We start from the raw sequence: 230686 nt of genomic DNA on the forward strand, positions 1-230686 counted from the left end.
ACTGGTTTCAATTGTGTCCTGTTTTATTTTAGATGATGAAATGCAGTTTAGAAAACTCGCAACTTTACCCGAATGGCAGGGTCAGGGAATCGCATCCGAACTTTTAAAACATATTTTTGAATTGGCCAGCAAAAAGAATTTAAAGAGAATTTGGTGCAATGCCAGATCCGGTAAAAAATCGTTTTATGAAAAACTCGGGATGAAAGATACTTTTCAAACGTTTAGCAAAGCAGGTCAGGAATTTACAATTATGGAAATTTGTTTTTGATTTTTGAAATGTGAAAAAAATCCTAATTGAGCCTGATTTATAGAAAACTTCAATTAATTATCTTAATTTAACCACAGACAAATTAATAATCAGGTTGCTATGAAGAATTCAAAAATTAAGGCTTTTATACCACTTTTATATCTTGTTTGGTCAGACGATCTTTTAACACAAAAAGAGTTTTCGACTTTACAGGAATTTATTACCTCTCTAACGATTATTTCGCCGGAAGAGCAGCAGTTTCTTCTTTCGAAAGTGGATATTTCGAATCCGCCTTCGCGAAATGAACTCACACAATGGAAATCGGATATAGAGAAAAGTATTAAAGATAAATCTTCTATAAAGTCTATTTTTGATATCGCAACAGCACTTTCTGAAAAAGATTTGGATATTTCAGTACTGGAACAAAATTTTACAAAACTTGAAAATGACCTTGGGGTTTTGGGTGAAGAATTGATTCAGAACTTCAAAACCCAGGGAGACTCTTTGACCGCGACTACTAAAACAACCGATAATTTTGAAATACAAAAGTTAACTCAAATTTTAGATGGAGATCAGGCCAGTATTATCAAAAAAGTAAAAGAAGTTATTTCAAGACCGGAATTTGCTTATGAAACTTCTACTGATATTAATGTTTATCGTCAGACAGTTTACAATTGGTGTAAAATTTTAGCCGATGAAAATCTCGGCAATATGGCATATCCAAAAAGACATGGCGGAGGCGAAAACATAGCGGATTATTTTGCCATCATGGAAACGCTGAGTTATCATGATTTAAGTCTGGTGATTAAATTTGGCGTACAATTTGGACTTTGGGGAATGAGCGTTCAGTCGTTAGGAACCGAAAAACATTATGCAAAATATCTTAAAGATATTGGCGAATTAAAACTTCCTGGCTGTTTTGCGATGACTGAAACCCATCATGGTTCAAATGTTAAAGGCCTTGAAACAACAGCGACGTATAACCATGCTGATTTAACTTTTACGGTTCATACTCCTCATGAAAAAGCCCAAAAAGAATATATTGGAAACGCTGCCGTTCACGGACAAATGGCGACCGTTTTTGCCAAACTGATTATTGACGGACACGATTATGGTGTAAATGCTTTTGTAGTGCCGCTGCGTGACACAAATGGAAATGTTTTAAACGGAATTACAATAGGCGATTGCGGTCATAAAATGGGACTGAATGGTGTGGATAACGGAACCATTCGTTTTGATAATGTCGTGATTCCGAAAGAAAATATGCTGGATCGTTTTGCTTCTGTGAATGAAAAAGGAGAATTCGAAAGTCCGATTCCGAGTGATAACAGACGTTTCTTTACCATGTTAGGCACTTTGGTTGGCGGACGAATCGGAATTCCGAGATCGGCTTTGGCAGCAGCGAAATCAGGACTTACGATTGCCATTCGCTACAGCGATCAAAGACGACAATTCGGACCAGAAGGAGGTTCTGAAGTCCCGATTTTAAATTACAGGATGCATCAGCGAAGATTGATTCCGCATTTAGCGAAAACCTATGCTGTACATTTTGGATTACAATATCTGACGAATCGTTTTTTAAACAAAACTGAAGCCGAAATGCAGGAAATCGAAGCATTGGCAGCCGGAATGAAATCATACTCTACATGGAGTACAAGAGATATTTTACAGGAATGCCGTGAAGCCTGCGGAGGAAAAGGATATTTGTCTGAAAACAGAATTGACGCTTTGAAAAACGATACGGAAATCTATACCACTTTTGAAGGAGATAACACTGTTTTGATGCAGTTGGTTGCCAAAAATCGTTTAGCAGAATTCAGAAAAGCATTTGGAGAGATGGGATCTTTCGGCATCATTAATTATGTTTTTGAAAATGCCAAAACCGCTTTGGCTGAGAAAAACCCAATTGCAACCAGAAGAACTGATGATGAACATCTGCTGGATTCAGAATTTCATCTGCAGGCTTTCATCCACAGGGAAAAAACAATTTTGGCATCTGCAGCAAGACGTATTAAAAAATTAGTAGATGGCGGTTTAGAAGCTTATGATGCATTTAATGTAGTACAACACCAGATGATTGAAGTAGCTGAAGCTTATCTGGAGCGATTAGTATTGGAGCAATTTCAAATAGCAGTCTCTAAAATAGAAGATGAAAAAACAAAGGCAATTCTTATAAAATTAAATCAATTGTATGCGCTTTCGCAGATTGAAAAAAACAAGGCATGGTATTTAGAAGATGGATATATGGAAGCTGTGAAAACCAAAGCAGTTCGTAAAATGGTCAATCAGCTTTGCTGGGACATCAGACCCGATGCGGTTTCTTTGGTAAATGCATTTGATATTCCACAAAGCTGCCTGGCAGCGCCAATTGCTGTATAATTATAAATCTTATTTTTTATCGTTTGAAAAAGTATTGTCTTTTTTTTATAACTCTTCTGGTTTGCTTTTCCGGTTACGCATCAAATAGTACAGATGCTATTCTGGATAAGCTAAACGATGCTGTAAAAAATAAACAGCATTATGTCCGTCTAAAAGAAGAACGGATTTTAAATTTCAAGAAAATAAAATCACAGGGCCTTTCTAAAGAACAAGAGTATAATTATAATCAGGCATTATATAAAGAGTATCAGAAATTCAATTCAGATTCGGCTATTTTTTATGTAAAGAGAAATCTTAAAATAGCTGATGAACTTCATAAGAAAGAGTTGTTGAATCTGGCGGAACTGCAACTGGCAAACCTGTATTCATCAACAGGAAAATACCGGGAATCAGAAGCGATTTTAAAAAATATCAATAAAAAAGAATTAGAAAAATCATTACTGCCTAATTATTATATTACGTATCGGGAATTTTATGAGCATTATAGCGCAAACAGTCGAAGTAGTGAGTTTTTTGAGCAGATAGGTAAATATCGTGATTCGCTGCTGGGCGTTTTAAATCCTAATTCTTTAGATTATAAGATTACTAAAATTCAGAAAAAAATTTACCACAGGGAATTTGATGCTGCCCAAAAAGAGTTACTAAACTTATTGAAAGGAATGAAGGACGATAATCCTCAATATGCCATGATTACATACCTTTTGGGGAATATTTCACAAAATACCCGTAAAATAGAATTAGTAAAAAAATATTATGCCCTTTCTGCGGTTTCAGATATTAAACAGGCCATAAAAGATAATGCTTCAATACAGGAACTGGCTATCGTTTTTTATAACTTAGGAGATGTTGATATGGCATACAAACTCACGCAATCTGCTATTGAAGATGCGCTTTATTGTAATGTGCAGTTTCGCACACTTTTGATGTCGCAATTGTATTCTATTATCAATACCGCTTATTTAGAACGTGAATCCGAGCGAAAAACAGAACTTCAGGCTTACCTTTTGTTTATTAGTTTGTTGTCCTTATTTTTAATTGTTGCCGTGATATATGTTTATAAGCAAATGAAAAAGGTTTCCAGAATTCGTGGAGAACTTTATGAAACTAGTCAAAAACTAGCAGAGTTAAACAAAGACATCACGGAGGCCAATAATCAGCTTCAGGAACGTAATGCCCAATTGTCAGAGTCAAATCATATCAAGGAAGAATATATTGCAAATTTTTTCAACCTTTGCTCTGCTTATATCAATAAGCTGGAGAATTACCGTCTTATTTTGAATAAAAAGGCAACGGCTAAACAATTTGATGAGATATCCAGAATGTTGAAATCGACTACTTTAGTTGATAAAGAACTGGAAGAATTATACAAGAATTTTGATATCATCTTTTTAAATTTATATCCAACTTTTGTAAAAGACTTCAACGCCTTGCTTATTAACGAAGAGCAGATTGTATTGAAGCAGGGAGAAGTACTCAATACAGAGCTTCGAATTTTTGCCTTGATTAGACTCGGAATAACCGATAGTGTAAAAATTGCGGCTTTCCTTCGTTACTCTTTAAGTACCATTTATAATTATCGTACCAGAGCCAGAAATAAGGCTATAGTTTCCCGAAATGATTTTGAGGAAATGGTTGTGAAAATTGGCCTGATTTCTCAAAAAGGCTAATTGTTTGTTTTCAGAATCACTACTTTTTTTGCTGCTTAATTTTGTTTAAAGTATTGTTTTATAGGTTTTTGTGTTTTAAAAATACTACTTTTTTTTATTTAGGATTTTTACGAACACGATATCGTTTTAGCTTTACCATATTATTTAGAAGGCATTTTAAATGCTAATCTAAGTAGTCTGACTAATGACTAATAAATAAAAAGGTATGTTTAAGAACGTTAAAGTAATAGCTGTTTTACTATTGCTGAATTCATTTGGAAGTAATGCACAAAATAAAAATCCAATTTATCTGGATGATAAAAAACAAATTGATGAAAGAGTAGAAGATGCGCTTTCGCGAATGACAACTGATGAAAAAATTGCCATGATTCATGCGCAGTCTAAATTTAGTTCGCCGGGAGTTCCGCGTTTAGGAATTCCTGAAAACTGGATGACTGACGGACCTCATGGAATTCGTACTGAAGTAAAATGGGATGAGTGGGACCAGGCAGGCTGGACGAATGATTCCTGCATTGCATTTCCGGCTCTTACGGCTTTATCTGCCACATGGAATAAAGAATTGGCTTCATTATACGGTAAATCAATTGGAGAAGAAGCACGTTATCGCAACAAAAATGTACTGTTAGGTCCGGGAGTAAATATCTACAGAACGCCATTAAACGGACGTAACTTCGAATATATGGGCGAAGATCCTTTCCTGACTTCAAAAATGGTGGTTCCTTATATTAAAGGAGTTCAGTCAAATGGAGTGGCAGCCTGTGTAAAACATTTTGCCCTGAACAATCAGGAAACCAATCGTAATTCAGTAAACGTAATTGTGGATGACCGTGCTTTGTACGAAATTTATTTGCCGGCTTTTAAAGCAGCCGTTCAGGAAGGTGATGCGTGGGCAATTATGGGTTCTTACAATAAATATAAAGGTCAGCAATGCTGCCATAATGAGTTTTTACTGAATGATATTCTGCGTGGAGAATGGGGTTTCAAAGGTGTCGTTGTTTCTGATTGGGGAGGAGTAAATGATACAAAACAAGCGATTCATAATGGTCTGGATATGGAATTTGGTTCCTGGACAAACGGACTTTCATGGGGAACCAGTAATGCATACGACAACTATTATTTAGCAAAACCTTATTCGGAAATGATTAAAAAAGGTGAAGTGGGAACTAAGGAATTAGACGAAAAAGTACGTCGTATTCTGCGTTTGTCTTTCCTTACCAATATGAATAAAAACAGACCTTTCGGATCTTTTGGAACTGAAGAACATGCTAAAGCAGGTTTGAAAATTGCCGAAGAAGGAATAGTATTGCTTCAAAACAACAATACTATTTTACCAATCAATCTTTCTAAAACGAAGAAAATCGCTGTCATTGGTGAAAACGCTATTAAAATGATGACAGTTGGTGGAGGAAGCTCATCCTTAAAAGCCAGATATGAAATCACTCCGCTTGAAGGTTTGAAGAAAAGAATTGGCAATCAGGCCGAGATTGTTTACGCCAGAGGTTATGTTGGAGATCCGACAAGCAATTATAACGGAGTTGTGGCAAAAGTTAGTTTAGAAGACAAACGTTCAGCAGCCGAGTTAAAAGCTGAAGCTTTAAAAGTAGCTAAAGATGCCGATATTGTACTTTTTATTGGAGGATTAAACAAAAGTGACAACCAGGATGCTGAGGGAGCTGATCGTAAGGAATTACAACTTCCATACAATCAGGATAAATTAATAAGTGAGTTAGTTAAAGTAAATAAAAATATGGTTTTTGTAAATATTTCCGGAAATGCAGTGGCAATGCCTTGGGTAAAAGAAGTTCCTGGAATTGTACAGGGATGGTTCTTAGGTACAGAAGCCGGAAATGCGCTGGCAAATGTTTTGGTTGGCGATGTGAATCCGTCCGGAAAATTAACCTTTACTTTTCCTGTAAAATTATCTGATAACGGAGCACATGCTTTGGGAGAATTTCCGGGAGGCGATGAGGTTACTTATAAAGAAAGCATTTTTGTTGGGTATCGTTGGGCAGACAAACAAAAAGCAAAACCATTATTCTCTTTTGGACACGGTTTAAGCTACACGACTTTTGCATACGGAAAAGTAACTGCCGATAAAAAACAATTGTCAGCAGGAGATCAGATTACATTTTCTGTTAAAGTAAAAAATACAGGAAACAGAGAAGGTTCAGAAATTGTTCAGCTTTACATCAGTGATTTAAAATCTTCTTTGGTTCGTCCAGTAAAAGAATTAAAAGGTTTTGAGAAAATTTCGCTTAAAGCAGGAGAAGAAAAAACAGTAACTTTTACAATAGATAAAACAGCCTTAAGCTTTTTCGATGATAAAAAACACGACTGGGTTGCAGAGCCGGGTGCTTTTGAAGCTATTGTTGGTGCCTCTTCAACGGATATAAAATCTAAAGTGAGTTTTTTACTTCAATAAGTTTTATTAATTTTCTAAATTGGTTGGTTGTAAAAGCTGTAATTGTAAAAAGTTGCAGCTTTGCTTTTAAAAAATAGTAAAATGTTTAACTTTTATAAAAAAATAATAATGAAACGAATAGTTTTAGTTGCAACAGTGTTGTTTTTAATACAAAACCTTTCGGCGCAAAGCCTGAACAAAATGCAATGGTTTAATGAACCTGAAAAGTGGGAAATTAAAAACAATTCCTTAATCATGAACGTAACCGCTGGGAGTGATTATTGGCGTATTTCGCATTATGGATTCACCGTTGATGATGCACCTTTTTATTATGCAACTTATGGCGGTGAATTTGAAGCCAAAGTAAAATTGACCGGAAATTATATTGCCCGTTTTGATCAAATGGGTCTGATGATTCGTGTAGATGAAAAAAACTATATTAAAACCGGAGTGGAGTTTGTTGACGGAAAATTCAATATAAGTACCGTTGTGACACACAATAAGAGTGACTGGAGTGTAACTACTTTAGACAAATCCCCGCCTTTTGTATGGATAAAAGTAGTGAGAAGATTAGATGCAGTTGAAATATTCTTTTCTTATGATGATAAAAACTATATACTGACACGTAATGCACCTTTGCAGGATAATACACCTGTTATGGTAGGTCTGATGGCAGCTTCACCTGACGGAAAAGGTTTTGAAGCCAAATTTGAAAGCTTCAAAGTTACGCATTTACCGGATCAGCGCAGGTTAGAATGGCTAAAGAATCATCAAGATTAATTATTAATAATTAACCATCAACCATTAACAACTAATTACTAACCATTTTATGACCGAAATTAAAACAAAAAAGCATTATGAAATTTTAGACGGCTTACGTTGAGTTGCTGCAATTATAGTTGTTGCTTTTCATATTTTTGAAGCTTTTGCAGGAGGAAACCGTTTTAAGCAGATTATCAATCACGGTTATCTGGCAGTCGATTTCTTTTTTCTTTTATCAGGATTTGTTGTTGCCTATGCGTATGATGACCGCTGGGCAAAAATGACACAATGGGAGTTTTATAAACGTCGTTTGATTCGCCTGCAGTACATGGTTATTATGGGAATGATCATTGGAGCTATTTTCTATTATTTTCAGGCTTCTGATATTTTGTTTCCAATGATTGCCGGAATGGAAGTTTGGAAAGTGATTTTAACCATGATTATTGGCTTTACCTTACTCCCAATTCCACCATCAATGGAGATTAGGAGATGGGGTGAAATGCATCCGCTTGACGGACCTTCATGGTCACTTTTTTTCGAATATATAGCGAATATTCTTTACGCTTTAATCTTTCGAAAATTCTCTAATAAAGTTTTGGGAATCTTTGTGTTGCTGTTTGCAGGGATGCTGATTAATTATACTGTTTTTGATCCAAAAGGAGATGTTATTGGAGGCTGGTCCCTGAATCGGGAACAAATGAATATTGGGTTTACACGTTTATTGTATCCTTTCTTTGCCGGAATTTTACTTTCCGGATTAGGAAAATTAATTCATATAAAAGGTGCTTTCTGGCTATGCAGTATATTGATAGCAATTGTTCTTATGATACCACGAATTGGAGACGAAAACAGTCTTTGGATGAATGGTTTGTACGAATCTTTTTGTATTATTCTAATTTTTCCTTTAATCGTAGTAATTGGTGCCGGAGGCGAAATAAAAAATCCGTTTTCTCTTAAAATATGTAAAGGTTTAGGTGATATTTCATACCCGCTTTACATTACCCATTACCCGCTGATTTATTGGTATACAGCCTGGGTTGTAGATAATAAAGTTTCACTTGCTGATGGTTATCTATTGGGAATTGGAGTTTTAGTTGCCAGTATTGTAATTACTTATTTATGTTTGAAACTGTATGATGAACCTGTGCGTAATTGGTTGCAGAATAAATTTCAGAAACGTAAAGAGATAAAGTAACAAAGAAGCAAAGTAACAAAGTAACAAAGGTTCATAGCAATAACAATGTGAAGTATTAAACTTTGCCACTTTGAACCTTTGTTGCTATGAACCTCCTAAAAAATTATTCTAAAACTAATTCAGCTAAAGCTTCTTTGCTAAAACCTTTTAATTGTTCGGTTTTACCTGCTTTGATTTTTGCAACCCAATTTGGATCTGATAAAAGAGGTCTTCCAACAGCAACCAAATCAAAATCGCCTCTGTCGAAACGTCTGTTTAATTCTTCCAAAGAAGTTGGCTCAGAACTTTCTCCGGCAAATGCACCAAAGAAATCGCTGGAAAGTCCAACAGAGCCAACAGTAATGGTTGGAGCTCCGGTTACTTTTTTAGCCCATCCGGCAAAGTTAAGATCAGAATCTTCAAATTCAGGCTCCCAGAAGCGGCGTTGAGAACAATGTAAAATGTCAACTCCCGCATCCACAAGCGGAGTAAGCCACGCTTCTAATTCGTGTGGGTTTTTAGCCAGTTTATAATTGTAATCAGAAGGCTTAAATTGGGAGAAACGCATAATCACAGCGAAATCGTTGCCAACTTGTTTTCTAATTTCTTTTACGACCTCAATAGCAAAACGATTACGTTCTGGTAAAGTTTTTCCGCCGTAAATATCTTCACGTAGATTGGTTTCTGCTCTAAAAAACTGGTCGATTAAATAACCGTGAGCACCGTGAATTTCGATAGTATCAAAACCTAAATTTTTAGCATCCGCAGCTGCTTTTCCGAAAGCTAAAATGGTATTTTCAATATCTTTCTCTGACATAGCAATACCGTTTCTGAAATCAGGACGATTGAATCCTGAAGGTCCTTCAAAAGGAACAGGGGGGACCCATCCGGAATGATGATTGTCCATGATTCCCATGTGCCATATTTGAGGTCCCATCTGACCTCCGGCTGTATGAACTTTATCTATGACGTTTTTCCATCCTTTCAATGCTTCACTGCCATAAAAGTGAGGTACGTTTGCATCATTTGAAGATGATGGTCTGTCAATAACTGTTCCTTCAGATAGTATTAGTCCAACTTCGCCTTCAGCCCTTTTTTGGTAGTAGGAAGCGACTTGTTCGGTTGGAGTTCCGTTTGGAGAAAAAGAGCGCGTCATAGGCGCCATTACGATTCTATTCTTAAGATTTAACGTTTTTAAGTTAAATGGAGAAAACAGGGTGTTTGTACTCATGGTAATTTACAAATTATTTTGAATTAATTTACTGAGTGCTTCAAAGGCACTTTCGTTGCGTTTGTAGTATGTCCATTGTCCAACACGGGTAGATTCTATAAATCCTGCACGTTGTAAAATTGACAAGTATTCAGAAACTGTTGATTGTGTAAGGCCTGCCTTTGCCTGTATCTGCCCAACGCAAACTCCATGTTCAAATCCTGCAGTAATTTGATCCGGAAAGTTGACTTCAGGTTCTTTAAGCCATTCCAGCATTTGTAATCTGGACTTATTAGACAATGCCTTAAAAATTTCAATTTGTTCCATGATGTAAATATATCGACTTTTCCCGATGTCTGAATTAATTAAAAATAATTTTAGATAAATTTTATGATAACAGTGTGTTTTTAAAAAATATAGTGATTGATTTTAAGCCATTCTTTACAATCATTAATCCAAAACTGACTGGTGTCTTTTGTTCCTAAGCCAAAACCGTGACCGCCTTTTTCGTAAATATGTAATTCGGCTGAAACGTTGTTCTTTTTTAAAGTTAAATAATAATTGATACTGTTTTCAGGTAAAACAGCACTATCATCTGATGCATGCACTAAAAAAGTTGGAGGTGTCTGAGATGTAATTTTTTTATCGTTAGAGAAATTATCAATAAGAATCTGCGAAGGTTCCTTGCCTAACAAATTTGTCTGTGAACCTTTGTGGCTTATATTGTTATCCATCGAGATCACCGGGTAAATCAATATTGAAAAGTCTGGTCTGGCACTACTATTAAATTTTGATTCATATACTTTGTCATTAAAATGTGTTGCCAGGGTTGAGGCTAAATGGCCGCCTGCTGAAAAACCTATCGTACCAATTTTATCCGGATCAATATTCCACTTTGCTGCATTAGACCGGACAAAACGAATAGCCTCCTGAGCATCCTGTAAAGGTCCGATAGATTTGTTTTTCATAATTAAATCACTGGGTAGCCTATATTTTACAACAAAAGCAGTAATTCCTAAAGAGTTTAGCCATTCAGCCACATTCGTTCCTTCCTTCTCCATGGATAAATGTGCATATCCTCCACCTGGAAAAATAAGGACAGCAGTTTGATTAGGCTTTGTTTCTTTTGGAAGAAAAACACTTAATGTTGGGACAATAACCTGACTTGTGCGTTGAATTTTGCCCTCCTTTATTACTTCTTTTTCCTTATAATCTGGAGTATTTATTTCATCAGGTATTTTGTTCCAAATTGATAAAATTTCATTTTGAGAATGTAAATTAATAGTGATTCCAAATAATAAAAAGAATAAATAAAAACTCTTTTTTAAATTAATTTTTATAAATGTTTTCAATTTTTAAAAGGTATTAGATTTTTTAATACTTAAGTCCTCGATGAGTATTATGTGATTATTTGAGATATAATTCAAAGTATAGATTGTTTGTTGATAAATCAATAAAATAATTTACCAATAACAGATTTTATATGCTATTATATCAATGTTTTAAATGAGATTTTAGACAACTTTGATTTAACAAAAGTATTATTTATTATGTAATATTATATCTGTTTTTTTGATGTATCTGTTTAATTTATCACCTGAAATAATTTTTTAAGTAATTTATTTGGAATATAAGTATTTAAACTTATATTTGTGCAATCGATTACATTTTTAGGTTTATATTAGAATTAATTATACTTTTGGAATTTTATAATTAATCAACGAAATCGATTTACATAAAATTGAAAAACATCAGTTTTTAAATTAATTTAAAGGTTTTATAACCAAAACAAACATAGTTGCTATGAGTCAAACCAACAAATCTATTGGAAATTATCGCTGGAGTATATGTGCATTGCTGTTTTTTGCAACAACCATTAATTATTTAGACAGACAAGTTCTTTCGTTAACGTGGAGCGAATTTATTGCTCCGGAATTTCATTGGACTAATAATGATTATGGTAATATTACAGCCTTGTTTTCAATTTTTTATGCTGTATCGCTTTTATTTGCAGGTAGATTCGTGGACTGGATGGATACTAAAAAAGGGTTTCTTTGGGCTATTGGAGTTTGGTCTTTAGGAGCTTGTTTGCATGCTTTTTGCGGCATAGCAACTTCAGGAATCATAACAGGAAACTGGTTTGTAGGTTTTGAAGGGGCAAAAGATGCTATTCACGCTATAAACGATACTGCATTGGTAATTAATGTGAGTGTAACCTTATTTATTTTTGCCCGTTTTGTTTTGGCTGTTGGAGAAGCAGGTAATTTTCCCGCTGCCATTAAAACAACAGCAGAATATTTTCCTAAAAAGGACAGGGCATTTTCGACAAGTATATTTAATGCAGGAGCAACAGTAGGAGCTTTAGCTGCGCCAATAACTATTCCTTTCATCGCAAAGGCTTTTGGATGGGAAATGGCTTTTATTATTATTGGAGCTTTAGGTTTTGTGTGGATGGGATTTTGGGTTTTTATGTATGACAAGCCTGAGAAACATCCTAAAGTTAATGCGGCTGAATTAGCTTATATTCAACAAGATGATATTGCTGACAGCAAAATTGAAGGATATGTGCCTGAAACTAAAACCAAAGTTTCTCTTGCAGATTGTTTTAAATATAAGCAGACATGGGCTTTTGCTTTTGGAAAATTTATGACTGATGGTGTGTGGTGGTTTTTCTTATTCTGGACTCCGGCTTATTTGAGTTCTGTTTATGGAATGGATTCTACAGAAGCAGCTTTTCCACTATTTATTCTGTACACGATTACTTTATTGTCAATTATAGGTGGATGGCTTCCAACTTATTTTGTTGAAAACAAAGGAATGAATCCATACGAAGGAAGAATGAGAGCGATGTTGATCTTTGCTTTCTTTCCATTATTAGCTTTGATTGCACAGCCATTAGGTTATATCAGTTACTGGGTGCCGGTAATTATTATAGGAATAGCTGGTGCCGCTCACCAATCATGGTCTGCTAATATTTTTACAACAGTAGGAGATATGTTTCCAAAAAAAGCAATTGCAACCATAACAGGAATTGGAGGGTTAGCAGGGGGAATTGGTTCAACTATAATTAATAAAGGATCAGGAGTTTTGTTTGATTTTACACAACGAAACTGGAGTTCGGTAAACGGACAGTCTTTCTTAGAAAAATTCCCTCAATTTTTAAATCCGGAAACAGAAAAGGCGTTTTTAAAAGAAAAAGGAGTTGCTAATTTAGGAGATTTCTTAAAATCATTATCAGAATCAGGAGATACTGTAGTAAACGGAATAAACTCAGGATATATGATTATTTTTTCAATCTGTGCTGTTTGTTATTTAACAGGATGGATCGTAATGAAAGTATTAGTTCCAAAATATAGACCAATTACGGATCTTTAAAACATTTTATGCTAACTATTTACCAACCAAACCAAACCAGATTATGAACCAAACCAACGCAGCGATAGGAAAGTATCGCTGGACCATTTGTAGCTTAGTTTTCTTTGCTACTACCGTAAATTATTTAGATCGAAATGTAATCAGTTATTTAAGGCCTTTTCTTTCAGAAGCCTTTCATTGGACTCCGGAACAAGAGGTTATTGATTATTCAAATATAGAAATAGCTTTTAAAATCGCATATGCATTAGGTATGCTGGTTGCAGGAGGAATTATTGATAAATTAGGTACTAAATTAGGTTATGCAATAGCAACGGGTTTATGGAGTTTGGCAGCTGTTGGACATGCATTTGCAACAGGTACAGGAGGGTTTTTGATTGCACGTGTGTTTTTAGGAGTTACAGAAGCAGGGAATTTTCCTGCGGCAATAAAAGCAACAGCAGAATGGTTTCCGCAAAAAGAACGTGCTTTAGCAACAGGAATATTTAATTCAGGGAGTAATATTGGAGCAATAATTGTTCCTTTATCGGTGCCATTTATAGCTGAAAATTATGGATGGCAATGGGCTTTCATTGCAACAGGGATTATTGGTTTTGTATGGTTGGCCTTATGGTTTATTTTTTATGAAGTGCCTCAAAAGCAAAAACGTTTATCGCAGGCAGAGCTTGAGTATATTAATGCTGATAAAGCTGATGTCATTGAGGCAGAAGATACTGAGAAGGTTTCATGGTTGAAACTATTGACTTTTCGTCAAACATGGGCTTTTGCAATCGGAAAACTATTAACAGATCCTGTTTGGTGGTTTTATTTGTTCTGGTTGCCTGATTTTTTAATGAAACAATACAAACTTTCGGCTACAGAAATTATTTGGCCATGTGCCTTAGTTTATGTTATTGGGAGTGTTGGAAGTATTTTTGGAGGTTGGCTTCCGTTAAAATTAATTGAGAAAAATTGGCCAGCTTATAAAGCTAGAAAAACGAGTATGCTACTTTATGCGTTTGCTGTTTTACCAGTATTGTTTTCTCAGTACTTAGGTACAATAAATATGTGGTGGGCAATTTTAGTGATTGGTTTTGTGGTTTCAGCTCATCAGGCATGGAGCGCTAACATTTTTACAACAGTATCTGATATGTTTCCTAAAAAAGCAACTGCATCGGTTACTGGAATAGGTGGGATGTTCGGAGCATTTGGCGGAATTTTATTAACCGCAGTAGTTCAAAAAAATATGTTTGTTTATTATACCAAAATCGGTAAAATAGAAACAGGATATTTTATTATGTTCTGTATTTGTGGAGCAGCTTATTTACTGGCCTGGCTGATCATGCATATTTTAGTTCCAAGAATGAAAAAGGTAGAAGTGTGATAAATACACAAATAATTTTTCGTTTCTATTATGATATTTAAATTTAAAAATATAATTTTGTGCAATCGATTACATTAATTTAAAATTATGACAAAATATAGTTCAAGATACGCATCAAGCCCGGAAGCTGTAAAAAAATATGATACTCAGGAATTGAGAAATGAGTTTCTGATTGATGATTTGATGCAGGAAGATGAAGTGGTGTTGGTTTATTCTCATTATGATAGATATATCACCGGTTCTGCAGTTCCAGTTAAAGGAGATTTAGTTTTAGAAACTATTGATCCACTTAAAGCTCCTTATTTTTTGGAACGAAGAGAGTTGGGAATCATCAATGTTGGAGGTAGCGGTTCTGTTGTTGTTGAAGGAACATCTTATGAGTTAGGTTTTAAAGATGCTTTGTATATTGGAAGTGGAAACAAAGAAGTAATCTTCAAAAGTGATGATAGCAGCAATCCAGCAAAATTCTATTTGAATTCTGCTCCGGCTCACACAACTTACCCAACTAAAAAAGTAAGTTTAGCTGAAGCTAATAAATTGCAATTGGGAACAATGGAAACAGCTAATCACCGTACCGTTAATCAAATGATTATTGGAAGCGTGGTTACAACTTGCCAATTGCAAATGGGAATGACAGAATTGAAACCGGGAAGTGTTTGGAATACAATGCCGGCACATGTTCACGATCGTCGTATGGAAGTTTATTTCTATCTTGATATTCCGGAAAATCAGGCAGTATGTCACTTTATGGGACAGCCTCAGGAAACAAGACATATTTGGATGAACAATCATCAGGCAGTTATTTCTCCGCCTTGGTCTATTCACTCTGGTTCCGGAACAAGTAATTATACTTTTATCTGGGGAATGGCCGGTGAGAATTTGGATTATGGAGATATGGATGTTTGTAAAATTACAGATTTAAGATAAGATGATGATAGATTTATTTGATATAAAAGGAAAAGTTGCCTTAATCACAGGAAGTACACACGGACTGGGAATGGCAATGGCAAAAGGATTAGGTCAGGCGGGAGCAACTATTGTTGTAAATGGAAATTCTTCTCAGCAAAAAATTGATGATGCTGTGGCAGCACTTAAAAGCGAAGGAATCAATGCTGTTGGTTACAAATTTAATGTTACTGAAGAGAAAGAAGTTAGCGCTGCTGTAGCGAAAATTGAGAGCGAAGTCGGATCAATTGATATTCTGATTAACAATGCCGGAATCATTAAAAGAATTCCTTTATTGGAAATGGAAGTTGCTGATTTTAGAGAAGTAATCGATATTGATTTAGTAAGTCCGTTTATTGTTTCTAAGCATGTTGCAAAAGGAATGATCGAAAGAAGACAAGGTAAGATTATTAACATTTGCTCAATGATGAGTGAGTTGGGAAGAAATACAGTTTCTGCTTACGCTGCTGCAAAAGGAGGTCTGAAAATGTTAACCAAAAATATGGCAACGGAATGGGCCAAATATAATGTTCAAATTAACGGAATAGGACCAGGTTATTTTGCTACTGAACAAACCAAACCAATCAGAGTTGATGGACATCCGTTTAATGATTTTATCATTAGCAGAACACCGGCTGCAAAGTGGGGAGATCCTGGTGATTTAGCAGGAGCAGCTATATTTTTATCATCTAAAGCCAGTGATTTTGTGAACGGTCACATTTTATATGTTGATGGCGGAATCCTTGCAACAATTGGAAAACCATCAAACGAAGAATAATTTTCTATTATATTAAAAGCATGAGCTCGAATAAAACATTCATAAACGATAATTTTTTACTTGAAAATAAATACGCTGAAGAATTATATCATAATTATTCAAAAAATCAGCCTATTATTGATTATCACAATCACTTAAATCCACAGTTTATTACTGAAGATAAAATTTTCGATAATATTACAAATGTGTGGATAAACGGAGATCACTACAAATGGCGTGCAATGCGTACGTTAGGGATTAATGAGCAGTTTATTACAGGTAATGGTTCTGATAAAGATAAATTCCTAAACTGGGCTAAAACAGTTCCTTATACTATGCGTAATCCTTTGTATCACTGGACGCATTTAGAATTAGCACGTTATTTTGATATTTACGATTTGCTGAATGAAAAATCTGCTGAAAGAATATATGAGGAAGCTTCTGCAAAAGTAAATTCAACAGAATACAGCACACGCAATTTGCTTAAAAAAGTAAATGCTGAATTGGTTTGTACTACTGAAGATCCTATTGATACTTTAGAGTTTCACCAAAAATTAAACAGTAATCCATTTGAAACTAAAATGAGCACGGCTTTCAGGCCTGATAAAGCTATTTTGATTTTAAATGATGGTTACAATGCTTATCTGGACACATTGGGGGATGTGTCTGGAGTAGCAATCAATACTTATTCTGATTTACTTTCAGCATTAAGAAAAAGAATTGATTTCTTTAATGCAAACGGATGTAAATTAAGTGATCACGGTTTAGATCAGATTTATTTCGAAAACTTTAGTGAAGTAGAAATAAATGCAATTTTCAAAAAGAAAAGAGAAAACCAAACGATAACTCCTGAAGAAGCATTGAAATTCCAAAGTGCAGTTTTATTGTTTTTATCTGAAACATATCATGAATTAGGTTGGGTACAGCAATTTCACTTAGGAGCTTTACGTAATAATAATGCCCGTATGCACAGGATTTTAGGACCGGATACAGGTTGGGATTCCATTGGAGATTATCCACAAGCTCAAAAATTATCTGCTTTCTTAAATGCATTAGACAGTAAAGATAAATTAACAAAAACGATTATTTATAACTTAAATCCTGCTGATAACGAAGTGATGGCTACCATGATTGGTAACTTTAACGACGGAAGTGTGAGAGGAAAAGTACAGTTTGGATCAGGATGGTGGTTTTTGGATCAGAAAGACGGAATGACTAAACAATTAAACGCCCTATCAAACATGGGATTAATTAGTTGTTTTGTTGGAATGCTGACAGATTCAAGAAGTTTCTTATCTTTCCCAAGACACGAATATTTCCGTAGAATTCTTTGTAATCTTTTAGGAGATGAAATTCAAAGAGGAGAGCTTCCTGCTGATATGGAATGGATTGGAAAAATGGTTTCTGATATTTCGTATAACAATGCAAAAGAATATTTCAAATTTTAATTAATTTATAATGAGTAAAGTAGTTGCATTCGGCGAAATAATGTTGCGTTTTTCTACAGAAAGACATTTGCGTTTTTCTCAGGCTAAAGCATTTACAGCGTCTTACGGCGGAGGTGAATTTAATGTTTGCGTTTCTTTGGCGAATTACGGTATTATTGCTGAGTTTGTTACGAGATTGCCTGAGAACGAAATTGGTTACTGTGCAGTACAGGAAATGCGTAAAATGAATGTGGAGTCTAAAAGTATTGTTTACGGCGGAGAACGCTTAGGAACTTATTATTTAGAAACAGGAGCAGGAACCAGAGGAAGCAATGTTGTATATGATCGCGCACATAGCTCGATGGCAACTATTCAAAAAGGAGATATTGACTGGAAGAAAGTATTGGAGGGAGCGACATGGTTTCACTTTAGCGGAATTTCAGCAGCAATTTCTCAGAGTGCAGCAGAAGCCTGTCTGGAAGCAGTTCAGATTGCACATGAATTAGGATTAACTATTTCATGTGATTTGAATTACAGATCAAAATTATGGCAATATGGCAAAACACCAAGTGAGGTTATGCCTGAGTTATTAAAATACAGTCACGTTATTTTAGGAGACATTGATACAGCTTATTTTATGTTAGGAATTCCTAAAGTAAATCCGAATTATCAGGATGAAAAATCTTTACCGGCTTTATATTCTAAGTTATATGAGCTTTGTCCGAACTTAAAAACTGTAGCAACGACATTACGTTATTCCGTTAGTGCTTCACATCAAAGAATTGGTGGCGTTTTATTCGATGGAAAAACCATTTTTAATGCCGCTGTACAGGAAGTTACTCCTGTGATAGACAGAGTTGGTAGTGGTGACGCCTTTATGGGGGGATTAATCTACGGATTGGTTGAGTATAAAGAAGACAAACAAAAGGCACTGGATTTTGCAGTAGCGGCTTGTTGCTTAAAACACACCATTGCCGGAGATTATAATTTGGTGACATTAAAAGAAGTTGAAAACATGGCAGGAGGGAACTCGGCCGGATTAGTATCAAGATAAATAAAGTATGGCAAAGTATTCAAGAATTGAAGTAGCTCAGACGATGAAAGACAACGGTATGGTTCCTTTGTTTTTTCATTCGGATATTGAAATCAGTAAAAAAGTATTAAAAGCCTGTTACGATGGCGGATCCAGATTAATGGAATTTACAAGCAGAGGTGATTTTGCTTTTGAAGTTTTTGGAGCATTAAATAAATATGCATTGGCTGAATTGCCTGGAATGATGCTAGGTGTTGGTTCTGTTACTGATGCTGCTGCAGCTTCGTTATACATGCAGCTTGGTGCTAATTTTATTGTAACTCCTGTGTTTAGAGAAGATATTGCCATAGCTTGTAATCGTAGAAAAGTGTTATGGTCTCCTGGTTGTGGAACTCTTTCAGAAATTGCAAGAGCAGAAGAATTAGGCTGTGAAGTGGTAAAATTGTTTCCTGCTGATATTTACGGACCAGAGTTTATTAAAGCAATAAAAGGACCTTGCCCTTGGACGACTATTATGCCAACAGGAGGCGTTTATCCAACTGTAGAAAGTTTATCTTCATGGTTAAATGCGGGTGCTACCTGCGTTGGTCTTGGTTCACAATTGATTTCAAAAGATTTGCTGGATAAGCAGGATTTTGAAGGGTTAAAAAATAAAGTAAATGATGTATTGAACATCATAAAAGATATTAGAAATAATAAATAAGGATAATTATTTTATTCCTTATTGTAAAGCAGTTTTTTTTAGAGTTTTAAAGGTTGTAATTGAACATTACGCTTGAAAAATAAAGCTTGTCACTCCTCACAGCAAACTTTATTTTAATCTTTACAAGTGTAATGTTTCTTTTACAATAACAAAACAGGTAAGGGATTAATGATGTTATTTATAACACTTTTAGAAAAGATTTAAAATGAAAAAATTAAATAGAGTAAATACAGGATTAGAAAAATTAAATCCAATTAAAGTAGTTCAGTTTGGTGAAGGTAATTTCCTTAGAGCATTTGTTGATTACGCTTTTCATAAACTAAACAAAGAGGTTGATTTCAATGCTGGTATTGCAATTGTTCAGCCGTTGAAAGATGGTATGGTAAACATGATTAACGATCAGGATGGTCTTTATACTCTGTTTATGAACGGTATCAAAAAAGGCGAAAAAATACAAGACATTCAGCTAATTGACAATATTGTAAAAGCTATAAATCCATATACTGAATTTGCAGATTATTTAGCTTTAGCTAAAGAAGAAGAACTTCAGTTTATTGTTTCAAATACTACTGAAGCCGGAATTGAATTCCTTGATACAGATACTCCGGATATGCAGCCGCCGGCAGCCTTTCCTGCAAAATTGACTGTTTTGCTTTATGAAAGATTCAAACATTTCAATGGAGATGCCTCTAAAGGAGTGACAATCATTCCTTGTGAATTGATTGATTATAACTCGGAGACTTTAAAGAAATATATTTTGCAATATGTCGATTTATGGAAATTAGAGGATGCATTCAAAACATGGTTGACAGAAGCGTGTACGTACCACAGTACTTTAGTTGACAGAATTGTTCCGGGATACCCAAGAGCAGAAATTGAAGACTACAACAGTAAATTAGATTATCAGGATAATTTAATTGTTGCTGCTGAACCATTCTTTTTATGGGCTATTGAAGGTGGTGAAGATTTAAAACAAAAGTTACCTTTCCATAAAACGGATTTGAATGTTAAAATTGTTGATGATATTCGTCCTTTCAAAATGATCAAAGTTCGTATTTTGAATGGTGCACATACAGCAATGGTTCCTACGTCGCTTTTGTATGGTAACAAGTTAGTAATGGAGACTGTTAATGGAGATTTTACAGGGAAATTCGTAAACAGTGTTATCAGTGAAATCAGTGAAACCCTTGCTATGGACAAAAATGAAATCGCTGCTTATTCTGAAGAGGTAATGGATCGGTTTAAAAATCCATTTATCAAACATGCATTGGCTGATATTGCTTTAAATTCGATCTCAAAATTCAAAGTAAGAGTTTTACCTAGTTTATTAGGATATTATAATGCAAACAAAAAACTGCCTGTTAGTTTGACTTTTTCATTAGCTTCCTTAATTCAGTTTTACAAAGGAACATGGAATAATGAAGCATTACCGGTAAAAGATACTCCGGAATTAGTTGAAGCATTTAGAAGTGCTTGGGAATTGGGGTCTTTAGATTTAGTTGTTGCTAAAGTTTTAGCTAATATCGAATTTTGGGGTGAAGATTTAACAAAAATTAACGGTCTGTCTGAAGCATTAGTAGTAGTTTTAACTGAAATTGAAGCTAACGGAATTGAAAAAGGTTATGCTAATTTCAGCGCTAAAAACTAATTAAAACCTTTTTAAAATTATTATCATGCAAAAGAAATTAATAAAAGTAAATCCAATAGATAACGTAATTGTTGCTTTAACCGATTTGGTACAAAACGAACAAATTGCATTTGAAGGAACTACCGTTTCACCAACAACTGATGTTAAAGCAAAACATAAAATCGCAGAGAAAGATTTTGCAATTGGTGATGAAATTATAATGTATGGCGTTTTGGTAGGAAAAGCTGTAGAACCTGTAAAAAAAGGAGAAGTAATTACCACCGAAAATGTAAAACATCAAAGTGAAAAAGTTTTTCGTAAAACTGGAAGTTTAGGTTGGACTCCTCCAAATATAGATCGTTGGAAAGATAAGACTTTCAATGGATACCACCGTACTGATGGGCAAGTTGGGACCAAAAATGTTTGGTTATTTATTCCATTAGTTTTTTGTGAAAATAAAAATATCGAAAAACTGAAAGATATTTTCGAAAACGAATTACTACCAAAAAAAGAAGTTTCTTATAAAAATTTATTGCGTTCTTTAATTGAAGAAAAAAGCGTAGAAGAAGTTGCTGATAGAAATTCAAATGAAAATATTTTAGATAATATCGAAGTAAAATTCATTAATCATCAAGGGGGCTGTGGTGGAATTCGACAAGATTCGGAATTGTTGGCAAAACTGCTTGCAGGATATGTAAACAATCCAAATGTTGCCGGTGCAACTGTTTTAAGTTTGGGTTGCCAAAATTTGCAAGTAGATATTTTTAAAAACGCATTGAAAGAAATAAGTCCGAATTGTGATAAAGAAATTTTGATCTATGAGCAACAACAAATTGGTACTACCGATAAAATGTTTCAAATGGTGATTAAAGATTCTTATGAAGCTATTAAAAGAGCCAACAAAATTGAACGTAAACCTGCTCCTGTTTCAAAAATAAGTATTGGTTTGGAATGTGGTGGATCCGATGGATTTTCAGGAATTTCTGCTAATCCGGCATTGGGAGTTGTTTCCGATATTTTCGCAGCTTTAGGAGGGAAAACCATTTTAGCAGAGTTTCCAGAATTATGTGGCGTTGAGCAAGAATTGATGAACCGATGTGTGGACGAAGAAAAAGCAGACAAGTTTTTATCTTTGATGAAAGCTTTTGAAAAATCAGTTGTAGATGCAGGTTCAGGGTTTGATATGAACCCATCTCCAGGAAATATTAAAGACGGATTAATTACCGATGCAATGAAATCTGCTGGTGCTTCTAAAAAAGGTGGAACAGCACCTATTGTAGACGTTTTAGATTACGGTGAATATATTTCAAAACCAGGTTTAAATCTTTTAAATACACCAGGAAATGACGCCGAATGTACCACAGGATTAGTTGGAGCTGGAGCAACAGTTGTTTTATTTACCACAGGTTTAGGAAATCCGATGGGAAATCCGGTTGCACCCGTTGTGAAAATTGCTTCAAACACGGCATTAACTAACAGAATGTCGGATATTATCGATTTCAATGCTGGAACTGTGATTACTGGTGAAAAAAACATTACCGAAGTTGGAGCAGAAATCGTAGATTATATTATAGAATTGGCAAGCGGAAACGTAGAAACAAAAGCAGATCAGCTGAAACAAGATGTATTTATTCCTTGGAAAAGAGGGGTTTCTCTTTAAATAAAGTTCTAAAAGCTATCCATATAAGTTATGTAAGTTCATTTAAGTAAATATTTTATTTGCTTACTTTTCTCAAATGACTTATATGGTTTAAAAAAGGATATGTTTATCCGTATCTAAACTACTAAAAGGTAGTTCTTGTTGAAGATTTACGAATGTGTAATTCAGGAGCAAGAACTACCTTTTTTTCGATTTTAATGGCGTCGGTTTTGTCTACCTGTTCTAAGAAAACACGTGCTGTCATTCTTCCCATCTCGAGTGGAGACTGATCTACTGAAGTTATGGAGAGTTCCATAAATTTAGTAAAAGGCTCATTACTGAATCCTGCCACGCAAAAGTCATTAGGGATACTTATATTTCTTTCTTTTAATTCCTGAATAGCTCCTAATGCAGCAAAATCACTTGAAGAAAATATAGCGTCTGGAGGTGTTTCAAGTTGTAATAAAATATCTATTGCCTCTTTTCCTGATTCTACACTACTTTTAATAGGGATGACATATTCTTCTTTAAAAGGTATTCCGCTATCTAGTAAAGCTTGTTTATATCCTAAAAATCTATTTTTGAATATGTCAAGAGATTGATCTCTGGAAAAATGAGCAATGTGTTTACATCCTTCATGAATTAGATGTTTTGTTGTAAGATATCCACCTTTGAAGTCATTAATTGTCACAGAGCTAACTCCATCAATGTTTCTGCTTCTATCAAAGAAAATTAAGGGGACATTTTTTTGTAATACGTTCAAAAATGCATCATAGTTTTGATCACTAACATCTGTAACAGACATTAAAATACCATCTACCTGTGCATCTATTAAAGCATATAGATTTTCATTTTCCCTTTTTGGATCATCATGAGTTTGTGAAATAATTACATGATAGCCATGAGGATAAAGTTCTTCTTCAATTCCTCTAATTACAGTTCCGAAAAAATTATTATCAACACGAGGAACTATAATCCCTATATTATTGCTTCTTCCGCTTCTTAAGGCCAAAGCTAATTTATTTTGCTTATAGTTCATTAAATCAGCTGTTTCCTGAACTAGTTCGCGTGTACTTTTTTTGATCTTAGGGCTATTATTTAATGCTCTTGAGACCGTAGCAGCAGTAATATTAAGTCTTTTGGCAATATCGTAAATAGTGGTTTTCTCGCTCATTAAAAAATTTATCTGATTATTTTTTCACAAAAATACCTTTTTTTTGAATAATTCAATATAAATTGTTATCGATTACTAAAACAACATTTGTAAGATTAATCATCTAATAGTAATAGAATGTTTGGTTTCTAATTTTGTGATAAAGGAAACTATTTTTATAAAAAAAATAATGTGAAAAGTATATTACTAAATAAATTAGTAGAAAATAAAAACAAATAGGTTTTAAGAAGATAATTGGCTGTTTGTTATGTGTTTATGTTTTATATCTCTAATGTTGGTTAAGATTAAAACTATAATTAATTAGTGGTAAAATTAAAAGTTTATTCTTGTTGAAGATTTACGAATATGCAATTCAGGAGCCAAAACTACTTTTTTTTCAATTTTAATGGTTTCTGTTTTGTCAACTTGTTCCAGAAAAACTCTTGCAGACATTCTTCCCATTTCCAGTGGTGACTGATCTACTGAAGTTATAGAAAGTTCCATAAACTTGGTAAAAGGTTCATTACTAAAACCTGCTACACAAAACTCGTTCGGGATATTTATGTTTCTTTCTTTTAATTCCTGTATAACTCCCAGTGCAGCAAAATCACTTGATGAGAATACAGCATCCGGTGGAGTTTCAAGTTCTAATAAAATATCTATTGCTTCTTTTCCAGCTTCAAGACTACTTTTAGACTGAATAACATATTTTTCGTTAAATGTGATTCCGTTGTCCAATAAAGCTTGTTTGTATCCCAAAAATCTATTTTTAAAAATTTCCAATGATTGATCACCAGATAAATGTGCAATATGTTTACATCCTTGATTAATTAATTGTTTTGTAGCAATGTATCCCCCTTTAAAGTCATTAATGGTTACTGAACTTACACCATCTATGTGTTTGCTTCTGTCAAAGAATATCAACGGGACATTTTTTTCTAACACATTATGAAAAGCATTATCATTTTCATTAGTAACATCGGTAACTGACATTATAATGCCGTCAACTTGTGCATCTATTAATGTGTAAAGGTTTTCGTTTTCTCTTTTAGGATTTTCATGAGTTTGACAAATAATAACCTGGTAGCCGTGTGGATAAAGTTCTTCTTCAATTCCTCTAATGACAGATGCGAAAAAATTACTGTCAATACGAGGAACAATAACCCCTATGTTATTACTTTTTCCACTTTTTAAAGCCAGAGCCAATTTGTTTTGTTTGTAATTCATTGAAGCGGCAGTTTCAAGTACCAATTCTCTTGTACTGTCTTTTATTTTCGGATTATTATTTAAGGCTCTCGAAACCGTTGCTGCAGTGATGTTTAGCTTTTTGGCAATATCATATATGGTTATTTTCTCACTCATTCAAAAAAAATATTTTGATTATTTTAACACAAAAATACATTTTTTTTGGATATCCCAATATAAAATGTTATCGATTACCTAAATTCTTTTTTTGATTTAAAACAATGGAGCAATAATAAAAAATTATGTGTTTTTTTACAATAAGTGTAAATTAATTTTATAATTAAAATTGAATACATAAATTATATAGAAATAAATTTGTTGTATTCAATCTATTTTTCTATTTTCGTGTAATCGATTACATAATCGATGTAATCTTATTTTTATAATGGAAATATTTCACAAATGAATGTTTTTGAAAGCTTAAAGTGTAATTCAATTTTTCTTGTTATAGCTTCTCTTTTTCTGTCATGCGGTGGCAAGGTTACCGATGCTTCAAATTCCCCGTGGGAAAGAATGGATTTGATTGTTAAAAGTATTCCTCAGACTAAATTTTTAGAGAATAGTTATAATGTTATAGATTATGGCGCAATTGCTGATGGAGTAACAATTAATACCGTAGCTTTTGAAAAAGCGATAAAAGCATGTGCTGAAAATGGCGGCGGAAAAGTAATTGTTCCGACTGGTAAATTCTTGACAGGAGCAATACATTTGGAGAGCAATGTAAATTTACACTTAGAAGATGATGCTGAAATTCTGTTTAGTACAAATCCAAAAGATTATCCAATAGTTCATACTTCTTGGGAAGGAACAGAGTTGATGAATTATTCCCCTCTTATTTATGCTAAAAATAAAACCAATGTAGCTATAACAGGTAAAGGCACTTTGAATGGTCAGGCCAATTCTGCTAATTGGTGGGTTTGGTCAGGAGGTAAAAGTTATGGATGGGAAAAAGGAATTCCATCTCAGAATGATCCTGCCAATCGTGAAGTTTTAGTTGATATGGCTGAAAAGGGTGTTCAGGTAGAAGAAAGAATTTTTGGAGAAGGACGTTATTTGCGACCTAATTTCATTGAGTTTTTTGAATGTAATACTGTTTTAATAAAAGACGTTAAGGTTATCAATGCTCCTTTTTGGATTTTACATCCAATGAAATCAAATAACATAATTATCGACGGTGTTACAGTAAATAGTCATGGTCCAAATAATGATGGATGTGATCCTGAATACTCACAAAATGTAATTATTAAAAATTGTATTTTTAATACAGGAGATGATTGTATAGCTATAAAATCTGGTAGAGATGCTGACGGAAGAAGAGTTGCGTTGCCAAGCAAAAATATAATAGTACAAAACTGTAAAATGATTGATGGTCATGGAGGTGTTGTAATTGGCAGTGAAATATCTGCAGGTGTTAATAATGTTTTTGTAGAGAATTGTATTATGGATAGTCCAAATCTTGACAGAGCAATACGTATTAAAACAAATTCTAAACGAGGAGGAGTAATTGAAGATGTTTACGTGAGAAATTTGGATGTAGGTACTGTTAAAGAATGTGTTTTGAAATTGAACATGTTTTATAATGTATATGGTTCCCAGACAGGAAATTTTATTCCGGTTATAAGAAATGTAATTTTGGAGAACGTGAAAGTAAAAAAGGCTGGCAAATATGGTGTTTGGGCAGAAGGATATAAAGAGTCGCCGGTAGAAAATATTGTACTTAAAAATGTTAATATTGAAAAAGCAGATTCAATTTATTTATTGAAAAATGTCAAGAATTTTAATTTTATAAATACTTACATCAATGGAAAAAAGGTTGAATCCATCAAAAACTAAGTTAAGAACTCTATGTAATTAGTTTAAATGGCGAATTTTTATTAAATTTTAGTTTTCTTAAGGATTGGTTTATATTATTTGTTGAATTAGTTTAAAAATGAGTTTGATAAAGTATCGAACTTTTTTCTTAACTAAGTTTTGTTAGTTATGAAGAACATTTTGTCAGTAGGATTGTTGTTTTTTTTATCAAATGCTATTTTTGGGCAAAGTACTTATCCTGTGGATAGTTCTTATACTATAGTAGCTACTTATACTAAATTGATAAAAAAATATCCTTTCATAAAAATAACCGAAGAAGTAAAAAAAGATAATGTTAATCAAATTAATGACGTTGTTTATAATGATAATAAAAACAGACCATTACATTTGGATGCATATTTTAGTACAATTAAAAAAAGAAATCCTGCTGTAATAATGATTCATGGAGGTGGTTGGAGATCCGGTAATAAGAATCAGATGAAGGTTTTGGCGCAGGAAATTGCTTCAAAAGGCTATTCTTGTTTTGCAATAGAATACAGATTGTCATTAGAAGCTAAATATCCAGAAGGAATTCTTGATGTTAAAAATGCAATTAGGTTTATAAAAAATAATGCTAAAAAATTTAAAGTAAATCCAAATAAGATTGCTGTTTTGGGATGTTCTTCAGGAGGGCAAATGGCAGCTTTGATTGGAACAACAAATGATAATCCAGATTTTGACGATGTTCAGAATAAAAGCAAATATTCATCAAAAGTAAATGCAATTATTGATATAGATGGAGTTTTAGCTTTTAAACATCCTGAATCTTCAGAGGGTGAAATGGCAGCTTTTTGGCTTAAAGGGACTTCTGCTGAAGTTCCGGAAAATTGGAAAAATGCTTCTGCCTTAACACACACAGATAAAAATACACCGCCAATATTATTCATAAATAGCAGTATTGATAGATTTCATGCAGGAAGGAACGATATGATTGCAATTTTGAATCGAAACCATATTTATAATGAGGTGCATACAATTAAGGATTCTCCTCATTCATTTTGGTTTTTTAATCCTTGGTTTGAAGAAACAGTTCTTTATACGACTCAGTTTTTGGATAAAATTTTAAAATAAGACATTGTAATAAAAAGAACTAAAATTAAATTTTAATGAACATGATAATTTCTCCGAAAACTAATTTCTGCAAAAGTGCAATTATTTTATTACTTCTTTGCTGTAGTAAAACAATTGCTCAGGATAATGTTCAGAGTCAGATAAAAATTTCTGATAATTTAAAATGGTCAGAAAGAATGGCATTGTCAATAATCAGTAGATATCCTGAAGCATGGAAAATTGATGGTCATGAAGCTCCAAAATGGGATTATAAAATTGGTATGATTTTGACGGCTTATCAGAAATTATATACTAAGACAAACAATCCAAAATATTATGACTACGTAAAAGGATATGCGGATGTGTTTATTGATGAAACTGGTGCAATCAAAAAGTTTGATCCTGAAAATCATAGTCTTGATAATATAAATGCAGGGAAAATACTTTTTGATTTATACTATAAAACAAAAGAAGGAAAATACTTGATAGCATTAAAAACATTAAGAAATAATTTGGATGACTACCCAAGAACACCATCTGGAGGGTTTTGGCATAAAAAAATCTATCCTAATCAAATGTGGTTAGACGGTTTGTATATGGCAGAGCCTTTTTATGCAAGATATAAGACCGAATTTGAGAAAGGTGAAAAATTAAACGATGTAGCCCATCAATTTGAACTTCTTCACAAACATACATTTGATAAAAAAACAGATTTGTATTTTCACGCTTGGGACGAAAGTAAACAAATGCCTTGGGCTAATAAAGAAACAGGAACGGCTCCTCATATTTGGTTAAGAGCACTTGGTTGGTATGGGATGGCGTTAGTTGATGCATTAGATTATTTTCCCAAGGATCATCCAAAACGTAGTGAATTGATAGGTTATTTAAATGAATTAGCAATTGCAGTAAGCAAATATCAGGATAAATCCGGTTTATGGTATCAAATTCCAAATCTGCAAAAGCAAAAAGGGAATTATTTAGAATCGTCAGGTTCTTCAATGCTCGTGTATGTGCTTGCTAAAGGAGTACACAAAGATTATTTGCCTTTTAAATTTGAAAAAATTGCCAATAAAGGCTTTAATGGATTAATAAAGAATGTTATTAAAGTAGATAAAAATGGTGAAGTCCACATTACCCAAGTATGTGGAAGTGCAGGATTAGGAGGGAATCCTTACAGAGACGGTTCATTCGAATATTATTTGAGCGAAAGAATTGTTACCGATAATTCTCATGGATTAGGAGCTTTTCTGCTGGCAGCAATAGAATTAGATAAATAGAATTTCAATACAGTCAAAAATAAATTACTATGTTAAGAAACACATTAAATACCTTAAAAGTAGCCATGCTTTTTGTTTTATTCACTTTATTTAGTTGTAAAACGGCTTCTCCTGAACCTGTAAAAACTACTGAATCGCAGGATTATACTGTTATTTCAAAAAACTTAAAGTGGTCTGATAAAATGGCTTTAACTTTAATGAAACGCCATCCTGAATCCTGGCAGATAGATGATTCTAAAGCTCCAAAATGGGACTATGTTCATGGTCTTGTTTTATATTCATTTGAAGAATTGTATAAAAAGAATCCGGATTCAAGATATGCAGCTTATGTACAGGGATATCTAGATGCTTTGATTGAAAATGACGGAACAATTAAGACATATGAAATGCAGAAGTATAATATAGATATGATTGTAGCTGGCCGTTTGCTTTTTAATACGTATAATAAAACTAAAGAAGAAAAATATTTAAAAGCAATGCAGTTATTGCGCAAGCAATTAGCTGATCAGCCAAGGACGCAGTCTGGAGGATTTTGGCATAAAAAAATATATCCTAATCAAATGTGGTTAGATGGTTTGTATATGGGAGAACCTTTCTATGCTCAATATACAGCAACTTTTGAAAATGGAAAAAGTCTGGATGATATTGCGCATCAATTTGAACAAATTCAATTGCATGCTACAGATCCAAAAACAGGATTGTTATTTCACGGCTGGGATGAAAGCAAGCAAATGGCATGGGCTGATAAAGAAACAGGAAACTCTCCAAATTATTGGTCAAGAGCTCTTGGCTGGTATGTAATGGCTTTAGTTGATGCATTGGATTATTTTCCAAAAGACCATCCAAAACAAAAAGAATTAGTTGGCTATTTGAATAATGTTGCAGAAAGTTTAGCAAAGTATCAGGATAAATCTGGTTTGTGGTATCAGGTAACGGATAAAATGGGTAAGGAAGGAAATTATTTGGAAGCTTCAGGTTCGTCAATGTTTGCGTATGCGTTTGCAAAAGGGGCTAATAAAGGTTATTTGCCATCAAAATTTAAAAAACTGGCAAACCTGGCTTTTGATGGTTTGACTACCCAATTAATAAAAGTTGATGCTGACGGAACAATTACCTTAACCCAGGCCTGCCAGGTAGCTGGACTTGGAGGAACTCCATATAGAGATGGTTCCTATGAATATTATGTAAATGAAAAAAAGAAAGATAATGACCCAAAAGCTACAGGGCCTTTTATATTAGCGGCATTAGAGTTAAACAGATAAGTATAATTTTTTTTAAATGAAATTTATAAAAATAAAGTTTCTTTTTTTGTGTTTCACAGGAATCCAGATCTTAACAGGACAGGAAAAAAATCAAAATAATTTTTCGAAAGTCTGGGTTGCCGATCAAGGTAACGGAACGTATAAAAATCCTGTTTTATATGCGGATTATTCAGATCCGGATGTTATTAGGGTTGGGGATGATTATTACATGACAGCTTCATCATTCAATTGTATTCCGGGACTGCCTATCCTTCATTCAAAAGATTTGGTAAACTGGAAATTAATTGGTTACGCACTTTCAAAACAAAAGCCTTTAGAGGTTTATAATAAAGTTCAGCATGGAAATGGTGTCTGGGCTCCATGTATTCGTTTTCATAATAATGAATTTTATATCTATTATCCTGATCCCGATTTTGGGATTTATGCTGTGAAAGCTAAAAAAGCAGAAGGCCCTTGGTCTGAACCGTTTATGTTAAAAGAAGGCAAAGGCCTGATTGATCCAACACCGTTATGGGATGAGGATGGTAAAGCATATTTAGGCTATGCTTTTGCTGGAAGCCGTGCAGGAATAAAAAGTGTTTTGGCAGTTTGTTCAATGAGTTCGGATGGTTTGTCTGCCCATAATGATGATGTCATGATTATTGACGGGCATACTACAGATGAAGTAACTATTGAGGGGCCTAAGTTTTACAAAAGAAATGGCTATTATTACATATTCGCTCCGGCAGGAGGAGTAGCTACTGGCTGGCAAACGGTTATGAGATCCAAAAATGTGTATGGGCCTTATGAAAAAAGGAAAGTTATGGATCAGGGAAAATCAGCTGTAAACGGTCCTCATCAGGGTGCCTGGGTTCAGACACAAACAGGGGAGGATTGGTTTATTCATTTTCAGGATCAGTTTGCATACGGAAGAGTAGTTCATTTACAGCCTATGAAGTGGCAAAATGACTGGCCGGTGATCGGAAATGACGAAGATAAAGATGGTACTGGAGAGCCTGTTATGGCTTATAAAAAACCAAATGTAGGTAAAAAAATATTTCCTATTGAAACGCCAGCGGAAAGTGATGAATTTAATAAACCAAAACTTGGGCTGCAATGGCAGTGGCATGCAAATCCACAGATTACCTGGGGACTTCCTACAGCAATGGGATATTATAATTTAAATTGTATTCCTGTTCCTAAAGATTATAATAATCTGTTTGATGTTCCTAATTTACTTTTACAAAAATTTCCTTCGGATGAGTTTACTGCAACAACAAAAATTACGTTTAATTCCAGATTTGATGGGGAATATGCAGGATTGGTAATTATGGGGCTGGATTATAGTTTTTTATGTCTGAAACAAGAAGAAGGTAAACTGTTTCTTTCTCAAAGAACAGCTTTGAAAGCGGATAAAAAAGGAATTGAACTTGAAAGTAAAAAAATTGCAATAAAAGATAAAACAATTTACCTGCAAGTAAAAGTAAAAGCAGGCGGAATATGTAATTTTTTATATAGCATAGATGGACAAAAATTTAACTCTGTTGGCGATAATTTTACTGCGCGAGAAGGCAAATGGATTGGTGCTAAAATAGGATTTTTGGCACTTAGAGAAGGTGTTATAAATGATGCTGGCAGTGTTGCAATAGATTGGTTTAGGATAACCAATTAAAGCAGAAAAAATAAATAACTAAATAAATAACCAAAATTAATTAACTAAATGAATCAACTTAAAAAAACAGTATTATTACTTTTAATAAGTACGAACTGTTATGTTAACGCACAGGAAAAAGCTAAAAAGTGGCCGGATTTAATTATAAAAAGTTACTCAGCCTGGTTTGGTTCTGAAGAAGGTAAAAAAGTAGGCGAAAATGTTCTGCTTTATCAAAGAGATATTGGCGGATGGCCAAAAAATATCCAAATGTTGAAAGAATTGACTGAGGAAGAAAAAGCTAAACTATTAGAACTAAAACCATCAGGAAAAGACTGTACAATAGATAACAGAGCAACAACCCAGGAAATACTTTTTGTATCTAAAATGTACGCTCAGACAAAAGATGAAAGATATAAAGATTCATTTTTAAGAGCTGTAAATTATTTACTTTCAGCACAATATCCTAATGGAGGATGGCCTCAGTATTTTCCATTAAAAAAAGGATATTATACGCATATTACTTATAATGACAATTCAATGGTTGATGTTTTGAATGTATTAAAAGAAATAGCAAATCAAACTGAATATTACAGTATTAAACCATCGCAGGAGATTGTTGATAAAGCTAAAATAGCTGTTGAGAAAGGAATTGATTGCATCTTAAAAACCCAATACAAACAAAATGGTGTTTTAACTGTTTGGTGTGCACAACATGATGAAGTTACTTTTGCTCCAGCTGATGCAAGAGCTTATGAACTTGCTTCATTAAGCGGAAAAGAATCTGCAAAAATTGTATTATTTTTAATGTCTGTTGATAATCCTTCACCTGAAATTAAAACTGCTATTGTAAGTGCATATAACTGGTTTGAAAAAACAAAAATTACCAATCTTAGAGAAGAGCGAATATACGATGCAGATGGTAAAGTTATAGGTAAAAAAATGTATCCAACTGATGAGGTTGCGCCAATTTGGCCAAGATTTGCAGAACTTGATACAAATGAGGCTTTTTTCTGTGACCGTGACGGAATTAAAAAGAAATATATAACTGATATTGGTGAAGAAAGAAGAAATGGTTACTCGTGGTATTCTAATGAACCTAAAGAAGTTTTGAAAAAATACAAAAAGTGGTCAAAAAAAAATAATTTAGAAAAAACTGAATCAGAGTAATTCTATAATAGTAATTGATTGAGCATTTCCTTTGTGTTAAACAGTGAATTAGGATTTTGCCTGCAAAAATAAAAATTATGAATATTAGACTTTTTTTTCTGGTATTGTTTTCAACTGTTTCATTTGCTCAGGACAATAAATTTCCAACGGCAAAAGTAGATTCAATTGTAAGTGCAATTCAACTACCCAAAATTCCTTCGTATCAAGTTAATGTAGCGAAATTAGGAGCCAAAGGAGACTCTGTTTCTGATAGTAAGCCCTTTTTTGATAAAGCAATGGCATTGTGTAAGAAGAATAAGGGAGGAACTATTACAGTTCCAAAAGGAGTTTATCTTTTAAAAGGACCAATTCATTTTGTAAGCAATGTCAATTTAAAAATTGAGAAAGGCGCGAAAATTAAATTTAGTGATAAGCCTGAGGATTATTTACCAATGGTTTTAACCAGCTGGGAAGGGACAATACTTTATAATTACAGCCCGTTAATTTATGCATATGATTGTACCAATATTGCATTAACCGGTGAGGGAATTATTGATGGAGAAGGTGGTAAAACATGGAAAACCTTTAAATCTCAAGAAGGAAAAGGTAAAGAGCTGAGCCGGGAAATGAATCATAACAATGTTCCTGTCAATGAAAGGAAATTTGGGACAGGTTATTTTTTGCGTCCACAAATGATTCAGTTTTTTAACTGTAAGAATATTTTAGTCGAAAATATCCGTATTGAAAATTCTCCTTTTTGGTGTCTGCATTTATTAAAATCACAAAGTATAACCGTTAGAGGATTAAGTTATAAGTCATTGAATTACAATAATGATGGTGTAGATCCTGAATATGCAAAAGACGTTTTGATCGAAAATGTAACTTTCAATAACGGTGATGATAATGTAGCAATAAAAGCAGGAAGAGATCATGAAGGAAGAGCTAATGCAGCTACCCCAAGTGAAAATATTATCATTAGAAACTGTAATTTTAAAGGGCTTCACGGAGTAGTTATAGGCAGCGAAATGTCCGCTGGAGTACAAAACGTTTTTGTTGAGAATTGCAAAACCACTGGTTATTTAAAAAGAGGTATTTATTTAAAAACCAATGCTGACAGAGGTGGTTTTATAAAAAATGTTTTTGTTCGAAATATCCAATTAGATGAAGTAGAAGATTGTCTTTATATCACAGCCAATTATCACGGAGAGGGAAAAGGGTTTCAGTCTGAAATATCAAATGTTTCCTTTTCTGATATTTCATGTAATAAAGCTTCTGCTTCAGGGATTGTTATTCAGGGATTTGCTGATAAAAAGATCAAAAATATCTCTTTAAATAATATCGAAATTAAGTGGGCTAAAAATGCGATATCAAGTACAAATGCTGAGAATGTAATTCTGAATGAAGTTTTTATCGGAGAAAAAGCTACATTTCCTTCAGCAGCAAAATAGTTTAATAAAAAATAAAAAATGAAACATTATATCTTAATTCTTTGGTTGATGTCAGCCACTTGTTTTGCACAAAAAACAACTGTTTATACCATTGGAGATTCAACAATGGCGAATAAAAAAGATCCGGAAAAAAACCCTGAACACGGTTGGGCTCAGGTATTACAACCTTTTTTTAAAGATAATATTATTATCGACAATAGGGCTTTAAATGGAAGAAGTACCAGAAGTTTTATAGCTGAAAAACAGTGGGATGCGGTATACCAAAAACTAAATAAAGGTGATTATGTTTTTATTGAGTTTGGGCATAATGATGGGAAAAACATGGATTCATTACGTTATACAAACCCGCATACGGCTTACAGACATAATCTAATCCGTTTTGTAAAAGAAAGCCGTGCAAAAGGAGCAATTCCAATTTTACTGAGTTCAATTGCAAGAAGAAATTTTAATGAAAAAGGAGTGTTAATTGGAACTCACGGGGATTATCCTTTAGAAACCAGGTTGGTTGCGCAGGAATTTAATGTTCCTTTTATTGATTTGGAATATTTTACCGAATTATTAGAACAATCTTATGGACCTGAAAAATCAAAAGAGTTGCATTTACATTTCAAAGCAGGAGAAAATCCATATTATAAAGATGCTAAAGACGATGATACGCATCTTTCTTTAAAAGGAGCAACAGAAATTGCACAAATAGTTGTTGAGCAAATAAAACTTTTAGAAGATTCTTCTGTTGAAACACTTAAGAAGGGAATTAAATAGCCTGAATAATCTTTATTAAATAAAATCGTATCCGAATAGGCTGTTTTACAGTTACGGATACGATTTTATATTTATAGCAAATGGAATAATTAAATGAATGTTATTTTTTTTGTAATGGACTAACAATTTGAACATTCTGAAAAACAATGGCCCCTTTTACGACACCTGCAATAGTGCTCCTTAAGGCATCAATGATTTGCATTTTTAATTCGCTTTTAGGATAAATTAAACTCACCTCACGTGCAGGTTTTGGTTCTTTGAAATTACGAAGTTTTAATTTATCGGAGTCCTTTAAATCCAGTGTGTGTAAGTACGGAAGTAATGTTGTGCCCAAACCTTCATCTGCTAATTTTATCAGTGTTTCAAAACTTCCGCTTTGAATCTGGAAATTGTTTTGATCAATATCAGTTCCATTTTTGCATAAATTTAAAATACCGTCCCTAAAACAGTGTCCATCTTGTAAAAGTAAGATTTCATTGATGTTTAAGTCAGAAACTTCTATTTCGTCTTTTTGAAAACTGGAATGGTGTTCAGGAATATAGGCTACAAAAGGTTCAAAATATAATACAATTTCTTTGATTTTTTCGTCTTCAAGCGGGGTTGCAGCAATAGCCGCATCCAAATGACCGTTTTTTAATTTTGTAATAATTTCATCGGTATTAAGCTCTTCAATCAAAAGCTTTACTTTTGGATATTTTTTTATAAAATTATTTAAAAACATAGGTAAAAGTGTAGGCATGATTGTTGGAATAATTCCTAAACGAAACTCACCGCCAATAAAACCTTTTTGCTGTTCGACAATATCCTGAATACGATTTGCCTCATTTACAATATTTTTTGCCTGATTTACAATTTTCTGACCAATATCTGTAAGCTGAATTGGTTTTTTGCTTCTGTCGAAAATTAAAATATTCAATTCTTCTTCAATTTTTTGAATCTGCATACTTAAAGTAGGCTGAGTCACGAAACATTTTTCTGCCGCTAATGTGAAATTTTTATGCTCGGCTACTGCTAAAACATATTGTAGTTGAGTTATAGTCATTTTAATAGTATTTTGTGATGCAAAAATAAGAAAATATAATTTTTCATTATAATTATTACAAGGAAGTTATTTTAGATTTGTAAAAATAATTGAAGAGTTGTATATCTATTCACAATTAAAAATAGATAGGATAGCCGAACGAGTTTTAACGATTTAAGGAGCTCCATTCATACTTTAGAAGATTAAATTTATCGTCAGGAAACACTTCAAATGACGAAAAAGCAGTTCAATTAATAAAATACATTCTTATCAGATTTGCTTAAAACTGAAAGAGAAATTTTGAATAAGTCAGGAAAAATTAGCGATGAAGGTACAAATTATATGATGAATGTCTGGCTGGAAGAAGAGTTTTAATATGTTGTTTATGAATTGTTTAAAAATATGAATAGTCAAATGTATATATTCAGCTTTTTTACAAATGTTAAATTTCTATAAAATTTTTAGCTTCATACTTTGATTTTATCTGTTAAAAGTTATTTTTGCTTGAATGAAACTAATCGCTCGCATATTATTATTCATATTCATTGCTTTTTTAGCAACGCCAACAGTTGTGACGTTGATGAAGAAGAGTAATGATACATCTATGTTTTTTAGTTTTTCTGAAGAAGAGCACTCACACAAAGAACTTAAGGCAGCCGTTTATCCGGTAATATTGCAACATGAAGTTGCAATACCTCTTTATATACAGAAAAAAACAATAGTGTCTGAAAATATTGTCAAACTAGACAATATTTCTCCTAGTATATTTGCACCACCTCCAAACTTAGTGTAATACTTCCGATTATTTTAAACTAACTGTATTTGTAGTAAATATAGTAGATCTTTAATGTATCAATTTTTAGTATTGTATTATGTCAAAAAAAATTAATCTTTTTGCTAACCTTAAATCTGATTTTGCTTCAGGTTTGGTGGTTTTCTTGGTCGCTCTTCCATTGTGTTTAGGTATTGCAATGGCTTCCGGTGCACCTTTGTTTTCTGGAATCATTGCAGGTGTTATTGGAGGTATTGTGGTAGGTTATTTAAGCCAGTCACATATTAGTGTTTCCGGACCAGCAGCTGGTTTAACAGCTATTGTTTTAACCGCCATCACTGATTTTGGTGCTTTCGATGTTTTTTTACTATCAGTTTTTATTGCAGGATTAATTCAATTAGCATTAGGGTTTTTAAAAGCCGGAAGTATATCGAATTATTTTCCAACCAATGTAATTGAAGGAATGCTTGCCGGTATCGGTATTATTATTATTCTAAAACAAATACCGCACGCATTTGGTTACGATTCAGATTTTGAAGGAGATCAGGCTTTCATTCAAAATGATGGAAGCAATTCATTTTCTTTTCTATTTGATGTTGTTAATCACATTCAATTAGGTGCTGTAGTAATTTCATTAATTTCGCTTGTAGTTTTAATTTCCTGGGATAAAGTCCCATTTTTAAAGAGATTAAAATTAGTACCAGGCGCCTTGGTAGCTGTTATTCTGGGGGTTTTATTAAATGAATTCTTTATATCGTCAGGAAGCTCGCTTGCAATTGCAAAAGAACATTTAGTTTCGTTACCGGTTCCAAAATCTTTTGATGATTTTAAGTCCATTATTATCACGCCAAATTTTAGCGCAGTTACAAATCCTCAAGTTTGGGTCGTAGCCATTACAATTGCCATTGTAGCTTCTATCGAAACGTTGTTGTGTATTGAAGCTTCTGACAGAATGGATGTTCAAAAGCGCTATACAGATACAAATGTAGAATTAAGAGCTCAGGGTGTTGGTAATATGTTAAGTTCCCTTTTAGGAGGATTGCCAATGACATCTGTAGTTGTGAGATCATCTGCAAATAATAATGCTGGAGCAAAATCAAAAATGTCTTCAATTATTCACGGTGTACTTTTATTAATTAGTGTTTTGTCTATTCCGGCAATATTAAATAAAATTCCATTGGCAACATTAGCTACAGTTTTGATTTTGGTAGGATATAAATTAGCAAAACCTGCTACATTTTTACATTTCTGGCATAAAGGAAAATATCAGTTTATTCCCTTTATTGCAACCTTGGTATTTGTTGTTGCGACAGATTTACTAAAAGGTGTGGCGTTGGGAATTATCATCAGTATCATTTTTGTATTGAGAGGTAACTTAAAAAGAGCTTATATCTTCAAGAAAGAAGAATACGAAGATGGAGACATTATTCACATCGACTTGGCTCAGGAAGTATCATTTTTGAATAAAGCTGCTATAAAACAAACATTAAGTGAAATTCCTGAAAACTCTAAAGTTATCATCAATGCACATGATACAGAATATATTGCCCATGATGTATTGGATTTAATCAGAGAATTTAAAGAAACTCGTGCTATTGATGAAAATATCAAGGTAAAACTGAAAGGTTTTAAAGAAGCTTACGAATTAGAAAATACTCCGGATAATAATAATCATGTTTCTATTGAACATTATTATGATGTAGCAAAGAGAGTATTAGTAAAAAAAGAAGAAGCAAAAGAAAAATTTTAAAACAAAATAAATAATTAATGTATTTCTAAAAGAGTGTGGAATCTTAAATTTAGGTAACTTTACATGAGTTCTTTTGTAATCGTTATCACAGAGAAATACCATTCAAAAAAAATAAAAAACAATGATAGAGTTTTATAAACAAATACTTGAAAACAATAAAAAATGGGTTGAAAATTCATTAGCAAAAGATCCTAATTATTTCGCAGATTTAGCAAAAGGACAAACCCCACCATTGTTATGGATAGGTTGTTCTGACAGTCGTGTTCCTGCTAATGAAATTATTGGAGCAAAGCCAGGTGAGGTTTTTGTACACCGAAATATTGCCAATATGGTCGTACACTCAGATATGAATATGTTAAGTGTTCTGGATTATGCGGTAAATGTTTTAAAAGTAAAGCATGTAATTGTGTGTGGACATTATGGCTGTGGAGGTGTAAAAGCAGCAATGGGCAACCAATCTGTTGGAATTATCGATAACTGGATTCGTCATATTAAAGATGAGTATCGTTTGCACGATAAATATTTAAATTCAATCGAAGATGAAACAGAACGTTTCAATACTTTTGTTGAAATTAATGCCAAAGAACAAGTTTACAATTTAGCAAAAACATCAATCGTGCAGGGAGCTTGGCAAAACGGCCAGGATTTAATGCTTCACGGATGGGTTTACGGATTAAATTCAGGTTTTGTAACAGATTTAAATGTAAATATCAGTTCGAATTCTGAACTTGATGAAGTTTATCAACTGAATAATCTATAAAATAAAAAATCGCCTCAAAAGGGCGATTTTTTTTATTCATTCTCGTCCAGGTTTTCATTAAAAGCAGAAGGTAACATCGTTGGAATAAACTTTATTAAAATCGGCAATAACAAACTTCCGCCGGGAAGTAAAAAAATGGTAAGTGACGGAATCGTTTTACAGATATCCAAAAGCTGTTTTTTTACTTTTTTCTTTTCTTTGGCATCCAGATCTCTTGTTGTAGAGTACGCCAAAAGAACCATTAATTCTTTACTTTGAACAATTTCCTTAACCAGTCTGTTTTTATTTCGGATAATTAGTTTTACAACTGTGTGTGTCATCTGGTCGTAAAAGTGTTTTACCGGATTAGAATAATTAAAATATGGAATTTTCTTTTTGTGCGTTGTGATGAATAAATTGGTTGTAGCAATACTTTGAGTTACGAAATCATCAGAAACTTTCATCATTGATCCTAACGAATATAAAAAGTAAGCTTCTTCATTTTCAACCACGCCGTCGCTCCATAAAGCCATTCCGGCCATATCGATTAAATAATAATGCTCTAATTTATTATCGAAATAACTTAGGGTTAAAGTTTCTAAAGTATCAACAGTAACTTTTGAAAATTTTGAGTACCGTATAGAAGCTTCAAAAAGTTTAATTAATAAGTCGTCGTGTTGAGATTTTACTGTTTTAGTTTTTAATGCTAATCCTACAATTCCAAGTACAGCTTCTTCAATTCGCTTGAGATATTTCTCCGGAATTACGCCATGTTCTAAATATTGTCTAAAAGCCAGTACATCTATAAATAATAAAGCATTGGTTACAAGATGTGAGAAGTTTTTACTAATGATACTGTCATTGGTTTGAACTCTTTGATCAATTATATTTTCTAATGATAATGATGGAGTGTCTTTTGGTAGCAAAATTTTAAACAAACTAAACCCTTCGGGATTCATTTCTTTATAAAATTTTAGAACTTCAGAAATAAAGTTATTCGGCTCTGAATTTCTTTTTTCAAGACAAAAAACATGATATAATGTATTTAATAAAGCAATTTTAGAAATCTCGGTTTTAAACCAGCCTTTTATAGGAATTGGGATTTGAGAATCAATAGAGATAATATGCCCATAGATAAAGCCTGTTTCTCTAACCTTATAGTAAAACGAGTCAGTAGTCTCAAAAGGAATAGCTTCTGAGAATTTTTGTTCACTAAAAAATTTGTCTATCCAGCCGGGTGCCGATGGGTTAATCATTAACTTGATTTTGAGGATACAAAGCTATATCTTTTTCTTGTGTTTAAGATTAGTTTTATATGAAATAACCACTAGATTTTGTAAAAAAATAGTGGTTATTAAATTTTTTATTATTTAATTATCCCCGCACAGGCAACGCGACCACCTGCATTACCTGTAGGCTGTGTAGTAAAATCATCAGCTCCCTGATGAACAATTAATCCCTTTCCTAAAATATTTTTAGTTTCATCATCACCACCAATAGACCATTCATCAGTAGTCATGGTTATAGTTCCGTTTCCATTAGCATCTGCTGTAAAATTACCAATGTCGCCTTTATGATATTCGCCAACTCCCCATTTTCCATGTTTTTTGAAAGTTGGATTCCAGTGTCCACCGGCAGAACTTCCGTCAGCAGCAGTGCAATCTGATTTTTCGTGAATGTGAATGGCATGAACACCCGGCTGTAAACCCGCTATTTTTGCTGTAAAAGTTACTTTGCCATTTTTTTCTGTAAATGTTGCGGTTCCTGTGACTTTACTATTGCTTTTTGGCTCTAAAGTTACAGTCAGCGTTTTAGCATCATTTGATTTTGTACTGGTCTTACAACCAATTATTAAGGCAGTAATTATTGCGAACGAAACAATTATTTTTTTCATATGTGTGGCATTTAAATTAATGATAAGTAAATTTAGCATAAAACATAAGATATTCTTTAAGTATTTACGTTAAAAAAATCCAAAACTATTCGATGTTATTTAATTAACTTTAAACATAAAGCTTAAAAAGATTGCTTAAATTAGTATTTGTTTTTAACGAAAAAAATAGGCTTCAACTGTTTTTTAATTGTTGATTTTTAAAATTTTAATATTATGATAAAGAATGTTTTTATCCTTTTTTTTGTTGGTTTTCTGTTAATTTCCTGTAATGTTTTTAAGTGTAAAAAAAAGGATGTCGTTTATAAACTGGAAGGGAATTGGGAACTTATTTATATCACTGGACCAAGAATTGCTTTTGAGGGTTTATATCCGGATAAAAAACCTACAATAAATTTCAATACTAAAGAAAATTTGGTTTCGGGTAATAACAGCTGTAATTCTTATACAGGCCAACTTAATGCATCTGAAAACAAAATTAATTTTCAGGAGCCTATGGTTATAACCAAAATGATGTGTATAGATGGGCAGGGCGAACAGGTTTTTATGAGTACTTTGTCTAAAGTAACTTCCTATACTATTACGGATGATGGAAGAACTTTAAATTTTATTTCTGGTAATATTGAAACGATACGATTCACAAAAAGATAAAACCTCCTTTCTTAAACTAAAATATAATTTATGAAAACTAAAGTATTTGTTTTATTAGTCATATGCTCTTTTTTAATTTTTCCCGTATTGGCACAGGAAAAATCTAAAAAAGCACTTAAAGCAGAAAAAGAATTACAGAAACAAAAAGAAATTAAAGGTCTTATTGATTCTAAAAATTTTGTTTTTGAGGCACAAAAAGTCATACCTCAAGGAGGTGGACTTTTAAATTTAGATTATAATACTTATTTTTTAAAATTCAGCGAAACCAGGACAACTTGCGATTTGCCATTTTTTGGACGTGCATTTAGCGTACCTTATGGAGGAGGTGATGGCGGTGTAAAATTTGAAGGCATTCCTGAGGGTATACAAATTGAAAAAAAGAAAAAATCCTATAATATAAAAGCAACTGTAAAAGGTAAGGATGATGTTTACAATCTTTTTATGATTGTTTTTTTTGATGGGGGTGCATCTCTTTCAGTTAATAGTAATAACAGGGCATCAATTTCTTATGATGGAGAAATTGAGTTCCCAAAGCCGGACGAAGTTAAAAAATAGTGGCGTAGTTCATTATCCTAAATTCTCTAATGTATACAAAATAAAAAATCCGCATTTGTTTCGGGACAAATGCGGATTTAACAAATTAAAAGCTAAAAAACTATTTTTAAATTAGAAGCAATATGAATTTTCTGCCACTAATTTTTCTGCAATTTTTTCTCTCAATGCCACAACGTTTGGCAGGTTGGTATATTTTGTAAAACGTTTTAATCCCATTAACATCATGCGTTGCTCATCGCCTTCAGAGAATGAAGCGATTCCTTCTTTTCCTCTTGAGTTTACAATATCTACAGCTTTGTATAAGTATAATTTTGCCATAGCGATTTGCTCTTGTACTTTATCTTCTCCTTGAGATTTTGCTAATTTCTCCGTTCTCAAAATTGTACTTTCGGCCATATAAATTTCGATTAAGATATCAGAAGCAGCCATTAATAACTGTTGGTGAGAATCTAAATCCGGACCATATTTTTGAACAGCGCTACCGGCAACCATCAGAAAAACTTTTTTCAGGTTAGCCACGATTCCTTTTTCTTCTGCAAATAATTCAGAGAAATCCGGAGTATCAAAAGAAGGGATTCCCATTAATTCTTCCTGAACTTTCATTGCAGGTCCAAGTAAATCAACGTGACCTTTCATTGCTTTTTTGATCAGCATACCTACCGAAAGCATTCTGTTTATTTCGTTCGTACCTTCATAAATACGAGCAATACGGGCATCTCTCCACGCACTTTCCATTGGAGTATCTTCAGAGAATCCCATTCCACCGAAAATCTGAATTCCTTCATCAGCACAATTCTGAACATCTTCAGAAACTGCTACTTTCAGGATAGAACACTCAATAGCATATTCTTCAACACCTTTTAATTCAGCTTCTTGGTGAGAAGTTCCTTCTGCTTCACGAGCAGCGATTCTGTCTTCGATGTCTTTTGCAGCACGGTAAGAAGCACTTTCTCCGGCGTAAGCACTAGTTGCCATTTCAGCCAATTTAGAACGGATAGCTCCAAAGCTTGCAATAGCAGTATTAAACTGAATTCTTTCATTAGCATATTTTACAGCTCCGGAAGTAACTCTTCTTTGTGCATCTAAACAAGCAGCAGCCAATTTAATACGACCAACGTTCAATGCATTCATCGCGATTTTGAAACCGTTTCCTCTTTCAGAAAGCATGTTTTCAACCGGAACTTTCGTTTCGTTAAAGAAAACCTGACGCGTAGAAGAAGCACGGATTCCTAATTTATGCTCTTCTTCATTCATAGAAATTCCGTTTGACGGATCGTTTTCTACGATGAAACCAGTAATATTTTTATCATCTCCAATGCGGGCAAAAACGATGAAAACGCTGCAGAAACCTGCATTCGAAATCCACATTTTTTGTCCTGTAATTTTGTAATGCGTTCCATCTTCAGATAAAACTGCTTTTGTTTTTCCTGAGTTAGCATCAGATCCTGCGCCTGGTTCAGTCAAGCAATAAGCTCCAAACCATTCTCCTGAAGCTAATTTTGGAACGTATTTTTTCTTTTGTTCTTCAGTACCATAAAGGGTAATTGGCATAGTTCCAATTCCAGTATGTGCACCAAAAGCAGTTGAGAAAGATCCTGTAGCACCAGAAATATAATCGCAAACTAACATTGTAGATACGAATCCCATTCCTAATCCACCGTATTCTTCAGGAACTGCAACTCCAAGAAGTCCTAGTTCACCTGCTTTACGCATGCTTTCTTCAGTAAATGCGTAATCTTTTTTCTCAAAACGATTTTTGTTAGGCCAGATTTCTTTGTCTACAAACTCTTTAACAGAGTCACGCATCATTAACTGCTCTTCCGAAAAATCTTCTGGTGTAAAGACATCTTCGCACTTTGTTTCTTTAACTAAAAACTGACCACCACGGGTTACGTTTTTTTCGATTGTATCTGCCATTGCTTTTGTTTTTTGTATGTTTTTTTATTTTATAACCTTATATAATTTAGTATTTCCGGCTTTTTTGTCATTCCGACGAAGGAGGAATCTCCGTAAGTAGCTCCACAACGATTGATAAACTATGCGGATAATTATCGCGGAGATTCCTCCTTCGTCGGAATGACAAATAGGAGCGAATACTTTGTTTACAAAACCTCGTAAATCCCTGCGCTTCCCTGTCCGGTTCCCACACACATACTCACGATTCCGTATTTACTGCCTCTGCGTTTCATTTCATCGAATAACTGAACAGAAAGTTTAGCCCCTGTACATCCCAGCGGGTGTCCTAATGCGATTGCGCCACCGTTTACATTTACGATATCAGGATTTAAACCTAGTTCGCGAATTACAGCCAAAGACTGTGAAGCAAATGCTTCGTTTAATTCAACCAATTCAATATCTTTCAATTCTAAACCTGCTTGTTTCAAAGCTTTCGGAATTGCTTTTACCGGACCAATACCCATGATTCTTGGTTCAACGCCAGATGAAGCAAAATTTACTAATCTGGCAATTGGCTCAAGGTTTAATTCTTTAACCATGTCCTCACTCATGATTAAAACAAAAGCAGCACCGTCACTCATTTGTGATGAGTTACCTGCTGTAACGCTTCCATCGGCAGCAAAAACAGGTTTTAAACCCGCCAAAGCAGCAACAGAAGTTCCGGCTCTTGGACCTTCGTCTTGTTTTACAATGTAAGACTTAGTTTCTTTTTTTCCATTTTCATTGATGAAAGTCTGATCAACAGTAATCGGAACGATTTGTTTGTCGAATTTTCCTTCCGCTTGCGCTTTCAAGGCTTTCATATGAGAGTTATAAGCAAACTCATCCTGATCTTCTCTTGAAATTTTATATTGATTGGCAACTGCTTCTGCAGTTAAACCCATTCCCCAATAGTAATCTTCGTGACCTGCAGCGGCAACTTTATAATCCGGAGTTGGTTTGTAACCTCCCATCGGAATAAAACTCATACTTTCTGCACCACCTGCAATGATACAATCTGCCATTCCTGACTGGATTTTAGCAGTCGCCATTCCGATAGTTTCTAATCCGGATGCGCAGTAACGGTTTACAGTAACTCCGGGAACATCTTCTACTTTTAATCCCATCAAAGAGATCAAACGGCCAACGTTCAAACCTTGTTCTGCTTCCGGCATGGCGTTTCCTACCATAACGTCGTCGATACGTTTTTTGTCAAAATCTGGCAGTTCATCCATCATAAACTGAATGGTTTCTGCGGCTAATTCATCAGGTCTTTTAAATCTAAAAACACCTTTTGGAGCTTTTCCAACTGCTGTTCTATATGCTTTAACGATATATGCTGTTTTCATTTGTTTTGTTTTTTTAAGATTTATTAGAGGAAAGAGGTAAGAGGCAAGAGAAAAGACAAAACTTTGTTTTGAAGTCTTGCTTCTTTCATCTTATTATCTAATTACGAAGCGGTTTTCCTTTAGTTAACATATATTGAATACGCTCCAGAGTTTTTCTTTCTGTACATAAACTCAGGAAAGCTTCACGTTCGATATCTAGTAAATACTGTTCAGATACTAAAGTAGCTTCCGATAAATCACCTCCGGCCATAACGTAAGCCAGTTTGTTTGCGATTTTCTTGTCGTGTTCAGAGATGTATTTTCCAGCTTCCATTTGATCGGTTCCCACTAAGAACATCCCTAATGCTTGTTTTCCTAATACTTTCACATCAGTTCTTCTGATAGGTTGTGTATAGCCTGCTTCTGCCATTAACAAAGCATGTTTTTTAGCTTCAGCGATCTGACGATCTTTATTTACCACGATAATATCTTTACCATGTTGCAAAAGTCCTGTATCAAAAGCTTCGTAGCCTGAAGTAGATACTTTTGCCATTGCGATGGTTAAGAAATACTCCTGAAGAACATTCAGTTCCACATCATTTTTACGGAAAAGATCTGAAGCTCTTAAAGCCATTTCTTTAGAACCACCACCACCAGGAAGTACACCAACACCAAATTCAACTAATCCCATGTAGGTTTCTGCAGCAGCTACTACTTTATCAGCGTGTAAACTCATTTCGCATCCACCTCCAAAAGTCATTCCGTGAGGAGCAACTACAACTGGAATAGAAGAATAACGAACGCGCATCATGGTGTCCTGGAACAATTTGATTGCCATGTTTAATTCGTCATATTCCTGCTCAACTGCCATCATGAAAATCATCCCAATATTAGCTCCAACAGAGAAGTTCGCTGCCTGGTTACCAATAACTAAACCTTGATATTCTTTTTCAGATAAGTCGATTGCTTTATTGATCGCCTGAAGTACATCGCCGCCAATGGTATTCATTTTAGATTGGAATTCTAAGTTCAAAATTCCGTCTCCTAAATCCTGAATAATTGCACCACTATTGCTCCAAACTTTTTTACTTTCGCGAATGTTGTTCAGAATAATAAAGGAATCTTGTCCAGGAACTTTAACTTGAGATTTTGTTGGGATATTATAGAAATAAGAAGCACCTTCTTTTACAGTATAGAAACTGTCACTTCCGGAAGCTAACATTTCAGTAACCCACGCAGCTGGCTCTAAACCTTCTGCTTTCATGATTTCGATTCCGTTGGCAACGCCAATAGCGTCCCAAATTTCGAATGGACCATTTTCCCATCCAAAACCGGCTTTCATCGCATCATCAATTTTGTATAATTCGTCTGAGATTTCAGGAATTCTGTTGGATACATAAGCAAACATTCCAGAGAAACTCTTGCGGTAGAATTCACCCGCTTTGTCTTTTCCTTTCACTAAAACTTTAAAACGATTGATTGGTTTATCAATAGTTTTTGTTAGTTCAAGCGTTGCAAAATTTGCTTTTTTAGCAGCGCGGTATTCTAATGTATCTAAGTCTAAAGAAAGAATATCTTTATCTACTTTTTTATAAAAACCCTGACCTGTTTTGCTTCCTAACCATTTATTTTCCATCATTTTGTTGACGAAATCAGGAAGTTTAAACAATTCGTGTTGCTCGTCGTTCGGGCAGTTTTCATAAATACCGTTGGCAACGTGTACCAAAGTATCCAAACCAACCACGTCAACAGTACGGAAAGTAGCTGATTTTGGACGCCCGATTACAGGACCAGTCAATTTATCCACTTCTTCGATTGTTAATCCCATTTCTTTTACTAAGTGGAACAAACTCTGGATTCCGTAAATGCCAATTCTGTTTCCAATAAACGCCGGAGTATCTTTAGCAACAACAGATGTTTTTCCTAAAAATTTAGAACCGTATTCGTTTAAGAAATCCAATACTTCAGTTGCCGTTTTTGGACCAGGAATAATTTCAAATAATTTTAAGTAACGCGCAGGGTTAAAAAAGTGAGTTCCGCAGAAGTGTTGCTGAAAATCTTCGCTTCTTCCTTCACTCATAAAGTGAATTGGAATACCGGAAGTGTTTGAAGTAACTAAAGTTCCCGGTTTACGGAATTTCTCGATTTGTTCAAAAACTAATTTCTTAATGTCTAAACGCTCTACAACAACCTCGATAATCCAGTCAACATTGGCAATTTTTGCCATATCATCAGTTGTATTTCCAGTCGTGATTCGGTTTGCGAATTTCTGACTGTAAATAGGAGAGGGTTTTGATTTTAATGAATTCGCCAAATGCTCGTTTACCACACGGTTGCGAACGGCTTTACTTTCAAGCGTTAATCCTTTTTTAGTTTCAGCTTCTGTCAATTCGCGGGGTACGATGTCAAGCAGTAAAACTTCAACACCAATGTTGGCAAAATGACAAGCTATTCCTGAACCCATAATTCCGGATCCGATTACAGCGACTTTTTTAATTGTGCGTTTCATATTTGATATTTTGTTTTTTTATTTTGAATTTCCTCAATAATTAAGGTTATTCTTTTTCTGTATTTTCTGTTTGTTTCGCCAGTTCGCTGGCGCTCGTGTGATTAAATATGTTTTTGTCCTGAATCAATTCGTTGATGATTTCCGAAACTTCTATAAAATGCTTAAGCTTCTCATCTGAAACATGCTTTCGAACCGTTTCATTAAATTTCAGAACTGTATTTTTAGATAACTCTCTTTTTTCTTTTCCAAATTCGGTCAGGTAAATCAAAACTCCTCTTCCGTCACTTGGATTTTTCTTTCGAACAATCAAACCCTTGTCTTCCATAGATTTTAATGTTCTGGTCAGGCTGGTAGCTTCCATGCCCATTCTTGGTCCCAAAGCTGTTGATGGAGTTCCTTCTTCTTTATCTATACTTAAAAGTGCAAAACCCGTTGCCATTGTAGCGTCATATTTAGCAGCTTCCTCATTATACATTCGGGAAACGGCCTGCCAGGTGGCTCTTAAAATATAATCTATTGTTTTATCTTTCATAAATAACGATATCGATTTCAAATATAATCAAAAAATACTATGCATGCATATTATTTTTTCATAAATTTTAGGTTAATTAGAAAATGTCTTTGAATTAGTGTGTTTTTTGGATTCTTTTTAATTGAAATATACTATTCTTTTTTTATGTTTTAAAGAATTTACCGCTTCAAAAAATAGCATTATGATAAAAAGTTACAAAGCAATATTATTGTGTAGATAAAATCCTGCTTCAGGGCATTGAATCTTGTTCATCATATTTCGTCAATGCTTTTTGAAGTATTTCCTTCATTCGTTTTCTGAAACCTTCCGGGCGCAAAATTTCGATTCCGCAGCCGAATCCTAATAGTAAACGCTCCATTTCGTAATTCGGAATAATAAACAAATGAATAATAATACTCTTGTCCTCATTTTCCTGAATCAGTCTTTGTGTAGGATGCAAAGGCTTTGTCAGGACATAAGGAGCATTTTCAGCATCAATCCAAAGCTCAATGCGTCTGGGCTGCAAACCTGAATTTACTGTAACGCCAATCACATTTTTATAATACGATTCGGCATCAAAATCTTCTTCCAAATACGGAAGGTTAAAATCATAATCAATCGAAATGATTCTGTCCAGAGCCAAGTTGGTAATAGGCTGTGATTTTTTCTTCTTCCCAATTAAAAACCAGCGATTATTAAATTCCTTCAAAATAAAAGGATGAAAATGAAATCTGGTTTCGTCTCGCGATTTAAAAGATTTATAGGTAATAATCAGAACCATTTTCTTGATAATCGCCTGATATATTTCATCTAAATAATGAAGGCCTTTGAGTTTTTCATTTTTATCCAGATAAATAACCGGTTTGGTGTGTGATTTTTCGGCATAGATTTTATCCTCCAGTCGCTGTAAAATATCCGATACGTCATTAAACAAAGAGAAATCTTTAAATTGTTTCAGCATCGAAACCGTTTCTGTCAAGACATTCATATCCGTTTCTGTCAGCGGAATATCGGTTATCGTAAAATCTTCATCTTCATATTTATAATATTTTTTATCGTAAACTACAATTGGCGCATTATAACCCAATTTTTCACTTCGCATCAGCTGAATATCCATCTGAATGGTTCTTTTACTGATTGGAATTTGCCGGCCTTCATATTCTTCCAAAGCCTGGGAGCAGCACTCGATTAAATCCTTCAAGGTCCATTGCCTGTATTTATTCTGCAGACATTTGTCAATTGTTTTATACCGAATTAAGGCGTTTTTGTTTTGTGACATGGTTGTGTGTTTTTGCTCGCAAAGTCGCAAAGTCGCAAAGTTTTTTTAGCCACAGATTAAAACGATTAAAATGATTTTGCTCATTTTGTGTCATTTCGACGAAGGAGAAATCTTCGCAAGTAACTCCGCAACGAGAGTCCAATCTTCATGGAGCTTCTCGTGGAGATTTCTCCTTCGTCGAAATGACAAATAATACGTTGTTGCTTTAATAAAAACTTTGCGACTTCCGACTTTGCGAGATTATTTTTTACCTTCTAAAATGCTTATCTCTTTTTCAATATTAGTTCTGGCTTTCTCTTCATATAAACTTCTAAAGTGTTCCGTTTGAAAAATAAATTCATTCTCCAGAAAATGTTTCAAAGCTTTTGCCCGTCCCGGTTTATAAAGAAAATCAGGATAAATCCGGTATTCTTTTCGAATTTGTTCAAAATAGATTTTATAATCCTCCCAGTCTTTAGCCAGAATTTTCAAATCAAAATCAATTAACCAGTTTATATCTTCAATTGCGTTTTGCTGATGCTGTTGTGTTGCGCAGATGGCATCAAAAACTAATTGTTTATTTAGATTGACATTTTCAGGTAAAATCGACAAAGCATACTCAGCACTTTTGAGTTCGTTATCTTTTTTGGAAGCCGAATACACAAAATCGTGATAAAAAATAGAAAATAATATTTCGTTTGGGTTTTCAAGTTTATCCCGATACGTTTCAAAACCCTCTATCATTTCTTTTAAATGCGTGAGATTATGATAATGCCTTGATTTCTTGGAATATGCTTTTTCTAAATCCAGCCAGTTTAACTGAATTTCATTCACTGAAAAACCAATATTCGAGAGTAATTCAGAATAAATTTCTTTTAAATTCATCTTGTTTTTTACTCAAATTTAAAATTCTTTTTTTACTGCGCAAAATAATTGCGTAGTGGTTTTAAAATCTTTGTTCAGGAAATAAAACAAATAGTATTTCTAAAAAATAAAACAAAAATTTCATTACGCAGAATAATTGCGTACTAGTTTAGAAATCTTTGTTCAGAAATAAAAACAAACGTTCATACAAATAAAATATAGAATAAAACAGGTCAAGTTTGAGTTACTTCGAAAACACTTTCCAATGTACACACTTACACCATTACCTTTTTATTCAATTCTCATGAAGCAGTAGCTCAGCGGTAGAGCAGGTAGTTTTGAAATTATCCTTAAAGGGTCAATCCAAACTTACTTCGTACACTTCTAATGTCCGTGTCGTGGGTTCGAATCCCATCTGCTTCACATTAATGGTCAATTAAAACTTACTTCTGGAAATTGGTTTTTCCGGTTCGAGTCCGGCAAGTTTTAAAATCATCATTAATAAAAGACGAGGGTCAAGATTAACTTACTTCTTTGGGGAAACCCACCAGATAAAATAGTTCATCAATTACACTCGAATTTAAGGTCAAGTGCTTCTTACTTCAAACACTCTTTTAGGTAGAACTCAGAAGCACTATTATCTAAATTTTAAAAATTAAAAAAAATGAAAACAAGAGAATTATTAAAAATCAGTTTGCGTCAGAACGCTATTTTCATTCCATCAGAAATGATTACGAATGATGTTAAAAATTTATCAGGAACAACATCCGTTTTGTTAGCCAATGTTTCAAAACTTGGATTTACATTTTCTGAAACTTTGCTTCGCGCTTTAAACAACGTAAGCCCGAATTATAAAATCGAGGTTTTAGAAGTTTTGAGAGAAGTCTTAGGAACAGATAAAAACTGGACGCCATTGGTAAAAGAATGGAACGTTCCAACAGGCGAATCTGTTGTAGATCATATCATCACGTTTTTCGGAAATGTTTTTAAAACTAAAAACGGAACAACTTTACAATGTGGACATATTATCCCTGATAATACTTTTCCGTTAGCAAGATATAACGGTTGCCCGTTCTGCGGAACTCCATTTGAATTTGGAAAACTGGAAAATATCGGTCAAGGAAGCAAATTGAAAATGCTTGAATTATGGTCAGAAAGAGATTTAAATAATTTCTATATATCCTTATTGCAATCTAAAACCGCTTTAGACGCTACTCAGGTAGATAGTTTAAAAATGGTAATGCAATATTTTCCTTTGCCAAAAACTGAAATAGCAATGAAGGAAACTTTAATGCTGGTTATCGATCTTTTGATTGAAAATGGCACTGAAGATATGGCTTCACAGTTTTTGAAAACGCCAACAGATATCTTACGTTATTTATGGTATAAAAATACCGGAATGCTGCAGATTATCGAACCAAAAACGATTATCAAAAGAGCCACTAAAAACGGTCAGCATTTTCATAATTCATTAGATACAAGTGCACAGGCCAGAATTGCATCTAAAAAAGATTTGAAACTAAAATATTCCCGAAAAGAATGTTTGATGGTAGCAAATTGGTTAAATAATATGAATTTGGATGTAGAAGCAATGTGCGAGATCATGCATCCAAAAAGAGGAATGTGGGTTCGTTTTATCCGAGCGTTGCGTTTGGCAGAATACAGCAAAAGAAAAGGATTTGAGAAATTGAATTTTTTAATGGATGTATTCTACAACCAGATGTACGATGTTTGGCAAAGCAAAGTGAATTCGTCAAGATTGAAATTTGATGCCGATAAGACATTTGCCTTATTGAAACAGCGTCCGGGTTTATTTGCACGTTCGTTATTCTCTAATATGCTTTGGTTTGGAGCCGATGAAACTATTGCCCATTTCGAAGAAATCATCGATAAAGTTCCGGCAAGACTGGTGTTTACATTAAACATGTATGCGCAGAATTACTTTGATGTAAACATGCAGAGAAGTGTGAAACCTTTGGGCGGAACAAACAAAAGAATTGCGTCAAATCAGTTGTTGAAGTTATATGATGATGCTCAGTTGGATACAATGAAAACTCAAATTGAAGACCTGACTATTTTGGCAATGAAAAAACGATTTGCGTCGGTTTCAAACCCAAACAAAACGATCTATATTGATCCGCAATTGTACAATATGCCAGTTTCGGTTGGTGATAGAAGCGAAACCATTCAGGATCTGCCGGTTGCTTTAATGGGAACACGTTTTCCAATCGAAGGAAATGAAGTGCGATTGTTTATGCAATGGGGTAAAGATTTGCCAGCGCAGCATTTAGATATGGATTTAAGCTGTCATATCGCGTACGAAGACCGTTCAGATATTTGTTCTTTCAGCAGATTGACAACAACGGGCTGTCAGCATAGTGGTGATATCAGAAGTATTCCGAATAAAATTGGAACGGCTGAATATATCAACATTAATATCGACCAATTGGCGAAAGCCAAGGCAAAATTTGTAACTTTTACTTGCAATGCGTACAGCAACGGAAGTATAACTCCAAATTTGGTTGTAGGTTGGATGAATAGTAAATATCCGATGAAAATTTCAGAACGAACTGGTGTTGCCTACGATCCGTCGTGTGTTGATCATCAGGTTCGTGTGACACAGAATGTTGCCAAGGGTTTGGTTTTTGGAGTGTTGGATGTAGCCAAAAGAGAAATCGTTTGGTTAGAGATGACTTTCGGAGGTCAGGTTGTTGGAGGTTTGGATTTTAAAGGAGTTCAGGCTTTATTGGCAAAATTGACCAGCAAATTGAATATTGGTAATTTATTACAGCTTAAAGCGGAAGCTCAAGGCTTAACAATTACCAAAAATGAAATGGCTGATGAGGTGTACACAGCGCAATGGACTATGAATCCGGCGGTTGTGACGCAATTATTGATTGACTAAGTCAAAGTAATAAAGTGAAAAGGTTTGTAGAGGCGCACTGCTGTGCGTCTCCGCAAAGTTTTTCTTCAGATTATAAGGATTAAATGCATTTTCTTGTTTTATGTCATTTCGACGTAAGGAGAAATCTCCGAAAGTAGCTCCGCAATCAAAAGCAATACTTTGTCGATTTTGCAATGGAGATTTCTCGTTACGTCGAAATGACAAAAAGCACGTTTACAGTTTTTATAAAACTTTACGAGAAATAAATTATCTAAGCAAAATAACTGCGTAGTAATATTTTAATCTTTGAAAAAAAATGATAGATATGAAAAATTCAGAATTTGAAATCCATCCTTTTAATGAAGCTTTTTATATTCAAGCTTTATTAACCAAAACACGTTCAATTTTTAATGATGTTGAATTATTAAATGAAATTTTTGAAAGTAAATATTATGATTGTCAAAACGATGATTTGATTTTAGATTTATGTCAAAATATTATTCTTAATGCAGCTGGAATTTCTCGTTTTTTTTGGCCTCCAAAGAATACTGGTTATTACAAAATTAGAGCGGAAAAATTACGCGAAGTTTATCATATTAGTAATTCAAGTATTTTAAAAAATAGACATATGCGAAATCTTATCGAACATTTTGATGAGAAATTAGATGATTTTTTAAAAGAATTTATTAGAGGGATAGTAATGCCAAAATATGTGGGACCAATAACTTACGTTGATGATCAAAGAACATTTTTTAGAGCATATTTTCTTGATAAACATATTTTTAAGATGTTTAATGTGGAATATCCAATGGAACCAATTATAGAAGAGCTTAATAGAATTCATGAAATTTTATTACGACAACAAGAAAATGGTGATCGATTTCAATTGGAATAAATATCTAAAGAAAAATGTGTTTAAAAAAAAATAAAATGAAACCACCAATCTATCAAATATTCGGTTCTGAAAATTCTCTAGATCTCGATTTGGTTTTCTTCATTGAAGAAATGCCGGAAACGATTTTAGAAAAACTTTCACTCTCCAAAAAACTCAGTGAACCGATAAAATTATTTTACCCTGAAAAGAAAATCAATGCCAATCTTGCCGTTCAAAAAAATGGTCATTTAATCGAGGTTTACAAAGGCACAACAGACGAATTGAACAATGCATTATTCTACACGTATCCAAATCATAGTCAGAAATTCGATAATCAAATAACAAAACTTTTGATTAGAGATATCGATTTGAAATTTTTGAGAAGCACCCGAATGATTTTGTCTTTTTTAAGTAAAACAGCATATCGGTCGTTAATCAAAAACGCTTTGAAAGGCGATTTGGAAGAAAAGATTCAGGCATTAGAAAAAATAGATTTAAACCATATTGATTCTTTCGGAAAAGATAAAAACAACCTGGATAGTATGAAATCAATTGCATTTCAGTTAGGGCAGGCGATTTCGCTTCATCAAGGAAAAGAACTTTATACAAAAAACGAGATTGCACTTCAGTTTCCTGATTTGCGAAAATATCTTTTTAGAGAAGAAAATACCGATTTTGAAAACTTGCAGCAATGGGTTTTCAATTTTATCATTATACTCAAAATCAGAAGCTTTGAAATGAAAAATAAGACAGAGTATAAATATGAAGATGAAAACAAAATTGACTACGCAAAATAACTGCGCACTCAATTTTGAATATTTGTTCAAAGATTAGAACTAATGAATACAACGCTTTTAAAAGAAATGATTTCGCAAAATTATATCAGGGTAAACAAACATCCTGAGCATGATTTGTATATTTATAATTATACTCAAAATGCCCAATTTGAGAGAGTCTGGAATGAAATTACTTTAGCCTGTCGGGGCTTGATTTTAGATGGAAATGATAATGTAATTGCACGACCTTTTCCTAAGTTTTTTAATTTGGGTGAAATGGAAAATCAAATGCTTCCCAATACAACTTTTGAAGTGTTTGATAAAATGGACGGTTCGCTTGGCATATTGTACTGGATAAACGATGTGCCATTTATGGCTAGCCGGGGTTCGTTCGCCAGCGATCAGTCGGATAAAGCAAATGAAATGCTTCATGGAAAATATAAAGATTCATGGTCATTACTGGATAAAACCAAAACGTATTTGTTTGAAATTATCTATCCGGAAAACCGAATCGTTTTAGATTACGGAACATCAGAAGAACTGGTTTTACTGGCTGTTATCGATACGCAGTCCGGAGCAGAATTTCCTCTTGAGGATATTGGTTTTCCAATAGTTCAGAAATTTGACGGAATAAAAGAAGTCAGAATTTTATCAGTATTAAACCAGGAAAACAAAGAAGGCTTTGTAATTAAATACGCAGATAATTTTCGGGTAAAAATTAAATTCGAAGAATACCTTCGTTTACACCGAATTGTTACTCAGGTTTCTAATTTGAATATCTGGGAATATTTAAAAAACAATCAGTCATTCGAAGAAATTTTAGAGCGTGTTCCTGATGAATTTTTTAACTGGGTAAAGTTGACTAAAACAAATCTGGAAAATGAGTATAAAGCAATCGAAGCGCAATGTAAAGCTGATTTTAAAACATTAGAATCCCGTAAGGAAACCGCTTTGTATTTTCAAACGTGTAAATATCCAGGTGTTTTGTTTTGGATGCTGGACGGAAAAGAGTATTCAGAAACAATCTGGAAAATGATTCGGCCAAAATTTGAAAAACCGTTTAATAGAGAAGAAGAATAAAATTTAATTTAAACTGCGCAAAATAATTGCGCAGTGACAAAGCTATATTTGTCAAACAAAAATAAAGGTCATGATTATAAAACTTAAATCGGAAAATAAATACTTTTTAGACATTCTTTACAAGAACCCGAACACCGATCAGGGACTTTATCTGAAAGAATTGAAAAACGGGATTTTAATTGGAAATGTAATTGCCGAAAACGAATATCACTGTGTCTTTTTAGACGGCAAGAACAGTTATCTGCCGGAAGAAGGAAATCAAATCGATTTTCAAAGTTACTGCAGTCCGTTGCTGGCATTAAACATCATGACGGAGTTTTTTAATCATTTATACAAAGAAAACAAAGTTTTAAGTGAAACTTTGATTTCCTGGTTAGAGAAAAGTTACGATGAAGTAGATACCGGAAAATGTGCAATCGAAGTTCCTACATTCTTTATAGATTCAAACTGGTATAAAAACGAAAAATATCTTTTGTCGAAATATATTGATGGTATATCGCTTCAACACAAAATTGGAAATAATTTCGAATTAAGGATTGAAGGAGCAACGGTAAGGGAAGCAATTCAGAAATTCTCGTTGGTAGCATTATTTACACATTTCACAAACAGGTACGCAGTATACACTTTTATTGATGATTTTTTCATTCAGAAGCATATTACGATGTTTATCAATCTTGCCGGAATTCCGTATTTCGTATTTTATCTTTTTATAAAAAGAATCATGCGTTCGCCGGTGCAGTTTGAGAAGTTTAAACCGCAGTTAGAAGCTTATTTTGATAATGAAGTTCAGTTTGTTTTTACAGATACGCATCAGTCGAGAAAAGAATTCATTTGCAGTAAAATTGATTTTGATGAAACTGTTCTGGATTTCGGCTGTGGAGAATTACAATATTTCAAATTATTAAATAAAAGAGGATTTACGCAGGAATATTACGCTTACGATGAGGTCGATTTTAAACACGTTGCAGATAAAATTCAGGCTATTGAAAGAGCAGATCATTTGGTTTGGATTGAAAAATTAGATGAGCTTAAAGATTTTCAAGGCCAGATTATTTTAAGCGAAGTGATTGAACACAATTCGTTAGAAGAAGCAAAATCATTGTTGATCTGGATTCGGGATAATACCAATTTTACGCGATTATTTGTAACAACACCGGATAAAGATTTCAACGTAAATTATGAATTGACAGAAGAGTTCAGACACGATGATCATGATTTCGAATTATCGAATGAAGAATTTGTAAAGTTAATTGAGGTGATTTTTCCAAATCCTAAAACATTTTATGGTGTAGGAGATTGTGTAAAAGGAGTTTACCCGACAAGTGCGGTAATCATTCAAAAAAAGTAAAGAGATGTTAGATTTTAAAGTAAGAAATAGAATAGAGTGGTTCTGCTCAAATAAGATCAATGATTTTTCGCCAACCATTTCCCCAGCGCCAAAAAGCAAAGACAAAAACGAAATCGAAAGCATCGAAGAAGCGGTAAATTATTATTTGAAAAATGGTGTGACTGATTTCGTAGTTCAGAAAAAATATATGGGTTCCTACTGCACGATTTATCTAAAAAGAAATCTCGATGAAACCTATTTTGTTTCACGAAATGGTTTCAAATTAGATCACATCAATGTAGAACAGGCGATAAACAGTCTGAAAGCGTTACATGCCAAAATGCTGCTTGCTTTTCCTGATTTCGAAACACTTTTGATTGCTTCAGAATTGTTGCCGTGGAAAGTTTTAGGAGCGGGATTAATCGAAAAAGAATTCACAGGTTATTATGATGCTTTACAAACGCACAATTTGTATTTGAAAACTTCAGGATTGCTTGAAAAACTGACTGCTGTAAAAAATGAGGAATCCTTTACAGCTTATGTTTCGGATAAAAAGCAATTGACCAGAAAAGAATTTGGCAGTAAATACAAAACGCATATTGTTCGTCAGTATGAAGCTTTGGAGGCAGTAAAAATTCCGGATTTAGATAAGCAGCAGGAATCTTTAACTGTATTCAAAAATCAGATCGATACGTTTGGCACTGAAGGCGAAATACATTTTAAGCCTTTCACGATTTTAAAAGAAGTCAAAATTTCGGATGAAGAAGTATTGCCAAACAGTAATTTAACGTATGAACTGGTAAATGATGATGCGTTTCTGCATTTAGAAATTACGGCTTCTAATAAAGAAGAAAAGCTAAAAGAGATTTACGCTTTTTTTGAAAAACTGACTGAAGCCAATGAAGAAGGAATCATGATAAAACCGACTCAGAATTACATTAAAAACCTGCCGCCATGTTTTAAAGTCAGAAACAACAATTATCTCACGATGATTTACGGAGTGAATTTTCATCAGGATTTTGAGCATTATATCGATAAGAGAAACGTAAAAAAGAAACTGGAACAATCGATAAACGGCTGGGAAATCAATCAGAAGATGCTTCAGATTCCGTACAAAGATTTAGGCTACGAAAATTATTTAATGCGTTTACTCCTTTTGAAAAGAATCAATAATGAAGAAATAGAAAAAACATTAGACCCAAGATTGTAAGTAAGTCAAAAGTTTAAAGTCATAAAGTTGCAAGTCGAAAGACATTGTCAATATTAACTTTGTACTGTTTTTTACCAGACTTTATGACTTTAGGCTTTGGACTTTATGACAAAAAAAAAATAAAATGAAAAAGATACCTACATTAACGATATTAGTCGGCTGTCCGGCATCAGGAAAAAGTACGTTTGCCGAATGGAAAGTGAGAACTGAAGCCAAAACCATGCGAATCAGTCGTGATGAAATCAGGTTTTCGCAATTTCAGGAAGTAATGGACCAATCGGTAGAAAGCATGATTACGAAGATTATCAATGTGCAGATTAAAACGTTGCTTTCAAATGGATGGAATGTACTTTTGGATACCTGCAATGTAAATCTGGAATACATTAAACAACCTATTGCTGATTTCTCAGAAATGGCCAATATCGAATTTAAAGTTTTTGATTTACCACTCGAAGAACTTTTTAGCCGAAATGATAAAAGAGACCGAAAGGTGCCAAAAAAGGTAATCGAAAACATGTATCACCAATTGCAGAAAACCAAACAAAAATTTGATTTTAAATCCATCAGAAAAGTCGAAAAGAATCTGGAATACTGCGATCAAAACCTAAACCTGCCAAAAGCAATTATCTGTGATCTAGACGGAACACTGGCTTTGATGAATGGGCGGAATCCTTTTGATGCAAGCAAATGTGACGAAGATGAAATCAATAATCCGGTGGCCAATGTGTTGAGAAACTACAAGAAACTTGGATACGAAATATTGCTGGTTTCCGGAAGAGAAGACCGATACAAAGAACCAACATTGCGTTTCCTTCAAAAACACGAAATCGAATACGATGAACTAATCATGCGTAAAACCAAAGACAGCCGAAAAGATTCGATCATTAAAACCGAAATCTATAACGAATTTATAAAAGATAAATACTTCGTAGAATTTGTTTTAGACGATAGAAACCAAGTAGTAGATACCTGGCGAAATGATTTGAAACTGCCGTGTTTTCAGGTGTATTACGGGGATTTTTAGTATTCAATGTAGAGGCGCACTGCAGTGCGTCTAACACAACATATCCTTATTTTATGTCATTTCGACGAAGGAGAAATCTCCACAAGTAACTCCGCAACGAAAGTTCAAACTTTGTCGAGCTTCTTACGGATATTTCTCCTCCGTCGAAATGACAAACGTTACGAAAAAAAAATTTGCGACTCCGTGACTTTGCGAGATTTTTTTTACTACAAAGGCATAAAATATTTCACGCAGATTCGGCAGATTTTAGCAGATTTGTTTAGATTTTTTTTAATATAATTTGAGAGCGTCTGCTTAAATCTTTTTTAAATCTGCGTGAAACAAAAACTCAGCGCCTTAATGACAAAAAAAACAAAATAATAATTAACGGTAAAAGAGAGGAAAAAAAAACTTAGCATCTCAGCCTCTCAGAACCTTAGCAACTTTAAAAAAAATATGAAAACATACATAGACATAGGAATCAACCTAACCAACAAACAATTCCAAAACGACATAGACGATGTCGTACAAGACGCAGTCGACGCCGACGTATCTCAGATGATACTAACAGGCACAAGCGTACGAAACAGTGAAGAATCTGCTAAAATTGCAAAACAGTATCCAGGCGTGTTGTATGCGACGGCAGGAATTCACCCGCATGACGCGAAGAGTTTTGATGCACAGAGCATTTCGAAACTAAAGAATGTATTACAGCAGAAACACGTCGTTTCCGTTGGCGAATGCGGACTCGATTTTGATCGTGATTTTTCGCCCCGAAACAAACAGGAAGAATGTTACAGGGCTCAATTAGAATTGGCGATTGAAGTTCAGAAACCTTTGTTTTTGCACGAAAGAGCTGCTTTTACCCGATTTATGGAAATCACAAAAGATTATCTGCCGAAACTGCCAAAGGGCGTGGTGCATTGTTTTACGGGAAGTCTGTCCGAAGCCAAAACCTATCTCGATAACGGATTTTATCTCGGGTTTACAGGAGCGATTTCAGATGCCAAACGTTTCAGCCATTTAAAAGAAGTCATTCAGTACGTACCGCTTGACCGAATGATGATCGAAACCGATGCGCCGTTTATGCTGCCAAAAAATGTGCCGAACAGCCTTTTGAAAAAATACCACGAACGCCGTTGTGAACCTGCTTTTCTGCCTTTTGTTGCCGGAACATTGGCACAATTTAAAGGAGTTCCTTTGGATAAGGTGGCGGAGGAAACGACTAGAAATGCTAAAGTCTTTTTTGGGATTTAAGATTTTTCTAATAGCTTTTGAAATAGAATACAGCTGTCCCAACGGCAGGATGAATCGCAATAGCGTTTTATTATTTGTAGTAAATGAGTTTAGGAGATGTAATATTTGTTTAATTTGCCTAAAAAATATTGAATGAAATTTATAACCAACAGAACCATAATTCTAAAATCATTTATTGCGGCAATAGCCGTATTAGGAATTAAAAACTTTATCTTTAAACACCTTTCGCTTTACGGACAGGACTTTCACGATTTGATAGAACTGGCTGATATTTCGATTATTTTTACCGGTGCTTTTTTTGTTTTCGGATTACTGTTGGCAGCAACGATGACCGATTTTAAAGAAAGTGAAAAAATCCCCGGCGAAATAGCTTCTAATCTCGAAGCAATCAAAGATTGGATTTATCTGGCTTTCAAAGCGCCCAGAACAGGAACTTCTGATTTGTGCCGGGAAGAATTAAACCCCGCTTTTTTGCGTCAGGAAATGATTGCGATTACCGATGGCATTGTGGAATGGATCAATTCCAACGGAAAAGATTCTAATATTATCTTTCCGTTGATTCGGAAATCAAATGAGATTGCCTATTATTTTGCCGAAAGAGGTGTCGATAAAGAAGCTATAAAAGGCATACAGGAAAACACCAATGCGATGCGGAAACAGCTTACGCGTGCCTATTCGATTTCGAGAAACAACTTCATTAAGCCGGCTTATACCTTGCTCCACAGTATTTTGTTTATTGTAATGTCGCTTTTACTGATTACCAAATTCAAAAGCCCCTCAGCCGATTATCTGGTAACTTCTGCCATCACGTATCTGTTTTGCTATTTGTACTTATTGATTAGCGGCCTCGACGATCCTTTTGATATTTTCAATGGCGATACCAATGTCGATTTAAAACCCATTGACCGATTCAGGCAGCGTTTGGTTTCGGATTTTTTGGTTTAAGTTTGATTTTATGTAACTCTGCGGTGTGAGTGTCAAAGTATAAAACTTAAAACATCCTGCAGAATAAAAACTTTGCGACTCTGCGTCTTCGCGAGATTAATTCAAATAGAGGGAAGAAAAACCTAAGAACCTCAGCAACTTAGAACCTCAGTACCTTTTAAAAAAATCACGTGTTACTACTTGGTTTAAAACATTCCCGATTAATTACATTTGAAACCAGCCATGAAAGAAAAAATACTCCAAAAATTAAAAGAAATTGAACTGCAAAAAGACGTAGAAATACTCTTTGCCGTAGAATCCGGAAGCCGTGCCTGGGGATTTGCTTCTCCGGACAGTGACTATGATATTCGTTTTATCTACAAACACAAACCCGAGTATTATTTGTCGCTTTGGGAACAACCCGACGTAATTGAATTCATGACCGAAGACGATCTTGACGGTTCCGGCTGGGATTTACGGAAAGCCATAAAATTATTGGCAAAATCTAACGCACCTTTGATCGAGTGGTTGTTTTCGCCAATTGTGTATTATGCAAATGATGATTTTGCAAAACAAATGCAGGACATAGCCGTAAAATGTTTTTCGCCAATAGCGGTTTTGCACCATTATTTAGGAACGACAAAAAAATTCATGGAAGTCTGCGAAATGGAAGAGGTAAAACTAAAAAGTTATTTCTACGCCTTACGCACCGCTTTAGCCGGAAAATGGATTATAGAAAACAATACCTTTCCGCCCGTAGATTTTGCTGATGTATTGCCAATTGCACCACAAAAGATACAAGACAAGATATTAGAATTACAACAAATAAAAGCCAACAAAGATGAAAAGTATCTGCATCCAAAAGAAACTTTAATAACGGATTTTTTATTGGAAACGATACAGTTTAATCAGGAGAATGCGAGTAAATTGGGAAGTGGGAAGAAGATGAATGAGGAGTTGGATTTGTTTTTTAGGGGCTTAATTGCAAAATAGAAGATTATGAAAAAAATTGGACGAAACGACTTTTGTTTATGTGGAAGTGGTATAAAATATAAAAAGTGTTGTCTTAATAAAATAGAAAACAGTACATACAAAAGTTTTGAAAAAAATCCTCAATCTTTTTTTAGCCAGTATAATAAGATGGAGCTTTTAGCTACTATTGCATTACTAAAATCTTTACCAGAAAATCACGGTAAAAATATTAGACTTGAAGAAATTCAAAAAGAGGCATTACGATCGAAAAGCATTCAAAACAATATTATTGATTATAAAAAGCTAAATGAATATTTATCTAAAAACTATTCGTTTAATTATCAGGAAGATCCTCCGGAAAATTTATTTACAGAAAATATAATGACACCTTTAGGAAATATGATTGTTTTTTCAGGTGTCACAGAGGGACAAGTATATATTTTACAATCATTAATTAATGTACTTTCAAATAAAAATTCTTTGCCAGATTTTTTTATCAAAGAAGCATTAAGTTCTGCATTCTTTTTGCTTATAGTTTCGGATTTAATATGCTCTTCTTTAAGCTATGAAAGAAATTTACCGCATAAAGATACTGATTCAAATAATATTTATTTTCCTAATGATGACTTCTTTTATGAGAATACCGAAAAACTAATTTTCAGTAAAGAAAGATTTGAAAAATTAAGTAATAAAATTCATTTTGATTTTAGTTTACTAGATAACTTTTTAATTGATTTAGCAAAGGATGATTTTGAAACAAATGATCCAAATGAAAACCCTCTAATTTTTAAGCCAATTCTCAAGGTAGATAATAATTATATAATTGTTTCGCCGACAAATATTGTTTTTGCCATAGTTTTTAATATTTATAGTTTAGGAGTGAAACATAATTGTTTAGATGCTTTAATAAAACAATTATCAAAAGAATGTTGGAGGCAATGCAATTTTATATTAGATAATTTTGGATATAAAAGAATTGATTTTAAAACGATTAAAACCGATTTACCTATATATGAAGGGTTATACACTTTCGATACTGATAAATTAGCTTATATAACTTATCAATTTGATAATGGTAAAAATTATAATTTAGTTTATCCTTTAACTCCTCATATCGATGATTCGATGCAAAAGGAAATAATGAAACATCAAAAGAAATCATATAATAATCTAATTAGTGATAGTGATTTTAAAAAATATGAGATATTTAATCTGAATATTACTTTAGGAATTGGAAGACCAACGATGTTTAGATTTGAAATTTTAAATAAAAAGGTTTTTAATTTAAGACTGAGAATGGATGAATTAATAATTCTTCATAAAAGCAGTAAACTAAATAACTTGACTTTATATAATTATGCAAAAGCTGAAGCCGAGATCAGGGTAATTACTCCTTTTTTTTTAGATAATATCTCAATGTTCATTAAAAATGAAGAAAGTTTCTATATAGATGATAATTATAGGCCTGATGGTCTTTTTGTTAGTATTGGCAACGCACTTGAATTTAAAACGGAATCTATTAAAAAGAATGATGCACATGTGGGAATCTATCACCAAAAAGATGATTTTATTTTCCTTCCCGTGGAAAGGGAATTTTTTCCAGCTAATCTGCCAATTTACAGGACTAAGAATGTTGATCAATTTTCAAATAAAATCTTATCAAGAGCATTCGAAAGAGAAATTTGGATTGAACCAATAAATAATATTGATGAGGAAGATAAAAATCATTTTACCATAGAGATATGTATTACAATAGCATTTTGGTTTAATGAAATAGCATTAAACTTAAGCCCACATTTAAAGCTCAATAAAATAAAACCCTTAGTATTTAAAATTGATTTTGATTATATAGAGAATATTTTACCTGAATTTGATAATTTAGATAGTTCAGTTGATCCATTTGAACAAATCATTTATTCAATAAATGAAAATGAGATTACCATCAAACTAAATACATATTTTTATAAAGTAATATATAGGAGTGATAATTTAGGAGAGCATTTGTTGATTAAGCGAATTTTATACATTTTATCCCAAATACAAGATTCAGAAAAAAAACAAGTTTTAAGTTTAAGCTTAAACGAGGTCGATGTTTTTATTAAAAGTAATATTCCAATCAATCAAAAGAAAAAATTATTATTCCAAATTTCAGATATTGATGTTCGAAATAATCCTAAAAATCTAATTAGATATAATAGAAAACTTTCACTCTATCATGTAAATAAGCAATTAGATAATCTCCCTAAAGCATTAGGGTATACGAAATTTGATAAAGAAATCTCGTTAAAAGGAATTGATAAAGAAGAGTTACTTAAAAAAGTAATTGATCATTTTTATAATTTAATAAAAGAGAGTATTGTCAAGTTTGATTTTGAAGATGTTATTGTAATATTACTTAGTTTTTATGAACGGATTATTTTTAATAGAGAACATGGTAAGTTTCAATTAACTCCAAAAATTGAATGTTTTAAAAATCATTGTGATATCAAAAAAAATATTTCTGATGAATTTAAAAAGAACACTCAAATTTCTTTGAGTCTTAGATGTTTAATAGAATATGTTGTTAATAATCCACCAAATGGGAATGAATATTTTGATAGTAATAAATTTGACGAAACTATTGCTTTAATGAATAATATAATTAATTGGGGATTTTTATATGATGAACATATTTTTAATATAGCTGATATTAATATTTCAATTTTAAAATCAGGAAGAATTGGTAATAGTAAAGAATTTAGAAGTAAAAGTATTGAGCCATTTTATAATGAAAAATTTAAAGAAGATATTTCTGATTATTCTAATGTGTTTATTAATGAACATTTTAAATTATCGAAGACTGATGAAACAGATGGTAATATTGAAAAAGGTGAATTTGAATTAGCTTTTGAAGATGAATTTGAAATTGATTATAATAATTTTAACGATATTATTTTTGAAAGTGTTATAATTGCATTTGAGGAGAATACTTCAGTTGTATCAAAAAATAAAAATGATTTTATTTCTATTTTAAGTAAAAAACTCAATTTAGAATTTAGTGAGGTTGAAAAGATTATTAATACTCTTTCAATAAATGTTAGTGTTACTAATCAAATTAATTATTTTCATTCAGAGAATGATGAAAATTATCCATGGAGATTTAATAGAAAAAAATCATTATTGCAAAAACCTTTTATAATTAGGAAAACTGAAAAACAAGAAAAAATTTATTATGGGTCAAGAGAATTATATGATTCATTTGAAAATTTGTATAGTATAATATTGTCAGGTAGGTTTAATTCTAAAAAAGCAAAAATGAATTCATTTTTGTCAAAAATAAATTTAAAGAAAGGAGAAGAATTTAATAATGATTTATTCGGATTAATCAAATCAAATCTGAATTGCTTAATTATAGAAAAGGAAGTTACTATTGGGCCAAAGAAGTCAGATGTTTTGAGAAATAATTTAGATTTGGGAGATTTTGATATATTGTTAGTTCAAGTTGATTTAAAGAAAATAGTTTGTATTGAAAGTAAGAATACAAATTTTGCTAGAACACCATATGAAATGAATCGAGAAATAAATAATTTTATAAAAAAAAGCGATAAAGGTTGGATTCAAAAAGTAGAAAAGAGAGAGGAGTGGTTGAATGAGGATAAAAATTCTTTAAAGATACTTAACAGTAATATTGATTATTCTAATTTTTCTATAGAATATGTTTTCATAACTAAAGAGGCAATTCCTTTAAGTTATATAAAGGATATAAGTTATAGGTTTTTAACGATATACGATATCAGAAATAATCCCCTAATCCTATTTGAAAAGGATTCAAAATATTTATAAAATGACCATCCAAACCCTAAAATCCCAAACCCTAATCCTTTTCGAAGTCATTTCGGGAAGTAAATCGTTTGGGTTACATACACCAACATCTGATACCGATATCAAAGGTGTTTATTATCTGCCAAAAGAAAAATTCTTTGGGTTAGATTATATTCCGCAGATCAGTAATGAAACCAATGATGAGGTGTATTACGAAATTGGTCGTTTTGTAGAATTACTCATCAAAAACAATCCTAATATTTTGGAGATTCTGGCTTCGCCGGAAGACTGTATTTTGTACAAACATCCCTTAATGGAGCATTTGAAGCTTGAAGATTTTTTATCGAAACTCTGCAAAGATTCTTTTGCCGGTTATGCCGTAACGCAAATCAAAAAGGCGAGAGGTTTAAACAAGAAAATCGTAAATCCGTTACCAAAGGAAAAGAAAAGTCTTTTGGATTTTTGTTATGTTTTAGAAGATTATAAAACCGTTTCGGTATTAGAATTTCTGACGGAAAATGATTTAAAGCAGGAACAAATTGGTTTGGTCGATCTTCCCAATTCAAAAGGAATGTTTGCTTTGTTTTATGATAAAAATAAAACTTTAGGCTACAAAGGCATTACTCAGAAAGAAAACTCAAATGAAGTTTCGGTTTCATCGATTCCAAAAGGTGAAAAACTAATCGGTTATTTGTCGTGTAATCAGGACGGCTATTCTAAATATTGCAAAGAATACACAGAATACTGGAACTGGATCGAAAAACGCAACGAAGACCGCTACAACACCAACCAGCAGCACGGAAAAAATTACGACAGCAAAAATATGATGCACACCATCAGGCTTTTGCAAACGGCAGAGCAGATTCTTTCAACAGGGAAATTAAATATCAGGGTTTCCAATCGTGAAGAACTTTTAGATATTAAAGCCGGAAACAGAGAATACGATGATTTACTGGAAATGGCGGATAATCTAATTGCTTCAATCGAAAATCATTATCAAACCTCAACTTTACCTGAAAAACCGGATGAAGAAAAAGCTATTCAGACTTTGATCAAAATTAGGGAAGAGTTGTATCTGTAAAATAATTCTATATTTAACATCCAAATCCATGTAACATGAACTGCAAATTAACTTTTAAAGAAAGAGCCGAGATAGCCATGAAACAGTTAGAAAAGCAGAAACCTGTAACTTTAGAACAAGCAAGGGCACAGGCAAAAAGGCTTAGCGAAATGAGTAAATCAAAAGAAAAGAAGAAAAGAATTTAAAAGAATTTTCTAAATCAAACAAGAATTATATTCCTAAACAACATAACAAATCGCTCCGGTTTCAGGGCGATTTTTTTGTTAGTGCAAAATTCAGTTTTAGTAAATCCTCATTTTATTTCAGGGCCAAAACCGGAAAAATATCAGATATTTTAAGATTTATACTGCAAAAACAGGTGTTTGTACGCAGTCTTTTCATTTTTTATAGCTCTAAATTTGAATTGTAATATCAAAGCTGGTATTGAACAATAATTTGGGTTTAGAAATGAAAAACTGCAATAAAATCATATGGGTCTGTTCTTTTTTATTCTTTAGTGCCTTGTTGTTTTCTCAAAACGAAAGATTAATTATTGGAAGAACAACAGGAAAACTGGAACTGGATAATACTGTTATCCGAACTTTTGGTTTTGCTGATTCGCTTTCGGGACAGATTACTTTTCCGGGATCTTATATCGATATAAAAGAAGGTAATAGTATCCTTATCGATTTTTGGAATATCTCGCAGGGAAATCCGGTTTCATTATACTGCAAAGAAATTGACTTTGTACAACATGATAAGGAAAACGAGATCATGAAAGAAAAAGAAGCGATTCATCATATGGAACACGGATTTTATTCGTTTCAGGCAAAAAAATCAGGAACCTATTTGTATTACAGTCCCGAAAATTATCCTTTCAATCTTCAGGCCGGAATGTTTGGCGTGATTGTTATTCGGCCTAAAGAAAATGAGTATTCGTCTGTCAAACCTTCGAAAGAAGTAATGTGGTGCAGTAACGAATTAGATACACAATGGCACACTGATACCATTATGGGAACCGAATATGATTCTTCAAACAAGGCTATCATTCTTCCTAAATACAAACCGAATTATTTCTTAATCAATGGCGAAACTTTAGATAAAAATAAAGGCTTACAGTCCTTGGTGCACAAAAAAGATACGCTTTTGCTTCGGTTAGTAAATGCAGGTTTATATGAGCACGAAATCGTGTTTCCGTCCCGGACAAAACTTCATTTACTGTACGGGAAAGACTTTAATATCAAAACAGTATCAAAAGGATATCAGCTAAAGCTGCACCCGGGCGAATGTTTCGAACTGCTGGCTTATTTAGGCGATACAGCAGAAACAGAAAAAATCAAATATCGTTTTATAAATCCCGCTTCAAAGAAGACAAATTACAAAGCGGCAATTCCTGTCTTTTATTAATAATTTAAACCCATTTATCATGAAAATAAGACTAATTTGCTTTATTCTTCTTCTTCTTTCATTTTCCTTCGCTTTTGCACAAACCAAACCTACTTTTTCTGTTGTAGGAAGTTCAGTAAACAAAGAAAGCGTGCAAAAAAGCAAACGACTGGATATTTCTAAAATCAAAGTCGAAAATATTTCGGATGGACCAATTTACCTCGTTTGGGAAACGATATACAATTCATTTCCAAAAGAATGGGACTGCTCGATGTGCCAGCACGGAGCCTGCCAGATCGGAATTCCGAAAGGTTCTGCTTTTAGAAAGCTCAATGCCGATCAGCAGGGATTTATTGCCATTCATGTAATTCCTGCCAACAAAACAGGAAGCGGTACGGTAAAATTTAGAATCTATGATAAAGCCAATCCCGAATATGCCAAAGTTTTAACCTTTGAAGTAGAAGCACTTTAACCTAAATAAACAAATCAACAGTAACCTTAAAAAATCAGCAAAATGAAAAAGAAAATTACAGTACTCCTTATTATTCTGATAACGGGCCTAAGCCATGGTCAGAATAAAAATAAAATACAATACGTTCGGCACAATGCCAATACGCCCGAAGGAAAAGCAGATCTTGAGGCCATGAATGTGGCTTTTAAAAAAATGCGCGAATTGGGCTGTGAGAAAGGACTTTCCTGGTATTATCAGGGCGCAATACATAATATTCCGAATGAAATTGAGGGAAAAAATAAACTTTGTCCGGAGTATCAGACTTTCAAAGACAAATTATGGGCGTGGAGTGATTGTACGCATAAAAGAGAATCACCAAGTTCAGATCTGAATTTTCTTTTATGGCACAGAATGTACATTTGGCATTTAGAACAAATTGTACGCGATTTATCGGGAAAGAAAGATTTTGCTCTGCCGTATTGGAATTACGGAAGCACGGAAACGGTTGACAATATTATGCCGGAAAAAATAAGGGATAAATCGGGGGCACTTTATATACAATCCCGATACAGTATTCTTAATAACGGAAAACCAATTCTTGCAGATCAGGTAGAATCCATTCAGTTAGCTCTTAATGAGTTAAAAACAAACCCGTCGTTTTCAGGATCGGCAGGATTTAGTAAAAGTTTAGAAAAAGCGCCTCATGGTTATATGCATGATCTTATTGGAGCAGAGTATGCTGATCCGGCAGAAACTTTTTACAACGAAATTTATCAGAAGGATAATTTTTCTGGATTGATGGCAAATGTTCCTTCGGCAGGATTTGATCCGGTTTTCTGGCTGCACCACAGTATGATTGACCGAATTTGGGAATCCTGGGATGTCTCGGGTTACGGTCAGCGCCCGACACGTGAAGACCTCAAAGCCAATCCGTGGCCTTATGAATTTATAACTCCAAGCGGCGGTCACGTAAGTTATACAATGGATGAAGTGTATGATATCGTTTTTAATTTAGATTATAAATATGATAATTTGCTTTATGGGTCTAAAGTTCCGGTTTTGGCAGCTAATACGGCAAAACCGAAAAAAGTAATTGCTTTTCAGGACTCAAATGAAAAAATTATATGGGAGCAAAAAATAGGAAAAACACTTAACAGCACTGCTTTTGCTCACAAAGTGACGAGTCAGCCTGCAAAGAATACAAACAAAGTTTTTAGAGCCGAACCGAATGCTAAAATAGTGCTAAATCTGGATGTTGTGGTTTACAAAGAGCCAAAAGATTATTATACCGTTTATCTTCGTTATCCCGGAAAAAAAGATCAATATGTCGGGGTAATGACTTTCTTTGGCGTAGCACACGATCACGGAATGGAAGAGAATCACGGTATAAGCGAAAATGGGGTAAAACTTAATTTTGCCTATTATATTTCAGATGATTTATCAAATTCAGCCAGTGATTTCGAAATCATCATAAAAAAGACCGGAACAGGAGATGCAAAAGTAACACTCGAAAAAATAAGTCTAGCCAGGATTAACTAACCGAAAAATAGTTACCAATAAAAACCCAAACCCTGCCAATACCAATTGGCAGGGTATTTTTTTGAAATCAAAAACTACTTTTATAGTCAGGTTGTAAACATTATTTTTAACATTAAAATAAGGTTATCTCAGTATAATCCTATTTTTTAATTTAGTATTTTACATCTTTCAAAATAAAAGCCGGTATTAATGAATATAAGCATCTCTGTTAAACAATTAGGAAAAAAACATCCGCTCCTGCAGGAAAAAAGTATAGCGCTGGCTATAGAAAATTCTGTAATTACCACGCAACAACTCATAGAATCGATTGTAGATCATCAGGTACAATTATTCAATGCATCTTCATTTGAGTTTGAAGACGAAGACAAAATCCATTTTCCAAAAGAAAATTACCTTCCCATCTTAACCGATACGGGAAAAGCAGGTTTCGGGGCAATTTACAACCACAACAAAGTCAATCTGGCAAAAGCACAGGAAACAGCTATTCAGGCTTTCGAAGACGGTTTATATGCTGTTTTCTATGGTGACGATCAACTGGAAACGCTAACGAAACAAATTGATTTGTCTCAAAATAAAGCGATTACGTTTATCAGGCTGACCTTTTTGGCGGGAAGCTACTGGTAGTCAATATCAATGGCAATATCAATTTCAAAAATCAATGTCAATTTCAAAAAAACAATTTAAATGTCAATTTCAAAAATAAATTAAGTCAGTTATTATAGTAAGTGACATTTAGTTCAATAAAATACGTAACAACGATAACTCAAAGCCCACAGCCTAAACTCATAACTTATAATCCATAACTTCAAAATCATGACGATAGAAGATCTTTTAAAAAGTAAAGTAATTGAAAATCCAATTAAGAGATTTAAAAAAGAACTGGAAGAAATTGTAAACAGTAATCTGGTTTCTAAATTATTATTAAAAACAAAACTGAAAAAAGAAGTGGCGGAGTTTGGTCTCGAACTCCTGAAACTTAAGGACAATTATTACAGTAATTATATTTCTTTAGGATCAAAAGAAGCCGAAAAGTTTGCTGCTTTGATACAAGAGAATTTGTGGGAAGACAAAAATTACTACGATTTGCTGCTTTATTTTTTCGGAGAAGAAAACGCGGCTTATGTAAAAGAAGCCTGGAACAGACTGCCTCAAAAAATGTATCAGGATGGGTATACAAGACGTTCTTTTAGGGCGCCAAACCATAAAAATTATTTGTTGGTTAATCAGGTCAATTTTCTACGCTCTTTATTAAACGGATCGAGTAAATACAATTATCAGGACAGCACTACTTTTTACTATGATTTGAGTATCGAAGACGAAATTCGTTATGATACCGAAATTTCAAATTCGGTTAATAAGTTCATGGTTTGGTCGGCAGCGCTGGATGCTGGTAAAGAAGGTTTTTTTCAATTATTCGAAGACATAATTTTCAATAAAGAGCCACACGGAAAAGTGTCCAGAAATATCATCAAAGCCCTTTTAAACAGCGAAAAGCAGGAAAACTGGGAATTGGTAGAAAAATTATTGCTTGCTGCGCAGCGTCAGGAAGGCTTGCGACAGACAGTTTTAGAAGCCTTAGACGAAACGAGTATCGGAGCTTTGCAATACATGATTAAAGTGCTGATAGATAATAAACTGACCCGTTTTTCATCGGTTGTAAGAGCAATTGATACGTGGACAGGTCTGGGCTGGGAATCTGAAAAAGAAACTACGGTTCGAAATATTATCGAATTGGCTCATGGATATTTTACCAATCCGGAAACGATTCCGAATGGCATAAAGAGTAAAAATAATAAAGAAGTCTATATGGCGCTTTGGGTTCAGGGCGTTTTTGATGTAGAGAAAACAGTTCCGTATCTGAATGAATTACTACAAAACGGTACGGTTGAAAAGAAATCGCTGGCACTAAAATTTGCCGGGGAAACGAACGACCCCTATATCGAAATGCCGCTGTATTTTAAAGCATTAGAAGATGATAATCTACAGGTTTTGGCATTTGCAGTTCCAAGAATGAATGCTTTGCTGGAAGCGAACACAAAATCGAAGTTTTATATCGAAAATACGGATTATCCGAATTTCTTTGATAAAGTGTATCATCTCGCGCAAACTATTACCGAAAAAGAAAAAACGTTTGAAGGGAAAGTTTTTTCGTGGCTGAATATCAAGTTCGAAAGAGATACGCTTTTCTCCTCAGCTATTAATTTGGTGGGCGATAACAACGAAAGATTAGAAACGGTTTTAAATCATTTTGAAGGCTTTTCGATTCACTTAAGGGAAAAACTGACCCGAAATTTATTAGGCAGTTTTTACAGTTATTCTTTCAACAGCCATCAAAACAATAACGATAAAAAAGAACCAACCGATTTTCAGAGGAGTTTTGCGCTGCGAATTCTAAAGGACAGAGGGGAATCTCTTGTGGCTTCGGCGGTTAATGTTTTGAATAATCTGAGTTTAACCGAAGAGGAATTAGCCGGTTTTCAGGAATTATTTAAACGTAAAAATTCGAATTTAAAGAAGAATTTAACGGCAATTCTGATAAAGCAGGAAGACCAAAAAGTGATCAATTTTGTTCATCAGACTTTAGAAAAAGGCGATTTAGAACAGCGTATGTCGGTTTTGGATTTGATGCTCCAGCTTCAGAAAAATAACAAACTGACAGATAAAGTAAATGACTGGGTAAAAGAATATCAGCAAAGACCGAAAATTACCGAGAAAGAAACCAAATTTATTGAGCAGTTAGAGCCTTCTAAAAAGAAAGATCTTTTAAGTGCAGAAAACGGTTATGGATTTTTTACGCCAAATGAATTTTCTCCTTACGAACTGCCAAAACCAAAAGCAGATTCTTTGTATGCTAAATCAGTAAAAGCAGAACAATACGGTTTCTCCAAATCGATGTCGCATATTAAAACTGAGATCGAGAAGCTTTATAAATTGTATGAAGCGAACAGAAACTACGAATACGAAATTGAGAACTACGACAACAGCAAATCGACTGTTTTGCTTGGCAATACGTTTAGAACATTAAAAAATCTAAAAGACGAAAAAGACTCAGAATTAGCAGCAACCAATTATCCGTTGTATGAGGTTTGGGCAGAATGGTTTGAAAAATCAGGTTTAGCCGAAAGAGATTTGTTTTTAATGACACTGGTAAGCAATTGTGACCGAAAAATCTGTAGGGATTTTCTGGAAAAGCATGTTTTTTATTATAAAGAATTATTGCCGCACCAAAACAAAAGAGGCTACGATTGGGATAATGCTATTTTGCAGATTTTAAATGCTTTACAATTAAAATATTCCTTTGAAGAAAAAGCCGATTTCCTAATCGACGCCTGCAGCAATTTGTATGCTGATCTTCCGAAATCGGTAATCGAGTTTGAATACAAACCTGCTAAAGACGAGTATTATTACAATAATAACAACGGGAATGGCTGGCAGAATCAGGGCCTTTTTGATATCTACCTGAACAAAATCGGATTGCTTGATTTAACAAAAGAACAAAATGCAAAAGTCTGGAATCTGTACAGGTGGAGACAACTAAACGGTTTAGAAAAAAACAGATCTTTTGCCAAACCGCCAATTCATTTGTATTGTGTTGCATTTGAGCAAAAATTAATTACTGAAGGCGAATTGTATGAAGGTATTTTAGAAAGTGAAAGAATTTCTGTTTTAACTAGTGAAAGTAAACATTATAGACATTTTGGTAGTGAGGATTTAATTAAAAGATTCCCTTTTCTGGTTCCGATGATGGACAAAATAAGGGAAACATTTTTGGATGTTGAGGTCAAAAGAGGCGATTCGAATACTTCGGTAACACATTTGGTACAGAGTTTCCAGAAGATTTTTGGCGCCAGCCGTTTGGTCGAACTAATTACGGCTCTCGGAAAAGCAAGTTTGTACAAAGGTTATATCTATTCGTGGGGGTATACCGATTTAACGAAACAGAAATTATTCAGTTTCTTATTGAAAAGATGTTATCCGTTAGAAACCGATACACAGGAAAGTTTTGATGCATTAATTAAAAAAGCCAAAATCTCAGAAGAAAGATTGATTCAGACGGCTATTTATGCACCGCAATGGCAAAAGTTTATCAGCAGTTATTTAGACTGGAAGGGTCTGGATGAAGGAATCTGGTGGTTTCATGCGCACACCAAAACGGCTACTTACAGTGCTACTAATTCAGAACTGGAAAGTGAAGCGGCAAGATTTTCGACTTTAGATTTGCAGGATTTTAAAGATGGCGCTGTAGATAAAGACTGGTTTACATCGGCTTACAAAAAATTAGGAAAAGCAAAATGGGAACTTTTATACGAATCTGCCAAATACGTAACAGACGGAAACGGTCACAGACGTGCGAGATTGTATGCCGACACGATTACGGGAGATTTAAAAATTAGAGAAGTTACCGCCAAAGTAAAAGACAAACGCGATCAGGATTATTTAAGGGTGTACGGATTAGTTCCTTTGAGTAAGGCAAGTCCGGAAAAAGATATTTTGGCACGTTACGAATATTTACAACAGTTCAAAAAAGAAAGCAAAGAATTTGGTTCGATGAAACAGGCGAGTGAAGCTTTGGCCATTCGTGTGGCGCTAGAAAACCTGGCGAGAAATGCCGGTTATCCGGATCCAGTTCGTCTGACCTGGGCAATGGAAACGAAGCAAGTTCAGAATATCTTATCAAAAGAAACCGAAGTGGTTTTAGATGATGTTACGATTAGTTTGGTCATTAACAAAGAAGGAAAAGCAGATTTAGTTACGTATAAGGCAGGGAAAGAATTGAAATCGATTCCGCCGAAATACAAAAAAGACAAAGGCATTCTGGAATTGACAAATTACAGAAAAACCATGCGCGAGCAATGGACGCGTTCAAGAAAAGGTCTGGAAGAAAGCATGATTCGCGGAGACGAGTTTTTATTCGCAGAAATGCAGAATCTTTTTGAACATCCAATTATTTCGAAACATTTAGAAAAATTAGTTTTTATCTCAAACGACGATCAGATTGGTTTTTATGTCGATGGAAGTTTGGTAACGGGTTTAGGAGAAATGATTTCATTAAATGAAAAGCAGACTTTTAGAATTGCACACTGTTTTGATTTACACAAAAATAATGTTTGGGTTGATTATCAGAAATATTGTTTTGATACTAAATTACAACAGCCGTTTAAACAGGTTTTCAGAGAATTGTATGTTCCAACGCCAGATGAATTGAAAGAAAAATCAATTTCGAGACGTTACGCCGGACATCAGGTTCAGCCGAATCAAACTTTAGCTTTATTGAAAACAAGGGGCTGGAAAGTAGATTATGAAGAAGGATTGCAGAAAGTTTTCCATAAAGAAGGTTATCAGGTAAAAATGTATGCGATGGCAGATTGGTTTTCGCCAGCAGATGTTGAAAGTCCAACTTTAGAAACGATTGAATTTCATTCTTTAAAAGATTATAAAAACATTGCCTTTAAAGATATCAATCCGAGGATTTTCTCAGAAGTAATGCGTGATATTGATTTGGTTGTAAGTGTCGCCCATGTTGGCGGTGTAGATCCGGAAGCAAGTCATTCTTCTATCGAAATGAGAGGCGTTTTATTGAGAGAAACACTTCGACTGTTTAAAGTGAAAAATGTTGAAATCAAAGAAAATCATGCTATTATAAAGGGGCAACTGGCGGATTACAGCGTACATTTAGGCAGTGCGGTGGTGCATCAGCTTCCAGGTAAATATTTATCGGTTCTGCCGATTCATTCGCAGCACAGAGGACGTTTGTTCCTTCCATTTGCAGATGATGATCCGAAATCGGCTGAAGTAATGTCTAAAGTTTTATTATTTGCCAAAGATAATGAAATTCAGGACCCAACTATTTTAAGTCAGATTGATAAAACCTATGCTTAAAATTATTGGCTTGAAAATTTGAATTTAAAAATTTCATAAAAATTTGTTAATTTAAGATATAAAGGACTACATTTGCGTCGAATTAAAATAAAAGAAATACATATGAAACTTTCAATAGAACAAAATTTTGACCATTTAGCAGGATATCTTCCGGCTAAAAAATCAGGATGTAATATGTATTTTTATGAAATTGAAATGTAAAATTTAGAGTTAAAACTCAACATAAAATATAAAAGCGTCCTCAAAGCAGGGCGCTTTTTTTGTTTAAGACTGAAAAAAGCACATCAAAAAATGAGTAAAAAGACTTTAATCAAAAATAATTTAAAAAAATTGTACAAAAAATGTTTAATGATTAATCAAAATAGTGAAATATAATCTTGAAAAGTAATCTGATGAGAGACAGTCATTTGATACAAAAAGAAATCTGCACCAGTATGCGGACAGGATTTTTATTTTCAAAATTGAATCGTAAATTACTGATAGTCAATAAAATAATTTGAAAAATAATTTGGATAATTGATTTTTTCGACTTTATCTTTGCCGAAGAAAATCAGAACAAAGATTTTCAGATAAAAATGATTTCAAAATATAATACAACATATAAAATGATTTTTGATTTAAAAATATACAGCTTAGAACAACTACACCCGGGACGCGATCTTGGATATAACAGAATAGAGGTGCATGAACATGGACAATAGGATACGTATATCTTATAAATCTTGTAAGCACCTTTAACCGGGTGCTTTTTTTATGCCCAAAAAATAATGGTTTTGTATAGCAATTGGTAGATAGTCAGCGAGTTTGCTGGAGGTTGAAGGTTCGAGCCCTTCCAAAACCACTTGTTCTCTAGAAGGAACTGGCTCATTGGGGTTACTGGCTAACCTTCCCGACTGTCTCTCGGGAGAAACGGGTTCGACTCCCGTATGGGCCGCGAGTTTTGAAGGTGCTGAGGTTCTTAGGGACTAAGGTACTGAGGAAGGTGCAGAGGTACAAAGATGCAGAGGCGCAAAGATTTAAAAACTTAGCCCCTCAGAACCTTAGCATCTTAGAGCCTTTAAAAAAAACTGGGAAGATAACGGTGGTTGTTTGCCCGCCTTGGACGCGGGAGGTCGCAGGTTCGAATCCTGCTTCCCAGACAAAATGGAAATACGCTAAAGCTGGAGAGTTAGGGCGGTCTGAAATGAAATTTTTCATTCAGCGAAACCAAAAAAACAATAAAAATGATGAGCTAAACACCGTTGTCTTTGACTGAGTAGGTTCGAATCTTACTATTTCCACCAATTTCAGTTTTGAAATACTGAGGATTAATAAAAGCAGGAATGGCGAAATGGTAGACGCGGCAGACTTAGGATCTGTATTTTGAGAGTTCGAGTCTCTCTTCCTGTACAAAAAGAAACGTTTAATTAGAAAAGAAACAATGAAAAAGATAACCACATTATTTGCTAAAAACCCTGCTGATTTAGGAAGGGTAATTAATAAAATCAATATCGAAAATAAATGGGTTTTTGATGGAAAAGCCATTGCAACCAGAAAATTCGACGGTACGTCAGCAGCCATTATAGGCGGAGAATTGTTCAAAAGATTCGATGCCAAAAAAGGACGAACAATTCCGGAAGGAGCAATTCCGTGTCAGGAAGCCGATCCAATTTCAGGACATCACCCACACTGGCTGAAATGCGACAGATCAAAATCTGAGGATAAACATTTTTTCGAAGCTTTCGATCAATTAGAAAACAAAGTTGACGGAACATACGAATTATGCGGCCCGAAAGTACAAGGAAATCCTGAAAAGTTTGAGAAACATACTTTGGTAAAACACGGTGCAGAAATAGTAGATTTTGTAAGTCTCAATTTCGATGATTTAGAAAATTTCTTGTCGGAAAATGATATTGAAGGAATTGTTTTCCACCACATTTCAGATGAAAGAATGTGCAAATTGAGAAAAACAGATTTTGGAATTAAACGCCTGAAACTGGAAGCCGTTTAGAAGCAAAAACAAGTAACATTTAAAATTAAAAACGATGAAACAAAAATACAACCGAATTGCCCTTGTGGGTATTGAACAGGAAGAATACGATAGTATAAAAGCCCAATATTCAGGACATATTATCTGGCACCAGTCCATACCAAAAATTGTGGTTAAAGATACCGTTTTGTATATGGAAAAATCGAACGGAATTGGGATGTTGCCTGTAGATAAAGTAGTCTATTACGGAATTTACGATAATGATTTCGATTTTATTGCGGGTCTTGCCATCTGGAAAGGTGCTTGTTATCCTAAGGCTTCTGCTATGCTGGATTGCCGCTTTAAAATTCCTTGTTTGGTCAAAGCTTTGTCACATTCACGATTTAGTGCTCCCAGAGGATTTGTAAGTGCAGGAGCTTCTGTTAATGTTACCGGCGATACCATTGCCAAATGGGGAAACTGGCATTGCGGTGAAAACAAACATCGCTTTACGGGAGAATGGGAAAGCGAATTTACGGCAACTATTGAACCTTATTATGAAGGAGATGCGGTTCGTATCATGATGATTGGCGATGTTTACTGGCAGATCAAATTAGAAGGTAATACCTGGTTGAAGTCTATTCATCCTGATGAAGCTGATTTTATGACTGTTGATCCTGATTTATTGGCGGATACTTTGCATATTAAAAATGTTCTTCAAATGGATATGATTGGAAATGATTATATCGTTGCAAAAGACGGTTCTAAATATTTATTAGAAGTAAACCACATTCCAAACATAACTCGATTTGAAGAAGTTAGAAATGCTTATTTATCGACAGTTATAGCTTGGATTAACTAAAAGTTTTTGCACTGCGCAAAATTACTGCGCAGTGTAATTTGAATATTTGTTCAGGAAATAAAACAAGTTCTTTTATAAAATGAAATACATCAAAGCTTCGGCCTTGATTAAAAATATCAAACAAGCCCAGTTGCGTGTTTCTGTATAGCACCATTGTAGTGAACTTTCCGCGAAAGCGAATTATGTTTTTCTATGCAGCTTGGTTTGGAGGTTTTCGTATGGTTTTCCAAAAAACTATTCGACACAAGGGATCTAAGGGTTGTGGGTTCGAATCCCACTCGTAGTAATGCGGTAGTTCAAACAGGATAGAACATTAGAGTGTTTATGTAGGTTCGAGTCCTGCACCGAATACGTTTCGGTTAGACAAATTGGTATGTCAACAGACTGAAAATCTGTAAACAGTAGAGACCATCACTCTTAAAAAGATGACCAGAAAAAAAGCTGATTTGTCTTTGTCAGTGAAACTAAGGTTTTAGAATCTAAAATTTCACACTCATGATAAAGCCAGTGCGAAAAGTACTGTTTTTTGAAATACTTGTTTTCTTCTCGATTTGATTGTGAAGATGATTTGGGGATCGTCGCTACAAAATACGATTGAAAACAATTCAAGTAAACAAATTACAAACTCTTCATCCGTTTTTTCGGAGGAGAAAGGCAAAGAGGTTTTTTTATTAAAAAGTTAGATGTTAGAAGTAAAAAGTTAAAAGTTAAAAGTAAAAATATAAATGAAGTTTTCAACTGTTTCAAAACCTGAAACCTGAAACTTGAAACTTGAAACAAAAATATTATGATTAAAAGAATTAAAATCGAAGGTTACCAAGTAGGTTTGGTTTTCGAAAACAGAAAATTAGTAAAAGTAGTAGAAGAGGGTTTACACTGGATTTTTGGAGACAAAAATGTGTTGATCTATGATATGAATGCCGTTTTTCAGGCTCCGTTTGAATTGAGTGTTTTGTTGCAGAATGAAGTTCTGGCCTCAATGCTAGAAGTTGTTGAGATAGTTGATAACGAGATTGTTTTGCAATTCGTAAACGGAAACTTTAAAGGTGTTTTAACTCCTGGAAGACACGCTTTCTGGAAAGGAATTGTAAAAAATGAGTTTACAAAAGCAGATCTTTCTAAAATTGAAATCACTGAAAATGTTCCAGTAAACTTATTAGAAAGTAATCAGTTAAGATATTTTACAAGAAAATTTATCGTAGCAAGTAACGACAAAGCTTTGTTGTTTGTAAACGGGAATTTTGTAAAAGAATTAAAATCCGGAACGCATTATTTTTGGAATAACGCCATTACAATCGAAGTTAAAACGGTTGATATGAGACAACAGCAAGTTGAAATATCAGGTCAGGAATTGCTGACTAAAGATAAAGCAGGATTGAGAATCAACTTTTTTGTGAGATATCAGGTTGTTGATATTATGAAGGCTTTGATTGAAAACAAAGATTTTGAGAAACAATTGTATGTTGTGATGCAACTGGCTTTGAGAGCTTTTGTTGGAAGTCTGACTCTCGACGAATTATTGAGTAAAAAAGATACTATTGCCGAAGAGATTTTAAAAGAAGCAGCTTCTAAAATTGAAAACTTAGGTTTGAAAATTTCTGATGCAGGAATTAGAGATGTTATCCTGCCAGGTGATATGAAAGAAATCATGAATCAGGTTTTGGTTGCTGAAAAGAAAGCGCAGGCAAATAGTATCATGAGAAGAGAAGAAACAGCTGCAACAAGAAGTTTACTTAATACAGCAAAACTGATGGAAGAAAACGAAATGTTGTGGAAGTTGAAAGAGATGGAATACGTTGAAAAAATCGCGGATAAAATTGGAGAAATTACAATTTCCGGAAGCGGCAACGTAATCGGTCAATTGAAGGAAATCTTCGTGAAATAAAGAAAAACCATCAACGGGAATGCTGATGGTTTTAGTTTGAAAATTTAAATTAGAAATGAATCAAAAAATATTTTTTACGTCTGACCATCACTTTGGTCATACGAATATAATTAGGTTTAGTGAACGCCCGTTTGCTTCGGTGGAAGAAATGGATGCAGAACTCATTAAACGATGGAATGAAAAGGTAAGTCCGCGAGATATTGTCTATCATTTAGGTGATATTTCGCTCGCAAGACCTGAACGGACAAAAGAAATTTTGGATCAATTGAATGGATCTATTTTTCTTGTAAAGGGAAATCATGATAAATCGGCATTAAGCTATGCGAAACGATTTGAATGGATTAAAGATTACTATGAATTAAGTGTCGCAGATGAAGAGGCACCAAACGGAAAGCAAAAGATTATTCTTTTTCATTACGCAATGAAAGTTTGGAGAAGTTCTTTTAGAGGAACATGGCATTTATACGGTCACTCACACGGTCATTTGTTTGATGATGAAACATCGAGGTCTTTTGATGTTGGCGTTGACTGCCACAATTATAAACCGCTTTCTTATGATGAAGTAAAAGCTATCATTTTAAAGAAAGAATGGAAAGCTCCTTTTGGAGACAGAGAATTGTAAATTTTTTAAAAATTAGAAAAAATGAAAACTACAGATAAAATTATTATTATCGATTTAGAAGCCACATGTTGGCAAAGCACGGTCCCGCAGGGGCAGGAAAATGAAATTATTGAAATTGGATTAGCCGTTTTGGATTCAGAAACAGGTGAGATAACTAAAAATCAAGGTATCCTGATTAAACCTCAGCGCTCATGTGTAAGTCCGTTTTGTACAGAACTGACCACTATTACTCAGGATCTGCTGGATAAAAACGGAGTGAGTTTCGAGGAAGCAATCGAGAAATTGACAGATGAATATCAGCCGGATTTATATACTTGGGCAAGTTACGGTCAATACGATCTGAATATGCTTAAAAAACAATGTAAATTATTTGGAGTTCCCTACCCAATGGGTGATGAGCATATTAATGTCAAAGTACATTTTGCAGAAAAGTTTGGTTTGGTAAAACCTACCGGAATGAACGGAGCTTTGCACTTGTTGGAAATCCCGTTGGAAGGAACGCATCACCGCGGAATTGATGATGCAAAAAATATTGCCAAAATCTTAAATTGGTGTTTAAAGAATTAGATTTTTTTTGTTGACCGCTATCAATTGATAGTTTTAGAAGGGGACTGCAAATATTTACATTTGCGGTTCCTCTTTAATATAAATAAAGCTGATTTTAATACTTTTCAGTATACAAATAATATTTTAAGAAAGTTCTGGTTTAATGATATATTTGTGAACGGGAGTTTTAATTAAAGATAGCTATTGATACTTTTCGAAATAATTAACCTGGGAAAAATAATTACAATATAAGAGAGATGGATAAAACCAAGACCTCATTTTTAGATACCATTTATCATCTCAGAACCATTGAGCAGGTTATTCTGTATGATAAATTAATTACTATTTCTAAAGAAGAAGAAACTGATACCGTTTCATTTCTGGAAGCAGAATATGAGAGAGAAATTTTAGAATATCCTGGCATTGCTCCGAAGTTTAATACTGCAGCTGGTTTATGGGCATCCAAAACGGTATATTTTGCAGTGCAATTATTGTTGCACAGAGCCCATAAAATTAGCGATTTGGCATTGCTTTTACCGGATTACAATGGCAAAATGGATGCATCGGCAATACTTTCTGCAGATCTCTGCCTGCGTTTTTTACCTCAGATTATTGCAGAAATGAAAAGAATAGATCCTGAAGATTTAGTGATTCCTATTTTAGAAAAGCATTTAATACAGTTTCATTATTCAGCTATCGGATTTGAGATCGATACAGAAAAGATGAACTACGATATTGTTTCGGTAGATGACTGTTTGCGACAGCTTTATATTGACCGTATAGTACATAGAAAAGCAGTGAAATTTGCTCAATCTGATTTCATCAAAAAGCAATTAGAAATAGGATTTGGAGATTATAAAAAAATATTTTGGGCACAACTTTAAGCAGATAATTGAATTAAGTAAAAAAATAGAAAGAAAAGAATGAATGCTACCGATAAATTAAATACTGTTTTAAAGCATATAAAGGAGACTTTTGTTGGAAAAAATGAAATTATTGATCTGCTTGGAATTGGTTTACTGGCCAGAGAAAATGCCTTTTTGTTAGGACCTCCGGGAACGGCAAAAAGTGCGATCATCAGATCATTGTCTAAAGGAATTGAAGGAGATAAAAACTTCGAATATCTATTAACCCGATTTACAGAACCAAATGAAATTTTTGGACCTTTTGATATTCGTAAACTTAAAGAAGGTGAATTGATAACAAACACAGAGGGAATGATGCCAGAAGCTTCAATGGTTTTCCTTGATGAAATTTTTAATGCGAATTCGGCAATTTTGAACAGTTTACTAATGGCACTTAACGAAAAGATATTTCGTCGCGGTAAAGAAACTAAAAAACTTCCGGCACTTATGTTTGTAGGCGCAAGTAATGTTTTGCCAGAAGATGAATCTCTAAATGCATTATTAGACCGTTTTTTAATTCGAATAAAATGTGACTATGTAGAACCAGATTTATTGCAGCAAGTATTATTGGCAGGATGGAAATTAGAAAGTGGGGATTCAAAAGAAAGACCAACAATTTCGGCCGATGAGGTTCGTGAACTGCAGCAGCTTTGCCGTAAAGTAGATTTGACTGCGATACGAAATGAATATGTTGACATAATTCACAGCCTTAGAAATACGGGTATTAAAGTATCAGACAGACGTGCCGTAAAACTTCAGAATCTTATCGCTGCCAGCGCATTAATGTGTGGCAGAAATGAAGCAATTGTGTCCGATTTTTGGGTTCTAAAATATATCTGGGACAATGAAGAACAAATTGAAATATTAGAAGGAATAATTAATAAAATTATAGAGAAAGATAATTCTGAATCAGCTCACCCACAGGCTTTATACAATAAAACACCAGATGCCGAAAGCGTGATAAAAGAAGTGAATTATCTGACCGAAAAATGGCAGGATGAGAATCTTTCGTTTGAAGAACAAAACGTTATTAAAGATAAACTACGATACATTCAGACCCGTTGCGACTGGATTAAAGATTCAGAACAGAAAAAGTATATTCAGGATCATATAGAATCTTTGTGGCAGAAAATTCTACAAACTATTTAATAATATGTATTTTTTAGAAATTAAAAAAGAACACAAAGATTTTTTGGGAGCAATCAGGCATTGGGACAATCTTAAAGTAGCTTTTGAAACGAATACAATCTGGATAAAAGATTTTTCGGCTGAACAGATAATCTCAACTGAGCTTCTTCAGATTCCATATACAAAACTCTATAAGCTAAAGGACAATTTACTGTTTGAAAAAGGAAAACTTTTACCAGTAAAGAAACTTTCTTCAGGATTATTATGGGCACCCATTTTGAGAGCTTTACCAGTTTCTCTTCCAATGTTTAATCATAATTTTTTTGGGATTGATCAAAAAATAAAAATGGTTTTAAAGCCTTCAGGAAATGCAAAAGAAGCCTATGCTTTATTGGCAGATTACGAGGAAGTGAAGTCATACATTTTAACGGCACCAAAATATAGGCTGGAACTATTGCGCTGGGTTGTTATCGATAAAAAAGTATTGATTATTGGAACACCTTTGTTGCCTTTAAAGGGCATTACCTATTGGTTTGAGAATGACTTTTTAATTCCTTCTGGATATGATTTTGAATGGAATGTATTAGCAAAAACGCTGCAGGAAAAAATAAATCCTTCGGCAGAAGATCTGGTGCTTTGGAACACCGATAATACGTATTCAAAAATACCAATTAAAAATATAAAACCGCTTTCAATAAGCTCTTTTCGTTTAACTTTTTCATAAAAAAAATGGAATTTCAAAAATACTTTCAATCATACGAGGACTATTTCTGGGAATGGGACAATCAGATATTTTCTGCAGATAGTGTATTTGAATCTATAGCTATTCCGAATGGGCAAACAATTGGCTACGAAAAATTTGTCTTCGAAATTTTAGAATACCTTTCAGAAGACAGTATTCCGCCATTTGGGACTTTACTATTGGCACTTATAGCCACGAATCCGGAAAGTGAAAATGCCATTGAAATGATTCATAATTTGGTAAAAAGTAAGAATATAGTAACTGCTTTTCCACAATCTCAGTCTTTTAGAATTGGAGCAGGTATTGATTTTTTGAAATTACTTTCTCATTTGCCGAATGAATATAAAGCTGGCGAAAAAAGAATGAATTTGTTTCAGACTATTTTTCACGAGTGTCATAACAGAATTTCAGCAGAAAAAGCAAAAAAAATTCTTGAAGAATATAAAAACCATAGACATCATTTAGTACGAGCATCTGTTAAAGAGGAATTTAATGAGGCAAATTTCAGAAAAGATTTCAGAACACTTGCATTACTAAAAGTTAAGTTTCCAACAGTTCAATCCGTTATAAATGCAATGGAGAGTGTTCCGCATCAGGATTTAAATGAGAAATTGAATGAGGAAGTTTTGGAAGAAAAAAATCTATCTGATAAAATGACTGATTTTGTCGATCAGCTTATTCAGGAAGATAAAACATTTTATGTAGGAAGTCTTATTAAACGACTTTGGTCCGGATTAAATATTCCGCTTCATCACAATCATCCAAGTGAACAGCCTTTGGGAGGGATTTCAGATTTAACCAATAAAGGTGACTTTGATAAACTCGTAATTTCTGAGTTTGCTTATGATGACGATGTTTTTATGTCCAGAATTGCTAATAATGAAGCGTTGTATATTCAGCGTGAAGTACCACCGGAAGCAGATAAATTTAAGCGTATTTTATTAATCGATAATACATTAAAAAACTGGGGGAATCCTAAAATTTTGGCTTTTGCTTCGGCTATTGCCATTGCCAGACATCCTAAAACAGATATTGAATGTCAGGTTTATGTGGTTGGAGAAGATTTCAAAGAAATTGCTGTTACAAACGTCAATGAAGTTATAAATTCCTTAAGCGAGCTTAGCGGTAAACTGGATTGCTCAGCTGGATTAGATTCGTTTTTTCTGGAGAATAAAATCAATAGCAAGAACCAGGAAGTTTTTATTTTTTCTTCAGAAGAAAGCCTAAAACTAATTCCGATGCAAAGAGCCATGAATACTTATTTTGATGATATTAAATACGTTTTTGCAATTGGCATGGAAAATATTAATGTCTATAAAAATCAGAATAAAGGAAGGAAAATACTCCAACAAATTGTATTGCCTTTAGATGAATTATGGATAAGAAATCATAATGAACAAAAAGAGAAAGCAAAAAAAATAGCAGATGAAAGTATATCTCTCCTTTATCCTGTTGAGCGGTCTTATCAAAATATATTCTCTTACGAAAATGAGTTTTATATGTACATAAACGGCAGTTTGTTTGTGTTTTCAAATGATAGATTTGATAAGGGATTCGTGAAAATAGCATCAAACCTTCCGTTTAAAAATGGCAATTTTGCCTTGAAAACCAATAGTAAAGGAGAGAAAATACTTTGGTATCATTATTATGATCTGATACACTATGCCAGTACCATAAATCTTAGTACTAAAGAATTAAAAAACTATAAAGATTTTAACCAAAAGATCAATGAAACAGCACTTAAAGTGTTTGAATACAATAATGATTTTTATTTTGGTGGTGGTGTCATCGATCTTTTGCCGGATTTTTACCAGATTGCTAACGACTTTAGTCTAACAGTAATGAGAAACGAAAAAGTAAGGCAGGCTTTTAATAATAATCTCGAAGAAAAATCTTCGTTCATTAGAAATTATAAATGCAGTAAAGCTAAATATAGCGTAGTTAAAAGATTAGGAAGTGTTGTAATTGAAAAGAATGACTTAAAAATTAATGACTATCATATTTTAAATCTGGAATTTCAAAAAGCCAACTCTTACTTTAGACGTAATGATGACGCTATAATATTAGAAGAAAGGGTTAACCTTATTTTAAAGAATAAGGGGATATCACCTTTGGCTGTTGTAAAAATAATAAAAGAGAATGCTCATAAAACTTTAAAACAAGCTAAAGAAATTATCGATGAACAACTTAGTATTATTTTGAAAGGTGTGACAAGAAACGCTGCAGAGAAATTGAAAAAAGAAATTGAAAAAGAAGGAGCAGTTTGTTATATAGAAACACAATATTTTCAGTCTAAAGATGGTAGTACAATTACAAATAGAGATGGAATTTTGGTGTTTGAAAGTAGTGATACAAGAATTGAAGAGTTTTATATTCCATTTGTAATTAACATGCGTACAATTATGGCAACGGCAGAGGAATATGCCGGAAATGATTACTTTATTCAGGAGCATACTAAAGAAAGTATGGCTGAGGAAGTCTTCATAGAAAAATATCTTAAACCATTTATTTTACACATTGTGCATCATGGAGCTTAAACTAAAGATAAATTCGAAAAACACATTTCCAAAAGGAGGCATTTTTATTAAAAGTACCTCAGCGGAAGTGTGGCTTCATGAAATTCAAAATATTGGGTTAACACTTGATTCTATTAAAGTTTTTCCTATTCCAGGTGTACGTGCAAATGAATTATTTGGCTGTTTGATAGTTTTTAATCAGAACAAAAGTAAAATTGCAGACATCGGCAAAAACAATTTTTACCAATTGGTAGAAAATAAATTGTTTATTCCTGAAAATACATTGGTTACACCTGAATTAACAGAAGAAGAATGGCATAAATTATTTTCGGAAGAATATTATTTCTTACATCCGGAAATTGGTTTGATTGAATTGAAAGAAGAAGTTAACTGGTTAGATTTACTTCATTTACCGAATCTAAAACAAATCGAAATAACGGAACCTTCAAAAACTGTTTTGATTCCGCAATTTATTACTTCGATGCGAATTGAGGTGGATCAGGAAAAGATTTTAGAAGGCATTGAAAATCCGGTTTCAGAAGAAGAAATGATTGAAAAATTGCCTTTTAACATGCAGAAATTGTTGAATGGCAACAACCGGGAAATGGATAAATTTCTGGCTTATTTAGAGAAAAATCCTGAAATGGCAATGAAGTTAGCAATTCCATTGGATACACTTGGAACCGGAAGAGGTGGTAATGGAGGTAGTTTTTCTTTTAATACCGGAATTGGAGGTCTATATAATTTTTCATGGATACACCGATTTCTTGCCAATCTTTCTTCGGGAGATAGCTCTACTGGTTTTTTTAGATATGGTTTTGTTTTACTGTTTGTGGTTTTGGCCAGAAGTTGTAAAGGTTCTGAATTGAAATTAAGTTTACCATCTATCCTGGTTTTTATTGGAATCGTAATTTTTGTGATTTTTATGATTTCGTTGTGGGCAGGATCGCAATCAGGTTCTTCAGGTTCTTCAGGCGGAGGTGCATTTTTAATTGATTCGAACAGGTTTAGTACCTTGCAAAGCAGATATGAGAAACTGGCAGAAGATTATATTGCCCGAGGACAATATGAAAAAGCTTCTCATATTTATTTAAAACTTTTAAAAAACAATCATAAAGCCGCATCGGTTTTAGAAGATGGAAAATTATATCGTGAAGCCGGAGCGATCTATTTAAAGTATCTTCAAAATAAAAACAAAGCCGCAGAATGTTATGAAAAAGGGCATGCATATAGTGAAGCAATTGTATTGTATAAAGAACTCAACGAAAATGAAAAAGTAGGGGATTTGTATTTGATTTTAAGAAACAAATCAGAAGCCAATACGTATTTTAATATAGTAATTGAAGAGTATAAAACTAATTTTCAATATGTAAAAGCGTCTTTAGTTTATAAAAATAAAATTGGAGACATAACAGAAGCTCAGGAATTACTTTTGCAAGGCTGGAAAACGAATAAGGATGCCGGAAAATGCCTCAATAATTATTTTGCAAACTGCAAGTCTGCAGAAGAGTTATCTCTTGCAATTACTGCTATTTATAAGGAGGAAGTATCAGAAGCAAATGCTGCGGTATTTCTTCATTTACTGAAACATGAATTTACCAAACATGAAGAACTTGAAAAATCAATCAGAAATATTGCTTATGAAATTGCTGCTGATCGAATTGGTAGAAATCCGGACGTTGCTTCAGAATTAGTACACTTTAATAAAAATAATAAGTTACTGCTAAAAGATGCGATGAAGTATAAACTTAAAATGAAAAAGTAAATTCACGTAATAATACAAAATGTATAATCAAACGGTAACATCGTAAATAAACCTTTAAAATAAGTAAAATGAAATATGCTTTAATAATCGGCGCCAGTGGAAACGGAAAATCTACAACAATAAATGAAGTTTGTAAAAGACTTAAGCCAAGTAAAGTCTGGGAGCTTAACTCTGAAGAAATATTTGTAGAAGTTGAAATGACTGTTGGAATATTTAATGGGACGTATTTAATTGAAGTTAATAACACAATTATTTTGGTTGCAGCTGGATCACCAACAGAGCAAGATATTACAATAACTGTCTTAGTTGAAATTGCAATAAACTTAGGATTTGATATAAAGATTCTTATTGTTGCAATGAGAACTTTTGAGAAAAAAGAGGATTTTGATACACCAAATGAACTTAATAAATTAGGGGTTAAAATATTCCAAGAAAAAATATCAAAAATTCCGGGAGATTTTAAGAAAAGCACTGAATGGAATGATAGGGTTGATAATATTGTGTCAAAAGTAAAAGAAAATCTATTGAGATAATGTGTTTAAAATGAAAGACATGGAGATGATCTAATTTAGTTATTTTAAAAGTTCTGTTGAAATACAGAGCTTTTTTTGTTTTCAGATTAAAATATTGGTAAGTAAAAAGTATTTAAATTTTGTATTTCAACTACTTTTGGCATTGTTAAGAATTGCATCTTTTTTTAACAATCAATTAGAAGGACGGTAAAGTGCTAGTAATAAGAAATCTAGAATTAATAAGAAATGGCTGAATTTTATTTTCTCCGATAAGTGCTTATTTCTTGTTGTTTAATTTTGCAATGTAAGAAATATATGTATCTTTAAAACCAAAACAAATCTTACATTTTATATGATTATTGGTGAAATATTAGACACATTAGGCGAGATTAAACATAAAACTTACGAAATACAAAAAAGTGATACTCCACAATCTGTAGCTGACTTACTTGAAATTTCACTTGATGAACTTAGACATTATCATAATTTTAGTTGTATTGAGGATGCCGATGTAATAAATGCTTATTTCCCAAGTCATTTAAAATATCTCCTTCTAAAGCCTATAAAACTTAAAGCGAATGGAGAACCTGAAGATGAACCTTTAGAAAAAGTACGTTTTAGCACCAAGACCTATCAACTTCCTTTTAAACCTTCAGGTACAAATCGCTATTTAGGAGTTTATATTATTGAAAATGGTCAAAAAAAACACTCCATAAAAGAAGAAGTAAGTGTAAAATGGTTAGCTACTGATATAAATAACTATTCTTTTTTTGAAATAGACAGGATTTCTAAGGTCTATATTGACGAAAAGGAGGCAGACTGTATAGCTGATGAAATAGCAGAAAAAACAAGTCGTGTTTTTTATCCTCTTCAAGTTGTTGTTAATCAAAAAGGTAAATGGATAGATATTCACAATTATGACACTATTCAAGAGCGTTGGTATGAAACAAAACCTAAAATTTTAGAGGAATATAAAGGAGAAGAAATTGAGGAATGTTTAAGTCGTTTCGAAAAAAAAATAGAAGATAAAAGTGCATTTTTAGAATCATTTAATTTCAACTGGTTCTTAAGAGCTTTTTTTAATGGAATTAATATTGAATATAAAGATCAATTAGTTGTTGAAAAAAATATCTACTTCCCCATTAGTAATACTTTTGGTGATACTCAATTTCTCGTTCAACAAGAAATTTCACCAACACTAGACAAACATAATCTAATAAATATAACGCAAAAAGGAATTCTCAGTGATCCCAGAACAAAACAAGATTTTGAAAATGATACTGATTTTCCTTATGATACATTATTAGAAGAAAATCCTGAAAAAGCAGAAGGGCTCTACAATTCATGTTATTTTTTAAATCCTCGTACATACCTTGCAGACAGTTTATTCTTAGAATGTAGTATCAAACTGGATATTCCACTAAAAACAACAATTACTATTTCCAATCTCGAAGATAACGAGAATTTAAGACCCCAATCTAGAGTTTCTCTTTATGCTGGTGAGGCAAAGAGAACAGAGGGTTTTTTAAACTCAGTTGCAGATATTTTTAGAATGAAATAACATATTTTATTATGAGCGAAAAACATATTGTAGTACAGGGTGCTACGTGTAAGTGTAAATTTAGTGTTGAACCCAAATTGGATAAGCTTAAGGTAAAAACCCAAACAAAGCATTACGCCAATGATAAAGATGGAACAGATAAACTGATAGCTACTGATAAAGATATTGGGCAGACTTTAGAGAAAAATACTTTTGGTAAATGCAAAATGCAACCCAACGGAAGTGGTGACTATCTTCCATGTCAAGCAACAATTACAAAATGGAGTGGTTTTTATGAAAAAACAATTTTATCTAACCAAGGGAAATTATTGCTTCAGGATAGTAAAGCTACTTGTCCAATAGGTGGGGCTGATTGTATCGAAATCGATAAACATGGACAAGTTACTGAACCAGCAGAGCAGAATTTTAAAAATTCAAATCCTGATGTACAAAATCAAATAAATCCATTATTAGATTTAAAAGGAATGAATAAACCAAAATTGAAGCACTCAGAAATAGAAACTATTTAATTTTAGTTATCAAAAAAAAAGTCATGGAAAAAGGTATTAAGCGAATAAAGTGGACAGGTGAAGGACAAGTTGTGTCAAACTATTCCATTCCTAATGTTAAGGTTACTATCAAAGCTGATCAATTTGTATATTTTCAAGTTAGTGAATGGGCAGATGATACTACGAAAGCAGAAAAAGAAAAGAACATCTTTTGGAATTTTCAAAGTTATAAGCCACGAAAAAGTATACTCGAAACTATTAGATTAGGTAATCAAAAATACGGTATAAAACTACCTAAGAAACTTTGTGGTCCATATTCTTATTATTTAGAAGCCAGCATTCCAAATTTAAAATATTCAAAAAAAGCAGGACTAGCTTTGGGTGGATGGTGTGAATCAAAAATTATAAAAAGTAAGTGGTGTAATGTTATTGATGGTCCAGATATTAGTAATTCAAATGTTTTTTCATATGGAGAAACTATTCATTTAAATGTGGATACTGAAGGACTTAACGGACATAAAAATTTAATTATAGATATTTATCGTAATAACGGAAAAGAAGGTGAGCTTATAAAAGTATATACTAGTGTAGATGTAAATGACGGAGAAATAAATCTGGCGATCTCAGATACTTTTACATGGTTTGGTAAAATAAAGGAAATTAAAGATGTTGAACAATTTTATATAAAAGTCAAAAACCCCATAACTAAAAGATATATTCCAAATAGTAATGATGAAATTATACATGGTCGTTTTTTAAAAATAAAAAAGAAAATTGAACCTAGTATTCCAAAACCACCAACAAATGTTACTGCTTTCAAAATTGGTGAGCCAGAAAAATACATGAAAAATGGCGGTCATTGCAATTTTAAAAAAATCATTCTGTATGAAGATAACGAACCTGTAACGATTTTTGATGAAGGAAAATTCAACCAACAGGTTTCCGGTAAAGATCGTTTTATTACAGTAAAGCAAATCCACTATGATTTCGATAAATTCAATATTCGACAGGATGCAAAAAATACAATTGATGACATAACAAAATTTTTATTAGAATCACCTTATTTGCCAGTGGAAATTGGATCTCATACAGATTGTAGAGGTACAGATGAATATAACGATAAACTCTCACATAAGAGAGCTCAAACAATTGTAGATTCGCTTGTTAAAAGTGGAGTTGATGTAGGTAGAATTTCTGCAAAAGGATATGGTAAAACAAGACTTTTACATTTTGGCGAAAACATATCAGATGAACAATCGTAGAACAACTTTATTATTTAAAGTTTATGGTAATAATGCTAATCCCATAAATATCGATATAATAGCACCAAGCTATAGTTATTCTCCACGAAAAAAAATAAAATTAAAAATACCCGATCAGCAGTTCAAGGCTTGTTTTAAAGATGATAAACACAAACATAGCTTGAGTAAAAATGTAATTGAAAATACTCAATATTCCTTGAATAAAATTACACCGTATAGTAGTGATGTTATTGAACATCCCGTTTTTTCTATTATCAATTCTGATTTTGAAAATCACTACGTAAAATATTTACGTAAGTTTTTATTTCCGAAAGAAACTATTAATTATGGTGATATAACAAACGATTATTATTTTTACATCAATTCTTGTGCTTATTATTCTGACAAGACAAAACCTACAATACATATAAAAACGTATCCTGATGTAGTTTGGATTGGGCATTTTCAGTATAACTACAAAACCCAGCCGGATGATGATAAAAAAAATAAAGAGCCTTATTATTTCCATGAATATGAAGTTGATCTAAAAAATGGAATTTCACAGGAAATTAAAGAATTAACTGAGTCTTTATTTGGTAAATTAATGGTGCTAATTCCAGGCGGATGGCTTACAAGAGATGTTTTTTTTCCATATGTTGAAAAGCAATCTAAATTTTATGATGTAGGATTGCACGCTATTTATGATAGAGTTCTTGAAAAAAAGGAAGAAGTCTTGAGTTTAAAAGGTACAAAGGTAGATTTTATAAAAACGGACAATGTGACCCGTTATATTGCTGCTCTTGTAATATACGAACTGGTAGCTATAGGTATTATTATAGATTTATTGATGATATATCTTACTAGAGGAAGAAGTGCACAGGGAAGATTGGCTAAAATTGCAAGGAAAGCAAAAAAAGTATCCAAATATTTAAAAGATGCGGGAGCTGAGTTAGTACCTCCTTCTATTGCTGTAAATACAGGGATGTATTATAAAACTCAATCAGATAAAAGATTAGCATTGATTTTTGAAGCTAACTTGAAAGCAGATCCACTGGTAGCTGTAAACTTTGAAGAAAAGTTTGATTTAATCCAGATGCTTGAAGCAAAAAAAGAACCAGTTGCAGGGGAAAAACCTGCGGATAAAAAACTTGAAGAAAATAAAAAAATACTTGCTGACGGACTTAAAGCTATAGGTGTAAAAGAAATTAAAGGCTCTATTACAGTTGTTGGAGAACTATCCTGCGAACTCAACGTAAAATATAATTTATTGACTAACACTTACGACATAAAAGATAAATTAGGTAATTTTATTAATAACAGTGAGGCAAGAGTTATTTTTAAGGAACAGATTATAGTAACTGTTTTACTTAATGGTAAATATAAAAATGAGTTCAAATTTTTTGGTATTGAAACTCAGGTTGATGGTAAATTTGAATTAAAATTAAATGGGGCTGCTGCGTTAAAAACGACTTTTAAATACAACAAAAATGAGGGATTATCCATGAATAAAACATTGATTTTTTCAGGAATAAAAGGAACTTTTACAGGGAGTATAAAAGCCAAAAGTAGACAATTTGGAGATTTATTGGATTACAGTCCCAATGAAGGAAAACCTATTAATTTCAATCTAATTGAGCCTCACAATATCAGTTTAGGAACAATACAATTTTTTAATCAACCTAAAAAAGCATGAAGCGATTAATAATTTTAATAACCTTGTTCTCAACTATTCAAAGTTGCGAAAAAAAAGAAAAAAATATGATTATACAAAATCCTTATATTAATTCAAAAAATATTGTAGAGGAATTAACAAAGCAAGTCAGATATTATTCAAGTGAAAAAATATATGGTTTTCGGTACGAAAATTTTAATTGTTTTATTGAAATATACATAAATGATAGACTATGTTATAAAGATTTTAGAGATTCAAAGGCAGGTTCGTCCTTTGATATAAACCATTGTATTTATAAGAGTGGTACTCAGAAACTTACTTATAGGATGTATCCTGCAATTGATGGTAGTCAAAACGTGAAAACTTTTGCTGAAAGCACTTATTTAACTTTTCAACTGGAAACGTATGATTTGAATGACGAAAGTGCTGACGATATAGTTTATCAAAAATATAAAACTCCAGTAATTATATCAAAAGATGAAAATGGTAATAAAACTGAAAAGTTTATTGCTACAGGTAGAGAATATTATGAAGGAAGCTTTGAATTTGAAGTTCAAGTACCATACCAATTAAAAAGCTTTGAAAATGCAGAAGATTTAAGAAAACTTGATTCTAAAGCTCTTGAAGCAAAATTAGTTAGCAAGTACAATGTTCTTAGAGATGTTTATAAAAATAAGGATTACGATAATATTGCAAAAACATCATACAACAGTTTAAAAGACCAGTTCATTTCTGAATATGCAAAAAAAGAAACTATAGAGGCAACTTGGAATGAACTAATGACTTTTTATAAAGATCCAAGTCTGGAAATGCAACCCATTGAAAATTATAAAATGGTATTTTTTGCTGATGGAAAATTAGTTGCACTAATGCAAGCAACTACAGACAATAGATTAAGAGGAAATACATCTCTTTGGGCTAAGGTAAACCACGATGGGGGTTTAAGACCTTTATTTTTGAATAGCTATTTTTATATCCCAAAAGGTAAAACAGAATTCGAAGTTTATTAAAAAAAATATTCTGAAAGGCTTGTCTAACAGATAGTAATTCAATTCATTATGAGTATGCTGCTCAGGGCAAAAGCTAGAGAGATTTAAAACTAAAAAGAATGGTGAAGGAATTTATTATTGGTATTTTAATTTTTATTTTGATTTCTTCATGTTCAGGTAAAGAAGAAAAGAAATTACTTATTGATAAAAAAAGGAAAGAGGCGAAGGAAAGCATGGCAAGAGAAGTGAAATACCGTAACGATATGTTTTATGAAGAACAAGCACAATATAAAAAAGATAGTTTACATGCAATATCTGAGAATGAAAACCAGGATGAAGCGGTTGAAACGATACTTGGTGATTATAATGGCGATGGGAAAATAGAATCTGCATTTATATCGCCAAAGAGTGGTTACATTACTTTTTTTCCTGACACTTTAGGCAATGTGACTGAATTAGGGAAATTAGACCCTAAAAAGTCAAAACTTATTAATGAAGGGGATTTAAATAATGATGGGGCAGAAGATTTTTCCGTTTATACAAAATTAGACGGTTTAGGCACACTGAGTACTTTTATTTATAATCGAGGTATGCCATGGCGAGTATCTCTTAGAGTTATTTTAAAAAAGGATGAGAAAGTTAATAATGAAGATTTAGAAAAAAGAATATTTAAGGAAAACAATGAAATTTATTATTATGAAGATGAACATATTGAGGACATAAATTTACCAAGAAACGTAAAAAGCAAGAATAAATTGAAAAGGAAAAACATTACAAATTATAAGCCGAATTATTAAATGGGTAATAAATAAAAGCCCTATTGCAGCAATAGGGGTTAAAGTTTAAAACCTTCGTATTTTCTAAGGACTATGTCTATCAACTCCCGAGAAGGGGTACTATACGTACAGTTAATCTCGAGGAGGTGGAACCGAAACTGTACGTATAGTACCCTTTCTCATCCATAAGATAGAAGTAGTGCTGAATGTTAAATAATCTTACACCGATGACGAAACATCATCATTTTCTTTATACAAGAAAAGCAAGGTATTTCTTAAACTCAAAACAAACATAATAAAAAACTTTTGATTGAATACTACTAAAATTGAAATAAGATTTTTCTTTTTTTTAAGCATCTGTAACGCATGATTTTACAAATGAATTTTGATTGTTTCAAGACAAATTCTTGTGTGAAAAATAAAACGGCTGTTCTAATAAAAGACAGCCGTTTTGGTTTGGTTATATTATTTTGATTAATTATGATCGTAGATTTTTGAGTATAAATCCTTGTAGATTTCTTTGATGATTTTACGTTTTAATTTGAGGGTAGGAGTAAGCTGTCCGCCATCGATAGACCAAACATCAGGAGTAAGTTCAAAGCGCTTGATTTGTTCCCAGTGTCCGAATTTTTTGTTGATGCCTTCAATTTCTTCATCTATTCGTTTAATCACATCAGGGTTTGAAGCAATTTCAGCGCTAGAATTTCCTAAATTGATTTTATGAATTTTAGCCCATTCTTTTACAAATTCAAAATTTGGCTGAATAAAAGCTGCCGGCATTTTCTCTCCATCTCCAATTACCATGATTTGCTCAATAAAACGGGATTGCTTCATGGCATTTTCAATCAATTGGGGAGCAATGTATTTTCCGCCGGAAGTCTTGAACATTTCTTTTTTACGATCTGTAATTTTCAGGAAACCTTCGCTGTCAATTTCGCCAATATCTCCTGTGTGGAAATATCCATCCTGTAAAGCTTCTGCTGTTTTTTCAGGATCTTTGTAGTAGCCCAACATTACGTTTGGTCCTTTGCAAAGAATTTCACCGTCTCCGGCAATTTTTACTTCGACGTTGCGAATCACTTTCCCAACAGTTCCAATTTTAAAACCTTTGTTTCTTTGATCGTTTACGGCAATTACAGGAGAAGTTTCAGATAAACCGTAACCTTCCATAACCGGAATTTGTGCAGCAGCAAAAACTCTTGATAAGCGTGGCTGTAATGCGGCACTTCCCGAAACCATTAAATCCAGTTTACCTCCTAAACCTTCTTTCCATTTACTGAAAATCAATTTTCTGGCAATTTTCAACTGAAATTCATACCAGAAACCATTGGCACCGTAGGGTTCATATCTCAGACCTAAATCAATCGCCCAGAAAAACAGTTTTTTCTTAATGCCGGTTAATTCAGATCCTTTTGCGTAAATTTTATCGTAAACTTTTTCTAAAAGCCTTGGTACGGCAGTGATTACAGTAGGAGAAACTTCTTTTAGATTGTCGCTGATTTTTTCAATAGACTCTCCAAAGTAAACCGAAACGCCATAATATTGATAGATATACAAAATCATTCTTTCGAAAATATGGCAGATAGGAAGAAAACTTAATGCTGTACTTTTTCCTGCGTCAAATGGAATTCTCGGCGCACTGTCCAAAACATTTGAAACAATGTTTTTATGGGAAAGCATAACGCCTTTTGGTCTTCCGGTAGTTCCCGAAGTATAAATTATAGTAGCTAAATCTTCTGTGTTTATACTGTTCTTTCTTGCTTCAACTTCTGTCTGATTACTTTCATCAGCACCCAAAGTCAATAATTCTGACCAGTGTTTGCAGCCAGCAATTTCGTTAAACGAATAAACCTCTTTTAAAGTACGAACATTTGCTTTTATCGCATTGACCTTCTGAAGTACTTCTTCATCAGAAACAAAACAATAAATACTGCCACTGTGCTTTAAAATATATTCATAATCTTCTTCCGCAATAGTTGGATAAACAGGAACGTTTTGGGCTCCTGTCTGCAGGATACCAATATCCATTATATTCCACTCTGTGCGATTGTTAGAAGTGATTAAGGCAATTTTGTCATCTTTTTGAACACCTAGTCGCAATAATGCCCTTGAAACAGCATTGGCTTTAGCAATATAGTCATTGCTGGATGTTTTTTCCCAAGCCCCGTTTTTTTTGGTAGCTAATGCAACTTCAAGATTGTAAGTTTCTTGTTGGTAATAAGGAAAATCAAAAAGGCGTGTGATTGTAACCATTTATATGATATATTGAATTTTATTGCAAATTAAATAAAAATAAGGTATGATTTTTAATTTTATAAAATAAAAGCCGAAATTTTTAAATGGGTTTGTAAATCCAGCAAACGTTTTTATTTTTTGCTGTAACTTCCAATAAAAAACAAACGTTAATTAGATTCCGTATCCTTTACCTCAGTGTTATCACCATAATATTTTACACGATCTCCCATAAGATACATTTTTTTCTTGCCTGGAATAATCAAAAATTGCGTGTATAGCCATTCACCACTTCCTTTTATTTTGTACCAAAATGTATAGGAAGAACTGTCGAATCCTTCTTTGTAGATAGGAATTCCTTCATCACTGCATTTTATTCCCCATACCATCTCTTTTTTAGACAGATTTTCTAATTGAAAAATACCTGTACCATCAGCATTAATCTGGATAATGGGTTTTTGTTTTCCTTCAATTAAATAAATACCGGCAACAGGCTGACCTATGTCCGTAGTCATAAAATGTTGGTGAAATTTGTAGGTAATAGAGGTAACTTTAGCTTGCGAATGTAATTGTGATATACCTATAAAAAGGGCAAGAAAGAGTAGTTTTAAGGATTTCATCAGGATTGGGATTTAGTTTTTTATTCGTATTTTTTTTTGCGATATTTTTTTTGCGAATATAGTTTAAATTGGAAAAGTTATTCAATTAATTGTAAAAAGCTTTTTTAAAATTTTATTTTCTTTAAAAAAAACTTTAAAAGTTCATGTGTTATAGCCCCTAAACCTCCCTAATGTAGGATTTTGCTGAGTTTTTATTTACTGGAATAAAAGAATCAGAAGTGTTTTTGTCTTTAACTTTCAACGATTTTTTTATCGAAAAATAAATATGTTTCTGTCTAAATGGTTATACATTTGCAATACTAAAAAGCAATATTTGTTGTTATATAGAAAAAGTTATATGAAAAATTTTTGGATTTTGTTTTTAATAAGCGCTATAGGTTTTGCGCAGGATTTTAATAAACTGGATACCAACGGTAAAAAAGACGGTGTTTGGAAAGGTACTTATGAAGTGTCAAAAAGACCTCGTTATGAGGGTACTTTCAGCCATGGAAAAGAAGTTGGAGTCTTTAAGTTTTTTGATGATACTAAAAAAGGAGATGTAATAGCAACCCGTGATTTTACAGCTAATGACGGAAGCGCCTATACTATTTTTTATGACCAGAAAAATAACAAGGTAAGTGAAGGAAAAGTGATTGGAAAAAATTATGAAGGCGAATGGAAATATTATCACAAGTCTTCAAAAATAATCATGACGCTTGAAAACTATAAAAATGGTAAGCTGGAAGGTAAAAGAACCGTTTATTATCCAAACGAAAAAGTGGCTGAAGAAATAACGTATAAAAATGGTCTGAAAGAAGGCATTTATAAAAAATTTGGGCAAAACGGTATCATTTTAGAGCAAACTACATATGCTAATAACCAATATAATGGTGATGCAATTTTTTATGATTCAGATGGAGTAGTAGCCTCAAAAGGTAAATTTTTAAACGGAAAAAAAGTTGGGAAGTGGCAATTTTATTTGAAAGGGAAATTGACAAAAGAAGTCAATATGAGCGATCCTAAAAGCAACTATCGTGCAGATTCAAAACCTAAAATGGAATAGGTTTTTTCGTTATAAAAGGCTGTTTTAATTTAAAATAATAGTAAGTTTACTGCCTAAATCGATAATCTATGAAAGTTAAAACGCTACTATTATTTTTGTTTTTCTCAGCGACGTATGCACAAAACAAAGCCGAAGCTGAAAAACTTGTTGATGAAGGGATAGAACTTCATGACAAAGGAGATTACGACGGTGCAATTGGCAAATATAGCAAAGCTTTAGAAATCGATAAAGATAACTTATTGGCATTGACAGAAAAAGCAATGTCTTTAAATACGTCCGGTAAATATGATGAGTCTATACAGGTTGCTAAACACGCGATTTCTACCCACCCTAAAGAAGATCTCAGTACTGTTTATGTAAGTTATGCAAACTCATTAGATCATCTTCACAAACTTGATGAAGCACTGAAGATATATGATGAAGGAATTAAAAAATTTCCGGATTATTATCAGTTGTATTTTAATAAAGGAGTATGCTATGCTAACTCAAATAAATATGGCGAAGCTGTAGATTGCTTGCAAAAAGCACTTTTGGTAAACCCTAATCATGCAGGTTCATTAAATGCGATTGGAATCATGGAAATGAGCAGCAACAGAATTCCTGCCATTTTAGCTTTTTCAAGATTTTTAATAGTAGAACCACAAACGTCCAGAGCTAAAAAGAATCTTGAGAGTTTACAAAATTTGCTGATGCAGGGAGTGAAGCAGTCGGACGAAAAAATTACGATAAGTATTAATTCGGATATGTTAGCTGATCCAAAAGGCAAAAAGAAAGAAAATGATTTCTCTCAGACAGATTTGATCTTATCAATGGCGGCGGGCTTAGATTTTGATAAAAAGAATACAGCCAAGACAGATGTTGAAAAATTTATAGGAAAATTTGAAACAATCTGTGCCTCACTTGACGAAACAAAAAAAGGAAATTCAGGTTTTTATTGGCAAAACTTAGCACCTTATTTTATCGAAATGAAAGAGAAAAAATTGATTGAACCTTTTGCTTACATAGCATTTGCAAGTTCCGGAAAGGAAGATGTTTCTAAATGGCTTAAACAAAATCAGGCAGAACTTGAGAAATTTTATACATGGTCTACGGGATATAATTGGAAAAAATAATAAATATTCCGTGAAAGTAATCATTCTGACGCAATATTTTAAAAGGATAATTGAGTTAAATTTGCTTTGCTAATACTTTTTGACTAAATGGATTTAAACGAACTTACCGGAAGATTTTTTTTGTTGTTCTTTTCAATTTTGGTTTTGTATTTTTTTTCCAACCGAAAAGATAACGAAACCATAAATCCACTGATGGTCATTGTAGGACTTTGTACTTTTTCGCTTTGTTATTTGTTTACAAAAATTGAGATTGGGGTAGGAATTGGTTTTGGCTTGTTTGCTATTTTTTCAATTTTAAGATTTCGTACACAATCTTTTACAGTAAACGCCATCATTTTTCTTTTTGCCACCATCACACTTTCTATTTTAGACATCATGTATCCATATGAGAAAATAGAAATTCTGCTGTTTTTTCAATTCATTATAATAGGTTTTTATATTGCTGCTTCCATAATAGTGAACAGAAAAGCATCCAGATATTTGAATACTGTCAATGTTAAAATTGCATTAGCCCCTAATTTTTCTTTAAATAATGAAACTATCAGGAAATCTATTCAGGACAAAATGAATATCAAAGATTTAGACTTTAAAATCATCAATATTAATACAGTTGTAAACGAAATTGATGTTTTAGTTTTTTACTGATTATTCATTAAAAGGTCTGACTTGTTTGATGTATAACTCTCTGTTTTTGCCAACAATTTTGAATTCAATATCGACAGGATGGTATTGGTTTTTTCTCCAGTAGCGATACATTTTTTCTTCAATTTTTTTACTGACTACAAAAAGATTATTGATTTCTTTTCTATTCAATATGGGTTCATTGTTATTGAGATTTGAATTAGAAGTATAATCTACATCAAAATCTGTATCCTTAGTTCCGGTATTAAAATGATAAATAACAAACTGTTCGCAAACTTCTCCTTTTTCAGGTTTAACAACCGAATTTTCTCCTTTTTGCACGTTAACCGTAATTCCGGAGAAATTGGTTCTGAATATATTTTTTGTTATCACAACACCATTAGCCAATTCATCAGGAAAAGACCTATGCAACAAAACGCCCATTGCAATGTTTTGCTGGTCAATGCCAAAAAGCTCTCTTTCGTTATAGGAGGCTTCATTCCATACACTTGCCCAAACCTGTTTAATGGCTTTTTCGAATGTTTTGATACTGTCACCAAAAATACCGGTTTTCGAATCGTATAAACCGGCACCGTTAAAATCATCGAGATCTTCTGCATTAGTAGAAGACCGAAACCTGAAATTTTTGAAAGCCGCATTTTGAAAGGCTGTATTTAGCTTCGCAATCAAATTTGGATCGATTGGTTCTTTTTTAACAGCATCTCTTATCTTTTTTAACTGGAGATTAATCCATTGTACAGAATCTTTATGCGGATACGCTAAAAGTTCTTTTATCAGAGGTGCAATATTTTTCTTTTGAATGTGTTTTCTGTAGAAATAAAATGGAATTGCATGTGCGTCTTCGGGTGTTTTAAACGAAAATTCTTTTGAAGCAGCAATTAAGTAAGCCATGTTTTGTGCCTTTGAGCCAATGTAGTTCACCCCTTTTTTAGGGATTTTGGATAAATCCACCAATTGCGTTACACTGCTGTCTATAATCAGTTTTTTCTTTTTTGTATTGGTTTTCGGAACTATTTTTTTGTTGCTTTCTTTGATAAAAAAAGTATCAACCTTGATTTTTAATTCTACTTTTTTTGAAAGCAGTTTTTTGATGTTGTTGTCCTTATCAACGGTTGTGTAAGCCATTATCGGAATTTTTCTGTTTTTACCCAAAAGCACCAAATGACTTAACGGTGTCTGGAGTTCATTCACAATAATTCCTCTTACATTTGGCAAAATATCAGGCGTTCCGTCCAGAATTATAATTTCATCAGGACTTGGTTTTGTTTTTTCTAAATCCTTTATTTTATATTGCTTGAGAATACCCACATTACTTCCGGAAACAACTTCCTGATACGTAATTTCATTAAAAATATAATTTGATTTAACACACGGAATTTTAAATTTTTGCTGTTGAAACCATTCTGTTTGCTCAGGATTATTCAGGTAAAATTTTAAATCTTTACCAATAAAAGAAGAGCTTACAATTAAATGATAAAAGCGTTCAATTAATAAAACAGGCATATGATCTGAAGCTGCCAGTTCAAAAATCCATTTGTCAGTTCCCTTGATATGATTCAGGTTTCCTAATAAAAATTCTCTGCCTTTATCTGTATTACTGTAGTTGTTGTCATTAAAGATGTCAAGGTCTTTGCCGTATCCTAAATAATTGGTCACAAAATCATAATGAAGACGAATAAGTGTACTGTTAAAATAATACATCTTTTGTTTTTTCAAATCATAAATGACTTTTACTGATTCGATATTCGAAAATTTATCAGATAAGGGTTTGCCTCTAAATGCTTGGTATGCCTTATAGTTTGGTAAGGAAGCACTATAATTTTGGGCACTTAAAGTCGTAAAAATGAGTAAGAAAATAAAAGTAAAAAAGGGTTTTGGCATGACATTTTAATTGATGATTAAAAGTAATTAAAAAAGCCATAGGTTTTATCTACCCTTTCATTATATAAACTAATCAAAAGAGGTATAATTATCTATAATTTGATTTATCTTTGCACCCTTGTAAAAATATAAACGATTTAGAATGAAACGTGTAGTTGTTGGACTTTCCGGTGGAGTAGATTCGAGTGTTGCAGCTTATTTACTGCAGCAGCAGGGTTACGAAGTTATTGGCCTTTTTATGAAAAACTGGCATGATGACTCTGTGACTATTTCAAATGAATGTCCGTGGCTGGAAGACAGTAATGACGCTTTGCTGGTAGCAGAAAAACTAGGAATACCGTTTCAGACTGTTGATTTGAGCGAGGAGTACAAAGAAAAAATTGTTGACTACATGTTCAACGAATACGAAAAAGGAAGAACTCCAAATCCTGATGTACTTTGTAACCGCGAAATCAAGTTTGATGTTTTCATGAAAATTGCCTTAAGTCTTGGTGCCGATTATGTGGCCACAGGACATTATTGTCAAAAAAGTGAAATTGAAGTTGATGGAAAAGTTGTTTATCAGTTAATCGCCGGAGCGGATACTAACAAAGATCAATCGTACTTTTTATGTCAGCTGTCTCAGGAACAGTTGTCTAAAGCATTATTTCCAATTGGAGATTTGACTAAACCTCAGGTTCGTGAAATTGCAGCAGAAATGGAATTGGTAACGGCGGAGAAGAAAGATTCTCAGGGACTTTGTTTCATTGGTAAAGTACGTTTACCGGAATTTTTGCAACAAAAATTACAGCCTAAAGAAGGAAAAATTGTTCAGATTGATAAAAATGATCCGATTTATACAGTTGAAAAGCCAGCCGGATTATCTTTGGAAGAAGAATTAAAAACGGAAGCCCAAAAGTTGAATTATAGACCGGAGATGGGAAAAATTATGGGTAAACATCAGGGAGCTCATTATTTTACTGTTGGACAGAGAAAAGGGTTAAATGTTGGCGGAACTACTGATCCGCTATTTGTTATCGCAACAGATGTTGAAACCAATACGATCTATACAGGATTAACAAGCAATCATCCCGGATTGTTTAAAAAAGCCTTGTTTATAGAAAAATCGGAAGTACATTGGATTCGTACTGATTTAGTCTTGAATGTTGGAGAAACTATGGAAGTAATGGCAAGAATTCGTTATCGCCAGCCTTTGCAAAAAGCAAGTCTGCACCAATTTGAAGACGGAATGTATGTTCGTTTCGAAGAACCGCAATCAGCAATTACTGAAGGCCAATTTGTAGCCTGGTATTTAGAAAATGAATTAGTTGGTTCGGGAGTAATTTCATAGCTTTATACTTTTTTGTAAAGGTTCTGGCCTTAAAAAAGTAAATTGCTATTTTATGAAGATACATTACTCCATTCTATTCTTATTGATTTCTACTGTGATGTTTTCGCAGGAAGATGCCTGGGTTTATTTTAATGCCAAGCCAAATGCGCAAACCTACTTAGACTCTCCGTTATTGATGCTTTCCCAACGTTCTTTAGACAGAAGAACTAATCAAAGTATCGCTCTAAATACTACAGATGCTCCCTTAGAAAAAACATATGTTGATCAGATAAAATCAAGTACAGGAATTACTGTTCTGGCACAATCAAAGTGGTTGAATGCGCTTCATGTACAGGGGAGTCAAACCAATATTTTAGCATTAAAATCAATTTCATTTGTAGATAAAGTTGTTTTTGCAAATAAGGCATTAAATACAACGTCAAAAAAAGTTCTTGAAAATCAAATTGTAAATACAAACGATAAACTCGAAACAGCAGCTAATTATACCTATGGAACTTCGGCAAATCAAATTCAGATGCTGAACGGGCATATTTTGCATCAGCAAAATTATACCGGAACCGGAAAAATAATTGCTGTTATGGATGCCGGTTTTCCAGGTGTAAATACTGCTCAGCCTTTTCAGAATCTTATTGCTAATAACAGAATTTTGGGAGGATATGATTATGTTTCCAGAAATGATAATTTTTATGCTGGAGGTGATCATGGTACAATGGTACTTTCGACAATGGGAGGCTATAAGGAAAATGCTTTAATTGGTACTGCACCCGATGCATCATACTATTTATTTATTACTGAAAGCGATCCTTTAGAAGCCCCGTTTGAAGAATCGCTTTGGGTAGAAGCAGCAGAAAAAGCAGATAGCCTGGGTGTCGACATTATTACTACCTCATTAGGATATTTTGGTGATCGCGATAATCCGGATTATAATCATAGCTATAGTGATATGAACGGAACGACAAATTTTATTTCCAGAGGTGCACAAATTGCTTTTAGTAAGGGAATAATTGTAGTAGCTTCTGCCGGGAATGAAGGAACTCAGACTGAAAAACATATCGGATCGCCTGCTGATGCTGTTTCCGTTATTACTGTAGGCTCTGTTACTGCCTCAAAAGTTAAATCATCTACTAGTTCTATTGGTCCCAGTTATGACGGAAGAATAAAACCTGATGTTATGGCTCAAGGTAATGCTGCTGTAGTTTCGAATACTTCAGGCAATATTATTACAGCTAGCGGGACTTCCTTTTCATGCCCAATTATGGCCGGAATGATTGCTTGTCTATGGCAGGCTTTTCCAACAAAAACAAATCAGGAAATTAGAGATATGATCATTAAGTCTTCGGATAAGTATTTAACACCTGATAATAATTACGGTTACGGAATTCCAAATTTTGGTGCTATTACATTAGCAGTTGATAGTTTCGTAAATAAAGATTTTACTGTTTATCCAAATCCTGCTAAAACCACTATCACATTCTCGTTTTCTGATGAAATAAATAATGCTACGGTTATTGTTTACTCTATTTTAGGACAAAAAGTAATTGACAAAAAGATAACGGGGCAAGACCCAAATCTTTCTATAGAATCATTAAAAAGCGGACTCTATTTTTATACTTTTGATGCTGATGGTCTACATAAAACGGGAAAGATTATAAAACAATAATAGTTTTGAATGAATAAAATTACCCAACTTTTTAATATAAAATATCCAATTATTCAAGGCGGTATGATTTGGAGCAGTGGTTATAAATTAGCTTCTGCAGTAAGCAATGCCGGTGGTTTAGGCCTTATTGGCGCTGGATCGATGTATCCGGAAGTATTGCGTGAGCATATTCAAAAATGCAAAAGAGCAACTGATAAACCATTTGGGGTAAACATTCCGATGTTGTATCCAAATATTGAAGAAATTATGAATATAGTGGTTGATGAAGGAGTGAAAATTGTTTTTACTTCGGCAGGAAATCCTAAAACGTGGACTTCATTTTTGAAATCAAAAGGAATTACGGTTGTGCATGTTGTCAGCAGCAGTATTTTTGCTTTAAAAGCACAAGAAGCCGGAGTTGATGCCATTGTAGCAGAAGGTTTTGAAGCCGGTGGTCACAATGGTCGTGATGAAACCACAACGCTGACTTTGATTCCGATGGTAAAAGAAAAAATCCAGATTCCGATTATTGCTGCGGGTGGAATCGCTACCGGTAGAGGAATGTTGGCCGTAATGATTTTAGGCGCAGATGGTGTTCAGGTTGGAAGCCGTTTTGCTGCATCATTAGAATCATCTTCACACCATAATTTCAAACAAAAGATATTAGATCTAAAAGAAGGTGATACTCAATTGACACTGAAAGAATTAGCGCCTGTGAGGTTGGTTAAAAATAAATTTTATGAGGATGTTCAGGATTTATATAGAAAATGCCCTTCAAAAGAAGATTTAGCACAGCTTTTAGGTAGAGCAAGAGCAAAAAAAGGAATGTTTGAAGGAGATCTTGAAGAAGGTGAACTTGAAATAGGACAAATTGCAGGATTGATTCATGAAATTTTACCTGCGGAAAAAATAATTCATCAAATGATTACCGATTTTGAAGCTGCTTGTCAGGAAAAAACTAAATTTGAGTTTTAATAGCCCCTATAACTACATTATGAATATTTTACGTCACTATATAGTACTTCTTTTTCTCGTATTAGCAATACAGCAAACCTACAGTCAGTCTTATCGATTTAAAACATCGGGTTTTAGTGTTTTAGAAAAAAACGATAAAGGAAAATGGGGGGAATGGTCAAATCTGGATCTGGTTAATCTTTCTGTAATATTAGATACAGAAAGGCACAGAATTGTTGTGTATTCGCAGGAAATACAGCTTTTTAATATTATTGAATATATAGAGAGGGAAGAAAATGATACCGATATTGTCTATTCATTTGTATGTAAGGATAATAGCGGTATTGACTGCAAAATTTCAATTATTACACGTAAAAAGCAAGACTATCGTAAACAGTTGTACATTAATTATGAGAATCATATTATTGTGTATAATATTTTTAATGTCTAATTATTCAAAGGTTTTTGGATAGGGAATAAAAAACAAACCCGACAATTTTTTAAACTGTCGGGCTATTTTTATATAATTATTTTCAGTATTTACTTAGAAACAATAACTACTATTTTATTAAAATCGGCAGCTGCATTAATAACTGCTTTGTATTGTTCAAAACTGGCTAAAGGATAATTTATAAGGTTATAAAATTCTGTGTTTTCAACCGTAATTTCATTTTTGTTTTGAGTGTAATTACTGGTAAAAGCAGCCTCAGTTTTACCATCAAGGTCAGTTTTGAAATTCATTACAAATTTATCCAGATTTTTAATTGTTGCCCCTTCCGGTAATATAATTTTAATTTTTCTGGTATAGTAATGCGGATAATGAATTTCTATAGGAAGTATACGTTTGTCTTTTTGATAAAGTTCCATTTGTCTTCCAATAGTCTGTCCTACAGAAAATAAATAATTTGGCCCTGCTTTCTGTATCATATCTTTACCATCAAAAGTTAGGTTTAGTTTATAAGGTTTTTTGCCAATAAACTCAGTTCCGTCATTTTCAGTAGTAAGTGTTTTGTATTCGCTTTGTAAAGTATAATTTTCAGAAATATTTTTAAGCATTGTTCTGTACTGATCAGCGGACACAAAGTCTTTTATAGGTTGGAAATTTAATCCGGAATACCCTCCATAAGTCATATTACTTGTAACCAAAGGGTTTTCAATATCTTGTGTGAAATCGACAGTAATATCCATATAGTCATGCGTAATTTCAGTCCCTGGAATTTCGATAAAATTTACTTCTCCAATCCCCATCGGAACACCTGCAAAAATTTTCTCTTTTATGAATAATCCATTGTTGTTTCCTAAATAATTTGGAAATAGGGGTAAACGATATTCTATTTCAGTTGGGGTAAGGTATTTTTTTATACCTGGGAAATAAAATAAAAACTCGTTAAGATTTTCGTGACTTTCAAAGTCTTTGTCAAAAGGAATTTTATATCGGTTTGAAGTGAAAACAATATTTTGTTCTATTTTAAAATATTTAAAAACAGCGGTATATAATTTTATAATATCCAGACTATTCGCCTGCTTTGTATTGATAACATCACTCAAAGATGGTTTTGAGTCTGTATACTTGTCATAAATAATTGTTTTTTTAATCTTGTTCTCAATATTCCAAATTTGCTCCTGAGGATCTTTTGATTCAGGAATAGATTTACAGAATGCTGCAATTGCTTTTTCTTGTTTTTTATCTAAAACCGGATTGATTCGCTCATAAGTATTGGTTGCATATTCTTTAAAGTTATTCAGATTTTTAGCACCGGAGTATAGATTCTGGTCCAATTTATAACGGAAAAGTTTCAATCTGACATCCCAATTCGAATATTCTTCATCATCTTTTAAAGCTGCTATATCTTTTTCAGATATGCTCAGAACCTTTTTGTTTTCCAGCTTATTTTCATCTAAAACCGGTTCACTTAAACCATTGTATGATTTAGTTTTGAAAATTAGATGCACGGGTGTAATCAAATCAAAATTAAATTCGGCAATTGGGTATTGATCCTGCATTTTAATGGTATTCCCATTTAAATCAGGAGCCTCTTCTATTACATATAGTTTTTCTATGACAGCTCCCTTTTCAAGACCGTTAAGAGCAAAATAGTTGTATTTCATACCTTTTTCCTCATCAACTTCTTCTTTAATATCTTTTTTGTCCAAATTAATGACTTTTCCATTTTTTAAGATCACACGTACTTTAGTAGTCAGAATATTCTCCTGATTGCCAAATGGGATGTAAACTTTGTTATTGCGTTCTATAGCATCATCAGAATTAATATATTTTTTTTCGTGTATTAAGCGGTATTGGGTTGCCGTATTTTTATCTACAATAATTTCTATTTTTAATGTACGGTTTAAGAAAATTTCCTTCTCATCTGCATATTTTTTTGGGACGTCAATTTTGGTGTCTTTTTCGTTCCAGTCATAGGTTTTAAAACTATAATCCTGAGCAAAAAAAACAGATGTGCTTAGGATTGTAATAAAGCTGAGGAACTTTTTTAGGAATTGTTTTTTCATTATTTTTCGAGTAAAATTATGGTTTCGTTATAATTAGTTTTTAGTTTTTTTATTGCCTCGTTCCAGGGTTCAAAATCGTTTTTATTAAGTAATAATTTTTTTTGTATCAAGCTGATATTTAGATACAGAATATTATTTTTTAGTTCATATGTAAAATGAGCTTTTATATAATTGTTATCCAGATCAAAGTTTTTAGGCAGATATTTTATACTGTAGTTTTTAGGAATTTCTAAAGTATATTGTGTTGTAAATTGCGTCAGATATTCAAATTCATATTGCGAAACGCGGTCTTTTGCAATGATTGCCTTTTCTAAAAATTTATCTAAAAACAAATTCACATAAATTTCTTTATCCACTTTTACGATATAATTATCAAGGTCAAAATTGTAATCAATTGCATACGGTAAATCTTTATCAGTTAGATTTTCTTCTTTAAAATCTTTTAAATCGAATTTATTATTTCCTTTTAAAACCAGAGATTTGATCATTTCTCGACGCGCTTTATTTGCTGCATCGCCAATTTGCATTAAAGTATGGCTTCGGTTGTAACCGTAACGCTCCATCTTTGCAGATCCGCTCAGTTTGCTGTTTTCAATTTTTAAATTTATTGTTTCCCTAATTTCGTTTTGATTTGCAGGAACGACCGGTACCGGATAAATCTTGTATTGACTATTTTCACTAAAAAGAACTTCTTTTCCTTGTATAAAAGCCGTTGGAATTCCGTATCGGGTTTCTTTATCAGTTGCATCTAAAAAGATGTACTCATCACCCTTTTTAAAAACAGCAATCATATGATTATCAACTGAAGGTGTCGCCAAATCATTATACGAATATGGAATACTTCGTGTACCAATCCAGGCAATGGTAACATTTTTCACATCTGCATATTGTGCCATACACGAAATAATATTGCCCATATCTTTACAATCTCCAAACTTTCTTTCGAATACCAAACTGGCTTCACGCGGAATAAAACCTTCGTATCCATTTTCAAAAGCAATGTATTTGATGTTTTCTTTGACCCAATAAAAAATAGTTTTAATTTTTTCTTCATCCGTTTTTTTGTCTTTGGTAATTTCCAAAGACAGTGCTTTTAACTCCGGATCTTCTTTTTTGTTTAAGTTTTTTACAAACTGTTGATAATAATTATAAAGCTCAGGAATATCTCCCAAAACCGGAGTTGTTTTGTTGTCTATTGTGTATTCTTTTATATAGAAATTGATATGAGGTACTATATACAAATAGCCTCGTGCATTTTCTTCGTATTTAGCAGGCTTTATATCAGATAAGGTCCATTTATGAATCCATTTTCCCTTTTTTTCAGTCTTTGAATAAGAAATAGTTTGATTAGGATCATTAAAAATTTTATAATCAATAACAATGTTTTTGTCAGCCCTGATTTCCAAAGAAGAATTTTGTATAGGTATAGCATCACCAAATATAAATTTGTGAAGCAGATGCGGATCTAAAAACTGTGTTTGATAGTCGTATACTTTTTTTGCTCCTGTTTCTATGTTCGGAAACGTAAGCTGGCGTTCTTTTACATCATTATAAAAAACAGAACTTTGTTGTGACTGTTTTTCAATGGTCTGGGTTACCTTTATCTTTTTTTCTTTCCCATTTTCATTAATAACGGTATACGCATCATAGTTTTTCAATAAAATTAAATCAGAATAAGAAAAGGATTCTTTGTTATTAAATATTCCGTTTTGGGTCAAAACCATTGACTCATAATGATTGTCCTGTATAATTTTTAAGCCGTTATTTTCAATAGAAATATCATATACTTCAGCGTTTTGCAAAATGATTTCATTATAGTCCGGATACAGGTTTTTAATATCCTGAAACGATTTTTGTGCAATTGCCAAAATAGAATTTAAAGCGAAGAATGCAGTCAGAAAAAAAGTTTTATTTAATAATCTCGACCAATTCATCTGAATCATATTTTTTTGTTTGTGTAAGTTTTCCGGCACTGTAAATCAAAGAATTTCCGTGTAATTCGTCATTTCTAAATGATAAATCGGCAATAAGCATTCCATCTTCTTTGAAGTATAATTGTTTACCATCAAATCCATTATTAACAAAGTTTTCTTTTTTAGATGGTTTGCCATTTGCGTAGTATTCAGTTCTTTCACCTTCTAAATTGTTGTTTTTGTAGGTACATTCATATTCAGGTTTACCCTCTATATTATTGATGATAAATTTACCGTTTATGCTTCCTTTATCTAAAGTAAACTGGATTGCAATTTTTCCATTAGGGTAAGAAGATGTAATTTCTGAAGTTTGTTTTTCAATAGTTACCTTTTCATTCAACTCTCCTGTTTTGTTCTTTCGGATAAAATATCTTGGGATATTGTTTTGATAGCCAATGATTACTAAGGCTTCTCCTTTTTGATTATAGTAAATGGTTTCGCCCTCAATAGAGCCGTTTACTGATGAGTATTCCATCATTTTGGATTTGTTGTTATAGTAACGAATCGTTTTTCCATTTTCAACTCCAAAAAGATATTCTTCTGTAATCCTTAGATTTCCGGCGTAATCGTAATGTTTGCTTTGCCCGTTTAATTTACCGCAATAGTAGTTTCTCTCTGAAAGAAGACTGCCAACGGGGCTATATGTTTTATATAAATTATGGACTTTTCCGTTTATATATTCAGCTTCAGTTATTTTAGTTTTAAATTTATCTAATGCACTAAATTTACCATGCAAAATACCATTTGTCATTTCATAATTTTTGATGTAAGCCCCATTTTGAAATGATAAAGTAAATTTTTCGGTTTTGTTTTTGTAATCAATTTCATTTTCAAGTTTTCCTTTGGTATCGAAAGTTTTGCGATTTACCATATAGCTGTTTATATAATGCTCAATAGTAGAGATGTTTCCACTTTGAGTGTATATAAATTTGTCAGAGACAACATCATTAGCAGCCATAAATCCTTCAGTACTGACTTTTCCGTCAGGATAAAAAGTTTGAAATGGTCCGTTTTGTTCTCCTTTTTCGTAGTTATAAATTTGATTTACTTTATTTCCATCATAAGTTTCATAGCGTCCGCTTATGGTATCGTTAGTGGAGTTATATTTGCTTGATAAATCACCATTTAAGAGGTAATTTGTGCTGATGCCATTTGTCTTTCCATTAACATATGATTCATTTAGGCTAGTAATCCCTGAGGAGTATAAATAATTCCATTCGCCCGTTCTTTTTCCCTTTTCAAAAGCACCTTTTACTTTGAGCGAACCATCAAAATTTTTAGTTTCAAAACTTTTTTTGGTCAGATTTATTTCTGTTCCTTTTGGTGAATTTGAAGTAAACTGCAGACCAGACTTTAACTCTCCGGATTTATATTTCTCTTCAAAATATTTATTTCCGTCATTATCAAAACAATCATATGTTTCTAATTCTCCTTTGTCATTATAAAAACTTTCATATGATTTTTTGCCATTTTCAAAATACTCGCTTGATTTGGTAATATTGCCTGAAGTATAAATATTTTCTTTTTCTAAAGTTGAATTTGCGTAGTAAGATTTGTAAATTCCATCGATAACACCATTTTTATAAACAGCTTCAGATTTTACAAGTTTACCATCAAAGTATTGTAAATAGTTGCCTTCAATCTTATCATTTAAGCAATTATAAGTTTCTGTTAAAGCTCCTGACTCATTGTAAGAGTTATACTTTCCACTCAGTTTTCCATCAGTAATATCAATTTCGGTTTTTTTGGTTCCTGTTTCGTATAAGCAGATAAAAGTACCGTTACGTTCGCCATTAGTAAAATTTATTTCACAGTTTTTACCTCCATTTGGATAGTAGGAAGTACTAATTCCATCAAGTTTGTCATCTTTATAATTTTCAATTAGAGCTAAATTTCCATTTTCATAATAAGTAGTCCTTTTTCCATCTAATTTTCCTGCGGTAAAATATTTTTCTTCATTCAACATTCCTTTTTCATTATAGTATTTTTGCTGGCCATCAAGAAGTCCATTTTTAAAATTTAGTTCTCCACCTAAATTTCCGTAGACATTTACGTATTTACATTTGCCATGAAACTCTCCATTTATTTGAGGACCAATTATAAAAGGTTTTTCATTTCTGATGGTAACGACTACATCCTCTGTATTTCCAAAAATATCCAGTTTTCTTTTTGCAAAAACAGACCAGAAATCTTTTAGCAAATAATCGTCACGGAAAGAAGTAATTTTTTTCTTTTGCTTGTTCAGTTCTTTTCCAAGTTTATCTTCCATAGAAAGTAGACTGTAGTAAGAGTAGCCCTCCAGCTGATTTTTTTCAACAAGGCTTTTCACCCACGGAATGTAAGTTGTTTCAAAGAATCCGTCCCCCATTTTATGTTCTGTTGCATATTCGGCAATGGCCTGGACCTGGCGTGTTATTTTGTCATCGATACCCGACTTAATTTTGTAGACCTTTTTTAATGGTAATTGATTTCTTAAAATGGTTTCAATATCTTCAAAATTATCACCGGATTTTGAAAAAACTAATTTGTTTTCGTTAAGGTAATTTTGGCCAAAATTGGCATTTAGATTCATAATTGCCTCATTAGCATATTGTCCTGTTGGGGCAATGGCAAGATAGCTCATTAAGGCAAGGGTGCCTTCGGTTATTTTTCCGTTTTCAAAAGCCATTATACCTAATAAATAATGTGACTGTGCATGATTTGGGTTGTTTGTAACAACTTTTTTAAGCAGGTCAAGCGCTTTTTGATTTTCCTTTTTACGGATGTATAGTATTGCGTAATTATACAGAAATGTAGATGAATAGGGTAAATATTTTTCGCCTTCTTTAAAAATTTTTTCAGAAGATTCATATTCCTTTTCATCGCTTAAAAATATAGCATACATCCTGTATAAATCAGGATATTCAGCCATTTTTCCTTTAGAATATAAATCTTCTAAGAATGTTTTGAGTTCACTTTTTTTATCTTGAGCAGAGAGTGTTAAACCTATTTCGTACTGAGCATTTAGATATTTAGGATCTGTTTTACTGATTTTGTAATATTCTTTTAAGGCCTCGTCATATTTTTTATCATCGTGCAGGCTGGCACCTTTGCTAATTATAGACTCACTATTGTATACAGAAGCGTAATCAGTTTGTGCATAGTTTTTTGAAAATGAAACTAAAAAAAACACCAATAAAAGTTTTTTCATTATGAATTTAGGTTTTTCAAATATAAAAATTTTGGATAAACCTGAATCAATTATAGGTATTTCTTTATTAATTATTTTCGCATACTCTTAAGATGTAATGATACTTAAGAATAAAGCGTTAAAATATTAAATATTCTTAATTTAGTCTAATCAATATCCTTGATAAATTCATCATATTCTAAATAAAACATTTCCAGAGCATTCATTTTTTCGAAAAAGAAATCAAAAATAATATCCCAGTTGTTGCGATTGCTAAAGCCAACTCCGGATTTTTCAACCCAGATTCTGCTAATGGTCTTGCCGCTTTCCAGAGTATAGTTTTTTTCGAAAACCAAATCTTTAATGAACTCTTCATTCAGGATGTTTTTTAGGGCTTCTAATTTTTCAAAATAAGCAATTCGTTTCTCATCGCTTCTTTGTTCTATATCAATTAAAACTTGCGCTTTTTTATTGTCTACATAAAATTTAAAGGAAAAGTCTTTGATCTTGGTATCATAAAGTACCCATTTTCTAGGATACTTTTCGGCAAAAGCCACCCAGAATTCTCTTTTTAGTTTTTGTGATTCTTCTCTGCTGTACATTTTCAGGGTTTTGGTTTTAGAAAACTTGTGAAAACGCGTTTTCTGGGCTATATTTATAATTTATTTGAAAGTACAAAAATAAACTTTGATTATGGATTTTCAAGATTTTTTGCAATATGTTCCTAAATTAATTCCGGTTGAACTTCCGGCTGATAAAGCACATGTAAAAATGGCTCCTTTAGAAAGGATTCAGTTAATGAAAAACCTTGATTTATCAACCAAAAAACCAAGAATTGCAGCCGTTATGATGTTGTTATATCCTAAAGATGATAAAACACATTTGGTTTTAATTGTTCGTAATGCTTATAATGGCGTGCACTCTTCTCAAATTGCTTTTCCGGGTGGTAAGTATGAAATTTCAGATGCTGATTTTCGTGAAACGGCTTTGCGCGAAACACACGAAGAAGTAGGAATCTCATCTGAAAAAATAGAGATTATTAAGCAATTTACACCAATGTATATTCCGCCAAGTAATTTTTTAGTACATCCCTTTTTAGGAATTTCATCACAAGAACTTTCATTTTACCCTGATATCAGAGAGGTAGCAGATATTATAGAACTCCCGCTTTCAGTTTTTTTAAATGATGAAATTATAATTGAGGCCACACTATCAACCTCATATGCTACTAATATTTCAGTTCCTGCATTTAATATTCAAAATCATGTTGTTTGGGGAGCGACGGCGATGATATTAAGTGAATTAAGAGAAGTTTTGAAAATTACTTTTGAAAAAAAAGATTTAAAAACGTAAATTTAATGATTTGATATTCATTATTATAACTGTTTATTTTTGAAAATGTTTATGAAAATTTCCAGAAAAATAATTTTTGTATGTTTGCGCCTTAACAAAAACACATAATTCACTGCTATGGGATTGTTTAAACGAAATCCTTTCGGACATATATTATTTATTAAAAAATGGTTAATCCGCATTTTGGGCGCCATGACACACAGACGATATAGAGGTTTTAATGATTTGCAGATTGATGGATCTGAAATAATTAAATCATTACCTGATACGAATGTTTTGTTTATATCCAACCATCAGACCTATTTTGCCGATGTGGTAGCGATGTTCCATGTTTTTAATGCAAGCTTAAGCGGTCGCCAGGATAATATTAAAAATATTGGGTATTTATGGCAGCCAAAAATGAATATTTACTATGTTGCGGCCAAAGAAACGATGCAGGCTGGTTTACTGCCAAGAATTTTAGCTTACGTGGGAGCAATTACCGTAGAAAGAACCTGGCGCTCAAAAGGAGTGGACGTAACTGAAAAGCGTGATGTTAATCCAAATGATACTGAAAACATTAGAATCGCTCTTGAAGATGGCTGGGTAATCACATTTCCACAGGGTACTACAAAATCGTTTAAACCTGTTCGTAAAGGTACTGCACACATTATCAAGCAGCATAAACCTATTGTAATACCAATTGTTATTGATGGGTTTCGCCGTTCATTTGATAAAAAAGGCCTTCGAATGAAAAAGAAAAATATTCTGCAATCATTTATTATCAAAGAGCCTCTTGAGATTGATTATGAAAATGATACTATTGAAGAAATTGTTGAAAAAGTAGAATATGCAATAGAACAGCATCCATCATTTTTAAAAGTTATCCCGGCAGAAGAATTAAAAGTCCAGGAAGAACTTAATGAAATGAGAAGATGGAGTTATAAGGCTTCAGAAAACGAAAATTAGATTTTTAAAAGTTTCAAGTTTAATTTCAGTTTAACGGCAGTAGAATTTTAATGAAAATTCAGGCAATTTCCTTTAGAATTTTAGTAATTTAAATATTAAAAATCAATTTTCTTTAGCTCTTTGTAATTAGCATGTAATCTACGTAATAAAGTTCCGTATAGAAGTCTGTAAATACACCAGAACATCCCGAAAAACACTAAAGTAAGTAAAACCAAAGCAAGTATGGAAAACAACATTGCTTTGCCGTTTAATGCTAATTTATCTCTAATGATTGCCATGTCAGGATTATAAACATATCCAATAAAGAAACTTAATACTGAAGAAACAACGATCATTGCCAGGTTGTACCAAACATAATACTGAACCGTTCTTCTGGTTTTTAGAATACTGCTCATTAATAACTTCGTTGATACTGTTGTGGAAATTGTTTTATAATTTTTATAGAAGAAATAAATAAAAATTAAAACAACAGCATAATTAAAGTACATCAAGACTTCCATATAAAGTATAATTTCAGGATGATTTATTTTTTTGAGAATATCATCAATATTCGAAAAATAATTTGAAGCAGTCCAAAACAGTACTTCCAAAATACTGATAATCAAAATCCACTTTACGGTTGAAGATGATTTTTTGTGAATCATTTTGTAGATTTCTTTCTCAGAAATTTGTTCAAAAGAATCCGCGTTCTTTTTCCAGTCTTTTTTTAATAAATCCAGTTCTTTCATGGTGGTATTTTAAGGATTTAATATTTTTTTAAGTTTGCCTTTAATTCGGTTCATTTTCACACGCGCATTCACTTCACTAATACCTAATGTTTCGGCTATTTCCTGATAATCTTTGTCTTCCAGAAACATAAAAACCAATGCTTTTTCAATGTCATTTAGCTGATATACGGCTTTGTACATCAGTTTAATCTGTTCTTCCTCTTCATAATTGTAGTCAACATCTTTTACAAAATGCTGATGGCTTTCATATTCTACAGTCGATACGGTTCGTTTGGTTTTTCTGTATAGGGTAATGGCAGTATTTAAAGCAACACGATAAGCCCAGGTCGAAAATTTGCTGTCTCCCCTAAATTTAGGATACGCTTTCCAGAGCTGAATGGTAATTTCCTGAAACAAGTCTTTATGGGCATCTTCGCCGGCAGTATATAACCTACAAATCTTATGGATTATATTCTGGTTTGCCTGTAATTGCACAACAAATGACTGTTCTAGGTTTTCGCTCATGTTGTATTAGTAGGGATAATGGTATTTTGTTACAGTGTGAAAATAAAAATAATTAAGATTAAAATATAATTTTAGGATCAATCTAATAATTTTTATTTTTCTTTCCAACCTTTTAGCCTCAAACACTCTCTCTATATAAAAGCCAATTTTATGAAACCAATACTACTATTAGCCTTTTTTTTTGTTACAGCATCCGGATTCTCGCAGAATTTGTATTACGGTAATGTAAGTGAAAATGGTATTCCTGTTCCCGGTGCTTCAATTTGTGTGATGAACACTTCAAGATGTACGACTTCTGATTTTGACGGAAATTACGCCATCGAGGTTAAAATTGGTGAACAATTAAAAATTTCTTTTATCGGAATGAAACCTAAAATCATTAAGGTTACAAGTCTAAATGTTCAAAAAAATGATCAGACGGTAGAGCCTGTTTTAAATGATGATTATACTAACAAATTAAAGAAACCAACAGATTCCGTTAAAATTTCTGAACCTTCAGGGATTTTTGATTTTAGCCTTTGGGAAGGAATGGGAGAGGGGTATTTAATGAAAATAGACAGAAGTGCTGATGGGCTTTATAACTTGAAATATAAAAGTCAGTATCATAAATTGTCTTTTGAGGCAACTCAGGAATTAGTTGTTTCATCTCCAATTCGAATGCCAAATTATCAAAAAACATATGCGCAGGGAAAAAGCCAGAATGGGCAGTTATTATATCAGTCTCCCGAAACAAATGAAATTTTCAGCTGGGGACCTAATATAAATTCTTTAGAATATTCCGGCAATCCTTCAGAATATTATCCACAGGGAAATATTGTAAACAAGACGTTAGGTAATGGAAATTCAGTACAGCTTTATAATCCAAACGATTTTTTTAAAAATACAGTTGATAATAAATATTTGCTAAACACTCAAATTGAAGGATCAAAGGGGAATTTTATGAAAATAAATTTTGTGTATAAAACAGGCAGAATCACGATTCCAACGAGTAGAAATAATGAAATTGCTGCTTCTCTTAAATATTTTAGAAACGTTTCTAAATACAGTAAAATTGAAACTATTTTATCTTATGATGATTTCGAAAACAATCTTCCCAATTCAAATTTTATAGTAAATAAGATTGTTTTTGCCAATGCCATTACGCCTGTTCATTTTGATAATAATTTTGCTTCGACATTAACAAATGGTTTACAGCGGAGTTATGCTGCGTCTGAAAACAATCCATATTATTTGATTTTGAATGATGTAGATAAAAATAAAAGTAAAACAATCTCGTTCAATTTTAATCATAAATATGCCAAACTTAAAAATTCGAATATTATAAATACCGGTTTTCAATCTTCTGAAATTACAAATACAAATGGTCAGGACTTTTATTTTGCCGGAATTGCCGCACCCAATTTTAATAAGAGAACAGAAAGATTTACCAATTTTTCAGTTTCAGATGTTTTTAACCGTACTATTGATACTCATCGATTTGTAGAAACAAAAATCGATTTCAGGTTTCAGGAGAGAAACTTAGAGAGAAATTATTTTACCGGATTTACATCTCCAGATGACTTTCCTGAGAGCGGTTTGAATCAAAATAAAATAAATGTTGTTCAGCAGCGATTTGAAATTTTTTATAACGCTAACATATCCTATACTTTTCGGGATATTCTTTCTTATTATGACGAATTGGTCTTAAAAGCGAATACGAACCTTAATTATTCTTCAACCGTAAAAGGAAAGTTTATGCCCAACTTTCTGGCTTCGGCAGAAATAAAAAGGCTTTTTGATGAACAGCTGTCATTTAGTATTAGTCAGTCTTATAACCAGGTGGAGCCTTCCCTGCAGAATAATAATTTGAATTTTAATTCCTTGCGTTATAATGTCGGGCAATTTAAAGAACTTCATAATAATTTAGAACTTATAACGCCTAAAAATGCCATTCCAACAGAGGAAATCAATACAAACTTAGGTTTGGCCTATGCTTTAAATTATCAATGGAATTTTAGTCTCACTTTTTACCATAAAAGAGTTGAAAATTTATACGTTCCCAATTTTAACCTGAATACAGTTAATTGGTCACCAGATGTAAATTATAAGCAAAATGGGGTTGAGTTTGAAATACAAAAAACATTTTACGACAGAGATTTTACCTATAATTTCAATTTGAATTTTAGTCATTATAAAAATAAAGTCATTAGTCTCAATAATAATCTTGACAGAATTCCATTTGCAGGTTTTGCTGATGTTAATAAAAGCTATATTGTTGGTCAGCCGCTTGGAGTTATTGTAGGGAACGGTTATTTAAGAGATCATAATCAAAATATAATAATTGGCGATGATGGTTTTCCGATAGAAGATTCAGAACAGAAAATTTTAGGAGATCCAAATCCGGATTTTGTTGCAGGATTTTTTAATTCATTCAAATATAAAAAATTCACACTTAATCTTTCATTCGATTGGAGTCAGGGTGGCGAAATGTGGAATGGAACCCAACAGACCTTAAATTATTACGGGAAATCTGAAGTGACAGAAAAACAGCGAAATATTACAAACTATGTTTTTGAGGGTGTTAAGCAGGGTGGCTCTGTAAACACAAAACCAGTTTCCTTTTATGATGTTAATCTTCCGGTTGAACAAAATCGCTGGATCAGATACGGAATTGACGGCGTTGCAGAAGCTGGTATTGAAGATGCCACTTATTTTAGATTGAACTCCATCAGTTTGTCCTATTCAAACAACCCCGATTATCAACTTAAAAAATTCAATTACACACTTTCATTTTTTGTAAACAACGTATTTATTTTGTCCAAAAGTAAGAGTGCTTTCAGTAGTAATTCGATGTTTAGCTCTTTAGATTCAGCTGGATTGGATTATTTTAATGCACCAATGATGAGAAGCTTCGGTTCGTCCTTAACCATAAAATTTTAGCCAGATGAAAAATTTAAAATACATATTGTTTTTACTATTATTTCAGACTGTAAAAACGCAAAATATAGAAAATGACTGGAACGCTGTTTACCAAAAACCAATTACAGAGAAGGTTTATCTGCAGCTCAATAATGTACTTTATATTCCTGGTGAAACTGTTTATTTTAAAGTTTACATTGCTGAAAATGATAATAGTCCAACGACTTTGAGCGATTACCTTTATGTCGACTTATTTGATGGTGTAAATAAAAAAATAACGACTCAAAACTATGCTGTGAGCCATGGAAGCGTTATTGGCTCTTATAAAATTCCTGATGACGGAGTTGCAGGAATGTACAAAATCAAGGCGTATACCAGGCTTCAGAGTCAGACTTCAGAAAATATTTTTGAAAAAAGTTTCTTTGTGCAAAAGGTTGTTTCACCCAGAATTTTGATGAAACTCGACTTTAAGAAAAAAGCCTATGGAAAAGGCGAGTTTTGTGAAGCTGATTTTGAATTGAAAAATTTAGAAAACCTGCCTATCCGTAACTATGAATTTAATTACAACATTTTCATTGCCGGAAAAAAAATAGATTCTCTTCATGCAAAAACAGATGAATCAGGAAAAGCATTGATACGATTCAGACTTCCAAATGACTTAAAATCTAATGACGGAATACTAAATTTAATCCTAGATTATGAAAATTTAAAAGAATCGGTAATACGTTCAATTCCTATAAATCTAAATTTTACAGACCTTCAGTTCTTACCAGAAAGCGGCAATTTTGTTTTAAACGAAGCTTCGACATTGTTTTTTATTGCAAAAAACGAATTTGGACGCCCTATGGATGTAGCTGGTTTTATTGAAGATGAAAAAGGGAATAAAATCACCGAATTTAAAAGCCTTCATGACGGAATGGGAAATGTGATTTTAAAAACTGAAGAAAATAAAAAATATTTTGCAATAGTTACTTCGCCTTTCAAATCTGAAGAAAAAATAGCATTGCCATTAGCCCAAAAAAGTGATTTTGTTATTAATGCCGTAAAGAATCCGGAAAATGTTTCTCTGAAAATTTATGCTCCTTTAACAATTGAAGCTAAAGTTTTAGTTCGAAATATAGCGAAAATTCATCAGGCAGTTAATTTAGATTTGAAACAGGGCTGGAACTTACTGAATATAAAAACAAAAGATTTTCCGGTTGGGATTCAATCATTTTCTTTAATGGTTGAAGATAAAATTGTGGCTGAAAGACTTGTGTTTTTGAATTACCAGAACGGACTTAAAATAGAAATTAAAACTGATAAGCAAACTTATTTACCAAGAGAAAAAGTAAAGGTTGGTATTGTTACAAAAGATAAAAATAATGAGCCTGTTTCATCAAATATTTCAGTTTCAGTAGTCGATTCAAAACTGCTTACTTATATTGATGACAAGCAGGATGATATTTTATCCTGGATGTTTCTTGGGACAGAATTAAAAGGAAAAATCCATGAACCGGGATTTTATTTCGATACTAATAAAAAAGTGGAAGAAAAGGAACAAGCCATTGATTTGCTCTTAAATACGCACGGATGGAGAAAATACAATCAGGAAAATTTTGAAAAACTACTTTTGGAGAGACAAAACCTCGAACCTGAAAAAAGCAATATAGTAGAAGGTTTTGTGCAAAATTATAAACAAAAACCAGTTTCGGCAAAAGTGCTTTTTTTTACAGATAAAGGAAAAGTTTTTGAAACAAAAAGTAATTCAAGCGGTTATTTTAAATTCAATAGGATTCCTTTTTCAGATTTGGCCTATCTCGCAGTCGAAAGCAAAAACAACCGACAATATACAATAACAAACTCGATTTCAAATGAAAAGGTCTTTTTGAAAATGAAAGACACACTTTCAAATAAAGATATTCTGGAGGTTAGTTATAACGATTTGAAACCTATAAGTGAAGCCGTAAATGCAAAACCAGTTGTAAATTCGGTTTTGTTAGATTCAGAAAACAATGCTCTTAATGAAGTTGTGGTTGTAGGATATGGTTATCAAAGAAAATCATCGCTAACCGGTGCAGTTTCTATAGTCACACGTCAGGATATTTCTTCAGCATTAAATGGAAGGGTTGCAGGGGTTCAAATTACGTCAGCGTCCGGTCAGCCTGGCGGAGCTGATAAAATTAGAATTCGGGGAACATCTTCAATTTACGGCAGCCGCTCATCGGGACAGCCTTTAATCGTATTAGACGGAATTCCATATGCAAACAATGAAAATTCGTCTATTTTAGGAAACTTGTCACCTCACTTAATCGAATCAATTACCATCTTAAAAGATGCTTCTGCCACGTCAATATATGGTTCAGGTGGAGCTTATGGTGTAATTATTATAACAACAAAGAATAAATTGCTAACCGGAAATGTTATTTTAGGAAAGAAATATAATTACACTTTTCAGAACATTTTAAAATCCGGTACAAAACAGCTTAATGAGGCAGATAATTTTTATGCCCCAAAATATGGTTCAACGATTGTCGAAGAAAAAAAAGATTTTAGAAGCTGTATTTATTGGAATTCAATTGTACAAACAAATAATAAAGGCGAAGCTAATTTTGAATTTTACAATTCTGATGATAATACTTCTTTCAAAATAGTGGGTGAAGGTACTTCTTATAAAGGAGATATTGGAAGAGCAGAAACATCTTATGCAGTAAAAGAATTAATTCAAAGTGATGTAAAAGTTCCTGTTTATGCCTCGCAGGAAGATGTGATACAGCTACCAGTTTGGGTAAAAAATAATTCCGAAAATAATATAAAGCTAAATTGTAAAGTTGATTTTGATAAAAAAGATAATAGTCAGTCGGTAGAATTAAAACCAAAAGAAGCGAAAACGATTTATATTTCAATAACGGCCAAAACGATTGGAAAAAAACTTCCTTTGGAAATTACGTTAGAAGGAGAAAATTACAGAACAAAAATCCTGAAATTTATTGCTGTTTATGCAAAAGGTTTTCCTATGAATGTCGATATTGCCGGAACAAAATCGCATAATGCAGATTTTACTATTACAGAGCCGATACCAGGTTCAGTAGATGCCGGATTTAAACTGTTATATAATCCGTTTTCTTCAATTTTTGATGGGCTGCAAAGTATGATGCGTGAACCTTCGGGTTGTTTTGAGCAGGTTTCGTCATCAAATTATCCTAACATAATGGCAATGCACTTATTGAAGTTCAGAAATATTTCGCCTGAATTTAAAGAAAGGGCTTTGAAATACTTAGAAATTGGATACAGAAAGTTACGAAACTATGAATCGAAAGAAGGTGGTTATGAATGGTACGGAGGAAATCCAGGTAATGAAGCCTTAACAGCTTATGGTTTGTTACAATTTAATGAAATGAAGGAATTTATCAATATCGATAAAAAACTTATTGAAGGGAATCTAAAATGGCTGAATTCGAGAAAAGATGATAAGGGTGGGTTTAATCAAAATCCGGCTAAATATGGCTTCTCAGGAATTAAATATGTAGTAAATAATGCTTATATCGTATATGTTTTATCAGAAGTAAGCCAAAAAGATTTTGACAAGCAATATGAAACTGCTTTAAAAGAATCCTTAAAAAGCAGAGATTTATACCGAATGGAATTGATAGCGTTAACATCTTTCAACTTAAATAAAAAAGAAGAATATAAACAATTGATGAAATTAATTAAAACAGCGATAGGCAAACAGAACTTTAAAGATTTAAAGGCAGAACAATCGATTATTAATAGTTACGGAAGATCGATGAGTATGGAGATTGCCTCTCTTTATGCTCTTGCTTTATTGAAAGAAGGCGAGATTACAAAACAGGTTTCGGATGTGTTAGATTACATTCAGTCATCAAAAAGCGTTTACGGATTTGGATCAACACAAGCCACGGCCTTAGCTTTGAAAGCTATTACAGAATATACTAAAATTGCTTCTTATAATGCTACTTTAAAAGATGCGATACTACATTTAAATAATCAGCCAATTGGCGTAACACAAAAAGAAAAAGAAGGAAATGTAATTTTGAAAAATCTAAATGTAAATTCAGGCAATAATAATTTTTCTATTCAAATTCCGGATCAGGCTTCAGTACCTTATTTATTTTATGTACAATATCAAACGTATAAGCCTCATAATTCTGAAGATTGTAAGTTAGTTTTGAAAACAAAACTGTTGAAAAACACAATAAAAATAAGCGAAACAGCAAGACTTGAAATTGAAATTCAAAACAGCAGTAATAACCAGGTTTCAAATCCCATTGTAAGAATTGGAATTCCGGGCGGACTTACACCGGAGCCGTGGCAGCTGAAAGAACTTACAGAGAAGAATACAGTCGATTATTACGAAATATTTGATAGTGAATTAGTGTTGTATTTCAGGAAATTAGACAGTAAAGAAACCAGGAATGTCAACATCGATTTAAAGGCAATTGTTCCCGGAAAATATAAAGGAGTGGCTTCTTCAGCATATTTATATTATGAAAATGAAAATAAAAACTGGAATTCAGGTTTAGAAATAGAAGTTTTACCTTAAAGATTTATACTGACGGTTTTAAAATTTTATCAGTTTTTTCTGAAATTAATTATTATGAAGGAAAAATATCAAAACTCTTTTCCTTTATAATAATTAATCATCAAATCAATAAACTTGCTATAGCTTTCCATTCCGTCTTTTTGATTGTTTGTTTTTAAGAAATTGTCATAAAGAAAGTGAAATCCTTTGTCAATAAAAGTGTCGTATTTCTTCCAAAAATCATGACTTTCCTTGTAATTTTTTAGAATTCCTGTATGCGTTTGTTTTTTTAACTGTTCAAAAATTTTCTCATTTTTAAATTGCCAGATTCCAAGGCAATAGCGCAGAGCAAAACTATATCCTGAATATTGATAATATAAGTTGTCATTTTTAACCGATGCCAGAACTCCAATAAAATTACATTCGCTTTCACTTGCAAAACCCATTTGATGGGCCATTTCATGAGAACTCGTAAGAGGAAAGTTGTACATAGGTAATAAATCATTCACCTGAGCTTCATTGGTAAAGGGATTCAGGTAGCCTCCAAAACCCATGTAGGTTAAAGGAATACTGAATAGCGATTTTTTTACACTTAAGGTTTCGTATTTAAAATAAGAATGTTCTTTGGACAGATTATCGTATCCGTTTAAATTCATCTGAAAAACTTCTTTTTGTGAATAAGGGAAAACTACTTTTATGCTGTCACTTTTAGTAATCTTCAACTGAATTTCATTCGTTTTAACGATTAATCTTTTTGTAAAAGCTAATAATTCAGCATCTGTATATTCTTTTCTAATATCCATTTTTTGAAAAAGCGGCTCACGGTAATAATTGAATGCCCAAAGCAGATGAAAGAAAAAATAAAAAACTGAAACTTTGCCTAAGATTTTAAGAAGATGGTCTTTCCATTGTGCCTTCCAGGTTTTTCTAATTTTCCAAAACCAGCCAATTATAGAAATAATTAAAATTGCATAAATACAATCACCTACAGAAAAAGGAATTCTTCCCAAAAGTGTTCTTGAAAAATGTGAAATTCTAATGTAAAAATTGTTGCTGTAAGCTCCTTCAACAAAATCCGGAAAGAACCGCAGGATTTTTAAAAAGATAATCTGAATTAAAAGAAATAAAGGTAAAATGTATTTGGATTTCACGGGATATATTTTTAATACGTAAATATAAATACAATATTAATTAGTATCGAAAAAGAATTTAAACTTTGTAACTTTGGAGCTCTTAATTGTTAAACATCAAACAAAATATAATGAGTCAGGAAATAAGAAATCTGGAGCCAAAAGCACTTTGGAATAAATTTGCAGATTTAAATGCCGTTCCGCGTCCGTCTAAAAAGGAAGAGCGTGTGATTGAGTTTATGAAGAACTTTGGTACCAGTTTAGGTTTAGAAACTTTTGAAGACGATATTCGAAATGTAATCATCAGAAAACCGGCAACTCCGGGAATGGAAAACCGCAAATCAATCGTAATGCAGGGACACCTGGATATGGTGCACCAAAAAAATGCTGATACGATTTTTGATTTTGATAAACAAGGAATCGACATGTATGTTGATGGTGACTGGGTACGTGCGCGCGGTACGACACTTGGAGCAGATAACGGTCTTGGAGTAGCTACAATTATGGCTATATTAGAAAGTAAAGACATTCCACACCCTGCTATTGAAGCTTTGTTTACCATTGATGAAGAAACCGGAATGACGGGAGCATTAAATCTTAAAGGCGGTATTCTGCAAGGACAGATTTTGTTGAATCTGGATACTGAAGAAGACGATGAGATAGATATTGGATGTGCGGGCGGAATTGATGTAACAGCTACAAGAAGTTATCATGAAGAAGAAGTTCCGGAAGGTTCTGTTGGTCATATTATTACTGTAAAAGGGTTAAATGGCGGGCATTCAGGAATGGATATTCATAAAGGGTTGGGGAATGCCAATAAAATAATGAACCGATTATTATTTGACGCTTTCGAAAACTTCGGATTACAGGTTGCTGAAATTAATGGTGGAAGTTTACGAAATGCGATTCCAAGAGAAAGTGTGGCGAAAGTAATTATCTCTGAAATGTTCGATGAAGCTTATATTTTTGATATGCAGGAAATTATCAATGATATTAAAGCCGAGTATAAAACAACTGAACCAAACTTATCAATTGAAATCGTAAAATGTGATTTGCCTGAAAAAGTAATGGATTTAGGTGTTCAGGAGGGGATAATCAGAGCAATTTATGCAGCTCATAACGGCGTTTACAGAATGAGTGCCGACATGGCTGATTTGGTTGAAACTTCCAATAATATTGCACGTGTTATTGCAAAAGATGGAGAAATTTTGGTTGGATGTTTGACGCGTTCTTCTGTTGAAACTTCAAAATTTGATTTAGCAAATGCATTGCGTTCCGCTTTTGAATTGGTTGGCTGCGAAGTGGAATTTTCAGGGTCTTACCCGGGTTGGACTCCAAATGTAAATTCTGAAATATTAGAAGTTTTAAAAGATATTTATGAAAAACAAAATGGAGAAAAGCCAAAAGTAGTCGCTTGTCATGCTGGTTTAGAGTGTGGAATTTTAGGGACAAATTATCCTGATATGGATATGATTTCTTTTGGGCCAACAATTCACGGTGCACATTCTCCGGATGAAAGAGCAAGTATTTCATCTGCTCAGAAATACTGGAAGTTTGTATTAGAAATCCTTTCTAATATTCCGATTAAATAAGTTAACAGCCACAGTTTTTGGTAATCAGTTAGCTGAGAATTGAAAACTGTGGTTGTATCTATCAAATTTAATCCCTTTTAGGAGAGTTTTTCTTTTCTCTCTTTTCTTCTTTTTTTTCTTTAGCCGTTTTTAACGGTTCTTTTTTTGATGTTTTCTTAGCATCCTGACTCTTTGCCATAATATGTTGATTTTAAATTAAATTAATAACATTAAAGTAAATGTAGTGTTTTTAAAATCCTTAAAGACATAAAAAAATCCCCAATTTTTAAAATTGAGGATGATATATGTGTTTCTAATTAATTTCGTTTCAATACCTTATATTGTTCGTAGCAGGCACTGATAGCATCCATAATTTGTAAATCATTTGCTTCCTGAATAAAGGCATCTGAATAACTGCATCGATGCAGGATTTCCGGAATTTCGTCCTTGCTTACACCTAACAATACAGATACAGTTTCGCGATCGTATTTTGATTCCAGAAGATTTCGAACAGTATCATCTTTTCTCATTTCTTTAAGCTTCTTAAGTTCTCGCCCGTTTTTACCAAAGAAGTTATAGAGCATATCGGCGGGATTAAAAATAGAACCCAAAACTTTTCCGAAAGCGTTTGGAGAATATTCACCTGCTTCGTAACCTTGTGTAAGCCCGGAAATACTATAACGGTAATTTTCTTTGGTTGGAATTAATTTTGAATCCACTTCAAGATAACCGGTTAAACTAAAAGGAGCAATAACAACTTCTTCAAGAGCAATTGCTTTTTCGGTAAGCTGAATTCTTGTGACTTTGTTTTTTATCCAGTCATTTGTAACTCTGATTCTTAGGGATTGAAAACCTAAAATAGAAAAATGAAGGGTGTCGTTAGCCTGAACATCTATTTCAAAATATCCTTTTGCATCAGACATAGCACCACGCACTTTGTTGGTGTTAATGACATTTACATTGGGAATAGGCTCTTTACTATTGTCGTTATAAATGTAACCGGAAACCCGTTGAGGAACAGTAGATGCCGTTTCCTGTGCGAAACCGATAGCTGAGAATAGTGTGAAAAAGAAAACTGTGAAATATTTCATATCCTGATTTAAAGCATTAAAAGTAGTAAATCGGGATTAAATATTTCGTAGTCTTGGAATATAATTATCAGAAAATTAACAAAGGCACTGATAAGATTATTTGATGTAAGAAAAAATCCCAAATTCCAATTATATCTGGAATTTGGGATTTGTATTTAAAGATATTAAATTATTAATCTCTTCTTGGTCTTCTTGGTCTTGGTGAATCACCAAAGCTTTCAGAACGTCTTGGAGCTCTGTCTGAACCACCTTCGGTTCTTGGAGTCGAGCTTCTAAAACCACCTTCTCTTTTAGGAGCAGATGAATTTCTGTCGCTTCTGAAGCCACCTTCTCTAGGAGCAGAGTTTCTGTCGCTTCTGAATCCACCACCAGAACCTTCACGTCTTGGGCCAAAACTTCCTCCGCCAGAACCTTCTCTTCTTGGTCCGCCAGAACTACGTCCGCCACCACGATTATTGTGGTCACGTCTTCCTCCACCGTCATTTTTAGAAATTTCAACATTAATACGACGTCCTTCTAATTGAACGTTGTTTAATACTTCCATTACTTTATCAGTGTGCTCAGGATCAGTATTAAAGAAAGAGAAACCTTCTTTTACATCTACTTTGAAAACGTCATCACGACCTAAGTCTAATGTTTCTTTCAAATAATCTTTAAGCGTCATCCAGTCAAAATTGTCTCTTGATCCGATGTTCACAAAATAACGAACTGCACCGTTATTATTGAACTCTCTTGGCTCAGAATCATTTCTCTCACGTCTTTCTCCAGATTGTGATGATAAATCTCTGTTTTTCTTGTAATAAGCAATAAAACGATTAAATTCTACAGATACCATTTTTTTAATCAGCTCTTCTTTAGATAAATCTTCAAGAACATTGTTGATTGCTGGCAAATAGTTGTCAATTTCGTGATCAACTTCAGTATCTTTAATTTTGGTTGCTAAGTGTAATAACTGAATTTCGCAGATTTCAATTCCGGATGGAATTGTTTTTTCTTCGAATTTTTGTTTAATGATTCTTTCGATAGAAGAAATTTTACGCAACTCACTTTTTGTAACAATAACAATAGAAGTCCCTAATTTCCCAGCTCTACCTGTACGCCCTGAACGGTGATTGTATGTTTCAATTTCGTCAGGAAGCTGGTAATTTACTACGTGAGTAATATTATCAACGTCAATACCACGTGCGGCAACGTCAGTAGCAACAAGCATCTGAATTTGTCTTCCACGGAAAGATTTCATTACACCATCACGTTGCGCCTGAGATAAATCTCCGTGCAATGCAGCTGCACTGTATCCATCTTCAATTAATTTTTCAGCTACCGCTTGTGTGTCTCTTTTTGTACGACAGAAAACCACAGAGAAAATATCCGGGTTTGCATCGGCTAAACGTTTTAAAGCCTCGTAACGATCACGTGCATTTACTAAGTAAAATTCGTGAGAAACTGTTGCAGAACCTGAGTTCTTAGCTCCAACAGTAATTTCTACAGGATCGCTCATGAATTGTTTTGCAATTCTGGCAACCTCTTGTGGCATAGTTGCAGAGAACAACCATGTACTTTTTTGATCTGGAGTATCGGATAAAATAGATACGATGTCTTCATAGAATCCCATGTTCAACATCTCATCAGCCTCATCAAGAATACAGTAATCTATATTTTTAATGTTAACCAAACCTCTGTTGATCATGTCCTGCATTCTTCCCGGAGTTGCTACAATAATTTGTGCTCCTCTCTTAATGTCCCTAGCTTGCTCTGTAATACTAGCCCCGCCGTAAACTGCTACCACATTAATACCTTTCTCGTATTTTGAGTAGTTTTTAAGTTCGTTGGTAATCTGTAAACAAAGTTCTCGTGTTGGCGATAAAACTAATGCTTGTGTATTTCTGTTGTCAGCATCAATTTTTTGAATTAGCGGAAAACCAAATGCTGCTGTTTTCCCTGTCCCTGTCTGAGCCAACGCAACCATATCTGTGTCTTTTTCCAATAATAGGGGAATCGCTTTCTCCTGTACTTCTGACGGATTCTCAAATCCTAGATCTAAAATCGCCTTCAGTAACGATTCATTCAATCCTAATTGTTCAAATTTATTCATATGTGTATTTAAAATAGGGTGCAAAATTACTGTTAATTATTCAGATAAACTAATGCTATTTTAAGAATTGTGTATTTGTTATTATTTGATTATCAAAAAGTTATGTTTGTAATGAAAAACATTTTGACAGTAAATCTAAAAAAACACGTCTCAAAATATAAAATTTACCTATTTAAATGTTGTATTTTAAACAATTATTTTGTTGAGTTCAGAAAATCAATTAGTTGCTCTGTTGCTTTTGCACGATGACTAATTTTGTTCTTTATTTCTGAAGCTAATTCGGCAAAAGTTTCCGTATAATTTTCAGGCTGAAAAATAGGATCGTATCCAAACCCGCGGTTTCCTGTTTTACTGAGGGTGATTTCTCCTTTTGCAATTCCGGTAAAAAGATGCTGTTCTCCGTTTAAGTTTAATGCAATAACGGTCTTGAACTTTGCAGTTCTGTCAGATTCCTCTTTTAAAGCATCTAAAAGTTTATCCATATTATCATTTGCATCTTTTTGTTCTCCGGCATATCGCGCCGAAAAAACACCAGGTGCTCCATTTAGAGCTGTAACTTCAAGTCCGGTATCATCGGCAAAGCAATCGTAACCGTATTTTTCAGTTATATAATTGGCTTTTAAAATAGCGTTTCCTTCTATAGTATTCGCTGTTTCCGATATTTCTTCGTGACAGCCAATTTCTTCCAGGCTTAATATTTGGATAGATCCGTTTAATATGCTTTGAATTTCTTTAATTTTATTCAGGTTGTTTGATGCAAAAACGAGTTTCATAAGTGATTTTTTTTAAAATAATTTTTTCAATAATTAATGTAACTGCAATTCCAAAAGTATATGCTATCAAATCAGTCCATAAAAAACCTTGTCCCAGAACATATCTTCCAAAAAGTGTTTTTCGTATTGCAATAATCCATTCTGCCTGACAAAGCTGAAAGAATTCAATGCAATAACAGACAAAAAGTGAAAGAATGCTAATTTGAACCGGTTTGTTTTTGATCAGAACTATTCTTGTCAAAATATAGATCATCACAGCATAGAGAAAATCTCCAAAGTACAAGGGGATAAAATCAATTTTTCGGGAAATAATTCCAAGAAAAATGACCGATATGAGCAACAGGAAATATATTGTTCTATAATTTTTCAAATGGAGCACTGGCTAGTTTTAGGGAAATTTGAGATAAACAAAGTTACAAAGAAGTTGTAATTGATTTTGTAAATTGAATAATTTATAGGATTTGGAATAAATTATTGTCTTATTTTTACAAGAAAATATCACTTTAAACGATAATAGAATTATGATAATAGATTCATTACAAAATGCAGCAAAATATGAAGTTTTGCATCCGTCTTTTAAAAAAGCTTTTGATTATTTACGCAATAATGATGTTCAAAACCTTCCGGCAGATTTTAAACATGAAACAGATGGTGTAAAGTTTTTTGGTTTTCAGGGTAAAGGAAAAACAATAGAAGAGAGTCTGGCAACTTTTGAATGTCATGATAAAAATGTTGATATTCAGTTTTGTATAAGTGAAACAGAAACTTTTGCATGGAAACCAAGAGCAGACTGCAAAACTCCAAATGGTGGTTATAATGAAGAGAAAGATGTACGTTTTTTTAGAGATGCACCTGATATGTTTTTTAAATTGAAAGAAAATCAATTTGTAATTCTTTTCCCTGAAGATGTGCATGCACCAATGATTACAGACGGATTACTGAATAAGATTGTAATAAAAGTTGAAATATAGCATCAAACCAAAAGTTATGATTAACAAAATATCCAAAGTTGCCTTTACTCTTTTTGTTGTAATGTTGCTGATAAGCTGTAAAAATACCAAACAAAAACTTCAGGAGTATGTTGTTACATACAACAAAACTATTGCTCCGAGTTTTCGAGCCGAAAATGTAACGCTTACTACAGCAAGAGGTTACATTAATGATAACAAAATAGAATTGCGTTTTGAAACTAATTTAAAACAAAACGAGGGCAAGAAAGTTGCTACTTCTGTAGCATTTGCAAAAATGAGACAATCCATGATTAAAAAAGATCAGATTCCAACAGAATTAATAGAAGAAGGAGTAGAATTTCACCTTTATTATTTGGCTGATGATAATACTGTTTTAAATAAGGAAGTGCTCACAAAGGAATCGCTTCAATATTTAAAATAATCAATCAAATTTTTATAATATACACCCCGATTAAATTCTTACATATAAAAGTCTCTTTAAGTTTAATTTAAAGAGACTTTTGTGTTTATAATTTAAAATAAATAGAATAAGTGTTTTTATTTATTCTTACAAATTGCTTTTTTTTAATTCTTAATTGATTTGTATTCAAGGAATTATGGGTTGTTTTTTTATACTCGGATGTTGTTTTTGTATTATAAATTAATTATGTTTGAGTTAAAAAATAACTATAAATCCAATAATTTATGAAAAAAACTACCCAAATCGCATTTGTTTTTGTTGTTGTATTAATGTTGGTAAGCTGTAAAAATACAAAGCAAAAAATTCAGGAACACGTAACGACCTACAATACTTCGAGTTCTATAAATGGTCCAAATATTACTAGTACCAGTGCCAAAGCATTTTTAAAAGATAATAAAATTGAAATAAGAATTGAAACCAATCTTGAGGAAACAGATGAAAACAAACTAGCTTACGGCAAATCATTTCCCGATTTATTGAAAGGAATGATCGAGAATAATCAGATTTCTAAAGAATTGATCGATGAAGATGTAAAGTTTGATGTTTATTTATTAGCCTATAATAACTCCATTATTGCAAAACAATTAATAGGTAAAGAAGAATTGGCCACTTTTACAGGTTCTGCAGTAAAAAAGGTCGCTGCAAAGCTCTGAATTTAGCTTTAAATATAAAAAGAAGCCTCTTTGTACTTGTGAACAAAGAGGCTTTTGTATTAATGATTGGTTACATTCGATAAATTATCAGGGAAATAAGAGTCGGATAAATTTGCAAATTCATCACCCCGCATGAAAATATTGATGTCAACATCAGCAAAACTCGATTTTCCGGCAGCAGCCAAAAGTTCATTCGCAGCATGTAGAGTGTTTTTGTGAAAATGATACACACGATCTGATTTATCGGTCACTACCAAACCTTTCATTAGCATTTTGTTTTGAGTGGCTACTCCTGTAGGACATTCATTATTGTGACAACGTAGTGCCTGTATACAGCCCAAAGAAAACATAAATCCTCTGGCACTATTGCACATATCTGCTCCCAAAGCAATGGCGTGAAGAATTGAATAACCAGAAATAATTTTTCCACTTCCGATAATACGTATTTTGTCCCTAATATTTAATCCTGTAAGCGTCTTGTTTACAAATATCAGAGCGGGTTCAAAAGGCATTCCTACACCATCAGAAAACTCTAAAGGAGCGGCACCGGTTCCTCCTTCGGCACCATCAACGGTAATGAAATCCGGATAAATATCTTCAGCAATCATTTCATGACAGATAGCTTCAAATTCTGCGGTGTTTCCAATACATAATTTAAATCCGATTGGTTTTCCGTTTGATAAATCACGCAATTGTTTAATGAAATAAATTAATCCTTTCGCATCAGAAAAAGCATGGTGCCCTGGAGGAGAAAGAATCATGGTATGTGGTTCTACGCCTCTTATCTTTGCAATTTGCACAGTATTTTTAGCCGCCGGAAGTACACCTCCGTGACCTGGTTTAGCACCTTGAGAAAGTTTAATTTCGATCATTTTTACGTTTGGAAGATTGGCTTTTTCAGAGAATTTTTCAGGATTGAAATTTCCTTCTGCATCGCGGCATCCAAAATAACCGGTACCAATCTGCCAGGTAATATCGCCTCCTCCTGCTAAATGAAACTCTGTTAATCCGCCTTCTCCTGTGTTTTGGTAGAAATTTCCTTTTTTAGCACCAATGTTTATGGCTCGAACCGCATGTTCACTCAGAGAACCAAAACTCATTGCAGAAACATTTAGTAATGAAGCTAGGTAAGGTTGTTTGCAATCTTTTCCGCCTACTAAAACCCGTGGTAATTCTTCGTTTACTTTTGCCGGAAAAATCGAATGTTTGATTCCTTCATAACTTCTTTCATTGAGATTTAACTGGGTTCCAAAAGGTGTATTGGAGTCAATATTTTTGGCTCTTTGATATACTAATGAACGCTGATTTCTGGAAAAAGGTTTTCCATCAGTAGATCTTTCGATAAAATACTGCTGAATTTCAGGCGCAATCATTTCAAAAAGATATCTGAAATAGCCCAAAACAGGAAAATTTCGTAAGATGGCATGTTTTTTCTGAAGGGTATTAAAAAATCCAATAACTAACAAAATGGGTAAAATAATTAGCAGTAAGAAACCAAGCTTGAAATAATAATATATGGCGGCAACAATTAGAAACAACAAGAAGCCGTAGATAAAGAATTTTTGTCTCATGTTTTTTTAATCTTAAAATATAAAATTTGATTTAGTTGAATCTCAGTCTGACATAAACATGTTTGATACCTTTTTTGTCAGACTCTCTTTCATCTATCTCCAGGATATCTGTTAATGATTTCAACATTGGCGTCAGTTTCGAAAAACCATAATTTCGAGGATCAAATTCGGGTTTTTTCTTCACAATTAAGTTTCCAACATCGCCTAAAAAAGCCCAGCCATCATCATCTTCAATATCTTCAATTGTGGCTTCAATTAAATCAATTGTACCGGTGTCTATTTTAGCTAAAGCCTTTGCAGCTGGCTTTTCTGCAGGTTTTTTTGAATCTGTTGCAGCAGTCGGTTTTGGTTTTTTCTTTTGAATGGCACCATCCAGAACTTCAATATAAATGAACCTGTCACAGGCAACAATAAAGGAGTTTGGAGTTTTCTTTTCGCCAATACCAATTACTTTCATTCCGGATTCCCGTAAACGAATGGCAAGACGTGTAAAATCGCTGTCACTGGAAACAATGCAAAAACCATCCAGTTTACCTGAATAAAGCAAATCCATGGCATCAATAATCAGTGCTGAATCTGAGGAGTTTTTACCTACGGTATAACTATATTGCTGAATAGGAGTTATGGCGTGTTCGAGTAAAACGCTTTTCCACCCATTAGAATTTGGCTTGGTCCAGTCAGCATAAATTCTTTTTGTTGTTGGGGTCCCAAATTTGGTTATTTCTTCCATCATTCCTTTTACATTGCTGTAAGGTACGTTGTCAGCATCAATAAGAACGGCTAATTTTAGGTCTTTCGTGTTGCTTAAAGCCATTAGATCAGGTGTTAAGATTTTTTGTTTAAAGTGTTTTAAAATTAATAAAAATAAAAACAATGTGAGTGCCTTTTGTCAAATTTATAACATCTTTAAATTATTGAATTTTTGAAAATGAATTAAGATTTTACGAGGAAATTTACTTCAAGTCTGAAAATTTTTCCTTAAAAGTTTATTAAAGAGCCGTTTTGAAACCGAATCATTTTTAAATTATTATGATACCAATGAATAAATTTTTATTTTTGCTCGCTGATTAAATTAAAAAAATAGTACTACATATATTATGGTAAAAGATTTATTCGAAAGAATTCAGAACAATAAAGGGCCATTAGGAAAATGGGCTTCTCAGGCAGAAGGTTATTTTGTATTTCCAAAATTAGAAGGAGATTTAGGTCCAAGAATGAAATTTCAGGGAAAAGAGGTTTTGAATTGGAGTTTGAATGACTATTTAGGTCTGGCAAACCATCCGGAAGTACGTAAAGCAGATGCAGATGCGGCTTTACAATATGGTGCTGCTGCCCCAATGGGAGCCCGTATGATGAGTGGTCATACTAAATATCATGAGCAATTAGAAAATGAATTAGCTGCTTTTGTAATGAAAGAATCGGCTTATTTATTGAATTTTGGTTATCAGGGAATGGTTTCTATAATCGATGCTTTGGTAACAAGAAATGATGTTATTGTATATGATGTTGATGGTCACGCCTGTATCATTGATGGTGTTCGTTTGCATAGCGGAAAACGTTTTACATATAAACATAACGATATCGAAAGTATGGAGAAAAACCTGCAGCGTGCTACCAAAATAGCTACAGAAACTGGAGGAGGAATTCTTTTTATTACTGAGGGTGTTTTTGGAATGCGTGGTCAGCAAGGAAAATTGAAAGAAATTGTAGAAATGAAAAAGAAATACAATTTCCGTCTTTTGGTTGATGATGCACACGGTTTTGGAACACTTGGAAAAACAGGAGCAGGAGCAGGTGAGGAGCAAGGTTGTCAGGATGGTATTGATGTATACTTTTCTACTTTTGCTAAATCGATGGCTAATATTGGTGCTTTTGTAGCTGCAGATAAAGACATAATTGATTATTTAAAATACAACTTACGTTCTCAAATGTTTGCGAAAGCTTTACCAATGATCCAAACAATTGGGTCATTAAAACGTTTACAAATGTTACGTGATAACCCAGGTTTAAAAGATAAATTATGGGAAAACGTAAACACTTTACAAAATGGTTTGAGAAGTAAAGGATTTAATATTGGCGATACCAATACTTGTGTTACACCGGTTTATCTTGAAGGAAGCGTACCGGAAGCGATGGTGATGGTAAATGATTTAAGAGAAAATTATGGTATTTTCTTGTCGATCGTAATTTATCCGGTTATTCCAAAAGGAATGATTTTATTGCGTGTTATTCCAACAGCATCACATACATTAGCTGATATTGCTGAAACGCTTACTGCTTTTGAAGCAATCCGTGAAAAATTAGTAAACGGGACATACAAGGAAATTGCTGCTAAAACTACTGTTGATTTAGATGCTTAAAATGTATTACTGGTATGGGAATTATATAAAAAAATCCATTCGTAATACGAGTGGATTTTTTTTTATTCAATTAATTTTATAAGTTAATAACAGTAAAATTTAAAATTATGAAAAAAATATTTGCAATAATGATTATGTTAAGTGTATTTATTTCTTGTAAAAAAGAATCAACACCACCACCAGCGGAAATAATTCCAAGCCCTCCTAAAGAAGCAGAAATTGTAGAGCCAGCCGGAGATCAATGTTATACCTGGAATGCAAAAGGCAGTACTATTGAGATGAGTTTTAATGTAAACTCTCATCAGGAAGTAAACGGAAAACTAAGCTATAATTTGGCAGGGAAAGATAAAAATGAAGGAACTTTAATAGGAAACATTTATGGAGATACTCTTATAGCTGATTATACTTTTGATTCAGAAGGTGTTTCATCAATTCGGGAAGTAGCATTTTTACAAAAAGACGGAACTTATATTGAAGGTTATGGAGATATTGTAGAAGCAAATGGAAAAGTGAGTTTTAAAGACAGAAAAACATTAAAATTTGATGTAAAAAATACATTGACCAAAGTAGATTGTCCCCAATAATATATAGTTTTCTAAATAAGGCAATAAAAAGCGTCCGAAATTTTCGGACGTTTTTTTGTTTTACAGATTTTCAAAGCTTTTGTCAACTCTCTCAATCGTTTTACCATTTTTTTATCGTTTTATAATAATTTGAAGTAAAAAGAAACATATATTATTTTATTGTAAATCACTAAATGTGGGTATTGTTTTGTAAGTCATTATTGATTGAATTTGCACCAAATTAAATTTTATAAAATACCCCATAGATATGATAAAAAAATTACCATTTCTTCTATTTCTATTGTCACTTTCGTCTATTGCCCAAACTAAAATAAAATTTAGTTATGATACTGCCGGCAATCAGGTAAGCAGGATATTGTGTACTAACTGTCCACCGGAAACTGGAAAACAAATCAAAGAAATTGAAGCACTTGTTGATGAAGATTTAGAAAAATTTTCAGCAGAAGATAGGTTCTCCTATTATCCTAATCCTGTAAAAGAAGAACTTTATTTAAAATGGGAACTGACGGATGACAATTATATAACTTCAATTCAGGTTTTTTCAATAACGGGGCAGGTTTTAAATACGTATACGGCAACTAAAAACAATAACACCCAAAACATTTTGTTTCAGTCTTATCCTTCCGGGGTTTATGTTGTATTACTCAATTATAAATCAGGCGATCCTAAAACAATTAAAATCATTAAACAATAAGATTTCGATATGAAACAATTTTACTTTTTCATTTTTATTTTAGTAACTCATTTTTCATTTTCTCAAAATTTTACAGATACTAAAGGCGAACTGCAGATAGCAGCTTCCGGTACTGCTACTTACACATTACCTATAGCCATGGATGTGCTAACTTAGCGTGGAGTTCTAGTTAAGGACAAAATCTTAACTTTAGACCATGAAAGAAAATCGTAAAAATTACGACCGCATTTTCAAAGAGAAAGCAGTCCAATTAAGTTATGAAAGAGATAATATCTCTCTACTTGCCAAGGAACTTGGTATTACAGCTGCTTTGCTTTATAAATGGCGCCAAGATTATCAAGAATTTGGAACGGGAAGTTTTCCTGGAAAAGGCAATTTAAAACTAAGTCCCGAACAAGAAAAAATTCATGAACTTGAAAAAAAATTAAAAGAAGCAGAATTAGAACGTGATATCTTAAAAAAGGCAATAAGCATCTTTTCCAAGGGAGGTCGATGATTTATCTTTTCATAAAAGACCATGAAAAAATATATTCGATTGAAAAGATGTGCAAAGTTTTAGCAGTAAGCAACAGCAGTTACTATAAATGGAAAAAACAGATTGTTTCAGAAAGGCAAAAACGAGTGATTTTAATAAAAGAAGCAATAACTTCAATATATTTTAATACCAAACAGCGATATGGAAGTCCAAGAATTACTTTAGAACTTCAAAATATAGGATATCAAATATCTAGAATAACAGTCGCTAAATACATGAAGCAATTAGGTTTGTACAGTAAATTGAGTAAAAAATTTAAAGTAACAACCAATTCAAAACATAATCATTTTGTTGTTCCAAATATCTTAAAAAGAGAATTTACGGTGAAGGAACCATCTAAAGCTTGGGTTTCAGATATAACATATATTCAAACAAAGGACGGATTTTTGTATCTCACAATTATTTTGGATTTGTTCGACAGAAAAATAATTGGCTGGAGTCTAAGCAATGGTTTGAGTACTAAACAAACTACATTAACAGCTTGGAAAATGGCACTTAAAAATCGAAAAATTACAAATGAATTAATATTCCACTCCGACAGAGGAATTCAATATGCTAATAAAAGCTTTACTAATATGCTTGACTCTTTTAAAACTGTCACTAGAAGTATGAGCCGTAAAGGAGATTGCTGGGATAATGCTGTTGCAGAAAGTTTTTTCAAATCACTAAAAACAGAATTAATTTATGGGAATAAACTAATTACTAAAGAACAAATGGAACTTGAAATTTTTGAATACATCGAAATTTGGTACAATAAAAAAAGAAGGCACTCTGCTTTGAACTATAAAACTATTGAAGAATTTAATAAATTAACTAATTACAAAAATGTAGCTTAACTTTTTCTCTACTTTTTGTTTGCATATCCAATTTGCATTTGATAATGGTGGGCGACCATATGAAAATGATCCATGGTATAAGGCAAACAAATAAAAAAAGTAAAATGAAAAGTATAAAAACAACTTTTATCTTGATGTTTTTGAGTTTTAAATTATTTGCTCAAATAGATTTTCCTCAAGATGTTATCGCAAAAAATGGGATAGTTAAGGCTTCAAAATATTTGGTCATATCAAAAAAGAATCCAAATTATTATAAAAAACCTGTTGGACTAATGTTACAATCTGAAATTTTATTCGATAGTAGAGGTCGGCTCATTAGTACTTGTAGTCCAAATGGTGCAGTAGCTTCACGTTCAGATTCTAAAGATATAAAACAATATTATTTTTATAAAGAAGATAAAATTATAAGAATATCGAGAGTTGATTTTGATTCAACATCAATCGAATATTTATATTTTGAGAAAAGAAATTTAATCTTGAAAACAAAGACTAATGATAAAAATGAAAGAATTGGATTGGAACTAATTTACAATGATACTAGTAATGGAAAAGAGTTAAAGAAAATAGAAATTGATTTTCATAATACGACAGACTTAAATCATTATGCTAATTTATATAAATCAAATATAACTTATTCTAAAAACATCAAAACATCAAAACAATCAAGAAAATTATTTAGTATATCAAAAGAGCAATTAAATATTTTTAAAACCTCAATTGAAATTGAAAATATTGAAAATGAATTGAGTGCAATTGAAAAAAGTAGCGCAATAGATGTTGTGAATTTCAAGACATTATTTATTTACAATGAACAAAAGCAATTAATAAAAGAAGTATCGGAAGACAGCGAAATAGAATATACTTACAATAAAAAAGGATTACTAATAAGTTATAGTAATAAGAATAAACAATATAATTTTATTTCAAAGTTTGTTTATTCTAAGGAGTGATAGGCTCTACCCTGATTGCGCAGATATGTAGACAACGATCGCGGAAATTTTTTCCGTGCCCCCGCAAAGAGACTCTATAAAGTATTTAAAAGTAAACCCTCGAAAATTGCGAGGGTTTACTTTTATATCAAACTTATTTTAGTATACTTTATAAAATGGTTAACTGTTGTAAGTAGACACCAAGCACTTGACAAACATGAACAACGTGAGTAAAGAATACTTCGAAAAACAAGGGGTTATTTACTGATTAGCTTTTCAAGCCTCGCCATCATTTCATCCTTCTCTTTCAGCATACGCTCATATAACGCAATTTTTTCTTCGTGAAGTTTTTTTAATTCGTCCAATGGATTGATGTTAAATACAGGCTTAGCGTTACCTATGTAAGCCTCTTTTTCAATATTAAACGTATTCGAAATAATATTTACCGCCTGTTCCTCATCAAAATTCTGAAAAGCTTCAACAGGAATTTTCAATATAGCAGAGATTTGTTTAAGCAGTTTGTCTTCAATAACATCTTTCTGCTCCAGCATAGAAATTTTTTTCTGATTCCAGTCTTCTCCCAGATCATAAGCCAATGCCTCCTGCTTTATATTAAGCATTTCTCTGAAGCGTTTAACGTTTCTTCCCTGATGAATTTTCTGTTCCATAATGAGTGTTAGTTTTCTGAAGGCTCAAAGATAAAGCCATCTGCATTAAAAAGTCTGAATTTCAAAGATAAAAAAATATCCGTAAAATATCCCTTTGTCAGATAGTATATCCAAATCTGGAATAGTTTATCCTTTTGAAAGAGTGGAATTTCGCTAGTGAATTTAAAATCTTCCCATTATGAAAAAGAATAAGATATACTTTGAAACTAATTTTTGAGTAGCGTATGAGGCAGAAACCCAGATCGCCCAGATATGCACAACGATAGTGCGGAAATTTTTTCCGTGCCGGCAAAGAAAGATCAACAGTTGTAAGTAGACAAACTCGCTAGAGCTCATCTGTTACTAACTACTTAAATTAGGGATTACTAACAATTGAAAAAATAAAAAATCTTATAAGCTGATTTTAAGTGGTCAAAGCCTTTATTGCACGTTGTAATCCTCGTAAATTTTTATTCTTTCGCCCATCAAAAACATTTTTTTCTTAGCAAAATGAATAGAAAACTGGCTATACATCCATTCGTCGCTGTCTTCCGTTCTGTACCAAAATGTATACGAAGCGCTGTTGTATCCTTCCTTCAGTATGGCAGTACCTTCCCAATTGCATTCTATGCCCCAATTTATTTTTTTCTTGGTCAGATCGTCATATTGTATCACTCCGGTTCCGTCTTCATTTAAAACCGTGCTTGGCTCTTTTTTGTCTGCAGGCAAGAATGTACCGGTAATATGATAAGGAAGAGTATTGGTAATATAATGTTCTTTTGATTTATATACGATTTGATCAACCTGAACTTGTGAATGTGATTTTATAGTAACAAAAAATAAGATAAAAAGGAATGTTTTGAGCGTTTTCATTTTACTTAGGTTTTACGTTTTGGAACTTATTTTAAAGAGGGGGGGCATTTATTTAGCTAATATACTTTAATTTTTGAAAGAAAATAACGGTTTATTTTTAATTAACCCAAAAAAAATATTTGAAAATATATAAGCAAAAATAAAATAGTTCTTTTAAAAAAAAACCTCAGCAATACATATTGCTGAGGCTGTCTATATAATGAAAACTAAATTTAGTTTTTCTCAATCCATTTTCTTGCATTCACAAAGGCTTCATGCCAAGGTGAAACCTCATCATTTCTGTCTTTTGGATAATGCGCCCAGTTCCATTGGAAAGTCGAACGCTCAATATGAGGCATCATCACCAAATGTCTTCCGGTTTTGTCACATAGCATTGCGGTGTTGTAATCAGAACCGTTCGGGTTTGCCGGATAACCTTCATAAGCATATTTAGAAACAATGTTGTAGTTTTCTTCGGCAAGAGGTAATTTAAATTTACCTTCTCCGTGAGAAACCCAAACTCCTAAAGTGCTTCCAGCCAGTGTCGATAACATAACCGAGTTATTCTCCTGAACTTTTACAGAAGTAAAGATACTTTCGTGTTTGTTACTTTCGTTATGGTGCATTTTTCCGTGAACTTCATGCTCCGGATTGATCACTTCTAATTCCATAAACAACTGGCAACCGTTACAAATTCCAACAGATAAAGTATCTTCTCTTTTAAAGAAATTATCCAAAGCTGTTTTTGCTTTTTCGTTGTATAAAAATGCTCCGGCCCAGCCTTTAGCAGAACCTAGAACATCAGAGTTAGAGAAACCTCCAACTGCTCCGATAAACTGAATATCTTCCAATGTTTCACGGCCCGAAATTAAATCCGTCATGTGAACGTCTTTTACGTCGAAACCTGCCAGGTACATTGCATTTGCCATTTCACGCTCAGAATTACTTCCTTTTTCACGGATAATAGCAGCTTTTGGTCTTGCTTTAGAAGCGTCAATTACAGGCGCTTTTCCAGTAAAATGTGCAGGGAAAGTATAATTTAAAGCCTGATTTTTATAGTTTTCAAAACGAGCTTTTGCAGTTCCGTTTTTAGATTGTTTTTGGTCTAATAAATATGAAGTTTCGAACCAGATATCTCTATAAGTCGGAATGTCTAAAGTCCAAAGTCCAAGGTCTAAAACTGCAGTTTGTTGAACTGAACCAATTTTGAAGAATTCGATATTGTTCGCATTTAATTTAGCTTCAACAGCTGCATCCGATTTTGCCTGGAAAACGATTCCGATGTTTTCAGCGAAAAGGATTTTCAATAAGTCTTTTTCCGCGAAAGCGCTGAAATCAATTTTTGCTCCAAGATTAACATCAGCAAAACACAATTCTAATAAAGTTGTGATTAAACCACCGCTTCCGATATCGTGACCTGCTAAAATTTGGCTTTCGCCGATTAATTCCTGAACCGTATTAAATGCATTTTTGAAGAAAGATGCGTCTTTAATCGTAGAAGTTTCGTTTCCGATGGTGTTTCTGATTTGTGCAAAAGAGGAACCTCCCAATTTGAAATCATCCTGAGACAAATTGATGTAATAAATTGAATCTCCGTTTTTCTGTAAAACCGGTTCAACTACTTTTCTAATATCTGTACAATTTCCTCCAGCCGAAATAATAACCGTTCCCGGTGCAATTACTTCGTCGTTTGGATATTTTTGTTTCATCGAAAGTGAATCTTTTCCTGTTGGAATATTGATTCCTAATTCGATTGCAAATTCTGAACAGCCTTCAACAGCAGCATATAAACGAGCGTCTTCACCTTCATTTTTACAAGCCCACATCCAGTTTGCAGATAATGAAATTCCTTTTAAACCATCTTTAATTGGCGCCCAAACAATGTTTGATAACGATTCTGCGATAGCATTTCTACTTCCCGCAACCGGATCAATCAAAGCAGCGATAGGAGCGTGCCCAATAGAAGTTGCAATTCCTTCTTTTCCTAAATAATCAAGAGCCATAACTCCAACATTATTCAAAGGCAATTGTAACGGTCCAGCATTTTGTTGTTTAGCAACTTTTCCTCCAACACAACGATCCACTTTGTTAGTCAACCAGTCTTTTGAAGCAACCGCTTCTAAACGTAAAACGTCTTTTAAATAACTTTCGAAGTCATTTGCTAAATAAGCAACATCAGCATATTTTCTATCGATAGTTTTATCTGTCATAACCGTTTTTGGAGAACTTCCAAAGAAATCTTCCAAAGCATAATCCATCGGTTTTGAACCATTTGATTTTGACTGAAAAGTAAAACGGTGATCTCCCGTTACATCTCCAACCTGATACATTGGTGAACGCTCTCTGTCGGCAATTCTTTGTAATGTATCAATATCTTTTTGACCAATAACCAATCCCATTCTTTCCTGAGATTCGTTACCGATAATTTCTTTTGCAGAAAGAGTAGGGTCTCCAACCGGTAATTTATCCAAATCGATCAAACCACCCGTTTCTTCCACCAATTCAGAAAGACAATTTAAGTGTCCACCAGCACCGTGATCGTGAATTGAAACAATTGGGTTATTGTCGCTTTCTACTAATCCGCGGATTGCATTTGCAGCACGTTTTTGCATTTCAGGGTTTGAACGCTGAATCGCATTTAATTCGATTCCTGAACCAAAAGCTCCTGTATCTGCAGAAGAAACCGCAGCACCACCCATTCCGATTCTATAATTTTCTCCACCTAAGATTACGATTTTATCGCCCTCTTGTGGTTTCTTTTTAATTGATTGATCCAGTTTTCCGTAACCAATTCCTCCCGCCTGCATGATTACTTTATCGTAACCAATTTTACGGTCATTTTCTGAATGTTCGAAAGTTAAAACCGAACCTGTAATTAACGGCTGACCAAATTTATTTCCGAAATCAGAAGCTCCGTTTGAAGCTTTGATTAAAATATCCATTGGTGTTTGGTACAACCATTTTCTTTCTTCAACTGCATTTTCCCATTTTCTGTCATCATTCAAACGAGAATATGAAGTCATATAAACAGCAGTTCCAGCTAATGGCAATGAACCTTGTCCACCAGCTAAACGGTCACGAATTTCTCCTCCAGATCCAGTTGCAGCTCCATTAAACGGTTCTACAGTTGTTGGGAAATTGTGCGTTTCGGCTTTTAAAGAGATAACCGAATCAAATTCTTTTACTTCATAAAAATCTGGTTTATCAGCAGATTTTGGTGCAAATTGCTGCACTTTTGGTCCTTTTACAAAAGCAACGTTATCTTTGTAAGCAGACACAATATCGTTAGGATTTTCCTGAGATGTTTTTTTGATTAATTTGAAAAGAGAAGTCTCTTTTTCTTCACCGTCAATAACAAAAGTTCCGTTGAAAATTTTGTGACGGCAGTGTTCTGAATTCGCCTGTGAGAAAGCAAAAATCTCAGAGTCAGTTAACTTTCTTTCTAGTTTAGTTGAAAGATTATTTAAATATTCTACTTCTTCTTCGCTTAAAGCTAAACCTTCTACTTTATTGTAAGTAGCAATATCATCAATTTCCAGAATTGGTTCCGGCTGAATGTTGATAGTGAAGATTTCCTGATCTAATTCATTGAATTTTTGAAAAAGCATTGGGTCAAAATCAGTAAAATTTTCCGTTGCAGGATGAAATTCTTCAATTCTGATAATGCCCGGAACACCCATATTTTGAGTGATTTCTACAGCATTTGTACTCCAGGGAGTGATCATTGTAGCACGCGGACCAACAAAAAATCCTGTCAATGCAGATTTTTCTATCTTATTTGCGTCGGCAAAAAGCCAGTTTAATTTTGAAATGTCTTGAGCTGAAATTTCGTTTTGCGTTTGTACGACAAAAACAGTTTTGCTTTGGTTTTCAAAGAAATGGATCATTTGTGTAGTTTGTTGTTTTGAGGTGCAAATTTAGTCAATTCAACTCAAAAAAAAAAGCGACAATTTTGTCGCTTTTTAATTCTGTATCACGTGATTTTTATTAATTGATTATTAATTTTTTAGCCAGTGTTTTTGAGTCTTTTGTAATTTTTATAATATAAGTCCCTTTTGAAAAACTTTGAACTTCAACTATTTTAGTGTTAGTATTTTGTCTTTCAAAAACCTTTTGACCTAATAAAGAATAAATAGCTATTGAAAAAGATTCATCACTACTATCTTTAAAGTTAATTGTGAATTGGTGTGTTACCGGATTTGGATAAATTGAAAATTCAGCGGCATTAAATTCTTCATTTGACAATGTTACCGCATGACTTCCAAGTCCGGAACAAGTGTCTTTAGTATAGACATCCCATTCTCCACTTTTGTTGAAAATAGTATTTGGTCCTGTTACAGTCGGTTTTCTTCTTAATGTTTCATCTATCGCAAAGTTTGGAGATCCTCCGTTAAAAGTTCCGATAATGTCAATCAGGACATTATTTTTAAATAATCCTATTGGGTCATTACCATTGTATTGAAGATCAGTGCTGTTGCTTGATAGGTTAGCATCAGCTATATTATAACAGCTTGTCGCTGCTAGATTATAAGCAATTACATAAGAAGCACCATCATTAATTGTTCCGGTTAGGGCTAATCCGGATCCCCATGCTCCGGCACCATTTGATTGTTTTTTAATTGAATAATCTGATAAATTTATTGCAGAGCCGGTGAAATTCGATATTTCTAATATTTTGTTATTGCTGCTGCCTTCTATATATTCTGAAAAGAAAATTTCAGAGCCTGTATTTCCTCCTCCGGTTGAGGCTGCTGTAACTCCGTTCACAGTTGAACTTGGAACTGATGTGTTATTAGAAGCATCTCTGGCAACTACATAAAAATTATAAGAGGTAGAAGGGGTAAGTCCCGTAATTGTCGCACTCAGTCCGGTTTCGTTTTGTTTAAAAACCGAATTAACATATACAGCATATCCAGTAACAGCTACGTTATCTGTCGCAGCCGACCATGTTAAATTAATTGAATTAGAAGTGCTGGATGCTACAGCTAAATTAGTCGGTGCAGTTGGAACAGTTGTATCATCTGCTTCTGTAGTCCAGACAGCAGCAACATATTCGGGATGATCAATATAAGGATTACGATTGTTCTGGCGTGCATAGATAGCATTATTACGCGCTATTTCGCGTGCGCTTACCGGATCCTGATTGTGCCAGGCAAGAAGCTGACTTAAAAATGCAGGAGTAAAAACTTTGTTCGAACTACCATTAAACATAGGATATGAATAACCTGCAACAGTATTTTCGTAACGTGTTGCAAAATAAAAATACATTCTGGCAATGTCACCTTTAAATTCATCTATTGGTTCAAAAACGAGTCCCGAATAACCTGCAGTTGTACTTGCTCCTAATTTGCTTCCGTTTAAACTTGTTTCAGTTGGTGTTGCTACAACCGAATGCGGATAATTAGATCGCACTCCATTTACTTTTCCATCAGTTGGAGTTATAAAATGAGCATCTGAAACCATCGGTGCTTTTTCGTCAAATACAGATTGCGGAATAATGTGTTCTCTGTTGTAGCAGTCTCCTTCATTTGTATATCCGGCTGATCCGCATCTTTGTGTGGCACCTGCACTGTAAGTATAAGGATCATTTCCGTTAGGATTTTCAGAATACATATCTAGTATTGATCCGTCATTTTCATAAAAATTATCAATATCAGATGTCTGATAAGTAACATATAAGCCTGAATAACCGTTATCTGTGTGGTCTTTAATGATATTGTACAATTGGGTTTTTAGGGTGTAACCTGTTCCTGTAGCTGTAGAATAATAATTGGCTGGTGCCTGGGCTGAACAAAAAACAGCATAAAGCGTAAAGAACAGAATGTAAAATTTCCTCATAAAATATTGGTTTGTTTACTGTAATAAAATGTATACTAGGATTCAAAATTAGTCTACCAAATCTACATATAAGTTATGAAAACTTTAATAAAAATATTTTTTGTTATATTTTTTTTGAAATTAAGATCTAATTATTTGATTATGATCTTTTTATTAATTGTTTTTGATTCTTTTGTAATTTTTATAATATAAGTTCCTTTCGAAAGATGATCTATTGAAATTACAGCATCTGTTAAGTCGGATTTTTCAAATACTTTTAAACCAGTGATAGAAAGAATCTCTACTGAATAGGTAGCAGCAGAATTATCTAAAACAATGTTGAAATTTCCGTTAGAAGGGTTTGGGTAAATTATAATGTTATCTGAATCTGAAACAATTTCTTCTTCTTCAATTGCAGTTGGCTTTGCTTTTTTACTGGCTAAGTTATTACATGTATCTGATGAAAATGAATCCCATTGTGAACTCAAATTAAAAGTAGTGCTTGGAGAAGTTACAGTCGATTTTCTTCTTAAAGTTACATCTATAGCAAAATTGGCTGTTCCTCCGCTAAAAGTTCCGATGATGTCAATTAAAGTACCATTTTTGAATAAACCAACAGCATCATTTCCATTAAAAGTCAATTCAGTAGCTGTTGTTGAAATATTAGCCGAGCTGACAGAAAAACAACTTGAAGAAATAGAACTGTTTACAATTACAAATTTGCTTCCGGTTGCTAAAGTTCCGCTTAAAGCTAAGCCAGTACTCCAGGAACCTGCACCATTCGTTTGTTTTTTGATAGTATAAGCAGATAAGCTTACGGAACTTCCTGTATTGTTGGCAATTTCTAAAGCTTTGTTATTTCCGGAACCTTCAATGTATTCAGAGAAAAGCAAATCTGTTGCTGTTCCGCCAGTGCCGCTGCTGTTTGTTGTAACGGCAATCGTACTACTTGATGCAGAAGCATTTCCTGCAGAATCTTTTGCTTTTATATAAATAGAATAACTTGTAGAAGCTGTTAAACCAGTAATTGTAGCTGTTGTTCCAGAAACCGTGGTTTTTAAAATGCTGTTTGCATAAACATCATAACCTGTAACGGCAACATTATCTGTAGAGGCATTCCACGAAAGTGAAATAGTAGTCGAAGTTTTTGAAGTCGAAGCCAAACTCGCCGGGGCAGTTGGTGCCTGAGTGTCTCCGGAAGGAGCAGTTCCTCCCCAAATTTGGTTTACATATTCCGGATGGTCGATAAATGGGTTTCTGTTGTTCTGACGTGCATAAATAGCATTGTTTCTGGCAATTTCTCTTGCGCTCACAGGATCCTGCGTGTGCCAGGCTAAAAGAACATTTAAAAAAGCAGTTGTAAATACTTTATTGCTTGAACCGTCAAACATTGGAAAGGAATAACCTGTGACTGTGTTTTCATATCGTGTCGCAAAATAAAAATACATTCTGGCAATATCGCCTTTAAAAGCGTTTACGGGTTCAAAAACAGTTCCTGAATAACCGGATACAGAACTTGATCCTAATTTGCTTCCGTTTTGAGAGGTATAAGTAGCTGAATTTACAGTTCCGTGTGGATAATTAGAACGAATCCCGTTTACTTTTCCGTCAGTTGGTGTAATAAAATGCGCATCGGCAACCATTGGTGATGCTTCATTAAAAACCGATTGCGGAATAATATGCTCTCTGTTGTAACAATCACCTTCAACAGAATAACTGCCACATCGTTGTGTTGTTCCGGTAGTGTAATTGTAAGGATCTGTGCCTGATGGATTTTCAGAATACATATCTAAAATTGTTCCGTCGTTTTCGTAAAAATTATCGACGTCAGAAGTTAAATAAGTCGTATAAAGTCCAGCATAACCATTGTTGGTATGACCTTTAATAATGTTGTACAATTGTGTTTTCAAAGTATATCCGGTTCCCGTTGCAGTGTTGTAATAACCTGAAGGGATTTGAGCAAAACCGAATGTAACGCATAGTAATAATGAAAAGGAGTAGAGTTTTTTCATAAAAAAAAGTTTAAGGTTAATTTGGGTAATGATTAAAATTAATTCTTTAATATATTGGTTGTTAAAGTTTTAATTTGCCAAATTTACTATTTTTATGAATACACAGTGTTAAGCGATGTTTAATTTTGGGTATATTTTCTTACGATCATTTTTTTAGCTGTAAAAAATGAAGGTGTGAGGTTTACTTTTTTGCTGAAATCTTTTTTATGGCTTTCTGGTATTCTTTTTCAAAATTCTTTCCGTGATCATCAACTATTGTGATGCCATAATCGTAAATGCGGTTCTTTTTTATTTTGTAAAAGGAAACCCAATCTTGACCAGATGTAGCATAACTTTCTACAATATTATATTTTACATTGTATGTCGGGTTTTTGATTTCTTCAAAACCAATGATTTTTATAAAATCGCTTGTTTTAGAATTGTAGAGATACAAATTATAGGTCCAATTGCTTCTTACATCAGAAATATTCTGAATCAAAATATCTTTTATTCCGTCATAATTGAAATCTTGGAATTCGATTTTTTGAGCACTGCTAAAAATCGAATCTTTTACTAAAACAGAAGATTTATTATTTATCTTTTGGCTGATAATTAAAATTGAGTTTTTTTCATCGTTGTAGCCATCTGTTTCGGTGTCAAAATTCTTTAGTTTTATTGTAATTCCTTTGTTTTTATAAATAGAATCACATTTAATTGTTTTTGTATTCTGAGCAAATGCATTAATAAAAAATACATTGAAAATGATTAGTGCAAAAGTTAATTTCATAAATCTCAAACTACTTCGGAAAATCTTTATTTTGATAAGCACCTAAATCCGGCGGTGAAGTTCTTGTGTTTCCAATAATATCCAACGGAATGCTATATGCCTGATTCCCTTTCGCGAAAGCAGCAGAAGTTTTGTCAATGTTAAGTTTATTCAGGTTGACATTAAAAAACTTCGGGTTTTCGTTTAAAATAATAGCGTTATAATGTGCTGTATCTGTGCCGAATTGATAGTCGGGATTTGATGTGCTGCCGAATTTCAGTAAACAATTATTTAACTGGTAAACAAAAGCACTATTACTATTTTTGTCTAAATTGAATTCGTTGGTATTCGAACCATAAATGATGCAATTATTAAAAGTAGCCTGAGTTAGCGGATTTGTTTCGGGTGTTGCTCCCGCCAGTTTGTTGCTCAAATTAACTGCAAATTGTTGTCCGCCCGACCAAGTGTTGTTAAATGTACAATGCGTAAATTTATAATCACCTCCGTAAACGCATGATAAAGCTGCTAAACCGGCATAATTGATAACGATATTTTCTCCGTTAATTTTAGCATTTTGGGCCAGAATTCCATAATTGGAACAATTGTAAATTTGTGTGTTCGTAATTTGAAAAGCGGTAGGATCCTGATTTCTTATATCCAGACCAATTTTGGCATTCTTTAAAGTGAGATGATTGATAACATGATTTGTACTTTCATTAGCGAAAATAATCGAATTCCATTGCCCGGGAATGTCAGAGAATTCAGGCTCTAACCGATCTCCTTCAAAAATCACTTCATTTTCCAGTTTAGAGGTTGATGAAATGTTTCCGTTGATTTGCAGGGAAGCATTTTTGTCAACAAAAAGACCTGAATTGGCATGAAAATGAATTCTTGCCCCAGCTTCAAAAGTTACCGTTTTGTTTTCTGGAACTCCTGCATATCCGTAAATCACGTAAGGTTTTTGTTTGGTAAAAAGTAATTCGTTTCCGTTTGTTTCATCATTTTCGTCAAGAAAAAATCCATCAACATCTTTGCCGTCAATTTGAATTTTTTCTTTAGTTCCATCTGGATTTTGCTTTGGATATAAAAAAACAGCGTCCTGAATTAGGGTTACCAAAGCTACTTTTTGAAGGTTTGAGCCACTGTCAAACTGGATTTCATCGGTATATAAAAAGTCAGTTGGATTAGCATCGGTAATGTCTGCAGTAGTTTCAACAAAAATATATAAGCTGTCTTTTGCCAATAGGGTGATGTTGTTGAATATTTTACCATTATTTCCGTTCATCCCGTCAACAGTCATTCTGTATTTTGAACTTAATCCGTTTTTAAGTTGAATTACTGGAATATTGATATCTTCTTTACTTCGATTGTATACTTTTAGGTTATAAGTGCTTGAACCAATATTTTTAAAAACAGTATCTAAATAAACGGTGTCTTTTGAAAATTTTAAATCTCCGGTACTGGCAACGGTATCAAAATCAGTTCGGCATGAACTGGCAGCTAAAAGTATTCCGAAAATGAAGAGAACAAAATAATGACGCATTTGAATTGTTTTTTGTAAAAATAACAAAAATCTTATAGGTTGAAAGCGGATTTTAAATTTTAGAATTGCTTTTTCTGATTTGTATCTTTTCTTTTCTTTAATTTTACGATTTTAAAGCTGATTTTAATGAATTATACAAAAGAACAAATTATAGCGTATTGCAATGAGTTTTCGAAAAACACATTAATGGAAACGCTAAAAATAGAATATATAGATGCCGGAGAAGATTTTTTAGTTGCCAAAATGCCCGTAAATCCTTCAGTTCATCAGCCAATGGGGCTTTTGCATGGAGGTGCTTCGGTAGCTCTGGCAGAAAGTGTAGGCAGTGCAGCATCACATTTTTTTATCAACGCAAAAGAACAGGAAGTACGTGGAATAGAAATTTCGGCAAATCACTTAAAAAGTATCCGTGAGGGAGTTGTTTTTGGTACAGCCCGCATTATTCATAAAGGAAGAAGTCTTCATCTTTGGGAAATTAAAATTACCGATGAAGCCGGAAACCTGATTTCGCTTTGCAAACTGACGAATATGGTTTTGGATAAAAAGAAAGCATAATAGTAATGAATACGAATATTTTTTTTTCCAAAATAAAACATCATCACAATCAAAATTTACCTTTTGTACTTTATTCAAAACCCAATAGCTCAAATCTTATTGGAATTTTACAGCAAAATGATATTTTGTATAAAGTTTCGGATTATAGCGATAAAGGATTTGTTTTTGCTTCTTTTGATGAAAAACAACTGATTTTAATTCCGGAAAATGAATCGGAAATTATTAGTATTGATAAAGAAATAACGGCATTTGAATCGATTGAAGCTGATGATCTGAATTTGAATCATGAAGCGAAAAAACAATATCAGGATTTAGTTTCAAAAGGAATTGAAGCCATTAAAAATGATGAATTTAAAAAAGTAGTTTTATCCAGAAGTGAAACTGTAGAGGTAACTGAATTGGATTTTGTAGCAACGTTCCAGCATTTGGTTCAGTTATACCCGACTACTTTTTGCTATTGTTTTTTTCATCCGAAAATTGGATTCTGGATGGGAGCAACGCCCGAACAATTGCTAAAAGCGAACGGAAATATTTTTGAAACAACAGCTTTGGCCGGGACTCAAAAAGCAAATTCTGAAACTGAAATTCGTTGGGAGCAAAAAGAAAAAGAGGAACAACAATATGTAACTGATTTTATTATAAAGCGATTGAGGGAAGTTGCAAATTCAGTGATGGTTACAGAACCTTATAGTATTAAAGCGGGATCAATCTGGCATATTAAAACGGATATTTCCGGAGTTTTAAATAAAAAATCAACTTTAGAAGAAGTAATCGATACACTTCATCCAACTCCGGCAGTTTGTGGTTTGCCAAAGAAAAAAGCCAAAGCATTTATTTTGGAAAATGAAAATTATGACAGAACTTTTTATACAGGCTTTCTAGGAGAATTAAATAGCAGTTTTACAGGAAATGATATAAGTTCTGATTTATTTGTAAATCTACGAAGCATGCAAATTCAGAAAAACAAAGCCGTTTTGTACATGGGCTGTGGAATTACAAAAGAAAGTATTCCAGAAAAGGAGTGGGAGGAAAGTGTCAACAAATCGATGACAATGAAAAGGGTTTTAAGAATAAAGAATAAAGAATAAAGAATAAAGAATAAAGAATAAAGAATAAAGAATAAAGAATAAAGAATTAAGAATAAAGAATAAAGAATAAAGAATAAAGAATAAAGAATAAAGAATTAAGAATAAAGAATAAAGAATAAAGAATAAAGAATAAAGAATTAAGAATTAAGAATTAAGAATTAAGAATTAAGAATTAAGAATTTTGTTAGAATCAATTGTGGTTTTCAAAATTGAGATTGAATTGATTTTTGAAATTCTTATTGCCATTGCCATTGAATTTTTCCATTGAATTTGATAAATTATGAAATTAGATATATTAGCCTTTGGTGCACATCCGGACGATGTAGAATTGGGTTGTGCCGGAACAATCTTAAAAGAAGTGTCGCTTGGTAAAAAAGTAGGTATTGTTGATTTGACACGTGGAGAATTAGGAACGCGTGGAACAGCAGAAACAAGAGATCAGGAAGCAAAAGATGCCGCAAAAATTTTAGGAGTGGTTGTACGTGAAAATTTAGCTATGCGTGATGCTTTTTTTGCTAATGATGAAAAACATCAATTAGAGGTCATAAAAATGATTCGGAAATATAAGCCTGAAATCGTTTTGTGTAATGCTATTGATGATCGCCACATTGATCACGGAAAAGGAAGTAAATTGGTGTCAGACGCTTGTTTTTTATCGGGCCTGGTAAAAATTGAAACTTTACTGGATGGAGAAAAACAGGAAGCCTGGAGACCTAAAGTAGTGTATCATTATATACAATGGAAAAATCTGGTACCTGATTTTGTTGTAGATATTACTGGTTTTGAAGAAAAGAAAATAGAGGCAATTCTGGCTTACAAAACGCAATTTTATGATCCAGATTCTAAAGAACCTGCTACGCCAATCACAAGCAAAAATTTTCTGGAAAGCCTAAATTACAGAGCACAGGACCTGGGAAGGCTGGTTGGTAAAGATTTTGCAGAAGGTTTTACTGTAGAAAGGTGTTTGGCTGTCAATAGCTTAGGAGATTTGATATAAAAAAGATAGATTTTTTTTAATTTTTTCTTTGTAGAAGTAAACCTTTGTCATATATTTGCAACCGCTAAGCGAAAGCTTAAGTAAATGGTGGTTGTAGCTCAGTTGGTTAGAGTAGCGGTTTGTGGTGCCGCGGGTCGCCGGTTCGAACCCGGTCAGCCACCCAGAAATTTAAAGCCTTGAAGTAATTCAAGGCTTTTTTTGTGAACTTAAATTTACAGATAGTTGCTGATTTTTATTTTAAGAAAACAACCTCTCTCTCAAAATATATTGAGATTAGTTTAAAGATGAAGCCAAAACAGTACTGCAAAAAAAAAAGACTGTCATTTTTAGACAGTCTCTCATTTTTTATACTTTAACTAATAGTAAACATTCTTTTAATTCTGGTTTTTCGACGATGAAGTTTAATAACCATTCTTGCAATTGTTCCATTTCGTAAGGTAACAGTGTTTTGATAGCTTTTTCTAATTCTTTACAAAAAAGTACCGGGTCGAAACTTACTCTCTCGAGTATGGATTTCGTGTAATCAAACATCATTTTTGACATAATAAAATAAGATTTTGGGGGGTTATCTCTATTTTTGAACTCGAACCAAATTTAATCAAATATCGCATATAAAATAGCTTTTTAACTTATTTTTTTTAAAATATTGGTAACGAATACGTTTTCTTAATATATATAAATCAATATAGATTTATTCTAAATAATGTTGTGTGAATTATTTTACAGCTCTGAACATTTCTCTTTTTCCAGGTGGGCCAGCTAATTTTTCAACGGTAAATCCAACTTCAATCATACTCCTTTTAACGACTCCTCTGGCGGCATAAGTTACTAAAACACCATTTGGTTTTAAGCTATTGTACATTTTCTGAAAAATTTCGGTACTCCAAAGCTCAGGTTGTACTCTGTATCCAAAGGCATCAAAGTAAATCAAATCAAAAATTTCAAAATCATCTATTTCATCAAAAAATTGTTTTCTTTTGGTTAATGAATAATTAGGACTAATTTCATTTTTTTGATTCCAATCGCATTCGTGCATTTTCTTGAAAATTTCTTCAAATTGATTCGCTTCAAGCTCAGATACATAATTCATAGATAAAACTTCGTCGGCATTGACAGGATAAGCTTCTACACCTGTATAATCAATGATTTGATTTTTTTGATTTGCTTCCAAAAAAGTTATAAAAGCATTTAGTCCAGTTCCAAAACCAATTTCGAGAATATTCACGGGTTTATCTTCAAAAAGTGAAAGCCCATTTTTTATGAATACATGTTTTGCTTCCTGAATTGCGCCGTGTTTTGAATGATAACATTCATCCCATTCTTTTAAATGAATTGTAGTTGAGCCATCTAGCGTTTTTATAATTTCTCTTTCCATTAATTTTGAACTTTACAATGCGATTTAGATACTTTCTAATATTTAGAATAAGTCAAATTTAATCAAAACAAATGCGTAAAGCCTTAAAAAATCAAGGTTTTTTCATAAAATCCATATAAAAAACAGTTAAAATTTTAAGTTTATTGTAAGATAAATAAATCGCAGTTAAATGAGGTAATTAATGGTTTTTTGGCAAGTAATTTATATATTTTTACTTAATTTTGCATTCAATAAATTCTATTTTATATCAAATTATCACTTTAAGATTCTTCTTTTGTGATGAAAATTACGTAAAACTTACATTATTATGAGTACATCTCAAACAAGCAAAATTGAAATCAGAAAAGCCACTTCTTCTAAAATTAGCAGTGTAGACTTTGAAAACTTAAGCTTTGGTGCTGTATTTACAGACCATTTATTCGAATGTGATTTTAAAAATGGAGAGTGGCAAACACCGGTCATTAAGCCTTATGCTCCAATTTTAATGGATCCGTCTTCTAAAGTCTTTCATTATGGTCAGGCAATTTTTGAAGGAATGAAAGCTTACAAGGATGATAATAATGATGTTTGGTTGTTCAGACCGGATGAAAACTACAAGCGTTTTAATAACTCTGCAGTTCGTATGGCAATGCCGGAAGTCCCTGAATCAGTTTTTATGGATGGTTTGAATGAATTATTAAAAATTGATAAAGACTGGATTCAAAGAGGAAACGGAAGCAGTATGTATATTCGTCCGTTTATGATTGCTACAGGTCCCGGAGTTGTTGCAAATCCTTCAGATGAATATAAATTCATGATTTTACTTTCTCCTGCACAATCGTATTATGCTGGTGAAGTAAAAGTTATTATTGCCGAGCATTACAGTAGAGCTGCTAATGGTGGAATTGGAGCTGCAAAAGCGGCAGGAAATTATGCTGCACAGTTTTACCCAACAAACCTGGCTAATAAAGAAGGTTTCCAGCAGGTAATCTGGACTGATGATGCAACGCATACTAAACTCGAAGAAGCCGGAACAATGAACGTTTTCTTTAGAATCAATGATACTTTATTGACAGCTCCAACTAGTGAAAGAATTTTAGATGGTATCACTAGAAAAAGTTTAATTGCCATGGCTGAAAAAGAAGGTCTGAATGTAGAAGTTCGTCCTGTTATTGTTTCAGAATTGGTAGAAGCTGCTAAAAATGGATCTTTAAAAGAAATTTTTGGAGCAGGAACAGCAGCCGTTGTAAGTGTTATCAAAGGATTTTCTTATCAGGATGTTTATTATGAAATGGCTCCAATTGAGAATTCATATGCTTCTCTGCTAAAAGAAAAACTAACAAATCTTCAGAACAAACTTGCTGAAGATACTTTTGGATGGACTGTAAAAGTTCAATAATCAAAAGATTTATATAAAAACAAACCCGATGACTTAACAGTTGTCGGGTTTTCTATTTTATATTTTTTTTAACAATATTTAGATTATGGAGGATCTGGTTTTAAAAAATATAGCCAAACACATTTCGCTTGACGAAAATGAAACAGCTTATTTTCTTTCGATTTTAAAAGAAAGGAAGTATCCAAAAAAAAACTATTATTTTGAAAGAAGGAGATATTTGTAAAACAATAAATTTTGTACAATCAGGAACTTTAAGAGCATTTTACAGAGATCAGCAAGGAAAAGAATCAACTATCATGTTTGCTGTTTCTGACTGGTGGATTACAGACATGGCTTGTTTCATAAACCAACAACCTGCAATATTGAATATTGAAACAATTGAAGAGAGCTATATGTTACATTTGCAAAAAGATGATTTAGATGACTTGTATCTTAAAATTCCAAAATTTGAGCGGTTTTTCAGGATTATTATGCAAAATGCTTACATAAGAGAACAGTTAAGGGTTATTCAAAATCTTTCTCTCACGGCAGAACAACGGTATTATATTTTTTTAGAAAAATATCCGCAAGTGGTAAAACAAGTTACACAAAAACAAATAGCATCATACTTGGGAATTACGCCTGAGTTTTTAAGTATGATTAAAGCAAATAAAAAGAAATAGGGTTTTCTTAAACTACATTATTTTTTTGCTGTAATATGTTCACGTGCTTTGTGAAAAAAAATATAGAAAATATGTTAATACTTATCGCTGGCCCTTATCGTGGCGGGACAAATGACGATCCCAAATTGATTCAACAAAATTTAGAAAAATTAGAAGCTGTAGCCCTTCCGTTATTCAGAATGGGGCATTTGCCTGTAATTGGCGAATGGTTAGCTTTGCCGCTACTTCATTTAGCCGGATCTAAAGCAATTGGTGACAGCGTCTGGGACGAAATCCAATATCCTGTTGCACATCGGCTTCTTGAAAAATGCGACGCTGTTCTTCGTCTTGAAGGAGAATCAAAAGGGGCAGATAACGATGTAAGAATTGCTAAAGAAAAAGGATTGAAGATTTATTATCGTCTGGAGGATGTTCCTGAAGTATAATAATTAGATTTTAAAATTAGAAAATCCCTAGTAAGTTTTAAAAACGTATTAGGGATTAATATTTTAAAGTAATTTTGAAAAGTCTGGTTTAAAATAATTGGGACCTTTCATAACTTTTCCGTCTTCGCGATAAATAGGCTTTCCGTCCGTGCCTAATTTACTCATATTGCTGCGCTGAATTTCATCAAAAACGGCTTCAATTTTGTCTTGTAAGCCATGTTCGATAATTGTTCCGCATAATATATACATCATATCTCCAAGGGCGTCAGCGATTTCAATTAAATCGTTATTTTGTACCGCCTCAAGATATTCTTCATTTTCTTCTTTCATTAAATTATAGCGAAGGTGTTTTTTTGTTTCGCCTAAATCTGCAATGGGAGTTTCACTATGACCTATTTTAAAAGCAGTGTGGAATTCTTTTACAGCATCTATTTGTTTCTTCATTTTTTTATTGATTAAATGGACTGCCAAATTAGCAACTATTCGTATACAATTCTCTAAATTTGTCAAAAATAATTTCAATTATGTTTAGTCAGGGACAATTAATATTCGCAGTCTGTTTTTTTATCACATTTGTTATCGTAATGATTTTCGCTTACCGAAAAGATCTTGCTTTACACAAGATATTTTATAAGGGAAATTATAAAGTATTAATTGGTTTTCTGCTTTTTATTCTGATTCTGTTTTTAATCAAATTCTTTTTTAAGAGATAAATTTGAAAACTATTTCTATATTTAAAAACCTGAAGTATACTTTAAATATTTTAAAATCGTTTTGTTATATGTGTTTTTGAAGAAAATATAATTAAGAAAACTGTTTTTATTTTTTGTAATTCGTAACACTATTAATAAATTTATAACTTTACGACACCAAACAACCTACACATGAAAATCCTAAAATATCTGTTTCTTTTACTGTTATTAAGTTTTGTTGCTTTAAGTGTTTTTGTGGCTACTCAAAAAGGCATTTTTAGTGTTGAGCGAAGCAAAGTTATTAATTCGCCAAGAGCAACTGTATATAATTATGTAAATGATTTTAGAAATTTTGAAGATTTTGAATCTTGGGCAATTGAAGATCCAACAATAAAAATGTCTTTTCCGGGAAAGACAACAGGAAATGGAGCTTTATTTTCATGGGAAGGCAGTGAAGCACAAGGTAGCGGTATAACGCTACAGGCTAAAGATGGAGAAAGTATTCATCAAAAAATAAATTTTGACGGGACAGATGCTGATGTTTATTGGGTTTTTAAAGACACTCTTAACGGAAAAACAAAAGTTACCTGGAAAGCTAAAGGAGAAATGAGCTTTCTTTTTAAAATTTATACTGTTTTGAATGGTGGTTCTGATAAAGTAATAGGGACAATGTATGAAAAAACCCTTGTCAATATTGATAAGAATCTGGATTACGAAACTAAAACGTATGCTATAAAAGTAAATGGGGTTGTTAAAAAAACAGAGAGTTTTTATATTAAGCAGACTTTTACAAGTGAGATTCAAAAAGTAAATAAAAATGCCAGAATTGTTATCCCGAAACTGATAGAGTTTAGTAAAACTAATAATTTATATACAAACGGAAAGCCTTTTATTATTTATCATACTTATGATACAAATACCAATTTGGCAAAAATTTCGATTTGTTTGCCAATAAACAAAGAAATTTTCACAAGTGCAGGAAGTGATATCTTATCTGGTAAATTGAACAGTTTTGTGGCTGTGAAAACTACTTTAAAAGGAGATTACTCTCATGCAAATGAAGCTATTGCCAAAACAACAGCTTTTATTAATAAGGAAAAAATAACTCCTGATTTAAGCTGGTCACATCTTGAAATCTTAACAGCAGGGAAATTGGATGTTAAAAGTTCATCAAGATTAGTAACAGAAATTTACTACCCAGTTATTCCTAAGGTCATTCCGGCTGCTGTAACTCCGGTATACAAACCTGCTGCGTCTGAACCGGTTGCTAAAAAACCTGCCGAAACGCCTCCTGCTAAAACAACTCCGGAAGAAGAATCTGAATTTTAAAAAAAAATAAAAGGAGAGATTAAACCTTTTGTGATAAATTCATTCAAACAAGATAAATAAAAAAAAACTTGACAGAAGAGAAGGAATTTATAGCACAATTATTAAATCCTAAAACGCAGAATGTTGCGTTTCAGAAACTCTTGTCAGAATATCAAAAACCGTTGTATTCTCATATTCGGAATATTGTTTTGAATCATGATGATGCCGATGATGTTTTGCAGAATACCTTTGTAAAAGTATTTCAGTATCTGAAAAATTTTAAGGGCGAAAGCAAACTTTTTTCCTGGATGTATCGAATAGCAACCAATGAAGCCTTGACTTTTTTGAGTCAGAAAGCAAAATTGAATGGTTTAACATCCGAAGCTTTACAGAATAAAACCATAGATAATTTAAAGGCCGATAGTTATTTTGATGGGGATGACATTCAGATAAAACTTCAAAAAGCCATTGTTATATTACCTGAAAAACAACAATTGGTTTTTAAAATGAAGTATTTCGAAGAATTGAAATATGAAGAAATCTCCGAAATCCTGGGCACTTCAGTAGGAGCATTGAAAGCCTCATATTATCATGCGGTAAAAAAAATTGAGTTATATGTTACATCAAATTAAACCTTTTGTTATAAAACTTGTCTTATAAGTATTATGAAAGTATTTAAATTAGAAAACGAACCGAATATTAAAACTGGATTTAAAACTCCGGATCATTATTTTGATGATCTTTCGGCAAAAGTTTTACAGCAAATTAGTGAAACAGAAGTAAAGGTAATACCAATTTACAAACGTAAAAAGGTTGTTAGAATGGCTGCTGCTGCAGTAGTATTTATTGCATTGATGATTCCGATAGTAAATAATTATAAATCATCTAAAGAACTTGATGAGGCTACTTTAGAAACATATTTGTCTTATCAGTCTAATTTGAATCAATATGATTTGATTCGGGAACTGGACACAAAAGATATTGAAGCAATAAATAAAAATATTGTCCTCGAGCAGGAAACTCTTGAAGATGTTTTGTCTTCAAATCCAAATATTGAGAATTTAATTTCAGAATAAAAATAAAAAAAAACAATAAAGATGACAATCAAAAATATACTTCCCATATTGCTATTTTTAGTTAGTTTTTCATTTTATGCGCAAAGTGATAAAATAGATGAAAAGCGTGAAAAAATTAAAGCTTTTAAGGTGTCCTTTTTGACTACAGAGTTAGAACTGACCTCTAATGAAGCTGAAAAATTCTGGCCAATTTATAACGATTTTGATGATAAACAATATGAATTGCGTCATGAAAAAATGAAAACCTATTTGAGAAAGCTGAATGATGATACAGTTAATTCACTTTCAGAAAAAGAAGCTGCTTCATTGTTGTCTCAAATAGAAAGTACAGATAAAGAATTATATTTTTTAAGAGAAAAATATATGAGCAACCTTCGCAAAGTGCTTTCGGCTAAAAAAATATTGAAATTAAAAAAATCAGAAGATGACTTTAATCGAAAATTATTAAAGCAATATAAAGAAAAAGCAGGTAAGAACTAATGTTTAAAAAGTAAAACCGACTGCCGTCACAAATGCCACAAAGGCGACAAATATCACAGGAACAACAGCGATAAGACCCCTATATAATAATACTTACTTTATTATTTAGGGGTTTTATTATGTTATTTATTTAAAGCGAAGTCTAATGACTTTATTATGTCCAGCTGCAATTGCTGTATTTCTATTGATAAAACGAATTGTAAAAAGCTTTGAATCAGTAGATAATTGCGTCCAGTTTTCACCGCCATTTTGAGAATATTGAATCCCCTCAGAGCCAACACAGATAATTTCTTTGCCGTTACCTCCAGGAACATACTGCACACATGATGCGTATCCAAAACCCATACCCTGACCTATTAGTTCCCAGGTTTTTCCACCATCTGTTGTAAAAGCTTTATTATTAGTTTTTTGGTTTGGAAGTTCGTAATCACCTCCGGCAATAAATCCATGTTTAGAATCGTAAAAATCTGCTGTAAAAATACCTGTCATTGTTTTCCCCTGAATAATAGGAGTTTCAATAACTTTCCAGGTTTTGCCTTTATCGGGAGAATAAAAAACCCGGGATTTTTTTCCTCCCGAAACCAGCCAGGTATCATCTCCTTTTATGACAATGTTTGAATTGCTGGCCGCAAAGGCAGATTCGCCTTTGGCATTTGTAGGTAATTTATCTGACAATAATTTTGTCCATGTCTCTCCTCCATCACGGGTTATTATGATAGAAAAAGTATCTTCTGTAGGATCTCCAATTGCAATTCCTTCCTTATCGTTCCAAAATTGCATACAATCATAAAAAACTCTTTCATTGATTTCTTTGTAAACTAATTTTGTTTTTTGTGTCTTTTTTGAAACTGAATAAAGTAATGCTGGATTTCCAACACTTAATAAAAAAATATCTTTTGAAGTTTGAGCTATACTTCTGAATTCTAATTTTAAAGTGTCCCGGTAAATATGCTCTTCAAATTTTTCTTTTTTATCTAAATCGTAGTATCCAAAACGGGAATTATCAGCGCCATACCAAACTTTATTTTTATCAATTAAAATGGCCCTAATACTAATTTTATCTTCAAATAAAGTATCTGTTTGCATAGAAGTAAAACCGCTATACATAGTTGTTTTGTTGCTATTATTCAATGTTTTAAAAGATATGAATAAAATAAAAACACCGCAAAATAATATTACTTTTTTCATATAGGTTAAGATTTAGTTATTGCTAAAATACAATTATTTATAACATGTGAAATATATTTTGTTTTTTTTGTGGCACAGTAATTGGATACTCCAGAATATTAATCTTAATATGATTTGCCATGAAAGCGAAACTACTTTTTTTAGCGTTAGTAACTATAGGTTTAAGTTCTTCTGCTGTACAAAGCCAAACAAATGTTTATGCAAAAAACTCAGATATCAGTGATAATTTAGATTTAAGAGCTGTTGCTTCTATTTTTGGAGACTCGGACAATCTTCAGGATTTCGAAAGAAGATTAAATGATCCAAAATACCAAATTTCAAATCTTGACTTGAATAATGATGATGAGGTTGATTATTTACGTGTTATTGAATCTGTTGAAGACAGAACTCACGTTGTTATCATTCAAGCTGTTCTTGATCGTGATGTTTATCAGGATATTGCAACAATAGATGTTGAGAGGGATAACTATAATAAAATAAGTGTTCAGATTGTAGGGAATAATTATTTATATGGAGACAACTATATTTATGAGCCTGTTTATAATGTAGCTCCGGTTATATATTCATCATTCTGGGTTACGAACTACAGACCTTATTGCTCTACGTGGACTTGGAATTTTTTCCCAACATATTATGTGGCATGGAGACCTTACCCAATTTACAGATATAGAAACAATATCAATATTTGTATCAATGTGAATAATCGTTATAATTATGTGAATCACAGAAGAAGTTACAGAGCTCCTGTAATATATGAAACCAGACGTTGTTATGGTTACGAAAGACACCATCCTAATTATAGTTTTTCGCAAAGACATGCAAATGTGGGTAACAGATATGAGTTAGATCGTAGACGTGTTGCAAGCAGAGAAGTAAACAGAAATCAAAGTGTTTACAGTAACAACAGATCAAACTCAGCTAGAGTTTCTAATGCGGAATATAGAACTCCAAACAGAAACTATGCTGAAAATAGAAATGGATCATCTGATAGAAGTTATAATTCAAACCGAGGTAGTTCAGACAGGAATAATACATCTAGAGGAAATAGTCCTGTTAGGGTTGAAGATAATTCCAGAACAGAATCAAGAGGGTATTCTAATGAAAACAGAACCAACACTTCCAGAGGGAATTCTGAGAACAGGATGAGTGAAAACAGATCAGTTTCAGCTCCAAGAACAGAATCTTCAAGAGGGAATTCTGAGAACAGAATGAATACTAACAGAACCGCTTCGTCGTCTCCAAGAGCTGAATCTCAAAGGACAGCTTCTGATAACAGATCTGCAAGACCGCAAGCATCACAACGTTCAGAGGCTTCACGAGGAAATCAGGAAGCTAGAGGAGGGGGGCAGTCACAAAGACAGAATAATTCAGAATCAAGAGGGGGAGGAAGAAGAAGTTAATCTCAAAAGAAGGTTTTGAACAAAAAAAGACACAATCGTTAGATTGTGTTTTTTTTTTGTTCTTTTTTCTTATAAATAGCGTTAGTTTGTTTTAAAACAGTAAATTTGCAACCGTCTTTTATAAAACATACATGAGCGCATCGCATAAAAACTTACACAGTAAGTTGTCTATTGGGGGTTTATTGATCACATTAGGAATTATTTATGGAGATATTGGTACTTCTCCGTTATATGTAATGAAAGCCATACTTGGTGAACATACAATCGATGCTGATATTGTTTTAGGAGGTATTTCCTGTGTTTTCTGGACATTAACTCTCCAAACTACTATTAAGTATGTCCTTATAACCTTAAGTGCAGACAATCATGGTGAAGGAGGGATTTTTGCTTTGTATGCCCTGGTCAAGAAAACAAAAATTCAATGGCTTATAGTGCCTGCAATTATTGGAGGTAGCGCCTTGCTTGCCGATGGTATTATAACACCACCTATTTCGGTTTCCTCAGCAGTAGAAGGAATAAAAACTTACTATCCTGAAATAAATACGATTCCGATTGTTATTGGAATTCTTTTTGTTTTGTTCACCATTCAACAGTTTGGTACTAAACTGGTTGGTAAATTTTTTGCGCCAATGATGTTAATTTGGTTTGCTATGTTGGGGACTTTAGGAGTAATTCAGATTTTGGATCATCCGGAGGTCATCAAAGCTATTAATCCTTATTATGCTTACCATTTATTATCTATACATCCTGATGGTTTTTTTTGTATTGGGGTTTGTATTTTTATGTACCACAGGAGCAGAAGCATTGTATTCTGATATGGGGCATTGCGGAAGAAAAAATATTAGAATTAGCTGGGTTTTTGTAAAACTAACTTTAGTATTAAACTATTTTGGTCAGGCTGCTTATTTAATTCATCATGAGGGACAAACATTGCAGGTATTAGGAGGTGAAAACGGTAATCCGTTTTACTTAATCATGCCGGATTGGTTTCAGCCTGTCGGTATCGTAATAGCAACTTTGGCTGCGGTTATTGCATCTCAGGCACTTATCAGTGGTTCATTTACTTTGATAAATGAAGCCATGAGATTGAATTTCTGGCCAAAAGTACGAATCAAATATCCTACCGAAGTAAAAGGGCAATTGTATATTCCGTCAATTAACTGGCTGTTGTTTTTTGGGTGTGTGGGAATCGTTTTGCACTTCGAAAAATCCAGTAATATGGAGCATGCTTATGGTTTGGCAATTGTACTCTGCATGATTATGACTACAATTTTACTGAACTATTATTTGATTATGAAAAGAGTAAAACTATATTTTATGGTTCCTCTAATCACAATTTACCTAATAATTGAAGGATGTTTTTTACTGGCTAATATTACCAAATTTGCCGAAGGCGGTTATGTAACGTTGATTATTGCAATTTTATTGATTTCGGTAATGACAGTATGGTATATGGCTAAAAAAATTAATAAAAGCTATACTAAAATTGTCAAAATTGATGATTACAAGAAAGTCTTAATGGAATTGAGCGAAGATTTATCCATTCCAAAATATGCTACCCATTTGGTTTACATGACAAATGCTAATCGTGTTGATGAATTAGAGCAAAAAGTGATGTATTCTATTCTTCAAAAGCGTCCAAAAAGAGCTGATATTTATTGGTTTGTCCATGTGAATATTTTAACTGAGCCTTATAAAACTCAGTATAAAGTAACCGAAATTGCCAAAGATGATATTTACAGAATTGATTTCAATTTAGGCTTCAGAGAACCAACCAAAATTAATTTAATGTTTAGGGAAGTTATTCGTGATATGGTAAAAAATGGAGAAGTTGATATTACCAGCCGTTACGAATCATTGAACAAAAATAATATTGTTGGAGATTTCAAATTTGTATTGTCTGAAAAATTCTTGTCTAATGACTCTGATTTATTATGGCACGAAAAAATAATCATGAATTCTTATTTTTTAATTAAGAAATTGAGTTTATCTGAAGAAAGTGCTTTTGGTTTAGACAGCAGTTCTGTAAAAATAGAAAAATTTCCAATGGTGCTTCATGCTCCGGAGAATATTGGTTTGACAAGGATTATAAAATAAATCATTTTTCAAAATACATTCAAAAACACTCTTTTATGCTTTATCAGAGTGTTTTTTCTTTTTAATGAAAGTTAAAACAACAATCAAAATTAAAAAATTTAACTTTCAATCAATTAATAGTACCTTTGCAACTCAAACAATTAAAATGAGATTACACAGAAATTTAGTTTATACTACCATCGATTCTTTAAATGCTATTTTTAATGAAGGAGAATACGCGGATAAAGTGGTAGCAAGAGCCTTAAAAAAAGACAAGCGTTGGGGAAGTTCTGACAGGAAGTTTGTTGCTGAAACGATATACGAAATAGTTCGTTGGAAAAGATTATATGCTGAAATTGCCGAAGTTAAGGAACCCTTTGACAGATATAATTTATGGAGAATGTTTGCTGTTTGGGCAGTTTTAAGAGGTTATCCAATTCCGGACTGGAGACAGTTGGAAGGAACACCTGAAAGAAAAATAAAAGGTCGTTTTGACGAGCTTTCAAAAGTTAGGGCTTTAAAAGAATCTATCCCGGACTGGATGGATGAATTGGGAGCTAAAGAACTAGGTGAAAAAGTTTGGGCAAAAGAAATTGCAGCTCAAAACCAGCCTGCAAAAGTTATCTTAAGAACCAACACACTTAAAGGAACTAAGGAAAACTTAAGAAACACATTGATGGATTTAAATATAGAAACAGAATATTTAAAAGATCAGCCTGAAGCTTTAGTTTTAAAAGAAAGAGCAAATGTGTTTTTGACAGATGCTTTTAAACAGGGACTTTTTGAAGTTCAGGATGCAAACTCACAATTGGTTGCAGGTTTTCTTGATGTAAAACCAGGTATGCGTGTTGTTGATACTTGTGCCGGAGCGGGTGGGAAAACATTGCACATTGCTTCTTTAATGGAAAATAAAGGACAATTAATTGCAATGGATTTATACGAAAGTAAACTGAAGCAATTAAAATTAAGAGCTAAACGAAATGGTGCTTTTAATATCGAATATCGTATTATTGACACTACAAAGGTGATTAAAAAACTCCATGAAAAAGCAGATCGAGTGTTAATTGATGCGCCATGTAGCGGTTTAGGAGTTTTAAAAAGAAATCCTGACGCCAAATGGAAATTACAACCTGAATTTATTGATAATATTCGTAAAGTACAGTCTGAGGTTTTAGAAAGTTATTCTAAAATTGTAAAGCCAGGTGGAAAATTAGTATATGCTACATGTTCGGTCTTACCATCAGAAAATCAGGAACAAGTTGAGAAGTTTCTGAAAACAGAAATCGGAAAACAATTTACATTTATAAAAGACCGTAAAATTCTGGCTTCAGAATCTGGTTTCGATGGATTTTATATGGCATTATTAGAGCGTAAAGAGTAAATTTAGTCAAATAGATACTAAAATTTAAAATCCCAAATTCCAATTCATATTTTGGAATTTGGGATTTATTTATTGTGATTTTATCAAAGTAAGCTTGGTTTGCGTAATAGTTTTCCATTTTCATTTTCCTTAAATTTAGGGACAAAAACTATTTCTTTTGGTTTTTCATATTTATCCAAAACATCAAAAAAGCCAGTTGGAAAATCTTGTTTTTCTCCTTCAATAACCAAAATTAGTTTTTCTCCCAAAATTGAATCCGGAATCCCGGTAACGAAAAATCTTGAATTAATTTTTTTAATGAGTTTTGTTTCAATTTGTTCAGGAATTAATTTTACGCCACCGCTATTAATTACATTATCAATTCTTCCTAAAAATATAAACTGATTTTCTTTTACAAACTCAATCAGGTCATTGGTAATGATAGTTTCGTTGGAAATAGCAGGAACTGTAATTGCTAAGCACCCTCTGCTGTCCTTGGAAATCTTTATATTAGGCAGAATAGTAAATGCTTTTTCTCCCACTTTTTTAGCTGCAATATGAGTAATAGTTTCTGTCATTCCGTAAGTTTCGTAAATTTCAGTTTTCAAAGGCAAAACTTTTTCTTCGAGAGCAGTATCCATTTTTGCTCCGCCAACTATTAATTTTTTGACATTTTTTAATCCTTCAATCGAATTTTGAACCTGCAAAGGTACCATCGCGACAAAATCATATAATTTATCATTTAGGGATAATGGTGTTGTGCTGGGTTCTGTAACGTCCAACTCTAAACCCAGAATAAAGCTTCGTACGAGCATCATTTTTCCTGCAATAAATTTCACCGGCAGGCAAAGCAGAGCCTTGTTTCCAGGTTTTAAATTAAAAAAATCTCCTGTTGCCAATGCCGATTGTATCATCGCTTGTTTTTGTAATCGGACTAATTTAGGCAGACCTGTAGTCCCTGATGTTCTCATTTCGATATATTCTTTATCGTCGAACCAGTCTAATAAAAATTCTCCAATTGCCTGTTGATTAGTATCACCTTCCTTAATGTAGCTATAAGCAACAGAACGCAAATCGTCTTCATTTAAATGATAACCATCTATTTTAAAATAATTGTGAACGTTTTTATGAGTAAGGTTTAGCATGGTGTATTAATTTAAATTTAAAAATTCGGTCACTTCATCGTTTGTTTCTTTGATGTTTCCGGTTAATTTTTCTTTCCAGTTTGTCCAGTTGTATTTTTTGCTGAAAATAAAAAGCAAAATGGGGTAGATTACAACCACAGGCAATATAACATCAAAGCTGGCAGAAGGTTCAGATTTATCAATAAAAAGGGAATAGGTCTGAAAAACGGTCCAGTCTGAGGTTACCAGCAAAGCGCCTATCAGGTTGTTGGCAGCATGGAAACCAAGTGCCAGTTCCATGCCTTCATCCATTAAAGTAATAATTCCTAAAAAGAATCCGGTACCTATGTAATAAATCATGATAATATTGCCCATTTTAGTTACTTCCGGGTTAAACCAGTGCATAGAACCAAATATAAATGAAGTCATTAATAACGGAAACCATCTGTTTTTGGCTAAGCTGGCAAAACCCTGCATCAGATAGCCCCTAAAAACATATTCTTCAGTACTGGTTTGTATCGGGATCATCAGGGTACCGATAACTACTAATATTAAAAAAGGAATTGGTTTGAAATTAAAAATAAAGTTTTCAGGTGATTGTAAATAAATAAACACAAAACTCAATACTGAAAAACCCGCCCATATAAAAAAGGAAAACAAAATACGTTTTGTATCTGCTTTTTTTCGCGAAGTTGTAACGGATAAGATACTTTGATGATGCATGTATTTGACAACATAATAAACCCCTGCTAAGGCAAAAGCGAACGAAACCATAACTAAAAATAAAGTCAGGTTTGAATCAAACATTTTCATCAGCATTTTATCGTTCTCTGGATACGGTTTTTTGTTGATTAGAGTTTCATATTTTACCGCCAGCCATAAAGGAAACTGACCAAAAACAGATGCTGAAATTATGACTACAGAGCCTAAAAGATATTTCCAAAATTTATTTTCTGGTTTAATTCCTTGTTCTAAAAACATATTATTTAAAATTAAAATGGAGTTCTAATTAATAAGTAAATCTTATTTTTGGGGATTGCTAAAATACCCTTTTTTAGCCCAATTATTTTACAACAACTTAAAAAAATAACATGATACAAGTTTACCATAATCCCCGATGTGGAAAATCAAGAAGTTGTCTGGCTTTTCTGGATAATGCGAATCAGGACTATGAAATTATTCCATATCTTACTGAGACACCAACTTTTGAAGAACTGAAAAGATTAATAGAAAAATTAGACCTGAAACCAATTGAACTAGTTAGAGTTAAAGAAAAAGTATGGATTGAAGAGTACAAAGGAAAAACCTTGACAGATTTGCAAGTTATTCAGGCTATGGTTGATAACCCGATTTTGATAGAGAGGCCGATTGTTATAAAAGATGGAAAAGCTATAATTGGACGTGATTTGGACAAAGTAGCTTCTTTTTTAGATGGAATATAAAATATTTGATTAACATTTTTTTGTGATTTACTCTTTTAAACCAAAAGCTATATTTGCGGTCTAAAAGGAAAAGAAATACCAAAAAAATAATGAAAAAAATCAAATTTGCGATATTGATCCTATTTATGCTTTCAGGATTATGTAATTATGCACAACAACCACCTTCGGGTCAAGCGAAAGTAAAGGTTACCGGAAAAGTTTTAGAAAAAGTTTCAAAACAACCACTGGAGTATGCTACAATTTCAATTACTCTACCGAATGAAACTAAAGTGATTGCCGGCGGAATTACAAATCCAAAAGGTGAATTTGATTTAGCAGTTCCGTCTGGAATTTATGATATCAAAGTTGAGTTTATTTCGTTTAAAGCTACTGAAATCAAAGGAAAAAATATTTCAGAAGATACTAATTTAGGAGTTGTAAGCTTATCTGAAGACGCTGCGCAATTGAATGAGGTTGTAGTGCGTGCCGAAAAATCATCTGTTGAAATAAAACTGGATAAGAAGGTTTATAATGTTGGTCAGGATATGATGGTAAAGGGCGGAACCGTTAGCGATGTCCTTGACAATGTTCCATCAGTTTCTGTCGATACAGAAGGAAATGTAAGTTTAAGAGGCAGCGATAATATCCGAATCTTAATTGATGGAAGACCTTCGAATGCGATTAATGTGGCAGAGGCTTTACGCCAGCTACCCGCAGATGCAATTGATAAGGTTGAAGTGATTACCAATCCATCAGCTCGTTACGATGCAGAAGGGGGTTCTGGTTTGATTAATATTATTCTTAAAAAAGGTAAAAATCAAGGTTTTAATGGAACTTTTATTGCTTCAACAGGTATTCATGAAACATATGGCTTAAGTGCCAATCTGAATTATAAAACGAAAAAATTAAATTATTTTACTACAGCAGGATATAATTACAGAACAAATGAAGGCGAGGGGTTAACCAACTCGGAATACTTTAATGCAGATGGTTCTACAAAGGGCTATTTAGATGAAACCCGTGATACCAAAAGAACTTCAGACGGTTTTAACGGAAGAGCCGGGATTGAATGGACAGTTGCCCCAAATACTTTTTGGACAAACGCTATCAATTACCAAAAAAATTCAGGAGACAAAGAAGATTTGATCAATTTCTATAATTATGATGCTAATCGTGTTTTTACAAAAAAAACATCTCGATTAAATAACGAAGATACAGGAAGTGAAAACGTAGAATATACATCCAATTTAATTAAAAACTTCAACGATAAAGGGCATAAACTTACTGCTGATTTATCGATTTCACGAAATACAGATGATAGCAACAGTGTTATTACTGCAGTACCTACTTTCAATACAACGCTAAACAATCAGATTCAGAAACAAGTTCAGCTGCAGGCAGACTATGTTTTACCATTAAGTAAAGGAAGTCAGTTTGAGGCAGGATACAAAGGAAGTTTTGGCGATTTAAATAATATATACTATGTTTCTAATTTTGTAAATAATGAATATGTAAAAGATGATAATTTATCGAATACTTTAGAGTACAAAGAGAACATAAATGCATTATACACTTCATTCGGCTTTAAAGTAAATAAATTTTCTTATTTATTTGGATTGCGTTGGGAAGATACCAATATTGAAGTAAATCTCTTAGACACCAACAAGTTCAATACTAATAATTACAACAACTTATTTCCAAGCGCTTTTATTAGTTATGAAATTTCAGATCAGAGTAATTTTACGGCAAGTTACAGCAAGCGTTTAACCAGGCCAAGAGGGCGTTTCATGAATCCTGCTGTAAATTACGCAAGTAATATCAATATTTTTCAGGGGAATCCTGATTTAAATCCTTCATTGACTGATAAATATGATATTGGATATCTTAAGCGTTGGGATAAAGTAACTTTTAGTACTTCTGCTTATTTTGAAGATACCAAAGACGTTTTTAGTTTTGTGAGGTTTCCTACAGGTGAGGTTGTAACTCCTGATGGTGATGTTGTAACTCCTGCACCGGGCGAAACAGTTGAAGGTATTCCGGTTATTAAAAGCTCACCAATTAACTTAGGAAAAGAACAAAAATTTGGTTTCGAATTTACATTTAATTACACTCCATTCAAATGGTGGAAATTAAACAGTAATTTCAATTTTTATAATGTAAAAACAACCGGAGAAAACACTTATGAAGATAATAACGGTAGTGTGATTGTACAAAATTTAGACAACCAGGCTACTACATGGTTTGCCAGAATTAGTTCAAAAGTTACCCTGCCATACAAAATAGACTGGCAATTAAGCGGTAATTATAATGGCGAACAAAAAACAGCACAAGGTAAAAATCTGGGACAGTTTGGTTTAAATACAGCTTTCAGTAAAGACGTTTTAAAAGACAAAGCTACAATTGCATTCAATATCAGTGATATTTTCAATTCAAGAAAAATGATGTCATACACGAATTTTTACAATGACTCAAGAGTAATGACTCAGACATCATACAGTGAATTTCAGTTCCGTAAACGTCAGTTCAATTTATCGTTTACTTATCGTTTCAACAAGTCTAAAAATGACAGAGAGAAGAATGGAACACCGAGAAATGATGGTGGAGGAGATGGAGGAGAGTTTCCTGGATAAAATAGGTTAAATCCCAAAACGTAAAAATTCAAATTCCAATGTAAAAGTTGGAATTTGGATTTTTTTTCATTTTTTAGCATAAAAAAAGGACTCGTTTTCACGGGTCCTTTTTTATGAAATCAATTAAAGTTTAACTGATTGTTCTTCTTGTCTTTTTTTAGCTCTTTTTTCTTTGAACATTTCCCAGCTAGCTCCCGTAACCCAATAAGATACGAAACCAACCAAGAAAAACATTAACCAAAACCCTATAGTTAGTATGGTTAAGAAAAGCAAAAAGCCTAAGTACTGTGAAAATTCAAACATGTTTTCCGGAATTTTTGAATGTAAGCACAAATGTAGGTTTTATATTTTTCCTTGCCAATAAAAACCAAATCAATTTTTCTAAAAGGCCAATTATCCTTATATTTATACTCATTTTAAATAAGGATTTTTTTTAAGTAGCTAAAATAGAATAATATGAGTGTTTTCAGGAGCTGTTTCCTGCTGTCCACTATATCTTTTATGGGGAACACCCCCATAAAAGGATGCCGTTTCCATCAGGGCTAAAGCATTCGTTTTCAAAAGAAACTTCAGTTTTTAAATCTCACAAATAACATTTCACATTTTACAAACAATATTTTACAAAGAACAAAATGAAATACAGAATAGAAAAAGACACTATGGGCGAAGTGCAGGTTCCGGCTAATAAATATTGGGGTGCACAAACAGAGCGTTCCAGAAATAATTTTAAAATTGGAGATTCAGGATCAATGCCAAAAGAAATTATAGAAGGTTTCGCTTATCTTAAAAAAGCAGCTGCTTATGCCAACTACGATTTAGGTGTTTTACCAATCGAAAAACGTGACGCTATTGCTGCAGTTTGTGATGAGATACTTGCCGGACAATTAAAAGATGAATTTCCGCTTGTGATCTGGCAAACCGGTTCAGGAACGCAAAGTAATATGAATGTCAATGAAGTAATAGCAAATCGTGCTCAGGTGCTTAAAGGATTTGAAATTGGCGAAGGTGAACAATTCATAAAAGCCAATGATGATGTCAATAAATCACAATCGTCAAACGATACCTTTCCAACCGGAATGCATATTGCGGCTTACAAAATGGTAGTTGAAATCACCATTCCGGGAGTCGAAAAACTGCATGCAACATTAGTCAAAAAAGCAACCGAGTTTAAAGACGTTGTAAAAATCGGACGTACACACTTTATGGACGCAACGCCATTGACACTTGGACAGGAAATTTCAGGCTATGCAGCTCAATTGGCATACGGTTTAAAAGCACTTAGAAATACATTAGCACATTTATCTGAAATCGCTTTAGGCGGAACGGCAGTAGGAACAGGACTAAATACTCCAAAAGGCTATGATGTCAAAGTAGCCGAATATATTGCCCAATTTACCGGTCATCCATTTGTTACGGCTGAAAACAAATTTGAAGCTTTGGCCGCACACGATGCCATTGTAGAAACTCATGGAGCCTTAAAACAGTTGGCTGTTTCTTTAAATAAAATAGCTAATGATGTCAGAATGCTGGCTTCAGGGCCTCGTTCCGGAATTGGCGAAATTCATATTCCTGAAAATGAACCGGGTTCTTCAATAATGCCCGGAAAAGTAAACCCAACGCAGTGCGAAGCCTTAACAATGGTTTGTGCTCAGGTAATCGGAAATGATGTAGCAATTGCAGTAGGAGGAATGCAGGGACATTATGAATTGAATGTTTTCAAGCCTGTTATGGCAGCAAACTTTTTACAGTCAGCAAGACTGTTAGGCGATGCGTGTGTTTCATTTGACGAACATTGTGCTCAGGGAATTGAACCTAATTACAAACGTATCAAAGAATTAGTAGATAATTCATTGATGTTAGTAACAGCTTTAAATACAAAAATCGGTTATTATAAAGCAGCCGAAATTGCTCAAACCGCTCACAAAAACGGAACTACGCTTAAAGAGGAGGCCGTTCGTTTAGGATACGTTACTCCTGACGCTTTTGATGCATGGGTCAAACCTGAGGAAATGGTTTAGTTTTACTGCAATCAGTTCGGCTTTGATCGAGATATATCAATCTTAAAAGGGAGGAAATTTTAAAATTCCCTCCCTTTTTTATATGTTTAAACTATTTTTAAAAGACTTGATATTTTACTTATTGTAAATGTCTAATAACCAGTCATAGAAACTGTCTTTCCATTTTGAAACCGAATGCCCTTTATCATAAGCCAGTCCAAAACCGTGATCACCTTTTGAATAAATATGTAATTCCGAATTTTTTACTTCGGCAGCAATGGCAGCCAGCCCCGGAATAATTTCTTTTACAGGCATTTTTTTGTCGTCACGGGCAATCGCCATAAAAATAGGAGGTAAGGCCTGAACGTTGTCAATTTTTTTAAAATTGCTTAACGTATTGCCGTGGTAAATTAAAGCAGCAAAAGCGGGTTTCCAGTCTATAGCTTCTTTTGTTTCGGTAGATTTTATTACAATGCGTTCGCTTAGCCAGCCACCGGCCGAAAAGCCCAAAATTCCAATTTTGTCCTTGTCAATTTTTAAGCCTTCCGCCAGTTCTTTCATTTTTAAAATACCTGTTCTGGCATCCTGATAAACGGCTCTTTTATAATCATCCATCGGAATAATCATTTCTCCCTTTTCATCTTTTCTGTTAGTTCTGTATTTTACCACTATACAATTGATCCCCTGTCCGGAAAGCCACATCGCAAGATCAGTTCCTTCTTTATCGACCCAGTTCGTAGTTAAACCTCCACCCGGAAATATAACGACTCCAATATGTTTGTTGTTCGATTCAGAAGCCGGAAATAATTGATAGGTTGGAACCGAAATATTACTGATTACCCTGTTTTTATGGGATAATGACAACGGATTAACAACAGAGTCAACTACCTTTTCAGGATTAGGATGCGTTACCGTATTTTTTTCAATTCCGTTAGGAAACAAAAGAGTTTCCGGATTGGTTTGGGCGAGTAAATGAGCACAGTTTAATAATAATGAAATCGAAAATGTAATTATGAGTTTTTTCATGTTGGCTGTTGATAGTAAATATGTTATTTTAAGTGTGTTAAAAAATAGTTACAAATTAATAAGCAACACAAATTAAATTAATTAATTCCCATCAACATAGTCTTGTAAATAACTAAATCGCTCTGTAAGTTTACCATTCTCGGTAATTTTGGCTCGTTCCAGAATTCCATCTTTATCTCCGTTAAAAAAAGCCGGAATAACATGTTCCATAAACTGTTCTCCAAAACCTTCACTGGCATCTTTTGGGATTTCACAAGGCAAATTATCAACTGCCATTACTACAATTGCAGCCGGATGAAAAATATCAACTTCTTTATTTTCTGATGGCAGATATCCGTACAAAGGTTCAGTAATTGTAGAAGAACGGAGTGTACTTGCAATTGGGCCATTTATATCACATGAAACGTCAGCGACAACTCTTATTTTACAATCTTTAGCATTCAGCATTTCCTGAGTCAGGATCATTGGTGCATTATTTCCGTAAAAATGCCCGGCTATATAAATGTCACTGACTTTGGTGAATTTTTCGAAATCAGACGTATAATCTTCAGGATGTTGGGTGAAATCTACAAAGTCAAGAATCTTACCATCAGTTCTTTTATTGTATTCTAAAGCGTCAAGCTGTACATAAACAGACTGCGTGTAGTTTTTGGTTAGATAATTTTCTACAGTAATTTCCTTTACTTTGATTGCTTTCAAAATTTCCTGCGCGCCGCTGCCAACCTTTCCTGTTCCTGTGATTACAAATTTTAAAGGAGGCAGTGTTATTCTTTTCAAATGCATGATCAGGGCATCTTTTCCTGATAGAGTTTCTGCTTTTGGAAGTTTAAATAACTCGAATTTTATTCCAAAAGCGCGAATTCCGTTATAAACCCCAACCATTCCGGCATATTTTCCAAACCCGATTAACCTTCGGTTATGTTCATCAACAATCGTTTCATGATCGTATAAAGTGATATTTTTTTCTAATATGGCCTGTAAAAGTTTTTTGTTGTGAGGCTGTTTTTTTATGGTATGCGAAAAAAAGAAATAAGATTTATTCGGAATTAAATTAGCTACAGGAACTTCTTTTACGCCAAATAAAATATCACAATCTGAAACGTCATCAGCAACATTAATTCCCATACTTTTATATTGAAGATCTGAAAAAATTCTAATATCTGAACTTTCAACACTTATATAGGCTTCAGGGTGGAGTTGTTTGAGTTTTGCTAATGCATCAGGGGCAAAGACAACACGTCTGTCAGGTGGATTTTTTCTTTCTTTGATAATTCCGAATTTCATTTATTAGGATTTAAAATTTAATGATATAACTTTTATCTGTTATTTTGTTTTAAATATAACAAATATAGTTAAATTTTTGTTGCTGTTTTCTTATTTTTAATGATTTTGAATCACTATTATCTGATTTTCAACAGGCTAACAAAAAAACGTGTTAATTGTCTGTTAAGGGTATCTGTTTTTAGCTCTCAAAATCACCAAACATAAATATTGAATTCTATATATTTGTTTTTAAAGAATGATGAAAATGAGTTTCCTTAAAAAGACAAATATACCACAAATACTTTTCTCAGTTTTAGTTTTAAGTTCATGTGGAAAGGATAAAAACAACAGTCAGGATGGAGTTGTAAAAGAAAAAGATACATTGGGGAAAATGGTTCCGATGGGGCCTGAAAAAAAAATAAGTGCGGCCTATATTAATTCTGTAAAAGGGAGAATAAATTATTTTTACAATAAAAACTGGCCAAACAACTGCATGAACGGAAGTTTTTTGGTAGCAAAAAACGGTCAGATTATTTTTGAAAGATATAATGGTTTTGCCAATAAAAATGAAGGCACTAAAATTACTGCTGATACCCCTGTACAAATTGCCTCTGTAAGCAAAGTACTGACTGCAACTGCTGTTTTAAAATTAATCAATTTAGGTAAGCTTGGTCTGGATCAAAAAGTAAATACTATTTTAAAAACTTTTCCATACGAAGAATGTACGGTTCGAATGTTATTGTGCCATCGAAGCGGAATGCGAAATTATGCTTATTTTACAGATCATGACAAATCGGTTTGGGACAGGCACAACCAGCTTACCAATAAAGATATTTTAGACATTCTGGCGACTAAAGATGTAGGTCTGGAGTCAAGGGTAGGTACCCGTTTTGCCTATTGCAATACCAATTACGCTATGCTGGCACTCATAATCGAAAAAATAACGGGACTGACCTACAAAGAAGCAATGTCGCAAATGATTTTCAAACCTCTTGGAATGACGCATACTTATGTTTTTGATGATGATAAAGACAGAAAAAACATTGTTCCTTCTTATAAAGGGAATGGGGTCGAAATTGGTTTTGACTATTTGGATAACGTTTATGGTGATAAAAATATCTTTTCGACAGTTCGTGATCTTTTAAAATTCGACAGAGCCAGATATGCTCCCGATTTTTTAAAACCGGCTTTATTAAAAGAGGTTTACACTGGTCAGAGCAATGAACGTAAAGGTGCCAAAAATTATGGATTAGGAATCAGAATGATCAATTGGGAAACCGGCCAGAATTTTTATTTTCACAATGGCTGGTGGCACGGAAACACATCTTCTTATATTACGCTTCAAAAAGAGCATATAACCATTATAGCATTATCTAATAAAATGACAAGAAATACGTATGCAGTTCGTAAACTGGCTCCAATTTTTGGAGATTATCCTTTTCAGTTTAAAGAAGAAGAGTAATATAATAAGTCACAAAGTCGAAAGTCATAAAGAAATTGTAAATATTGACTTTGTTCCTTTTAAATATACCAATTGCGGAAAACAAAAAGAAGCAACCGTGTGACTTTAAAAACTTTACAACTTTCGACTTTTGGCTTTCTAATTTTTCTGAAAATTTTAATAGAAAGTAACTGCAAATAGTATAAATTTGCAAACTCATTTTTGGGGTCGACTGGTTTTGACAGCAAGTCGAATTGAAAAGTAAGCACGTCGAGCATTGAGACCTTGCTCGTAAATATAAGATCTTACACTTTTACACGGCGAAAATAACTACGCTTTAGCTGCATAATCTGAATTATAGTAAGATTAGCCACGTCCCTACAAGGTAGGGAAGCTGGATTCTCCTTGAAAGCCTTGGTTTGTGGCGTTCTGTTTAGGGGAACCGTAAAAATAAACCTAGATTTCCATGAGCTTCGGGTGGATTTTGAAAATTAAGAAGATAAGTGTTGAGTGGCTGTTTCTGGCCTTGCTTAACATCGAAAATCTAATCAGGAAATAAACGTGTAGAAAGCTCTTTAATTGCTTGTTTGGACCCGGGTTCGATTCCCGGCGACTCCACTGGACGGGATGATTGATAAATCATCCCGTTTTTTTTTCATAAATCAAACACCCTTTTTCCTTCATTAATGGGGTGTTATGAGTAAAAATACTTCTCATTGTAGGTGTTCGATAAATGCCTTCCTGATAGTATAAATTGTTATCGAACACCATATTTATAAAATCTCTTTTCTGCAAAATATTAGATTTATTGTACACGTAATGCATGTCTGTAAGTAAACTCAAGTTTTTCTCTAAAATTAAAAATACCTTACTCAGATCTGTATTAAGTCTTTCAATGGTCTGTTTCAGATTTTGTATAGTATCATTGTAATTTGTATACCATCGATCATAAGTATCTTTTGCGATCTCATTTTTAATCCACTTTTCTTCAACTGAGAACATTTTTTCCTGTACATTTTCTAATTCAAGCTTTTTTTCTTGAACTCTTTGTTTATTGGCTTTCATTTCTAATTGAATAGAAGTATTGCAACCATCTTTTATTTCACGAACCCTCTTTTCCGGCAAACTCATTAACAAAACGTATCATGTAAGAGTAGCAAAGAAAGATTACGAAACAAATGAAAGTGTTATCACCATTCAGCCATCAATTGATAAATCAGAACTGGATGTTAAATTAGAAAAGCAAGTTAAGGAAATAGGTGTTGGAACAGATTTAGCCAAAACCTTAAACATTCCTATTATTTATTTTGACTTAGATCAATCGTTTATTCGTAAAGATGCTGCTTTTGAATTAGAGAAAATTATAGCTGTTATGAAGCAGTATCCAAGTATAAAAATAGATGTTCGTTCTCATACAGATAGCAGACAAACCAAAAAATACAATATGCTGTTATCCAACAGAAGGGGCAAAGCAACTATTGAATGGTTTGTAAAAAGAGGAGTTGCAGTAAACAGATTAACTGGTAAAGGATATGGTGAAAGCAAATTGATTAATAAATGCTTAGATGATATAGATTGTACAGAGGAAGAGTACCAATTAAATAGAAGAAGTGAGTTTGTAATTATTTCAATGGAGTAGTTTTTCTAATCTGATTTTGTTTTTGAAATGTTTGTTAAAAAGGATGTAAGTTTAAAGTAATATTTTATTGTCTTGAAGCTTACATCCTTAGTTTTATAATAAAAAATATTTCGTTAGTATTTTTTAGTTTATAGTATGATAGTGCAGACGAAAATTCAAAGTTTTTCATGTAATCTGAATTTGAAGAAATTTTTTAGAATACTAATGTTACATAATTAGAAATAAAAATGATAAGAATATATCATGAATTTAGGTTTTTAAAGAACAATACACGCTGTGTATAGTAGAATATTTATCCTGAATGGCTTTTTTTCTGAATAACTTTTTTATTTCCATAACATTTGTACATTTACCACACCAAAAACAGCAGTACAAACCAATCATTTTTACGCCCCGATATGAATAAATCGATTGTTGAACTACCCCACAGTACTCCTGAGCAGGCTGCTACGCTTTTATATGTATTTAATAGTGTGTATCCGATTAGTGAAGGTTCTAAAAAATTCCTTATCGAAAACACCTATCCTATAAAAGTTCGAAAAGGCAAAAAACTGCACAAAGCAGGAGAAATCTGCGATATGATTTATTTTGTTAACCAAGGGGCTATCCGGGGTTATGTAAAAGATGCCAATAAAGAAATTACAACCTGGATTACGGTAGAAAACGAACTGGTAGCTTCTATTCACAGTTTTATACTACAGATTCCGAGTTACGAAAATATGGAAGCTCTGGAAGATTCGAATTTGTTGGGCATGAGACATTCTGACCTGCAGCACTTATATGATATTGAGCCCGAATTCAATATCAACGCCCGACGTTTTTACGAAAAATATTATTCGGATGCAGAAGTTAGGGCTTTGATGGGAAGGTTAAGCAAAGCTGAAATCAAATATGAATTTTTCCTGAAAACCTACAAACATCTTTCGAACCGGATTCCATTAAAGTATATTGCTTCGTTTTTAGGTATCAATCTGGAAACTTTGAGCAGGATTCGGGGTCAGATTCGCAACACTTCTGAAAATAAAGTTTGACAATTGTCAAATAATGACATGCTGTTTTTCTAAAGGTTTTTCTTTGTTTTTGTTTTAAGTATTTAATTGTCAATATTTTGAATTTAATTTTTCGAATTATTGACACTCCCCTTTTTTCTTCCGGTAAATTGTATCTGATTAAACTTTGAAGCTTTTTAAATAATTTCGCGATGTATTATAAGATATAATCAGTCCAAAATTAATTAACTTTCTAAATGATGTTTATGAAATCAAAATTACTATTAATATTGTGTGTTTTTTGTGCAACAATATCAAATTACGCCCAAAGTTCAGCTTCTCAGTCAGGAATAGCAGTTCAGGGTATTGCCAGAGACGCTAACAATACTGCTCTGACAAGTCAGACTATCAATCTTACGTTTACGTTTTATTATCTGGATGCTTCAAGTATTGAACAGAATATCTATAAAGTGAGTAAAAATTTAACGACTGATGCATTTGGTGTATTTTCGGATGTAATTGATCCAACAGCCGTAAATAACAGTTTAGTTGCTAACAATACCGCTTATCTTAGAATTGAGAAAGGAACAGAGGTTATTTCTGATGAAAAACTGCGACATGTGCCTTATGCAATTTCTGCTAATAATGGGGTTCCAACAGGTTCAATTATGCCTTTCATTGGTACTTCTGCACCGGAAGGCTGGGTGCTTTGCAACGGTGCTGCACTGCCTTCAACAGCTAAGGCCTTAATCGCTATGGTAGGGAATAATGCACCTAATCTTCAGGGTATGTTTTTAAGAGGTACCGGAACAAGTCCTGTAAATAGCCAGCCTGGACCAGCTTTAAAAGGAACACAACAGGATAGTCTTGAAAAGCATTCACATGATAAAGGTACATTAGCTACCGATACTGCTGGTAATCATAACCATAAAAATGGAGTTTATAATCAACTTTTAAGTATGACCGGAAAATTTACAGCTATTCAAACAGATAATAATAATGATCAGCCAGATCTCGGTACTGCAGGAACAATACAAGATGCGGGTAGTCATACACATACTATAAGTGGCTCAACTGGTGATTTTGGAGATTTAGAAACTAGACCTGTTAACTACGGTGTAAACTATATCATTAAATTGTAAAGCTGTAATTATGAAAAAAATAATTGCGTTTCTCGGAATATTTTTTCTGGGAACGGGACTCTATGCTCAAAATAATTATGGAGGAGCCAAAATAGTACCCGTTTCACAGGCTATTCAAAAAAACGGTTTTAGTATACAGGTTGGTCTTCCTTTTTTGGGACAAAACAAAACAGGACCAAGACGTACAAATCCTGCTGATATTCGTTTTCCATGGAATACTCTTTATCTATATAAAACATTTGCAGAAGAATCTTTTAGTGTTTCAAAAGGTTTTTATGGCGATAAGGTTTTAATTACCTGGAATTTAAGAGCCAATGAAAATTTGGTAAAGAGTATCAAGATATACAGAAGGGTTTATACAGAGGCAGGAAACCTTCCTTACAATTTAGTAGTTGGGCTTTCTTCTACAGAAACTACCTATGAAGATAAATATGTAGAAGGGGGAATTTTGTACGAGTATAAAGTAGAAGCTCAGGGAGTCAGTACAATTCCGGAACTCTATAGTACTTATATTACTGGTATAGGATACAGAAATCCTACTGCTGTAGTAACTGGAAATATTAGTTATAAAGGCGGAAACCCAGTTAAAGATGTTGTGGTTACAGCAACTTCTAACGGCAGTGATATTGCTAAAGGAAGTAGTTTAAGTATTCCCGCTTTGGGCTTTGTCGATATTAATGATTTAAGTGCAACAATTTCAAGTGCAGCAACTTTTCAGGTTTGGGTAAAACCAAACGGAGCTTATGCAAGTGATTCAGAAGCAGCGATTCGATTGTTTACTATTTCCAGTTCAGCAAGTGCTGATAATATTGATGTGACAGTAAAATTGAATCCGGTTGGCAAGTCACTGGATGTTGCTATTGGCAGTAATAAATATACATTGAAGAATTATTTTCCTTCGGGTAATTTAAACTCAAGAGGAAATGATCTGCTTGTACCTGTTTCAGATTTTAATAAATCTTTCGTGCATTTTACCGTAGTTGTCAATGATAATCAGACTCCTTTACTGTATATTAACGGTAGGCAGATTACACAAGCTTACGTAACGGAAGCAGACAGTAAACTGAAAGGAGTTGATGCAACATATACTGCACCTTATTTTACAGCAACAATCCCTACTGGTACAACAAAACTTTCTGGTGTAACCTGGGATAATGCTAAAGTGGGAGGAGGAAAATCAAGTTACGTTGACGAAATAAGAGTATGGAAAGCGGCATTAGAATCTTCTGTAATTAGAACCGATTATTCCAGATTTATTAGCGGAAACGATTCCAGATTGGTAACGTATCTAAGAGCCAATGAAAAAGCGGGAAGTTATGCTTATGATTTGTCTCGTAACGGGTTTAATTATAACGAAAATCACGGTAAACTTTGGGATGCAAATACAGCAGAAGGCAATAAAGTTTTATGGGCTGCAGAGGCTGATAAATATCCTACAACATCTCAATTAGGTATATTAGGGGTTACTGACAGTAAAGGAAATTATCAAATCAGTGCGATACAGTATTCTGGGACAGGAGAATCTTACAACATTACTCCTATGTACGGTCAGCATAAATTTGAACCGAATCAGCAATTGGTTTATTTAGGACAAGGTTCTGAGGTCGTAAACAAAATTGATTTTGTAGATCAGTCTTCATTTAGTTTTAAAGGTATTGCAGTATTTGATACGCGAGGTGTTTTTCCATCTTACGTGGCAGTAGATACTAAAAAAACGGATAATAAAAATGATGCATGGATTGACGGAGGTGCTAATATTTTGGATGAGGCATATAATACTTATGAAATTAATGGAGAAAAATATGCTAAAGGAAAATATTGGATAAATAACGCAGGAACTCCAACAGATAAATCAGATGATTATTTAGATCGTTATGCTGAAATAAATACAGTAGGAGCGAACGTATACATTGACGGAAATATCGTATTGGATGCTAATAACATTCCGGTAGTTACTGATGATAATGGTTATTTTGATATAAGTGTCCCTATTGGGAAACATTATATAACAATAAAAAAAGACGGACATGAATTTGCTTATAGCGGGCGTTTCCCGGCAGCGACCAGTGAGTTCAAAGAGTTTTTTGAAGATTCTAATGAACCGGTTTATTTTGTAGACAATACAAAAGTTACAGTTGTAGGTAAAGTAGTAGGAGGAACTGTAGAAGCTGAAAAGGTTATTGGTTTTGGAGGCAGCGGTCAGGTAACAAAAATGATTACCGATTCAGGAATTACAAAAAATCTTGAAGTTAGTGCTAAAAATAACATTGGTAAAGCTGATTTTACATTAGGATATGCGCCAGTTGGATCCAATGTTACAAACTATACCAAGTTTAATTATACTACTAATACTGATTCAGGAGAATACAGAGTTGCGGTATTGCCTTTAAAATATAATTTGGAAGCAAATGACCTGGTGATAAAAAGCAATTCAAACATTTCGCTGTTAAAAGCAGGAACTACTGAAACATTTGATTTTTCAGAGATACCGGCCGTGAAAACACCTGAATATAAATATAAAGAGAATAATGTAGATAAAAAGTTAACAGGAACTCCGTATCATCATGAGAAAAGTTTTACGTACAGGTCAACTCCGGTTTTACAAGTAACAGAGCAAACTTCAGATAAGACTATTAATGTTAGTGGTAAACCAGTATCTACAGAGAATTTTGTAAATCCGGTTTACACACAGCTTATGTTGTATAAAATTGTGATGAATCGTTTTGAACGTTACACTAATAATGATTCAGGAACTACTGTCGAAGTAAAAGTACCGGTAACAGATGGCGAATTGGTAAAAACAAACAATCTTGCTTTACCGGATTCAGAAACGATTACAGCTGATGGCAGTATTTTAACGTATTCATTTAAAGGAGGAATTCCTTCAATTATACCGCCGTTTGAGATAAAAAGTACTTTAAAATACCGATTAAACGAAGTTGATTATGAGGTTGAGAATTTTAAAGATACCGGAATTATTTTAGGAGGTGCATCAGATGGCAGCCAAACATTTGTTACTGCTGCGCCGGATATTCCTGCGATTATTTTAAGAGATCCGCCCGGTTCGAATAGTTTTGCCTCTCTGGAAGCAGGTGAAAGCATTTCGTTCAACTCCGAAGCTACTTTTGCTCATCAGGAAGGAGTATCGGAAGATGTTACTATTGCAGGTGGAATGTACTTTGAACTTCAGGGAGGTTTAGTTCCTACGCCAAAAGTATCAATAGAGTCAAAAAATTCCGGAACTACAGGTATTAGCATCTCTAAAACTTCTCAAGATGGCAAAAGTGTAAAAAACACTTATACTTTTAGTAAAACAATTTCAACCAGTGATGGAACTGATTATGTAGGTTCAGATGGTGATTTATATATAGGAAACTCAAAAAATATATTTTATGGTTCGTATGATAATATTGAAGCATCCAGTAAAATACCTCAAAAATATGTAAATGGTGTTGCTGTGCCATTGAGTCCTGCAGAATATGTAAACTTAGGTACTGCAAACGCTCCTGTATATTTGAGTAAACAAAAAGCACTTAGTTTTGTAGATAAGCCTACAGAAACGTTTTTTATGTATTCCCAAAAGCATATTATAAGCACTTTAATTCCGGAATATGAATTGTTTATAACTAATAATCTGAACGGACCAGATCCTAACTCTGCTGTTAACGTACAGAAGAGAGAAGAATATGCAGAGAAGATAAGATTGTGGAGAAAAGTGATTCTTGATAACGAAAAAGTTAAATATGCCGCTATAAGTGATCGTGCGGCCTATAAAACAGGTTTGACAGATGTTATATCAAACTTTAATAAACAAGTTAAAGAAGCTTATGATGGCATTAGCAATTCAGCATCCAAAGAAAAATTAACGAATCAGCTTAATCAATCTAATCTGATTAAAGATATGCTTGGATCTGAATTCGAAAAAAATATTTCTTTTGATTCAGGTTTAGGATCTTATTCCCGTAGTGTAGAAACAAGCGTAGTGTCAGCGTCATCTACTTCATATAAGATAGTTATTGACGAGTCGGTGGCTGCCATACTTGGTACTTCGGTAAATAAGGTTGGCTTAGAGTTTAACACAAAAGCATTTTTTCAACAGGATATAAATTCATCATTATCTACAGAAAAAACAACGTCTACAAAAATAAGTTATACCTTTAAAGACAATGATAAAGCGAACCTTTTAAGTGTAGATATAGTAAACTCTTTTGATGGTAATGGTCCTGTATTTATTACCCGGGGCGGAAGAACCTCATGTCCGTATGAAGATAAAGAATTGACTCATTTTTATAATAAAAACGACTATAATACAGCTACTGTAATTAATGAACTGCCAAATGATAAACGCGAAAAATTAAGTTTTGCTACTCAAAAAGTAGAAGTTCCGGTACTTACGGTTTCAGACAATGATGTTAATAATGTAGTAGAGACTAAAAAAGCTGAGTTTGAATTAAAACTTCAAAACAATAGCGCATCTGGTTCTGATACAGATTTCTTATTGGTTGTAGATAATACGACTAATCCGAATAATGCTTTAATTAATATTGAACCAAACGGAACAATTGTTCATGTACCTTACGGAAAAGAAGTAATTTATAAACTGACTTTAGGGAAATCTATTTCAGATATTTATGAATATAAAGATATAAAAGTCAGACTTCAGTCAATATGTGACGGTGCAGATGTAAGTTCAGAAGTTCTTATTTCAGCAAGCTTTGTTCCATCTTGTTCAAGCGTAGCTGTAAGTACACCACTTAACAATTGGGTTTACAACAGAGAAAAAGCTTATAATACCGACGGATCGACTAAGCCATTGGCAATAAATTTAACGGGTTATAATACGAAGTTTAAAAGCTTCAGGAAAATTGATCTGGAGTACAAATTAGCGACAAGTCCTAATTGGATTCGTCTGCATACGTATTACGGCACTTCTGAATTTTATGATGAGGCAGTAAAAAATAATGAAACCCAAATTACATTTATAAATGCAGCTGTGAGTTTAACTTATAATTTTGATATTGCATCTTTAAAATTAGCAAATGGGAATTACCAAATTAGAGCTAGAAGTACTTGTACCAACGATACAGAATTTATATCTGAAATTATTACAGGACTTGTAGATTTAAGTGCACCTCAGTTATTTGGAACACCGCTGCCATCAAACGGTATTTTAAGTGCTGGAGAAGATTTGAAAATAAACTTCAACGAAAATATTTTATATAATCCTGCTGTAAGTACAATTGAGATAAAAGGAGAAACCAATCAATTAAAAATTGATCACAACGTAAGTTTACGTTTCGAAGGAATCAACAATACAGCCGTAATCAATAGTCCTAAAATTAGTTCAGGAAATTTAAGCCTTGAATTCTGGCTGAATAATGAAACCAAAACAGCCGGTTCAATCATTTCACAAGATGGCGGTTTAAATATCGGACTGAATAACGGAAATATCTCTTTCACATTAGGAGACATTACCGTACAAGGAGGATTAAAAGACGACAATCTATTCCACCATTATGCTTTTACATACAACAACAGCAATGGTGATTATAGAATTTTTGAAGATGATATTGAAATTGGTGCAAAAAGCGGAAAAGCCAATACACAATTTGCCAACAATAATAGTTTGGTAGTGGGCGGAAATACATTTGTAGGAAACGTACATGATCTTCGTTTATGGAACAAAACATTAAGCAGAGAAGATGCATATGCAAAAATGTACGCTAAATTAATGGGTAACGAAGCTAATTTGGTTGGTTATTGGCCAATGCATGAAGGAAAAGATGCTTTAGCTAAAGATCTGGTAAGATTTAAACATGCAACAGTAAATGCTTCATGGGATATTAAACCAAAAGGAAATTCGTATGATTTTGCTAACGGACAATATTTAGCAATGGACAATGTGAATTTTGTTCAGATTACTAAAGAAATGGACGCAACTATGGAGTTTTGGATTAAAACAGGAACTTCTCAAGAAGCGACTATCTTTTCAAATGGAAAAGGTGATGGTTCAGATGTTATCCAAAGCAATGGATTATCTAATAAATGGTCTGTTGATGTAAATAATTCTGGTAATCTTTTACTAAAAAGCGAAGGTCAGACTTACCCTTTAACGACAAGTACCGTGGCAGATAATGCATGGCATCATGTAACTTTATTATTCAACAGATCCGGATCTTTGAGAACTTATGTTGATACCAAATTAGTATCTTCAAACCAAATGACAGCTATTGGAGGTTTCTCCGGAAATAAAATTTGGTTAGGTGCCAGAGGAGCAAAAGATCTTTCAGGCAAAGAAACGGTTGACCGTAAATTTACAGGAAAAATAGATGAATTCCGTTTATGGAATACGCTTCGTAATGTCGAGCAAATAAACAGAGACAGCTACAATGAAGTTGATGTAGAGAGTATTGGTTTATTATTATACTCAAGAATGAATATTCCGGATCCGGTTACAGCAAACGGACCAAGATATTATCATGCAGATGCTAACCAAACTGTAGTCGTAAACAACGCAGTTTTAAGCAGTGGAACTGTAAATTATTCTAATGATACTCCGGCAATAAAACCAGAAAGACAGTTGGTTAAATTTGTAACCACAAATGTTATTAAAGATGGTGAAATGATTATTGCACCAGTGGTTACTGACTGGGCATCATTAGAAGGACAAATCCTGGATATTACAGTACACAGAATGTTTGATAGCGCAAATAATATGCAGGAATCCCCGGTTACCTGGACAGCGTATGTGAATCGTAATGAAGTAAGCTGGTTTGCCGAAGGTTACAACGAAATTGTTGATCTTACAAAGAACAGTGGAGAAACAAAATCTTTTGAAATTACATTGGTTAACAAAGGAGGAAAACAACAGCCTTATGTCATTAATAATGTTCCAAGCTGGTTAAGTTTAAGTAAAACATCAGGAAGTATTGATCCTAATACTAAAACAATCATTAAAGCAGTTGTTGATGAAAATGTTGCAGTTGGAGAATATCTGGAGAATTTATATTTACAAACAGATTTTGGCTACGATCAAAAATTACAGACAAAATTAAGAGTATTGGCTCCGGAACCGAACTGGAATGTTGATCCGACACATTTTGATTACAGTATGAATATCATTGGAAAAGTAAAAGTGGACGGCGTTCTGTCTGCAGATTCTTATGATAAAATTGCTGCTTTCTACAATGAAGAAACAAGAGGATCTACAAAACTGGTTTACAATGAAGCTTACAAAGAATATTTTGCATTCCTAACGATTTACAGCAATACCAATTCTGGTGAAAATCTGAAATTTAAAATCTGGGATGCTTCACAGGGTAAAATTTTAGAAGCTTCTATTGAGTCTAATTCGTCTGTTACTTTCATGAATAATGAAGTATTAGGAACGATGAGCAAACCGTACATTTTTGTAAATTCAGGTGTAGTAGAACAAGAAATAAAACTGAACAAAGGATGGACATGGGTTTCTTTGAACACAAGTGATCCGAATTTTTCAGACTTGAATGTATTGACAAAAAATCTAACGTTAGAAACGTCAAACCGTATTTTAAGTCATTCTCCTGCATTGCTGGATACTTATTTTAAAGATAATTCGAATCCTGCAAACAGTGGATGGTCTGGTACTATAAGTGCTAACGGAGGACTTTCTTCTTCTAAAATGTATAAAGTAAATGTTACACAAGAGCAGACATTAAAAATCAAAGGTAAAAATGTAGATGTTTCGACCTGGAGTTTGCTAATTAAAGAAGACTGGAACTGGCTTTCTTATCCCATAACATCAAACCAAACAACAAATGAAGCTTTAGCATATTTTGATGCAGTTGACGGAGATGTCATTAAATCTCAGAATTTGTTTGCGATCTATGATCCTATTATTGGATGGAACGGAACTTTGAAATACTTAGAAGCCGGAAAAGGGTACATGATTAAATCAAGTAAAGATCAAACTTTTAAGTATCCTGATAATTTAGAAAAAAGCAACGTGACAGGAAAATCTGTTTCAAATACTGAGCAGGAAACAATCGCATCGGAATTCAAACAGTATTCACAAAACATGAATGCAGTTGTTTTACTTCCAAAAGGCTTTGATGAATTGTTTGCATATGATTCAAAAGGCGTCTTAAAAGGAATTGCAAGAAATCAGATGATAGATGGAAAAGAACTAAGTTTCATAACCATTTTTGGAGACGATACAGAAGAGCTATCATTTACAGTTGGAGATGGATTTACGAAAAAAGGTACTTCAAAATCATTCACATTTAAAGGAAATGAAGTACTTGGAACGATTACAAATCCGGTTATTTTAGAAGAAGTTTCAAAAACCGAAAATAGTATTTATCCAAACCCATTTGCAACAATTCTGAACATCGAACTTAATGCAGATAAAAAGCAGCAAGTAAACATTCAGCTTTATTCAGTAAGCGGCCAATTGGTATTTAGCCAAAAGGCAGTTATTGAAAGCGGCAACAATGTGATTTCAATTTCTCCAAACATAGCTGAAGGAATCTATATTACAGAAGTTGAAGTTGATGAAAAGCTGCTAAGAAGTAAAGTTGTAAAAAATTAAATAACAATAATGAGCTCCTAAAACATCTCCTGAGACTGTTTTAGGAGTTTATAATCAATTAAAAATGAGAAATTATATACATATAACACTATTGCTTTTTATAATGAGCAGTACTGTATTTGGCCAATCGCCCGACTGGTCAGTAAATGAAAATAAATTTCAGTACACCATGTCATTTGAAGGTTTCATCAACGCTGATGGAAAAAACTTAACAAGCAGTAACGATAAAGTGGCTGCTTTTGTTAATGGAGAATGCCGCGGAATCGCCAGTCCGATTTATGTAGCAAGTGAAAAAAAGTACATGGTATATTTAACCGTTTTTTCGAATACCGATAATGAAGTTGTTAGTTTCAAGATCTATGATTCGAGCAGCAATGTTGTTAAAAATATAGAAAAGACCAAAGTATTTGAAAACAACAAACATTATGGAGATTTGTTTCAGGCGTATAGTTTTGCAAGTCCTGCATTACAAAGCGCAACTGAAATTACAGATTTTAGTATTAAAGATTTAAAGACCACTAAAATTATTAATGGATCACAAATAATACTTTATGCTGCTAAAGGAACCAACGTTACGGCATTAAATGCTTTATTTGAATTAAGCCCCGGAGCCAGATTGTTTATCGGGACAACCAATAAAATTTCAGGATCAAATAGTATCGATTTTACTAATCCTGTAAAGTTTCAGGTACTTTCAGAAGATCAGTCAGTTTTAAAAGAATGGACTGTAGCAGTCAAACTAGGCAGTGCTGTATTTTATAAAAAAGATGCGGTATGTTATGCCGGCGGAATTATAAAAGTCTTATACGATGAGAATGAAGCGATAGCTGATTTGACAAAAAGCGGTGTAAAAATTGTGACTCAAAACATTCAAAATGGACAGACCGTTTTTAATAATCTGGAAGCTGGAAAATATATTGTGAGTATAGGCGGTACTACGAAAGAAATAGTTATAAATCAAAAATAATAATGATGAAAATTAAGCAATACTATATTTTGGCATTCGTAATGTTTTTGTTTTTGGCTTGTTCAGATTATGAAGAAAGGACTATTTATGCTAAAAGCATTTCTTTTGTTCACGCTGACGGTTCAGAATTATCAGAAAATGAATGTATCAGTCCCAATATAAAATACGGAATAAAAATTGAAACTAATTTTAGTGATATAAATAGGCCTTTTAGAGTAGATTATTCTGTAAATGGAGTGGTATATGCAATGACTTTTACAGAAAATACTTCTCTGGTTAATCCGGTTACTCTTATTAATGGTGATAATGCTGCACAAATAGTAGGAACTGACCATAAAACAGTTCTCAAATATGTTGAACAGGGAGATTTTGAACTGGTAGAATAAACGAGAAAATTTTTATTAACTGTAGAAATTGAAGAGATGATGGGCTTCTAACCTTTCGAAAACCTACTTTAAGTCCTCAAAAAAAGTTAAGATTGGTATTAAGTACTTTGTTGCAGTCCGTGATAGCGACAAAAAAAGAGGTTATCCCAAAAGTAAAAAGGCTCTTCGAAGTGTTGTCAGGAAAGCGATACGAATGTCGGATCAAGACTAAATGTTGTGAGGAAATATTAAAAAGAGTCCTGTATTTTAAAAATATTTGAAATATAGGACTCTTTTTATAACTGAAAAAATGAAATGTACATTTCAGAAAATTAGGATTTTACCCTAAAAGCCAGCAAAACCAAGCTCTCGCAAGTTGTTTTCAGCATTGGCCTTTAAAAATGAAATGTGCATTTTACAAAAATAACAGATAGCAATTCCCTGATATATACCCTGTAGAGGGATTTTCTAAACAAATCATCATCAATGGGTTGTCTTATGGGGCGCCTCATGCACTGCCTTAAAAAAAAGCAACACATTAATAGTTAGTAAATTACGGAAAACTAAAATGTACATTTCATTTTATATTTGTGTACATTTCAATTTTTCGCTCATATTAGCTATGATTTATTTTGATATTTCTTCCCGCCAAGATGTTATTGACGAACATTATAACTCATTAAAGTCTCATATAAATAGTAAGATTGTTTCAAGTAAAATTAACAAACAACTAAAAGAATATATAGAAATTAATATTGAAAAAATAATTAAGGGGAGTCCGAATGAACTTAAACTACTTAATACAAATTTCAAATCATTAAGTAATTATAGCTCATCAATAATCATTCGTAATAAAATTTCTAAAATTTTTGATTATAAATACTTTGCAACCAAAAAAGACAATGGCTATGATGGTTATGATTTAGCCAAAAAATTGAATATCCGAACTTGTTTGTATTGTAATAGAAATTATACCCTCACTGTTGCGAGAGGAAAAAAAAAAAAGATAAAATTACAAGACCCGAATTTGACCATTTTTTTGATAAAAGCCAAAATCCTCTCCTAGCTTTATCAATTCAAAATCTAATTCCTAGTTGCAAAACTTGCAATAGTTCATTGAAAGGTTTTAAGAAATTTAATCTTGTTTCAAATTTACACCCGTATAAAGATGAAATTATTAGCTTTTATAACTACACTTTTGTACCACAGGACGTGAAATCTATAATTGGCAGTAACTCCAATCTTTCTGTAAAATTAAATGTTGCAAGTGGAGATGTTGATATTGACAAGAAGATTAATAACTCAATTGAAATTTTCAAATTAGAGGATATAATGAGTGCTCATTCTGACGAACTAAAAGATTTGTTCAACATTAGATATAAATTTTCTGAAAGATATTTTGAAGAGCTTTTCAATAAGTATAAAACATTAGGATTAAATTATAATAATGTGTATGAGGTAGTTTTCGGAGCAGAATACAATGAACTGGATTTTGCTAACAGACCTTTCAGTAAATTAAAAAAAGATATTTTAAAAGAATTAGTCATAATAAAATAGATATTTATATAGTATTCACTATTTCTATAAACTTAAATATTTATTTATTTTTCAAGCTCATGTTTTTTTCCTCTTCAGGACTTAATTTTAATTTGAAAACTGCCTATTTCAAATTTTTGATAATCGGATACGCAAACAAAAAGTAAAGTAAATTGTTCTAACTTAGTTTCTGTTTTGTTTACACATCCAAAACACATTAAATCATAATTTCAAGCTATCAAAAAAAGTTAAAACATGAATAAGATGTTCGATTGTACTCCCATCGACTCCACAAAAAACCCTGTAAATACAGGGGTTTCAATGAGTAACCAATAAAAAAGAGAACAAAAAGAGAACAGATTTGTAAATAATTGATTTAACACTCCCGCAAGCATTTTAATTTTATAACAAATTAAAGTGAAATCAATTTACACCATTCCAAAGGTTGCCAAATACGATGATCTTTCTAAGTCTTGGGTTGTCTATTTCAGATACAATCAAAAGCTTTTCGGCTATAAATTCGGAATCTATATTAATAATTCCTTTAAAGTAAGCTGCTGCACTGCCTTTTCAAGATCATAACCGTATCCAGAATGAAATTCTTTTTATATGATGATTACTACTTGCGTCTTTGTCATTAAGATCTAGCTGAATACAGGATTTTTCTTTTGAACTGCTCGACCCGCTAACAAATTATAAACCAGTTTTGTGTCAACAGAATTCTCTTCCTGTAATTTGAAATACCGGCTTTTATTTTCTTCAGGTTTTAAGTCATTTTGCAAAGTGGTTTTATAACTTCCAAATTGATATTTTCCACTATGGTCTTTTACATCTGTTTATCTAACACATACAAGTTACAGGAATCATTAAGAATCTAAAAATTAGGAACCATTCTTTTTTTTTTAACTAAAATGAGTAAGCTTTTGTACATCATACTATAGAAGCGAATATTACGGAAGATAAACTGAAAGTCGCTCTGAAAATTCCATTTTAATTCCATAATCGATAAGTAGTAGAAGTGGATATAAAAATTAAAGAAATCTGCAAAGAACAGGTAAAACTACCTATACTCATTTTTAGGATAAATTTTAGATTTGTAAGGATGTACTACAAAATAGTGGCTAAACATTGAGCTGTTTTGGCTGTTAAAGTATCCGATAATATATGCGACTTACTATTAAATAGCGTAACAAACCAATAATTACTAAATATGGACAACAAAAAACGAATCATTGAAAAACCTACTGCAAACAACGTAAAATGTTGGGACAGTAGTGGCAGTACTGAAATGGTAACACAGCGTCTTAAAGAGATGTTTGTAGAAATGGGACAAAAAACCCGAATTGAAAAAGGGCAAAACCCAGCCGAACGTGCTGTTTTTAGAAAGCAACATGGTATTGCTTATGGACAATTCGTAATCAATGAGGATATTCCTGAACAATTCAAAAAAGGTATTTTTGCTGGCTCTCTTTATGATTGTGCTGTTCGTTTCTCTAGTGATACAGGAACTACTTCACCTGACTTACATTCCACTATTGGAGTGGGTTTGAAATTGTTTGGAGTGGAAGCACCAAAGCTTTTTGGAGAAGGCCCTACTGCCGATTTCATTTTTCAGAATATCGATCGCTTTTTTGCCCGTGATGCACAGCAAATCTGTACGTTTACAACTGCTGGTGTTATTGATAGAGATTATGATTCTTATATCAATAAGCATCCTGAATTAGCTAGTATTTTACAAGCGATGCAGAAAGAAGAAGCGAGTGTGTTAAGTACAGGTTATTGGGCTATTTTACCTTTTCAACTAGGAGAAAATCAAATTGTTAAGTATCGTTTGGTTCCAGACGATATTTACAAAGGGGCACCTTTTGATGATGATAATTATTTACGATTGGATTTAGAAAGACGTTTACGCAATGGAGCTGCTACTTTCAGATTTGAAATCCAATTGCGTACTAATGAAGCAACCATGCCTCTTAATGATGCACAGGCAGTTTGGAGTACCGAGGAAAGTCCGTACATCTGTATTGCAAGGTTGCATTTACCTCAACAAGATGTAACTGCGATTGGTCAGTCTGAATTTGGAAGCAATCTTTCATTCAATATTTGGAGAACTTTAGAAGCTCATAAACCTATAGGCTCAATTGCAGAGGCTCGCAAAACAGTTTATGCTGCTAGTGCTGAAGCCAGGCATCAAGCCAATGGACAACAGCTACAAGAACCTAATGCCATAAATCCACATTTTAGGGGCAATACAGACGAGGATAGTAATTGTATTGTTAGAGCTGGTATTTATCCTCCTATTGGTGTGATGCGCGTTGGAAATAGTGAAGAAGAGTATTTTATAGGCCCTTTAGTAGATGAACCAGAAGCAAAAGAGGATGTTTATGCTTATCGCGATAAAACTGGAGCGATAAAACGTCAGGCAGCACAGTTTCGAATTTATGGTTTCAATGCTGCTGGAAAAGCTATTAAGGAGTTGACTATGGATAATGCTAAAATTACCTGGCATTCGCATTTGGCCAATCAAAAATCATCCTGGTATCAATTTCAAATTGCCTTAGATATTCCGGATGCAACCGCTCCTAATGTTCCTCCTTCTTTATTAAGAAATATTGATGTAAAAGACCGCAGCCAGTTATTGATTGATGGTGGGGGAGAAAGTATTTCAAAACCTAATATCACTGAAGGAAAAAAATTCATGGGGAAATTCATGGGCAAATCGGTTTATTTAGGAGAAATGCACACCGACGAAAAAGGACGCTTAGTAATGCTGGGTGGTCACGGTAAATCGAAAAACATCAATGGAGACAGAGCCATTACCTTTGCCAACAATGAAGGTTGGTATGATGATATGTCAGATGGCCCTGTTACCGCCACAGTAGAATATGAAGGAGTGACTCTTAATGTAGATCCTGCCTGGGTGATTTGCGCTCCGCCAGATTATGCTCCTATGCAAAAATCGGTTCGTACTATGTGGGATTTAATGCGCAGTGTTGCTGTAGAATCAGGAATGTTAGTAAGACCTGCAAGACCTTCTTTCTGTAAAGACATCTTGCCTATTTTTGAAAGAATGACCAATTTACAATGGGTAAATGCAGGATTTGCAGCTGCTTTTGGATGGGGTGGACAATTTAATTACACCAGTATAGCATGGGTAAAAAAACTAAATGATCCTTCTTCTGCCAACTTAGAAATGCGTCGTACTATTTCCAATAATTTCCGTAGGTTTGATCAATCTGGTGCTGAAGCTCCACAGCTATGGCCTTGGTTATATGGCGATGCAGTTGCCATTCCTACACTAGGTTCTGTGCGTCAACATTCCACCTTATCGCATTTGCAATTACAGTTTTTAGATCAATGGGTCGAAGGTGATTTTGATGCTGATTTTGTTGATAAAACAGGTTGTCCTTATATTCCACCTGTTAAAAAAATTGATGATTATCCTATTGCTGAACAACCCGATATGCTAACCAAAGCTGCCATGGATTTCTGCCTGGCAGATGCTTTTCATCCGGGTTGTGAAATGACTTGGCCTATGCGAACTTCTGGTATGTATATGGCTCCTTTCCGATTGAAACACGCTCCTAAAACACCAAAAACCGATTACCATTATTATGGTTCTACTATGAATAGTGATGTCCTGACTTTACCTGCTGGTCCTTTATTAGGGGGTCAGGTACCAGGCGGTGTGACGAGATGGATGGCTATTCCCTGGCAAACTGATACGGCAAGCTGCAGAGATGGTTATACGACTGCATACGATCCTTATCTGCCAACATTTTGGCCTGCCAGAGTTCCTAATAATATTTTGAGTGAAGAACGTTACAAAGAAACTTTAGATACTAACTTAGATGAAGAAACCCGCAGAGAAGCTTTTGCATATCGTTATTTTTGGCTGGATGATTTGCCTTTAGATGGAGAAGCACCAACACAAACCAATCAGATTAATGCAATGGTGAAGTATTTTGACAAGTTAGCGATTGTGCAGCCGCGTCCAGGGGTGTCTGATAATCCTAATTTTCCACCAGAAATGCAAATTGGTGTAATTCCTAATGAGGAACAAAACCAACTGTTGTTACAAGAGACAGAAACCCGATTAAGAAAAATTTTAAATGACAACAAGCACTTGGATAAAAAAGAAGAATCTTTATTATATACTACTTTGGAACATTTGTCTAACGAAGGTTTGTTTACTGAACAAGTTGTAATCGAAAGCACTCGCGAGCAATTGTTAGAATTGGTTCAGGACGAATTGGTTCAGGATGAAGCTTTAACAAGCGAAGTTCAAAAACTAGTTGATTTATTAGCTTCTAAAGCACATAAATTCACCAAAACAAGAACCGTTCCTCATTCCAGACAACCTCGAAAAGAGGTGGGAGTTCCAGGACAATTGGTTCGTTTTCAGCGTTTTATTCCAAAAAAGTACTAGATTTGGCAACAGAAAAAACAGATATATTAATTATAGGTGGCGGCATTGCAGGTTGCATTGCCGCCATTTCTTTGATAGATACCTATCAGGTAACATTAGTTGATAAACTTCCTGAACCCACTGAGCGTATTGGAGAATCTTTGGCTCCTGCATCGCAACGTATTCTAAAACAATTGGATTTATTAGAGGGTTTTGAAAACCAAATAGGGACTTTGTATCAAAAAAACGTAGGTATGCAGTCCTATTGGGGAAGCAATCGAGTACATCTTGTAGATGATTTAAGAAATCCTGATGGTTTTGTTAAAAATTTGGATCGCCAAGCTTTTGAAACCTATTTGAGAAGAGTTGCAGAAACTCGTGGAGTTCATTGTTTATGGGGTTCTAAACTATATAATAGTTCTTATGAAAATTCTCGTTGGCAGGTGCAATTAAGAGCTAGTGATACTTCTTTATCTACTTCAACGATTTCTGCATCTTTTGTTATTGATGCTAGTGGGCGTCAATCGCATTTTGCAAAGAGCCTGGGCATTAAACGACAAGTGGAAGATAAACTGATTGCTTGTTGGGTTACTTTACCTAATACTCTAACAAATACTATGAGTACTATTTCAGCTAGTGAAAATGGCTGGTGGTATAGTGCTGTTGTTCCTCGTGGCAAAAGGGTGGTGGTTTTTCATACTGATGCTGATTTAGTAGCTAAAAACGAACTTAAAACTACTGGTTCATTTTTAGAATTGGCAAAAGAAAATCCTGTTATTTTATCTTTATTAAACGAAGATGAAAATGCTATTACTTTTAAAGGTTCAGTTGCCGCTAATTCGACAAAATTAGAACAAGCAGGGGGAAAACAATGGGTTGCTTTAGGGGATGCAGCACTAAGTTTTGACCCTTTATCTTCTCAAGGCATGTACAATGCAATGGCTAGTGCCATGCAACTACAAACGCTACTATTGCAGTATGGATTTACTGAAACACTTCAAAAAATACATACAGAACAAACGGAGCGCATTTGGCACCATTACCTAAAACACAAAAGTATTTTTTATCAGGCGGAAACCAGGTGGAAAACGGCTGCTTTTTGGGAGAGACGGTTGTAATGTTTATCTTTCGAGTGGATTTTATATAATGTAAATTGCGGTTTCATAGCAGTATGACCTGCATCTGTTGAGTAAATAATTCGGGAGCATGAATTTTTTTAACCATCTTAATTAAGAACATATTTATGGATAAAAAATATAGCTGAAGAATTGATAAAAATGGCACAATACGATCTGAGTGTTAAGTAATAATTGTCAAAGGAAAGAAAACTTTCTTCTGGCTATAATCCCATACTTCTGTAGATGCTTTTTTATAAAGTTTATAAAGCTGTGAAATATTGCTCAATTTTAGTTTCATCAAATTAAGGATTTATAAAATTACGAAGAAATAGTTTGTGAAATTAAATGCAACTTTATTGCATTTAAAAATAAGATCTCTATATTTGCAATACTATTGCATTAAATTAAGGGTACTACAAAAGACAAATAAAGAAATTGTCTTATAATGCTATTAATTGGTGGTTCAAATTTCAGCAATGAAAAAGAAATTTATCATAATCAATGTGTTTCTGTCTATGGCTGTATTGTTTTCAATACTGTTTCAGTCCATACATTCTCATGAACATCATACTGAAAAACTGGCAGAGAAACATTGTCATTATTCTAAAAGTAAAGCAGAAGTAGCCCATAGTCATAGTATTTCTGAAAAATGTTTTACTTGTGATTTTAACTTCATTTTGTTTACAATTACTAATTTTTATGTTTTACACTTTCATAAAAATAGTGCAGTAAACACTTTAACTTCATTTTTCTTTTACCAACATTCCTCTTTTTTTAAAGGAAGCCTTTTCTCTCTTCGGGGTCCGCCAATATTCCAGATTATATAATCTGGAAAAAAAATCTTTTTTTCTGGCTCATCCTGTTTGGCAAATAGTACGCCTTTCATTCATTAGCTTTTCGGTCAAAAATTAACAGCAGCGATTCTTTATACAATTGCAGTACTGTCAAGCTATAATGTTATGTTAAGAATGAAAAAGCATTGCCTGATAAGGAAGGTAACAACTTTAAAATAATATCATAGCGAGATCTAGTGGCGGTTTGAGAAGTGAAGCCAGAATCTCTATTAGTTTTTTTATGATAGTTTCAAAATAGATTCCAAAACGATTTATTTTAAAGTGCTGCCAAATCTAAAAACACACACGCTAAAATCTACATCAAATTAATACCAAAATACATGAAAAAATTACCTGTAACTGTATTATCAGGATTCCTGGGAGCCGGAAAAACGACCCTGCTAAACCATATTCTGCATAACAAAGAAGGATTGAAAGTTGCTGTAATCGTAAATGATATGAGCGAAGTAAATATTGATGCGAATTTGGTAAAAGCAGAAAATACACTTTCCCGCACCGAAGAAAAACTGGTAGAAATGAGCAACGGCTGTATCTGCTGCACGCTTCGGGAAGATTTGATGGTTGAGGTAGAGAAACTGGCCAAAGAAAACCGATTTGATTATCTGCTAATCGAAAGTACCGGCATCAGTGAACCTATTCCTGTGGCCCAGACTTTTACTTTTGTAAACGAGGATGAGAATATTGATTTATCCCGTTTTAGCTATATAGACACTATGGTAACGGTGGTAGATTCCCTGAATTTTTTTAAAGATTTTGGTTCTGCCCAAACGTTGGAAGATATTCAGGCAACCAACATCGAAAATGATAATCGAACGATTGTAAATCTTTTGGTGGATCAGGTAGAATTTGCCAATGTAATTATCCTCAATAAAACCGATCTTGTTACCCCAAGCCAATTAAAAGCTCTAAAAGCGTCTATTAAAAAACTGAATCCTGTAGCCAGAATTATTTCTTCTGAATTAGGGAAAGTCAATCCAAACGAAATTATCAATACAGAATTATTTAATTACGAAGAGGCTGAGAATTCAGCAGGATGGATACGCGAACTGGAAGGTATCCATACACCTGAAACCGAAGAATATGGCATTAGTTCGTTTGTTTTTAGAAACGAAAAACCTTTTCATCCGTATCGATTTTGGGATTTTATTTCGAAGGATTTTCCATCCTCTGTTATTCGGAGTAAAGGTTTGTTCTGGATGGCATCCCGTCCCGAACAAGCCATAAACTGGAGTCAGGCTGGAGGTTCTATAAAAGCGGAAAGCGCAGGTGTTTGGTGGGCAAGTATGCCATTGGCAGAGCGAATGAATTATCAAAGCTTTGCCGAAAACCAGGATATTATAGAAGAACGCTGGACACTTGATTTTGGTGACAGACTTAACGAATTAGTATTTATTGGATTTTCTATCAATGAAAATGAAATGCGAAAACAATTAGAAAACAGTCTTTGCACGGCTGACGAAATTAAGGACCTGCAGGATGGTTTTTTCTCTGAGAATGATCCTTTTCCAATTCCCAGAACTGCAGGTAACCTTGTAGATTAAAAAAAAGTTATGTTTACCGTACTATCCTTATAGTGCTTTTGATTTACGGGTTATTAATTATCTTTGAAATACTTAAATAAAATAATAATGAACAGAAGAAAGTTCTTTAAAAATGGCTCTTTATTTACAATCGGGGCAGTAATGATAAATCCTTTACAGGGTTCGGCCAATATTTTAGATTTAGAAACTACTAATAAAAATAAGAAAGCAAAAAATATTATTTTATTGGTTAGTGACGGGATGAGCACGGGAACATTAAACATGACCGATTTATTTCTAAACAGAAAAACGGGCAAAGGCTCAAACTGGATTCAGTTATACAAAGATAACAGGGTTTCAAGGGCTTTAATGGATACAGCCTCTGCGAGTTCTATAGTAACAGATTCATCTGCAGCAAGCTCTTCGTGGGGAGGTGGTTTTAGAGTCAATAATGGTGTACTGAATATAAGTCCGAATGGAGAACCTCATTTACCCATTTGGCAAAAATTTAAAAAGGCAGGAAAAATGGCAGGCTGTGTGACCACCGTTCCTATAACGCACGCTACTCCAGCCGGTTTTTGCGTAAGCAGTAAAAGCAGGAATGCTCAGGAGGATATCGCCGAACAGTATTTAGAACTTGGCTTTGATGTTATGATGGGAGGTGGTGCAAACTATTTTAGCTCTGCATTAAGGAAAGATAAAAAAGACATGTTCTCTGCTTTTAAATCAAAGGGATATCAGGTTGTGAAAACGCGATCTGAAATGAATTCAGCTTTAAGTACGCAGCCTATTTTGGGCGTATTTGCAGATGATGGGCTTCCGTATTATGTGGATAGAAATAGTGATGAAAATTTAAAAAAGACGATTCCAAGTCTTGCTGAAATGGCCCAAAAGGCAATTGACAGAATGAAAAATCATAAGGAGGGTTTTGTTTTGCAGATTGAAAGCGGAAAAGTGGATTGGGCAGCACATGGCAATGATATTGCGGGTTTGATACAGGATCAGATTGAATTTGATGAAGCTGTAAAAGCTGCAATAGATTTTGCTGAGAAAGACAAAGAAACTTTGGTTATTATAACCACAGATCACGGAAATGCAAATCCTGGAATTATTTACGGTAAAGATGCCAACGATAATTTTGACAGTATCCAAAAATATACTCAGACCAACGAATGGATTCTGAATCAGATAAAACCAGAATCTTCTGTTTCGCAAGTAAAAGAGATTATTGAAAAAGCAAATGGTCATTCGGTTTCTGATGAAGAAGCAAAAACAGTCTTAGGATATTATGACGGATTGCATAAAGAAGATGGTTTGTATAATTACAAAAAACTGCCTTATAAAGCTTTTGCAGAAATGCAGGGAAAAATAAATTCGGTAGGCTGGATTAGCATGGATCACTCGGCCGATTATGTTGAACTGGCAATGTTTGGTCCGGGAAGCGAACTTTTAAAACCTTTTGTAAAAAATACTGATTTGCATTATTTGATGCTGAAAGCCGCAGAAGTTGAAAATAAGTTTTAAATAATTATATAAAAGAACCTTACTGTAAATTCTAAATATTAGAAGTTTTTTTTAAAGTTTCATATCTGGCAAAATTATATCAAATAATGATTAAAAACTCGCATCAATAGTGCGAGTTTTTAATTTGGATCTTATGATAATTGGATCTTGATCTTGTTTTAAAGTAATTCAATTATGATAAATAGTTTTTACTGCTTTAAATTACAATTTAGCACTGTAAAATTCAGTTAGTTTAGCTACTGCCTGATCAACATATTCCGGTATATCATACATGGCGATATGTGTTGCTCTATCAACAATAAACAATTCCTTGTCTCCCTGAGCAAGTTCAAAAGCCTGATCGCTGAAAATTTTAGTATCAGCTTTGCTTCCGGCAATTAATAATATAGGCTGTGTTAAAAAGGCAGGAATTTGATCAAAAGCAGAAAAAGCTAAAATTCGATCTGTACTGGTAAAGAGATATTTATTTACAGAATTGGGATGCTGTGCTCTTGAAGTTTTGTAATAATCGTGGCCTTCTCTTAATAAATCGGGTGTGTTTTCATTAATTTCTTCTATAGTTTCCGGAACCCAATTCATATACATTGGTTCAGCTCCGTTTGCTTCAAGATTTCGCTGTATCCCTATATTTTTTAGTAAGTCTAACAAAACAGGAACAGGAGTTTCATATCCCAGGAAATTTCTAAAACCTTCGCCCATTGGAGAAGCGCTTATAGCAGCAATTGCTTTAAAACGATGCTCTGTCTGCGCCACGCTTATAGCATAACCACCGCCTGCACAAATACCAAATACACCCAGACGGTATGCATCAATGTACGGAAGAGTTGCTAAATAATCTGCACCGGCACGGGCATCTTCAACTCTGGCTGTAGGATCTTCTAAATAACGGGGAAGTCCTTCGCTTTCGCCTTGATAAGAAGCATCGAAGGTTAAAGCAATAAATCCTTTTTCGGCTAATCTTGATGCATAATGCCCAATTGTTTGTTCTTTAACTCCGCCAGCAGGATGAATGCATACTATGGCCGGATATTTAGTTGTTTCACTAAAATTATCCGGAAGATGTAACTCAGCAGCCATCTTAAGGCCTTTATTTTTAAAAGAGGTTATTTTTTTCATTGTTTAAGGTTTAATATTCCTGACGTGTAGGTCGAAACAGAATTTCATTAATATCAACTTCTTCTGGCTGACTGATCGCAAATTCTACAACGCGCGCAAAGGAATCTGCCGGAATTGCCACAGCTTGGTAAAATTGTTTGGTTAATTGATCCGGAACACCACTTGCGTTCGGCAATTCAGTATCTATAACTCCCGGAGAAATAATAGTCGTTCTAATGTTGTAATCTTTGGCTTCCATTCTTAAATCTTCAGAAATGGCTCTTACAGCGGTTTTAGTGGCAGAATAAATCCCTGATCCTTTGCCAATTTTGTGTGCCGCAACCGAAGATACATTAATAATATGCCCGGATTTTTGCTCTTTAAAATAAGGTAGTACCGCTGCAATACCATTTAAAACTCCGTTGATGTTTACGTTTATAACCTGATTCCATGTTGCTACATCACAATCCATTAGTGGAGTAGAAGGCATGATTCCGGCATTATTAAGCAGCACATCTATTTTTCCGAATTTCTTTACGGCTTCGTCTATCAACGATTGCATCTGTGTAAAATTGGTCACATCGGTTTGTACCGCAAGAGCTTTTTCTCCATTTTTAGAAAACTCTTCGACAAGTGCATCAATACGCTCTAAACGTCTTGCTGCTAAGACAATAATTGCCCCTTTTGCAGATAATGCTTTTGCAGAAGCTTCGCCTAATCCGCTGCTTGCACCAGTAATTACGATTACTTTATTTTCGATATTATTCATTGTAAAGCGTTTATTTGTTTAATAATAATTTAGACAAAGCTTTACCAACGCTGGCAGCAGACTGCGGATTTTGACCTGTAATTAAACGACCGTCTACAATGGTATTATCACTCCAGTTTGGTGCAGGCTGATGAAACGCTCCATTAATTTTTAAGGCATCGGCTAATAAAAAAGGAACTACATGAGTAGACTGTACCTCTTCCTCTTCCTCGTTTGTAAACGCGGCTACTTTTTTTCCGCTAATTAAGTGCGAACCATCGGTTAATATAGCATTTACAAGTGCTGCCGGCCCATGACATACAGCTGATACAATTTTGCCATCCTCATAAATTTCACGAATCGCATTTATAACAGCTGGTGTATCTGGAAAATCCCACATTGTTCCATGCCCGCCTGCAAAAAATATCGCATCGTATTGTTTTACATTTACATCTTCCAGTTTCAGGGTGTTATCAATTTTGTTTCTAAAATTCATATCTTCCCAATATTTGGCAATAACAGGATCGCTAAAATCTTCTAATCCGTCAAGCGGAGCGGCTCCTCCTTTTATTGAAGCGATATCTACATGAATTCCGTCATTTTCTAAAATCTCTAACGGATGGGTAACTTCAGCTAAATTAAATCCGGTTGGAAGCTTTGTTTCACCTTTTTCATTACAACTTGTAACTACGAATAATACTTTTTTCATGATTAAAATTGTTGGTTTAACAGCGTGTACTCTATTTTTTCGAAATATTTATAAAGTGGCAATCGGGCAAGCAGTTTCTGAACTTTATCCTGATCTGTCTCATTAAAAACAAGAGCGGCACCACCCATAGCTTCTTTAATAAAAAGATGCGCTAAAACTCCTTCTTCTTTCAAGGCTGCCACAACAGCGAATTCCTGAGGTAAAATCTCTTCAATGTTTTCGACTTTGCCTAAAACAGTGTTTACTAATATTGTATTCATATTTTTATTATTTAGTTGTAGAGCAAAATTATAGTGGTAGAGAAGTAATTTGTTAAGAATATTTATACCGATATTTATGAATTTCAAACCATTTTATTTAAAATATAGTTTTACTACTGATGAAATTTTAGTTTGTTTTCCGAAATAATTTTGGACTCAAACCTGTTGTCTTTTTAAAAACATTATCAAAATAAGAGGTATATTCAAATCCGAGTGTGCACGCTATTTCTGTAATGGTCCAATCTGTATGCAGCAGTAAAATTTTGGCTTCTGTTACAATTCTTTCATTGATGATTTTTAAAATTGTTCTTCCGGTTTCCCTTTTTACCAGACGATTTAGGTAATTGGGATGAACATTCAACTGGAGCGCAAATTCAGCAGCTGTTTTAAAAGGAAGAATGCGATTTTTATCCTCTATGGGAAATTGTTCATTAAGCAGATTTAAGAATTTGGAAGAGATTCTTTCGGAGGCTTTTTTACTAGTGAAGGCAGCAGGATTATCTCCGTTACTATTCAGTTTTAATGCTTCGTGAATCAATATACTGATGAAATTTCGAATCATGTCTTTTCTTTTTAGATACTGTCCGTTGCTTTCTTCCAGAATTCTTTCGAAAATAAACTGAATATTAGCTTTTTCCTTATCTCCAATAACTTCATATACAGGAATTTTTTCTATGTTGAAAATAGAAAGCAATTCCGTGTTATCTAAATATCCGGCGACCTTCAGGAAATTTTCAGTAAAAAGACAGCTGTAGCCAATTTGTTCGGATTCTGTTTCCCATGAATAGGGTGTATTTATATTGCCAAAAAAAAGATACATCCCATTTATGGTAATACTTTTATCTCTAAAATGTACCGTACTTTTTCCGTCTACCAAACATATTCGATAAAGATCTTTTCTGCCAAAAGAGGGCGTATAAGTATCCAGATTTTCAATTTTAAATGCTTTAAAATCATTCGCATCCATTGACTTGTTTTGCATTAGAATTACTTTCCAATTTTTTCAAAAATAAGCTGCATCATTTCAGAATCTAAGGCTGTCATGTCTACTAATTTTAATGACTTGAGTATTATTTTTGAAAAGATATGTAGTGAAATAAATAGTGATTATGCTTATGGATATGATCTTATAAGAGCTTATGTTGCAGAACTTATTCATTATGGACAGAAATTAATACCTAATGTAAGCAGGAATGAATTGCGTAACGCTCCCCAGAGAATTGCTGAAAAGTTTTTTGATCTTTTGGAACAGCAGTTTTCTATCAACTCTCCTGCCGATAGGGTACAAGTGCGCACACCAAAAGAATATGCTGAAAAACTTTGTGTACATGTTAATTATCTCAACAAAAACCTAAAAGAAATTACTGGAAAATCTACCAGTGAATTATTAGGAGGAAGAACCGCTCGCGAAGGCAAAATTCTTTTAAAGCACAGTGACTGGAGTATTGCTCAAATCGCATTTTCCCTTGGCTTTGATGAGGTCTCTCATTTTTCTAAATTCTTCAAAAAACACAGTGGCTTGACACCGCTTTCTTTCCGTCAGATATAAAAAATAGTTTGATTTGTCTAAAAGTCTGTTTGTATTGTATATCCGTAACGGTTATATGATCTCGACCTTTGACTACTATTAAATTAAATAAAATTATATGGAACTTAGTAACAATAAAATTTTAATTACCGGCGGTGCTACCGGTATAGGATTTGGAATGGCAGAGCGTTTTATTAAAGAAGGAAATACTGTGATCATTTGTGGAAGACGACTAGATGCGCTTGAAGAAGCAGTTTTTAAACTTCCTTCACTTATAATAAAACAATGTGATCTTGAATTGGAAAGCGAACGTGAGGCACTCTATCATTGGATTGAGAAAGAGCATAGCGATTTAAGTGTTTTGGTAAACAATGCGGGTATACAAAACTGGATGTCACTTGAGGATCCTGAGTTTTTTAACAAAGCCAAAAGAGAGATTACCATTAATGTTGAAGCCCCATTGCATCTAACTGTTTTGTTCAAAGAGCTTAAGCCATTAAAAACAATAATAAATGTAACTTCAGGACTTGCTTTTGTGCCTCTTATCAAAGCTCCTGTTTACTGTGCTACAAAAGCCTTTTTTCACTCCTTTACTCTTTCTCTTGGTCGCCTGCTTGAAGATCGTGCGATAGAGGTAATTGAGGTTATTCCTCCGGCATTGAATACTGATCTTGGAGGTAAAGGAATACATGATATGTGGGATTCGGTAGATACTTTTATTGATTCTATTTTTAGGCAGTTAAAAGAAGGTAAAAAAAGTGTATCTCATGGTTTTAGTATAGCAATGAGTAATGCAGGAAAGGAAACATTGGAAGGTATTTTCAATCAGATGAATCCCAAAGAATAGTTTTTGTTTTATTGATTTTTAGCGATTTCTTCGAGTTTTCGCCTTTAGAAATAAAGGTGACTGTCAACGTTATATTAGACTTGGCATGTGAAGCTATCGTTATAACGGAATATGGTTTTGATAAAAAAACAATATGCTGTTATCCAACAGAAGAGCCAAAGCAACTATTGAATGGTTTGTAAAAAGAGGAGTTGCAGTAAACAGATTAACTGGTAAAGGATATGGTGAAGCAAATTGATTAATAAATGCTTAGATGATATAGATTGTACAGAGAAAGAGCACCAATTTAAAAAACCGTTGGGTGAAATTAAAAATAAGTGTCAGGCTGAGTCCATTCGTCTTCGCTCAGGATAAACTTATTCGAAGTCCTTTCGTGTTCAAAAGCCTTCGACTCCGCTCAGGATGACATCAATTCCTTAAGTCATAAATGATGTTTTACTCCCGATTTTATACTTTTTATAATCAAATCAGTTTTTTTAATCAATTTCACCCAACGGGTTGATTATAGTAATTTCTGAATTGTTTTTTAATTCATTTCGATTTTTTTCTAAAACAGGTATTTATACGTTGTGTGAGGCGGTTTTATTAATATAATTTTATTCTTGTTAATTTAATTGCTGGATTTTACAATTATTGTAATGTGTATAAAGCGTTATCATATTTACTAAGTTTTAGATCTGTTTAACTGTATTGAATATCTTTTTAATTATTTCATTTTCATTGTTTTAATTTTAAAGAAAACATTTTCAGGTTATCTAAAATTAATGTTATGACAAAATATTGATACATCTATGAATTATATTTTTATTTAATAATTTAATCAATACGTAATGGACTTAAAAGAAAAATTTAATCAAATTGGACAAAAACCGGACATGATTCTTATTATTACCGATGAGCAACGTGCAACACAACATTTTCCACCGGGATGGGAGGAGAAAAACCTTCCAACTCTTACATTTCTAAAACAGAATGGATTTAGTTTTGACAGAGCTTTTTGTAACACCTGCATGTGTTCTCCTAGTCGTGCAACGTTATTTACAGGAACCTATCCTGCTAAACATGGAGTGAGCCAAACTTTAACCGAAGGAGGTCTTTTATCTCCACAAGAACCAACACTCAGTAATGCGCTGCCTAATATCATGAATGTACTTTGGGCAGATGGCTATGATGTGCAATACAGAGGTAAATGGCATATGAGTAAAGGAGTTGCTCCTAATGGCACTAAAACAAATTACGAAGATTTAACCGCTGCAGATATTTCGTTATATGGCGCAATGGGCTGGGTTGCACCAGATGCAGGTGAAGATGTTAATCCGCTTAATTTTGGTGGTGGATATGCAAATCATGATGCAAAATATACAGCTCAAGCCATAGAATATTTAAAGAGTGTAAAAGCTCAAAGAGCCGCAGGAATTCATAAGCCTTACTGTCTTATTCTTTCACTGGTTAATCCGCATGATGTTTTAGCGTATCCAAAAACGGCCGGAACGTCGGGATATCATACAGAAACCTGGTCGGGCAGGGAAATTGGACTTCCGGCGACTGTCAATGAAAATTTGCTTGAAAATAAAAAGCCTATGGCTCAGGAACAAATTTTACTCAATATGGCATTAAGTCTGGGTGAAATAGCTACTCCGGAGGATAAACTGAACTATATTAATTTTTATGGTTATTTATTAAGTCATGTTGACAAGGAAATTGGTTACTTAATTAAGGAACTATATAAAGAAGATGAGAATGGAAATAAATTGGCAGATTCAGCAATTGTTACTTTAACCTCAGATCATGGAGAAATGGGGTTGGCTCACGGTGGTTTGCGTCAGAAAACTTTTGTAGCCTATGAAGAAGCGTTAAGAGTGCCACTTGTAATTTCAAATCCAATACTATTCAAAGATCACAGTATAAAGCAATCAATGGCATTAGCCACATTGGCAGATATTATGCCCACTTTTATCGACATAGCAAATGTATCAAATCCACCTACAGGACTTGCAGGTACAAGTTTACTTCCAATAATGGAGAATAATACTCCTGTCCAGCATAGTATCTTATTTACTTATGACGATATTAAGGCTGGTTCTAATAGTAACTGGACAATTGTAAAAGCGGCTAATCGTATTCGTTGTATAAGAACAGAAAAATGGAAATTTGATTATTATTTTGATGCATCAACAGCTTATTTCAAGCAATATGAACTATATGATTTAATTAATGATCCATTAGAGATTACAAATCTTGCTTACGATCCTGAATACAGTGAAATTAGAAGAGATTTAGAAGAGCAATTGCATCAGCTTGAGATAGAAAAACTCTGGGTTAATATGCCAAAAGATGTTTATAGTACTACAATATTCAACTAAAAAAGCATCTTTAAAAATCTAAAAAATATCAATTAATAATAAAAACACACACATCATGTCACAAAATATAAATTCAGAAGTGAATACAGTAAGTTATACAGATTTTAATAATCCTGCTGGACAAACCACCATACAGGGAATAAGAGGGGTTTCAGAGTCTGAAAATGTATATATTGCAGGCAGTTTATTAAGTGAGAACAATCTTGTTCAGGGATTAATTTACGAAGGAACACTTAAAGCAAATGGGAATGAAGGGAAGTGGTATGTTGTTAATTTTCCGAGTACACCAACAGCAGCGGTTATTAACACCTCTTGTTACGGACCTAATAACGGACCTCATGGCACAATACAAATTGTTGGATCTTATAAAATAGCCGCTTCTACCGGTAAAGCTCCAAGTGGAAATCTAGGATTTTATTACGAAGGTGCTATTGATGGTTCCGGAACATGGGTTCAGGTATCACCTAATGGAGGAAATACCAATAATGTATTTGTTCACAGTGTAATGGGTGGTATAGCTGTTGGAAATTATGATGTTGAAAATGATAAGAACGGATATGCATTTTTATACAATACATCCAGTAAAGAATGTACCGGGTTTAAAGTGCCGGATTCATTAACTACCACTTTATATGGTATTTGGCATAATGGTGGAGACAGTTATACAATGGCCGGAGGATACACCAGTCCCAAACTAGGAAAAATAAGTCAGGCCTTTCTGGTAGATTACAATTCTAAAACCAAAGAAACCAGTAATTTAAAATCGTTTAGTTACAAGAATGAAACAGCTTTATCTATAATTACTCATTTTGAAGGTATTACAGTTGCTAAAGATAATGGCTATAATATGCCATCGGATTGGATTACTGTAAATGGAGAAAAAAACGGAGCATCTTTTGTTTCTGTAAACAGAAATTCTGACGGATCATTTGGAGAAGCAAATTGGATTGATATTGATTTTCCGGATTCCAGTGTAACAAGTGCTAATACTGTATATAGAAATAACATATTAGGTATTTATGTAGTCGAAAATAGTGCTGATACCAAAACAGTATCTTCTTTTGTAGCAAAAGTAAGTTGAAAAAAGTAGTAATGTAATTTGAAGTATTATATAAAAAATGTGCAAATGTCTACGGATTTTGCGCATTTTTTATGCTTTTATATCTCTCATTCAGTATATAGTTTGTCTTGTGACCTATAATCTCTGCTTTGTGTCATTTTTTTATAATTGATTTTGTATCTCCAGTAATTTAGACCTATGACAATGCTTGTGTATTGTTCTAAATGCATGTCCAAAATCTACTATAAAGAAAAAAACTATGAACACAGAAAACTACGATGTAATTGTTATTGGTGGAGGGCCAATAGGTCTGGCTACGGCATACCATCTTGGTAAACGAAAAGCAAAAACATTGGTGTTGGAACAATTTACGTTTGTAAACCAATTAGGCAGTTCTGCCGGAGTTTCTCGCCAGTTTAGAATTCCATATCCGGATGAATATATGGTGCAAATGGCTTTAGACGCACAGCCTTACTGGGATGAACTGGAAAAAGAAACCGATACAAAATTATTGGATAAAGTAGGTACACTTTGGTTTGGAGACCCCGAAGTACATTCTACAGAAGGAAATATAGCAGAGGCTGAAGAAGCGCTAAAAGCATTAAACGTTCCGTATACCACTTTAACAGCGAAAGAAATTGAAGCAAAATACCATTTTAAAAATCTGCCTGAAACCTATACCGGATTGTTTCAGGCCGATGGTGCCAGCATTAATTTTAAGGCAACAAATGAAGCGCTTCTAGACTTGTGTAAAAAAGAAGAAACGGTTCATTTAGAAGAAAATTCACCAGTGCTTAAAATCAATCATGTTGGTAAACTCTTTGAAATTATTACGCCAAACGGATCTTATATTACTAAAAAACTAGCTATCGTCCCTGGTCCGTACATTAATAGCGTAATCAACTTACTAGATTTTAAAATTGATGCTGTTTATTGGAATATGTCTTCGGCTTATTTTAAAAAGACCGATCCGGCTATACAATATCCAACCTGGTTTGTATTTCAAAATCCAATAGGTGAAAACGGCAATCAGTTTTATGGTTTTCCTGAAGTCGATTGGGATCATCCGGAATACATTCGTGTGGCACCTGATTTTGTAATAGAACCTTTAAAAGAACCCAGCGACAGAACATTAATCCCTAATCGACAAGAACTGGGCTACACTTCTGATTGGGTAAAAGAACATATGACAGGATTAAGCGCAGAGCCTGAATATACTTCCACATGTCTTATCGCCCTGAGCACAATACCTAATAAAGAATTACTGATTGATTTTGCACCAAGTTATGTACCCAATCATGAAAATATTGTGCTATACGCCACAGGATGGGCAGCAAAATTCACTCCTTTTTTAGGAAAAATCATGTCTGACCTTGTATTAGACGGACATACAGATTTTGATATTACGCCATTTCAATTAGGGCACAAATTCTTTAAAGCATTTTAAATATGTATTATTATGAATAAAAATACTGATCTAAACACAGGACTGCATCCTGGTTTAAAAACAGAAGTAGCTATTATTGGTGCCGGAACTTCAGGGTTGTACACTGCATATCGTCTGGTAACAGATAAAAAGTTTACAGCTGGCGAAGTGCAAATTTTTGATATGAACAGTAAACTCGGCGGAAGACTCGAATCTGTTATTATGCCGGGAATGAATTTCTGGGGAGAACTTGGAGGAATGCGTTACCTGACTTCTCAGGAAATCGTAACAACATTAATTGAAGGCTATATACCTCCAGAAAATCCGAACATACGTATTCCTGTTTTGAAAGACAAAATGACGCCTGTTCCGTTTCCTATGGGTGAATCTTCAAAACTATTAATGTATCTTAGAAAAGAGCGTTTTAAACAAGATGCCTGGACGGTTGCTCAGGGACAAAATCAGAAATTACCAACCCGATATTACCTGAACAATAATGATTTTGGTTTCAGTTCAGATCAATTGTTCAATAAAATCATTTATGATGTTTTAATGGCAGATTCGTGGGTTGCTGCGACTTATGGAAAAAAAATTAAACAAGGTCCTTCAATCTATGATTATGCATTTGAATTAACCAGTAGAGATTGGGATGATATAAAACCTAAACTGGTATACAATTTCCCCAATTCTCCTTACAACAAGCGTAAAGTAAACGATTTAGGATTCTGGAATTTAATCAAAGATCAGGTTTCACAGGAAGGATATGAATTTTTAGCCAATGCCGGCGGATATTATTCAAATACCATCAATTGGAATTCAGCAGAAGCTTTTCCTTATATGGTTGGAGATTTCTCAGCAGGAACAATTTATAAAACCATTGAAGAGGGTTATGACAGTATCGCTTATGCAATAGCCAATTCATATATGGATCATGAAGGTGCCTGCATTTGGTCTGAAAACAAACTACTTACTTTCACAAAAGAGCATCCTTCAAAAGATACACATAAATACGAACTGACTTTTCTAAATCTGAAAACCAATACCGAATGGAAAGTGTATGCCAATACTTTAGTTCTTGCCATGCCGAGAAAATCTCTGGAACTTTTAGATCAGAATAATTTCTTTTTCAACATTAACGAAAATTCGGTTTTAAATACCAATATCCGATCCGTAATTATGGAACCGGCTTTTAAGATATTAATGGGCTTTCCGCATCCCTGGTGGAAAGAATTAGGAATTGATTCAGGGCATTCTATCACCGATTTACCAATGAGACAGTGTTATTATTTTGGTACAGATGCCGAAAATGATAATTCGATGTTGCTGGGAAGTTATGGAGATATGGAAACAGAAACCTTTTGGAAAGCACTTTCTGATGATAAAGTACTTTTTGAAGTAAAAGCGGCCAAATCAGCATCATTAAAAGAACTTCATCAACTAAATGATGTTCAGGCGACTAAAATGATGGTGGGCGAGTTAATGAACCAGCTTCGCGAACTGCACGGTCCAGATGTAACGATACCGGAACCTTATGTAACTTATTTTAAAGACTGGACAGACGAACCTTTTGGCGCAGGATATCATGCATGGAAAGCCGGATTTTCTGTTGAAAATGTAATGCCGTACATGAGAAAACCGGTAGCTGACGAGCAAATCCATATTTGTGGAGAAGCCTATTCTGATCAGCAAGGCTGGGTTGAAGGAGCTTTCTGTGAAGCAGAAAAAATGCTGCAGGAGTATTTTGGTCTCGATCGTCCGTTCTGGTTGTCTAAAGATTATTATTTGGGATGGTAAAATGAAGCTGCTTCTTAAAAAAGAGAGGCTGCCAACCCTGTTATGCACAAATTATTAATTTTAAAAACGATATCATGTTAAAACGTAAAAACGCTGAAGATGAGATAAATTTATCTCAGGTCAATTCAGATGAAAACAAAAATAAAGTCTTCCTGGGAGCTGTTCAGGAAGCTAACGAAGGTGTATTAGCTTCTTTGATGAAAGGATATACAAAACTTCAAATTGAAGATCCCATTAGACCTTTTCATGAAAATGATTTGCAAAACATAGTAAACAATGTAGATTATGGCGTTTTAGAAGCATTACAGGGTACTTGGGTTAGCTACAATAGTGACAAGGATAGAAAAATGATTGGGAGCGGTATACATACTACCATCATGCCTTCGCCTGGCACAAATGCAGGAACAATTCCGGGAAAATATAGTTTTGACTGTCAGGAGTATATAGAAAAACTAACATTTGATCTGGTTCCTGGAGGAGTTCGTAATCGAGGTGGGGCAAACGAACAATTTTGCGGAGCTGTAAAATATGACCAAAGCATTAAAAGCGTAACTACTGTTGAAGGTCAGGATGCTTTGCAATATACCCCAATTCACGAAGAAACCGGTATGTATTTATGGTTGAGCGATGTATTTAATTATGCGGCGACTGAAAAAACGATTAGTGAAGATCGCGGTATACACCCGGTATCACCGCTTAATCCCAACAAAGATTTATATAAAAGCGGCTATCAGGACGAAACGCTATTTTTGATTGTAAATGATTTGGGTCAAAAAGAATATGTAACGCAGGAAAATTTAAATGGCCGAAAATATTATGAAATTATCGCAGCCAAAGAGCTTAAAGTTGGAGCTGGTCAAACGGGGCAATATTTTATACCGGATTACTCTATTTCCAGAAGTGGCGTAATTCCGCACGGAAGCACTATAACTTTATTAGGAGATTTGGTTCGAAATAATGCGGCTGGAATTGAAGATGACAAAAAATTCTTATTCATAGGTCCGCCACCATTTCCGGAGGGTGATGCTGCCTGGAGATACGATCATCTTTCAATTTCAAGAACCATGGGAGGAGCCGGAGCAAGCGAAAGTAATCCTATTAATCTTGACGCACCACCACCTGCCTGGGTATTTGAAAAACTTAATGATGTTAATGATCCCGGAGAAAATAAAATCTACACACAGCGCATACTTGCAGATCCTTTATATCCTTATTCCGTAAGGCCGGATTTACGTATTCGTGATTCTAATAAAGACAGTAACATCATCAATTATGTTTTTATCCAAATGTCATCCAAAAATAAAACCGGAGCGCAAGGAGGAATATTAAATATTCCGTTTGTAAATCGTTTTGTTCCTACAGTCGAAATGAATACGAACATGTGGATTGAAACTGTTGTTGAAGACGGAAAAGAAATCCTTCAGCTGCAATACGAACAAATTATATTCTTCGAATTTGATTTTGGAGATGACGGAGGTACTACTAGCTGGCCGCATATTCAGGTAAATACACTTCGAAAAATTGAAGATGTTTCTGATGATCAGAGACGCTTAATCGAAGAGCAGTTTTTTAGTGATAAAAAAAATGCATCTGCTTCAGGATGCCCTTATCATAAAGAGTGAAAAAAATGAAATACCTAAGGAGCATAAAGTAAAAAACGAAAATATTCATATCTAAAAAATGACAGAAAAGGGTATTTAAACAGATGTATGCTTAATAAAGCCCAATTCCTTTAAAAATTGGGCTTTATAATTAGTGTCCTGGCGTGATCTCAAATGTATAAAACAGGTTTTTATACTTTGCTTATGTGTTAATTAAAAAATTAGAAGTTATAAAAAAACAGGTAGAAATACCTGTTTTTTTTGTAAGAAAAGTATATATTTTTACTTGATATAACTAAACGTCGTAACAGCTTATGAAAGCAAAACTACTTTTTTTGTTCGTCTTCCTTTTTATAATAAATACTTCTTTTTCGCAGGTAATGTGTCAGAAATATGGCATATCAAAATGTATAGATACCTAATTTTAAGTATCGATATTTTATACTTCTTTATCCAAAAACTTATAGACTATTTTATCCGTTCTGTGTATAAAAAAAGCTTCCTCATGACATTTAATCGTAAAAAAGGGTTATGATAAAATAAATTTACCAGAGAAGGGTATTCAGCAGATTTATTTCTCATTAATAGTTAAAATATAAAACTTATTTAATCAAAACATAAAACATATGTCATACTTAAACGTCCCTCGTCTTACATTTTCCGGAGATTTCATTTCAGATGTTTCTACTGTAAATAATGATCCACAACATTATAACAACAACACTTTTAAAAAATCATTTCAGGAATTTGGTACAGGATCAAACAACGGATGGTGGAATCCTGAGGGTGGTGCTACTTTTGGTTTTCAGGATTGTCATGTACAGCAAATTACAGGAGATGATGGAAATAGCAGTTCAGACCCTTTACTGGATGGTATTATAGGCCAGATTGTATGTGGTGCTGAAGGAAGAAATTCAGGAAAGATGGTGGATTTAGATCCACAGCAGCAGATGGTTTCACAGCTTTGGGGGGTAACTTTCAGAATTCTTACGGCTACGAACGAATTGTTGCTTGAAGGTAAAATTGAACCTACTGGTTTTAGAGATTTACAAATGCGCCAGCAAACAGGAGCCAGAGTTAACGGGCAGCCTTTAGGAGGCACCTGGACTTCAGTTCTTGAAGATGTTGTCTGGGGAGATCTTGCATATCAATCACTTTTTTTGATGAGCTTAAAAAGTAAAACACAGGAAAACAGACTTAGTATTAATTTAAATGGTTTTGGGTATTATTATGCTCATGCTACAGATGGCAGATTTTCGCTGGGACGTATACTAGGAAGTCTGGGACCCTGGTTTTCGGGTGAACCAAAACTTTTTCCACCGGCCAGAAGACTGTATGGGATTGTTTCAAATAACAATAATGTTTTCTTTGCAGCTTCTAATTTTATATTGGACAAAGAAAATGCAAGACTTTCTATTGACTTTGGAAGTTCATTTCCGGTATCAGATTCAATAGGTACTATTGCTCTTAATACTGAATTATTTCTTGCTGTTAGCAAAACAGCAATAGGACCTTCTCCCGGTGCAACACCTTATATGGTTTCTCCTGATGGTGTACTCTTTATAGGAAAACTGGAATATGAAAACGGAACAGGGTGGCTTAACAGTACAAGTGGTATTGTTGATTTTAATAATTTGTCACATGAAGTTCTTTCAGCATTAAAAGACAACCAGTTATTGTTGCTTGGAGCTTCTTCAAAAGCAGATCAGTTTGTAGTTATTGCCAGAGAAGCTGTTGATGGTATCGTCTTGAGGGCAGACGAATTTGTACAGCGTCTAGACACGAATCAAACCAATGAAATTAGTTTTTATGCTTCTCAGTATGGATTGCCGTTGCCAAATCATGCTATATACATTACTTTGGAGCCACCTACTCCCATGACTCCAAAACTCCAAAATACACCTCCGATTTGTGACGTGCCAGGGAATAATTATCCGGCAGACGGTTTGACTTTCGATGCTGTAATTACTACCGACGTAAATGGTGTAGGGGTGTTAAAATTAACAGGAAACAGTATTGATAGTCCGAGAGGGTATCTCGACGGTCAGATATATACTTTGGATTATGATTTGGCTGGTGTTAATACAGATCCTGCATCTGGTTCTGTAATGCCGCAGAATTTTATTGCCATACACTTAAGAGATTATTTCGAAATTCCGGAAACACCAGTTTGGGCTGATATTCAGCCTACAATGGTACAGTTTGCTAATCTATATCCAATTATGAGTAAATTCTTTATCGATTTTAGTGATCCGAATGCACTTATCGCCAAAAAAGAACTTCTGATTTTTGCTTTTGACAGGGATATTAAGGATCCGATATACATGCCGGTTACCCGTGATTTATCCGAAACGAAGAGACTGACCATTCTAAAATGGCTTAGAAATCCAATTATTGAAGGAGAAGCGATCGTTGTAACACAACAAAAAGCCAAAGGAGAAATAAATCTAATTCAGGAAGATACAGTAACGGAGGCTGTTCCTTTAACAAATAATCAACTGCGACTTAGAGATGCTGTAAGAGCAAAAAATGGGGCAGACTTCAATATGCCGGAAATTACTAACCTGTTTGAATTTTAATACATAAAATATTATGCTAAAGATAAGCCCACAATTTGTAAATGCTATAGTTAATGCTGAACGTTTAGAGGAGTTGTATCCGTTATTGCAAAATGCAATAGAATTAGAACATGCCACTATTCCTCCGTATTTAACAGCCTTGTTTTCGTTTAAACCTAATACGGAAACAGCTATTAGAAGTATTATCCATTCTATTGTAATCGAAGAAATGCTGCACATGAGTATAGCAGCAAATATACTGAATGCACTGGGCGGGAAACCCGACATTGCCAATCCGAATTTTGTACCCGAATATCCAACACATTTGCCAATGGGTATTGGAGGAAGCTTAATTGTGCCTATCGAAAAATTTTCGCGTGATTTGGTGAAGAATGTCTTTATGGAAATTGAAGAGCCTGAAGAGCCGTTAGATCTTAACAAGAGGTTTGCAGCCAATGAAATAACAACATTCAAAACAATTGGAGAATTTTATATGGCTTTGCAGGCGAAAATAGACGAGATAGCTCCGGAGATATTGCCGGGTGATCCTGCCAGACAGGTAACCTCAGAATTTTTTCCTTCAGACCAGTTATACCCTATCTTGACAAAAGAAGATGCGATAAATGCTATTAATATTATTATTGAGCAGGGAGAAGGAACTTCAACTTCACCGGTAGACGAAGAAGGAGAAATAGCGCATTATTACAGATTTCAGGAAATATATGTGGGCAAAGAACTGGTTAAAGACCCAACGGCGCCACACGGTTACTCTTTTAGCGGACCGGAAATTCCTTTTGATGAAAGTAACGTACTGCCTATGTTTCCTAATACAAAAGCCAGTATGCTGCCAGCAGGTTCTCAGGAAAGAAGACAAGTAGATTTGTTCAATCAGTCCTATAGCGATTTATTATACGGTTTGCACCGCACCTTCAATGGAGAGCCTGGTTACCTTAATAATACTATCGGAGTGATGTTTGATCTTAGGCTGATTTGTCAAAAATTGGCAGAAACACCATTTCCTGGTGTAGAAGGATACACCATTGGGCCTTCATACGAATTTGTAAAGGTAGGAGCCCATTCGGTTACTCCTTAAAAAATAAAAATCACTATTAAAATAACTTGGCCGGACACAATGACCGGCCATAAACAATTTATCCATTTATGAAATTCAGGTCAAAAGCAGTAGTGATAAAATTATCAGTGAGTGATATTCTTAAATCTAAAAAATTCTATGAGGAAATCCTCAATTTTAAAACAGATGACAGATATACGCTCAACTCTGATGGGGATTATGGGACAGAATCTTATATACAATTATATCTTGGGGATAAAGATGAAAAAACTTTTATGCTGGGATTGTACAAAGATATTGAGACTCCTTTTAATCCGTTGCCCGAAACAGGAACTGTACCCAGTTTTATTGTAGATGACATTCAGGCAACGCTTAATTATTTCAGAGCCAGTGAGGTTGTAATTGATGTAATAGACGGTGTCATAATCAATACTAATAGCTCAGACGAAGGTTATATGGACCATTTTTTCTTTTTCAGAGATCCGGATAATAATTCACTCGTTGTACGGGAGAATATTCTGAAGTAATTAGGCAGAGAAATGTTTGTAAAATAAAAAGCCACATGACAGCAATAGCACTAAAAACCGGCTCAGAAGAGATCATACAAACCATCATTCAACGCAGACTTTCAAAAGCTGAAGCAGATTGGTTTGAAAACAATATCAGGTTTGAAAATAACGCACAGTTTTTTCAGACGTTTGGCTTAATCGCCAGAAAAATTTCGCTGGAAATTCCCGAATGGACGACAGAGGAAACCGTCATACTAGAGGAAGTATATCCCGGTTTTACACAGAGTCATTGGGATTTACAACAGCTTAGTCGTGGTTTGCTAATGACACAGCTTCCGGTGCATCAAAATGTTGAAATAATAAAGAACCTCGCAGAGATGGCAGATATAAAAGAATTGGTTGGTTTGTATAAGAGCCTTTTTTTCTTAAAAAATGCAGCCGATTTTATTTTGACGGTTCAGGAAGGAATCAGAACCAATATGGTTGCAGTGTTTGATGCTATAGCTTTAGCGAATCCTTTTGCAGCAAAATACCTGCCGGTTGATGCCTGGAATCAATTGGTTTTAAAAGCTCTTTTTATGGGACGTCCGCTATATCAAATTATTGATCTGGATCTGCGTAAAAACGAAAAATTAGCCTTAATCATACATGATTATATTCACGAACGATGGTCAGCAGGCAGATTAGTATCACCCGAAATATGGAGATTAGTTGCCGGTTATGTAAATCAGGAAATAGCAGATGATTTAGTAAATGCTATGCATACGGGAGATGCACTAACAAAACAAGCAGCTATAAAAGCATTAAAAGAAAGCTCATTTTATAATGAGAATGAAATTCCCAACGAGACACTGCCTGACAGTTTAGTTACATGGGACGAAATAGGGACGCAATATTATTCACACTTAAAATCTTAACATATGTATTATATAGATCCACACATTCATATGGTATCCAGAACGACTGATGATTACCAGGCTATGCGCGCCGCAGGTATTGTAGCTGTTATTGAGCCGGCTTTTTGGCTAGGTCAAGCCCGAACAGAAGCTTCTTCTTTCAAAGATTATTTTAGCACTTTGGTTGGCTGGGAAAGATTTAGGGCTTCGCAATTCGGAATTAAACATTACTGTACGATTGGTTTAAATTCAAAAGAGGCAAACAACGAAGCCCTGGCAGAAAAAGTAATGGACTTATTGCCATTATTTGCTGCAAAAGAAGGAGTTGTGGCTATTGGTGAAATTGGATATGATGATCAGACCACGGCCGAGGATAAATATTTCAGACTGCAAATTGAGCTGGCACTAAAATTTAATTTGCCGGTGATGGTTCATACGCCGCACAGAGATAAAAAAAACGGGACCATTAGAAGTATGGACGTGTTAGAAGAACATGGAATTGCTCCTCATATGGTAGTTATAGATCACAATAATGAAGAAACTGCCAAACATGTTCTGGATAGGGGATACTGGGCGGCTTTTACGATTTATCCTAATACCAAAATGGGGAATGAACGTATGGTTGAAGTTGTAAAACAGTATGGTTCAGAGCGTATTATTGTAGACAGTTCTGCCGATTGGGGTGTAAGCGACCCTTTATCTGTTCCTAAAACAGCAGCTTTAATGCTGGAAAGAGGAATTGCCAAAGAAGACGTTCATTTAACGTGTTATAAAAATGCATTAACAGCTTATTCTCAAAGCGGGCAAATGCATGAAGAAGACTGGAAAAATGAAATGGTAATTACGCAGAATACACTCTTTGAAGGAAGTAGTGTTCTTAGAGGGCAGGAAGCCAAAGAAATTGTATATCCTAATATTATTATAGAAAACTAAATGTCAGGCAAGCCATTTTATTTACTAACCTTACTGCGTCCCGCAAATATCATTACAGCTATCACTGATATTCTTGCGGGTATTGCAATTTCGGGAGTTTTAGTTTTTAATACAAACAGCAGTCATTTTATACTTGATTTGCTGTTACTGTTATTTTCTACCATTGGTTTATATGGAGGAGGTATTGTATTTAATGATATTTTTGATTTGGAATCGGACACCATAAACCGTCCAGAAAGAATACTTCCTCGTGGTTTAGTTAGCAAAAATGAGGCAATTTTACTAGGATGCCTAATGTTGTTAATGGGCGTTGGACTTGCTTTTATAGTATCGGTTCTTAGTGGTGTTTTAGCATTTATTATTAGCCTTCTGGCACTTAGTTATGATAAGATAAGTAAACATTATCCTATTGTAGGGCCATTAAATATGGGACTTTGCCGGGGAGGCAATTTGCTTTTAGGAATGAGTATTAGTAACGATGCCGTTTTTAATTATTGGTATATCGGTATTATTCCTATTTTATTTATTGCAGCTATTACACTTACTGCCAAAAAAGAAGCATCGGGTAATAACAAAGCCGCTATACTTGTTGCCTTACTGCTGGATGCCATTGTGGTAATTCTATTTGTTTATGTAGGACATTTACTTGGGTTTAGGTTTTGGATTTTATTGCCCTTTCTTCTTTTTTGGTACGGAATTAATTTTTTTGCAAAATATAAGGCCTTCATTTACAACCAACCAGCGACTATACAAAAAGCTGTAAAAACAGGAGTATTGTCATTAATTCCGCTTAATGCGAGTTATGTAGCAGGTTCAGCAGGATTGTTTTATGCGTTATTTGTTCTGTCTTTATTACCATTATCCATTTTGTTATCCAAAAAATTTGCAGTCACTTGATTATATCTTACAAAAAATGAAACACCAATATATACTTCAGCAAAATTTTCAGGTCACCTTTAATTATGACATTATTTTTAGTCGTTCCTTATTTGATGTTAACAATTCGTCGCTTATTGAGGTGATTAAAAAAGAGCCCGCTTTCCAACAGCCTAAAATAACAATTGTAATTGATAAAGGTGTTGTCGATTGTACAAACCAATTTATTACAAAGGTTATCAATTATTTTAATTATCATCAATTTAGAATTACCGAATCCAATATACTCGTAATTCAGGGAGGTGAAGCCGTTAAGAATAGTCCGGATCATATAGAAGCGGTAATGCAATTAGTAAACAATAACAAAATAGACAGACATTCTTTTCTTATAGCAATAGGAGGGGGAGCAGTACTCGATGCTGTGGGATATGCTGCAGCGATTGCACATCGTGGTGTACGCCTGATCCGAATACCGACAACAGTTTTGTCTCAAAATGATTCGGGTGTTGGGGTAAAGAACAGCATGAATTATTTTGGCAAAAAGAACTTTCTGGGCACATTTGCTCCGCCATACGCTGTACTCAATGATTCTGATTTTTTGAAGACTTTAAGTGAACGCAATTGGCGATCCGGAATATCCGAAGCCATAAAGGTAGCTCTTATTAAAGATTCCTCTTTTTTTGACTGGATAGAACAAAACGCACAAGCGCTCAACAATAGAGATATTCCGGTTATGGAAACACTTATTATTCGTTGTGCAGCTTTACATACCGATCACATTTCTAAAAAAGGAGATCCTTTTGAGAAAGGTTCTTCGCGTCCTTTAGATTTTGGACATTGGGCAGCACATAAAATGGAGCAGCTTACTGATTATGAAATGACACACGGAGAAGCTGTGGCAATTGGGATAGCACTTGATGTTACTTATTCTTTTTTAGCACATAAAATTGACAAACCCAGTCTGGATCGAATTTTAAAATGTTTTTTAACCTTAGGTTTTGCCATAACTCACCCTATTCTAGATACTCATCTTGATGAGGTTATAAAAGGATTAGACGAGTTTAGAGAACATCTTGGTGGTCAGCTTACCATTATGTTATTAAGTGATATTGGAACAGGCGAAGAAGTGCATTCGCTCAACAATGCATTAATTGCCGAATCTATTCAATATCTATATTCATTTTGTCAATTAAATACCGAAGTATGTTAATAAGTCCAAGTGGTCATTTAAGTTATTGTACCAACATTCACGCAGGCGAGTCATGGGAAGCTGTTTTTAAAAGCATAGAAACGTATTGTATTCCTCTCAAGAAAGAAGTGTCACCGGATAAACCTTTTGGAATTGGCTTACGTCTTTCATACCAGGCTGCCACTGAATTAGTACTGGGTAACAATCTATTGATATTCAAAGAGTGGTTGTCGCAAAATGAAATGTACGTATTTACGATGAATGGGTTTCCGTATGGAAATTTTCATAACGAGCCGGTCAAGGATAAAGTCCATTTACCGGACTGGACAAGCAACGATAGATTAAACTATACCCGGTTACTTTTTACCATTTTATCCCAACTTTTGCCATCTGGTATAGAAGGAGGTATTTCGACTTCACCACTCTCTTATAAGTATTGGCATACTACTGAAGTTGATTTAATTAAGGCCAAACAAGTTGCTACAAAACAATTAGTTGAAGTAGTTACTCAGTTAGTAGAATTTTATGAGACTAAAGGTATAATGATGCATTTGGATATTGAACCGGAGCCCGATGGTATAATTGAAAACAGCGATGAATATATTGCTTTTTTTGAAGATTATTTACTCAGTGAAGGCGCTGTATTATTAGCTTCAACTCTTGATTGTGCCTTATTGCAGGCACAGGAATATATGCGAAACCATATACAGCTTTGTTATGATGTTTGTCATTTTGCCATTGGATTTGAAGAAAGTGAAGAAGTAATTCAAAAGATGGAAAAACACGATTTAAAGATTGGAAAATTACAGATTAGTGCAGCTCTTAAATGTACAGCTTCAGCGAATGTAACAATTGATGAACTACAAGAATGTCTGCGTACTTTTGACGAACCTACCTATTTGCATCAGGCAGTAATTAAGACGATAAATGGAGAGTTTCTCAAATTTAATGACTTAAAAAATGGAATAGAAGCCATGAAACGTACCGACTTTAAGGAGCTTCGCACGCATTTTCATGTCCCAATATTTGTTGAGGATTACCAACGATTACAATCTACCCAAAATGATATTATAACAATTTTGCAAAGCTGGCGCAAAAAAGAATTTACCAGACATTTAGAAGTAGAAACCTATACATGGCAAGTATTACCTGTTCATTTACAAACGGATTTGGCTAAATCTATCGAGAGAGAATTAAAATGGGTCATGAACAGGGTAACCGATAATGTAAAAGAGCAAACTATAAATGTAAATGCGCTTTAATAAAAGATATTGATACCAAAACAATGCAACAAACAGTCGTTATTAATGTAGTAGGACTTACAACTACTTTACTTCAAAATCCCGATCTTTTTTTGCATCAGTGGCAAAAGAAAAAGGGGAATTTAAGTATTATTGAACCAGTACTTCCTGCCCTTACCTGTTCAGCTCAAACCACTTATTTAACAGGGAAATGGCCTTCAGAACACGGGATTGTTGGTAATGGATGGTATGATAGGAGTGATGCAGAGGTAAAAATGTGGAAACAATCGAATAAACTGGTACAATCACCGAAAATTTGGGATTTAGCAAGGAAAATTGATCCCTCATTTACCTCTGCCAATCTGTTTTGGTGGTACAATATGTATTCTGATGCCGATTTTACAGTGACACCACGCCCGCAATATTGGGCCGATGGACAGAAAAAGCCGGATTCGTATTCAAAACCTGCCAGTTTACGAGATCGCTTACAAGACCAATTAGGAGTATTTCCGCTCTTTGATTTTTGGGGGCCAAAAACAACAATTCGTTCCAGTGAATGGATTGC

181 protein-coding genes, 6 tRNA genes, 1 other RNA gene and 2 pseudogenes (2 of these 190 cut by a window edge) are annotated in these 230686 nt (G+C 33.5%); 138 read left to right on the top strand and 52 right to left on the bottom strand.

Features of this window, described 5'->3' with window-relative positions; translation table 11 throughout:
- The 6 genes and pseudogenes from BXU10_RS04245 to BXU10_RS04270 form a co-directional block, all read left to right on the top strand.
- Positions 1 to 268, top strand: the 3' portion of a protein-coding gene (locus BXU10_RS04245) for a GNAT family N-acetyltransferase (RefSeq protein WP_078226246.1). It extends 137 nt beyond the left edge of the window; the window shows 268 of its 405 coding nt (coding positions 138-405); its start codon lies off the left edge, out of view; it ends in the stop codon at positions 266 to 268.
- Between the two features lie 99 nt (positions 269 to 367).
- Positions 368 to 2626, top strand: coding sequence for an acyl-CoA dehydrogenase (locus BXU10_RS04250; RefSeq protein WP_078226247.1), 2259 nt, complete (start codon positions 368 to 370; stop codon positions 2624 to 2626).
- A gap of 23 nt (positions 2627 to 2649) precedes the next feature.
- Positions 2650 to 4293, top strand: a complete 1644-nt coding sequence (locus BXU10_RS04255) for a DUF6377 domain-containing protein (protein WP_078226248.1) — start codon at positions 2650 to 2652, stop codon at positions 4291 to 4293.
- Between the two features lie 205 nt (positions 4294 to 4498).
- On the top strand, positions 4499 to 6715 hold the full coding sequence (locus tag BXU10_RS04260; RefSeq protein WP_078226249.1) for a glycoside hydrolase family 3 C-terminal domain-containing protein: 2217 nt from the start codon (positions 4499 to 4501) through the stop codon (positions 6713 to 6715).
- 108 nt (positions 6716 to 6823) lie between these two features.
- Entirely contained in the window at positions 6824 to 7474 is a 651-nt protein-coding gene (locus tag BXU10_RS04265; RefSeq protein ID WP_078227909.1) for a DUF1349 domain-containing protein, read from the top strand.
- A gap of 49 nt (positions 7475 to 7523) precedes the next feature.
- A pseudogene (locus BXU10_RS04270) lies at positions 7524 to 8651 on the top strand (acyltransferase family protein).
- A gap of 103 nt (positions 8652 to 8754) precedes the next feature.
- On the opposite strand, the gene BXU10_RS04275 reads toward BXU10_RS04270, so the two are convergent.
- The 3 genes from BXU10_RS04275 to BXU10_RS04285 all read right to left on the bottom strand — a co-directional run bounded on the left by BXU10_RS04275 (position 8755) and on the right by BXU10_RS04285 (position 11192).
- Positions 8755 to 9861, bottom strand: a complete 1107-nt coding sequence (locus BXU10_RS04275) for an NADH:flavin oxidoreductase (RefSeq protein ID WP_078226250.1) — start codon at positions 9859 to 9861, stop codon at positions 8755 to 8757.
- Positions 9862 to 9867: 6 nt separating this feature from the next.
- Positions 9868 to 10167, bottom strand: a complete 300-nt coding sequence (locus BXU10_RS04280; protein ID WP_078226251.1) for a helix-turn-helix transcriptional regulator — start codon at positions 10165 to 10167, stop codon at positions 9868 to 9870.
- An 80-nt stretch (positions 10168 to 10247) separates the two neighbouring features.
- The gene (locus BXU10_RS04285; protein ID WP_078226252.1) at positions 10248 to 11192 is read right to left on the bottom strand and encodes an alpha/beta hydrolase; all 945 of its coding nucleotides are present in this window, start codon (positions 11190 to 11192) and stop codon (positions 10248 to 10250) included.
- A 451-nt stretch (positions 11193 to 11643) separates the two neighbouring features.
- Here BXU10_RS04285 and BXU10_RS04290 point away from each other — a divergent pair, with 451 nt between their 5' ends.
- The 9 genes from BXU10_RS04290 (at position 11644) to BXU10_RS04330 (ending at position 22727) form a co-directional block, all read left to right on the top strand.
- Entirely contained in the window at positions 11644 to 13215 is a 1572-nt protein-coding gene (locus BXU10_RS04290; RefSeq protein WP_078226253.1) for an MFS transporter, read from the top strand.
- 43 nt (positions 13216 to 13258) lie between these two features.
- Positions 13259 to 14575, top strand: coding sequence for an MFS transporter (locus tag BXU10_RS04295; RefSeq protein WP_078226254.1), 1317 nt, complete (start codon positions 13259 to 13261; stop codon positions 14573 to 14575).
- A gap of 87 nt (positions 14576 to 14662) precedes the next feature.
- A complete protein-coding gene (kduI, locus tag BXU10_RS04300) occupies positions 14663 to 15502 on the top strand; it encodes a 5-dehydro-4-deoxy-D-glucuronate isomerase (protein ID WP_078226255.1) in 840 nt (279 codons plus the stop codon).
- A gap of 1 nt (position 15503) precedes the next feature.
- Complete coding sequence (locus tag BXU10_RS04305; protein ID WP_180908940.1) at positions 15504 to 16298, top strand: gluconate 5-dehydrogenase; 795 nt, start codon at positions 15504 to 15506, stop codon at positions 16296 to 16298.
- A 20-nt stretch (positions 16299 to 16318) separates the two neighbouring features.
- Positions 16319 to 17725 (top strand): glucuronate isomerase, encoded by a 1407-nt coding sequence (gene uxaC, locus BXU10_RS04310; protein WP_078226256.1) that lies wholly within the window; start codon positions 16319 to 16321, stop codon positions 17723 to 17725.
- Positions 17726 to 17735: 10 nt separating this feature from the next.
- Entirely contained in the window at positions 17736 to 18758 is a 1023-nt protein-coding gene (locus BXU10_RS04315) for a sugar kinase (RefSeq protein WP_078226257.1), read from the top strand.
- Positions 18759 to 18765: 7 nt separating this feature from the next.
- A complete protein-coding gene (locus BXU10_RS04320) occupies positions 18766 to 19440 on the top strand; it encodes a bifunctional 4-hydroxy-2-oxoglutarate aldolase/2-dehydro-3-deoxy-phosphogluconate aldolase (protein WP_078226258.1) in 675 nt (224 codons plus the stop codon).
- A 205-nt stretch (positions 19441 to 19645) separates the two neighbouring features.
- On the top strand, positions 19646 to 21088 hold the full coding sequence (locus BXU10_RS04325) for a tagaturonate reductase (RefSeq protein WP_078226259.1): 1443 nt from the start codon (positions 19646 to 19648) through the stop codon (positions 21086 to 21088).
- 25 nt (positions 21089 to 21113) lie between these two features.
- Positions 21114 to 22727 carry a UxaA family hydrolase gene (locus tag BXU10_RS04330; protein ID WP_078226260.1) on the top strand — a complete coding sequence of 538 codons (1614 nt, stop codon included), beginning with the start codon at positions 21114 to 21116 and terminating at the stop codon, positions 22725 to 22727.
- Positions 22728 to 22851: 124 nt separating this feature from the next.
- Here BXU10_RS04330 and BXU10_RS04335 read toward each other — a convergent pair whose 3' ends face one another.
- Together BXU10_RS04335 and BXU10_RS04340 are read right to left on the bottom strand one after the other, a co-directional pair.
- A complete protein-coding gene (locus BXU10_RS04335; protein ID WP_078226261.1) occupies positions 22852 to 23880 on the bottom strand; it encodes a LacI family DNA-binding transcriptional regulator in 1029 nt (342 codons plus the stop codon).
- Between the two features lie 312 nt (positions 23881 to 24192).
- Positions 24193 to 25221 (bottom strand): LacI family DNA-binding transcriptional regulator, encoded by a 1029-nt coding sequence (locus BXU10_RS04340; RefSeq protein ID WP_078226262.1) that lies wholly within the window; start codon positions 25219 to 25221, stop codon positions 24193 to 24195.
- Between the two features lie 285 nt (positions 25222 to 25506).
- Here BXU10_RS04340 and BXU10_RS04345 point away from each other — a divergent pair, with 285 nt between their 5' ends.
- The 8 genes from BXU10_RS04345 to BXU10_RS04380 all read left to right on the top strand — a co-directional run bounded on the left by BXU10_RS04345 (position 25507) and on the right by BXU10_RS04380 (position 35533).
- Entirely contained in the window at positions 25507 to 26937 is a 1431-nt protein-coding gene (locus BXU10_RS04345) for a glycoside hydrolase family 28 protein (RefSeq protein ID WP_078226263.1), read from the top strand.
- A 147-nt stretch (positions 26938 to 27084) separates the two neighbouring features.
- Entirely contained in the window at positions 27085 to 28026 is a 942-nt protein-coding gene (locus BXU10_RS04350; RefSeq protein ID WP_078226264.1) for an alpha/beta hydrolase, read from the top strand.
- Between the two features lie 41 nt (positions 28027 to 28067).
- Positions 28068 to 29282, top strand: a complete 1215-nt coding sequence (locus BXU10_RS04355; RefSeq protein WP_078226265.1) for a glycoside hydrolase family 105 protein — start codon at positions 28068 to 28070, stop codon at positions 29280 to 29282.
- A gap of 29 nt (positions 29283 to 29311) precedes the next feature.
- Positions 29312 to 30544, top strand: a complete 1233-nt coding sequence (locus BXU10_RS04360) for a glycoside hydrolase family 105 protein (protein WP_078226266.1) — start codon at positions 29312 to 29314, stop codon at positions 30542 to 30544.
- 16 nt (positions 30545 to 30560) lie between these two features.
- Complete coding sequence (locus BXU10_RS04365; RefSeq protein WP_078226267.1) at positions 30561 to 32195, top strand: glycoside hydrolase 43 family protein; 1635 nt, start codon at positions 30561 to 30563, stop codon at positions 32193 to 32195.
- 48 nt (positions 32196 to 32243) lie between these two features.
- The gene (gene pelA / locus BXU10_RS04370; RefSeq protein WP_078226268.1) at positions 32244 to 33344 is read left to right on the top strand and encodes a pectate lyase; all 1101 of its coding nucleotides are present in this window, start codon (positions 32244 to 32246) and stop codon (positions 33342 to 33344) included.
- 77 nt (positions 33345 to 33421) lie between these two features.
- Complete coding sequence (locus tag BXU10_RS04375) at positions 33422 to 34771, top strand: glycoside hydrolase family 28 protein (RefSeq protein WP_078227911.1); 1350 nt, start codon at positions 33422 to 33424, stop codon at positions 34769 to 34771.
- A gap of 18 nt (positions 34772 to 34789) precedes the next feature.
- Complete coding sequence (locus BXU10_RS04380) at positions 34790 to 35533, top strand: rhamnogalacturonan acetylesterase (protein WP_078226269.1); 744 nt, start codon at positions 34790 to 34792, stop codon at positions 35531 to 35533.
- Between the two features lie 100 nt (positions 35534 to 35633).
- Here the strand turns inward: BXU10_RS04380 and BXU10_RS04385 are convergent, their stop codons facing one another.
- Positions 35634 to 36575 (bottom strand): LysR substrate-binding domain-containing protein, encoded by a 942-nt coding sequence (locus BXU10_RS04385; protein ID WP_031456285.1) that lies wholly within the window; start codon positions 36573 to 36575, stop codon positions 35634 to 35636.
- A 487-nt stretch (positions 36576 to 37062) separates the two neighbouring features.
- On the opposite strand from BXU10_RS04385, the gene BXU10_RS04390 reads away from it, so the two are divergent.
- The 3 genes from BXU10_RS04390 to can all read left to right on the top strand — a co-directional run bounded on the left by BXU10_RS04390 (position 37063) and on the right by can (position 39836).
- On the top strand, positions 37063 to 37347 hold the full coding sequence (locus BXU10_RS04390) for a hypothetical protein (RefSeq protein WP_031456284.1): 285 nt from the start codon (positions 37063 to 37065) through the stop codon (positions 37345 to 37347).
- Positions 37348 to 37426: 79 nt separating this feature from the next.
- Complete coding sequence (locus BXU10_RS04395; protein ID WP_078226270.1) at positions 37427 to 39076, top strand: SulP family inorganic anion transporter; 1650 nt, start codon at positions 37427 to 37429, stop codon at positions 39074 to 39076.
- Positions 39077 to 39197: 121 nt separating this feature from the next.
- The gene (can, locus tag BXU10_RS04400; protein ID WP_078226271.1) at positions 39198 to 39836 is read left to right on the top strand and encodes a carbonate dehydratase; all 639 of its coding nucleotides are present in this window, start codon (positions 39198 to 39200) and stop codon (positions 39834 to 39836) included.
- 32 nt (positions 39837 to 39868) lie between these two features.
- Here can and BXU10_RS04405 read toward each other — a convergent pair whose 3' ends face one another.
- Entirely contained in the window at positions 39869 to 41071 is a 1203-nt protein-coding gene (locus BXU10_RS04405; protein ID WP_078226272.1) for an LETM1-related biofilm-associated protein, read from the bottom strand.
- A gap of 110 nt (positions 41072 to 41181) precedes the next feature.
- Entirely contained in the window at positions 41182 to 41709 is a 528-nt protein-coding gene (locus tag BXU10_RS04410; RefSeq protein WP_078227912.1) for a superoxide dismutase family protein, read from the bottom strand.
- 213 nt (positions 41710 to 41922) lie between these two features.
- Between BXU10_RS04410 and BXU10_RS04415 the strand changes: the two genes are divergently transcribed.
- Entirely contained in the window at positions 41923 to 42357 is a 435-nt protein-coding gene (locus BXU10_RS04415; protein WP_078226273.1) for an META domain-containing protein, read from the top strand.
- A gap of 30 nt (positions 42358 to 42387) precedes the next feature.
- On the top strand, positions 42388 to 42912 hold the full coding sequence (locus tag BXU10_RS04420; protein WP_078226274.1) for a DUF4251 domain-containing protein: 525 nt from the start codon (positions 42388 to 42390) through the stop codon (positions 42910 to 42912).
- 111 nt (positions 42913 to 43023) lie between these two features.
- On the opposite strand, the gene BXU10_RS04425 is transcribed toward BXU10_RS04420, so the two are convergent.
- From BXU10_RS04425 to BXU10_RS04450, 6 genes are all read right to left on the bottom strand, one after another.
- Positions 43024 to 44829, bottom strand: coding sequence for an acyl-CoA dehydrogenase family protein (locus BXU10_RS04425; RefSeq protein ID WP_078226275.1), 1806 nt, complete (start codon positions 44827 to 44829; stop codon positions 43024 to 43026).
- A 185-nt stretch (positions 44830 to 45014) separates the two neighbouring features.
- Positions 45015 to 46196, bottom strand: a complete 1182-nt coding sequence (locus BXU10_RS04430; protein ID WP_078226276.1) for an acetyl-CoA C-acyltransferase — start codon at positions 46194 to 46196, stop codon at positions 45015 to 45017.
- 97 nt (positions 46197 to 46293) lie between these two features.
- Entirely contained in the window at positions 46294 to 48684 is a 2391-nt protein-coding gene (locus tag BXU10_RS04435; RefSeq protein WP_078226277.1) for a 3-hydroxyacyl-CoA dehydrogenase/enoyl-CoA hydratase family protein, read from the bottom strand.
- Positions 48685 to 48730: 46 nt separating this feature from the next.
- On the bottom strand, positions 48731 to 49216 hold the full coding sequence (locus tag BXU10_RS04440; protein WP_078226278.1) for a MarR family winged helix-turn-helix transcriptional regulator: 486 nt from the start codon (positions 49214 to 49216) through the stop codon (positions 48731 to 48733).
- A gap of 229 nt (positions 49217 to 49445) precedes the next feature.
- Positions 49446 to 50474 carry a YafY family protein gene (locus tag BXU10_RS04445; protein ID WP_078226279.1) on the bottom strand — a complete coding sequence of 343 codons (1029 nt, stop codon included), beginning with the start codon at positions 50472 to 50474 and terminating at the stop codon, positions 49446 to 49448.
- A 240-nt stretch (positions 50475 to 50714) separates the two neighbouring features.
- On the bottom strand, positions 50715 to 51338 hold the full coding sequence (locus BXU10_RS04450; protein WP_078226280.1) for a hypothetical protein: 624 nt from the start codon (positions 51336 to 51338) through the stop codon (positions 50715 to 50717).
- 285 nt (positions 51339 to 51623) lie between these two features.
- Here BXU10_RS04450 and BXU10_RS24880 point away from each other — a divergent pair.
- The 40 genes from BXU10_RS24880 to BXU10_RS04635 all read left to right on the top strand — a co-directional run bounded on the left by BXU10_RS24880 (position 51624) and on the right by BXU10_RS04635 (position 97920).
- Positions 51624 to 51740 (top strand) — tRNA-OTHER (locus BXU10_RS24880).
- A gap of 241 nt (positions 51741 to 51981) precedes the next feature.
- The gene (locus BXU10_RS04455; RefSeq protein WP_078226281.1) at positions 51982 to 54222 is read left to right on the top strand and encodes a hypothetical protein; all 2241 of its coding nucleotides are present in this window, start codon (positions 51982 to 51984) and stop codon (positions 54220 to 54222) included.
- Positions 54223 to 54526: 304 nt separating this feature from the next.
- Positions 54527 to 55096, top strand: a complete 570-nt coding sequence (locus BXU10_RS04465; RefSeq protein ID WP_078226283.1) for a hypothetical protein — start codon at positions 54527 to 54529, stop codon at positions 55094 to 55096.
- Between the two features lie 35 nt (positions 55097 to 55131).
- Positions 55132 to 55872 (top strand): hypothetical protein, encoded by a 741-nt coding sequence (locus BXU10_RS04470; RefSeq protein WP_123921946.1) that lies wholly within the window; start codon positions 55132 to 55134, stop codon positions 55870 to 55872.
- Positions 55873 to 55914: 42 nt separating this feature from the next.
- Positions 55915 to 56931 carry an RNA ligase gene (locus BXU10_RS04475; protein ID WP_078226285.1) on the top strand — a complete coding sequence of 339 codons (1017 nt, stop codon included), beginning with the start codon at positions 55915 to 55917 and terminating at the stop codon, positions 56929 to 56931.
- 70 nt (positions 56932 to 57001) lie between these two features.
- Positions 57002 to 58279 carry a hypothetical protein gene (locus BXU10_RS04480; protein ID WP_078226286.1) on the top strand — a complete coding sequence of 426 codons (1278 nt, stop codon included), beginning with the start codon at positions 57002 to 57004 and terminating at the stop codon, positions 58277 to 58279.
- A 4-nt stretch (positions 58280 to 58283) separates the two neighbouring features.
- A complete protein-coding gene (locus tag BXU10_RS04485; protein ID WP_078226287.1) occupies positions 58284 to 59468 on the top strand; it encodes a hypothetical protein in 1185 nt (394 codons plus the stop codon).
- A gap of 124 nt (positions 59469 to 59592) precedes the next feature.
- Complete coding sequence (locus BXU10_RS04490) at positions 59593 to 60492, top strand: AAA family ATPase (RefSeq protein WP_078226288.1); 900 nt, start codon at positions 59593 to 59595, stop codon at positions 60490 to 60492.
- Between the two features lie 435 nt (positions 60493 to 60927).
- Positions 60928 to 61728 carry a TatD family hydrolase gene (locus BXU10_RS04495; protein ID WP_078226289.1) on the top strand — a complete coding sequence of 267 codons (801 nt, stop codon included), beginning with the start codon at positions 60928 to 60930 and terminating at the stop codon, positions 61726 to 61728.
- Between the two features lie 132 nt (positions 61729 to 61860).
- A complete protein-coding gene (locus tag BXU10_RS04500; RefSeq protein ID WP_078226290.1) occupies positions 61861 to 62673 on the top strand; it encodes a hypothetical protein in 813 nt (270 codons plus the stop codon).
- Positions 62674 to 62895: 222 nt separating this feature from the next.
- Positions 62896 to 63645, top strand: a complete 750-nt coding sequence (locus tag BXU10_RS04505; protein ID WP_078226291.1) for a nucleotidyltransferase domain-containing protein — start codon at positions 62896 to 62898, stop codon at positions 63643 to 63645.
- 6 nt (positions 63646 to 63651) lie between these two features.
- Positions 63652 to 67446, top strand: coding sequence for a YecA family protein (locus tag BXU10_RS04510; RefSeq protein ID WP_078226292.1), 3795 nt, complete (start codon positions 63652 to 63654; stop codon positions 67444 to 67446).
- 1 nt (position 67447) lies between these two features.
- On the top strand, positions 67448 to 68506 hold the full coding sequence (locus tag BXU10_RS04515; RefSeq protein ID WP_078226293.1) for a DNA polymerase beta superfamily protein: 1059 nt from the start codon (positions 67448 to 67450) through the stop codon (positions 68504 to 68506).
- A 35-nt stretch (positions 68507 to 68541) separates the two neighbouring features.
- Complete coding sequence (locus tag BXU10_RS24935) at positions 68542 to 68691, top strand: hypothetical protein (RefSeq protein ID WP_189328053.1); 150 nt, start codon at positions 68542 to 68544, stop codon at positions 68689 to 68691.
- A 262-nt stretch (positions 68692 to 68953) separates the two neighbouring features.
- Positions 68954 to 69892 (top strand): multicopper oxidase domain-containing protein, encoded by a 939-nt coding sequence (locus BXU10_RS04520; RefSeq protein WP_223255387.1) that lies wholly within the window; start codon positions 68954 to 68956, stop codon positions 69890 to 69892.
- A gap of 19 nt (positions 69893 to 69911) precedes the next feature.
- A complete protein-coding gene (locus BXU10_RS04525; RefSeq protein WP_078226294.1) occupies positions 69912 to 70343 on the top strand; it encodes a hypothetical protein in 432 nt (143 codons plus the stop codon).
- A 42-nt stretch (positions 70344 to 70385) separates the two neighbouring features.
- Positions 70386 to 71861, top strand: a complete 1476-nt coding sequence (locus tag BXU10_RS04530; protein WP_078226295.1) for a tyrosinase family protein — start codon at positions 70386 to 70388, stop codon at positions 71859 to 71861.
- Between the two features lie 189 nt (positions 71862 to 72050).
- Positions 72051 to 72485, top strand: a complete 435-nt coding sequence (locus tag BXU10_RS04535; protein WP_078226296.1) for a hypothetical protein — start codon at positions 72051 to 72053, stop codon at positions 72483 to 72485.
- A gap of 189 nt (positions 72486 to 72674) precedes the next feature.
- Complete coding sequence (locus tag BXU10_RS04540; RefSeq protein ID WP_078226297.1) at positions 72675 to 77741, top strand: DUF4132 domain-containing protein; 5067 nt, start codon at positions 72675 to 72677, stop codon at positions 77739 to 77741.
- A gap of 769 nt (positions 77742 to 78510) precedes the next feature.
- A tRNA-OTHER gene (locus BXU10_RS24885) sits at positions 78511 to 78582 on the top strand.
- 20 nt (positions 78583 to 78602) lie between these two features.
- Positions 78603 to 78675: transfer RNA gene (locus tag BXU10_RS24890), tRNA-Asp, on the top strand.
- Between the two features lie 133 nt (positions 78676 to 78808).
- Positions 78809 to 78880, top strand: a tRNA-Pro gene (locus BXU10_RS04545).
- 177 nt (positions 78881 to 79057) lie between these two features.
- A tRNA-Leu gene (locus BXU10_RS04550) sits at positions 79058 to 79130 on the top strand.
- A gap of 31 nt (positions 79131 to 79161) precedes the next feature.
- The gene (locus BXU10_RS04555) at positions 79162 to 79731 is read left to right on the top strand and encodes a DUF5565 family protein (protein ID WP_078226298.1); all 570 of its coding nucleotides are present in this window, start codon (positions 79162 to 79164) and stop codon (positions 79729 to 79731) included.
- A gap of 34 nt (positions 79732 to 79765) precedes the next feature.
- Positions 79766 to 80551 (top strand): hypothetical protein, encoded by a 786-nt coding sequence (locus tag BXU10_RS04560; protein ID WP_078226299.1) that lies wholly within the window; start codon positions 79766 to 79768, stop codon positions 80549 to 80551.
- A 787-nt stretch (positions 80552 to 81338) separates the two neighbouring features.
- Complete coding sequence (locus BXU10_RS04565) at positions 81339 to 82436, top strand: slipin family protein (RefSeq protein ID WP_078226300.1); 1098 nt, start codon at positions 81339 to 81341, stop codon at positions 82434 to 82436.
- A gap of 55 nt (positions 82437 to 82491) precedes the next feature.
- A complete protein-coding gene (locus tag BXU10_RS04570; RefSeq protein ID WP_078226301.1) occupies positions 82492 to 83058 on the top strand; it encodes a metallophosphoesterase in 567 nt (188 codons plus the stop codon).
- Positions 83059 to 83079: 21 nt separating this feature from the next.
- Positions 83080 to 83625, top strand: coding sequence for a 3'-5' exonuclease (locus BXU10_RS04575; protein WP_078226302.1), 546 nt, complete (start codon positions 83080 to 83082; stop codon positions 83623 to 83625).
- A gap of 236 nt (positions 83626 to 83861) precedes the next feature.
- Complete coding sequence (locus BXU10_RS04580) at positions 83862 to 84488, top strand: hypothetical protein (protein ID WP_078226303.1); 627 nt, start codon at positions 83862 to 83864, stop codon at positions 84486 to 84488.
- 39 nt (positions 84489 to 84527) lie between these two features.
- Positions 84528 to 85658, top strand: a complete 1131-nt coding sequence (locus BXU10_RS04585; RefSeq protein ID WP_078226304.1) for an AAA family ATPase — start codon at positions 84528 to 84530, stop codon at positions 85656 to 85658.
- Between the two features lie 4 nt (positions 85659 to 85662).
- Complete coding sequence (locus BXU10_RS04590) at positions 85663 to 86361, top strand: hypothetical protein (RefSeq protein ID WP_078226305.1); 699 nt, start codon at positions 85663 to 85665, stop codon at positions 86359 to 86361.
- A 5-nt stretch (positions 86362 to 86366) separates the two neighbouring features.
- A complete protein-coding gene (locus tag BXU10_RS04595) occupies positions 86367 to 88916 on the top strand; it encodes a ribosomal protein L7/L12 (protein ID WP_078226306.1) in 2550 nt (849 codons plus the stop codon).
- Entirely contained in the window at positions 88906 to 90660 is a 1755-nt protein-coding gene (locus tag BXU10_RS04600) for a hypothetical protein (protein WP_078226307.1), read from the top strand. Before BXU10_RS04595 ends, BXU10_RS04600 begins: the two co-directional genes overlap by 11 nt.
- A 68-nt stretch (positions 90661 to 90728) precedes the next feature.
- A complete protein-coding gene (locus BXU10_RS04605) occupies positions 90729 to 91193 on the top strand; it encodes a hypothetical protein (RefSeq protein WP_078226308.1) in 465 nt (154 codons plus the stop codon).
- Between the two features lie 331 nt (positions 91194 to 91524).
- The gene (locus tag BXU10_RS04610; protein ID WP_078226309.1) at positions 91525 to 92733 is read left to right on the top strand and encodes a hypothetical protein; all 1209 of its coding nucleotides are present in this window, start codon (positions 91525 to 91527) and stop codon (positions 92731 to 92733) included.
- Between the two features lie 11 nt (positions 92734 to 92744).
- Positions 92745 to 93242 (top strand): DUF4280 domain-containing protein, encoded by a 498-nt coding sequence (locus BXU10_RS04615; protein ID WP_078226310.1) that lies wholly within the window; start codon positions 92745 to 92747, stop codon positions 93240 to 93242.
- Between the two features lie 23 nt (positions 93243 to 93265).
- Positions 93266 to 94483 (top strand): OmpA family protein, encoded by a 1218-nt coding sequence (locus tag BXU10_RS04620; RefSeq protein ID WP_078226311.1) that lies wholly within the window; start codon positions 93266 to 93268, stop codon positions 94481 to 94483.
- Positions 94470 to 96155, top strand: a complete 1686-nt coding sequence (locus tag BXU10_RS04625) for a hypothetical protein (RefSeq protein ID WP_078226312.1) — start codon at positions 94470 to 94472, stop codon at positions 96153 to 96155. The genes BXU10_RS04620 and BXU10_RS04625 overlap by 14 nt, the downstream gene beginning before the upstream one ends.
- Entirely contained in the window at positions 96152 to 97144 is a 993-nt protein-coding gene (locus BXU10_RS04630) for a hypothetical protein (RefSeq protein ID WP_078226313.1), read from the top strand. The genes BXU10_RS04625 and BXU10_RS04630 overlap by 4 nt, the downstream gene beginning before the upstream one ends.
- A gap of 98 nt (positions 97145 to 97242) precedes the next feature.
- Entirely contained in the window at positions 97243 to 97920 is a 678-nt protein-coding gene (locus BXU10_RS04635; RefSeq protein WP_078226314.1) for a hypothetical protein, read from the top strand.
- Between the two features lie 453 nt (positions 97921 to 98373).
- On the opposite strand, the gene BXU10_RS04640 is transcribed toward BXU10_RS04635, so the two are convergent.
- Both BXU10_RS04640 and BXU10_RS04645 read right to left on the bottom strand, forming a co-directional pair.
- Positions 98374 to 100152: a long-chain fatty acid--CoA ligase gene (locus BXU10_RS04640; RefSeq protein WP_078226315.1), complete on the bottom strand. Its 1779-nt coding sequence runs from the start codon at positions 100150 to 100152 to the stop codon at positions 98374 to 98376.
- A 149-nt stretch (positions 100153 to 100301) separates the two neighbouring features.
- Positions 100302 to 100751 (bottom strand): hypothetical protein, encoded by a 450-nt coding sequence (locus BXU10_RS04645; RefSeq protein WP_078226316.1) that lies wholly within the window; start codon positions 100749 to 100751, stop codon positions 100302 to 100304.
- Between the two features lie 337 nt (positions 100752 to 101088).
- Between BXU10_RS04645 and BXU10_RS04650 the strand changes: the two genes are divergently transcribed.
- The 3 genes from BXU10_RS04650 to BXU10_RS04660 all read left to right on the top strand — a co-directional run bounded on the left by BXU10_RS04650 (position 101089) and on the right by BXU10_RS04660 (position 103550).
- Positions 101089 to 101793 carry a toxin-antitoxin system YwqK family antitoxin gene (locus BXU10_RS04650; RefSeq protein WP_078226317.1) on the top strand — a complete coding sequence of 235 codons (705 nt, stop codon included), beginning with the start codon at positions 101089 to 101091 and terminating at the stop codon, positions 101791 to 101793.
- A 68-nt stretch (positions 101794 to 101861) separates the two neighbouring features.
- Positions 101862 to 102905, top strand: a complete 1044-nt coding sequence (locus BXU10_RS04655) for a tetratricopeptide repeat protein (RefSeq protein ID WP_078226318.1) — start codon at positions 101862 to 101864, stop codon at positions 102903 to 102905.
- Between the two features lie 87 nt (positions 102906 to 102992).
- Complete coding sequence (locus tag BXU10_RS04660) at positions 102993 to 103550, top strand: DUF4956 domain-containing protein (RefSeq protein WP_078226319.1); 558 nt, start codon at positions 102993 to 102995, stop codon at positions 103548 to 103550.
- On the opposite strand, the gene BXU10_RS04665 is transcribed toward BXU10_RS04660, so the two are convergent.
- A complete protein-coding gene (locus BXU10_RS04665) occupies positions 103551 to 105428 on the bottom strand; it encodes a PEP/pyruvate-binding domain-containing protein (protein WP_078226320.1) in 1878 nt (625 codons plus the stop codon).
- 142 nt (positions 105429 to 105570) lie between these two features.
- On the opposite strand from BXU10_RS04665, the gene mnmA reads away from it, so the two are divergent.
- Genes mnmA through BXU10_RS04685 form a run of 4 tightly spaced genes read left to right on the top strand, consistent with a single transcriptional unit; the run spans position 105571 to position 109802 of the window.
- A complete protein-coding gene (gene mnmA, locus BXU10_RS04670) occupies positions 105571 to 106758 on the top strand; it encodes a tRNA 2-thiouridine(34) synthase MnmA (RefSeq protein WP_078226321.1) in 1188 nt (395 codons plus the stop codon).
- A 52-nt stretch (positions 106759 to 106810) separates the two neighbouring features.
- A complete protein-coding gene (locus BXU10_RS04675) occupies positions 106811 to 108418 on the top strand; it encodes a S8 family serine peptidase (RefSeq protein WP_078226322.1) in 1608 nt (535 codons plus the stop codon).
- Positions 108419 to 108427: 9 nt separating this feature from the next.
- Positions 108428 to 109372 (top strand): nitronate monooxygenase family protein, encoded by a 945-nt coding sequence (locus BXU10_RS04680; protein ID WP_078226323.1) that lies wholly within the window; start codon positions 108428 to 108430, stop codon positions 109370 to 109372.
- Between the two features lie 19 nt (positions 109373 to 109391).
- Positions 109392 to 109802, top strand: coding sequence for a hypothetical protein (locus tag BXU10_RS04685; protein WP_078226324.1), 411 nt, complete (start codon positions 109392 to 109394; stop codon positions 109800 to 109802).
- 89 nt (positions 109803 to 109891) lie between these two features.
- Here BXU10_RS04685 and BXU10_RS04690 read toward each other — a convergent pair whose 3' ends face one another.
- The 4 genes from BXU10_RS04690 to BXU10_RS04705 form a co-directional block, all read right to left on the bottom strand.
- A complete protein-coding gene (locus tag BXU10_RS04690) occupies positions 109892 to 111862 on the bottom strand; it encodes a DUF3857 domain-containing protein (RefSeq protein WP_078226325.1) in 1971 nt (656 codons plus the stop codon).
- Positions 111862 to 113796 carry a DUF3857 domain-containing protein gene (locus tag BXU10_RS04695; RefSeq protein WP_189328054.1) on the bottom strand — a complete coding sequence of 645 codons (1935 nt, stop codon included), beginning with the start codon at positions 113794 to 113796 and terminating at the stop codon, positions 111862 to 111864. Before BXU10_RS04695 ends, BXU10_RS04690 begins: the two co-directional genes overlap by 1 nt.
- Entirely contained in the window at positions 113771 to 117025 is a 3255-nt protein-coding gene (locus tag BXU10_RS04700; protein WP_078226327.1) for a toxin-antitoxin system YwqK family antitoxin, read from the bottom strand. The genes BXU10_RS04695 and BXU10_RS04700 overlap by 26 nt, the downstream gene beginning before the upstream one ends.
- Before the next feature lie 146 nt (positions 117026 to 117171).
- Positions 117172 to 117606, bottom strand: coding sequence for a DUF4268 domain-containing protein (locus tag BXU10_RS04705; RefSeq protein ID WP_078226328.1), 435 nt, complete (start codon positions 117604 to 117606; stop codon positions 117172 to 117174).
- Positions 117607 to 117697: 91 nt separating this feature from the next.
- Here BXU10_RS04705 and BXU10_RS04710 point away from each other — a divergent pair, with 91 nt between their 5' ends.
- Both BXU10_RS04710 and BXU10_RS04715 read left to right on the top strand, forming a co-directional pair.
- The gene (locus tag BXU10_RS04710) at positions 117698 to 118357 is read left to right on the top strand and encodes a CoA pyrophosphatase (RefSeq protein ID WP_078226329.1); all 660 of its coding nucleotides are present in this window, start codon (positions 117698 to 117700) and stop codon (positions 118355 to 118357) included.
- Between the two features lie 117 nt (positions 118358 to 118474).
- Complete coding sequence (locus BXU10_RS04715; protein WP_031457312.1) at positions 118475 to 119305, top strand: 1-acyl-sn-glycerol-3-phosphate acyltransferase; 831 nt, start codon at positions 118475 to 118477, stop codon at positions 119303 to 119305.
- Between the two features lie 95 nt (positions 119306 to 119400).
- Here BXU10_RS04715 and BXU10_RS04720 read toward each other — a convergent pair whose 3' ends face one another.
- Together BXU10_RS04720 and BXU10_RS04725 are read right to left on the bottom strand one after the other, a co-directional pair.
- Positions 119401 to 120033: a hypothetical protein gene (locus BXU10_RS04720; RefSeq protein ID WP_031457311.1), complete on the bottom strand. Its 633-nt coding sequence runs from the start codon at positions 120031 to 120033 to the stop codon at positions 119401 to 119403.
- A gap of 9 nt (positions 120034 to 120042) precedes the next feature.
- Positions 120043 to 120537, bottom strand: a complete 495-nt coding sequence (locus tag BXU10_RS04725) for an RNA polymerase sigma factor (RefSeq protein WP_078226330.1) — start codon at positions 120535 to 120537, stop codon at positions 120043 to 120045.
- 150 nt (positions 120538 to 120687) lie between these two features.
- Here BXU10_RS04725 and BXU10_RS04730 point away from each other — a divergent pair, with 150 nt between their 5' ends.
- On the top strand, positions 120688 to 123456 hold the full coding sequence (locus BXU10_RS04730) for a carboxypeptidase-like regulatory domain-containing protein (RefSeq protein ID WP_078226331.1): 2769 nt from the start codon (positions 120688 to 120690) through the stop codon (positions 123454 to 123456).
- A gap of 4 nt (positions 123457 to 123460) precedes the next feature.
- Entirely contained in the window at positions 123461 to 127978 is a 4518-nt protein-coding gene (locus tag BXU10_RS04735; protein ID WP_078226332.1) for a TonB-dependent receptor plug domain-containing protein, read from the top strand.
- A 68-nt stretch (positions 127979 to 128046) separates the two neighbouring features.
- Here BXU10_RS04735 and BXU10_RS04740 read toward each other — a convergent pair whose 3' ends face one another.
- A complete protein-coding gene (locus BXU10_RS04740) occupies positions 128047 to 129108 on the bottom strand; it encodes a DUF3810 domain-containing protein (RefSeq protein WP_078226333.1) in 1062 nt (353 codons plus the stop codon).
- A 110-nt stretch (positions 129109 to 129218) separates the two neighbouring features.
- Here BXU10_RS04740 and BXU10_RS04745 point away from each other — a divergent pair, with 110 nt between their 5' ends.
- Entirely contained in the window at positions 129219 to 130679 is a 1461-nt protein-coding gene (locus BXU10_RS04745) for an aminoacyl-histidine dipeptidase (protein ID WP_078226334.1), read from the top strand.
- A 296-nt stretch (positions 130680 to 130975) separates the two neighbouring features.
- On the opposite strand, the gene BXU10_RS04750 is transcribed toward BXU10_RS04745, so the two are convergent.
- From BXU10_RS04750 to BXU10_RS04765, 4 genes are all read right to left on the bottom strand, one after another.
- Positions 130976 to 131749 carry a carboxypeptidase-like regulatory domain-containing protein gene (locus tag BXU10_RS04750; protein WP_078226335.1) on the bottom strand — a complete coding sequence of 258 codons (774 nt, stop codon included), beginning with the start codon at positions 131747 to 131749 and terminating at the stop codon, positions 130976 to 130978.
- A gap of 172 nt (positions 131750 to 131921) precedes the next feature.
- Positions 131922 to 133841, bottom strand: coding sequence for a DEAD/DEAH box helicase (locus BXU10_RS04755; protein WP_078226336.1), 1920 nt, complete (start codon positions 133839 to 133841; stop codon positions 131922 to 131924).
- Positions 133842 to 134035: 194 nt separating this feature from the next.
- The gene (locus tag BXU10_RS04760) at positions 134036 to 134614 is read right to left on the bottom strand and encodes a non-canonical purine NTP diphosphatase (protein ID WP_078226337.1); all 579 of its coding nucleotides are present in this window, start codon (positions 134612 to 134614) and stop codon (positions 134036 to 134038) included.
- Positions 134580 to 134993, bottom strand: coding sequence for a DUF2809 domain-containing protein (locus tag BXU10_RS04765; protein WP_078226338.1), 414 nt, complete (start codon positions 134991 to 134993; stop codon positions 134580 to 134582). The genes BXU10_RS04760 and BXU10_RS04765 overlap by 35 nt, the downstream gene beginning before the upstream one ends.
- 142 nt (positions 134994 to 135135) lie before the next feature.
- Here BXU10_RS04765 and BXU10_RS04770 point away from each other — a divergent pair, with 142 nt between their 5' ends.
- The 3 genes from BXU10_RS04770 (at position 135136) to BXU10_RS04780 (ending at position 136698) form a co-directional block, all read left to right on the top strand.
- On the top strand, positions 135136 to 135585 hold the full coding sequence (locus BXU10_RS04770; protein ID WP_078226339.1) for a YhcH/YjgK/YiaL family protein: 450 nt from the start codon (positions 135136 to 135138) through the stop codon (positions 135583 to 135585).
- Between the two features lie 16 nt (positions 135586 to 135601).
- The gene (locus BXU10_RS04775) at positions 135602 to 136006 is read left to right on the top strand and encodes a hypothetical protein (protein ID WP_078227914.1); all 405 of its coding nucleotides are present in this window, start codon (positions 135602 to 135604) and stop codon (positions 136004 to 136006) included.
- Positions 136007 to 136269: 263 nt separating this feature from the next.
- Positions 136270 to 136698 (top strand): hypothetical protein, encoded by a 429-nt coding sequence (locus BXU10_RS04780; RefSeq protein WP_078226340.1) that lies wholly within the window; start codon positions 136270 to 136272, stop codon positions 136696 to 136698.
- A gap of 59 nt (positions 136699 to 136757) precedes the next feature.
- Here BXU10_RS04780 and BXU10_RS04785 read toward each other — a convergent pair whose 3' ends face one another.
- Together BXU10_RS04785 and BXU10_RS04790 are read right to left on the bottom strand one after the other, a co-directional pair.
- Positions 136758 to 138269: an FMN-binding glutamate synthase family protein gene (locus BXU10_RS04785; RefSeq protein ID WP_078226341.1), complete on the bottom strand. Its 1512-nt coding sequence runs from the start codon at positions 138267 to 138269 to the stop codon at positions 136758 to 136760.
- Between the two features lie 31 nt (positions 138270 to 138300).
- Entirely contained in the window at positions 138301 to 139083 is a 783-nt protein-coding gene (locus BXU10_RS04790) for an NYN domain-containing protein (RefSeq protein ID WP_078226342.1), read from the bottom strand.
- Positions 139084 to 139366: 283 nt separating this feature from the next.
- Between BXU10_RS04790 and BXU10_RS04795 the strand changes: the two genes are divergently transcribed.
- The 6 genes from BXU10_RS04795 (at position 139367) to BXU10_RS04820 (ending at position 144228) form a co-directional block, all read left to right on the top strand.
- The gene (locus tag BXU10_RS04795) at positions 139367 to 140629 is read left to right on the top strand and encodes a pyridoxal phosphate-dependent aminotransferase family protein (RefSeq protein ID WP_078226343.1); all 1263 of its coding nucleotides are present in this window, start codon (positions 139367 to 139369) and stop codon (positions 140627 to 140629) included.
- A 107-nt stretch (positions 140630 to 140736) separates the two neighbouring features.
- The gene (locus tag BXU10_RS04800; protein ID WP_078226344.1) at positions 140737 to 141213 is read left to right on the top strand and encodes a hypothetical protein; all 477 of its coding nucleotides are present in this window, start codon (positions 140737 to 140739) and stop codon (positions 141211 to 141213) included.
- A 247-nt stretch (positions 141214 to 141460) separates the two neighbouring features.
- Entirely contained in the window at positions 141461 to 141907 is a 447-nt protein-coding gene (locus BXU10_RS04805) for a T9SS type A sorting domain-containing protein (protein WP_078226345.1), read from the top strand.
- Positions 141908 to 141916: 9 nt separating this feature from the next.
- Complete coding sequence (locus tag BXU10_RS24940; RefSeq protein ID WP_189328055.1) at positions 141917 to 142063, top strand: hypothetical protein; 147 nt, start codon at positions 141917 to 141919, stop codon at positions 142061 to 142063.
- 40 nt (positions 142064 to 142103) lie between these two features.
- Positions 142104 to 143278, top strand: a protein-coding gene (locus tag BXU10_RS04815) for an IS3 family transposase (RefSeq protein WP_223255388.1) whose coding sequence is annotated in 2 segments (ribosomal slippage) — positions 142104 to 142359 and positions 142359 to 143278 — 1176 coding nt in all. Because the reading frame shifts where the segments join, the coding sequence is not laid out codon by codon here.
- A 104-nt stretch (positions 143279 to 143382) separates the two neighbouring features.
- Entirely contained in the window at positions 143383 to 144228 is an 846-nt protein-coding gene (locus BXU10_RS04820) for a hypothetical protein (protein ID WP_123921948.1), read from the top strand.
- 236 nt (positions 144229 to 144464) lie between these two features.
- Here BXU10_RS04820 and BXU10_RS04825 read toward each other — a convergent pair whose 3' ends face one another.
- From BXU10_RS04825 to BXU10_RS04855, 7 genes are all read right to left on the bottom strand, one after another.
- A complete protein-coding gene (locus BXU10_RS04825) occupies positions 144465 to 144875 on the bottom strand; it encodes a helix-turn-helix domain-containing protein (RefSeq protein WP_078226349.1) in 411 nt (136 codons plus the stop codon).
- A 420-nt stretch (positions 144876 to 145295) separates the two neighbouring features.
- Positions 145296 to 145727 (bottom strand): hypothetical protein, encoded by a 432-nt coding sequence (locus BXU10_RS04830; protein WP_078226350.1) that lies wholly within the window; start codon positions 145725 to 145727, stop codon positions 145296 to 145298.
- A gap of 212 nt (positions 145728 to 145939) precedes the next feature.
- Positions 145940 to 149593: a phosphoribosylformylglycinamidine synthase gene (purL, locus tag BXU10_RS04835; RefSeq protein WP_078226351.1), complete on the bottom strand. Its 3654-nt coding sequence runs from the start codon at positions 149591 to 149593 to the stop codon at positions 145940 to 145942.
- 100 nt (positions 149594 to 149693) lie between these two features.
- The gene (locus BXU10_RS04840; protein ID WP_078226352.1) at positions 149694 to 151544 is read right to left on the bottom strand and encodes an endonuclease; all 1851 of its coding nucleotides are present in this window, start codon (positions 151542 to 151544) and stop codon (positions 149694 to 149696) included.
- A gap of 131 nt (positions 151545 to 151675) precedes the next feature.
- Positions 151676 to 153535, bottom strand: a complete 1860-nt coding sequence (locus tag BXU10_RS04845; RefSeq protein ID WP_078226353.1) for an endonuclease — start codon at positions 153533 to 153535, stop codon at positions 151676 to 151678.
- Between the two features lie 181 nt (positions 153536 to 153716).
- Complete coding sequence (locus BXU10_RS04850) at positions 153717 to 154301, bottom strand: hypothetical protein (RefSeq protein WP_031457187.1); 585 nt, start codon at positions 154299 to 154301, stop codon at positions 153717 to 153719.
- A gap of 10 nt (positions 154302 to 154311) precedes the next feature.
- A complete protein-coding gene (locus BXU10_RS04855) occupies positions 154312 to 155823 on the bottom strand; it encodes a hypothetical protein (protein ID WP_078226354.1) in 1512 nt (503 codons plus the stop codon).
- 126 nt (positions 155824 to 155949) lie between these two features.
- Between BXU10_RS04855 and BXU10_RS04860 the strand changes: the two genes are divergently transcribed.
- From BXU10_RS04860 to BXU10_RS04875, 4 genes are all read left to right on the top strand, one after another.
- A complete protein-coding gene (locus tag BXU10_RS04860; protein ID WP_078226355.1) occupies positions 155950 to 156378 on the top strand; it encodes a PaaI family thioesterase in 429 nt (142 codons plus the stop codon).
- A gap of 5 nt (positions 156379 to 156383) precedes the next feature.
- A complete protein-coding gene (locus BXU10_RS04865; protein WP_078226356.1) occupies positions 156384 to 157466 on the top strand; it encodes a chorismate-binding protein in 1083 nt (360 codons plus the stop codon).
- 280 nt (positions 157467 to 157746) lie between these two features.
- Positions 157747 to 158463, top strand: a complete 717-nt coding sequence (gene bshB1, locus BXU10_RS04870; RefSeq protein ID WP_078226357.1) for a bacillithiol biosynthesis deacetylase BshB1 — start codon at positions 157747 to 157749, stop codon at positions 158461 to 158463.
- An 87-nt stretch (positions 158464 to 158550) separates the two neighbouring features.
- Positions 158551 to 158624: transfer RNA gene (locus tag BXU10_RS04875), tRNA-His, on the top strand.
- 184 nt (positions 158625 to 158808) lie between these two features.
- Here the strand turns inward: BXU10_RS04875 and BXU10_RS04880 are convergent.
- Complete coding sequence (locus BXU10_RS04880; RefSeq protein WP_031457182.1) at positions 158809 to 159006, bottom strand: hypothetical protein; 198 nt, start codon at positions 159004 to 159006, stop codon at positions 158809 to 158811.
- A gap of 172 nt (positions 159007 to 159178) precedes the next feature.
- Complete coding sequence (gene mnmD / locus BXU10_RS04885; protein ID WP_078226358.1) at positions 159179 to 159838, bottom strand: tRNA (5-methylaminomethyl-2-thiouridine)(34)-methyltransferase MnmD; 660 nt, start codon at positions 159836 to 159838, stop codon at positions 159179 to 159181.
- A 307-nt stretch (positions 159839 to 160145) separates the two neighbouring features.
- Here mnmD and BXU10_RS04890 point away from each other — a divergent pair, with 307 nt between their 5' ends.
- From BXU10_RS04890 to BXU10_RS04900, 3 genes are all read left to right on the top strand, one after another.
- Positions 160146 to 161216, top strand: coding sequence for a branched-chain amino acid aminotransferase (locus tag BXU10_RS04890; RefSeq protein ID WP_078226359.1), 1071 nt, complete (start codon positions 160146 to 160148; stop codon positions 161214 to 161216).
- A 200-nt stretch (positions 161217 to 161416) separates the two neighbouring features.
- On the top strand, positions 161417 to 161878 hold the full coding sequence (locus BXU10_RS04895; protein WP_255405995.1) for a Crp/Fnr family transcriptional regulator: 462 nt from the start codon (positions 161417 to 161419) through the stop codon (positions 161876 to 161878).
- Between the two features lie 71 nt (positions 161879 to 161949).
- Positions 161950 to 162303, top strand: coding sequence for a DUF4406 domain-containing protein (locus BXU10_RS04900; RefSeq protein ID WP_031457178.1), 354 nt, complete (start codon positions 161950 to 161952; stop codon positions 162301 to 162303).
- Positions 162304 to 162366: 63 nt separating this feature from the next.
- Here the strand turns inward: BXU10_RS04900 and BXU10_RS04905 are convergent, their stop codons facing one another.
- The gene (locus BXU10_RS04905; RefSeq protein ID WP_078226360.1) at positions 162367 to 162747 is read right to left on the bottom strand and encodes a nucleoside triphosphate pyrophosphohydrolase family protein; all 381 of its coding nucleotides are present in this window, start codon (positions 162745 to 162747) and stop codon (positions 162367 to 162369) included.
- An 80-nt stretch (positions 162748 to 162827) separates the two neighbouring features.
- On the opposite strand from BXU10_RS04905, the gene BXU10_RS25160 reads away from it, so the two are divergent.
- The 5 genes from BXU10_RS25160 to BXU10_RS04930 all read left to right on the top strand — a co-directional run bounded on the left by BXU10_RS25160 (position 162828) and on the right by BXU10_RS04930 (position 165859).
- Entirely contained in the window at positions 162828 to 163016 is a 189-nt protein-coding gene (locus BXU10_RS25160) for a hypothetical protein (protein ID WP_031457176.1), read from the top strand.
- A gap of 171 nt (positions 163017 to 163187) precedes the next feature.
- Positions 163188 to 164324, top strand: a complete 1137-nt coding sequence (locus tag BXU10_RS04915; protein WP_078226361.1) for an SRPBCC family protein — start codon at positions 163188 to 163190, stop codon at positions 164322 to 164324.
- A gap of 68 nt (positions 164325 to 164392) precedes the next feature.
- Positions 164393 to 164935, top strand: coding sequence for an RNA polymerase sigma factor (locus tag BXU10_RS04920; RefSeq protein ID WP_078226362.1), 543 nt, complete (start codon positions 164393 to 164395; stop codon positions 164933 to 164935).
- Positions 164936 to 164968: 33 nt separating this feature from the next.
- Positions 164969 to 165379: a hypothetical protein gene (locus BXU10_RS04925; RefSeq protein ID WP_078226363.1), complete on the top strand. Its 411-nt coding sequence runs from the start codon at positions 164969 to 164971 to the stop codon at positions 165377 to 165379.
- Positions 165380 to 165400: 21 nt separating this feature from the next.
- Positions 165401 to 165859, top strand: a complete 459-nt coding sequence (locus BXU10_RS04930) for a sensor of ECF-type sigma factor (protein ID WP_078226364.1) — start codon at positions 165401 to 165403, stop codon at positions 165857 to 165859.
- A 126-nt stretch (positions 165860 to 165985) separates the two neighbouring features.
- On the opposite strand, the gene BXU10_RS04935 is transcribed toward BXU10_RS04930, so the two are convergent.
- The gene (locus BXU10_RS04935; protein ID WP_078226365.1) at positions 165986 to 167047 is read right to left on the bottom strand and encodes an oxidoreductase; all 1062 of its coding nucleotides are present in this window, start codon (positions 167045 to 167047) and stop codon (positions 165986 to 165988) included.
- A gap of 119 nt (positions 167048 to 167166) precedes the next feature.
- Between BXU10_RS04935 and BXU10_RS04940 the strand changes: the two genes are divergently transcribed.
- From BXU10_RS04940 to BXU10_RS04950, 3 genes and pseudogenes are all read left to right on the top strand, one after another.
- Complete coding sequence (locus BXU10_RS04940; RefSeq protein WP_078226366.1) at positions 167167 to 168447, top strand: hypothetical protein; 1281 nt, start codon at positions 167167 to 167169, stop codon at positions 168445 to 168447.
- 131 nt (positions 168448 to 168578) lie between these two features.
- Positions 168579 to 170544, top strand: a pseudogene (locus BXU10_RS04945) (KUP/HAK/KT family potassium transporter).
- Between the two features lie 145 nt (positions 170545 to 170689).
- Positions 170690 to 171904 carry an RsmB/NOP family class I SAM-dependent RNA methyltransferase gene (locus BXU10_RS04950; protein WP_078227915.1) on the top strand — a complete coding sequence of 405 codons (1215 nt, stop codon included), beginning with the start codon at positions 170690 to 170692 and terminating at the stop codon, positions 171902 to 171904.
- An 83-nt stretch (positions 171905 to 171987) separates the two neighbouring features.
- Here BXU10_RS04950 and BXU10_RS04955 read toward each other — a convergent pair whose 3' ends face one another.
- Together BXU10_RS04955 and BXU10_RS04960 are read right to left on the bottom strand one after the other, a co-directional pair.
- Positions 171988 to 173028 carry an AMP-binding protein gene (locus BXU10_RS04955; protein ID WP_078226367.1) on the bottom strand — a complete coding sequence of 347 codons (1041 nt, stop codon included), beginning with the start codon at positions 173026 to 173028 and terminating at the stop codon, positions 171988 to 171990.
- A gap of 6 nt (positions 173029 to 173034) precedes the next feature.
- Positions 173035 to 173988 carry a CPBP family intramembrane glutamic endopeptidase gene (locus tag BXU10_RS04960; RefSeq protein WP_078226368.1) on the bottom strand — a complete coding sequence of 318 codons (954 nt, stop codon included), beginning with the start codon at positions 173986 to 173988 and terminating at the stop codon, positions 173035 to 173037.
- Positions 173989 to 174098: 110 nt separating this feature from the next.
- Between BXU10_RS04960 and BXU10_RS04965 the strand changes: the two genes are divergently transcribed.
- Both BXU10_RS04965 and BXU10_RS04970 read left to right on the top strand, forming a co-directional pair.
- A complete protein-coding gene (locus BXU10_RS04965; protein WP_078226369.1) occupies positions 174099 to 174449 on the top strand; it encodes an arsenate reductase family protein in 351 nt (116 codons plus the stop codon).
- Positions 174450 to 174538: 89 nt separating this feature from the next.
- Positions 174539 to 177058, top strand: a complete 2520-nt coding sequence (locus tag BXU10_RS04970; RefSeq protein WP_078226370.1) for an outer membrane beta-barrel family protein — start codon at positions 174539 to 174541, stop codon at positions 177056 to 177058.
- A 123-nt stretch (positions 177059 to 177181) separates the two neighbouring features.
- Here the strand turns inward: BXU10_RS04970 and BXU10_RS04975 are convergent, their stop codons facing one another.
- A complete protein-coding gene (locus BXU10_RS04975; protein ID WP_078226371.1) occupies positions 177182 to 177361 on the bottom strand; it encodes a hypothetical protein in 180 nt (59 codons plus the stop codon).
- Positions 177362 to 177690: 329 nt separating this feature from the next.
- Between BXU10_RS04975 and fumC the strand changes: the two genes are divergently transcribed.
- Positions 177691 to 179076 carry a class II fumarate hydratase gene (fumC, locus tag BXU10_RS04980; protein WP_078226372.1) on the top strand — a complete coding sequence of 462 codons (1386 nt, stop codon included), beginning with the start codon at positions 177691 to 177693 and terminating at the stop codon, positions 179074 to 179076.
- A 114-nt stretch (positions 179077 to 179190) separates the two neighbouring features.
- On the opposite strand, the gene BXU10_RS04985 is transcribed toward fumC, so the two are convergent.
- Complete coding sequence (locus tag BXU10_RS04985) at positions 179191 to 180081, bottom strand: alpha/beta hydrolase (protein ID WP_078226373.1); 891 nt, start codon at positions 180079 to 180081, stop codon at positions 179191 to 179193.
- A gap of 81 nt (positions 180082 to 180162) precedes the next feature.
- The gene (locus BXU10_RS04990; protein WP_078226374.1) at positions 180163 to 181365 is read right to left on the bottom strand and encodes an NAD(P)-dependent oxidoreductase; all 1203 of its coding nucleotides are present in this window, start codon (positions 181363 to 181365) and stop codon (positions 180163 to 180165) included.
- A gap of 238 nt (positions 181366 to 181603) precedes the next feature.
- On the opposite strand from BXU10_RS04990, the gene BXU10_RS04995 reads away from it, so the two are divergent.
- Positions 181604 to 182806, top strand: coding sequence for a serine hydrolase (locus BXU10_RS04995; RefSeq protein ID WP_078226375.1), 1203 nt, complete (start codon positions 181604 to 181606; stop codon positions 182804 to 182806).
- 203 nt (positions 182807 to 183009) lie between these two features.
- Positions 183010 to 183406: a transfer-messenger RNA gene (gene ssrA / locus BXU10_RS05000) on the top strand.
- 18 nt (positions 183407 to 183424) lie between these two features.
- Here ssrA and BXU10_RS05005 read toward each other — a convergent pair.
- A complete protein-coding gene (locus BXU10_RS05005) occupies positions 183425 to 183850 on the bottom strand; it encodes a hypothetical protein (RefSeq protein ID WP_078226376.1) in 426 nt (141 codons plus the stop codon).
- Positions 183851 to 183869: 19 nt separating this feature from the next.
- On the opposite strand from BXU10_RS05005, the gene BXU10_RS05010 reads away from it, so the two are divergent.
- The 13 genes from BXU10_RS05010 to BXU10_RS05065 all read left to right on the top strand — a co-directional run bounded on the left by BXU10_RS05010 (position 183870) and on the right by BXU10_RS05065 (position 207416).
- Positions 183870 to 184424 (top strand): OmpA family protein, encoded by a 555-nt coding sequence (locus BXU10_RS05010; protein ID WP_189328056.1) that lies wholly within the window; start codon positions 183870 to 183872, stop codon positions 184422 to 184424.
- A gap of 398 nt (positions 184425 to 184822) precedes the next feature.
- Entirely contained in the window at positions 184823 to 185455 is a 633-nt protein-coding gene (locus tag BXU10_RS05015; protein ID WP_078226378.1) for a Crp/Fnr family transcriptional regulator, read from the top strand.
- 224 nt (positions 185456 to 185679) lie between these two features.
- A complete protein-coding gene (locus tag BXU10_RS05020) occupies positions 185680 to 186555 on the top strand; it encodes a tail fiber protein (RefSeq protein WP_189328057.1) in 876 nt (291 codons plus the stop codon).
- A 10-nt stretch (positions 186556 to 186565) separates the two neighbouring features.
- Positions 186566 to 195124: a LamG-like jellyroll fold domain-containing protein gene (locus BXU10_RS05025; RefSeq protein ID WP_078226380.1), complete on the top strand. Its 8559-nt coding sequence runs from the start codon at positions 186566 to 186568 to the stop codon at positions 195122 to 195124.
- A gap of 64 nt (positions 195125 to 195188) precedes the next feature.
- Complete coding sequence (locus BXU10_RS05030; protein WP_123921949.1) at positions 195189 to 196091, top strand: hypothetical protein; 903 nt, start codon at positions 195189 to 195191, stop codon at positions 196089 to 196091.
- Between the two features lie 2 nt (positions 196092 to 196093).
- Positions 196094 to 196477, top strand: a complete 384-nt coding sequence (locus BXU10_RS05035; RefSeq protein WP_078226382.1) for a hypothetical protein — start codon at positions 196094 to 196096, stop codon at positions 196475 to 196477.
- Between the two features lie 601 nt (positions 196478 to 197078).
- Positions 197079 to 197522, top strand: coding sequence for a hypothetical protein (locus BXU10_RS24945; RefSeq protein ID WP_078226383.1), 444 nt, complete (start codon positions 197079 to 197081; stop codon positions 197520 to 197522).
- Positions 197523 to 197668: 146 nt separating this feature from the next.
- Positions 197669 to 198013: a hypothetical protein gene (locus tag BXU10_RS24950; RefSeq protein WP_189328058.1), complete on the top strand. Its 345-nt coding sequence runs from the start codon at positions 197669 to 197671 to the stop codon at positions 198011 to 198013.
- 1189 nt (positions 198014 to 199202) lie between these two features.
- Positions 199203 to 202421 carry a LodA/GoxA family CTQ-dependent oxidase gene (locus BXU10_RS05050; RefSeq protein WP_078226385.1) on the top strand — a complete coding sequence of 1073 codons (3219 nt, stop codon included), beginning with the start codon at positions 199203 to 199205 and terminating at the stop codon, positions 202419 to 202421.
- Positions 202422 to 202423: 2 nt separating this feature from the next.
- Positions 202424 to 203518 (top strand): NAD(P)/FAD-dependent oxidoreductase, encoded by a 1095-nt coding sequence (locus BXU10_RS05055; RefSeq protein WP_189328059.1) that lies wholly within the window; start codon positions 202424 to 202426, stop codon positions 203516 to 203518.
- 476 nt (positions 203519 to 203994) lie between these two features.
- A complete protein-coding gene (locus tag BXU10_RS24770) occupies positions 203995 to 204345 on the top strand; it encodes a hypothetical protein (RefSeq protein WP_123921950.1) in 351 nt (116 codons plus the stop codon).
- A gap of 347 nt (positions 204346 to 204692) precedes the next feature.
- A complete protein-coding gene (locus BXU10_RS05060; RefSeq protein ID WP_078226387.1) occupies positions 204693 to 205913 on the top strand; it encodes a GTP-binding protein in 1221 nt (406 codons plus the stop codon).
- Positions 205914 to 206000: 87 nt separating this feature from the next.
- Positions 206001 to 207416 carry an alkaline phosphatase gene (locus BXU10_RS05065; RefSeq protein ID WP_078226388.1) on the top strand — a complete coding sequence of 472 codons (1416 nt, stop codon included), beginning with the start codon at positions 206001 to 206003 and terminating at the stop codon, positions 207414 to 207416.
- 201 nt (positions 207417 to 207617) lie between these two features.
- On the opposite strand, the gene BXU10_RS05070 is transcribed toward BXU10_RS05065, so the two are convergent.
- From BXU10_RS05070 to BXU10_RS05090, 5 genes are all read right to left on the bottom strand, one after another.
- Positions 207618 to 208532, bottom strand: a complete 915-nt coding sequence (locus BXU10_RS05070) for an alpha/beta hydrolase (protein ID WP_078226389.1) — start codon at positions 208530 to 208532, stop codon at positions 207618 to 207620.
- A 10-nt stretch (positions 208533 to 208542) separates the two neighbouring features.
- Entirely contained in the window at positions 208543 to 209280 is a 738-nt protein-coding gene (locus BXU10_RS05075; protein ID WP_078226390.1) for an SDR family oxidoreductase, read from the bottom strand.
- 10 nt (positions 209281 to 209290) lie between these two features.
- A complete protein-coding gene (locus BXU10_RS05080) occupies positions 209291 to 209968 on the bottom strand; it encodes a type 1 glutamine amidotransferase domain-containing protein (RefSeq protein ID WP_078226391.1) in 678 nt (225 codons plus the stop codon).
- A 2-nt stretch (positions 209969 to 209970) separates the two neighbouring features.
- On the bottom strand, positions 209971 to 210228 hold the full coding sequence (locus BXU10_RS05085) for a muconolactone Delta-isomerase family protein (RefSeq protein WP_078226392.1): 258 nt from the start codon (positions 210226 to 210228) through the stop codon (positions 209971 to 209973).
- A gap of 127 nt (positions 210229 to 210355) precedes the next feature.
- Positions 210356 to 211210, bottom strand: a complete 855-nt coding sequence (locus tag BXU10_RS05090) for an AraC family transcriptional regulator (RefSeq protein WP_078226393.1) — start codon at positions 211208 to 211210, stop codon at positions 210356 to 210358.
- Between the two features lie 60 nt (positions 211211 to 211270).
- Here BXU10_RS05090 and BXU10_RS05095 point away from each other — a divergent pair, with 60 nt between their 5' ends.
- The 16 genes from BXU10_RS05095 to BXU10_RS05170 all read left to right on the top strand — a co-directional run.
- On the top strand, positions 211271 to 211777 hold the full coding sequence (locus tag BXU10_RS05095) for an AraC family transcriptional regulator (protein ID WP_078226394.1): 507 nt from the start codon (positions 211271 to 211273) through the stop codon (positions 211775 to 211777).
- 97 nt (positions 211778 to 211874) lie between these two features.
- Positions 211875 to 212603: an SDR family oxidoreductase gene (locus BXU10_RS05100; RefSeq protein ID WP_078226395.1), complete on the top strand. Its 729-nt coding sequence runs from the start codon at positions 211875 to 211877 to the stop codon at positions 212601 to 212603.
- An 830-nt stretch (positions 212604 to 213433) separates the two neighbouring features.
- The gene (locus BXU10_RS05105) at positions 213434 to 214966 is read left to right on the top strand and encodes a sulfatase-like hydrolase/transferase (protein ID WP_078226396.1); all 1533 of its coding nucleotides are present in this window, start codon (positions 213434 to 213436) and stop codon (positions 214964 to 214966) included.
- A 55-nt stretch (positions 214967 to 215021) separates the two neighbouring features.
- On the top strand, positions 215022 to 216047 hold the full coding sequence (locus tag BXU10_RS05110) for a hypothetical protein (protein WP_078226397.1): 1026 nt from the start codon (positions 215022 to 215024) through the stop codon (positions 216045 to 216047).
- 238 nt (positions 216048 to 216285) lie between these two features.
- Positions 216286 to 217473, top strand: coding sequence for an FAD-dependent oxidoreductase (locus BXU10_RS05115; protein WP_078226398.1), 1188 nt, complete (start codon positions 216286 to 216288; stop codon positions 217471 to 217473).
- Positions 217474 to 217485: 12 nt separating this feature from the next.
- Positions 217486 to 219246 (top strand): FAD-dependent oxidoreductase, encoded by a 1761-nt coding sequence (locus tag BXU10_RS05120; protein WP_078226399.1) that lies wholly within the window; start codon positions 217486 to 217488, stop codon positions 219244 to 219246.
- A gap of 74 nt (positions 219247 to 219320) precedes the next feature.
- The gene (locus tag BXU10_RS05125; RefSeq protein ID WP_078226400.1) at positions 219321 to 220868 is read left to right on the top strand and encodes a peroxidase, FMP-type; all 1548 of its coding nucleotides are present in this window, start codon (positions 219321 to 219323) and stop codon (positions 220866 to 220868) included.
- 605 nt (positions 220869 to 221473) lie between these two features.
- Positions 221474 to 223426 carry a hypothetical protein gene (locus tag BXU10_RS05130; protein ID WP_078226401.1) on the top strand — a complete coding sequence of 651 codons (1953 nt, stop codon included), beginning with the start codon at positions 221474 to 221476 and terminating at the stop codon, positions 223424 to 223426.
- 13 nt (positions 223427 to 223439) lie between these two features.
- A complete protein-coding gene (locus BXU10_RS05135) occupies positions 223440 to 224498 on the top strand; it encodes a ferritin-like protein (RefSeq protein ID WP_078226402.1) in 1059 nt (352 codons plus the stop codon).
- A 68-nt stretch (positions 224499 to 224566) separates the two neighbouring features.
- On the top strand, positions 224567 to 225004 hold the full coding sequence (locus BXU10_RS05140; RefSeq protein ID WP_078226403.1) for a VOC family protein: 438 nt from the start codon (positions 224567 to 224569) through the stop codon (positions 225002 to 225004).
- 35 nt (positions 225005 to 225039) lie between these two features.
- Positions 225040 to 225903, top strand: coding sequence for an EboA domain-containing protein (locus BXU10_RS05145; protein ID WP_078226404.1), 864 nt, complete (start codon positions 225040 to 225042; stop codon positions 225901 to 225903).
- 3 nt (positions 225904 to 225906) lie between these two features.
- Positions 225907 to 226815, top strand: a complete 909-nt coding sequence (locus BXU10_RS05150) for a TatD family hydrolase (RefSeq protein ID WP_078226405.1) — start codon at positions 225907 to 225909, stop codon at positions 226813 to 226815.
- On the top strand, positions 226816 to 227712 hold the full coding sequence (gene eboC / locus BXU10_RS05155; RefSeq protein WP_078226406.1) for a UbiA-like protein EboC: 897 nt from the start codon (positions 226816 to 226818) through the stop codon (positions 227710 to 227712).
- A 16-nt stretch (positions 227713 to 227728) separates the two neighbouring features.
- A complete protein-coding gene (locus BXU10_RS05160) occupies positions 227729 to 228901 on the top strand; it encodes a 3-dehydroquinate synthase (RefSeq protein WP_078226407.1) in 1173 nt (390 codons plus the stop codon).
- Positions 228895 to 230142 (top strand): metabolite traffic protein EboE, encoded by a 1248-nt coding sequence (gene eboE, locus BXU10_RS05165; RefSeq protein WP_078226408.1) that lies wholly within the window; start codon positions 228895 to 228897, stop codon positions 230140 to 230142. The genes BXU10_RS05160 and eboE overlap by 7 nt, the downstream gene beginning before the upstream one ends.
- A 23-nt stretch (positions 230143 to 230165) precedes the next feature.
- Positions 230166 to 230686 carry the 5' portion of an alkaline phosphatase family protein gene (locus BXU10_RS05170; RefSeq protein ID WP_078226409.1) on the top strand. Its footprint extends 850 nt past the window's final position, so 521 of the gene's 1371 nt are visible here — the first part of the coding sequence; it begins with the start codon at positions 230166 to 230168; its stop codon lies off the right edge, out of view.

This window comes from Flavobacterium sp. LM4 (assembly GCF_002017935.1).
In the GTDB taxonomy this organism is placed as follows: domain Bacteria; phylum Bacteroidota; class Bacteroidia; order Flavobacteriales; family Flavobacteriaceae; genus Flavobacterium; species Flavobacterium chungangense.

Excerpts from the sequence above, each read along its gene's own strand:
- BXU10_RS04825 (WP_078226349.1), bottom strand. The coding sequence starts at position 144,875 with ATGGAACAGAAAATTCATCAGGGAAGAAACGTTAAACGCTTCAGAGAA.
- BXU10_RS04435 (WP_078226277.1), bottom strand. The coding sequence starts at position 48,684 with ATGAAACGCACAATTAAAAAAGTCGCTGTAATCGGATCCGGAATTATG.
- BXU10_RS04505 (WP_078226291.1), top strand. The coding sequence starts at position 62,896 with ATGAAAGAAAAAATACTCCAAAAATTAAAAGAAATTGAACTGCAAAAA.
- BXU10_RS04690 (WP_078226325.1), bottom strand. The coding sequence starts at position 111,862 with ATGAAAAAACAATTCCTAAAAAAGTTCCTCAGCTTTATTACAATCCTA.
- BXU10_RS05120 (WP_078226399.1), top strand. The coding sequence starts at position 217,486 with ATGAATAAAAATACTGATCTAAACACAGGACTGCATCCTGGTTTAAAA.
- BXU10_RS04630 (WP_078226313.1), top strand. The coding sequence starts at position 96,152 with ATGAAGCGATTAATAATTTTAATAACCTTGTTCTCAACTATTCAAAGT.
- BXU10_RS04465 (WP_078226283.1), top strand. The coding sequence starts at position 54,527 with ATGAAAAATTCAGAATTTGAAATCCATCCTTTTAATGAAGCTTTTTAT.
- BXU10_RS04705 (WP_078226328.1), bottom strand. The coding sequence starts at position 117,606 with ATGTACAGCAGAGAAGAATCACAAAAACTAAAAAGAGAATTCTGGGTG.
- BXU10_RS04950 (WP_078227915.1), top strand. The coding sequence starts at position 170,690 with ATGAGATTACACAGAAATTTAGTTTATACTACCATCGATTCTTTAAAT.
- BXU10_RS04450 (WP_078226280.1), bottom strand. The coding sequence starts at position 51,338 with ATGAATTTAAAAGAAATTTATTCTGAATTACTCTCGAATATTGGTTTT.
- purL (WP_078226351.1), bottom strand. The coding sequence starts at position 149,593 with ATGATCCATTTCTTTGAAAACCAAAGCAAAACTGTTTTTGTCGTACAA.
- BXU10_RS04280 (WP_078226251.1), bottom strand. The coding sequence starts at position 10,167 with ATGGAACAAATTGAAATTTTTAAGGCATTGTCTAATAAGTCCAGATTA.
- BXU10_RS04780 (WP_078226340.1), top strand. The coding sequence starts at position 136,270 with ATGAAAAAAACTACCCAAATCGCATTTGTTTTTGTTGTTGTATTAATG.
- BXU10_RS04375 (WP_078227911.1), top strand. The coding sequence starts at position 33,422 with ATGAATATTAGACTTTTTTTTCTGGTATTGTTTTCAACTGTTTCATTT.
- BXU10_RS04320 (WP_078226258.1), top strand. The coding sequence starts at position 18,766 with ATGGCAAAGTATTCAAGAATTGAAGTAGCTCAGACGATGAAAGACAAC.
- BXU10_RS04330 (WP_078226260.1), top strand. The coding sequence starts at position 21,114 with ATGCAAAAGAAATTAATAAAAGTAAATCCAATAGATAACGTAATTGTT.
- BXU10_RS04890 (WP_078226359.1), top strand. The coding sequence starts at position 160,146 with ATGAGTACATCTCAAACAAGCAAAATTGAAATCAGAAAAGCCACTTCT.
- BXU10_RS04425 (WP_078226275.1), bottom strand. The coding sequence starts at position 44,829 with ATGGCAGATACAATCGAAAAAAACGTAACCCGTGGTGGTCAGTTTTTA.
- mnmA (WP_078226321.1), top strand. The coding sequence starts at position 105,571 with ATGAAACGTGTAGTTGTTGGACTTTCCGGTGGAGTAGATTCGAGTGTT.
- BXU10_RS04335 (WP_078226261.1), bottom strand. The coding sequence starts at position 23,880 with ATGAGCGAGAAAACCACTATTTACGATATTGCCAAAAGACTTAATATT.
- BXU10_RS04715 (WP_031457312.1), top strand. The coding sequence starts at position 118,475 with ATGGGATTGTTTAAACGAAATCCTTTCGGACATATATTATTTATTAAA.
- BXU10_RS25160 (WP_031457176.1), top strand. The coding sequence starts at position 162,828 with ATGTTTAGTCAGGGACAATTAATATTCGCAGTCTGTTTTTTTATCACA.
- BXU10_RS04975 (WP_078226371.1), bottom strand. The coding sequence starts at position 177,361 with ATGTTTGAATTTTCACAGTACTTAGGCTTTTTGCTTTTCTTAACCATA.
- BXU10_RS04535 (WP_078226296.1), top strand. The coding sequence starts at position 72,051 with ATGAATATAAGCATCTCTGTTAAACAATTAGGAAAAAAACATCCGCTC.
- BXU10_RS05100 (WP_078226395.1), top strand. The coding sequence starts at position 211,875 with ATGGAACTTAGTAACAATAAAATTTTAATTACCGGCGGTGCTACCGGT.
- BXU10_RS04660 (WP_078226319.1), top strand. The coding sequence starts at position 102,993 with ATGGATTTAAACGAACTTACCGGAAGATTTTTTTTGTTGTTCTTTTCA.
- BXU10_RS05030 (WP_123921949.1), top strand. The coding sequence starts at position 195,189 with ATGAGAAATTATATACATATAACACTATTGCTTTTTATAATGAGCAGT.
- BXU10_RS04735 (WP_078226332.1), top strand. The coding sequence starts at position 123,461 with ATGAAAAATTTAAAATACATATTGTTTTTACTATTATTTCAGACTGTA.
- BXU10_RS05135 (WP_078226402.1), top strand. The coding sequence starts at position 223,440 with ATGCTAAAGATAAGCCCACAATTTGTAAATGCTATAGTTAATGCTGAA.
- BXU10_RS04845 (WP_078226353.1), bottom strand. The coding sequence starts at position 153,535 with ATGAAAAAACTCTACTCCTTTTCATTATTACTATGCGTTACATTCGGT.
- BXU10_RS04620 (WP_078226311.1), top strand. The coding sequence starts at position 93,266 with ATGGAAAAAGGTATTAAGCGAATAAAGTGGACAGGTGAAGGACAAGTT.
- BXU10_RS05090 (WP_078226393.1), bottom strand. The coding sequence starts at position 211,210 with ATGCAAAACAAGTCAATGGATGCGAATGATTTTAAAGCATTTAAAATT.
- BXU10_RS04430 (WP_078226276.1), bottom strand. The coding sequence starts at position 46,196 with ATGAAAACAGCATATATCGTTAAAGCATATAGAACAGCAGTTGGAAAA.
- BXU10_RS04775 (WP_078227914.1), top strand. The coding sequence starts at position 135,602 with ATGATTAACAAAATATCCAAAGTTGCCTTTACTCTTTTTGTTGTAATG.
- BXU10_RS04575 (WP_078226302.1), top strand. The coding sequence starts at position 83,080 with ATGAAAACTACAGATAAAATTATTATTATCGATTTAGAAGCCACATGT.
- BXU10_RS04295 (WP_078226254.1), top strand. The coding sequence starts at position 13,259 with ATGAACCAAACCAACGCAGCGATAGGAAAGTATCGCTGGACCATTTGT.
- BXU10_RS04305 (WP_180908940.1), top strand. The coding sequence starts at position 15,504 with ATGATGATAGATTTATTTGATATAAAAGGAAAAGTTGCCTTAATCACA.
- BXU10_RS04905 (WP_078226360.1), bottom strand. The coding sequence starts at position 162,747 with ATGAAGAAACAAATAGATGCTGTAAAAGAATTCCACACTGCTTTTAAA.
- BXU10_RS04495 (WP_078226289.1), top strand. The coding sequence starts at position 60,928 with ATGAAAACATACATAGACATAGGAATCAACCTAACCAACAAACAATTC.
- BXU10_RS04640 (WP_078226315.1), bottom strand. The coding sequence starts at position 100,152 with ATGGTTACAATCACACGCCTTTTTGATTTTCCTTATTACCAACAAGAA.
- BXU10_RS04475 (WP_078226285.1), top strand. The coding sequence starts at position 55,915 with ATGAATACAACGCTTTTAAAAGAAATGATTTCGCAAAATTATATCAGG.
- BXU10_RS04645 (WP_078226316.1), bottom strand. The coding sequence starts at position 100,751 with ATGAAATCCTTAAAACTACTCTTTCTTGCCCTTTTTATAGGTATATCA.
- BXU10_RS04760 (WP_078226337.1), bottom strand. The coding sequence starts at position 134,614 with ATGAAACTCGTTTTTGCATCAAACAACCTGAATAAAATTAAAGAAATT.
- BXU10_RS04955 (WP_078226367.1), bottom strand. The coding sequence starts at position 173,028 with ATGCTAAACCTTACTCATAAAAACGTTCACAATTATTTTAAAATAGAT.
- BXU10_RS04585 (WP_078226304.1), top strand. The coding sequence starts at position 84,528 with ATGAATGCTACCGATAAATTAAATACTGTTTTAAAGCATATAAAGGAG.
- BXU10_RS04390 (WP_031456284.1), top strand. The coding sequence starts at position 37,063 with ATGAAACTAATCGCTCGCATATTATTATTCATATTCATTGCTTTTTTA.
- fumC (WP_078226372.1), top strand. The coding sequence starts at position 177,691 with ATGAAATACAGAATAGAAAAAGACACTATGGGCGAAGTGCAGGTTCCG.
- BXU10_RS04605 (WP_078226308.1), top strand. The coding sequence starts at position 90,729 with ATGAAATATGCTTTAATAATCGGCGCCAGTGGAAACGGAAAATCTACA.
- BXU10_RS04555 (WP_078226298.1), top strand. The coding sequence starts at position 79,162 with ATGAAAAAGATAACCACATTATTTGCTAAAAACCCTGCTGATTTAGGA.
- BXU10_RS04260 (WP_078226249.1), top strand. The coding sequence starts at position 4,499 with ATGTTTAAGAACGTTAAAGTAATAGCTGTTTTACTATTGCTGAATTCA.
- BXU10_RS04695 (WP_189328054.1), bottom strand. The coding sequence starts at position 113,796 with ATGAATTGGTCGAGATTATTAAATAAAACTTTTTTTCTGACTGCATTC.
- BXU10_RS04365 (WP_078226267.1), top strand. The coding sequence starts at position 30,561 with ATGAAATTTATAAAAATAAAGTTTCTTTTTTTGTGTTTCACAGGAATC.
- BXU10_RS04820 (WP_123921948.1), top strand. The coding sequence starts at position 143,383 with ATGAAAAGTATAAAAACAACTTTTATCTTGATGTTTTTGAGTTTTAAA.
- BXU10_RS04880 (WP_031457182.1), bottom strand. The coding sequence starts at position 159,006 with ATGTCAAAAATGATGTTTGATTACACGAAATCCATACTCGAGAGAGTA.
- BXU10_RS24945 (WP_078226383.1), top strand. The coding sequence starts at position 197,079 with ATGATTTATTTTGATATTTCTTCCCGCCAAGATGTTATTGACGAACAT.
- BXU10_RS04520 (WP_223255387.1), top strand. The coding sequence starts at position 68,954 with ATGAAAAACTGCAATAAAATCATATGGGTCTGTTCTTTTTTATTCTTT.
- BXU10_RS05145 (WP_078226404.1), top strand. The coding sequence starts at position 225,040 with ATGACAGCAATAGCACTAAAAACCGGCTCAGAAGAGATCATACAAACC.
- BXU10_RS04355 (WP_078226265.1), top strand. The coding sequence starts at position 28,068 with ATGATAATTTCTCCGAAAACTAATTTCTGCAAAAGTGCAATTATTTTA.
- BXU10_RS04515 (WP_078226293.1), top strand. The coding sequence starts at position 67,448 with ATGACCATCCAAACCCTAAAATCCCAAACCCTAATCCTTTTCGAAGTC.
- BXU10_RS04500 (WP_078226290.1), top strand. The coding sequence starts at position 61,861 with ATGAAATTTATAACCAACAGAACCATAATTCTAAAATCATTTATTGCG.
- BXU10_RS05050 (WP_078226385.1), top strand. The coding sequence starts at position 199,203 with ATGGACAACAAAAAACGAATCATTGAAAAACCTACTGCAAACAACGTA.
- BXU10_RS05080 (WP_078226391.1), bottom strand. The coding sequence starts at position 209,968 with ATGAAAAAAGTATTATTCGTAGTTACAAGTTGTAATGAAAAAGGTGAA.
- BXU10_RS04570 (WP_078226301.1), top strand. The coding sequence starts at position 82,492 with ATGAATCAAAAAATATTTTTTACGTCTGACCATCACTTTGGTCATACG.
- BXU10_RS04750 (WP_078226335.1), bottom strand. The coding sequence starts at position 131,749 with ATGAAATATTTCACAGTTTTCTTTTTCACACTATTCTCAGCTATCGGT.
- BXU10_RS05095 (WP_078226394.1), top strand. The coding sequence starts at position 211,271 with ATGTCTACTAATTTTAATGACTTGAGTATTATTTTTGAAAAGATATGT.
- BXU10_RS04755 (WP_078226336.1), bottom strand. The coding sequence starts at position 133,841 with ATGAATAAATTTGAACAATTAGGATTGAATGAATCGTTACTGAAGGCG.
- BXU10_RS04940 (WP_078226366.1), top strand. The coding sequence starts at position 167,167 with ATGAAAGCGAAACTACTTTTTTTAGCGTTAGTAACTATAGGTTTAAGT.
- BXU10_RS04900 (WP_031457178.1), top strand. The coding sequence starts at position 161,950 with ATGTTAATACTTATCGCTGGCCCTTATCGTGGCGGGACAAATGACGAT.
- BXU10_RS04805 (WP_078226345.1), top strand. The coding sequence starts at position 141,461 with ATGATAAAAAAATTACCATTTCTTCTATTTCTATTGTCACTTTCGTCT.
- bshB1 (WP_078226357.1), top strand. The coding sequence starts at position 157,747 with ATGAAATTAGATATATTAGCCTTTGGTGCACATCCGGACGATGTAGAA.
- BXU10_RS05140 (WP_078226403.1), top strand. The coding sequence starts at position 224,567 with ATGAAATTCAGGTCAAAAGCAGTAGTGATAAAATTATCAGTGAGTGAT.
- BXU10_RS04785 (WP_078226341.1), bottom strand. The coding sequence starts at position 138,269 with ATGAGACAAAAATTCTTTATCTACGGCTTCTTGTTGTTTCTAATTGTT.
- BXU10_RS04385 (WP_031456285.1), bottom strand. The coding sequence starts at position 36,575 with ATGACTATAACTCAACTACAATATGTTTTAGCAGTAGCCGAGCATAAA.
- BXU10_RS04485 (WP_078226287.1), top strand. The coding sequence starts at position 58,284 with ATGTTAGATTTTAAAGTAAGAAATAGAATAGAGTGGTTCTGCTCAAAT.
- BXU10_RS05035 (WP_078226382.1), top strand. The coding sequence starts at position 196,094 with ATGATGAAAATTAAGCAATACTATATTTTGGCATTCGTAATGTTTTTG.
- BXU10_RS04865 (WP_078226356.1), top strand. The coding sequence starts at position 156,384 with ATGAATACGAATATTTTTTTTTCCAAAATAAAACATCATCACAATCAA.
- BXU10_RS04720 (WP_031457311.1), bottom strand. The coding sequence starts at position 120,033 with ATGAAAGAACTGGATTTATTAAAAAAAGACTGGAAAAAGAACGCGGAT.
- BXU10_RS05020 (WP_189328057.1), top strand. The coding sequence starts at position 185,680 with ATGAAATCAAAATTACTATTAATATTGTGTGTTTTTTGTGCAACAATA.
- BXU10_RS05130 (WP_078226401.1), top strand. The coding sequence starts at position 221,474 with ATGTCATACTTAAACGTCCCTCGTCTTACATTTTCCGGAGATTTCATT.
- BXU10_RS04770 (WP_078226339.1), top strand. The coding sequence starts at position 135,136 with ATGATAATAGATTCATTACAAAATGCAGCAAAATATGAAGTTTTGCAT.
- BXU10_RS04540 (WP_078226297.1), top strand. The coding sequence starts at position 72,675 with ATGACGATAGAAGATCTTTTAAAAAGTAAAGTAATTGAAAATCCAATT.
- BXU10_RS04350 (WP_078226264.1), top strand. The coding sequence starts at position 27,085 with ATGAAGAACATTTTGTCAGTAGGATTGTTGTTTTTTTTATCAAATGCT.
- BXU10_RS04445 (WP_078226279.1), bottom strand. The coding sequence starts at position 50,474 with ATGTCACAAAACAAAAACGCCTTAATTCGGTATAAAACAATTGACAAA.
- kduI (WP_078226255.1), top strand. The coding sequence starts at position 14,663 with ATGACAAAATATAGTTCAAGATACGCATCAAGCCCGGAAGCTGTAAAA.
- BXU10_RS05160 (WP_078226407.1), top strand. The coding sequence starts at position 227,729 with ATGAAACACCAATATATACTTCAGCAAAATTTTCAGGTCACCTTTAAT.
- BXU10_RS04560 (WP_078226299.1), top strand. The coding sequence starts at position 79,766 with ATGAAACAAAAATACAACCGAATTGCCCTTGTGGGTATTGAACAGGAA.
- BXU10_RS04455 (WP_078226281.1), top strand. The coding sequence starts at position 51,982 with ATGAAAACAAGAGAATTATTAAAAATCAGTTTGCGTCAGAACGCTATT.
- BXU10_RS05065 (WP_078226388.1), top strand. The coding sequence starts at position 206,001 with ATGAACAGAAGAAAGTTCTTTAAAAATGGCTCTTTATTTACAATCGGG.
- BXU10_RS04675 (WP_078226322.1), top strand. The coding sequence starts at position 106,811 with ATGAAGATACATTACTCCATTCTATTCTTATTGATTTCTACTGTGATG.
- BXU10_RS04420 (WP_078226274.1), top strand. The coding sequence starts at position 42,388 with ATGAAAACTAAAGTATTTGTTTTATTAGTCATATGCTCTTTTTTAATT.
- BXU10_RS04995 (WP_078226375.1), top strand. The coding sequence starts at position 181,604 with ATGAAAATGAGTTTCCTTAAAAAGACAAATATACCACAAATACTTTTC.
- BXU10_RS24770 (WP_123921950.1), top strand. The coding sequence starts at position 203,995 with ATGAAAAAGAAATTTATCATAATCAATGTGTTTCTGTCTATGGCTGTA.
- BXU10_RS04925 (WP_078226363.1), top strand. The coding sequence starts at position 164,969 with ATGAAAGTATTTAAATTAGAAAACGAACCGAATATTAAAACTGGATTT.
- BXU10_RS04290 (WP_078226253.1), top strand. The coding sequence starts at position 11,644 with ATGAGTCAAACCAACAAATCTATTGGAAATTATCGCTGGAGTATATGT.
- BXU10_RS04850 (WP_031457187.1), bottom strand. The coding sequence starts at position 154,301 with ATGAAATTAACTTTTGCACTAATCATTTTCAATGTATTTTTTATTAAT.
- BXU10_RS04615 (WP_078226310.1), top strand. The coding sequence starts at position 92,745 with ATGAGCGAAAAACATATTGTAGTACAGGGTGCTACGTGTAAGTGTAAA.
- BXU10_RS04650 (WP_078226317.1), top strand. The coding sequence starts at position 101,089 with ATGAAAAATTTTTGGATTTTGTTTTTAATAAGCGCTATAGGTTTTGCG.
- BXU10_RS04275 (WP_078226250.1), bottom strand. The coding sequence starts at position 9,861 with ATGAGTACAAACACCCTGTTTTCTCCATTTAACTTAAAAACGTTAAAT.
- BXU10_RS04830 (WP_078226350.1), bottom strand. The coding sequence starts at position 145,727 with ATGAAAACGCTCAAAACATTCCTTTTTATCTTATTTTTTGTTACTATA.
- BXU10_RS04840 (WP_078226352.1), bottom strand. The coding sequence starts at position 151,544 with ATGAGGAAATTTTACATTCTGTTCTTTACGCTTTATGCTGTTTTTTGT.
- BXU10_RS04685 (WP_078226324.1), top strand. The coding sequence starts at position 109,392 with ATGAATATTTTACGTCACTATATAGTACTTCTTTTTCTCGTATTAGCA.
- BXU10_RS04985 (WP_078226373.1), bottom strand. The coding sequence starts at position 180,081 with ATGAAAAAACTCATAATTACATTTTCGATTTCATTATTATTAAACTGT.
- BXU10_RS04265 (WP_078227909.1), top strand. The coding sequence starts at position 6,824 with ATGAAACGAATAGTTTTAGTTGCAACAGTGTTGTTTTTAATACAAAAC.
- BXU10_RS04590 (WP_078226305.1), top strand. The coding sequence starts at position 85,663 with ATGTATTTTTTAGAAATTAAAAAAGAACACAAAGATTTTTTGGGAGCA.
- BXU10_RS05115 (WP_078226398.1), top strand. The coding sequence starts at position 216,286 with ATGAACACAGAAAACTACGATGTAATTGTTATTGGTGGAGGGCCAATA.
- BXU10_RS04710 (WP_078226329.1), top strand. The coding sequence starts at position 117,698 with ATGGATTTTCAAGATTTTTTGCAATATGTTCCTAAATTAATTCCGGTT.
- BXU10_RS04405 (WP_078226272.1), bottom strand. The coding sequence starts at position 41,071 with ATGATTAACCCATCGGCACCCGGCTGGATAGACAAATTTTTTAGTGAA.
- BXU10_RS24940 (WP_189328055.1), top strand. The coding sequence starts at position 141,917 with ATGAAACAATTTTACTTTTTCATTTTTATTTTAGTAACTCATTTTTCA.
- uxaC (WP_078226256.1), top strand. The coding sequence starts at position 16,319 with ATGAGCTCGAATAAAACATTCATAAACGATAATTTTTTACTTGAAAAT.
- BXU10_RS04480 (WP_078226286.1), top strand. The coding sequence starts at position 57,002 with ATGATTATAAAACTTAAATCGGAAAATAAATACTTTTTAGACATTCTT.
- BXU10_RS05150 (WP_078226405.1), top strand. The coding sequence starts at position 225,907 with ATGTATTATATAGATCCACACATTCATATGGTATCCAGAACGACTGAT.
- BXU10_RS04700 (WP_078226327.1), bottom strand. The coding sequence starts at position 117,025 with ATGAAAAAACTTTTATTGGTGTTTTTTTTAGTTTCATTTTCAAAAAAC.
- BXU10_RS04415 (WP_078226273.1), top strand. The coding sequence starts at position 41,923 with ATGATAAAGAATGTTTTTATCCTTTTTTTTGTTGGTTTTCTGTTAATT.
- BXU10_RS04730 (WP_078226331.1), top strand. The coding sequence starts at position 120,688 with ATGAAACCAATACTACTATTAGCCTTTTTTTTTGTTACAGCATCCGGA.
- BXU10_RS04680 (WP_078226323.1), top strand. The coding sequence starts at position 108,428 with ATGAATAAAATTACCCAACTTTTTAATATAAAATATCCAATTATTCAA.
- BXU10_RS04440 (WP_078226278.1), bottom strand. The coding sequence starts at position 49,216 with ATGAAAGATAAAACAATAGATTATATTTTAAGAGCCACCTGGCAGGCC.
- mnmD (WP_078226358.1), bottom strand. The coding sequence starts at position 159,838 with ATGGAAAGAGAAATTATAAAAACGCTAGATGGCTCAACTACAATTCAT.
- BXU10_RS04340 (WP_078226262.1), bottom strand. The coding sequence starts at position 25,221 with ATGAGTGAGAAAATAACCATATATGATATTGCCAAAAAGCTAAACATC.
- BXU10_RS05085 (WP_078226392.1), bottom strand. The coding sequence starts at position 210,228 with ATGAATACAATATTAGTAAACACTGTTTTAGGCAAAGTCGAAAACATT.
- BXU10_RS04395 (WP_078226270.1), top strand. The coding sequence starts at position 37,427 with ATGTCAAAAAAAATTAATCTTTTTGCTAACCTTAAATCTGATTTTGCT.
- BXU10_RS04960 (WP_078226368.1), bottom strand. The coding sequence starts at position 173,988 with ATGTTTTTAGAACAAGGAATTAAACCAGAAAATAAATTTTGGAAATAT.
- BXU10_RS04800 (WP_078226344.1), top strand. The coding sequence starts at position 140,737 with ATGAAAAAAATATTTGCAATAATGATTATGTTAAGTGTATTTATTTCT.
- BXU10_RS04625 (WP_078226312.1), top strand. The coding sequence starts at position 94,470 with ATGAACAATCGTAGAACAACTTTATTATTTAAAGTTTATGGTAATAAT.
- BXU10_RS04665 (WP_078226320.1), bottom strand. The coding sequence starts at position 105,428 with ATGCCAAAACCCTTTTTTACTTTTATTTTCTTACTCATTTTTACGACT.
- BXU10_RS05105 (WP_078226396.1), top strand. The coding sequence starts at position 213,434 with ATGGACTTAAAAGAAAAATTTAATCAAATTGGACAAAAACCGGACATG.
- BXU10_RS04525 (WP_078226294.1), top strand. The coding sequence starts at position 69,912 with ATGAAAATAAGACTAATTTGCTTTATTCTTCTTCTTCTTTCATTTTCC.
- BXU10_RS04915 (WP_078226361.1), top strand. The coding sequence starts at position 163,188 with ATGAAAATCCTAAAATATCTGTTTCTTTTACTGTTATTAAGTTTTGTT.
- BXU10_RS04930 (WP_078226364.1), top strand. The coding sequence starts at position 165,401 with ATGACAATCAAAAATATACTTCCCATATTGCTATTTTTAGTTAGTTTT.
- BXU10_RS04610 (WP_078226309.1), top strand. The coding sequence starts at position 91,525 with ATGATTATTGGTGAAATATTAGACACATTAGGCGAGATTAAACATAAA.
- BXU10_RS04745 (WP_078226334.1), top strand. The coding sequence starts at position 129,219 with ATGAGTCAGGAAATAAGAAATCTGGAGCCAAAAGCACTTTGGAATAAA.
- BXU10_RS05015 (WP_078226378.1), top strand. The coding sequence starts at position 184,823 with ATGAATAAATCGATTGTTGAACTACCCCACAGTACTCCTGAGCAGGCT.
- BXU10_RS04795 (WP_078226343.1), top strand. The coding sequence starts at position 139,367 with ATGGTAAAAGATTTATTCGAAAGAATTCAGAACAATAAAGGGCCATTA.
- BXU10_RS05110 (WP_078226397.1), top strand. The coding sequence starts at position 215,022 with ATGTCACAAAATATAAATTCAGAAGTGAATACAGTAAGTTATACAGAT.
- BXU10_RS04250 (WP_078226247.1), top strand. The coding sequence starts at position 368 with ATGAAGAATTCAAAAATTAAGGCTTTTATACCACTTTTATATCTTGTT.
- eboC (WP_078226406.1), top strand. The coding sequence starts at position 226,816 with ATGTCAGGCAAGCCATTTTATTTACTAACCTTACTGCGTCCCGCAAAT.
- BXU10_RS04655 (WP_078226318.1), top strand. The coding sequence starts at position 101,862 with ATGAAAGTTAAAACGCTACTATTATTTTTGTTTTTCTCAGCGACGTAT.
- BXU10_RS04325 (WP_078226259.1), top strand. The coding sequence starts at position 19,646 with ATGAAAAAATTAAATAGAGTAAATACAGGATTAGAAAAATTAAATCCA.
- BXU10_RS04635 (WP_078226314.1), top strand. The coding sequence starts at position 97,243 with ATGGTGAAGGAATTTATTATTGGTATTTTAATTTTTATTTTGATTTCT.
- BXU10_RS05070 (WP_078226389.1), bottom strand. The coding sequence starts at position 208,532 with ATGAAAAAAATAACCTCTTTTAAAAATAAAGGCCTTAAGATGGCTGCT.
- BXU10_RS04345 (WP_078226263.1), top strand. The coding sequence starts at position 25,507 with ATGAATGTTTTTGAAAGCTTAAAGTGTAATTCAATTTTTCTTGTTATA.
- pelA (WP_078226268.1), top strand. The coding sequence starts at position 32,244 with ATGAATCAACTTAAAAAAACAGTATTATTACTTTTAATAAGTACGAAC.
- BXU10_RS04990 (WP_078226374.1), bottom strand. The coding sequence starts at position 181,365 with ATGAAATTCGGAATTATCAAAGAAAGAAAAAATCCACCTGACAGACGT.
- BXU10_RS04510 (WP_078226292.1), top strand. The coding sequence starts at position 63,652 with ATGAAAAAAATTGGACGAAACGACTTTTGTTTATGTGGAAGTGGTATA.
- BXU10_RS05025 (WP_078226380.1), top strand. The coding sequence starts at position 186,566 with ATGAAAAAAATAATTGCGTTTCTCGGAATATTTTTTCTGGGAACGGGA.
- can (WP_078226271.1), top strand. The coding sequence starts at position 39,198 with ATGATAGAGTTTTATAAACAAATACTTGAAAACAATAAAAAATGGGTT.
- BXU10_RS05060 (WP_078226387.1), top strand. The coding sequence starts at position 204,693 with ATGAAAAAATTACCTGTAACTGTATTATCAGGATTCCTGGGAGCCGGA.
- BXU10_RS04410 (WP_078227912.1), bottom strand. The coding sequence starts at position 41,709 with ATGAAAAAAATAATTGTTTCGTTCGCAATAATTACTGCCTTAATAATT.
- BXU10_RS04860 (WP_078226355.1), top strand. The coding sequence starts at position 155,950 with ATGAATTATACAAAAGAACAAATTATAGCGTATTGCAATGAGTTTTCG.
- BXU10_RS05005 (WP_078226376.1), bottom strand. The coding sequence starts at position 183,850 with ATGAAAGCCAATAAACAAAGAGTTCAAGAAAAAAAGCTTGAATTAGAA.
- BXU10_RS04530 (WP_078226295.1), top strand. The coding sequence starts at position 70,386 with ATGAAAAAGAAAATTACAGTACTCCTTATTATTCTGATAACGGGCCTA.
- BXU10_RS04970 (WP_078226370.1), top strand. The coding sequence starts at position 174,539 with ATGAAAAAAATCAAATTTGCGATATTGATCCTATTTATGCTTTCAGGA.
- BXU10_RS24935 (WP_189328053.1), top strand. The coding sequence starts at position 68,542 with ATGAACTGCAAATTAACTTTTAAAGAAAGAGCCGAGATAGCCATGAAA.
- BXU10_RS04595 (WP_078226306.1), top strand. The coding sequence starts at position 86,367 with ATGGAATTTCAAAAATACTTTCAATCATACGAGGACTATTTCTGGGAA.
- BXU10_RS04725 (WP_078226330.1), bottom strand. The coding sequence starts at position 120,537 with ATGAGCGAAAACCTAGAACAGTCATTTGTTGTGCAATTACAGGCAAAC.
- BXU10_RS04490 (WP_078226288.1), top strand. The coding sequence starts at position 59,593 with ATGAAAAAGATACCTACATTAACGATATTAGTCGGCTGTCCGGCATCA.
- BXU10_RS05125 (WP_078226400.1), top strand. The coding sequence starts at position 219,321 with ATGTTAAAACGTAAAAACGCTGAAGATGAGATAAATTTATCTCAGGTC.
- BXU10_RS04315 (WP_078226257.1), top strand. The coding sequence starts at position 17,736 with ATGAGTAAAGTAGTTGCATTCGGCGAAATAATGTTGCGTTTTTCTACA.
- BXU10_RS04565 (WP_078226300.1), top strand. The coding sequence starts at position 81,339 with ATGATTAAAAGAATTAAAATCGAAGGTTACCAAGTAGGTTTGGTTTTC.
- BXU10_RS04965 (WP_078226369.1), top strand. The coding sequence starts at position 174,099 with ATGATACAAGTTTACCATAATCCCCGATGTGGAAAATCAAGAAGTTGT.
- eboE (WP_078226408.1), top strand. The coding sequence starts at position 228,895 with ATGTTAATAAGTCCAAGTGGTCATTTAAGTTATTGTACCAACATTCAC.
- BXU10_RS04790 (WP_078226342.1), bottom strand. The coding sequence starts at position 139,083 with ATGGCTTTAAGCAACACGAAAGACCTAAAATTAGCCGTTCTTATTGAT.
- BXU10_RS04360 (WP_078226266.1), top strand. The coding sequence starts at position 29,312 with ATGTTAAGAAACACATTAAATACCTTAAAAGTAGCCATGCTTTTTGTT.
- BXU10_RS04600 (WP_078226307.1), top strand. The coding sequence starts at position 88,906 with ATGGAGCTTAAACTAAAGATAAATTCGAAAAACACATTTCCAAAAGGA.
- BXU10_RS04580 (WP_078226303.1), top strand. The coding sequence starts at position 83,862 with ATGGATAAAACCAAGACCTCATTTTTAGATACCATTTATCATCTCAGA.
- BXU10_RS04935 (WP_078226365.1), bottom strand. The coding sequence starts at position 167,047 with ATGAAAAAAGTAATATTATTTTGCGGTGTTTTTATTTTATTCATATCT.
- BXU10_RS04470 (WP_123921946.1), top strand. The coding sequence starts at position 55,132 with ATGAAACCACCAATCTATCAAATATTCGGTTCTGAAAATTCTCTAGAT.
- BXU10_RS04855 (WP_078226354.1), bottom strand. The coding sequence starts at position 155,823 with ATGCGTCATTATTTTGTTCTCTTCATTTTCGGAATACTTTTAGCTGCC.
- BXU10_RS04380 (WP_078226269.1), top strand. The coding sequence starts at position 34,790 with ATGAAACATTATATCTTAATTCTTTGGTTGATGTCAGCCACTTGTTTT.
- BXU10_RS05075 (WP_078226390.1), bottom strand. The coding sequence starts at position 209,280 with ATGAATAATATCGAAAATAAAGTAATCGTAATTACTGGTGCAAGCAGC.